Origin of the sequence: Exiguobacterium sp. BRG2 (genome assembly GCF_031844245.1) — a bacterium.
In the GTDB taxonomy this organism is placed as follows: Bacteria; Bacillota; Bacilli; order Exiguobacteriales; family Exiguobacteriaceae; genus Exiguobacterium_A.
The window spans coordinates 1-230,686 of record NZ_JAUZUW010000003.1 but is presented as its reverse complement, the minus strand read 5'-3'; the positions used below and the strand labels follow the sequence as shown (position 1 = coordinate 230,686).

At 46.8% G+C, this 230,686-nt stretch carries 229 protein-coding genes, 1 tRNA gene, 1 pseudogene, 3 riboswitches and 2 other annotated features; of the genes and pseudogenes, 53 read left to right on the top strand and 178 right to left on the bottom strand.

Annotated features, from left to right (window positions below; all coding sequences use genetic code 11):
• Positions 1–159 precede the first annotated feature (159 nt).
• The 16 genes from yihA to Q9R23_RS06135 form a co-directional block, all read right to left on the bottom strand.
• A complete protein-coding gene (gene yihA / locus Q9R23_RS06210) occupies positions 160–741 on the bottom strand; it encodes a ribosome biogenesis GTP-binding protein YihA/YsxC (protein WP_023468975.1) in 582 nt (193 codons plus the stop codon).
• Between the two features lies 1 nt (position 742).
• The gene (lon, locus tag Q9R23_RS06205) at positions 743–3,052 is read right to left on the bottom strand and encodes an endopeptidase La (protein ID WP_311246613.1); all 2,310 of its coding nucleotides are present in this window, start codon (positions 3,050–3,052) and stop codon (positions 743–745) included.
• Between the two features lie 69 nt (positions 3,053–3,121).
• Positions 3,122–4,387, bottom strand: coding sequence for an ATP-dependent protease ATP-binding subunit ClpX (gene clpX / locus Q9R23_RS06200; RefSeq protein WP_023468977.1), 1,266 nt, complete (start codon positions 4,385–4,387; stop codon positions 3,122–3,124).
• A gap of 234 nt (positions 4,388–4,621) precedes the next feature.
• On the bottom strand, positions 4,622–5,914 hold the full coding sequence (tig, locus tag Q9R23_RS06195; protein WP_290772025.1) for a trigger factor: 1,293 nt from the start codon (positions 5,912–5,914) through the stop codon (positions 4,622–4,624).
• 110 nt (positions 5,915–6,024) lie between these two features.
• Entirely contained in the window at positions 6,025–7,011 is a 987-nt protein-coding gene (locus Q9R23_RS06190; RefSeq protein WP_290755026.1) for a hypothetical protein, read from the bottom strand.
• Positions 7,012–7,037: 26 nt separating this feature from the next.
• Positions 7,038–7,562 carry a hypothetical protein gene (locus Q9R23_RS06185; protein ID WP_290755027.1) on the bottom strand — a complete coding sequence of 175 codons (525 nt, stop codon included), beginning with the start codon at positions 7,560–7,562 and terminating at the stop codon, positions 7,038–7,040.
• 102 nt (positions 7,563–7,664) lie between these two features.
• Positions 7,665–7,738, bottom strand: a tRNA-Arg gene (locus tag Q9R23_RS06180).
• Positions 7,739–7,811: 73 nt separating this feature from the next.
• A complete protein-coding gene (locus tag Q9R23_RS06175; RefSeq protein WP_214852973.1) occupies positions 7,812–8,321 on the bottom strand; it encodes a metallophosphoesterase family protein in 510 nt (169 codons plus the stop codon).
• Between the two features lie 5 nt (positions 8,322–8,326).
• Entirely contained in the window at positions 8,327–8,920 is a 594-nt protein-coding gene (locus tag Q9R23_RS06170) for an XTP/dITP diphosphatase (protein WP_311246612.1), read from the bottom strand.
• A complete protein-coding gene (gene rph, locus Q9R23_RS06165; protein ID WP_214852967.1) occupies positions 8,917–9,672 on the bottom strand; it encodes a ribonuclease PH in 756 nt (251 codons plus the stop codon). Before rph ends, Q9R23_RS06170 begins: the two co-directional genes overlap by 4 nt.
• Positions 9,673–10,479: a glutamate racemase gene (gene racE, locus Q9R23_RS06160; protein ID WP_035406391.1), complete on the bottom strand. Its 807-nt coding sequence runs from the start codon at positions 10,477–10,479 to the stop codon at positions 9,673–9,675. It abuts the gene before it with no gap.
• An 86-nt stretch (positions 10,480–10,565) separates the two neighbouring features.
• Positions 10,566–10,829, bottom strand: a complete 264-nt coding sequence (locus Q9R23_RS06155; protein WP_012371023.1) for a phosphocarrier protein HPr — start codon at positions 10,827–10,829, stop codon at positions 10,566–10,568.
• A 65-nt stretch (positions 10,830–10,894) separates the two neighbouring features.
• Complete coding sequence (locus tag Q9R23_RS06150) at positions 10,895–11,350, bottom strand: acyl-CoA thioesterase (protein WP_290755031.1); 456 nt, start codon at positions 11,348–11,350, stop codon at positions 10,895–10,897.
• Between the two features lie 56 nt (positions 11,351–11,406).
• The gene (sdhB, locus tag Q9R23_RS06145; protein WP_023468986.1) at positions 11,407–12,213 is read right to left on the bottom strand and encodes a succinate dehydrogenase iron-sulfur subunit; all 807 of its coding nucleotides are present in this window, start codon (positions 12,211–12,213) and stop codon (positions 11,407–11,409) included.
• Positions 12,213–13,976 carry a succinate dehydrogenase flavoprotein subunit gene (gene sdhA / locus Q9R23_RS06140; RefSeq protein WP_023468987.1) on the bottom strand — a complete coding sequence of 588 codons (1,764 nt, stop codon included), beginning with the start codon at positions 13,974–13,976 and terminating at the stop codon, positions 12,213–12,215. Before sdhA ends, sdhB begins: the two co-directional genes overlap by 1 nt.
• Before the next feature lie 19 nt (positions 13,977–13,995).
• On the bottom strand, positions 13,996–14,613 hold the full coding sequence (locus tag Q9R23_RS06135; protein ID WP_214852958.1) for a succinate dehydrogenase cytochrome b558 subunit: 618 nt from the start codon (positions 14,611–14,613) through the stop codon (positions 13,996–13,998).
• Between the two features lie 213 nt (positions 14,614–14,826).
• Between Q9R23_RS06135 and Q9R23_RS06130 the strand changes: the two genes are divergently transcribed.
• On the top strand, positions 14,827–15,246 hold the full coding sequence (locus Q9R23_RS06130; protein WP_214853214.1) for a YslB family protein: 420 nt from the start codon (positions 14,827–14,829) through the stop codon (positions 15,244–15,246).
• 117 nt (positions 15,247–15,363) lie between these two features.
• Positions 15,364–15,978, top strand: coding sequence for a PH domain-containing protein (locus tag Q9R23_RS06125; RefSeq protein ID WP_023468990.1), 615 nt, complete (start codon positions 15,364–15,366; stop codon positions 15,976–15,978).
• 41 nt (positions 15,979–16,019) lie between these two features.
• Here the strand turns inward: Q9R23_RS06125 and uvrC are convergent, their stop codons facing one another.
• The gene (gene uvrC, locus Q9R23_RS06120) at positions 16,020–17,804 is read right to left on the bottom strand and encodes an excinuclease ABC subunit UvrC (protein ID WP_214852955.1); all 1,785 of its coding nucleotides are present in this window, start codon (positions 17,802–17,804) and stop codon (positions 16,020–16,022) included.
• An 82-nt stretch (positions 17,805–17,886) separates the two neighbouring features.
• Here uvrC and Q9R23_RS06115 point away from each other — a divergent pair, with 82 nt between their 5' ends.
• From Q9R23_RS06115 to Q9R23_RS15905, 3 genes are read left to right on the top strand one after another with little or no spacing between them, the layout of a single operon-like run.
• Positions 17,887–19,209 carry a dihydrolipoyl dehydrogenase family protein gene (locus tag Q9R23_RS06115; protein ID WP_214852951.1) on the top strand — a complete coding sequence of 441 codons (1,323 nt, stop codon included), beginning with the start codon at positions 17,887–17,889 and terminating at the stop codon, positions 19,207–19,209.
• Between the two features lie 14 nt (positions 19,210–19,223).
• Positions 19,224–19,397 carry a VOC family protein gene (locus Q9R23_RS15910; RefSeq protein ID WP_396136356.1) on the top strand — a complete coding sequence of 58 codons (174 nt, stop codon included), beginning with the start codon at positions 19,224–19,226 and terminating at the stop codon, positions 19,395–19,397.
• Positions 19,385–19,603, top strand: coding sequence for a VOC family protein (locus Q9R23_RS15905; protein WP_313350371.1), 219 nt, complete (start codon positions 19,385–19,387; stop codon positions 19,601–19,603). The genes Q9R23_RS15910 and Q9R23_RS15905 overlap by 13 nt, the downstream gene beginning before the upstream one ends.
• Positions 19,604–19,662: 59 nt before the next feature.
• Here the strand turns inward: Q9R23_RS15905 and trxA are convergent, their stop codons facing one another.
• From trxA to zapA, 11 genes are all read right to left on the bottom strand, one after another.
• Positions 19,663–19,974, bottom strand: a complete 312-nt coding sequence (gene trxA, locus Q9R23_RS06105; RefSeq protein WP_023468994.1) for a thioredoxin — start codon at positions 19,972–19,974, stop codon at positions 19,663–19,665.
• Positions 19,975–20,136: 162 nt separating this feature from the next.
• Positions 20,137–21,102, bottom strand: a complete 966-nt coding sequence (locus Q9R23_RS06100; protein WP_311246611.1) for an electron transfer flavoprotein subunit alpha/FixB family protein — start codon at positions 21,100–21,102, stop codon at positions 20,137–20,139.
• A gap of 13 nt (positions 21,103–21,115) precedes the next feature.
• Positions 21,116–21,889 (bottom strand): electron transfer flavoprotein subunit beta/FixA family protein, encoded by a 774-nt coding sequence (locus tag Q9R23_RS06095; RefSeq protein WP_050677631.1) that lies wholly within the window; start codon positions 21,887–21,889, stop codon positions 21,116–21,118.
• A gap of 74 nt (positions 21,890–21,963) precedes the next feature.
• Positions 21,964–22,542 carry a fatty acid metabolism transcriptional regulator FadR gene (locus Q9R23_RS06090; protein WP_052018985.1) on the bottom strand — a complete coding sequence of 193 codons (579 nt, stop codon included), beginning with the start codon at positions 22,540–22,542 and terminating at the stop codon, positions 21,964–21,966.
• Positions 22,543–22,613: 71 nt separating this feature from the next.
• Positions 22,614–24,287: an AMP-binding protein gene (locus tag Q9R23_RS06085; protein ID WP_214852939.1), complete on the bottom strand. Its 1,674-nt coding sequence runs from the start codon at positions 24,285–24,287 to the stop codon at positions 22,614–22,616.
• 197 nt (positions 24,288–24,484) lie between these two features.
• Positions 24,485–25,381, bottom strand: coding sequence for a YitT family protein (locus Q9R23_RS06080; RefSeq protein ID WP_035406360.1), 897 nt, complete (start codon positions 25,379–25,381; stop codon positions 24,485–24,487).
• A gap of 183 nt (positions 25,382–25,564) precedes the next feature.
• On the bottom strand, positions 25,565–25,972 hold the full coding sequence (locus Q9R23_RS06075) for a DUF350 domain-containing protein (protein WP_023469001.1): 408 nt from the start codon (positions 25,970–25,972) through the stop codon (positions 25,565–25,567).
• Between the two features lie 10 nt (positions 25,973–25,982).
• Positions 25,983–28,349: an endonuclease MutS2 gene (locus Q9R23_RS06070; protein ID WP_214852937.1), complete on the bottom strand. Its 2,367-nt coding sequence runs from the start codon at positions 28,347–28,349 to the stop codon at positions 25,983–25,985.
• Entirely contained in the window at positions 28,350–30,065 is a 1,716-nt protein-coding gene (gene polX / locus Q9R23_RS06065; RefSeq protein WP_214852934.1) for a DNA polymerase/3'-5' exonuclease PolX, read from the bottom strand.
• A gap of 45 nt (positions 30,066–30,110) precedes the next feature.
• Complete coding sequence (locus Q9R23_RS06060) at positions 30,111–30,659, bottom strand: CvpA family protein (protein WP_311246610.1); 549 nt, start codon at positions 30,657–30,659, stop codon at positions 30,111–30,113.
• A 3-nt stretch (positions 30,660–30,662) separates the two neighbouring features.
• Positions 30,663–30,899: a cell division protein ZapA gene (gene zapA / locus Q9R23_RS06055; RefSeq protein WP_029342308.1), complete on the bottom strand. Its 237-nt coding sequence runs from the start codon at positions 30,897–30,899 to the stop codon at positions 30,663–30,665.
• A gap of 120 nt (positions 30,900–31,019) precedes the next feature.
• On the opposite strand from zapA, the gene rnhC reads away from it, so the two are divergent.
• The gene (gene rnhC / locus Q9R23_RS06050; RefSeq protein ID WP_214852928.1) at positions 31,020–31,940 is read left to right on the top strand and encodes a ribonuclease HIII; all 921 of its coding nucleotides are present in this window, start codon (positions 31,020–31,022) and stop codon (positions 31,938–31,940) included.
• Positions 31,941–31,963: 23 nt separating this feature from the next.
• On the opposite strand, the gene Q9R23_RS06045 is transcribed toward rnhC, so the two are convergent.
• On the bottom strand, positions 31,964–33,433 hold the full coding sequence (locus Q9R23_RS06045; protein ID WP_290755047.1) for a UDP-N-acetylmuramoyl-L-alanyl-D-glutamate--2,6-diaminopimelate ligase: 1,470 nt from the start codon (positions 33,431–33,433) through the stop codon (positions 31,964–31,966).
• Between the two features lie 130 nt (positions 33,434–33,563).
• On the opposite strand from Q9R23_RS06045, the gene Q9R23_RS06040 reads away from it, so the two are divergent.
• The 4 genes from Q9R23_RS06040 to Q9R23_RS06025 all read left to right on the top strand — a co-directional run bounded on the left by Q9R23_RS06040 (position 33,564) and on the right by Q9R23_RS06025 (position 37,290).
• Complete coding sequence (locus tag Q9R23_RS06040; protein WP_214852922.1) at positions 33,564–34,226, top strand: response regulator transcription factor; 663 nt, start codon at positions 33,564–33,566, stop codon at positions 34,224–34,226.
• The gene (locus Q9R23_RS06035; protein ID WP_311246609.1) at positions 34,210–35,598 is read left to right on the top strand and encodes a sensor histidine kinase; all 1,389 of its coding nucleotides are present in this window, start codon (positions 34,210–34,212) and stop codon (positions 35,596–35,598) included. Before Q9R23_RS06040 ends, Q9R23_RS06035 begins: the two co-directional genes overlap by 17 nt.
• Before the next feature lie 76 nt (positions 35,599–35,674).
• Positions 35,675–36,112 carry a MarR family winged helix-turn-helix transcriptional regulator gene (locus Q9R23_RS06030; protein WP_290780511.1) on the top strand — a complete coding sequence of 146 codons (438 nt, stop codon included), beginning with the start codon at positions 35,675–35,677 and terminating at the stop codon, positions 36,110–36,112.
• Positions 36,109–37,290: an MFS transporter gene (locus Q9R23_RS06025; protein ID WP_311246608.1), complete on the top strand. Its 1,182-nt coding sequence runs from the start codon at positions 36,109–36,111 to the stop codon at positions 37,288–37,290. Before Q9R23_RS06030 ends, Q9R23_RS06025 begins: the two co-directional genes overlap by 4 nt.
• A 64-nt stretch (positions 37,291–37,354) precedes the next feature.
• Here the strand turns inward: Q9R23_RS06025 and Q9R23_RS06020 are convergent, their stop codons facing one another.
• The 10 genes from Q9R23_RS06020 to infC form a co-directional block, all read right to left on the bottom strand.
• Positions 37,355–38,059 carry an ABC transporter ATP-binding protein gene (locus Q9R23_RS06020; RefSeq protein WP_311246607.1) on the bottom strand — a complete coding sequence of 235 codons (705 nt, stop codon included), beginning with the start codon at positions 38,057–38,059 and terminating at the stop codon, positions 37,355–37,357.
• A gap of 4 nt (positions 38,060–38,063) precedes the next feature.
• Positions 38,064–39,494 (bottom strand): ABC transporter permease, encoded by a 1,431-nt coding sequence (locus Q9R23_RS06015; protein WP_290780502.1) that lies wholly within the window; start codon positions 39,492–39,494, stop codon positions 38,064–38,066.
• Positions 39,495–39,705: 211 nt separating this feature from the next.
• Positions 39,706–42,102, bottom strand: a complete 2,397-nt coding sequence (gene pheT / locus Q9R23_RS06010) for a phenylalanine--tRNA ligase subunit beta (protein WP_311246606.1) — start codon at positions 42,100–42,102, stop codon at positions 39,706–39,708.
• Between the two features lie 12 nt (positions 42,103–42,114).
• Complete coding sequence (gene pheS / locus Q9R23_RS06005) at positions 42,115–43,137, bottom strand: phenylalanine--tRNA ligase subunit alpha (RefSeq protein ID WP_056062640.1); 1,023 nt, start codon at positions 43,135–43,137, stop codon at positions 42,115–42,117.
• Between the two features lie 308 nt (positions 43,138–43,445).
• Positions 43,446–44,231 carry a TrmH family RNA methyltransferase gene (locus Q9R23_RS06000; protein ID WP_396136359.1) on the bottom strand — a complete coding sequence of 262 codons (786 nt, stop codon included), beginning with the start codon at positions 44,229–44,231 and terminating at the stop codon, positions 43,446–43,448.
• Positions 44,206–45,288, bottom strand: coding sequence for a M42 family metallopeptidase (locus Q9R23_RS05995; RefSeq protein ID WP_214852903.1), 1,083 nt, complete (start codon positions 45,286–45,288; stop codon positions 44,206–44,208). Before Q9R23_RS05995 ends, Q9R23_RS06000 begins: the two co-directional genes overlap by 26 nt.
• A gap of 12 nt (positions 45,289–45,300) precedes the next feature.
• Complete coding sequence (locus tag Q9R23_RS05990; protein ID WP_214852896.1) at positions 45,301–45,783, bottom strand: dUTP diphosphatase; 483 nt, start codon at positions 45,781–45,783, stop codon at positions 45,301–45,303.
• Between the two features lie 118 nt (positions 45,784–45,901).
• Positions 45,902–46,261, bottom strand: a complete 360-nt coding sequence (rplT, locus tag Q9R23_RS05985; RefSeq protein ID WP_012371057.1) for a 50S ribosomal protein L20 — start codon at positions 46,259–46,261, stop codon at positions 45,902–45,904.
• A gap of 37 nt (positions 46,262–46,298) precedes the next feature.
• On the bottom strand, positions 46,299–46,493 hold the full coding sequence (gene rpmI / locus Q9R23_RS05980; protein ID WP_023469015.1) for a 50S ribosomal protein L35: 195 nt from the start codon (positions 46,491–46,493) through the stop codon (positions 46,299–46,301).
• Positions 46,494–46,520: 27 nt separating this feature from the next.
• Positions 46,521–47,051, bottom strand: a complete 531-nt coding sequence (infC, locus tag Q9R23_RS05975; RefSeq protein WP_029342318.1) for a translation initiation factor IF-3 — start codon at positions 47,049–47,051, stop codon at positions 46,521–46,523.
• A 432-nt stretch (positions 47,052–47,483) separates the two neighbouring features.
• On the opposite strand from infC, the gene Q9R23_RS05970 reads away from it, so the two are divergent.
• Entirely contained in the window at positions 47,484–48,953 is a 1,470-nt protein-coding gene (locus tag Q9R23_RS05970) for a catalase (protein ID WP_311246604.1), read from the top strand.
• A 47-nt stretch (positions 48,954–49,000) separates the two neighbouring features.
• On the opposite strand, the gene Q9R23_RS05965 is transcribed toward Q9R23_RS05970, so the two are convergent.
• From Q9R23_RS05965 to Q9R23_RS05905, 13 genes are all read right to left on the bottom strand, one after another.
• A complete protein-coding gene (locus Q9R23_RS05965) occupies positions 49,001–50,206 on the bottom strand; it encodes a glycoside hydrolase family protein (RefSeq protein WP_311246603.1) in 1,206 nt (401 codons plus the stop codon).
• A gap of 220 nt (positions 50,207–50,426) precedes the next feature.
• Positions 50,427–52,367, bottom strand: coding sequence for a threonine--tRNA ligase (gene thrS / locus Q9R23_RS05960; RefSeq protein ID WP_290783199.1), 1,941 nt, complete (start codon positions 52,365–52,367; stop codon positions 50,427–50,429).
• A gap of 312 nt (positions 52,368–52,679) precedes the next feature.
• Positions 52,680–53,597 (bottom strand): primosomal protein DnaI, encoded by a 918-nt coding sequence (dnaI, locus tag Q9R23_RS05955; RefSeq protein ID WP_035406319.1) that lies wholly within the window; start codon positions 53,595–53,597, stop codon positions 52,680–52,682.
• 12 nt (positions 53,598–53,609) lie between these two features.
• The gene (locus Q9R23_RS05950; protein ID WP_290754639.1) at positions 53,610–54,971 is read right to left on the bottom strand and encodes a replication initiation and membrane attachment family protein; all 1,362 of its coding nucleotides are present in this window, start codon (positions 54,969–54,971) and stop codon (positions 53,610–53,612) included.
• Between the two features lie 72 nt (positions 54,972–55,043).
• Complete coding sequence (gene nrdR / locus Q9R23_RS05945) at positions 55,044–55,520, bottom strand: transcriptional regulator NrdR (protein WP_035406313.1); 477 nt, start codon at positions 55,518–55,520, stop codon at positions 55,044–55,046.
• A 13-nt stretch (positions 55,521–55,533) separates the two neighbouring features.
• Positions 55,534–55,902, bottom strand: a complete 369-nt coding sequence (locus Q9R23_RS05940) for a hypothetical protein (RefSeq protein ID WP_214852878.1) — start codon at positions 55,900–55,902, stop codon at positions 55,534–55,536.
• 107 nt (positions 55,903–56,009) lie between these two features.
• The gene (gene speD / locus Q9R23_RS05935) at positions 56,010–56,396 is read right to left on the bottom strand and encodes an adenosylmethionine decarboxylase (RefSeq protein ID WP_023469024.1); all 387 of its coding nucleotides are present in this window, start codon (positions 56,394–56,396) and stop codon (positions 56,010–56,012) included.
• 258 nt (positions 56,397–56,654) lie between these two features.
• Positions 56,655–57,698: a glyceraldehyde-3-phosphate dehydrogenase gene (locus Q9R23_RS05930; RefSeq protein WP_214852875.1), complete on the bottom strand. Its 1,044-nt coding sequence runs from the start codon at positions 57,696–57,698 to the stop codon at positions 56,655–56,657.
• Between the two features lie 154 nt (positions 57,699–57,852).
• A complete protein-coding gene (gene coaE / locus Q9R23_RS05925; RefSeq protein WP_311246602.1) occupies positions 57,853–58,437 on the bottom strand; it encodes a dephospho-CoA kinase in 585 nt (194 codons plus the stop codon).
• Entirely contained in the window at positions 58,434–59,264 is an 831-nt protein-coding gene (gene mutM / locus Q9R23_RS05920; protein WP_290754636.1) for a DNA-formamidopyrimidine glycosylase, read from the bottom strand. Before mutM ends, coaE begins: the two co-directional genes overlap by 4 nt.
• A 16-nt stretch (positions 59,265–59,280) precedes the next feature.
• The gene (gene polA, locus Q9R23_RS05915) at positions 59,281–61,878 is read right to left on the bottom strand and encodes a DNA polymerase I (protein WP_290783203.1); all 2,598 of its coding nucleotides are present in this window, start codon (positions 61,876–61,878) and stop codon (positions 59,281–59,283) included.
• A gap of 212 nt (positions 61,879–62,090) precedes the next feature.
• Complete coding sequence (gene pnpS / locus Q9R23_RS05910) at positions 62,091–63,824, bottom strand: two-component system histidine kinase PnpS (RefSeq protein ID WP_311246601.1); 1,734 nt, start codon at positions 63,822–63,824, stop codon at positions 62,091–62,093.
• Complete coding sequence (locus Q9R23_RS05905; protein WP_396136355.1) at positions 63,821–64,540, bottom strand: response regulator; 720 nt, start codon at positions 64,538–64,540, stop codon at positions 63,821–63,823. Before Q9R23_RS05905 ends, pnpS begins: the two co-directional genes overlap by 4 nt.
• A 211-nt stretch (positions 64,541–64,751) precedes the next feature.
• Between Q9R23_RS05905 and Q9R23_RS05900 the strand changes: the two genes are divergently transcribed.
• Complete coding sequence (locus Q9R23_RS05900; RefSeq protein ID WP_223040684.1) at positions 64,752–65,177, top strand: divergent PAP2 family protein; 426 nt, start codon at positions 64,752–64,754, stop codon at positions 65,175–65,177.
• 59 nt (positions 65,178–65,236) lie between these two features.
• On the opposite strand, the gene Q9R23_RS05895 is transcribed toward Q9R23_RS05900, so the two are convergent.
• The 11 genes from Q9R23_RS05895 to dnaE form a co-directional block, all read right to left on the bottom strand.
• The gene (locus Q9R23_RS05895; protein WP_311246600.1) at positions 65,237–66,376 is read right to left on the bottom strand and encodes a zinc-dependent alcohol dehydrogenase; all 1,140 of its coding nucleotides are present in this window, start codon (positions 66,374–66,376) and stop codon (positions 65,237–65,239) included.
• Positions 66,377–66,831: 455 nt separating this feature from the next.
• Complete coding sequence (mdh, locus tag Q9R23_RS05890; protein ID WP_311246599.1) at positions 66,832–67,770, bottom strand: malate dehydrogenase; 939 nt, start codon at positions 67,768–67,770, stop codon at positions 66,832–66,834.
• A 22-nt stretch (positions 67,771–67,792) separates the two neighbouring features.
• Entirely contained in the window at positions 67,793–69,067 is a 1,275-nt protein-coding gene (gene icd, locus Q9R23_RS05885; RefSeq protein WP_035406288.1) for an NADP-dependent isocitrate dehydrogenase, read from the bottom strand.
• Positions 69,068–69,138: 71 nt separating this feature from the next.
• The gene (gene citZ, locus Q9R23_RS05880; protein ID WP_311246598.1) at positions 69,139–70,251 is read right to left on the bottom strand and encodes a citrate synthase; all 1,113 of its coding nucleotides are present in this window, start codon (positions 70,249–70,251) and stop codon (positions 69,139–69,141) included.
• 218 nt (positions 70,252–70,469) lie between these two features.
• Complete coding sequence (locus tag Q9R23_RS05875; protein WP_311246597.1) at positions 70,470–70,940, bottom strand: DUF441 domain-containing protein; 471 nt, start codon at positions 70,938–70,940, stop codon at positions 70,470–70,472.
• Positions 70,941–70,999: 59 nt separating this feature from the next.
• On the bottom strand, positions 71,000–72,748 hold the full coding sequence (gene pyk, locus Q9R23_RS05870; protein WP_023469037.1) for a pyruvate kinase: 1,749 nt from the start codon (positions 72,746–72,748) through the stop codon (positions 71,000–71,002).
• A 65-nt stretch (positions 72,749–72,813) separates the two neighbouring features.
• A complete protein-coding gene (pfkA, locus tag Q9R23_RS05865) occupies positions 72,814–73,782 on the bottom strand; it encodes a 6-phosphofructokinase (protein WP_029342336.1) in 969 nt (322 codons plus the stop codon).
• 147 nt (positions 73,783–73,929) lie between these two features.
• The gene (gene accA / locus Q9R23_RS05860) at positions 73,930–74,865 is read right to left on the bottom strand and encodes an acetyl-CoA carboxylase carboxyl transferase subunit alpha (RefSeq protein WP_290754628.1); all 936 of its coding nucleotides are present in this window, start codon (positions 74,863–74,865) and stop codon (positions 73,930–73,932) included.
• On the bottom strand, positions 74,852–75,712 hold the full coding sequence (gene accD / locus Q9R23_RS05855; protein ID WP_056062672.1) for an acetyl-CoA carboxylase, carboxyltransferase subunit beta: 861 nt from the start codon (positions 75,710–75,712) through the stop codon (positions 74,852–74,854). The genes accA and accD overlap by 14 nt, the downstream gene beginning before the upstream one ends.
• 20 nt (positions 75,713–75,732) lie before the next feature.
• The gene (locus tag Q9R23_RS05850) at positions 75,733–76,251 is read right to left on the bottom strand and encodes a FadR/GntR family transcriptional regulator (protein WP_290754624.1); all 519 of its coding nucleotides are present in this window, start codon (positions 76,249–76,251) and stop codon (positions 75,733–75,735) included.
• Positions 76,252–76,353: 102 nt separating this feature from the next.
• Positions 76,354–79,515, bottom strand: a complete 3,162-nt coding sequence (gene dnaE, locus Q9R23_RS05845; protein WP_311246596.1) for a DNA polymerase III subunit alpha — start codon at positions 79,513–79,515, stop codon at positions 76,354–76,356.
• A 145-nt stretch (positions 79,516–79,660) separates the two neighbouring features.
• On the opposite strand from dnaE, the gene Q9R23_RS05840 reads away from it, so the two are divergent.
• Complete coding sequence (locus Q9R23_RS05840) at positions 79,661–79,855, top strand: YtzJ family protein (RefSeq protein WP_214852844.1); 195 nt, start codon at positions 79,661–79,663, stop codon at positions 79,853–79,855.
• A 65-nt stretch (positions 79,856–79,920) separates the two neighbouring features.
• Here the strand turns inward: Q9R23_RS05840 and Q9R23_RS05835 are convergent, their stop codons facing one another.
• On the bottom strand, positions 79,921–80,856 hold the full coding sequence (locus Q9R23_RS05835) for a DHH family phosphoesterase (RefSeq protein WP_214852842.1): 936 nt from the start codon (positions 80,854–80,856) through the stop codon (positions 79,921–79,923).
• A 63-nt stretch (positions 80,857–80,919) separates the two neighbouring features.
• Between Q9R23_RS05835 and Q9R23_RS05830 the strand changes: the two genes are divergently transcribed.
• Positions 80,920–81,228 (top strand): YtpI family protein, encoded by a 309-nt coding sequence (locus tag Q9R23_RS05830; RefSeq protein WP_035406252.1) that lies wholly within the window; start codon positions 80,920–80,922, stop codon positions 81,226–81,228.
• Between the two features lie 52 nt (positions 81,229–81,280).
• On the opposite strand, the gene Q9R23_RS05825 is transcribed toward Q9R23_RS05830, so the two are convergent.
• The gene (locus tag Q9R23_RS05825; RefSeq protein ID WP_023469046.1) at positions 81,281–82,591 is read right to left on the bottom strand and encodes a DRTGG domain-containing protein; all 1,311 of its coding nucleotides are present in this window, start codon (positions 82,589–82,591) and stop codon (positions 81,281–81,283) included.
• Between the two features lie 155 nt (positions 82,592–82,746).
• Here Q9R23_RS05825 and Q9R23_RS05820 point away from each other — a divergent pair, with 155 nt between their 5' ends.
• Positions 82,747–83,850 carry a M24 family metallopeptidase gene (locus Q9R23_RS05820; protein ID WP_290754619.1) on the top strand — a complete coding sequence of 368 codons (1,104 nt, stop codon included), beginning with the start codon at positions 82,747–82,749 and terminating at the stop codon, positions 83,848–83,850.
• Between the two features lie 46 nt (positions 83,851–83,896).
• Here Q9R23_RS05820 and Q9R23_RS05815 read toward each other — a convergent pair whose 3' ends face one another.
• The gene (locus Q9R23_RS05815; protein WP_035406245.1) at positions 83,897–84,622 is read right to left on the bottom strand and encodes an SDR family oxidoreductase; all 726 of its coding nucleotides are present in this window, start codon (positions 84,620–84,622) and stop codon (positions 83,897–83,899) included.
• A gap of 154 nt (positions 84,623–84,776) precedes the next feature.
• On the opposite strand from Q9R23_RS05815, the gene Q9R23_RS05810 reads away from it, so the two are divergent.
• A complete protein-coding gene (locus Q9R23_RS05810; protein WP_029342342.1) occupies positions 84,777–85,214 on the top strand; it encodes a universal stress protein in 438 nt (145 codons plus the stop codon).
• Positions 85,215–85,321: 107 nt separating this feature from the next.
• Here Q9R23_RS05810 and Q9R23_RS05805 read toward each other — a convergent pair whose 3' ends face one another.
• The 4 genes from Q9R23_RS05805 to tpx form a co-directional block, all read right to left on the bottom strand.
• The gene (locus Q9R23_RS05805) at positions 85,322–85,927 is read right to left on the bottom strand and encodes a 3D domain-containing protein (protein WP_035406242.1); all 606 of its coding nucleotides are present in this window, start codon (positions 85,925–85,927) and stop codon (positions 85,322–85,324) included.
• Positions 85,928–86,230: 303 nt separating this feature from the next.
• Positions 86,231–87,442 carry an acetate kinase gene (locus tag Q9R23_RS05800; RefSeq protein WP_214852837.1) on the bottom strand — a complete coding sequence of 404 codons (1,212 nt, stop codon included), beginning with the start codon at positions 87,440–87,442 and terminating at the stop codon, positions 86,231–86,233.
• A 120-nt stretch (positions 87,443–87,562) separates the two neighbouring features.
• Positions 87,563–88,471 carry a class I SAM-dependent methyltransferase gene (locus Q9R23_RS05795; RefSeq protein ID WP_023469052.1) on the bottom strand — a complete coding sequence of 303 codons (909 nt, stop codon included), beginning with the start codon at positions 88,469–88,471 and terminating at the stop codon, positions 87,563–87,565.
• Positions 88,472–88,571: 100 nt separating this feature from the next.
• Positions 88,572–89,069, bottom strand: a complete 498-nt coding sequence (gene tpx, locus Q9R23_RS05790) for a thiol peroxidase (protein ID WP_155960139.1) — start codon at positions 89,067–89,069, stop codon at positions 88,572–88,574.
• Positions 89,070–89,234: 165 nt separating this feature from the next.
• Between tpx and Q9R23_RS05785 the strand changes: the two genes are divergently transcribed.
• Both Q9R23_RS05785 and Q9R23_RS05780 read left to right on the top strand, forming a co-directional pair.
• Positions 89,235–90,050: an NAD kinase gene (locus tag Q9R23_RS05785; RefSeq protein WP_023469054.1), complete on the top strand. Its 816-nt coding sequence runs from the start codon at positions 89,235–89,237 to the stop codon at positions 90,048–90,050.
• Positions 90,051–90,140: 90 nt separating this feature from the next.
• Positions 90,141–90,914 carry a MerR family transcriptional regulator gene (locus Q9R23_RS05780; protein WP_214852834.1) on the top strand — a complete coding sequence of 258 codons (774 nt, stop codon included), beginning with the start codon at positions 90,141–90,143 and terminating at the stop codon, positions 90,912–90,914.
• Here Q9R23_RS05780 and Q9R23_RS05775 read toward each other — a convergent pair.
• Positions 90,906–92,465: an amidohydrolase gene (locus tag Q9R23_RS05775; protein WP_214852831.1), complete on the bottom strand. Its 1,560-nt coding sequence runs from the start codon at positions 92,463–92,465 to the stop codon at positions 90,906–90,908. The genes Q9R23_RS05780 and Q9R23_RS05775 overlap by 9 nt on opposite strands.
• Before the next feature lie 67 nt (positions 92,466–92,532).
• Complete coding sequence (gene ezrA, locus Q9R23_RS05770) at positions 92,533–94,239, bottom strand: septation ring formation regulator EzrA (RefSeq protein WP_290783217.1); 1,707 nt, start codon at positions 94,237–94,239, stop codon at positions 92,533–92,535.
• 223 nt (positions 94,240–94,462) lie between these two features.
• Here ezrA and Q9R23_RS05765 point away from each other — a divergent pair, with 223 nt between their 5' ends.
• The 3 genes from Q9R23_RS05765 (at position 94,463) to Q9R23_RS05755 (ending at position 96,461) form a co-directional block, all read left to right on the top strand.
• Positions 94,463–94,948, top strand: coding sequence for a GAF domain-containing protein (locus Q9R23_RS05765; RefSeq protein WP_023469058.1), 486 nt, complete (start codon positions 94,463–94,465; stop codon positions 94,946–94,948).
• 233 nt (positions 94,949–95,181) lie between these two features.
• Entirely contained in the window at positions 95,182–95,781 is a 600-nt protein-coding gene (gene rpsD, locus Q9R23_RS05760; protein WP_214852823.1) for a 30S ribosomal protein S4, read from the top strand.
• Positions 95,782–95,933: 152 nt separating this feature from the next.
• A complete protein-coding gene (locus Q9R23_RS05755; RefSeq protein WP_214852809.1) occupies positions 95,934–96,461 on the top strand; it encodes a biotin transporter BioY in 528 nt (175 codons plus the stop codon).
• A 44-nt stretch (positions 96,462–96,505) separates the two neighbouring features.
• Here Q9R23_RS05755 and tyrS read toward each other — a convergent pair whose 3' ends face one another.
• Positions 96,506–97,753: a tyrosine--tRNA ligase gene (gene tyrS / locus Q9R23_RS05750; RefSeq protein WP_214852806.1), complete on the bottom strand. Its 1,248-nt coding sequence runs from the start codon at positions 97,751–97,753 to the stop codon at positions 96,506–96,508.
• A 55-nt stretch (positions 97,754–97,808) separates the two neighbouring features.
• Positions 97,809–98,017 (bottom strand) — a binding site (T-box leader).
• 148 nt (positions 98,018–98,165) lie between these two features.
• On the opposite strand from tyrS, the gene Q9R23_RS05745 reads away from it, so the two are divergent.
• A complete protein-coding gene (locus Q9R23_RS05745) occupies positions 98,166–100,733 on the top strand; it encodes a transglycosylase domain-containing protein (protein WP_290754609.1) in 2,568 nt (855 codons plus the stop codon).
• A gap of 47 nt (positions 100,734–100,780) precedes the next feature.
• On the opposite strand, the gene acsA is transcribed toward Q9R23_RS05745, so the two are convergent.
• Positions 100,781–102,484 carry an acetate--CoA ligase gene (acsA, locus tag Q9R23_RS05740; protein WP_056062704.1) on the bottom strand — a complete coding sequence of 568 codons (1,704 nt, stop codon included), beginning with the start codon at positions 102,482–102,484 and terminating at the stop codon, positions 100,781–100,783.
• 146 nt (positions 102,485–102,630) lie between these two features.
• Here acsA and Q9R23_RS05735 point away from each other — a divergent pair, with 146 nt between their 5' ends.
• The 4 genes from Q9R23_RS05735 (at position 102,631) to Q9R23_RS05720 (ending at position 105,950) form a co-directional block, all read left to right on the top strand.
• Positions 102,631–103,263, top strand: a complete 633-nt coding sequence (locus Q9R23_RS05735) for a GNAT family N-acetyltransferase (protein WP_023469064.1) — start codon at positions 102,631–102,633, stop codon at positions 103,261–103,263.
• A gap of 18 nt (positions 103,264–103,281) precedes the next feature.
• Entirely contained in the window at positions 103,282–103,914 is a 633-nt protein-coding gene (locus Q9R23_RS05730) for an acetoin utilization AcuB family protein (RefSeq protein ID WP_035406212.1), read from the top strand.
• A complete protein-coding gene (locus Q9R23_RS05725) occupies positions 103,911–105,104 on the top strand; it encodes an acetoin utilization protein AcuC (protein WP_290752068.1) in 1,194 nt (397 codons plus the stop codon). Before Q9R23_RS05730 ends, Q9R23_RS05725 begins: the two co-directional genes overlap by 4 nt.
• 102 nt (positions 105,105–105,206) lie before the next feature.
• Complete coding sequence (locus Q9R23_RS05720; RefSeq protein WP_214852789.1) at positions 105,207–105,950, top strand: FixH family protein; 744 nt, start codon at positions 105,207–105,209, stop codon at positions 105,948–105,950.
• A 53-nt stretch (positions 105,951–106,003) separates the two neighbouring features.
• Here the strand turns inward: Q9R23_RS05720 and ccpA are convergent, their stop codons facing one another.
• From ccpA to Q9R23_RS05700, 4 genes are all read right to left on the bottom strand, one after another.
• On the bottom strand, positions 106,004–107,014 hold the full coding sequence (gene ccpA / locus Q9R23_RS05715) for a catabolite control protein A (protein WP_035406207.1): 1,011 nt from the start codon (positions 107,012–107,014) through the stop codon (positions 106,004–106,006).
• A 158-nt stretch (positions 107,015–107,172) separates the two neighbouring features.
• Positions 107,173–108,258: a bifunctional 3-deoxy-7-phosphoheptulonate synthase/chorismate mutase gene (locus Q9R23_RS05710; protein ID WP_035406204.1), complete on the bottom strand. Its 1,086-nt coding sequence runs from the start codon at positions 108,256–108,258 to the stop codon at positions 107,173–107,175.
• 200 nt (positions 108,259–108,458) lie between these two features.
• Positions 108,459–108,995 (bottom strand): YtxH domain-containing protein, encoded by a 537-nt coding sequence (locus tag Q9R23_RS05705; protein WP_056062709.1) that lies wholly within the window; start codon positions 108,993–108,995, stop codon positions 108,459–108,461.
• A complete protein-coding gene (locus tag Q9R23_RS05700) occupies positions 108,992–109,561 on the bottom strand; it encodes a DUF948 domain-containing protein (protein ID WP_035406198.1) in 570 nt (189 codons plus the stop codon). The genes Q9R23_RS05705 and Q9R23_RS05700 overlap by 4 nt, the downstream gene beginning before the upstream one ends.
• Positions 109,562–109,699: 138 nt before the next feature.
• Between Q9R23_RS05700 and Q9R23_RS05695 the strand changes: the two genes are divergently transcribed.
• Positions 109,700–110,812, top strand: a complete 1,113-nt coding sequence (locus Q9R23_RS05695; protein WP_035406195.1) for an aminopeptidase — start codon at positions 109,700–109,702, stop codon at positions 110,810–110,812.
• 53 nt (positions 110,813–110,865) lie between these two features.
• On the opposite strand, the gene Q9R23_RS05690 is transcribed toward Q9R23_RS05695, so the two are convergent.
• The 7 genes from Q9R23_RS05690 to Q9R23_RS05660 all read right to left on the bottom strand — a co-directional run bounded on the left by Q9R23_RS05690 (position 110,866) and on the right by Q9R23_RS05660 (position 116,063).
• The gene (locus Q9R23_RS05690; protein WP_023469073.1) at positions 110,866–111,306 is read right to left on the bottom strand and encodes a Dps family protein; all 441 of its coding nucleotides are present in this window, start codon (positions 111,304–111,306) and stop codon (positions 110,866–110,868) included.
• A gap of 100 nt (positions 111,307–111,406) precedes the next feature.
• The gene (locus Q9R23_RS05685; RefSeq protein WP_035406192.1) at positions 111,407–111,922 is read right to left on the bottom strand and encodes a DUF2179 domain-containing protein; all 516 of its coding nucleotides are present in this window, start codon (positions 111,920–111,922) and stop codon (positions 111,407–111,409) included.
• 170 nt (positions 111,923–112,092) lie between these two features.
• Positions 112,093–113,388 carry a UDP-N-acetylmuramate--L-alanine ligase gene (gene murC / locus Q9R23_RS05680; protein WP_035406189.1) on the bottom strand — a complete coding sequence of 432 codons (1,296 nt, stop codon included), beginning with the start codon at positions 113,386–113,388 and terminating at the stop codon, positions 112,093–112,095.
• A 78-nt stretch (positions 113,389–113,466) separates the two neighbouring features.
• Entirely contained in the window at positions 113,467–114,204 is a 738-nt protein-coding gene (locus tag Q9R23_RS05675; RefSeq protein WP_311246595.1) for a hypothetical protein, read from the bottom strand.
• Positions 114,205–114,241: 37 nt separating this feature from the next.
• Positions 114,242–114,850 (bottom strand): YtpR family tRNA-binding protein, encoded by a 609-nt coding sequence (gene ytpR, locus Q9R23_RS05670; RefSeq protein WP_214852783.1) that lies wholly within the window; start codon positions 114,848–114,850, stop codon positions 114,242–114,244.
• A 53-nt stretch (positions 114,851–114,903) separates the two neighbouring features.
• Positions 114,904–115,701: a DUF1444 domain-containing protein gene (locus Q9R23_RS05665; RefSeq protein WP_056062718.1), complete on the bottom strand. Its 798-nt coding sequence runs from the start codon at positions 115,699–115,701 to the stop codon at positions 114,904–114,906.
• Positions 115,702–115,754: 53 nt separating this feature from the next.
• Positions 115,755–116,063: a thioredoxin family protein gene (locus Q9R23_RS05660; protein ID WP_214852781.1), complete on the bottom strand. Its 309-nt coding sequence runs from the start codon at positions 116,061–116,063 to the stop codon at positions 115,755–115,757.
• A 126-nt stretch (positions 116,064–116,189) separates the two neighbouring features.
• On the opposite strand from Q9R23_RS05660, the gene Q9R23_RS05655 reads away from it, so the two are divergent.
• Positions 116,190–116,480: a hypothetical protein gene (locus Q9R23_RS05655; protein ID WP_056062721.1), complete on the top strand. Its 291-nt coding sequence runs from the start codon at positions 116,190–116,192 to the stop codon at positions 116,478–116,480.
• An 88-nt stretch (positions 116,481–116,568) separates the two neighbouring features.
• Here the strand turns inward: Q9R23_RS05655 and Q9R23_RS05650 are convergent, their stop codons facing one another.
• On the bottom strand, positions 116,569–117,582 hold the full coding sequence (locus Q9R23_RS05650; protein ID WP_290757775.1) for a PTS sugar transporter subunit IIC: 1,014 nt from the start codon (positions 117,580–117,582) through the stop codon (positions 116,569–116,571).
• A gap of 179 nt (positions 117,583–117,761) precedes the next feature.
• Positions 117,762–118,832 (bottom strand): M42 family metallopeptidase, encoded by a 1,071-nt coding sequence (locus Q9R23_RS05645; protein WP_214852775.1) that lies wholly within the window; start codon positions 118,830–118,832, stop codon positions 117,762–117,764.
• A gap of 119 nt (positions 118,833–118,951) precedes the next feature.
• Here Q9R23_RS05645 and Q9R23_RS05640 point away from each other — a divergent pair, with 119 nt between their 5' ends.
• Entirely contained in the window at positions 118,952–119,254 is a 303-nt protein-coding gene (locus Q9R23_RS05640; RefSeq protein ID WP_012371126.1) for a PepSY domain-containing protein, read from the top strand.
• A gap of 69 nt (positions 119,255–119,323) precedes the next feature.
• Entirely contained in the window at positions 119,324–119,680 is a 357-nt protein-coding gene (locus Q9R23_RS05635; protein WP_311246594.1) for a DUF1304 domain-containing protein, read from the top strand.
• A gap of 37 nt (positions 119,681–119,717) precedes the next feature.
• Here Q9R23_RS05635 and Q9R23_RS05630 read toward each other — a convergent pair whose 3' ends face one another.
• Together Q9R23_RS05630 and trmB are read right to left on the bottom strand one after the other, a co-directional pair.
• Positions 119,718–120,233, bottom strand: coding sequence for a hypothetical protein (locus Q9R23_RS05630; protein WP_214852771.1), 516 nt, complete (start codon positions 120,231–120,233; stop codon positions 119,718–119,720).
• A 116-nt stretch (positions 120,234–120,349) separates the two neighbouring features.
• Positions 120,350–120,991, bottom strand: a complete 642-nt coding sequence (trmB, locus tag Q9R23_RS05625; RefSeq protein ID WP_311246593.1) for a tRNA (guanosine(46)-N7)-methyltransferase TrmB — start codon at positions 120,989–120,991, stop codon at positions 120,350–120,352.
• A 176-nt stretch (positions 120,992–121,167) separates the two neighbouring features.
• Here trmB and Q9R23_RS15955 point away from each other — a divergent pair, with 176 nt between their 5' ends.
• The 3 genes from Q9R23_RS15955 (at position 121,168) to budA (ending at position 123,849) form a co-directional block, all read left to right on the top strand.
• Positions 121,168–121,269, top strand: coding sequence for a cytochrome bd oxidase small subunit CydS family protein (locus Q9R23_RS15955; RefSeq protein WP_414651135.1), 102 nt, complete (start codon positions 121,168–121,170; stop codon positions 121,267–121,269).
• A gap of 163 nt (positions 121,270–121,432) precedes the next feature.
• Positions 121,433–123,124 carry an acetolactate synthase AlsS gene (gene alsS / locus Q9R23_RS05620; RefSeq protein WP_311246592.1) on the top strand — a complete coding sequence of 564 codons (1,692 nt, stop codon included), beginning with the start codon at positions 121,433–121,435 and terminating at the stop codon, positions 123,122–123,124.
• Between the two features lie 11 nt (positions 123,125–123,135).
• Positions 123,136–123,849 (top strand): acetolactate decarboxylase, encoded by a 714-nt coding sequence (gene budA / locus Q9R23_RS05615; RefSeq protein WP_311246591.1) that lies wholly within the window; start codon positions 123,136–123,138, stop codon positions 123,847–123,849.
• A 40-nt stretch (positions 123,850–123,889) separates the two neighbouring features.
• Here budA and Q9R23_RS05610 read toward each other — a convergent pair whose 3' ends face one another.
• The 6 genes from Q9R23_RS05610 to pepV all read right to left on the bottom strand — a co-directional run bounded on the left by Q9R23_RS05610 (position 123,890) and on the right by pepV (position 130,927).
• The gene (locus Q9R23_RS05610) at positions 123,890–124,690 is read right to left on the bottom strand and encodes a phosphotransferase family protein (protein ID WP_056062733.1); all 801 of its coding nucleotides are present in this window, start codon (positions 124,688–124,690) and stop codon (positions 123,890–123,892) included.
• Positions 124,691–124,741: 51 nt separating this feature from the next.
• A complete protein-coding gene (pulA, locus tag Q9R23_RS05605) occupies positions 124,742–126,856 on the bottom strand; it encodes a type I pullulanase (RefSeq protein ID WP_311246590.1) in 2,115 nt (704 codons plus the stop codon).
• 61 nt (positions 126,857–126,917) lie between these two features.
• On the bottom strand, positions 126,918–127,793 hold the full coding sequence (locus Q9R23_RS05600; protein ID WP_290757761.1) for a hypothetical protein: 876 nt from the start codon (positions 127,791–127,793) through the stop codon (positions 126,918–126,920).
• Between the two features lies 1 nt (position 127,794).
• Positions 127,795–128,313: an RNA 2',3'-cyclic phosphodiesterase gene (gene thpR / locus Q9R23_RS05595; RefSeq protein WP_290757758.1), complete on the bottom strand. Its 519-nt coding sequence runs from the start codon at positions 128,311–128,313 to the stop codon at positions 127,795–127,797.
• A gap of 7 nt (positions 128,314–128,320) precedes the next feature.
• On the bottom strand, positions 128,321–129,469 hold the full coding sequence (locus tag Q9R23_RS05590) for an MFS transporter (RefSeq protein WP_290757755.1): 1,149 nt from the start codon (positions 129,467–129,469) through the stop codon (positions 128,321–128,323).
• Positions 129,470–129,529: 60 nt separating this feature from the next.
• The gene (gene pepV / locus Q9R23_RS05585; RefSeq protein WP_290757752.1) at positions 129,530–130,927 is read right to left on the bottom strand and encodes a dipeptidase PepV; all 1,398 of its coding nucleotides are present in this window, start codon (positions 130,925–130,927) and stop codon (positions 129,530–129,532) included.
• 319 nt (positions 130,928–131,246) lie between these two features.
• On the opposite strand from pepV, the gene Q9R23_RS05580 reads away from it, so the two are divergent.
• Both Q9R23_RS05580 and Q9R23_RS05575 read left to right on the top strand, forming a co-directional pair.
• Positions 131,247–131,465 carry a DeoR family transcriptional regulator gene (locus tag Q9R23_RS05580; protein WP_023469095.1) on the top strand — a complete coding sequence of 73 codons (219 nt, stop codon included), beginning with the start codon at positions 131,247–131,249 and terminating at the stop codon, positions 131,463–131,465.
• 108 nt (positions 131,466–131,573) lie between these two features.
• The gene (locus Q9R23_RS05575) at positions 131,574–132,206 is read left to right on the top strand and encodes an SDR family oxidoreductase (RefSeq protein ID WP_035406145.1); all 633 of its coding nucleotides are present in this window, start codon (positions 131,574–131,576) and stop codon (positions 132,204–132,206) included.
• Positions 132,207–132,266: 60 nt separating this feature from the next.
• Here the strand turns inward: Q9R23_RS05575 and Q9R23_RS05570 are convergent, their stop codons facing one another.
• A complete protein-coding gene (locus Q9R23_RS05570; RefSeq protein ID WP_290757743.1) occupies positions 132,267–132,986 on the bottom strand; it encodes a pseudouridine synthase in 720 nt (239 codons plus the stop codon).
• Positions 132,973–134,637, bottom strand: a complete 1,665-nt coding sequence (locus Q9R23_RS05565) for a putative polysaccharide biosynthesis protein (protein ID WP_214852737.1) — start codon at positions 134,635–134,637, stop codon at positions 132,973–132,975. The genes Q9R23_RS05570 and Q9R23_RS05565 overlap by 14 nt, the downstream gene beginning before the upstream one ends.
• A 191-nt stretch (positions 134,638–134,828) precedes the next feature.
• On the opposite strand from Q9R23_RS05565, the gene Q9R23_RS05560 reads away from it, so the two are divergent.
• A complete protein-coding gene (locus tag Q9R23_RS05560) occupies positions 134,829–136,100 on the top strand; it encodes a BaiN/RdsA family NAD(P)/FAD-dependent oxidoreductase (RefSeq protein ID WP_035406136.1) in 1,272 nt (423 codons plus the stop codon).
• Positions 136,101–136,158: 58 nt separating this feature from the next.
• Here the strand turns inward: Q9R23_RS05560 and Q9R23_RS05555 are convergent, their stop codons facing one another.
• The 5 genes from Q9R23_RS05555 to Q9R23_RS05535 form a co-directional block, all read right to left on the bottom strand.
• Positions 136,159–137,136 (bottom strand): hypothetical protein, encoded by a 978-nt coding sequence (locus Q9R23_RS05555; RefSeq protein ID WP_214852734.1) that lies wholly within the window; start codon positions 137,134–137,136, stop codon positions 136,159–136,161.
• Positions 137,137–137,267: 131 nt separating this feature from the next.
• Entirely contained in the window at positions 137,268–139,673 is a 2,406-nt protein-coding gene (gene leuS / locus Q9R23_RS05550) for a leucine--tRNA ligase (protein WP_035406130.1), read from the bottom strand.
• Between the two features lie 46 nt (positions 139,674–139,719).
• Positions 139,720–139,942, bottom strand: a binding site (T-box leader).
• Between the two features lie 38 nt (positions 139,943–139,980).
• Positions 139,981–140,625 (bottom strand): HAD family hydrolase, encoded by a 645-nt coding sequence (locus Q9R23_RS05545; RefSeq protein WP_311246589.1) that lies wholly within the window; start codon positions 140,623–140,625, stop codon positions 139,981–139,983.
• Between the two features lie 91 nt (positions 140,626–140,716).
• On the bottom strand, positions 140,717–141,751 hold the full coding sequence (locus Q9R23_RS05540) for a peptidoglycan bridge formation glycyltransferase FemA/FemB family protein (protein ID WP_290757727.1): 1,035 nt from the start codon (positions 141,749–141,751) through the stop codon (positions 140,717–140,719).
• Between the two features lie 183 nt (positions 141,752–141,934).
• Positions 141,935–143,113 (bottom strand): MDR family MFS transporter, encoded by a 1,179-nt coding sequence (locus Q9R23_RS05535; protein WP_311246588.1) that lies wholly within the window; start codon positions 143,111–143,113, stop codon positions 141,935–141,937.
• Between the two features lie 156 nt (positions 143,114–143,269).
• Here Q9R23_RS05535 and mnmM point away from each other — a divergent pair, with 156 nt between their 5' ends.
• On the top strand, positions 143,270–143,866 hold the full coding sequence (mnmM, locus tag Q9R23_RS05530) for a tRNA 5-(aminomethyl)-2-thiouridylate-methyltransferase MnmM (RefSeq protein ID WP_255344364.1): 597 nt from the start codon (positions 143,270–143,272) through the stop codon (positions 143,864–143,866).
• A 50-nt stretch (positions 143,867–143,916) separates the two neighbouring features.
• On the opposite strand, the gene Q9R23_RS05525 is transcribed toward mnmM, so the two are convergent.
• The 3 genes from Q9R23_RS05525 to metK form a co-directional block, all read right to left on the bottom strand.
• Complete coding sequence (locus Q9R23_RS05525; protein WP_035406117.1) at positions 143,917–144,621, bottom strand: serine aminopeptidase domain-containing protein; 705 nt, start codon at positions 144,619–144,621, stop codon at positions 143,917–143,919.
• Between the two features lie 78 nt (positions 144,622–144,699).
• Positions 144,700–145,188: a GNAT family N-acetyltransferase gene (locus tag Q9R23_RS05520; protein WP_311246587.1), complete on the bottom strand. Its 489-nt coding sequence runs from the start codon at positions 145,186–145,188 to the stop codon at positions 144,700–144,702.
• Positions 145,189–145,325: 137 nt separating this feature from the next.
• Entirely contained in the window at positions 145,326–146,534 is a 1,209-nt protein-coding gene (gene metK, locus Q9R23_RS05515) for a methionine adenosyltransferase (RefSeq protein WP_023469108.1), read from the bottom strand.
• A gap of 128 nt (positions 146,535–146,662) precedes the next feature.
• Positions 146,663–146,789, bottom strand: a riboswitch (SAM riboswitch).
• Positions 146,790–147,023: 234 nt separating this feature from the next.
• On the opposite strand from metK, the gene pckA reads away from it, so the two are divergent.
• On the top strand, positions 147,024–148,592 hold the full coding sequence (gene pckA / locus Q9R23_RS05510; protein ID WP_311246586.1) for a phosphoenolpyruvate carboxykinase (ATP): 1,569 nt from the start codon (positions 147,024–147,026) through the stop codon (positions 148,590–148,592).
• A gap of 26 nt (positions 148,593–148,618) precedes the next feature.
• On the opposite strand, the gene Q9R23_RS05505 is transcribed toward pckA, so the two are convergent.
• From Q9R23_RS05505 to Q9R23_RS05465, 9 genes are all read right to left on the bottom strand, one after another.
• Entirely contained in the window at positions 148,619–149,872 is a 1,254-nt protein-coding gene (locus Q9R23_RS05505; RefSeq protein ID WP_311246585.1) for an EAL and HDOD domain-containing protein, read from the bottom strand.
• A gap of 166 nt (positions 149,873–150,038) precedes the next feature.
• Positions 150,039–150,803, bottom strand: a complete 765-nt coding sequence (locus Q9R23_RS05500) for an alpha/beta hydrolase family protein (RefSeq protein ID WP_311246584.1) — start codon at positions 150,801–150,803, stop codon at positions 150,039–150,041.
• Positions 150,775–151,248, bottom strand: a complete 474-nt coding sequence (gene ytkD, locus Q9R23_RS05495; protein ID WP_035406108.1) for an RNA deprotection pyrophosphohydrolase — start codon at positions 151,246–151,248, stop codon at positions 150,775–150,777. The genes Q9R23_RS05500 and ytkD overlap by 29 nt, the downstream gene beginning before the upstream one ends.
• Positions 151,249–151,420: 172 nt before the next feature.
• The gene (locus tag Q9R23_RS05490; protein WP_035406105.1) at positions 151,421–152,770 is read right to left on the bottom strand and encodes a glucose-6-phosphate isomerase; all 1,350 of its coding nucleotides are present in this window, start codon (positions 152,768–152,770) and stop codon (positions 151,421–151,423) included.
• A 113-nt stretch (positions 152,771–152,883) separates the two neighbouring features.
• Complete coding sequence (locus tag Q9R23_RS05485) at positions 152,884–154,050, bottom strand: iron-containing alcohol dehydrogenase (RefSeq protein WP_035406102.1); 1,167 nt, start codon at positions 154,048–154,050, stop codon at positions 152,884–152,886.
• A gap of 135 nt (positions 154,051–154,185) precedes the next feature.
• Positions 154,186–154,578 (bottom strand): S1 domain-containing post-transcriptional regulator GSP13, encoded by a 393-nt coding sequence (yugI, locus tag Q9R23_RS05480; RefSeq protein WP_012371159.1) that lies wholly within the window; start codon positions 154,576–154,578, stop codon positions 154,186–154,188.
• A gap of 913 nt (positions 154,579–155,491) precedes the next feature.
• Positions 155,492–156,535, bottom strand: coding sequence for a ribonucleotide-diphosphate reductase subunit beta (locus Q9R23_RS05475; protein WP_214852703.1), 1,044 nt, complete (start codon positions 156,533–156,535; stop codon positions 155,492–155,494).
• Positions 156,504–156,992, bottom strand: a complete 489-nt coding sequence (locus Q9R23_RS05470) for a flavodoxin domain-containing protein (protein WP_311246583.1) — start codon at positions 156,990–156,992, stop codon at positions 156,504–156,506. The genes Q9R23_RS05475 and Q9R23_RS05470 overlap by 32 nt, the downstream gene beginning before the upstream one ends.
• An 18-nt stretch (positions 156,993–157,010) precedes the next feature.
• A complete protein-coding gene (locus tag Q9R23_RS05465) occupies positions 157,011–159,278 on the bottom strand; it encodes a ribonucleoside-diphosphate reductase subunit alpha (protein WP_056062774.1) in 2,268 nt (755 codons plus the stop codon).
• Positions 159,279–159,739: 461 nt separating this feature from the next.
• On the opposite strand from Q9R23_RS05465, the gene Q9R23_RS05460 reads away from it, so the two are divergent.
• From Q9R23_RS05460 to Q9R23_RS05445, 4 genes are read left to right on the top strand one after another with little or no spacing between them, the layout of a single operon-like run.
• Positions 159,740–159,979, top strand: a complete 240-nt coding sequence (locus tag Q9R23_RS05460) for a NifU N-terminal domain-containing protein (protein ID WP_035406091.1) — start codon at positions 159,740–159,742, stop codon at positions 159,977–159,979.
• Between the two features lie 57 nt (positions 159,980–160,036).
• Positions 160,037–160,831: a glycosyltransferase family 2 protein gene (locus tag Q9R23_RS05455; RefSeq protein WP_311246582.1), complete on the top strand. Its 795-nt coding sequence runs from the start codon at positions 160,037–160,039 to the stop codon at positions 160,829–160,831.
• Between the two features lie 4 nt (positions 160,832–160,835).
• Positions 160,836–161,333, top strand: a complete 498-nt coding sequence (locus tag Q9R23_RS05450; RefSeq protein WP_035406085.1) for an Lrp/AsnC family transcriptional regulator — start codon at positions 160,836–160,838, stop codon at positions 161,331–161,333.
• Positions 161,330–162,520 (top strand): aminotransferase, encoded by a 1,191-nt coding sequence (locus tag Q9R23_RS05445; protein ID WP_311246581.1) that lies wholly within the window; start codon positions 161,330–161,332, stop codon positions 162,518–162,520. The genes Q9R23_RS05450 and Q9R23_RS05445 overlap by 4 nt, the downstream gene beginning before the upstream one ends.
• Positions 162,521–162,559: 39 nt before the next feature.
• Here Q9R23_RS05445 and Q9R23_RS05440 read toward each other — a convergent pair whose 3' ends face one another.
• Positions 162,560–163,447 (bottom strand): MazG nucleotide pyrophosphohydrolase domain-containing protein, encoded by an 888-nt coding sequence (locus tag Q9R23_RS05440; protein ID WP_251137787.1) that lies wholly within the window; start codon positions 163,445–163,447, stop codon positions 162,560–162,562.
• Positions 163,413–163,598: a hypothetical protein gene (locus Q9R23_RS05435; RefSeq protein WP_214852695.1), complete on the bottom strand. Its 186-nt coding sequence runs from the start codon at positions 163,596–163,598 to the stop codon at positions 163,413–163,415. Before Q9R23_RS05435 ends, Q9R23_RS05440 begins: the two co-directional genes overlap by 35 nt.
• Before the next feature lie 89 nt (positions 163,599–163,687).
• Between Q9R23_RS05435 and ytvI the strand changes: the two genes are divergently transcribed.
• Positions 163,688–164,812, top strand: a complete 1,125-nt coding sequence (gene ytvI, locus Q9R23_RS05430) for a sporulation integral membrane protein YtvI (RefSeq protein WP_290757697.1) — start codon at positions 163,688–163,690, stop codon at positions 164,810–164,812.
• Here the strand turns inward: ytvI and Q9R23_RS05425 are convergent.
• The 3 genes from Q9R23_RS05425 to Q9R23_RS05415 are packed head-to-tail and all read right to left on the bottom strand — an operon-like array spanning position 164,792 to position 167,020.
• Complete coding sequence (locus tag Q9R23_RS05425; RefSeq protein ID WP_311246580.1) at positions 164,792–165,460, bottom strand: DUF429 domain-containing protein; 669 nt, start codon at positions 165,458–165,460, stop codon at positions 164,792–164,794. The genes ytvI and Q9R23_RS05425 overlap by 21 nt on opposite strands.
• Positions 165,441–165,611: a hypothetical protein gene (locus Q9R23_RS05420; RefSeq protein WP_156358998.1), complete on the bottom strand. Its 171-nt coding sequence runs from the start codon at positions 165,609–165,611 to the stop codon at positions 165,441–165,443. The genes Q9R23_RS05425 and Q9R23_RS05420 overlap by 20 nt, the downstream gene beginning before the upstream one ends.
• Positions 165,608–167,020, bottom strand: a complete 1,413-nt coding sequence (locus tag Q9R23_RS05415; RefSeq protein WP_214852682.1) for a leucyl aminopeptidase — start codon at positions 167,018–167,020, stop codon at positions 165,608–165,610. The genes Q9R23_RS05420 and Q9R23_RS05415 overlap by 4 nt, the downstream gene beginning before the upstream one ends.
• Before the next feature lie 353 nt (positions 167,021–167,373).
• Between Q9R23_RS05415 and ptsP the strand changes: the two genes are divergently transcribed.
• Positions 167,374–169,098: a phosphoenolpyruvate--protein phosphotransferase gene (gene ptsP, locus Q9R23_RS05410; RefSeq protein WP_311246579.1), complete on the top strand. Its 1,725-nt coding sequence runs from the start codon at positions 167,374–167,376 to the stop codon at positions 169,096–169,098.
• Between the two features lie 108 nt (positions 169,099–169,206).
• On the opposite strand, the gene Q9R23_RS05405 is transcribed toward ptsP, so the two are convergent.
• The 6 genes from Q9R23_RS05405 to Q9R23_RS05380 form a co-directional block, all read right to left on the bottom strand.
• Entirely contained in the window at positions 169,207–170,724 is a 1,518-nt protein-coding gene (locus Q9R23_RS05405) for an MDR family MFS transporter (RefSeq protein WP_290783253.1), read from the bottom strand.
• 153 nt (positions 170,725–170,877) lie between these two features.
• A complete protein-coding gene (gene ptsG / locus Q9R23_RS05400; RefSeq protein WP_311246578.1) occupies positions 170,878–172,989 on the bottom strand; it encodes a glucose-specific PTS transporter subunit IIBC in 2,112 nt (703 codons plus the stop codon).
• A gap of 130 nt (positions 172,990–173,119) precedes the next feature.
• The gene (gene ptsG, locus Q9R23_RS05395) at positions 173,120–174,643 is read right to left on the bottom strand and encodes a glucose-specific PTS transporter subunit IIBC (protein ID WP_214852671.1); all 1,524 of its coding nucleotides are present in this window, start codon (positions 174,641–174,643) and stop codon (positions 173,120–173,122) included.
• Between the two features lie 217 nt (positions 174,644–174,860).
• Positions 174,861–175,718 (bottom strand): glucose PTS transporter transcription antiterminator GlcT, encoded by an 858-nt coding sequence (gene glcT, locus Q9R23_RS05390; protein WP_023469132.1) that lies wholly within the window; start codon positions 175,716–175,718, stop codon positions 174,861–174,863.
• Between the two features lie 101 nt (positions 175,719–175,819).
• On the bottom strand, positions 175,820–176,137 hold the full coding sequence (locus Q9R23_RS05385; RefSeq protein ID WP_023469133.1) for a YuiB family protein: 318 nt from the start codon (positions 176,135–176,137) through the stop codon (positions 175,820–175,822).
• A gap of 81 nt (positions 176,138–176,218) precedes the next feature.
• Positions 176,219–177,430: an NAD(P)/FAD-dependent oxidoreductase gene (locus tag Q9R23_RS05380; RefSeq protein WP_290783257.1), complete on the bottom strand. Its 1,212-nt coding sequence runs from the start codon at positions 177,428–177,430 to the stop codon at positions 176,219–176,221.
• A 243-nt stretch (positions 177,431–177,673) separates the two neighbouring features.
• Here Q9R23_RS05380 and Q9R23_RS05375 point away from each other — a divergent pair, with 243 nt between their 5' ends.
• Positions 177,674–178,672 carry an NAD(P)/FAD-dependent oxidoreductase gene (locus Q9R23_RS05375; protein ID WP_311246577.1) on the top strand — a complete coding sequence of 333 codons (999 nt, stop codon included), beginning with the start codon at positions 177,674–177,676 and terminating at the stop codon, positions 178,670–178,672.
• Between the two features lie 241 nt (positions 178,673–178,913).
• Here Q9R23_RS05375 and Q9R23_RS05370 read toward each other — a convergent pair whose 3' ends face one another.
• The 4 genes from Q9R23_RS05370 to Q9R23_RS05355 form a co-directional block, all read right to left on the bottom strand.
• Complete coding sequence (locus Q9R23_RS05370; RefSeq protein WP_311246576.1) at positions 178,914–179,405, bottom strand: GNAT family N-acetyltransferase; 492 nt, start codon at positions 179,403–179,405, stop codon at positions 178,914–178,916.
• Complete coding sequence (locus Q9R23_RS05365; protein ID WP_311246575.1) at positions 179,402–179,905, bottom strand: GNAT family N-acetyltransferase; 504 nt, start codon at positions 179,903–179,905, stop codon at positions 179,402–179,404. Before Q9R23_RS05365 ends, Q9R23_RS05370 begins: the two co-directional genes overlap by 4 nt.
• Positions 179,902–180,768, bottom strand: coding sequence for an NAD-dependent epimerase/dehydratase family protein (locus tag Q9R23_RS05360; protein WP_311246574.1), 867 nt, complete (start codon positions 180,766–180,768; stop codon positions 179,902–179,904). The genes Q9R23_RS05365 and Q9R23_RS05360 overlap by 4 nt, the downstream gene beginning before the upstream one ends.
• Before the next feature lie 119 nt (positions 180,769–180,887).
• Entirely contained in the window at positions 180,888–181,238 is a 351-nt protein-coding gene (locus Q9R23_RS05355; RefSeq protein WP_311246573.1) for a HesB/IscA family protein, read from the bottom strand.
• A gap of 111 nt (positions 181,239–181,349) precedes the next feature.
• A riboswitch (FMN riboswitch) is annotated at positions 181,350–181,492 on the top strand.
• Positions 181,493–181,646: 154 nt separating this feature from the next.
• On the opposite strand from Q9R23_RS05355, the gene Q9R23_RS05350 reads away from it, so the two are divergent.
• Positions 181,647–182,213 carry an ECF transporter S component gene (locus Q9R23_RS05350; RefSeq protein WP_029342415.1) on the top strand — a complete coding sequence of 189 codons (567 nt, stop codon included), beginning with the start codon at positions 181,647–181,649 and terminating at the stop codon, positions 182,211–182,213.
• Between the two features lie 76 nt (positions 182,214–182,289).
• Here Q9R23_RS05350 and Q9R23_RS05345 read toward each other — a convergent pair whose 3' ends face one another.
• Positions 182,290–182,523: a YuzB family protein gene (locus Q9R23_RS05345; protein WP_311246572.1), complete on the bottom strand. Its 234-nt coding sequence runs from the start codon at positions 182,521–182,523 to the stop codon at positions 182,290–182,292.
• A 92-nt stretch (positions 182,524–182,615) separates the two neighbouring features.
• Between Q9R23_RS05345 and Q9R23_RS05340 the strand changes: the two genes are divergently transcribed.
• Entirely contained in the window at positions 182,616–183,668 is a 1,053-nt protein-coding gene (locus Q9R23_RS05340; protein ID WP_311246571.1) for an NAD(P)/FAD-dependent oxidoreductase, read from the top strand.
• Positions 183,669–183,709: 41 nt separating this feature from the next.
• Here Q9R23_RS05340 and Q9R23_RS05335 read toward each other — a convergent pair whose 3' ends face one another.
• Positions 183,710–184,006: a DUF1462 family protein gene (locus Q9R23_RS05335; RefSeq protein ID WP_035406035.1), complete on the bottom strand. Its 297-nt coding sequence runs from the start codon at positions 184,004–184,006 to the stop codon at positions 183,710–183,712.
• Positions 184,007–184,116: 110 nt separating this feature from the next.
• Here Q9R23_RS05335 and Q9R23_RS05330 point away from each other — a divergent pair, with 110 nt between their 5' ends.
• The gene (locus Q9R23_RS05330; RefSeq protein WP_012371190.1) at positions 184,117–184,344 is read left to right on the top strand and encodes a NifU family protein; all 228 of its coding nucleotides are present in this window, start codon (positions 184,117–184,119) and stop codon (positions 184,342–184,344) included.
• A gap of 42 nt (positions 184,345–184,386) precedes the next feature.
• Here Q9R23_RS05330 and Q9R23_RS05325 read toward each other — a convergent pair whose 3' ends face one another.
• A complete protein-coding gene (locus Q9R23_RS05325) occupies positions 184,387–185,151 on the bottom strand; it encodes a TIGR01457 family HAD-type hydrolase (protein WP_290757661.1) in 765 nt (254 codons plus the stop codon).
• Between the two features lie 6 nt (positions 185,152–185,157).
• A complete protein-coding gene (locus Q9R23_RS05320) occupies positions 185,158–185,601 on the bottom strand; it encodes a DUF86 domain-containing protein (protein WP_023469145.1) in 444 nt (147 codons plus the stop codon).
• 151 nt (positions 185,602–185,752) lie between these two features.
• Here Q9R23_RS05320 and glpX point away from each other — a divergent pair, with 151 nt between their 5' ends.
• Both glpX and Q9R23_RS05310 read left to right on the top strand, forming a co-directional pair.
• Positions 185,753–186,733: a class II fructose-bisphosphatase gene (gene glpX / locus Q9R23_RS05315; protein WP_290757658.1), complete on the top strand. Its 981-nt coding sequence runs from the start codon at positions 185,753–185,755 to the stop codon at positions 186,731–186,733.
• 35 nt (positions 186,734–186,768) lie between these two features.
• The gene (locus tag Q9R23_RS05310; protein WP_023469147.1) at positions 186,769–187,044 is read left to right on the top strand and encodes a DUF3055 domain-containing protein; all 276 of its coding nucleotides are present in this window, start codon (positions 186,769–186,771) and stop codon (positions 187,042–187,044) included.
• A gap of 33 nt (positions 187,045–187,077) precedes the next feature.
• On the opposite strand, the gene Q9R23_RS05305 is transcribed toward Q9R23_RS05310, so the two are convergent.
• The 26 genes from Q9R23_RS05305 to Q9R23_RS05180 form a co-directional block, all read right to left on the bottom strand.
• Complete coding sequence (locus Q9R23_RS05305; protein ID WP_214727844.1) at positions 187,078–187,524, bottom strand: general stress protein; 447 nt, start codon at positions 187,522–187,524, stop codon at positions 187,078–187,080.
• 85 nt (positions 187,525–187,609) lie between these two features.
• Positions 187,610–187,987 carry a YutD family protein gene (locus Q9R23_RS05300; RefSeq protein WP_214852623.1) on the bottom strand — a complete coding sequence of 126 codons (378 nt, stop codon included), beginning with the start codon at positions 187,985–187,987 and terminating at the stop codon, positions 187,610–187,612.
• Between the two features lie 95 nt (positions 187,988–188,082).
• A complete protein-coding gene (gene lipA, locus Q9R23_RS05295) occupies positions 188,083–188,982 on the bottom strand; it encodes a lipoyl synthase (RefSeq protein WP_023469150.1) in 900 nt (299 codons plus the stop codon).
• A 62-nt stretch (positions 188,983–189,044) separates the two neighbouring features.
• The gene (locus Q9R23_RS05290) at positions 189,045–190,346 is read right to left on the bottom strand and encodes a bifunctional metallophosphatase/5'-nucleotidase (RefSeq protein WP_311246570.1); all 1,302 of its coding nucleotides are present in this window, start codon (positions 190,344–190,346) and stop codon (positions 189,045–189,047) included.
• Between the two features lie 21 nt (positions 190,347–190,367).
• Positions 190,368–191,210, bottom strand: a complete 843-nt coding sequence (locus tag Q9R23_RS05285; RefSeq protein ID WP_290757647.1) for a DUF72 domain-containing protein — start codon at positions 191,208–191,210, stop codon at positions 190,368–190,370.
• A gap of 77 nt (positions 191,211–191,287) precedes the next feature.
• Positions 191,288–191,842 carry a dihydrofolate reductase family protein gene (locus Q9R23_RS05280; RefSeq protein ID WP_311246569.1) on the bottom strand — a complete coding sequence of 185 codons (555 nt, stop codon included), beginning with the start codon at positions 191,840–191,842 and terminating at the stop codon, positions 191,288–191,290.
• 86 nt (positions 191,843–191,928) lie between these two features.
• The gene (gene sufB / locus Q9R23_RS05275; protein WP_023469154.1) at positions 191,929–193,326 is read right to left on the bottom strand and encodes a Fe-S cluster assembly protein SufB; all 1,398 of its coding nucleotides are present in this window, start codon (positions 193,324–193,326) and stop codon (positions 191,929–191,931) included.
• Positions 193,327–193,362: 36 nt separating this feature from the next.
• Entirely contained in the window at positions 193,363–193,797 is a 435-nt protein-coding gene (gene sufU / locus Q9R23_RS05270; RefSeq protein WP_035406013.1) for a Fe-S cluster assembly sulfur transfer protein SufU, read from the bottom strand.
• Positions 193,787–195,010, bottom strand: a complete 1,224-nt coding sequence (locus Q9R23_RS05265; RefSeq protein ID WP_311246568.1) for a cysteine desulfurase — start codon at positions 195,008–195,010, stop codon at positions 193,787–193,789. The genes sufU and Q9R23_RS05265 overlap by 11 nt, the downstream gene beginning before the upstream one ends.
• A 1-nt stretch (position 195,011) precedes the next feature.
• Positions 195,012–196,289, bottom strand: a complete 1,278-nt coding sequence (gene sufD / locus Q9R23_RS05260) for a Fe-S cluster assembly protein SufD (protein ID WP_311246567.1) — start codon at positions 196,287–196,289, stop codon at positions 195,012–195,014.
• Positions 196,290–196,307: 18 nt separating this feature from the next.
• Positions 196,308–197,093, bottom strand: a complete 786-nt coding sequence (sufC, locus tag Q9R23_RS05255) for a Fe-S cluster assembly ATPase SufC (RefSeq protein ID WP_023469158.1) — start codon at positions 197,091–197,093, stop codon at positions 196,308–196,310.
• 133 nt (positions 197,094–197,226) lie between these two features.
• Positions 197,227–198,477, bottom strand: a complete 1,251-nt coding sequence (locus Q9R23_RS05250) for an MDR family MFS transporter (protein ID WP_214852611.1) — start codon at positions 198,475–198,477, stop codon at positions 197,227–197,229.
• 79 nt (positions 198,478–198,556) lie between these two features.
• Positions 198,557–199,390, bottom strand: coding sequence for a MetQ/NlpA family ABC transporter substrate-binding protein (locus tag Q9R23_RS05245; RefSeq protein ID WP_290757636.1), 834 nt, complete (start codon positions 199,388–199,390; stop codon positions 198,557–198,559).
• Between the two features lie 32 nt (positions 199,391–199,422).
• Positions 199,423–200,088 (bottom strand): methionine ABC transporter permease, encoded by a 666-nt coding sequence (locus Q9R23_RS05240; protein ID WP_290783276.1) that lies wholly within the window; start codon positions 200,086–200,088, stop codon positions 199,423–199,425.
• Positions 200,085–201,107 carry a methionine ABC transporter ATP-binding protein gene (locus Q9R23_RS05235; protein ID WP_023469162.1) on the bottom strand — a complete coding sequence of 341 codons (1,023 nt, stop codon included), beginning with the start codon at positions 201,105–201,107 and terminating at the stop codon, positions 200,085–200,087. The genes Q9R23_RS05240 and Q9R23_RS05235 overlap by 4 nt, the downstream gene beginning before the upstream one ends.
• A gap of 78 nt (positions 201,108–201,185) precedes the next feature.
• Positions 201,186–201,290: riboswitch (SAM riboswitch) on the bottom strand.
• A gap of 57 nt (positions 201,291–201,347) precedes the next feature.
• A complete protein-coding gene (locus tag Q9R23_RS05230; RefSeq protein ID WP_214727831.1) occupies positions 201,348–202,514 on the bottom strand; it encodes a bifunctional cystathionine gamma-lyase/homocysteine desulfhydrase in 1,167 nt (388 codons plus the stop codon).
• Positions 202,507–203,430 carry a PLP-dependent cysteine synthase family protein gene (locus Q9R23_RS05225; RefSeq protein ID WP_023469164.1) on the bottom strand — a complete coding sequence of 308 codons (924 nt, stop codon included), beginning with the start codon at positions 203,428–203,430 and terminating at the stop codon, positions 202,507–202,509. Before Q9R23_RS05225 ends, Q9R23_RS05230 begins: the two co-directional genes overlap by 8 nt.
• Entirely contained in the window at positions 203,427–203,891 is a 465-nt protein-coding gene (locus tag Q9R23_RS05220; RefSeq protein WP_023469165.1) for an S-ribosylhomocysteine lyase, read from the bottom strand. The genes Q9R23_RS05225 and Q9R23_RS05220 overlap by 4 nt, the downstream gene beginning before the upstream one ends.
• A 3-nt stretch (positions 203,892–203,894) precedes the next feature.
• Positions 203,895–204,533: a class I SAM-dependent methyltransferase gene (locus Q9R23_RS05215; RefSeq protein WP_290757625.1), complete on the bottom strand. Its 639-nt coding sequence runs from the start codon at positions 204,531–204,533 to the stop codon at positions 203,895–203,897.
• 538 nt (positions 204,534–205,071) lie between these two features.
• Positions 205,072–205,353 carry a thioredoxin family protein gene (locus Q9R23_RS05210; RefSeq protein ID WP_290757623.1) on the bottom strand — a complete coding sequence of 94 codons (282 nt, stop codon included), beginning with the start codon at positions 205,351–205,353 and terminating at the stop codon, positions 205,072–205,074.
• Between the two features lie 98 nt (positions 205,354–205,451).
• Positions 205,452–205,835 (bottom strand): glycine cleavage system protein GcvH, encoded by a 384-nt coding sequence (gcvH, locus tag Q9R23_RS05205; RefSeq protein ID WP_029342437.1) that lies wholly within the window; start codon positions 205,833–205,835, stop codon positions 205,452–205,454.
• Positions 205,836–205,899: 64 nt separating this feature from the next.
• Positions 205,900–206,262 carry an arsenate reductase family protein gene (locus Q9R23_RS05200; RefSeq protein ID WP_290757620.1) on the bottom strand — a complete coding sequence of 121 codons (363 nt, stop codon included), beginning with the start codon at positions 206,260–206,262 and terminating at the stop codon, positions 205,900–205,902.
• Between the two features lie 34 nt (positions 206,263–206,296).
• Positions 206,297–206,749, bottom strand: coding sequence for a DinB family protein (locus Q9R23_RS05195; RefSeq protein WP_290757616.1), 453 nt, complete (start codon positions 206,747–206,749; stop codon positions 206,297–206,299).
• A 75-nt stretch (positions 206,750–206,824) separates the two neighbouring features.
• Positions 206,825–208,609: an acyl-CoA dehydrogenase family protein gene (locus Q9R23_RS05190; protein WP_311246566.1), complete on the bottom strand. Its 1,785-nt coding sequence runs from the start codon at positions 208,607–208,609 to the stop codon at positions 206,825–206,827.
• Positions 208,606–209,796, bottom strand: coding sequence for an acetyl-CoA C-acetyltransferase (locus Q9R23_RS05185; RefSeq protein ID WP_290757609.1), 1,191 nt, complete (start codon positions 209,794–209,796; stop codon positions 208,606–208,608). Before Q9R23_RS05185 ends, Q9R23_RS05190 begins: the two co-directional genes overlap by 4 nt.
• A 17-nt stretch (positions 209,797–209,813) precedes the next feature.
• Positions 209,814–212,231, bottom strand: a complete 2,418-nt coding sequence (locus tag Q9R23_RS05180) for a 3-hydroxyacyl-CoA dehydrogenase/enoyl-CoA hydratase family protein (RefSeq protein ID WP_290757606.1) — start codon at positions 212,229–212,231, stop codon at positions 209,814–209,816.
• Positions 212,232–212,414: 183 nt separating this feature from the next.
• Between Q9R23_RS05180 and Q9R23_RS05175 the strand changes: the two genes are divergently transcribed.
• Positions 212,415–213,062: a class I SAM-dependent methyltransferase gene (locus Q9R23_RS05175; protein WP_290757604.1), complete on the top strand. Its 648-nt coding sequence runs from the start codon at positions 212,415–212,417 to the stop codon at positions 213,060–213,062.
• Positions 213,063–213,751: 689 nt separating this feature from the next.
• Here Q9R23_RS05175 and Q9R23_RS05170 read toward each other — a convergent pair.
• The 13 genes and pseudogenes from Q9R23_RS05170 to Q9R23_RS05110 form a co-directional block, all read right to left on the bottom strand.
• A complete protein-coding gene (locus Q9R23_RS05170) occupies positions 213,752–214,570 on the bottom strand; it encodes a DUF2785 domain-containing protein (RefSeq protein WP_311246565.1) in 819 nt (272 codons plus the stop codon).
• A gap of 59 nt (positions 214,571–214,629) precedes the next feature.
• Positions 214,630–215,547 (bottom strand): proline dehydrogenase family protein, encoded by a 918-nt coding sequence (locus Q9R23_RS05165; RefSeq protein WP_035405952.1) that lies wholly within the window; start codon positions 215,545–215,547, stop codon positions 214,630–214,632.
• 84 nt (positions 215,548–215,631) lie between these two features.
• The gene (locus tag Q9R23_RS05160; RefSeq protein WP_311246564.1) at positions 215,632–216,306 is read right to left on the bottom strand and encodes a TVP38/TMEM64 family protein; all 675 of its coding nucleotides are present in this window, start codon (positions 216,304–216,306) and stop codon (positions 215,632–215,634) included.
• The gene (trhA, locus tag Q9R23_RS05155; protein WP_035396436.1) at positions 216,303–216,962 is read right to left on the bottom strand and encodes a PAQR family membrane homeostasis protein TrhA; all 660 of its coding nucleotides are present in this window, start codon (positions 216,960–216,962) and stop codon (positions 216,303–216,305) included. Before trhA ends, Q9R23_RS05160 begins: the two co-directional genes overlap by 4 nt.
• Before the next feature lie 218 nt (positions 216,963–217,180).
• A pseudogene (gene hisIE / locus Q9R23_RS05150) lies at positions 217,181–217,796 on the bottom strand (bifunctional phosphoribosyl-AMP cyclohydrolase/phosphoribosyl-ATP diphosphatase HisIE).
• Positions 217,793–218,542, bottom strand: a complete 750-nt coding sequence (gene hisF, locus Q9R23_RS05145; RefSeq protein ID WP_023469183.1) for an imidazole glycerol phosphate synthase subunit HisF — start codon at positions 218,540–218,542, stop codon at positions 217,793–217,795. The pseudogene hisIE and the gene hisF overlap by 4 nt, the downstream one beginning before the upstream one ends.
• A complete protein-coding gene (gene hisA, locus Q9R23_RS05140) occupies positions 218,536–219,240 on the bottom strand; it encodes a 1-(5-phosphoribosyl)-5-[(5-phosphoribosylamino)methylideneamino]imidazole-4-carboxamide isomerase (protein ID WP_035396350.1) in 705 nt (234 codons plus the stop codon). Before hisA ends, hisF begins: the two co-directional genes overlap by 7 nt.
• Positions 219,213–219,800 (bottom strand): imidazole glycerol phosphate synthase subunit HisH, encoded by a 588-nt coding sequence (hisH, locus tag Q9R23_RS05135; protein WP_029342451.1) that lies wholly within the window; start codon positions 219,798–219,800, stop codon positions 219,213–219,215. The genes hisA and hisH overlap by 28 nt, the downstream gene beginning before the upstream one ends.
• The gene (hisB, locus tag Q9R23_RS05130; protein ID WP_035396348.1) at positions 219,797–220,378 is read right to left on the bottom strand and encodes an imidazoleglycerol-phosphate dehydratase HisB; all 582 of its coding nucleotides are present in this window, start codon (positions 220,376–220,378) and stop codon (positions 219,797–219,799) included. Before hisB ends, hisH begins: the two co-directional genes overlap by 4 nt.
• Entirely contained in the window at positions 220,351–221,322 is a 972-nt protein-coding gene (locus Q9R23_RS05125; protein WP_311246563.1) for a pyridoxal phosphate-dependent aminotransferase, read from the bottom strand. The genes hisB and Q9R23_RS05125 overlap by 28 nt, the downstream gene beginning before the upstream one ends.
• The gene (gene hisD / locus Q9R23_RS05120) at positions 221,322–222,539 is read right to left on the bottom strand and encodes a histidinol dehydrogenase (RefSeq protein WP_311246562.1); all 1,218 of its coding nucleotides are present in this window, start codon (positions 222,537–222,539) and stop codon (positions 221,322–221,324) included. Before hisD ends, Q9R23_RS05125 begins: the two co-directional genes overlap by 1 nt.
• Positions 222,536–223,147 (bottom strand): ATP phosphoribosyltransferase, encoded by a 612-nt coding sequence (gene hisG, locus Q9R23_RS05115; RefSeq protein WP_023469189.1) that lies wholly within the window; start codon positions 223,145–223,147, stop codon positions 222,536–222,538. The genes hisD and hisG overlap by 4 nt, the downstream gene beginning before the upstream one ends.
• Positions 223,148–223,969 (bottom strand): ATP phosphoribosyltransferase regulatory subunit, encoded by an 822-nt coding sequence (locus Q9R23_RS05110; protein WP_053454151.1) that lies wholly within the window; start codon positions 223,967–223,969, stop codon positions 223,148–223,150. It lies immediately after the preceding gene.
• Between the two features lie 122 nt (positions 223,970–224,091).
• Between Q9R23_RS05110 and hisJ the strand changes: the two genes are divergently transcribed.
• On the top strand, positions 224,092–224,886 hold the full coding sequence (gene hisJ / locus Q9R23_RS05105; RefSeq protein ID WP_311246561.1) for a histidinol-phosphatase HisJ: 795 nt from the start codon (positions 224,092–224,094) through the stop codon (positions 224,884–224,886).
• A 121-nt stretch (positions 224,887–225,007) separates the two neighbouring features.
• Here hisJ and Q9R23_RS05100 read toward each other — a convergent pair whose 3' ends face one another.
• From Q9R23_RS05100 to hxlA, 3 genes are all read right to left on the bottom strand, one after another.
• Complete coding sequence (locus Q9R23_RS05100; protein ID WP_311246560.1) at positions 225,008–226,840, bottom strand: hypothetical protein; 1,833 nt, start codon at positions 226,838–226,840, stop codon at positions 225,008–225,010.
• Positions 226,841–227,397: 557 nt separating this feature from the next.
• Positions 227,398–227,946 carry a 6-phospho-3-hexuloisomerase gene (gene hxlB / locus Q9R23_RS05095; protein ID WP_311246559.1) on the bottom strand — a complete coding sequence of 183 codons (549 nt, stop codon included), beginning with the start codon at positions 227,944–227,946 and terminating at the stop codon, positions 227,398–227,400.
• Positions 227,947–228,582, bottom strand: coding sequence for a 3-hexulose-6-phosphate synthase (hxlA, locus tag Q9R23_RS05090; RefSeq protein ID WP_023469194.1), 636 nt, complete (start codon positions 228,580–228,582; stop codon positions 227,947–227,949). It lies immediately after the preceding gene.
• A gap of 204 nt (positions 228,583–228,786) precedes the next feature.
• On the opposite strand from hxlA, the gene hxlR reads away from it, so the two are divergent.
• The gene (hxlR, locus tag Q9R23_RS05085; protein ID WP_029342458.1) at positions 228,787–229,152 is read left to right on the top strand and encodes a transcriptional activator HxlR; all 366 of its coding nucleotides are present in this window, start codon (positions 228,787–228,789) and stop codon (positions 229,150–229,152) included.
• 55 nt (positions 229,153–229,207) lie between these two features.
• Here the strand turns inward: hxlR and Q9R23_RS05080 are convergent, their stop codons facing one another.
• The 3 genes from Q9R23_RS05080 to Q9R23_RS05070 form a co-directional block, all read right to left on the bottom strand.
• Positions 229,208–229,717, bottom strand: coding sequence for a GNAT family N-acetyltransferase (locus Q9R23_RS05080; protein WP_023469196.1), 510 nt, complete (start codon positions 229,715–229,717; stop codon positions 229,208–229,210).
• A gap of 46 nt (positions 229,718–229,763) precedes the next feature.
• A complete protein-coding gene (locus tag Q9R23_RS05075; RefSeq protein ID WP_311246558.1) occupies positions 229,764–229,940 on the bottom strand; it encodes a hypothetical protein in 177 nt (58 codons plus the stop codon).
• A 58-nt stretch (positions 229,941–229,998) separates the two neighbouring features.
• Positions 229,999–230,686: protein kinase domain-containing protein (locus tag Q9R23_RS05070; RefSeq protein ID WP_311246557.1), on the bottom strand; the 688-nt coding region annotated here is incomplete at its 5' end.

The window sequence follows — 230,686 nt, the reverse complement described above, 5'->3', positions numbered from 1 at the left end:
AATTTGTTCCTATCATTGTAACGTGAATCAAATGATGTTCATATAATGGAAATCAAAAATGTTGTAAGGAAATAATTAGATGCTATTTTTAGATTACTTTAACCCTCATAAAAAAAACGTCCTGCTCTCCTATTGTAGGAGAACAGAACGTTTCGTTTTTTACAGAAGACGATAAATCGCTTCCCATGCGGCATCGACGCCTTCTCCTGTCTCAGATGAGAAAGGAATTAAGGTATCTTGACCATCAAATTGCAATTTACGTTTGATTGCCGCGATATGTTTATCACGTTGACTCTTTTTGATTTTATCGAGTTTTGTCGCAACGACGATGACCGGTAGATCGTAATACTTCAAGAAATCGTACATCGTCACATCATCCGCAGACGGATCGTGTCGGATGTCGACGAGCTGTACGACACCTTTGAGGATTTCACGTTGTGTGAAGTACTTCTCCATCATCTTGCCCCACGCTTCACGCTCCGTCTTCGAGACTTTCGCATACCCGTAACCCGGTACATCGACGAACATGACTTCATCATTGATGTTAAAGAAGTTCAAGGTTTGCGTTTTACCTGGTTTCGAAGATGTCCGCGCGAGTGCTTTTCGCTGAACCAGTTTATTGATGAAAGAGGACTTTCCGACATTCGATCGCCCTGCGAGTGCCACTTCTGGCAACAATGGCTCCGGATAATGTTCCGGATTAACACCACTCGTAATAAAATCAGCTTTATAAATTTTCATGTTACTCTCCTTTTAATGCATGTTCGAGCACTTGCTCCATCGTCGCGACCGGAATGAATTCCATTCCTGCGCGGACGCTTTCCGGGATATCATCGATGTCCCGCGTATTATCTTGTGGTAGAAGAACGGTCGTCAAGCCCGCACGATGTGCTGCGAGTGACTTTTCCTTTAGTCCACCGATCGGTAAGACCCGTCCGCGTAGTGTGATTTCACCTGTCATCCCGACGTCCCGGCGAACCGGACGCTTCGTCAAGGCGGAAATCAGTGCTGTTGCCAGTGTAATACCAGCAGATGGACCATCTTTTGGTACAGCACCTTCAGGGACGTGGATGTGGATGTCTTGTGTTTCGTAGAAGTTCGGTTCGATGCCAAGGGACGTCGCATTTGCTCGGACGAAACTGTACGCAGTCTGAGCGGACTCTTGCATGACGTCACCGAGTTTCCCGGTTAACTGCAGTTTCCCTTTACCCGGAGCAAGACTGACTTCGATCGTCAACGTATCGCCCCCAAAAGCAGTATACGCTAAACCAGTCACTGCGCCAATCATATCTTCTAGCTCGCCTTGACCATAACGGTAGATCGGTTTACCTAAGAAATCATCTAGATTACGCTTCGTCACCGTCACCCGCTTCTTCTCACCCATCGCGATTTGTTTTGCTGCTTTCCGGCAAAGTGAGCCGAGGACACGTTCAAGATTACGGACACCGGCTTCTCGTGTATAACGACGAACTACTTCTTCTAGCGCGTCTGCTTTGACCGTCAATTGACTCTTTTTCAGACCGTGTTCAGCAAGTTGCTTCGATAATAGATGACGAACGGCAATTTCCGTCTTCTCTTGTTCCGTATAGCCACCAATCTGAATCAGTTCCATTCGGTCGAGCAACGGTCCTGGGATGTTCGAGACATCATTTGCTGTCGCAATGAAGAGGACATTTGATAAATCGAACGGTTCTTCGATGTAGTGATCGGAGAAGCTGTTGTTTTGTTCCGGATCAAGAACTTCAAGCATCGCGGACGATGGGTCACCACGGAAGTCATTTGACATCTTATCAATCTCATCCAGTAAGAAGACCGGGTTATTCGTTCCTGCTTGTTTTAAACCGCGGATGATTCGACCTGGCATCGCACCGATATACGTCCGGCGATGTCCACGGATCTCCGCTTCATCGCGCACGCCACCAAGTGAGACGCGGACAAACTTCCGCTCGAGCGCTGTTGCGATGGAGCGAGCAAGCGACGTTTTCCCGACCCCCGGAGGACCAGAAAGACAGAGAATCGGACCCCGTAGCGAATCCGTCAATTGACGAACAGCGAGATACTCAAGAATTCGTTCTTTGACCTTTTCTAGACCGTAATGATCCTTTTCGAGCTGTTCCGAAGCTGCTGAAACGTTCAAGAAATCATCGGTTGTCTCATTCCATGGTAACGAGAAGAACCACTCGAGATAGTTGCGGATGACCCCATGTTCGGGACTTGTCGCCGGTACGACAGCTAAACGACTGATTTCCTTCTCGACGTTCGCAACCGTCGTTTCCGGTAAATCAAGCATGGACAGTTGCTCCCGGTATTTCGTCGCATCGCTTTCAACGGATGCCGACTCGCCACCGAGTTCTTGTTGAATCGTCTTCAATTGTTCCCGCAAGTAATACTCGCGTTGCGATTGTTCAATCGTCTTCTTCGTCCGTTCACGCATCTCACGTTCGAGTTCGACGACTTCATATTCATGTTTCATGACGTCAAGCAACATCAATCCCCGTTGGACCGGATCCTGTTGTTCGAGGAACTCCTGTTTCTTCGAGATATCGATCGGTAACTTCGACGTGATATAGTCCGTCAATGAGTCGAGACGTTCATAGGTCTCGAACCGACGACGCTCATCTGTTCCGATACCTTTGATCCGAGAGACGAGTTGACCGAACTGTTCTTTAATTAGACGAACGAGCGCTTCTTGTTTCGCCCCTTTGATGTCCATCTTCTCGATTGGTTCGATGACTGCTTGATATCCTTCGTCCGTCTCCTCAACGTTTTCAATCCGGACGCGTTCCTTCCCGATAACGCGGACACGAACTGTATCATTCCCAAGTTCACTCATCTTCGCGATTTGAACAAGTGTACCGACCTGATGCAACCCGTCGACAGACGGCTCTGCTTCTGGATCACGTTGCGTGACGACGACGAGATCGATCTCGTGTTCCTTTGATGCAAGTAAGGCTTTTAAGGATACCGGACGCCCGACATCAATCGTCAATCCGATCAACGGATACGCGACGACACCGCGTAACGGTAAAAGTGGATATTGTTTTTTCTTCATTCGAATTCCTCCTAAACAAAAAGACTCGGAAAGGCGTACAAGTAGCCTCCGAGCCGTTTTGTCACGGTGTTACGCCGTTTCTTTTTCTTTCCCATGTTCAATTGTACCATCTTTCAACTCAAGCGTTGGACCGCGCTTACCAGTCAACGTTTCTGCTGTAATGATGACTTTCGCGATGTCTTCACGCGATGGAATTTCGAACATGATATCTAGCATAGTTTCTTCGATGATTGAACGAAGACCACGCGCACCTGTTTTACGTTCGATTGCGAGCTTCGCAATCTCAAGAAGTGCATCTTCCGTGAAGTCGAGTTCGACATCATCAAGTTGAAGCATTTTCTTATATTGTTTCACGAGGGCGTTTTTCGGTTTCGTCAAGATTTGAACGAGTGCCTCTTCATCGAGTGGCTCGAGTGTTGCCATGACTGGCAAACGACCGATGAACTCAGGAATCAAACCAAACTTTTGAAGATCTTCTGGCAATGCGGCTGCTAGAATTTCTTTTTGTGTGAGGTTACGGTTCTCTGAATCGTTTCCGAAGCCGATGACTTTTTTACCGAGACGACGTTTGATCGACTGATCGATACCATCGAATGCTCCACCAACGATGAACAAGATGTTCGTCGTATCGATTTGGATGAATTCTTGATGCGGATGTTTGCGTCCACCTTGTGGCGGTACACTTGCAACAGTTCCTTCCAAAATCTTCAGTAAAGCTTGTTGGACACCCTCACCAGAAACATCACGTGTAATTGACGGGTTTTCTGATTTACGAGCAATCTTATCGATTTCATCAATATAGATGATTCCTTTTTCAGCCTTCTCGACATCATAGTCAGCTGCTTGAATGAGTTTTAACAGGATATTCTCGACGTCTTCACCGACATAACCGGCTTCCGTCAAACTTGTTGCATCTGCAATCGCAAACGGTACGTTTAAGATACGTGCCATCGTTTGGGCAAGAAGTGTCTTACCGCTACCTGTTGGTCCAATCATGACGATGTTCGATTTTGAGAGCTCGACATCATCTGCGCGACCACCAGCATTAATTCGCTTGTAGTGATTGTACATCGCTACAGACAACGATTTCTTCGCTTTCTCTTGACCAATGACATAATCGTCAAGTGTCGTACGAATTTCATGCGGTTTTGGAACGTTCTTCAGCTCGACTTCTTCTTCGGTACCGAGTTCTTCCTCTACGATTTCATTGCAGAGTTCGATACACTCGTCGCAAATGTAAACGCCAGGTCCAGCAACAAGTTTGCGTACTTGTTCTTGTGTCTTTCCACAGAAAGAACATTTTAGCTGACCTTTTTCTTCGTTGAATTTAAACATAAAGGTCCACCCCTTTAACGTGGAAATTGTATGGATGCCTGTAGCATCCCGTCTCACGTTTTACTATTTATGATTGTAGCATGAACAAGGAAAGTCTTTCAAATCCTGGACGAACGATTTACAGTTTGATGTTCTGAACCAAGGATTGTTTGTCCTTGTTTGACCTATCGTACAAAAAAATCGACTCCAAGACCAGAAATTGGGCTTGAAGTCGATCGAAAACCATGAAATGGCTTATTTTGCTTTTGCGTTGTCGACGAGAACATCGATAGCTTTACGGAATTGAAGATCGCCTTTAAGCGTTTCAAGACCACCTTGTGGTGCAAGCATCGTTTCAAGTTGATCTGCAGGGATGTTGTAGAGTTCTGACATTGATTGAAGTTCAGTTTGAGTTTCCTCATCTGTTACTTCGATTTTTTCGTCAGCAACGATTTGCTTAAGGACGAGACGTGCCTTAACGCGCTCTTCCGCTTGCTCTTTCATTTCAGAACGCATTGCCTCTTCTGTCGTTCCAGTCAACTGGAAGTACATGTTGAGGTCGATGCCTTGTGATTGAATACGTTGTGTGAACTCTTGAACCATACGCTCGACTTCGTTTTCGACCATGACTTCTGGAAGATCAACTGTCGCGTTTTTCGTAGCCGCTTCGACTAACTCATCGCGCATTGAAGCATCAGCTTCTTGTTTGCGTGTGTTTTCGAGACGCGTACGGATTTTTGTTTTCAACTCGTCGAGTGAAGAAACTTCTTCATCCATCTCTTTTGCGAACTCATCTGTCAATTCAGGGAGCTCTTGCGCTTTGACCTCATGGATTGTTACTTTGAATGTAACTGGTTTTCCAGCGAGTGATGCTTCGTGGTATTCCTCTGGGAATGTCACTTCAAGATCTTTTTGCTCGCCAGTTTTTAAACCGATCATTTGCTCTTCGAATCCAGGAATGAAGTTTCCAGAACCGATGACGAGTGAGTAGTTCTCAGCAGTTCCGCCGTCGAATTGGTTTTCCCCATCGAAACCTGCGAAGTCGAATACGACTGTATCGCCATTCTCGATGACGCCATCTTCTTTAACGACGAGTTCTGCACCGCGTTCTTGCAATGTTTTGAGTTCAGCGTCGACGTCTTCGTCAGTAACGTTCGTTTCAACTGCTGTGTACTCAAGACCTTTGTACTCACCGAGTGTAGCTTCTGGCTCGATGACGAACGTGATTTTGAATTCGACTGGCTTGCCTTTTTCGAGTGTTTCAACGTCGATGTTTTCAAGCGCGATTGGCTCGATTCCTGATTCGACGACTGCACCTTCGATTGTGTCCTTATAAAGGATATCGAGTGCATCTTGGTACAGTGCTTCTTCACCGTACATTTTGTTAAACATTGCGCGTGGCATTTTTCCTTTACGGAAACCTGGTGTGTTCAAAGTCTTAACGACTTTCTTGAACGCTTGGTCTACCGCTTTATCAAATGCTTCAGCAGGCGCTTCATACGTGAGGACGCCGAGGCTACCTGATTGTTTTTCCCATTTTGCAGTCATGCTGAGTCCCTCCAAAATTGTCAATTAGCGTACATGTGTGTACAACAAGTCACATTATAGCACAATCGTTCTGACGATTACCACTGTTGAACGAATCGTTTCCGGATGTCTCAATCGAAGTAAATTTGCTCGAATGCGATGACTTCCGGATAGAGGATATGCACTCCCTGATATAATCGCTTTGCTAGCGGACTTAAGACACGTTCCGGCTCTTCTTTTTCAAACGACAACCCTGCTAGTTCTTCGCATGCGAGGAGCCATTTCTCCATATCCGACCCGATTGCTTCTCGTTCTTCAAGATGAATCAACTGGTCCGAACGCAAGACGAGCAAGGCTCGAAAAGGATCCATTCGTTCTAATGTATGCATCGATGCGAGTAACGCTTGTTGTTCCTGTTGATGTGCAATCAGCACTTCTTCTAAATCCTGACGCGTCGAGATCGTCCAGTGTACATCTAAATGCGGCACATAAATGTCTGCCGGATAGGACAGATGCTCAATCACACTTCCTAATAACTGATCGATGACGATTAGGCTTTGATGTTCTGTATCCTGAGCACGAAGATACTTGTGTGTAATGTAGTCAAAGAGCGCAGGTGTCCGTTCGAATTCAGCACCAGCCAAATGGCGCATTTGTTCGACCCAGCTTCCATGTTGCAACACATGCATCAACGCCGTTCCAGAAGTTACGGCACTCTGAGTAACATTGTTTTTTTGAACCGGTGTCGTCTTTTGTTCTCGCACCGTCATCCGCTGTTTAATCTCGTCTAATCGAAGCGCAAGTCCATACGGCAGATACGGTGACGCCGAGCGTAGAGCGAGCTTCATTGGATACCGTTCTCCGAGTTCATAAAGAAAGAGTGCGAGCACTTGCTCCACACCCTCGACTTCAAGAAAACGTTCTGCTACAGTCTCGTATCGTTCACGGTCATGCAGTAAAAACGGCTGGATGACATAGAGTCGGTATAATACATCTTCTCCTATCAATTGGTCAGTCTCTAATTCTTTTACCAGCCGTTCTTGTTCAGCTGCCGGCAAACGGAGGACCCGAGCTCGTTCTGCTTCTAGTTCGTGTTCCATCCAGCGGGATGTCTCCATATTCCTGCACTCCTTCATTCAACTACTTATTTCGTAAACGGATCGAGCAAAGACGTCCAGTTTGTGATCGCATCTTGTAATTTCCCTGCCTGTTCGATACCGAGACGATTTAATGTATCGAGAGAGACGTCTGTTTCAAGAAGTCGTGTGATGTCTTCTGATTGATTCACGAACTGCTCGAGCTTTGCACTTAAATTTTGTAACTCTTGCGGTGGATTTTCAAGTCCCGCCAATCGTTGGTCGATTTGGTCCAGCTCTTGATTGAACTGATCAATCGTTCCGTTTTCCTTTAACTTTTCGATTTGTTGGTCGAGCGCTTGCTCCGGATTCGTGGATTCGCGTGCTTTCGTAGCCGCTTCATTCAAAGAAGAAGATAAGTCGGACGTGACTTGTGCGGTATCTTTCGCAATCCCTTGAAGTTCTCCAGCATAATCGACACTATTTTTCACATCGTTGACCTGTTGTTTTGCATCATCAACTGTATTTGAAATCTCACTACATCCTACAAGAAACGTACTGAGTAACAGGACTGTTCCAACTTTCTTCCACATCGCTTTCATCCCTTTCAAGTTCATGATACCTTAATTATAAGCGAAAATTGAAATAAAAAAAAGAGACCGCCCTCGTAAGGGCAGTCTCTATTTTAATTATAGCGTCCCAAGAGGGATTCGAACCCCCGACCGACGGCTTAGAAGGCCGTTGCTCTATCCTGCTGAGCTATTGGGACGTGTCAACACGAATAAACTATACTAGAACAATTCTTTCGTGTCAATCACATTACAAAGATTGCATTTATTTTATTACAAAAATGTTCCGTCGAGGTGAAGTGCATTGACGCGATCCCCGTTCATGTCAAGAAAATCGACAGAATAGCGGTCTTGTTCTACTTCAAGAATCGCATACGTCTTGTCTGGGCGATGGCGTGGCATCCGAATCGATCCTGGATTGATGAATAACACACCATCCCGATACTCCGCCTTCGCAACATGAGAATGACCATACAAAACGATATCAGCTTGCTTTTCGTTCGCATGATGTTGCAAGACATCTAGGCTATATTTGACGTCCTGACGATGTCCGTGGACACAGAGGACCTTATGCTCGTCCATTTCCGACGTGACTTCTTCCGGGAAATCGTGTCCATAATCACAGTTCCCCCGTACAACACGATATGGATATAACGATTCAATGTCGCGCGTCAATTGAGAGTCTCCACAATGAAAAGCCAAATCCACGTCCTGATGCCGTTCGAATATCGTAAGCAGTTCTTGTTCTAGTCCATGGCTATCACTAACGATCAACGCTCTCATTTTCATCACACTCCTAGGAAAGTAGTTAAGTCCTGTTCGAGCTTGCGCAATGCATTGCCACGATGACTGATCATCGCTTTTTCTTCTTTCGTCAACTCAGCAGCCGTTTGTCCACTTGCCGTGACGAACAATGGGTCATAACCGAAACCGTTCGATCCCTTTGCTTCAAAACCGATTCGCCCTTCCATTGTTCCGCGTACCGTCAATGTTTCGCCTGTTGGTTTTGCTAGCGCGAGTACACAAACGAAGCGTGCCGTCCGCTCCTCTTCCGGAACACCTTCTAACTTTTCAAGTAGTAGAGCGTTGTTCGCTGCATCCGACTTTTCAAGACCCGCGAAGCGTGCCGAGTAGACACCTGGAGCGCCATCTAAAGCATCGACTTCAAGACCTGAATCGTCAGCAAGTACTGCGTGACCAAAGTAGGCTGCTGCTTCTGTTGCTTTTAAGAGTGCATTCTCCTCGAATGTTTCACCTGTCTCATCCGTTTCTTTAGCATCCGCATGATCGAGTAACGACTCGACTGTATAGCCGAGACGCCCAAGCATGCTTTCGAGTTCCTTCACTTTACCAGCGTTATGTGTTGCGACGATGACTTTCATTTATGCTCCCCCACTTCTTCTCCTACATACCACCACGAAACACCGAGTGCCTCGCGACCGGTTTCAATCAGTTCCTTAATACCTTTTTCCCCAAGTTCGAGCATTTCGAGCATCTCTTGACGGGAAAAGGTCGACTCTTCTCCTGTTGCTTGCATCTCGACGATTTTACCGGATGACGTCATGACGAGATTGAAGTCGACTTCAGCTGCAGCATCCTCTTCGTAGCATAAATCAAGTAAGGCATTCGATCCGACGATTCCAACTGAGATGGCGGCGATGCCCTCTTTGATTGGTGTATCGGTCAATTTTCCCGCTTGAATCAGTTGATCGATAGCTCGAACGAGTGCTAAAAATCCACCGGTGATCGATGCTGTTCGTGTTCCGCCATCAGCTTGAATGACGTCACAATCGATCCAGATCGTCCGTTCACCAAGTTTTTCTAAATCGACGACCGCCCGAAGTGATCGGCTAATGAGACGTTGGATTTCCATCGTCCGCCCCGTCTGTTTGCCGCGAACGGCTTCTCGTGCAGTCCGCTGAGCGGTTGCCCGCGGTAACATCGAATATTCCGCATTGATCCAGCCTTGGCGTTTTCCACGTAGAAATGGTGGTACCCTTTCCTCGACGGTCGCCGTGCAGAGGACTTTCGTATCACCCAGTTCAATCAAAATCGAACCTTCCGCGTGTTTATTGATGTCAACTGATAACTGTACTGGACGGAGATCGTCCGCCGTTCGTTGGTCTGTCCGCATTTAATCTTCCTCCGTTCCAAGGACGATGCGCTCCGCATGAATGGGCTGATCGAGCCAGTCCGTTGCAATTTGGTCGAATGAGCGGATATCGCCTGTCGCGTAATAACGATGTTCTGGTGTTTGTGTCACATCTGCTGAAATCGTGTTGTAGTCAAGTAGTGCTGCTACTTCGAGTGCGGTTTCATCCCCTGAAGAGATGAGTTGAACGCCTGGTCCGATGACCCGTCCAATGACATCTGCTAAAAGCGGATAATGGGTGCACCCGAGTATTAGTGTATCCATATCGTAATTCATCAAAGGTCGTAGCGTATTCGCCACGACACGTTCGACGTATGCGCCATCCGTCTGCATCGACTCGACGAGCGGAACGAATGGCGGGCACGCTAACGATTCAACGACGACTTGTCCTTCGACATGTCGTAATGCCTTCTCGTAGGAATTACTTGTAATCGTCATCTTCGTTCCGATGACACCGATTCGTTTCGTACGTGTCACCTTGACTGCTGCACGGGCACCCGGATCGATGACACCGATGACAGGTATATTTAAACGTTCTCGCGCTTCTTTTAAGACGACAGCCGTAGCTGTATTACAGGCGATCACGATCAATTTCACATCTTGTTGTACGAGATAATCAATCATCTCCCACGTAAACTCACGAATTTCTTCTTCTGGACGCGGACCATACGGACAACGTAGTGTATCCCCGACATAGATGATTCGCTCATGAGGCAACTGTCGCATCAATTCACGTGCGACCGTCAATCCACCGACTCCGGAATCCAGTACTCCAATCGCTCGATTCACTCTTCTCCACCTCTTTCTATCAATCTTATGGTAACAAAAAAGGACGACGGTGCAAGACCGGCGTCCGAGAATGTACGATTACAGGATTACTGAGCAAGACCTTCGCTAGTCAGCATATCTGAAAGAGTCGTGATTGCTTCAGAAGCATCGTCACCGTTTGCAACGATTTTGATATCTGAATCTTTCGCGATTCCGAGTGAAAGAACACCCATGATTGACTTCAAGTTGACAGTCTTTCCGTTGTATTCCAAGTTGATGTCTGATTGGAATTTAGAAGCTGTGTTGACGAGCTGAGTAGCGGGACGAGCGTGAATGCCTGAATCCGCGATGACTTTGAATGTTTTTTCCATGATTAAGAAATCTCCCTTCACTAATAACGTACTAGTGAGTCGTTTTCGAATATGTGAACTCATTATCAAATGATAACGGATTCGAATCGATTCTGCAAGGAATTTTTATATGCCTCACTCCATGGGAATGCTTTCCCGGCACGATTGATTTGTACCATCGATGTCCGTCCTGTGAACATCAATTCACCCTGTTCATCAAATGCCGCATAATGGACGTCACACGATGCACTTCCGACATGTACTGGGTACGCATAGACGGCGAGACGTGTCCGTGGATACACTTGGCGAATGTAATTACACTGGGCATCCGCAACGACGATGATCCCGTCTTCTGCAAGCGAGTATCCGGTCTCCTCTAACATCAATGTCCGAACGTCCTCGAAATAGATGAACGGTACCCTGTTATTCATATGACCATAGGCATCCGTCTCTGCAAAACGAACAGCGACGTCGAGTCGTGTTCCATGTTTCATTTGTTCAAGCCATGATTCGAGTTCTGAAATATAAGCTGGTACGCGCACAATCGGTTCCTCCTGTCTGAATGAAAAAAGAAGGAGCAGGCTCCTTCTTTAATAACTTATGAACTAACTGCTTCACCTGTCCGTCCTTCGTCACTACCGAAGAACTTCTTGAATGAGTGAAGTGTCGTCTGACGGTTCATCGCTGCAATCGAAGTCGTCAGCGGAATGCCTTTCGGACAAACCTCGACACAGTTTTGAGCATTACCGCACTGCATGATCCCGCCATCTTCCATCAACGCTTCAAGACGTTCTTCCTTATGGAAGGCACCTGTTGGATGCGAGTTGAATAGACGAACTTGCGAGATCGATGCTGGTCCGATGAACGTCGAACGATCGTTGACGTTCGGACATGCTTCGAGACACACGCCACATGTCATACATTTCGATAACTCATACGCCCATTGACGTTTGTTCTCTGGCATCCGTGGTCCTGGACCTAAGTCGTACGTTCCATCGATCGGGACCCATGCTTTAACTTTTTTCAACGCATCAAACATGCGCTGACGGTCGACTTGAAGGTCACGAACGATTGGGAATGTCTGCATCGGTTGAAGGCGGATCGGTTGTTCGAGTTTATCGACGAGTGCCGTACACGATTGACGTGGTGTACCGTTGATGACCATGGAACAAGCGCCACATACTTCTTCTAGACAACCCATATCCCAGTTGATCGGTGTCGTTTTTTCACCGGCTGCATTCACAGGATTACGACGAATCTCCATTAAAGCAGAGATGACGTTCATGTTCGGACGGTACGGAATTTCAAACGCTTCATCATACGGTTTACCATCAGGTCCATCTTGACGTTGAACGATGAATTGAACCGATTTTTGCGTAGTAGATGATTCGAGTGGTGTCGCCATTATGCTTTCACCTCTTTCTTCGACTTCTTACTGTAGTCGCGTTTCCGCGGTGGAATCAACGACGTGTCGACATCTTCATAGAAGATTTCTGGATGACCATTCGTATAACGAGCCATCGTTGTCTTCAAGAACTGTTCATCATTACGTTCCGGGAAGTCCGGTTTGTAGTGCGCCCCGCGACTCTCGTCACGTTTTAAGGCGCCGAGCGTAATTGCTTCGGCTAAGTCGAGCATGTGATCGAGCTGACGGATGAACGACGCTCCTTGGTTACTCCAACGCGCTGTGTCCGTTGCCGAAATGCGCGTGAACCGATCACGAAGTTCCTTGATTTTCGTGAGTGTCTCTTCGAGCTTATCGTTATAACGGACGACCGTGACATTATCCGTCATGATTTCTCCAAGTTCACGGTGGATCTGATACGCGTTTTCTGTACCTTCCATCGATAAGATATCGTTAAAACGATTGATTTCTTCGATCTTATGCGCTTCGACGACGTCTTCGCTCATCTCATGAACCGATGTCTCAAGTTCATTCATATAGGCGATTGCTGACGGTCCGGCGACCATTCCACCATATACCGCAGAAAGAAGTGAATTCGCTCCGAGACGGTTTCCTCCGTGCATCGAATAATCACATTCGCCTGCTGCGAATAGTCCAGGAATATTCGTCATCTGATCGTAGTCGACCCATAGTCCACCCATTGAATAGTGAACAGCCGGGAAAATTTTCATCGGTACTTTTCGTGGATCATCACCGACGAACTTTTCGTAGATTTCAAGGATCCCACCGAGTTTGACGTCGAGTTCTTTTGCGTCTTTATGTGATAGATCAAGATAGACCATGTTCTCCCCGTTGACTCCGAGTTTTTGATTGACACAGACGTCAAAAATCTCGCGTGTCGCGATATCTCGTGGGACAAGGTTTCCGTATGCCGGATATTTCTCTTCAAGGAAGTACCAAGGTTTACCGTCTTTATACGTCCAGACGCGACCGCCCTCACCACGTGCTGATTCACTCATGAGACGTAATTTATCATCACCAGGAATCGCTGTCGGGTGAATCTGAATGAACTCACCGTTCGCATAGATCGCACCTTGACGATAGACAGCTGCTGCCGCTTGTCCTGTGTTAATGACCGAGTTCGTCGATTTTCCGAAGATGACCCCAGGACCACCTGTCGCGAGGATGACAGAATCCGCGGCAAATGCCTCGATTTCCATCGTCCGGAGGTTTTGACAAACCGCTCCACGACAAATGCCATTGTCATCGATGATGGCACGAAGGAATTCCCATCCTTCATATTTTTCTACCAAACCTTGCGCTTCGAACTTACGAACCTGTTCATCTAATGCGTACAATAACTGTTGTCCCGTCGTCGCTCCCGCGTATGCCGTCCGGTGATGCAACGTTCCTCCGAAGCGTCGGAAGTCGAGTAACCCTTCCGGTGTCCGGTTGAACATGACACCCATGCGGTCGAACATATGGATGATCTTCGGTGCTGCTTCCGCCATTTTTTGAACAGGTGGTTGATTTGCGAGGAAGTCTCCACCGTATACCGTGTCATCGAAATGCTGATATGGTGAATCCCCTTCCCCTTTCGTATTGACTGCTCCGTTGATGCCACCTTGTGCACAAACAGAGTGTGAGCGTTTGACGGGTACGAGCGAGAATAACTTAACTGGTACGCCTTGCTCTGCTGCTTTTATCGTAGCCATCAGACCGGCAAGCCCTCCGCCGATGATGACAAGATTCTTGTTCGCCATGTTGTCAGTTCCCCTTTCCTTACAACACGCCTGCAAACGTTAAGATCGAGCGTACGCCTACAAACGATAAACCGATGAATACGAGTGCTGCCACGTAAGACATCGCCCGTTGAGATGCTGGTGACTGCGTGATTCCCCAAGTAATACAGAACGTCCAGAGTCCGTTCGCGAGGTGGAATGTCGTTGCCAAGATCCCGACGATATAGAACGCTAACATGAATCCGTTATCAACGATGTTCTGCATCATGCTCGCATCAACTTCTGTTCCCATCGCAGCGGCAATCCGAGTCTCCCAAACGTGCCATGTGATGAACACGACGAGGAACACTCCGCTAAACCGTTGCAAGACATACATCCAGTTCCGGAAATATGTATATCGTCCCGCGTTCGCAGAACCCGTGAATGCGATGTAAACACCGTAGACACCATGCAAGATGATTGGAATGAAGATGACAAAGATCTCTAAGAACAATCGATACGGAACGCTCCCCACGAATTCCGCGGCCTTATTGAAGTCTTCCTCACCACGTACGATGAAGTAGTTCGTCGTTAAGTGCGAAAGTAAAAATAACCCGATTGGAATGACGCCGAGCAGTGAGTGTATTTTACGACTCACGAAATCACGATGATTCGCCATCCAAATCCCCCCTTTTGTTTGCCAATCAACCGTTGGCGCATTTTGGTAGAAAAGCGCTTTCATAAGGAAATTCGTCTTTTCATCACTTATTCTACTCCTGTCCTTTTTAGAAGACAACCCGAGCCGTTGCATTTAACTGCAAATTTTTTCAGGAAAACAATGACCTGCTAGAATCATCTCGGTATAATGGTTGGCAGATAGGAGTGAATCATGATGGATGTTACACCAAACCAAACACCACTTTTCGGAATCGAACTGATCCGGGATTATGTGCTGACCGATCTTCTAGGGTCGGATTATCGGCAAGTCATCTACTGGGCAGGTAAACGTCTCGCGCGTCAATTCCCTGTCGTGGATGAATCTGAATTGGCCTCATTCTTTGAACAAGCCGGTTGGGGAATGCTCGAAATCAAGAAACGTAAAGGAACGGTCATCTCGTTCGTACTGTCTCCTCCTGATACGACGAGAGATGAACGGCCACAAGGCTACTTTCAACTCGAAGCCGGTTTCCTCGCTGAACAGTTCTCCCGTTTTAACGGATGTGTTGCGGAAGGATATGCTGAGACAAGCAAAGAGATTGTTCAAATCACGGTCCAAATCGATCCAAAAGATCCACTCGAACCAATCGGTTGAACTTTACATAGAATGTGACAGGAATCTTTATTTTCAACATCGAAATAGATCCTTGAAACTTTTTGCAGTAAGTGATCGTAAAATCATGCGTACACAAATCGCGAGGAGGAACTTTACATGTTCAAAAAACTAGCAGCAGATTTAACGGGATTCAGTGATATCGGACAAGTCATTCATCCTGATGATTTCGACAAGGCAGCCGCTGACGATTATGTTTTACATGAAGACGGCGAAAAAATCTATTTCTTGATCAAGTCCAAATCTGACGAGTATTGCTTTACGAACTTAGCCTTGATTCACCTTGATGGAGAAAGTGCTGTCAGTTCAAAACGTGTACTCTACCGCTATCCATATGCACATTATCCAATTCGCCACGTCATGTTCGAAACGGCTGGAACAGTCGACCTCGATGTCGAGATCAAGTTCGAAATCGGTGGCAAACATTATTCGATCGACGTTGATAAAAAACAACTGGAGCATGTAAAGGATCTGTATAAGACATTACTTGCCATCGCTGAAAAACAATACGAAGGACAAAAGATGCTCGAGTTCGCGAATAGCTCATTAAATCATTCGGTCACGATTCTCGGTGGTCTTCGCCAAGGCGACATGAACGTTCCGCAAACATTCAAGGAGTTGTCTGAACAATCCTTCGAGTGGCTTCAAGGTCACTACCATCAGTGGAACCAGCGTGATTTCGGTTCGTACTACGAGAAGTACATCAACAACTAATTATTTTAAAATGCCGCCCTCTTCAAGAGGACGGCATTTTTTCATTCTTCATTCGCTTGACTTAAATATTCAGCGACGGTTTCCGCTAATTTCACAGGCAATCCTGCCTCAGCCAACTGTTCGATCGTCGCACGTCTTAGACTACGCATCGACCCGAAATGACGAATCAACTGCTGGCGTCGTTTCGGTCCGACTCCTGGAATCTCGTCGAGCAATGAACGTGTCATCCCTTTTGAACGAAGCGAGCGGTGGAAGGTGATCGCGAATCGGTGGACCTCATCTTGCATGCGCTGAAGTAAATAAAATGCACTTGAGCGAGGGCTGAGTTCGATCAATCGCGCATCTTCTCCAAACAACAACTGACTCGTCCGGTGTTTGTCATCTTTTTTTAATGAGCCGACCGGCAGGGATAGGCCGAGTTCATCTTGAATGACTTCTAAAGCAGCATTCAACTGTCCGACCCCTCCGTCAATCAAGACGAGGTCCGGAAGGCGCGCTCCCTCAAGTAACAAGCGTCGATAACGCCGACGAACGATTTCCCGCATCGATTCATAGTCATCCGGTCCTTGAACCGTCCGGATCTTGAACTTCCGGTATTCTTTTTTCAGTGGTTTACCGTCTTCAAAGACGACGAGCGCCGATACGGCATCCGCTCCTTGGATGTTCGCATTATCGATGATTTCGATCCGTGACAATGGATGAACGTCGATCGCGTCAGCGAGTTCTTCGACTGCCTGAACGGTCCGTTTCTCATCTTTCGCTAACAACTCGAAGCGTTCCGAGATCGCGTTTTCAGCATTCTTCGTTGCTAGATCAAGTAATTTCCGTTTTGATCCTCGGACCGGAACGTGAATTTTAATCGAGAGCGCCTCTTTGAGCAGAAGCTGATTAACGAGTGGCGGTACATAAACTTCACTTGGTTTGATGTTCTTTTCGTAGAACTGGACGATGAAACTCTCAAGCTCTTCTGCCGGCGTACCATAGATCGGGAAAAGCGAGACATCACGTTCGATCATCTTTCCGCCGCGAAGGAAGAAGACTTGGACACACATCCAACCTTTATCGACATGAATTCCGAATACGTCGCGTGACGTCAGATCCGCTGTAATCATGTTTTGTTTGTTCATGATCGACTCGATCGCTCGGACTTGATCCCGTAATTCTCCGGCTCGCTCGAATTCCATCGTCTCGGCTGCTTCCGCCATCTTCTGTTTCAAGCTTTCGACGAGTTCCTTCGTGTCCCCGGACAAGAACCTGCGGATTTCCGAAACGAGCGCTTTTTGTTCCGACTCGAGATTCGGGATTTCGCATGGACCGAGACATTGACCAATATGATAATAGAGACAAAGTTTTTTCGGCATCGGCTGGCATTTGCGCAGCGGATATAAACGATCTAACAGACGTTTCGTTTCGTTTGCCGCATAGGCATTCGGATAAGGACCAAAATAATGACCGCCATCCTTCTTCAACTTACGCGTCGTGATCAAGCGCGGATAGGTCTCATTCGTAATCTTCAGGTAAGGGTAGGATTTATCATCCTTCAACATGATGTTATATTTCGGATCATGTTTCTTAATTAGCGTCATCTCAAGCAATAACGCTTCTAGTTCACTCGCTGTGATGATGTATTCGAAGTCACGGACTTCCGCGACGAGGCGTTCTGTCTTAATATCATGTGCTCCCGTGAAATAGGAACGGACACGATTCTTGAGATTTTTTGCTTTTCCGACATAGATGACTTCACCGAATTCATTTTTGTGCAGATAACATCCTGGCTCATCCGGCAAAAGGGATAGTTTCGCTTTGATATGTTCTTGATGTCCCAAATAAATGTCTCCTTTCACCGTTTTTAGTTTTATTCGTTCGGGTAAATACCATACATTGATTATGACATACGGAGGATGAAAAATGCGTACATATGATTGCATTGTGATCGGAACAGGTTCCGCTGGAAATCAAGCGGCTTATAAATTCGCTGAAAAAGGACTACGTGTTGCCATCGTGGAAAACTTCACTCCAGGTGGCACATGCGCACAACGTGGATGTGACGCAAAAAAAATCTTACTGACGGGTAGTGAGACGAAAGACGCTGTCGAGCGATTGCTCGGATATGGCGTAAAGGGATTAATTTCAATCGATTGGCGCCAGTTGATGGAGCGCAAGAATGAATACACGCGCGCCATCCCGGAGCAGACACGAAAGCGGTACGCGGAAACGGACATCGACTATTTCCACGGCGAACCCCGCTTCGTCTCTTCACATCGTCTTCGAATTGGTGAAGAAGAAATCGAAGGGAAACAGTTTTTAATCGCAACCGGTCTACGACCTCGCGAATTAACTGTACCCGGTAGTGAACGTTTTATAACGAGTAATGAATTTTTAGAACTAAAGGATCTACCACGTCGACTCGTCTGTATTGGTGGCGGGTACATCTCGTTCGAGTTCGCGCATCTTGCTCGGATTGCTGGTGCAGACGTGACGATCGTCTTACGATCTGATCCTTTAAAACAATTCGAAAGTGAACTCGTCGATGTCTTACTCGACGCCACACGAGCACTTGGCATCTCGATCATCAAAGAGGCAGAAGTCGTCGCTTACGAAGAGGATTCCCTTCGTTTATCGAACGGTGATGTGTTGAAGACGGATGTCGTCTTGAATGCGACTGGACGTGTCGCAAGTATTGATCAACTTGGTCTCGAAGCCATCGGCGTTTCGCATAACGAAAAAGGAATTCATGTCAATGCGTATCTCCAGTCTTCCGTCGAACATATCTATGCCGCAGGAGATGTTGCTGTCAGCGGGAATCCGGCGTTGACACCGTTTGCCGGAACAGAAGGACGACTCGCTGCCGACAACATGCTCGAAGGGAACAACCGGAAACTGGAGCTGCTCCCTGTACCTAGCGTCGTATTCACTGCTCCGAACCTCGCCCTTGTCGGTGAGACGGAAGCTGCTTTGAAAAAAGCAGGTATTCCTTACCGTGGTCGCTTGATTGATACGTCCTCCTGGCAAACGAACGCACGGATCAAAGACAGTTTCGCTCGGGCGAAAGTGCTCGTCGGGGAAGATGATCAAGTACTCGGCGCACACTTCATCGGTGTCAATGCAGCGGAACTAGCAAACTATTTCTCGTTTGCGATGCAACACCGGATTCCAAGTACTTCGATGCAACAGACTGGATTCGCTTACCCGACACCGGCTTCAGATATCGCTTCGTTATTCGAGGATTGATAGGAGGCTTTTTGATGATTCAATACGGCTATACGATTTTATACGTTGAAGATACTGCACAGACGCTGACATTCTATCGAGACGTCCTTGGACTATCCGTCAAGGCGGAGCACGGGAGCTACATCGAGTTCTCGAGACCGGTCAGACGACACTCGCCTTCAATACGCGTGAAGACGTGCAACAGTTGATTCCGGATTACACGATCCCAAGCGGAAAAGCGCATCAGACGTTAGAGATTGGTTTCGTCACGGATGACGTCCCGACTCTTTTTCAGAAGGTGGTGGAGGCAGGATATGAGACCGTCCTTGCTCCTGTTAAAAAACCATGGGGGCAAGTCGTCGCCTATGTCCTCGACCCCGATGGTCACCTCATCGAACTTTGTACGCCAATGTAATCTAAAAAACAGACCGTTCTGCCTGTGCAGAACGGTCTGTTTTGATATGCAGGAAAGAATTAGTTAGATGTTTCAACGAATTCTTTAAGTGCGTCTTTTGGCATGAAGCCCATCGTTTTGTTGACAGGTTGTCCATCTTTGAAGAGAACGAGTGTCGGGATACTTTGAACTTGGAATGCTCCAGCTACTTCTGGGTTTGCATCCACGTCAACTTTAACGATTTTTACATCTTGCATGTCAGCATCGAGTTCTTCAAGAACTGGTGCGAGCATACGACATGGTCCACACCATGTTGCCCAAAAATCAACAAGAACGAGTCCTTCTTGTGTTTCTTCTTTAAATGATTGGCTAGTTGCGTGTACGATTGCCATTGATCATAACCTCCTAATGAGTAGATCAACCCGGTAAAAAAATGGGTGATCTCTTTATTGATTCGAGTATATCATAGCAGTCTCTTCCAACAAACGAAACTGCTCACGTGAAGAATTCGTAAAAAAATACCGGTACCATCTGCATGGCACCGGTACATTCACTCATCCGTGAACAAGCATTTTTTTGAATTCAGCTGTCAATAACGGCACGACGTCAAACAAATCTCCGACGATCCCGTAGTCCGCGACAGAGAAGATATTCGCTTCTGGATCCTTATTGATCGCAACGATCACTTTTGCATTCGACATCCCCGCTAAGTGTTGAATCGCACCCGAGATCCCGCACGCGATATACAAGTCTGGTGTAACGACTTTCCCCGTCTGACCGATTTGAAGTGCATAATCGCAGTAATCCGCATCACAAGCACCACGCGAAGCACCAACTGCTCCTCCGAGAACATCCGCTAGTTCTTGTAACGGTGCGAAGCCGTCTGAGCTCTTGACACCGCGTCCACCCGCAACGATGACTTTTGCCTCTGATAAATCAACACCACCTGTTGCTTTACGTACGATGTCTGCGACGATCGTCCGTAAATCCTTCAGCTCGACTGTGACCGACTCGACCGTGCCTTGTGAACTCCCCGTTTCGAGCGGATCGATGTTATTCGGACGGACCGTAAAGAGTGTCTTGCCTTCTGCGACTTTGACTTTCTCGAATGCTTTCCCTGAATAGATCGGTCGGATGAACGTTGCTTCCGCGCCTTCCCCTTCAATCGCCGTCACATCACTGATTAGACCAGCTTGCAGTTTTGCCGCGATCTTCGGTGATAGATCCTTGCCGAGCGACGTATGACCGAAGACGAGCACGTCAGGTGACGTCCGATTCATCAACTCAAGGAAGACTTGTCCATAACCGTCTGGCGTGTAGTGTAGAAGACGCTCATCCTCGACGACGAGGACTTGATCCGCTCCGCGTGACGTTAGTACGTCGGCATCCTTAGCGACATCGTGTCCAATCAGGACTGCGATGACTTCGTCTGCGACACGTCGCGCTGCTGCGATAGCCTCAAACGACACATTCCGTAAACTGCCATCCCGTGATTCTGCGAGTACTAATGCTTTTGTCATTCGTTTCTCCCCCTTAGACCACTTTTGCTTCGTTGCGTAATAATGATGCGAGCTGTGCGACTTGCTCGTTCAGTTCACCTTCAAGGATCTTACCGGCTGCTTTGTTCGGTGGTAAGAAACGTTCGATCGTCTCTAAACGTGGTGCGAGTTCATCTTCATCGAGTTCGAGATCATCGAGTTCGAGTTCTTCAAGCGGCTTCTTCTTCGCTTTCATGATTCCCGGAAGACTTGGGTAACGTGGTTCGTTCAACCCTTGTTGCGCAGTGACGAGTAACGGAAGTGTTGTTTCAATCGTTTCTGTATCCCCTTCAGCGTCGCGTGTGACGACAGCCTTCGTGCCGTCGAGTTCAAGTTTCGTGATCGTCGTCACGTAAGGAATATCGAGCAATTCTGCGACGCGTGGTGCCACTTGACCACTTCCGCCATCAACTGCGACGTTTCCAGCGATGACGAGATCAACTGTCTGTTCCTTTAAATAACCAGCGAGCACTTCAGAAATCGTGAAATGATCTGCCTCTTCGATATCATCTTCAATCGAGATGCGAACTGCTTGGTCCGCTCCCATTGCGAGTGCTGTTCGTAATTCCTTGTCCGCATCTTCCGGTCCGACCGTCACGACCGTCACCGTTCCCCCTTGTGCATCACGGACACGAATCGCTTCTTCTACCGCATATTCATCGTACGGGTTAATGATGAACTCAGCGCCATCCTCATCGATTTGACCATTCTCGAGTTGGATTGCTTCTTCCGTATCGAATGTGCGTTTCAACAGTACATAGATTTCCATCTCATGCTCCCCCTTGTCGTCTATTCACCATCATTCTTTGTATCCGCTTACATGATTGTTGTCATGAAAAGGGCTTAACTCAGCCCTTTGATCAACATCCGATGGATCCCGTCGCGTGTCTCAAGCAACTCATATTTGAATCCACTTGCCATCCAGCTCGTCACGACCTCATCGATTGTTCCGAAGATCATCTGACGCGCTAATCGATAATCGAGTTCGTTTGAAAACTCGCCTGTCGTCATCCCGTGCTTGATGACACGGTCAATCAGATGCAGATACGGTTTCAAGACGGCGGCAATGTTTTGGCGCATGTCTTGGTTGGATTGACGTAGCTCGATTTGCGTGACGACAGCCAAATCATAATCGACGGATAATTGCTCAAGGTGTGCCTCGATCAATGCGGCCAATTGTTCTGTCGCTGACGTGTGATTCGCGATTTGTCCTTCGGAATATTCGATGAAGCTTCCCATTTTCGCTTGGAATAGCGAAATCAGTAGGTGTTCTTTATTCTTGAAGTACAGATAGATCGTTCCATCCGCAACACCGGCTTCCTTTGCGATGGCGGTCACCTTCGCTCCATGGTAGCCGTTTTTAGCGATGACTTTTACGGCGGCATCAATGATGCGGTCACTCTTTGACATTGTTCGTTTCATTCCACTATCTCCTAACGCATAAAATGAATGATGGTTCATTCATATTTATTCTATCATGTCATTTCGTCCTGTCAACTGCTTTCTTCGAGTTGTTTGGCACGTTCTTCTTCAACAAGAACACGGCGGAGAATCTTCCCGACGAACGTCTTCGGTAACTCTTGTCGGAATTCGTACTGCTTTGGCACTTTAAATGACGCTAACTGTTTACGACAGAATTGATCAAGCTCTTCTTCTGTGACCGTCATCTCATCCTTGACGACGATGAACGCCTTGACGGTCTCTCCACGATAGGCATCCGGAACACCGATGACGACGGCTTCCTTGACGGCCGAATGCTCGTACAAGATTTCTTCGACTTCACGTGGATAAATATTGAATCCCGAAGCAATGATTAAATCCTTTTTCCGATCGACGATCCGGAAGTAATGATCTTCGCCGATATAACCAAGGTCTCCCGTGTGCAACCAACCGTTTCGAAGAACCGCTTGCGTCTCTTCTGGTCGTTTCCAGTATCCTTTCATGACTTGCGGACCTGTGACGATGATCTCACCGATCTCACCAAGAGTTGCGGGTGTCTCTCCATCCGCTTGGACGATTTTCGCTTGCGTATCGGGTACCGGAATACCAACCGTTCCAGGAATCCGGCGATCCCAGATACAGTTCGTATGCGTCACCGGACTCGTCTCAGACAAACCATATCCTTCAACGATTCGTCCGCCCGTTAATGCTTCGAATTTTTCCTGGACTTCGACCGGCAGTGGAGCTGAACCTGAAATACAAGCTTCGATTGAAGACAGATCATATTTCTTTAGCTTCGGATGGTTCAACAGACCGACATACATCGTCGGTGCACCAGGGAACAGATTTGGTTTTTCCTTATGAATCGTTTTCAATACTTGTTCAATGTCGAATTTCGGAACGATGATTTGCTCATAGGCATTAAAAATACCGAAATTGAGGTTACATGTCATGCCATAGACATGGAAATACGGAACGACAGCTAACAGTTTTCGTCCATCTCCCCGCTCATATTTATAAAACCATTTGTCGATTTGCTCGACATTCGCACTCAGGTTATAGTGCGTCAGCATGACACCTTTTGGAGCACCTGTCGTTCCACCCGTATACTGAAGAACCGCGACATCTTCTTTCGGTTGAATCGCAATCGGTGTAATCGGTTCATAACCACGTAGCGATAAAAATGGAATCGAACCCGTCGTATCGATGATGATGTTGTTATCTTTCCGTGCTTTAATGGGATACAGTTTATTTTTAGGGAAGGGAAGGTAATCCGCGATGCTTGTTGTCACGACCGTTTTGAGTTCCGTCGCCGCTTTGACGCGAGATGCTTTCGGATAAAGTAGGTCGAGGGTTACGAGCAGATGTGCACCTGAATCGATGAGGATCTGTTCGAGTTCACGGTCCGTATAGAGCGGATTCACCTGCACAACGATTCCACCAGCATAGAGGACAGCATAATAACTGATCATATACTGGGGACAGTTCGGTAACATCAGTCCGACACGATCTCCTTTTTTGAGGCCATGCTCTTGAAGTAAACTTCCGAGTGCATGTGCTTCGTCGCACACTTCACGAAACGTCATACGTTTCCCTAAGAAACTTAAGGCACGTTGTTCTGGAAAATCAGTCGCTGCCTCATCAAGTGCCTGATAAAGAGGTATTTCTCGATAATCAATCGATACGGGTACTTGCTTTGGATAATCAGATAACCAAACGGATTCCATACGTTTCCCTCCCTGATAATGAATTACTATTCATTTTCATTATACGTTGATTTGAATTCGACATGCCAGTAAAATCCCAAAAAAAGAAATTGAATCTGCTTGTTTTTTGGTTTTTTCAATCAAAATTTTAATACTAAAAAAGCAGCACCTCCCTTTCTCGATTTCCGAAAAAGAGAGGTGCTACTTTTGAATCCATATTACCGGGAGGGATATGTGAATCCTTCCCCGATGACTTCTCGCACTTTATGAATGACGACGAAGGCGCGGGGATCCGCTGCTTCGACGATTTGTTTCAACGGTGCCAGTTGTCGTTTATCGACGATCATATACAACATGTCATTCTTTTGTTTCGTGAAATGACCATGACTGTGGATGACAGTCGCGCTACGTCCGAGCGTCTCCGTCAGGATCGTCGCGATTTCTTCTTGGCGATGGCTAATGATCGTGACCGCTTCGCGGACGTTCAATCCTTCGCTGACGAGATCAATCAAATACGAACCGATGATGATCGCAATTAACGTGTACAGCATCGTCTCTTCTCCAAATAGAAAACCTGACGCACCGACAACGGCGACATCGATGATGAACATCGAGACTGCGATACTGAGATTCAAGTATTTATTCATCAGTCGAGCGATGATGACACCACCGCCCGTCGTTCCTCCCGCACGAATGACGAGTCCGATTCCGACACCAATCAAAATACCCGCATAGACCGTTCCAATCAAACGGCTATCCGATGATGTCGCAAGGTTTGCTGTCGAAGAGAGGACAAACGATGTGACGGCGACTGAGATGACTGAGTAAAGCATCGTCTTCCGGCTAAGGAATCGATAACCGACAACGAACAGCAAAGCGTTCGCAAGCAAGGAGACAAGTCCCGTATCCCAACCGTAAAGATAGTAGAAAATGACCGTGATCCCAATCAATCCACCTTCTGAGAGATCATTTGGAATCGTAAAGTAGTTGATTCCAAAGGCGAGAATCGACGACCCGATGATAACCCAGAAGATGTCCTTCCAAGAAATCAATTGCATCGCCTCAAAAGCACGGCGTCTCGTTTCTGTCGTTGTTGATGTTTTTCGTACGTTCATATGCGTTCCTCCTTTTTTGATTAGGCGTGGCTCAATAAAAATTCCGTACTGAAACGATGTCAGTACGGAATGATCACACGGTAAGACCGGTTCTTTTAATTAAATACAATCCAAAGGATACCGACAACCAAAAAGGCGATCGAAACCCCGAACATGATTTTCGCTAAACGTTCTAACACGGATTCACCCCACTAACGCTGATCCGATGACGTAGGACATGCCGATCGATAAAGCGCATGAAATGATACCGACAGCAATGTTGCCATTCTCGATTTCACGGTCTACCGGCAAATTCGGTGTCAGGAATTCAAAGATCCAATATGTCGATATCAACAATAAGAAGCCAAAGGCACTTTCAAGAAATATCGACCCGACCCGTTCTTCCCCTTGGACAGCGAAATGAACGATATTGGCGAGTCCTATGATTTTTCCACCTGTTGCTAACGCAACGGCGATGTTGCCACTCTTGATATGTTCCCAGTTTTTATACCGGGTTGTCAACTCAAAAAGTGCAAGCCCCAAAATGATCAGTAATCCCGCGACCGAATAGAGCGCTGTCGTATAGACATAGACGTTCTCAAAAATGTTCATCTTGCTTTCCTCATTTCAGTTCGATGATCGTCACACCGTGTCCGCCTTCACCTTGACCACCTAACCGGTGACCTTTGACGTGACGATGACCTTTCAAGAATTCTTGGACACCTTGTCGCATCGCTCCCGTACCCAAGCCATGAATGACACGGATGTGGTCGTAGTTCGATAACAAGGCTTGGTCCATGAAGCGTTCGAGCTTCGACAACCCTTCTTCGACACGCACGCCACGTAAATCCAGTTCAGCCGAAGGTGTCGATTGTTTCGTCACACTCGTTCCACCAGAGCGCCCTTTCGTTTGTGGACGTTTTGGTGTACTGCCAATCTTCGCGAGATCTTCCGGTTTGACGTTCACCTTCATGATGCCCACTTGGACGGTATACTCGCCGTTCGCCTGTTGGTTGATAATATAGCCTTTTTGATTGAACGTCGTGACTTTAACTTCTTCGCCTTTATCAAATCGCGGCGTTTGGTCGTATTTTGCTTTTACTTTAGCGATCCGCTTCTCTTGCAGACTCGGCTTCGCGTCTTCGAGTCGCTTCCGCGCCTCGATCAGTTCATGCTCTTTGACGGCACCAGCGTCTCGTAATTCCTTCAGACGTTTGATGACGCCTTCTGCTTCTTTTTGAGCGCGTTCGACCGCACGTGCTGCTTTTTCTTCCGCTTTTGCCAGAATTTCGTTTTTCTCTTCCTGGATCTCAGCTTGTTCTTGCTCGAACTGCTCTCTCTCTTCGACAAGTCGTTTTTTCTCTTCTAACAACTGTGCCTCTAACGTTTCAGCCCGCTGTTTCGCTTCTTCTAATCGTTCGATCATCGTCTCGACAGACTGTGCGTCGCTACCGATCTGACCACGTGCCGCGTCGATGATCCGGTCTTCGAGTCCAAGACGTTTTGAAATCTCGAACGCATTCGAGCGTCCAGGTACACCGATGAGTAAGCGATAGGTCGGACTGAGTGATTCGACATCGAATTCCATCGACGCATTGACGACCCCTTCTCGGTTATAGCCGTACGCTTTTAATTCTGAATAGTGCGTCGTCGCTGCCACACGTGCGCCGCGTCGCTTCACTTCATCAAGAATCGCGATTGCAAGGGCAGCCCCTTCTGTCGGATCCGTTCCCGCACCTAATTCATCGAACAGTACTAGACTCATAAAATCGATTTTTTCCATCATCGAGACGATGTTCGTCATGTGCGAACTAAACGTCGATAAGTTTTGTTCAATCGACTGTTCATCCCCGATATCGGCATAAATCGCATCGAAGACACTGAGTTCCGTCTCATCTGCAGCTGGCACGTATAGTCCTGATTGCACCATCAATTGCAAAAGACCGATCGTCTTTAAGGTAACTGTCTTACCGCCGGTGTTCGGACCGGTGATGACGAGTGACGTAAAATCCCCACCCAGTGATACGGTAATTGGTACGACTTCCTCTTTCGGGATGAACGGATGCCGTGCTTCCTTCAGAATGATATGGCGGTTTTCGTTCAAGCGTGGCTCGACCGCTCCAATTTGATGACCGTATAATGCTTTTGCCATGATGAAATCAAGTTCTGCTAATACATCCAGATTGATGCGTAGCGAATCACCAACGCTACCGACAAGTGCCGATAGTTGTGCAAGAATTCGTTCGATTTCCGCCCGTTCTTTCAAACGCGCTTCTTGAATTTCGTTGTTCGCAGAGACGACAGCTTGCGGTTCGATGAACAACGTTGCTCCAGAAGCGGACTGATCATGGACGATTCCGCCGAACGCTTGACGATATTCTTGTTTGACCGGTACACAATAACGATCGTTTCGCATCGTCACGATGGCGTCAGACAGCATCTTCGCTTTACTACGTAAGACGTTATCGATTTTCGAACGAACTTGTCCTTCGAGCGAGCGTAACTGACTGCGTAACGCTCGTAATTTATCACTCGCTGAGTCTTGGACAGTCCCTTGATCGTCGATGGCATGGCGAATCCCCTGTTCGATCTCGACGAGCTTCGTGATTTGCTCGATTCGACTATCAAGGCGCGGTAATCGTAGATCCGCATGGTCTTCGTGTAGCCGTTCTTGGAATGCCTTCACTTGACGTCCCGAGTAGACGACGTCTGCGACGGCTAGAAGTTCACTCGTCGAGAGGACAGAGCCAATCTCTGCTCGTTTCACTTCACTTCGGACGTCCGTCAATCCACCGAACGGATAACGGTCACGCAACCGGTAGACCGTCGTTGCTTCCGTCGTGACAGCTAACAGTTCCTTGACCTGCTCGAAGTCTTCCGCCGGACGCATTGCCCGGACGAACTGTGCTCCGAGTGAACTAGCCGTGAAGGCGAGCATGTTTTCTTTTAACTTCTCATATTCTAAAACGCGTAATGCGTTGGCATTCATTTAATCCACTCCTAAACGTTTTCGACCGAAGAATTCGAGTGCTTCTTCAGCAGACCACGTATTGATGACATCAGACGCCTCCAAATAAGCTTTACGAGCATGGAGGACTCCAAGTTTCATATCTTCTAACATTTCTGGTCGGTGTGTATCCGTATTAATTAAAATCTTTACGCCGGCAGCCTTCGCTTTCGCAAGCGAACTTGCTGTTAAATCAAAACGTGCTGGATTCGCGTTCATCTCAAGCGCTGTTCCTGTCTCCGCTGCTAGTTCGATCAATCGATCGACATTGACGGCGTATCCTTCTCGTCTTCCAATGATTCGTCCCGTCGGATGAGCAATCAAGGAAACATAAGGATTACGACAAGCATTCTCGAGCCGCTGCATGATCTCTTCTTCCGTCTGATCGAACTTCGAGTGGATCGAGGCGATGACATAGTCCATTTCTTTTAAGAACTCATCTTCATAATCAAGTGATCCATCGGGCAAGATATCCATCTCGACACCGCATAAAATTGTCATATCGGGATGTTTCTCGCGTGCCGCTTCGATTTCAATACGTTGTGCACGCAGACGTTCTTCCGTTAATCCATTGACGAATTTCATATATTTACTATGATCCGTGATCGCCATCCATGTATATCCGCGTGCAGCACAGGCATCGACTAGTTCTTCAACAGACAACGTACCATCTGACCATGTCGTATGCATATGCACATCGGCTTGAATATCTTGTTCCGTCAAGAGACGTGATAAATCTTGCTCGAATTCATGACGTCCCGCTCGTAATTCAGGCGCGATGAACGGTAAATCATATCGCGCAAACAATTCTTCTTCTGTGTTCGGTTGCACTAATCCTTGCTCGGTCTCGACACCATATTCAGAAATACTCTCTCCTCGCTCTTTTGCGAGTTGGCGCATCCGGACGTTGTGATCCTTCGAACCCGTAAAGTGATGTAATGTGGATGCATACGCCGCATCATCCACGATTCGGAAATCAACCGCGATATAATGAACGTCTCGTTTTAAGATGAGCGATACTTTCGTGCTGCCAGCTGCGATGACTTCATCGATGAGCGACAGTTCTAGAAGCTGCTCCTTGATTCGTTCCGGTTCATTCGTTGATAGAATGAAATCAAGATCCTTACACGTCTCTTCTGCTCGACGGAAACTTCCTCCAACTTCAAAACGAATGATTGCATCAAACGATGCAAGTGTCTGATTCAATTCAGCGACAATCTTTCGCATGACACCGTATGGTAATCGCTCCGGTCGTGTTTCAAACGTTTCAAGTGCTTTAACGTACTTCTCGACCGTCTTCTTGCCGAATCCAGGCATCGCTTCGACTGTACCATCTGCTAATTTCTCTGCAAAGGAATCTGCATCAATGACGCCAACTTCATGCAGTTTAGCGAGCTTTTTCCCACCAAGACCCGGAATCTTCAATAAGGCGATCAATCCTTCTGGCACTTCTTGTTCGAGTTCTGTCAGTGCCGTGCTCGTTCCCGTTTCCCGATATTCCTCTAGAACAGCAGCCGTTCCTTTCCCAATCCCCTTCATCGCCGTGAAATCCTCAATCGCCATGAAGTCAGCATCGGATGCTTCGAGAATACTTGCTGCTTTCCGAAAAGCATTAATCTTAAATGGATTTTCCCCTTTGACCTCTAGGTAGACCGATATCCGTTCCAAATGACGCATCGCATCTTGAATCGTACGCATGTGCAGTTCTCCCCTCAAAAAAAGCTCCCAATCGTGGGAGCCTGTTTATTTTATCAATCCAACTTGATCCATCAGCCAGTTCGCAAGAAGCGGGGTATGCTGGATAATGAAGCTTGCTAAACTCGAATTCGCGATTGCATCCTGTATCGATTGGATTGGAACGAATGCCGCTAAGAACAAGAGCAGGAAGATGAAGATGTACATCTCGATGAAACCAAAGACACCACCTAACAACCCTTTGACTTGTTTTAGAATCGGGACATTCGTCACCGAATCAAACATCGACAATAAGATCGATAAGATGATTTTTGTACCGAAGAACAGGACGACGAACCAAAAGGCTTTGTAGAACACCTCATCGAGTCGTGCTGAACTTGGAATCGCGAACATCGTCAAATCGATTCCCGCATCATCCAGTGTAGACGGATATGGTACCCACAATCGGAATTTCGTAGCCAGTTCCTCATAGAACGACAGTGCAACGATGAAGGAAATGATCAGACTGAGCAAATGACCGGCCTGCAACACAACTCCCCTTCGGACCCCTGTCATGACACCTACGGCGAGAAGTAATAAGATAACGAGAGAAATCATAGTTTATAGTTCACCCAAATTCTTTTTAATTTTTACATAATCACTACCAATATTAAGCGCCGCTAGGACGGCGATTTGACGAACGTCGAGTTGTGGTGCTTGTTCTCGGATTTCTCGAATCTTCGTATCTACGAGGAGACCCACTTCGCGTACGTGTTCTGGCGACTCCGTTCCGACAATCGTATAATCATTGCCTGCGATATGAATCGTCGTCCGGTTCAACCCTTCTGAATCAGCCATTTTTCTGTCCTCCTCATACTTTGCTTCTTTCATATAGTACCATCATTTTCGTTTTAGGAAAAGAAGTCCCCCATCGGTCTTAAGGATGGTATGCTTAATCCCGGAAAGGGAGGTTATCCTATGGGAACGACCGTTTTACGCTTATCTAAAGAAAAACAGGACTTAGTCATACAGAACTTCAAACAGAACGAGACGAAGTCTCCTCCGTATGCTCGTTTTGCTGCCAAGATTCCTGGTTGTGTCATCACGATTTATAATTCTGGAAAAGTGATGTTTCAAGGACCGCAAGCCGAAGCTATCGCTACACGTTTCGGTACGGCTTCGCCGACTAAGTCGAAAGAACCACTTGTTTCAACGTTACCGAATGGTTTTTCGGAATGGTCCGTCGTTGGTAGTGACGAAGTCGGGAAAGGCGATTTCTTCGGTCCACTCGTCGTCGCCGCTTCCTTTGTTGATCGAAAGCAGATCGCACTTCTTCACGAACTCGGTGTCCGAGACTCCAAACATTTGAACGATATCGAGATTCGTCGAATTGCTCGCGATCTCCATGCTGTCATTCCGTACACATATCGTATCCTACACAATCCAGAATACAATCAGATGCAACGGTCGATGACTCAAGGAAAGATGACTGCCCTGATGCATAATGATGTAATCGAGCGGCTTCTTGACCAACTGGAGACGAAACCAGAAGCGATCTTGATTGATCAGTTCGCCGAAAAAAGTGTCTATTATAAACACCTAGCTGGTGTCGTCAATCCCGTTCGAGAAAATGTCTACTTCTCGACCAAGGCGGAACAACTCCATGTCGCTGTCGCTGCCTCCTCGATCATTGCTCGCGCCATCTTTTTGAAGGAGATGGACAAGTTGAGTGAAACAACAGGTGTCGTCATTCCGAAAGGTGCTGGTGCCAAGGTCGATCAAGTCGCCGCCTCACTGATTTTACGTTATGGAGCTGACAAACTGCGTGACTGGACGAAAGCCCATTTTGCGAATACGAAAAAGGCACAACAACTAGCTGCGAAACGAAACCGACCATGACCTTAACGGAATGGTCGGTTTTTTTAAATGACGGACTCCCCTTCAGACAGTCGTTCTAATTCCGCAAGAAGTATGTGTTTTTCATTAAAAGGAATCGTTTTTGTACCGATTCGTTCTACCTCATCATGACCTTTCCCGACGATGACGATGCGTTTTCCTTCGTGCGCCAGATGCGCTGCTTGTACGAGCGCTTCGTGACGGGATGTATGACAACCTACTAAATGTTCACGTGGAATATCAACGATTAGCTCTTCGATGATTCGATCCGGATCCTCTGTCCTCGCATCATGGACCGTTGCGATGATGTGTTCACAATATTTACTTGCAATCCGCCCCATTTCCGCTCGTTTCGTTCGATCACGCTCTCCAGCTGCACTTAAAACGACCGATAGCGATTCTCCGGAAAAAGTGAGTGCCTGTAAACATTTTTCTAGACCATCCGGTGTATGGGCATAATCGATATAAATCTCACAAGGTGCCCAGTCCAGTCGTTCAAGTCGTCCTTTCGGCAATTCCAGTTCTGGAATGTGACGAATCAAAGCATAGAGATTGGCATCACCTGCCCGCAATAATCCCATCGCCGCCGCTAAATTCGCTGCATTGAATTCACCTAGTAAAGCTGTCGGCACACGCGTCGTCGTCTCGTCGATCCGCACATTGACGGTGTCCGTCAACCATTCGACCGCGATTTGTGACGTCCGGTGTGGTTGTGTCGTATACCAGATGACGGGTTGTAAAGGCGCAGCTTCTCGCATGACGCGGCTCCAACCATCTTCTCGATTCAAGACGATGGTCCGACCATTTGACGCAGCGACTTGTTGAAATAACAACGCTTTCGTCTTGGCGTAATCCTCCATTGAATGGTGATAATCCAGATGATCATGCGTCAGGTTCGTAAATGCTGCCGAGTGGAAAGACACTCCTTCGACTCGACCTTCAGCTAATGCATGAGAAGACACTTCAATGATGCAATCCGTCACGCCTTTTTCAACCATTTCATACAACAGTCGATGTAAGATGATCGCTTCAGGCGTCGTATTAGGTGTCTCAATGAGTTCCTCATCAATTCGTGCACCGACCGTGCTAATCATGCCGGCTTTTATGCCTGTTGCACGAAAGAGATCATACGCCAATTTTGTCGTCGTCGTTTTTCCGTTCGTTCCCGTTACACCATAGACACGCATTTTTTGACTCGGATGATCATAAAAAAAGTCTGCTACCTTCCCGGCAGCTGCCTTTGTATTTTCGATGAGAATAACAGGAATCGTTACATCACTTAATGCTTCTTCCGCTAAAATAGCAACTGCTCCATTACGTTCCGCTTCTCTAGCATATCGATGACCATCTACCGTGTAGCCGCGAACACAAATAAACAGACTTCCTGGTATTACGTTTCGTGAGTCTGTCTCAATACTCGTAACTATCGGATTTGAATCTGTTCGTAAGTTAAAAAGTGATACTAATGATGCTAAGGATTTCGAACAGGGCTTCATGATGTTTGCTTCCCTTCCTTGTCTCAAGATTTGCTTTATTTGGTCTAATATAAATGACTCGATGTATCAATTGTTTATCTTCAGCTAAACTTCAGATGAATATGTTACAACTAACAATGAGGTGAATGATATGACACATATTTTGATCGCAGAAGATGAATACGATATCAGGGAACTACTAACAGAATTATTGAACTCCAATGGATACATTGTATCTAGCGCGGCAAACGGCATGGAAGCCTTACAACTTTACCGATCGGGCTCTTTCGATTTAATCATCTTAGATATCATGATGCCTTTCTTCGATGGTTTTGAGGTTGCACGCGACATTCGTAAAGAATCACAAACGCCGATTATTTTTTTAACCGCTTTGCAAGATGAGGAAAACCAGGTGAAAGGATTTGATCTCGGAATCGATGATTACATCGCAAAACCATTTTCCCTTCGCATCTTACTTAGACGGATCGAAGCCGTTATCAGGCGCATTCAATCGAATGAAGCAGAATCACTCTCATTTCGAGAGATTACCCTTTTTCCATCAAGCTATAACGTATACGTTTCTGGAAATCCGACGACATTAACACTTAAGGAATTTCAAATTCTTCATTTATTACTCGAACATCCCGGCCGTGTACTCGAACGAGAACAGCTGATTCAGCAACTTTGGGGGTTTGATGCCCTTGGCGATACACGATTCTTGGATACACATATTAAAAACCTACGAAAAAAAATAAACGTACCTTATATTCAAACAGTAAAAGGAGTTGGCTATAAGCTTGAAGCACCTAGCTAAACGTCAAGGAATCACTGCTAAACTATTTTTTTTAACGATGAGCTTACTCATCGTCGCTGTCCTCTCGACGGTTGGTTTTCTATATGCCTCGTTGCCTTCGTACTATCAGTCCTATCGAGAAGAACAATTTCACTCGACGATGGCATCTATTAAACTAAAAAGTAAAGATCGTTCAATCGAAGAACTCATCCCATTGCTTGATCAACTGACAGACAAAGGGATTCGTTTTTCACTGTGGACGGAGGACGATCAACTCTTATATGCACCCGATTTTCGTCGCGGACCGATTCGTCGCACTACCGATAACTCTCCTACCGGAACGATCCAAGCCTCCCTTCCACTTCAACTGAACAGTCAAACGGTTACTCTCGATGCGGATCAAATGATTCAACCGATTGATGAAGTGAAAGCCGTCTTGTTGAAACTAGCTCCTTATATCGTTTTTCCGCTTCTATTATTAGCCGGTCTTGCTGCCTATCTTTATTCACGTACCATTTCTCGACCGCTGATCTCCATCAATCAAGCGACGAAGGAGTTAGCGAATTTAAACTTTGCTGTCCGAACCCATCATCACTCAACGGATGAACTGGGTGATCTATCAAGAAATATCAATCAACTCGCCACCACACTCGAGGCGACGATGGATTCTTTACAAGCCTCCAATGAACGCCTTCGTCTTGAAGCGGAAAAAGATCGAATACGTGATGCAGAACGAAGACAGCTATTCCTCGCTATCTCACATGAGTTAAAAACACCTGTTACGATCATCAAGGGTCAAGTCGAAGGGATGCTCTTGAATCTCGGAATCTACCGAGACCGTGATTACTATTTGGAGCGTGCTAGTCAGGTGATTGAAAATATGGAACGTCTAATTGCATCGTTGCTCGAAGTCGCCCGTGTCGAACAAATGGCACTTCATTTCGAGGAAACGAATCTTCGTCTGTTACTCGAACAACAACTCGATCAATTCGGACAACTTATTCATGATCAGCAATTACGTGTGATCTCACCTAAAGGAGACTGGAACGTTAACACGGATCGTCACTTGTTGGAGCGCGCTTTTCATAACGTATTAATGAATGCCATATCGTATACGGCTCCGGGTGGAACGATTCTAATCGAGACGACCGGAAAACAAAATGGTGTGGTGCTAACGATTACGAACTCACCGACTATTCAAGATTCAAGTGATACTGCCGCTTGGTTCCACCCCCTTACACGCGCCGAACAATCGCGAAATCGAATTCATGGCGGTAGTGGTCTCGGACTATATTTGGTACACCAAATCATGGATCGATTAGATTTAAAGACTACTTTGACTGGAACACCTGATCAGGTACGATTCACGACGTTTTTTGAAACTACTTCTTGATTTCTACTTGCCAAAGAAGTAAAGAATCCGCTATACTCCTTTAAGTTAACTAGTTAACTCAAAGGAGGTTTTTTTTATGTCATCTCAACAAGAAGATATTCTCGGACAACTGTCAAAAGTCGCCCGACTCGTCAAACGAGACATCGATGCCACCCTCGCTCAATATTCGTTACACACTGGACAATGGGCACTCTTGAAGGCTGTGTCTTTACTTGAACCAGTCTCACAGGTCACCCTGTCGAAATATTTAGTCATCGAAAAGCCAGCCGTCACAAAAACAGTCGCTCGATTAGAAGAATTAGGATTCATCTTTCGTCAGAACGCAGGACGTCATCGCCTGGTCGAATTGACTTCACAGGCACGCGACTTATTTCAGACGATTGATGCATCCGTCCAACAAGCACATCGTATATTTTTGGATGAATTATCGCCAGAAGACCAGTCTTCCTTAGAGCGCCTGATGACTCAGCTACTTCTTACCCATCGCCCGGTCGAACAGGAGGAATCATCGTGAATCGTTTATTTCACCGGCATTACGTGACGACATTACTCGTCAATCTCTTATTATTCATAACGTTTTACTTATTAAATGCATCCCTGCCTCTACTCGCCGCTCAAAAATTCGAGGTTTCACAAGGATCACTCGGATGGGTCGTGACGGCATTCGTACTCGCAACGGTCTGTTCACGTCCGTTGATTGGTCATTGGCTCGATCGGTACGAACTGAAACGGATGTTACTATTATCTGCTAGTCTGTTTACTCTCTTTAGCTGTCTCTACTTGATCATTCTGCCGATTGAATCATTCAGTTTATTGCTCATCATTCGTGTGTTACATGGGTTCAGTTTCGGTATGATCTCTTCTTCACTGAGTTTAAGTGTCACGACGTTGATTCCTAAGCATCGTCAGGGTGAAGGAATGGGTTACTTCGTCCTCTCGATGAATCTCGCTTCCGTCCTCGGTCCTGTCATCGGATTGACGTTGATTGCTCATGATGTCATGGTCTGGTATTTCATGATAGTTGCTCTACTCGCCATCTGTTCATTTCTTTTCATGATCCGTTTACCATTGACGAGCAGTCATATTCCGCAAACGTCACCATTTCGGCTCCGTCAATCGCTTTTCTTAGACAGTCCTGTCTTGTTGCTAGCTACAAGCTTTGCGGGAATTGCGATTTCCAGTACGTCTGCATTTATCTCCTTGTATGCCGACTCCATTCACCATGTGACGTATGCCTCTTATTTTTACGGACTGGCTGCGCTCGGTATGGTCGCCATTCGTCCACTAGCCGGAAAACGGTTTGACCGAAAAGGACCAGCTTCCGTGCTTATTCCATCCTATGGTCTGTATGCGGTCGGATTTCTAGTACTTGGATTCTTTCCAACGCTTTATGGTTTGTTGTTCGCCGCCCTCATCATCGGCATCGGCTCCGCCTCCATCTTCCCAGGATTGCAGACGGTCATGCTGACGTATGCAGCTCCTGAACAAAAAGGCAAAGCCATCTCTACATTTTTCCTCGCCTATGATAGTGGCTTTGGCATCGGTGCTTTCCTGCTATCGGGCATTGCGGCTAAGACTGGATACTCGAATATGTTTTTGATCTGCAGTCTCGTCGTCGTCAGCAGCGGTCTCTTATATGTGTATTCGAGACGTTCCTCCGCTACAGCAACCAATCAGGACATCGCCTCATAAGTAAAGAAGGGACTTCTCAACGATTGATGAGAGTCCCTTCTTTTAATACATTCATTTCGTTTCTTCAACGAGCCGGTATGGTCTGCCCTTCAACGATAGGTTTCTTTTCGACGAACCGTTGTTTTTTCAGTTCAATGATTTGATCGGCAGCACGTGCGACTTCTGCTGAGTGTGTCACTGCGATGATGCAACGATTGGCATCATGCGCTAGCTGTTGAAACAAACGGATGATTTCCGTAGCTGTTTTTTCATCGAGTGCCCCTGTCGGTTCATCCGCTAATATGATCGGCGCTTCTGTCGCTAGAGCGCGCGCGATGGCAACCCGTTGTTGCTGACCACCACTCAACTGTAATACGTTCTTTTTCGAATGTATTTCATCGATTCCGACCTGTTCCAGTAACTCAAGAGCTCGGTTCTTCTTCTCCTTAACCCGTCGTCCACTCAACTCAAGTGCGACAATGACATTATCAATAGCATTCATATAAGTTAATAAATTAAAGGATTGGAAGACAGTCGCTGCATGACGCGATCGATACGTCGTCAGTCCGATTTTTCGCAATTCACGTCCTTCATACTGTATTTGTCCTTCCGTTGGTGAGTCTAGTCCACTGAGTAAACTTAACGCAGTCGTTTTACCGGAACCTGATTCTCCAAGAATTGCATAAAATCTTCCCGCCTCGAACTGCATCGATACCTCATTTAAGATTCGTTGTTGCTTTCCTGCTGATGTATACGCATACGACACCTTCGTCATTTCTAAAGTCGTCATCTGATTAATCCTCCCGCAATAAGATTTCTTTTGGATTCATTCGTAATAAGATAAGTGACGGTAATAAAACGGATAAAAAGACAATTAGACTACCGATTTGAACGACTTGTGCTAGTGTCGACCAGTCAATTTTCGTCGTCATCTCTGTAATTTGAGGAATACTAGCGAGGAGTTGTTGTCCTTGACCACCCGGACCTCCACCTGGACCTCCAAATCCATCCGTCGTAGCCGAACTTGCCGCTTCTGTCACTTCTCGGTTTAATAATTGATCGGTCATGAATTGTGATGTCATTCCTCCCGTCGCATACGTTATGAGAAACGCAACTGCCGCAATCGCAAATGTTTCAACTAATAATTGACTCATCAGCTTCGATCGTTTTTCACCCATTGCCATCAAAATCCCCATCTCTTTCCGGCGTTCACGTACAGATAACAAAATCAAAAGTGCCAGAATCAAACCACCTGCGATACTAACGAGATAGACGACTGATTTTGAGAAGGAAGCAACTTGTTCAATTGGTCCGACCATTTTTTGGTAAGCCGCATCATTCGCATCCAACGTGAACGTATCCCAGTCCACTGATGAAACCGATTTTGCTTTTTGTTTGAACGCCTCGACTTCAGACGGATCCTTTAAAGAGTAGACAACACTTGACGCACTCACTGTCCCATCCTCGGTAACAAAGTCGGCAAGCGTCTCATTTGAAACATACATTTGATTCATCGGATCCATGAACCCCGCAGCACGGAAACTTGCGTCTGAACTCGCATCTGTCGATGAAGAAAGCCCGATGATCGTCAGTTTTTGTGTTTGATTCGTCGTCGTCGATTTCAGTTTGAATGTATCTCCTACTTTAAGATCGTTTTCAGTTGCTAGATTTTCATCGATGACAACACTATTTTCTTTCGCATCAGACGTCAATGCTACGCCATCAACAATTTTTAATGTTCCATTCGAAAACGAATCAAGTAACTCCATATTCGTCACACCGTTCAACGAGAAGTCGGGCGTCGTCATTCCCTCTGGCATTTCACCGCCTGGTCCACCATCCGGTCCACCACCTGTATTCGTCGACTCACTTTCGATCGGTTCAATATCACTCGCAGTCGCGGTCGCTTGCGAAAGATAATTAGTCGACTTGACTGCATCTAGTTGTTCGATCGCTTCAACTTCTTTCATCGAAATCTTAACTTCTTCTGGTCTTCCTCGTTCTCCAGAAGCTTGTCGCTCCTGCATTTGTTTTTGTCGGTCGACTTGTAACGTCACGGTAGCTCCCAGTTCTTTTCTTGCTTCATCTCCAGCTGATTTTGCAGCATTCTGAATCGCGAATCCTGATAGAACCAGCGATCCAATTACCGTTAAAATAATCAACATGATCATCGTCTTGCCCTTTCGAGCGATGATACTCTTCCCAGCCCGTTTCAAAAAATTCATATGTCCTGTTCCTCCTTTTATCGTCTGCATTCATCGTATGAAACGAATCTGTAGCTCGACTGTAGTTCAACTGTATATTGAACGAAGAAACGCTATGAAACAAAAAAATGCAGTTCTTTTCAGTTAAGAAAAGAACTGCATTTTACTTTTAATCTGAAAATAGGTAACCGTGGAATCTTCATCATGATCCATGTCCCATTCCATTATCTAATTATGCGCGAAGTTCCGCATTGAATGTTTCTTTCACTGCATCTACGACTCGTTGTTGCGCTGTCGTGATTTCTTCATCGACTAACGTCCGTTCCTTGTTTTGATAACGGAGGGAGAAAGCAAATGATTTTTCATTCTCTCCGACGTTCTCACCCGTATAGACATCGAACAATTCGATCGTCTGTAAAAGTGGACCGGCTGCTTCCGTCATGACATCGATGATGGATTGCGCCGTCACTGATCGCTCGACGACGATTGCTAAGTCACGTGTCATCGATGGGAAACGTGAGATTTCCGAGTAGACCTGTTCCTCTTTCAAACGCAGTGCCATCGCCTCTAATTCGAAGACGTACACTTCTTTTAGACCATACTGTTCTTTTGACAGACCAGGATGCACTTGACCAACGAATCCAATTGCTTCTCCGTCAAGCAGAACGCGCGCCGTCCGTCCTGGGTGCATCGATGGAATGCTCGCTGCTTCGAACGTCAACGTGACACCAGACGCAGATGCGAGTGTCTCGACGATTCCTTTCATGACGAAGAAATCTGTTTTGACAAGTGTTCCATGGGCCCGGTGTTGTTCCGATACACCGACTGCGACGCCACCGATCATTTCTTGTTCGATCGGAAGTGTCTCAAGTGACGCATCCCGTTGCAGATAAACACTGCCGAGTTCATAAAACGCAACATCGGCATGCTGTCGTGCGACATTATGCTGCGCGACCTCAAGGAGTCCCGGAATGAGGGACGTCCGCAGTGTCGAACGTGCTTCACTGATTGGCATCGCCAGTTTAACCGGATGCAAATCTTCCCGTTCATTGAATTGCATCGCGCGTTGTTCGCTCGTCAATGAATACGTGATCGCTTGTGAGAGACCCGCTCCCTGCAATGTCCGGCGTAAATGACGACGATGGATGTTCCGTTTTGGTAAGAAACCACGGCTCGCTTCAGACGGTAAGCTTGAAGTCAGGGCATCATATCCATAGAGACGTGCCACTTCTTCCGCTAAATCAGCTGGAATTTTCAAGTCTTGGCGACGAGTCGGTACGCTGACCGTCAAAGCATCACCCGATAACTCAACACCGAGACCAAGACGTTCGAGTAACGTTTGCATGACCGTTCCTTCAATTTCCATACCGAGACGATGATTGATGTACGAGACACTCGCTTCAATCAAATGATCGTCAATCTCGAGCGTTCCGGCTTGAGCGACACCGGCTTGAACCGTTCCACCCGAAAGTTCAGCAATCAAAGCTGCAGCACGATCGAGTGCTAACAAGACACGACGTGGGTCGACACCTTTTTCAAAACGCGCACTCGAGTCAGAACGGAGTCCAAGAACACGGCTCGTCTTCCGGACAGAAATCGGTGCGAAATAAGCAGACTCTAAAATGATCGATGTCGTATTTCCGTCCACTTCGGTATTTGCTCCACCCATGACTCCAGCAAGCGCGACCGGGCGTTCTCCGTCTGTGATGACGAGCATCGAAGAATCAAGTGTCCGCTCGACTTCGTCTAACGTCGTGAATGACTCCCCTGCACGTGCTTGACGCACGACGATTTGTTTCCCGAGTTTTTCCGCATCGAATGAATGAAGCGGCTGACCTGTTTCAAGTAAAACGAAGTTCGTCACGTCGACGACGTTGTTGATCGGACGAATGCCATTTGCAATCAAGCGGTTTTTTAACCAAGTCGGTGATTCTTGAATCGTCACCCCTTGGATTTCTCGAGCCGCGTAGAACGAGCACTCCTCTGAATCAAGCGTTACTTCTACTATCGTCGCTGGCTCTGCTTCTTTGACTTCAACGACCGGGAAAGTCGGTGTCGTGTCATAAAGCGCGGCCACTTCGTGTGCGACACCATACATGCTGAGACAGTCCGACCGGTTCGGCGTTAACCCAAGTTCGAGGATTTCATCGCGTAGACCGAGTAATTCTAGAACATCTTGTCCCGGTGTGACTGGTTCACGGAACGTGTGGATTCCGTCTTGCTCATCTTCTCGGATGTATTTCTTTTCGAATCCGAGTTCTTCGAGTGAACAAATCATCCCTTCCGAGACGACACCGCGCAATTTGGCACGTTTGATTTTAATCCCTGGCAAGCGGGCTCCGACACGCGCGACGATGACATCTTGTCCTGCTTCGACATTCGGTGCACCACAAACGATCTGGACCGGTTCGTCTTGTCCGATGTCAACTGTCGTGACGTTCAATTTATCTGCTTCTGGATGTTTTTCTTTCGTTAACACACGTCCGACGACGATGTTGTTTAACGCTTCATCCCGGACATCGACGCCTTCGACTTCGATTCCGCTCTTAGTAATCAAATCAGCCAGGTCTTGTCCTGATGTATGACTGACATCCACATATTCGTTCAACCATTGTTTTGAGACTAACATCTGCGTTCCCCCTTAAAACTGTTCGCTGAAGCGAACGTCATTCGTATAGAAGTGGCGAATATCATCGACACCGTATTTCAACATGGCAATCCGTTCGATGCCCATCCCGAATGCAAAACCTGACATTTTCGTGCTATCATATTCGGCCATTTCGAGAACGTGAGGATGAACCATTCCAGCACCTAGAATTTCAATCCAACCTGTCTGTTTACAGATGTTGCACCCTTTACCGCCACATTTGAAGCACGAAACGTCGACTTCGACGGACGGCTCCGTGAATGGGAAGAAACTTGGGCGTAAGCGGACTTCACGTGCTTCACCAAACATCTGCTTCGCGAAGGCTTCAAGCGTTCCTTTTAAGTCAGCCATCGAAATCGATTCTCCGACGACTAGTCCTTCAACTTGCATGAATTGGTGCGAGTGCGTCGCATCATCTTCATCCCGGCGATAGACTTTACCTGGGCAGAGAATACGGATCGGTTCCCCTTTAGAAGCGAGCATCGTCCGCGCTTGGACTGGTGACGTATGCGTTCGCATCAAAATTTCTTCCGTGATGTAGAATGAATCTTGCATATCACGTGCTGGGTGATCCTTCGGTAAATTCAACATCTCGAAGTTGAAAAGATCTTGCTCGACTTCTGGACCTTCCGCAATCGTATAACCGAGTCCGACGAAGATGTCTTCGATCTCATCTGACACCTGTTGCAAGAGGTGCGCATGACCGACCTTTTTCGGGCGTCCTGGTAATGTGACGTCAATTGCTTCCGCTGCCAGTTTCGCATCCATCTCCTGCTGTTTGACAGCTGTCAAACGTTGTTCGAGTTGCTCTTGGATCGCTTGACGAACCGTATTCGCGATCTCACCGACGACTGGTCGTTCTTCCGCTGATAGCTTACCCATTCCTCGTAATACTTCCGTGATTGGTCCCTTTTTCCCGAGATACTTGACTCGGACGTCATTGAGATCTTTTTGTGTTGTTGCCTGATCGACTAATGTCAACGCTTCATCGCGTAATGCTTCTAATTGCTCGCGCATCTTTCCCACTCCTTTAGTTGAAGATATAAAAAAACGTCCCTCCGGCAAATGCCGAAGGGACGATGTAAACACCGTGGTACCACCCTTGTTTGACTTTTCAATCGAAAAGTCCTCCAATTGCGCGATAACGGGCGCATCCCGTCACGATCTCTCGTGCGACTCCGGAGTGAATTCGGTTAGCAGATTCACGAAGCAGTTTTCAGTCTATGACTGCCTCTCCCTGATTGAATCATTCCCTAACGTACTCTGTTCCATCAACGTCCGTGATGTATTCCTGATGTTCACTTTAGCATGAACGCCTGTCGGTTTCAATCCACGCTTGCAAAATGATAGAGCAAAATGCCTGCTGCTACTGCCGCATTCAATGACTCCGCTTTACCACGGATCGGGATGTAGGCACGCTCATCACAGTAAGAAAGCAACTCTGGCGCCACGCCTTGTGCTTCGTTCCCGATAATTAAACCGAGAGCATCCATCGGTGCGATCCCTTGATAAGACGTCGCTCCTTCTAACGCCGTGCCGATTACCGCAATCCCTTGTTCATGCAAGGCATTGACTGCCTCTTCGAGTGGCATTGCGATAACAGGTAAGTGAAATAGCGATCCTTGTGTCGCACGGATGACTTTTCCGTTATAGACGTCAACCGTTCCCGGTCCGACGACGACACCATCGAATCCAGCTGCGTCAGCTGTTCGAATCATCGTCCCGACGTTTCCGGGATCCTGCAAACGATCGAGTAGTAAATAACGTCCTCGCTCTAATTGTACCGAAGCTTGTTTCATCTCACAGACAGCGAAGATACCTTGCGACGTTTCCGTCTCAGCCAGTACTTTGATGACGGCTTCATCGATCGTAAAGACATCGGCGTTCCGTTTCCAAGAACCGGGTACTTGATACGATTCACGCACGATCAATTCCTTGACGATTCCAGCGCGAACAGCCTCTTCAATCAAGTGTTCTCCCTCAATCAAAAAGCGATTCGTCTGCAGACGTCCTTTTTTCGTTAAGAGTTTTTTCCATTGTTTAACGATTTCGTTCTTTGCTGATGCGATGTGCTTCATTGTTATATTACCCCTCGTAGATCGCTTGGACAGTCTCCGCATCAAGACGTTTTGTCACAGCAACGACTAAATCGACGGCTGCTTCGAAATCGGCCTTATGCATGATTGAGACGTTCGTGTGCAGATAACGAATCGGTACAGTCAATGCAAGTGATGGAACACCTGTATTCGATAAATGGAACTTCGCTGCATCCGTTCCGCCACCTGGTGTTAAGTCCAGTTGATACTTGATATTTTCTTCTGTTGCGACTTTCGTCACGAAATCGATCAATCCGCGATGTGCGATCATCGACGCGTCGAACATGATGACTTGAACGCCTTCACCTAATTTCGACAATGCTTCACGATCGGTCATTCCTGGCGTATCACCCGGGATACCTGTATCGACAGCAAAGGCGATCGATGGTTTAAGCAGGTGTGCGACAGTTTGAGCCCCGCGTAACCCGACTTCTTCCTGAACAGTCGCTCCTGCGAAAATCGTGTTCGGATGTCCGTCTGCTTTTAAGCGTTTGATTGCTTCGATTGCGATGGCACAACCAATCCGGTTGTCCCACGCTTTTGCCATCAAGAAGTTCTCATTTTTCATCACAGTAAATTCGCAATGTGGAACGACCGTATCACCCGGACGAATTCCCCAGCTGTCGACTTCGTCTTTCGATGAAGCACCGATATCGATGAACATCTCTTTAATGTCGACCGGCTTATTGCGCGCTTCCGGTGGTAAAACATGAGGTGGTTTTGCGCCGATTACACCTGGGATGACTTCACCAGATGATGTCACAATATTCATACGCTGCGCCAAGAGGACCTGACCCCACCAACCGCCGAGTGGTTGGAAACGAAGGAATCCTTTTTCATCGATCTTCGTGACCATGAATCCGACTTCATCCATGTGACCAGCAATCAATACACGTGGTGCATCTTCACCTGCGCCTTTATGTTCAGCAAACAGACTACCGAGACCATCTTGGTGGAATGCTTCTGCATGGGGTTCTAGATATTCACGCATGAGGCTCCGGACTTCCTTTTCATTTCCCGGTACACCTGTTGCGTCCGTGAGACGTTTTAGCATATGTAATTGTTCATTCATCTGATTTCCTCCTTAGTAACCGTTGTCTTGTCGTACATGGTTTGCTTCATTTTTAGAAATGTAAGCCTTGAAAATCATATCCTGTGTAAAACCTAGTGTAGCACCTAATGCAAGGTATGCACCAATCAAAACATCATAACTTTGTTCCGTCCGCGAAATCGCGAAGACGTTCGTTTTATTATAGACGTCTAAAAAAGCATCCGTTGCCGTTAAATAGAAGTCACCTTCTGCAAAATGACTCTTCTTATACTCAAGTGCTAGACCTAGTGAGAGTAGAAAATGGACGCCATCGACATATTCCTCAAGAATTGTGACTTGAGCGGATGGTCCCTTGTTCGACCAGAACTTGAAGCAACGTGTCTCGTTCGCAAGTTCACCGAGTTCGACCAATAAGGCAAGCAGACGCTCGTCGAATTGATTGCCTGTTAATTGATGTTCTGACTGAATCCGTTTATCCAACTGTTCTTGCATCTCAAAAAGTGTCAACCAATCCATCTTTAATTCTCCTTCTATCTAAAAAAATCATATGACCGTCTCATCGACGTGCCTTCTTATTTTATCATTAAATCGAAAAAAACGTCGGAGAATTAAATTCCCCGACGAATTGTAGAACTTAAGCGTTCAATTTTGCTTTTGCTGTGTCAGCAAGTGAAGCAAATGCAGTTGCATCTGTAACTGCGAGGTCAGCGAGCATCTTACGGTTAACGTCGATACCTGCTAATTTAAGACCATGCATCATGCGGCTGTAAGAAAGACCGTTGATACGTGCTGCCGCATTGATCCGAGTGATCCAGAGGCGACGGAAGTCACGTTTCTTTTGACGACGGTCACGGTAAGCATACATGAGAGATTTCATGACTTGCTGTTTCGCAACCTTGAAGAGTGTATGTTTCGAGCCGTAGTAGCCCTTAGCTAATTTGAGTTGTTTTTTACGACGTTGACGAGTCGTATATCCGCCTTTTACGCGTGGCATATAAATTCCCTCCTAAATCTGTATACGATTGGATAAATTACTTCGCGATCATGTGACGGATGCGTTTGAAGTCACCCGTAGATACCATGCTAGCTTTACGTAATTTACGTTTCGCTTTTGTTGATTTGTTACCGAACAAGTGGCTTGTGTAAGCACGACCACGTTTCAATTTGCCAGAAGCAGTACGTTTGAAACGTTTAGAAGCACCGCGGTGCGATTTCATTTTAGGCATGAGAGATTCCCTCCTACTTCGATTCGATTAGTCTTCTTTCTTAGGAGCAAGCACGAGGAACATGCTGCGTCCTTCCATCTTCGGTCTCTGTTCCACAACACCGAACTCACTTAAATCCGTTGCGAGGCGTTCGAGAACGCGTTTACCGATTTCCGAGTGAGTGATGGCACGACCGCGGAAGCGAATGCTCGCTTTCACTTTGTTACCATTCTCCAAGAATTTCTTCGCATTACGGAATTTCGTTTGGAAGTCGTTCTCCTCGATCGTCGGGCTAAGACGAACTTCTTTCATCTGAATCACTTTCTGATTCTTCCGAGTTTCTTTGTCCTTCTTTTGCATCTCGAAACGGTATTTACCATAGTCCATGATCTTACAAACTGGCGGTGTCGCTTGTGGAGCGACCATGACGAGGTCAAGTTCCGCTTCCTCTGCGAGACGTAGCGCTTCGTTGCGTGATTGGACACCTAGTTGAGCACCATCCGCTCCGATAAGACGAACTTCCCGGGCACGGATGCTTTCATTGATTAACAGATCTTTGCTAATGGTTAGCACCTCCATCGTGCATTGCACGAAAAATGAATGATAGAAAACGCTATAAAAAAAGCGTCGGCAGTTTTTCCCGCCCACACTCATAAGGAACGCCAAGGCACAGCATTTGCTATACATTGCGTATCTTCATGATGAACCAGTACGAGTGATCATACATGGTGAGAAGCGGGATGCTTCTGCTTTGTTGTCATTTCACTTTGCTATCATAGCACTTGTTTTCCCGTGATGTCAAGCCGCTTTCTATGTTCTTACAGAACGTTGCTCACATACTTGATTATAATAGCAATCCTTTGAGCGATAAGCAAGAAGTTTCTAACCAGTTTTTCACGGGTACATTCATAACATGAAAAAAGATTCAGAACATTCGCAAGCAAAAGTGTTTATTTAGAATGATTATTGTTTTATAATTAATTTAATCTTACATAAAGGGGAGAATAACAGATGACTGAAAAACGATTAACGACCAATCAAGGTGTCCCAATCGGAGACAACCAGAATTCACGTACGGCTGGACGTCGCGGACCAACTTTATTAGAAGACTATCAATTAATTGAAAAGATGGCCCATTTCGACCGGGAACGTGTACCTGAGCGCGTCGTACATGCTCGTGGATTCGGTGCTCACGGTGTCTTCACTGTCAAAAATTCAATGAAAAAGTACACGAAAGCTGCGTTTCTACAAGAAGAAGGGACAGAAGTTCCTGTCTTCGCCCGTTTCTCGACTGTTATTCACGGCACGCATTCTCCAGAGACGCTCCGCGATCCACGTGGATTCTCTGTCAAGTTCTATACAGAAGAAGGAAACTGGGATTTCGTCGGGAACAATCTTCCTGTCTTCTTCATTCGCGACGCCATGAAATTCCCAGATATGGTCCATTCTCTCAAACCAGATCCAAGAACGAACATTCAAGATCCTGACCGTTACTGGGACTTCATGACACTTCGTCCGGAATCGACGAACATGCTCATGCACCTTTTCACGGATGAGGGTATTCCTGCAAGCTACCGTAAAATGCGTGGTTCTTCCGTTCACTCATTCAAATGGGTGAATGCACACGGTAATACGGTTTATGTGAAACTACGCTGGGTACCAAAAGCTGGTGTTCATAATCTCTCAGCAGAAGAAGCGACAGAGATTCAAGGAAAAGACTTCAACCATGCTTCAAACGATACGTTCCAAGCGATTGAAGATGGCGATTACCCGGAATGGGATCTGTTCGTACAGGTACTTGATCCAGCTGACGTCGATCAGTTCGATTTCGATCCGCTCGATGCGACAAAGGATTGGTTCGAAGATGTCATCCCGTTCCAACACGTCGGTACGATGACATTGAACAAAAACGTCGATAACTATTTCGCTGAAACAGAATCAGTCGGGTTCAACCCAGGTGTCTTGATTCCAGGGATGTTGCCATCTGAAGATAAGTTGTTACAAGGTCGCTTGTTCTCTTACTCGGACACACAACGCTACCGTATTGGCACGAATTATCAACAACTTCCAATCAACTGTCCGTTTGCACAAGTGAACAACTACCAACGTGACGGTGCAATGCCGGTCGGTCAGCAAACGAGTCCGGTCAACTACGAACCGAACCGTTATCAAGAAGAACCAAAAGAAACACCCGAGTATACGGAAGAAAATCAACCGTTGCTTGATGATAAACATGGTCGTCTCGAAATCGAGAAGACGAATAACTTTGGTCAAGCCGGAGAAGTATACCGTCGCCTGACAGAAGAAGAGCAAGCAGCTCTCTTGAAGAACCTCGTCAACGACCTTCAGCAAGTGCGTCATGAAAATACGGTCCTGCTCGCAATCTGTAACTTCTATCGTGCTGATGCATCACTCGGTCAGAAGCTATCAGAAGCTTTACAAGTCAATATCGAACCGTTCCTGCAACAAATACGTTCATAACGCAAAACGAGCACCCTCGACGCTAGTCTTGGGTGCTTGTTTGTGTCTTAGTATGGAATAAAATCGTAACGCTCTGCCGTTTTATACGTGAACTCGTTCAGTTTTTTGAATAAGACGATTTGATCGAGTCCAACCTGCTTGACTGTATTTTGTTGCATGTAACGTTTTTGTTCTGCTGTAAACGTATTATAAATGGGAGAATAGCCGTTGCTTTGGAACGGTTGCATTTGAATCGCACGATCCGCGTCTTCCAATCGATTGTAGCGAATCGTCCCTCCGACAACTCCTCTACCGAGAATCGTCATCGCTTTCCCATCTGCTCGATGCACGTTTCGGATCGTATTGTAACGGACCGTTGGATTCTTCCAGTTCATCATCGAAATCGCATAATCCTTCGTTCCGTCAATCGTATTTTTTTCAATCCGGACGTTCGTGTGTAATTTGTTTTCTGTGTATTGATGTGTGCCGATCGCCACATTGATGTTACGGAACAAGTTATTACGAATCGTGATGTCTTCATTTGGAGTGCCATCTTGATTCGACCACTTCCAGTTGAAGCCCTTCGTGATTGGATCTGGAGTATCGAGATTAATCGATTCATTCGGACCTGTATTCGGTATCATGACAGCATCGACGAATTTCATGTTTTCGATGACTGCCTTCTTCGTCGCATCAAGTTCCATCGCATGTGAACCCTTTTGATTCCGTACTGTGATGCCGCCGATATATAAGTTTTGATTATGGGCAATAGCGAAAGCCGAACCACGCGCATATCGATTCAAGTCGATCTGTGCATTCCCCTTACCGATGAGTTTAACGTTCTGTGAACCGTTATATTTGCCAACTTTTTTATTCAGACGCAAAACCGATGGCGCAACGAAATCAAAGACACTCGTCGTCGAACTAATCTTTGTCGTCCCTGTCTCTGTCGTCTTTTTGATGATGACACCATCCTCTAGGATCACCGTCGTATTGGACGGGATACCAACACGTAACGGGGACAGATACGTTCCCTTTGTTAGAACGAGGGTGCCTCCCCCTTCTTTTTCAAGTCGTTCCAAATAAGAACGCATCGTATAATGATTGCGTGTCTTTGCATTATAGGTCGTATATTTACGGATTGCTGGGTCAATCGCTTCTGTTTTTGGTGTAATCCGGTACGTCTTTTTAGTCGTCGCCGCATCTGCTTTTCCCGGATGAACACCTATTAAAAGTGAAAAGGCGATGAAAACAGCAAGAGTCGTCTGTTTCATTTTTCTGTAACTTCCTTCCTACCCTTCAAAACATTCTATCCCATGAAGGTTTATTATAGAATTTATCCAATTAAAGGAAAAATGATTTTCGGTTATGTTGGATAGATGTAGCTGGATGATCTACCTTTATCATCGGCTTGTTGCTTCCTTCTTTTAAGAATCACATCACAAAAAAAGTCCGCCCTACATCAGCAGGACGAACTCTTTCATGAGGCTAGAATTATTTTGAACGGTTTGCGATTTCTTGCTCTAAATCTGCAACGAATTGTTCGAGTGATGCATTACTCGAGTCTTTTGAACCGTAACGACGAATGTTGACTTCGCGTGATTCAACTTCTTTGTCACCTAAAACGAGCATGACGGGTACTTTATTGACTTGTGCTTCACGAATACGATAACCGAGTTTCTCGTCACGGAAATCTGTTTCGACGCGGATTCCCTTTTTCAACAGGATCGCTTTGATTTCACGGGCATAGTCTTCATGAACGCTCGAGACCGGAATCAATTTCACCTGAACCGGTGCGAGCCATGTTGGGAATGCGCCTTTGTATTCTTCGATCAAGTAAGCAACGAAGCGTTCCATCGTTGATACGACACCTCGGTGTAAGACGACTGGACGGTGATCTTGTCCGTCGTTCCCTTTGTATGTCAATTCGAATCGCTCTGGTAAGAGGAAGTCGAGTTGGACTGTTGAGAGCGTCTCATCTTTACCAAGCGCTGTCCGAACTTGAACGTCAAGCTTTGGTCCGTAGAAGGCGGCTTCGCCTTCTGCTTCGAAGTATTCGAGTTCGAGCTCATCCATTGTTTCTTTCAACTCACGTTGCGCCATTTCCCAGATCGCATCGTTGTCGAAGTACTTCTCTTTGTCCGCTGGGTCACGGTATGAAAGACGGAATTTGTAATCCGTGATCCCGAAATCAGCATAGACTTCTTGAATGAGATGAACGATGGCTTTAAACTCTTCTTTCATTTGGTCAGGACGGACGAACGTATGTCCATCGTTAAGAACCATGTAACGAACGCGTTGAAGACCAGTCAAGGCACCAGACATTTCGTAACGGTGCATGCCACCAAGCTCCGCGACACGAAGTGGTAAATCACGGTACGAACGTGGTTCGTTCTTATAGACCATCATATGATGTGGACAGTTCATCGGGCGAAGAACGAGTTCTTCATTGTCCATCTCCATTTTCGGGAACATGTCATCTTGATAGTGATCCCAGTGCCCCGATGTTTTGTATAGATCGACTGAACCGAGGACCGGTGTATAGACGTGCTCATACCCAAGTTCGAGTTCTTTATCGACGATATAACGCTCGACTGTCCGGCGGATCGCTGCTCCTTTTGGTAACCACATCGGGAGTCCTTGACCGACTTCTTGAGAAGTGAAGAACAATCCAAGTTCCTTCCCGAGTTTACGGTGATCCCGTTCTTTTGCTTCAGCGAGGAAGTGGAGGTGTTGTTTCAACTGATCTTTTGTTGCCCATGCTGTACCGTAAATCCGTTGTAACATCTTGTTTTTCGAATCACCACGCCAGTAAGCACCAGCAATGCTCATCAATTTGAAGACTTGTAGCTTCGCTGTCGCTGGAACGTGTGGTCCACGGCATAGATCGAAGAATTCGCCTTGACGGTAAATCGTCAAATCCTGATCAGCAGGAATCGACTCGATCAATTCAACCTTCAACGGATCATTGAGTTCTTTATAGATGGCAAGTGCCTCGTCACGCGAGACGACTTCTCGTTCGATCGGCAAGTTTTCACCGGCAATTTTATTCATCATCTTCTCGATTTCTGGAAGGTCCTCTTCTGTCAGACGACGTTCCATATCGATGTCATAGTAAAAACCATTCTCGATTGTCGGTCCAATTCCAAGATGAATCGTTTCATCCGGATACAGACGTTTGATGGCTTGTGCCATCAAATGAGCTGAAGAGTGACGAATCAAGTCGAGCCCTTCTTCTGAATCCGGCATGATCAATTCAATTGTACCGTCCTCTTCGATTGGACGACGGTAATCGATGGCGTGCCCGTTCAATTTAGCAGCAAAGGCTTTTTTACGAAGACCTGGGCTGATCGAAGCTGCCACTTCTTCAGCTGTCGTGCCGGCTGCAAATTCCTTTACGGCGCCGTCTGGAAATGTAAGTGCGATGTTTGACATGACTGTTTCCCCCTTTTACAAAATAAAAAAAGACTCATCCCTAAAAAGGGACGAGTCTTAATCTCGTGGTACCACCCTCGTTCCCGGACCATGTACTGGTTCGGCTCGAACACGCGTTAACGGGCGTGAGGCGCAAACGGATTAGCCCCGTTCGTGCTATGAGGGAGTAAAGACATGAATGATGCCATGAGAAGCTTCCACCGTTCTTCTCTCGCTAGTTTGGTTCATTTCATACTCCATATCCTCAATCGTTGCATCGTCTATTGACGTGTCATTAGTATAACGAATCCGTTGCTTCCTTGACAAGGAAAATTAGTAGCGACGTCGATTTTCACCAAGGAACTCGATTGGTTGCGTCGTCGTCCGGATTCGTTCCATCAGTCGTGCAGCCTTTAACTTATCGCCTTGATCGTTCGTGATTCCGAAATGGAGCTCGAGTTCATCATAAGATAAGTTCGAGCTGAATAATGTTGGCAGACGATGCATCATGCGATACTGCAAAATGATCCCGAACAATTCATCCCGTACCCACGGGCTGATCGATTCAGCACCGATATCGTCAATCAACAAGACTGGAATCGTTTGAAATCCTTCGAGGAATGTATCGAATGAGTCAGACCGAATCCGCCGTTTCGCTTCAGCGACAAACCCCGGGGCATGGACAAGAATCGTTGCAATCCGTTCTTTTTTCAAAGCATTCCCGATCGCAGCCAAGAGGTATGTTTTCCCGACGCCAAAGCTACCATGAAGGTATAATCCCTTGACCGTCTCCTTCGAGCGGAGATGATTGAGGAACTGAGACGCCGCACGCAAGGCAAGCTTACGGTCCGTCGTCGATAAGTCAAAATCACTGAAGTTCGCATCGCGGACTTCATCCGGCAGGAACAGGCTCTTAAATTTCTTCTCAAGCGCACGTTCATCCTCTCGGTCTTTTAACGCTTGCGACTTCTCATACGAGACGACGATCTGTCCTTTTTCGACGTGCAGGATCGGCTGGTACCCTTCGATGACTGCTTTACTTTCAATCAGTCGATTTCCGTCCATCTGTTCCGCATATTCATTCAATTTGAGCATGCCCCGCTCGATCATCCGTTGATCGATCTCCGGATGTGTCCGCAAGAACATGACGACACCTGGATGAGACAACACTCGTTGTTGAATCGCTCGAACCGATTCTGCGACGTCCGGTCGACTTAATATTTTTTCGATAGATGATTGGATATGTTCCATGTCTCGACTCCTTTAGTTCCCCTTCAGTTCTCGTAAGATCCGTTCCATTTCTTCATCATCTGGAACATCTGCTTCGAAACTCGCTTTTTTAGAGGCTTCGTACTGCTGCTGTTTTGCTTTCTCTTCTTGCAACCACTTCGGATTCGGACCGCCATTCGTGTTGCTTGTCCGTCCCCGGCGACCACCAACAGTTTGACGCGCACGTTCTTGTTTTTGCTCCTGCTTTTTTGAAATCAACTCATCCTGCTCCTGCGTCTTCGCTAATGCCTCGGATGCCGTCACGTATCCCTTCTGTTTCCAATCATCAACGATCGATAAGAGGAAGTTCTTGCTGAAGCGATTATCTTTTTTGATGACGAGCGCATAGTAGTACGCAGCATTGACGATCCCAGACGACATCTCATAATCGATGATCAATTGTTGGATCAATTCTTCATCCCGTTCAGACAACGCTTTGACCTTTCGCAACTTCGCTACATAATGCTTCGGATGGGTGCTTTCCATCGTCTCCGTCGCTTCGATGTCTCCGACCTCGATCGTGTCTAGTGAGGCGACCTTCGCTTTTTTCTCCCGGCTGAGTTTTTGTTTCGCTGACAACATCATCTGTTTGCAGCGTTCTTGCTTCTCAGCATCGGTCATCGGCAAGTACGCTTCGTGACGGAAACGGGCATTCAACAGTTCCGCCATCAATGCTTCATTCGACTGCGTGACGTAAGCAAGCTTCACGAGCAGATGATCGATTGCCTTTGAGTAAAATGTTCGTGGCAGGAAACGATCGGTCTGTCGCTTCATCTCTTCTAGATCAAAAGAATAGTCGAATTCATATACCGCACGTTCCTGTTTCGCATAAGCTTTCGGCTGATGAGCGGAAGCAAGACCAGCTTTTACGTCGAACACTTGATCAAATCGAACCGTCCGATCAACGATGTTCTTCGGAAGCGGCTCCGTCCGAAAACGATGCTGTAACGACCGGAACCGGATTTCACCGACGCGATAGAACAGCAGACTCGATAACACCCCGTCATTCAAGAAGGTGTTCGGCGCGAGCGGAACCCGGATTTGATAAATGTAACGATACGCGGCTTGGCGCGCTTCGAACGTTCGAATCAACCCGATCCCTTCTAGCTTAAATAACTCTTCCTTGAACTCATCGACGGAAAACCCGAGTAGTGTTCCGAGTTCCGCATGGGAAATATACTGGGATTTCGTTTTCCCTGGGATCATCTCACTCCAAAACGTTTGATAGAGCCCAAGCGCTTTAACACCGATAATCGGCTGGTACAAATAATATAAAGATTGATAAGCTTCACGGTCGACGACACCATTGCTCATCACTAAGCAAAGGTCGGTACCGGAAAGTTCACGTTCTATCATCTGACTCGTCCTTTCCTTAGGGAGAAAAAGAGAGGTGCGCTGACCGGACAGACGACCTCTCTTATATCACGTTCAATTCTCACGGTCATTTTCCTGATGTCGCTCCATCAGTTCAGAGAGCTCTTGGAAAAAGACATTGATGTCCTTAAATTGTTTATAAACGCTCGCAAAGCGGACATATGCCACTTCGTCAACGGATGCTAGCTCATTTAATACGAGACGTCCGACCTGCTCACTTGGAATTTCATGCTGAGCTGTCGCTCGTAATGCCTTTTCGACCCGACTGACGACTGTTTCTAGCTGTTCAATCGAAATCGGTCGTTTTTCACAGGCACGCACTAATCCGCGTAGAATTTTCTCGCGATTGAACTCGTCACGCGTTCCGTCTTTCTTTACGATGATTAAAGGGGTCTGCTCGACCATTTCGAATGTCGTAAAACGATAGCCACAAGACTCACATTCACGTCTTCTTCGAATCGAACCGAAATCCTGGACTGGTCTTGAATCCAGTACTTTTGTTCCGTTAAAATTACAGGCTGGACAGCGCATGCCGTACCTCCGTTCACGTGATTTCTTTTGTTCCAATCATCTTTAATCGATACCCTGCATCAAGTGATGTATAGATTCGCTCAATTTGTTTCTCGAGATCAGGTCCGAGAAGACTTTCACGGTGTAAGAAGAGATCGACGGCAGTACGTCCGCCTGCCACCATGATGACTGTCGCAAGTCCATCGACTTCTTTTAAGGTAAAAGCGAGTTCTCCACGTTCCGCGTCAACACGACGAACCGTTCCGCCATCTTGCTTTAAGATATTTTCTAAACCAGCAAATAACATCTCCACAGTTGCTGCGTAGTAGTGTGTGCGTAGGTTTTCGTTTTTATGTGTATCGGATGTCTCTAGCTGTTTTTGCAAACGTTCCTTCAGTCCCATGGTCATCCTCTTTTCTTTGTTTCTTCTACTATTAAGAATAACAGACGTCAGACATATTAAAAAGCCCTCGTCTGAACGACGAGGGCTTGACGAATTCGTGTGTATTGTCAGTTGACGTGCTGGACAGTAGCCGCTGGGACTTGAACAGGTCCCATACCACGTGGAATTTCGACATTTTCACGGATTTTTGCATCAAGCTTTTCAGCAATGTAGTTCGCTGCGATGGCTGGATCGATCCGATCCCCACAAGTAAAGACATCAACCGATGCATACCCGTGCTCTGGGAAACTGTGAATCGTTAAGTGCGATTCAGAGATAATGACGACGCCACTGACGCCGTGTGGTGCAAACTTGTGGAATGCTACTTCTCGTACTTCTGCACCTGCTTGAAGTGCTGCGTCAACGAAAAGTCGTTCAACGAATTCCATGTCGTTCAATTTTTCAGGATTACAATCCCAAAGTTCTGCAATAATGTGTCTTCCCATAGTATCCATTTGTGGATCCCCCCTACATTCAATGGTCTTCAAAGTAGTTGATCACTTACTTTGCGCCTGAGTCGTTCGCACCCACGGGGGAAAGTTAGTCCAGAGAGGTCCTAACCCTTTAAGCTGCGATTGCCAGACCGATTGAAGTTCACGATTTGAATTATAGCGAGTATCAAAAAGATACACAAGGATAAATTTCAAAAATTAATATATTTTAAGAAAAAAAACGGGACAGCCCCCGTCATTGCTGGGATCTGCCCGTTATAATTAATTCAATTCAAGTTCTTTTTCAACGGTTCCCATCGCCTCTAAGTGTGCCGAGACGAGGTGTACGAGATCGACGACGCGGCATGAGTAACCCCACTCATTATCGTACCAAGCGAGGACCTTCACCTGACGACCACCCATGACCATCGTCGAGAGCCCGTCGACGACTGTCGAACGTTCTTCTCCGTTAAAGTCGATTGAGACGAGCGGTTCCATCGTCATTCCGAGAATGCCCTCAAGCGCACCGTCCGCTGCTTTCGTGAAGGCTTCGTTCACTTCAGCGACCGTCGTATCCCGACTGACTTCGACGACGAGATCGACGAGTGATACGTTCGGTGTCGGAACACGAAGCGCGAGTCCATTTAATTTCCCTTCCAAATGTGGCAAGACGAGCGCGATCGCCTTTGCCGCGCCTGTCGACGTCGGAATGATCGATGAGCCGCATGCCCGGGCGCGCCGTAAATCCTTATGCGGGTTATCAATGTTATTTTGATCGTTCGTAAACGCATGAACCGTCGTGACGAGACCGGATTCGATTCCGAATGCACGGTCGATGACTTGTACGACAGGTGCGAGACAGTTCGTCGTACACGATGCGTTCGAAACGATATCATCCGTTTCATGATCATACATGTCATCATTGACACCCATGACGATCGTCCGAACATCGCCTTTAGCAGGTGCCGTGATGACGACCTTTTTTGCTCCTGCCACTAAATGCTTTGCAGCGCCCGTATCCGAATTGAACTTCCCTGTTGCTTCGACGACGATATCGATGCCGAGTTCCCCCCACGGCAATAATTCAGGATTGCGTTCACTGACAATTTGAATCTCTCTTCCGTCAACCATCAACGCCCCATCGATGATGTCGACCGGGTAATTGAATTTTCCGTGTACCGTATCATACTTGATTAAATGCGCGAGTGTTTCGACTGGATAACTCGCATTGATTGCTACGACTTCGCTTTTCCCCTCAGCGATCAGACGTCGAAAGACCATTCGACCAATTCGACCAAAACCATTGACTGCCACCTTGACTCCCATGTGCGGATCCCCCTTCAATGTGACGGATGTAGCTCCGTTTACAGATAGAACTATATCACGGAATGTAAGCGATTTCATTATGTTCTCTAAAAAAAGTGAGAGAAGATGGAAACTTCTCTCACTTCATGTTTTTCATAACTTGTCATCATTTGCATCAATCACCATACCGACTTAACCACTCATCGATTTGTTGGTATAACGAATCAATACTACCGTCATTGAAGAATACATCATCTGCAAGCTCTTTTTTCTGTTCGATGCCGAGTTGCGCATGGATACGTGCATACGCTTCTGCTTCTGATAAATCATTACGTTGCATCAATCGTCTTAACTGCATATCTTCTGGGCAATAGACGACAACGACGCGTTCGAACAGGTTTCGCCAATCCCCTTCTAGCAGTAACGGAATATCAAATACGACGAGAGAATGTCCTGAACGTTCATAGGCATCTGCTGCTTCGAGCATCTGTTGTCGAATACTCGGGTGCATCAACTGATTCAATTGTTGTCGTTTTTCACTATCTTGAAAAATGATTTGTCCGAGCTTTGGACGGACAAGACATCCTTTTTCAAACGCCTCCGGGAATGCCAGTTGGACTGCATCATATGCTCGCCCTCCCGGCTCAACAACTTCTCGCGCAATGAGATCCGCATCGATGACCGCTATTCCTTTTTGTTTTAAATAGCTAGAAACCGTACTTTTACCGGTTGCGATACTCCCTGTCAGACCGACTCTCATAAGGCAACCTGTTGGCACGTCGGACAGAAATGTGTTCCCCGTCCACCGACTTTGATTTTTTCGATGGCTGTACCACAACGAGGGCACGGTTCCCCTTTTTGACCGTATACCGCAAGTTGAAGCTGGAATTCACCTTTTCCTGACGGCGAGACATAACTCCGGATCGTACTTCCTCCTGCTTCCACCGCTTGTCGTAAAACGTTGACACCGGCTTGATGAATGCGTGAGATATCATCGAGTGTCAAGGCGCCGGCTTTCGTCAACGGGTGGACGCGTGCAGCATGAAGGGTCTCATCGACATAGATGTTACCGAGACCAAGGAAGATGGACTGGTCGAGCAGTGCCGTTTTGATTGGACTTCTCTTTTTACGAATTAAATTCTCCGCTAACACTTCTGCTGTAAATTCCGGATCAAACGGTTCACGCTCCAGTTGTGCCAGTGGAGCAGTCTGCATCGCTGTTTCCTTATTACGTAATTCCATCGTTCCGAACTTCCGAACATCATTATAGTGAAGTTCCGAACCATCCGTGAAGCGGAAAACGACATGCGTATGTTTATCCCGTTCAACCGGTTGTGGATACGGGAAGTACTTTCCTTCCATCCGCAAATGGCTGACGAGATAAAAACGATCAAAATCAAAGAGCAGGAACTTTCCGCGACGTTCGACGCGTTCGATCCTTTCTTGATGTAAGGCATCTGCAAATGGCGCCACTTCCATCCCCCGAATCATTTTCGGATGGTAGACTTTGACGGAAGAGACTGTCTTTCCAGAGACCGACCGTTCTAAACTGCGGCGAACGGTCTCGACTTCAGGTAATTCAGGCACATCTATTCCTCCTTGCTTACTTCGTTTCGTACCACGTATGCCCTGCGCCCCCCTCGACGCGTAGCGGTACGGATAGTTCGACGGTCTGCTCCATCGCTTGTTTGACAAGTGCTTGTAAAGCGTCGAGTTCTTCGTCTGGTGCTTCAAAAATCAATTCATCATGTACTTGTAATAACAAACGTGCCTTCAGATTAGATGCTTTCAAAGCAGCATGAACATCAAGCATTGCTTTTTTAATGATATCTGCAGCCGAACCTTGAATCGGTGTATTGATCGCAGTACGTTCAGCAAAACCGCGTAAGTTAAAGTTTTTCGAATTGATATCCGGAATATTGCGGCGACGGTTCATCAACGTTTCGACGAATCCATTTGCTCGTGCCGTCTCGATCGCTGTATCCATGAACTGTTTGATTTGCGGGAACAACTCGAAATAACGATCGATGAATGATTGCGCTTCTTTGCGTGTGATGTTCAAGTTTTGAGACAATCCATAATCGCTGATTCCGTAAATGATTCCAAAGTTGACGGCTTTCGCCTGACGTCGCATGTTTCCTGTGACATCTTCCGGTTCGACACCGAAGACACTACTTGCCGTTTGAGTATGAATATCCTCATCATGGAGGAACGCATCGACAAGCGTCTGATCCTGCGACATATCGGCCATGACACGTAATTCAATTTGTGAATAATCAGCAGCGTACAATGACCAGCCTGCCTCACTCGGAACGAAGGCTTTTCGAATCTTCCGTCCTTCTTCGATCCGAATCGGGATATTCTGAAGGTTCGGATTGACCGAACTTAAACGACCTGTCTGGGCAATCGTCTGAGCAAAACGGGTATGAATCTTTCCGTCTTCCTTAATGACTTTTTGTAAGCCTTCAACATACGTCGACTGTAATTTTTGGAGCTCCCGGTATAACATGATGTGATCGATGACCGGATGCAGCGGACGCAGTTTTTCAAGGACGTCTGCGGCAGTCGAGTAGCCGGTCTTTGTTTTCTTGAAGGCGGGCAATTCGAGTTTTTCAAACAGAATCACACCAAGTTGTTTCGGTGAATTAATATTGAACGACTCACCTGCCGCTTCAAAGACCAACGTCTCAAGTTCCGTTAAACGTCCGGCAAGATCTGCTTGCATCGACTGGAGCGTCGCGACGTCGACACGAATCCCGGTCCACTCCATCTCAGCGAGGACACCTGACAATGGACGCTCTAGTGTTTCATACAGCTCATATTGCTGATTCGCCTTCAACTCTTCCCGGACTTTCGGGAACAATAACTCGATCATCCGTGCCTTTTCTGCAAGATAAGGATGTAATACGTCATCCGCTGGGGCTAGACGTTTGGCTCCCTTACCGAGGACTGCTTCTTCGTTCGGTGCCATCAATGCATAATGACCAGCAATTGAAGCGAGCGTCGTGCCGCCACTTAAGTTCAATAAGTAACCCGCTAATAACAGATCCTCATAACCGTTTAAGGTTAAGCCGTGCTTACGCAACGCGAATGCGACTTGTTTGGCATCGAGACAAATCTTCCGATGTTCCGACTCGATCCATTGGCGGAATGCCGGATCCTCGACGAGCGTTGGGGCAGCAACATAGATCGTGTCAGGCGTTGCGATCGCAAACCCGATGATGTCCTCTTCCATGTAATCCTCTCGCAACTGTTCAGCAAGCAACACCGCATCGGTGACGTCTTCAGGAAGTGAAGTGATCGTCACGACGTTCAACTGCTCTTTATCCTCTTCTTTGACGACAGGGGCGAATCGATTCGTCAACGACTTGAAACCGAGCGACTGGAACAACGAATATGGCACTTGGGTATCAACGTCGCGAATTTGCAAATCATCTAGCGTCGTCTCGAGCGGGACATCGACTTTAATTGTCGCAAGTTCTTTCGATAGTCGTGCTAACTCTTCGTTCGCGATGACTTTTTCCTTCTGCTTCCCTTTTAAGTCTTCAACATGTTCATACAGTCCTTCGACAGAACCATATGCCGAAATCAATTTAACCGCCGTCTTTTCACCAATCCCAGGAATCCCTGGAATATTATCCGATTTATCACCCATCAACCCCTTCAAATCAATCATTTGAATCGGTTTGAGACCACCATACGTCTCAGCAAACAGTTCCTCTGTCATGCACTGGACGTCCGTAATACCACGCTTCGTGATCAAGACTTCGACCTTATCTGTGACAAGTTGAAGTAAATCTTTGTCTCCTGTGACGATCCGTGTCCGATCCGTTGGCATCGTTCGTGCAAGCGTACCAATCAAATCATCTGCCTCATAGCGATGGAGTTCCATCATTTGAATACCGAGTGCTTCACAGATGTCTCGGACGATCGGGAATTGTTCTCGTAGTTCAGACGGTGTTTTTTCCCGACTTCCTTTATACTCCTGATAGACATCGTGACGGAATGTTTCACTCGAAGCATCAAAGGCAACGAGCATATGTGTCGGTTGCTCTTCTTCAAGCAACTTCAATAACATCATCGTAAAGCCATAGGCTGCGTTCGTATTTCGTCCTTGCGCGTCCGTCATTGGTGGTAAAGCGAAAAACGCCCGATAAGTCAATGAGTTCCCATCAATCAATAACAATTTATTTTCCATCATCTACGCCCCTTTAATCGATTTTCTGTCCCTATTGTATCACTCTGCACACATTTGTTCGCTAAAAATGACCAAAAAAAGACGATTGACTCAAGGAGAGTCAACCGCCAAGGGCATGACGACATGGGAGCTGATCCAGTCGCCATACAGATGATGAAGAAGGTACTTTCATCATAAGATACATCTATTAAGGAATTGTGAATCCACTGTGAAATTCAGCCATGTTTTGGTAAACGAATCGTAAACGTCGCTCCTTGTTGCTCCGCCGATTCGACATCAATTTCCCCATGGTGAAGATCAACGATGTGTTTAACAATGGCCAGCCCGAGACCCGTTCCACCTGAATTACGGCTTCGCGCCTTATCGACACGATAGAACCGTTCGAAGATACGCTGCGTCTCCTTCGGATGAATACCAATCCCATCATCTTTGATGATGAGTTGGACAGACTCTTCTCCGTCCTCGAGTTGAATCCAGACGTTACCACCGTTCGGGGTGTAGTTCAACGCATTCGCAACTAAGTTGACTACGACTTGTTTCAACCGATTCAAATCTGCCCGGATGAAGACTTCCTCTTCCGTTTCGATATGAATCATCATCTCTTTTTCCGCTGCTCGTCGATGCAACAGCTCAGCGGTTTCGCGAACGAGACTCGTCACATCAACGATTGCTGTCTCAAGCTGATAGTTGTCTTGTTCCAGTCGCGATAGTTCGAGCAAGTCTTCGACCAACGTCTGCATTCGTTCTGATTCATCATGAATGATTCGCAAAAATTGTTCCCGGATTTCCGGAACATCTTGCGCACCATCGAGTAACGTTTCTGCAAACCCCTTGATGGACGTCAGTGGTGTTTTTAATTCGTGGCTGACATTCGCAACGAAGTCTTTGCGCATCTGTTCCAGCTTTTTAATTTCCGTAATATCGTTGAAGACAACGGTCGTTCCTTGCACGCGACCGTTCTTATCAAAAATCGGTGCGGCACTGACCATAAACGTCCGACTGTTGATGCCGAAACGGACACTCGATTGTTTGCGATTCGGTTTTTCTGTCAGGTAGACATCTTCAATCACCTGACTCATCTTTTCGTTCGGAAGTACGCGGTAATATAATTTTCCACTAGATGGTTCGTGAATATGGAACATCTCCCGATAGGTACGGTTAACAAGTAGTACATAACCCTTTTCATCAATCAGCATGAGACCGGCTCCCATGTATTCGATCAAGGATTCGAGTCGTGCCCGTTGCATCGCTTCACCGGATGATGCATTCTCTAGATTTCGTGCGAGGAGATTGATCGAGCGTCCTAAATCACGTGATTCATCTGGTGCCGCTAACTCGTAGACGCGTGATTTATAATTCCCATGTGACAGTTCGTGCAACACATCGGTCGCCTCCGCGATTGGTCGTAGGAACCGTTTCGTTGAACGATAGATTGTCAAAAAGATGATTACGAGCGAAGCAAGGAGTGAGAAGAAAATGACCGTCCAAATCCGTGAATAGATAATATTCAAATCTTTAGCATAACGAATGAAACTGACGTACACTTCTCCACCATCTGCTGTTGGAACAGGCTTCGTGAACTGGACGACACTGTCATCCGTCTTCGATTCAAACGTACCATCTTTGGGAATCGCTGAGAAATTGAGCGTTGCTACTTTTAGTTTCGTGACATCAACAGGGGTACCTGCGATGATTTCCCCACGTCCGTTAAATAAGATCATGTCAAAGTTGGATTCGGCATACAATTGATTCACGTACTGTGCCATATCAGAAACTTCGCGCCCTTGTAGAATCGTCTCGACAAGCGAGGTTTCATCCATCAGTTTTTCTTTTTCATTTTGAACATAGAATTCCTTAAATGATTGTCCAAGTAGAAAACCGAGTGCAACAAGCACCAAACTAATGAAAGAAATCATTTTAAAGATGAACCGTTTCCGATACTTACTCATTCTGGTTTCGGCTCCTCCATCTTATACCCGAGACCGCGAATCGTTTTGATATAAATCGGTTTTTTCGTATTCGGTTCGATTTTTTCACGGACATGACTGATATGCACATCCACGATACGCGTATCACCGACGAAATCATAATTCCAAATCGCGGATAACAGTTGATCTCGTGTCAAGACACGTCCTTTATTTTTAGCGAGATATACGAGCAATTCGAATTCCTTAGGAGTAAGTTCAAGACGTTCTTCTGCTTTGAAAGCTTCGTAGTTATCCGGAACGATTTTGACGTCACCAATCAGAATCGTTCCGTCCGTGACCTCATCCGGGGATGCTGTCTGATGACTCATCCGTCGTAAAATCGCTTTTACACGGGCAACGACTTCGCGTGGGCTAAACGGTTTTGTCAGGTAATCGTCCGCACCGAGTTCTAGACCGAGCACCTTATCAAACTCATCATCCTTTGCCGTCAGCATCAAGATCGGTGTATTGATTTTCTGTTGACGTAGTCGTTTACATACTTCCAGACCATCGAGTTCCGGCAACATAAGATCCAGTACGATCAGTGCGGCATCTTGTTTTTCCGCTAATTTCAAACCTGACATTCCATCATGTGCCGTTTCAACGACAAAACCAGCCTGCTCTAAATTAAACTTCAATAGTGTTGCAATCGACAATTCATCATCTACCACGATAATTTTATCCTTCAAATCTTGCATCCCCCTCAAGTTTCGTTCTTTCGAATGAGGAATTCCGTGGAATCCGCTTCGTCTGTCTTCATCTTACCGACTTTTACTGGAAAATCACAAATCTTTCTGCTGTTTCTTTACATAATCTTTAAAGGAGACGATGAATCCCTCTTGATCATTCGTGTAAAAGCGATAAAAACGGGGAATCAATACATATCGTCAATCGTAGGAGGTAAAATGTATGGAATGGAATCATCCCCTTTTTGCAGCCATCACGGCATGGTTCATCGCTCAAGCAGCGAAGCTTGTTACGAGTTTGGTACGGACCCGAAAGTTCGACCTGGAGATCATGTTTGCTTCCGGTGGTATGCCTAGTTCACATAGCTCGACTGTCGTCGCGTTAGCCGTGGTCATCGGTTTTCAGGAAGGCTTCTCATCTTCGCTCTTCGCACTAGCTGCCATATTTGCCACAATCATCATGTATGACGCGACGGGTGTCAGACAAGCTGTTGGTGTTCAGGCAAAATTACTCAATGATTATTTTAAAGGAATTCGTCATGAGACCCCTCTTCTGAACGAACTCGTCGGTCACACTGAGTTTCAAGTATTCGTTGGTCTCTTACTCGGTTTAGCTGTCGGTCTTCTATGGCCCGTCTTCTTCTTTTAATCCTATGATGTACAACAGCCCATCCAAAAATCGGATGGGCTGTTTGAGTATGATATAGCTTATGGTTTCAAGACGACCTTGATGCATCCATCTGTCCGATCATTAAATGTCTGATAGGCAGAAGCAGCATCATCAAGTGCCACTCGGTGTGTCACGATATCCGTCGGATCAAATTCTTGATTGATGATTTTCTGGAACAGTTCCGGCATCAAATGGACGACTGGTGCTTGTCCCATTTTCAGTGTGATATTCCGAGTGAAAAAGTCGCCGAGTGGGAATTGATTATATTTTTCAGCATAGACGCCCGTCAACTGTACGGTACCAAATTTCCGGACAGCGTCCTTCGCAATATTAATGGCACTCAACGTTCCACCTTGCAGACCAATCTTTTGTTCAATTTTTTCTACGGCGGACATCTTTCCGTCAAAACCGACGCAATCAATGACGACGTCTGCCCCACCTTGCGTCAATTCTTTGATGTAGGCACCACTTTCTGCATGATCTGAAAAATTCACGATCTCGACTTTATTCGTCATTTTAGCATGATTTAATCGGTACACTTGATCATCCACCGCAATGACCCGTTTCGCACCTTGCATCCATGCGAATTTTTGTGTCATCAGTCCGACAGGTCCCGATCCGAGTACGACGACCGTGTCCCCTTTTTTCACACCAGCATGCAGGACACTCCAATATGCTGTAGGTAAAACGTCAGATAAGAACAACAACGCTTCATCTTCTAGTTCACACGATTCAGGAATCACAAGTGGCATGAAATTCCCGAACGGAACTTTTAAATATTCCGCCTGACCACCGGGATGTCCACCAAACTCTTCTGTAAAACCGAAATATCCACCTGTATCGACATGCGGATTTCCGTTTGAGTTATCACATTGACTTTCCATATCATGTTCGCAAAAGAAACAGTGACCGCAAGCAACGTTAAACGGTAATACGACGCGGTCTCCCCGTTTGACCTTCGTCACTCCTGGTCCAACTTCTTCAACGATGCCCATCGGTTCATGACCAATGACATAGTCTTTGTGAGCCGGCATATTCCCTTGATAAATGTGTAGATCCGAACCACAAATTGCAGTCGAGGTGATCTTTACGATGATGTCATCGTTTTTATCAATCGATGGATCCTGTACTTGTTTGACTTGAACATCTTTTGCTCCTTGGTACGTTACGGCGCGCATGTGGCATCCCCCTTAGTGGAATAGAATGACGTACCTTTGTCCTTACCCTAATACAATCTTTTTTTATACATGTTTATTGAAATTGGAACTTTTCTCCTATGTGTATCGTATGTTGTGAAAAACACACTTTACACAATTAACCTATGAATGAAAGGAGGCACTCGCGTGGCACGATGCACCGTTTGTCGTCAATCCTGGTCTGCTCGAACAATCTATCGTTTAATCTGGTCTGCTCACGGACTCCCCTGTCCACATTGTCAAAACCGACAACACCTACATATGGAACATCAAGGTCACTTCCTTCGAATCGGATATTTGATTCCTTGGCTGACGTTTCTTCTTATACTGGTCTGCCCTTGGTATGCCAAGTTATCGCACTATGCTTCTCCTCATCGGTTATGACGAGACAAAAAAGACGAACTTGTCACTTTCGACAAGTTCGTCTTTTTTTAGAATCAAGATTTTAATAGGTCGAGTATCGAACGGACGGTAGACGCAGAGCGGTTCAATGCTTCTTGTTCATCGGCAGTCAGCTCGAGTTCGTAGACGTGCTCGACACCGTTCCCACCAAGAATGACCGGTACACCAAAGTACATATCGTTGTATCCGTATTCGCCTTCGAGATAAGCGATTGCCGGAAGAATCCGTCGCTGATCCTTCAAAATCGCTTCGACCATCTCAGCGATCGCCGCTGCTGGCGCATAATAAGCAGAACCGTTTCCAAGTAACTGAACGATTTCACCGCCCCCTTTACGGGTCCGGTCAACGATCGCATCGAGTCGTTCTTTCGATATGAGCTTCTCAATCGGAATTCCTCCTGCCTGAGAATAGCGCAGTAGCGGTACCATATCATCTCCGTGTCCACCGAGCACGAACCCTGATACGTCCTTCACAGAAACATTGAGTTCTTCTGCTAGAAATGTCCGGAAACGCGCCGTGTCGAGGACTCCGGACTGACCGATGACACGTTCCTTCGGAAAACCAGATGCTTGATAGACCGTATACGTCATCGCATCGACCGGGTTCGTCAAAACGATGATGATCGATTCTGGTGCATGCGCGACGATTTCCTTCGTCACAGCTGTCATGACGGCAGCATTCGTACTGACAAGGTCTTCGCGGCTCATGCCCGGCTTTCGAGCAATGCCGGCAGTGATGACGACGATATCTGCGTCCTTGATATCTGCATAATCCGATGTCCCTTTTACCGAAACATCAAATCCGAGGATTGGCGCTGCTTCTTGCATATCAAGCGCCTTTCCTTTCGTCGGATTTTCTTGCTCTGGTCGGTCGACGAGGACGATATCACCTAACTCTTGCTGGGCAAGGTAAAGTGCCGTCGTCGCGCCCGTAAAGCCACTTCCTATGACTGCGATCTTCTTCCGTCTGTTCATCGACTCATTCCTCCTGATCGGATTACATGTTTTTGATGAGTTCGTCCGCGAATTCAGAACACTTCACTTCAGTCGCACCATCCATGAGACGTGCGAAGTCGTATGTGACGACTTTTGCTTCGATCGATGTTTCCATCGATTTGATGATGAGATCTGCTGCTTCGTTCCAACCGAGGTGACGGAACATCATTTCGCCTGACAAGATGACAGATGATGGGTTTACTTTATCAAGTCCAGCGTATTTTGGTGCTGTACCGTGAGTTGCTTCAAAAATCGCGTGACCAGTCATGTAGTTGATGTTTGCTCCAGGTGCGATTCCGATACCACCCACTTGTGCAGCAAGTGCATCCGAGATGTAGTCACCGTTCAAGTTCATTGTCGCAACGACATCGAACTCTTTTGGACGAGTCAAGATTTGTTGTAAGAAGATATCAGCGATTGAGTCTTTTACGATTAACTTACCAGCAGCTTCAGCGTCTGCTTGTGCTTTGTTCGCAGCCTCAGTTCCCTCTTCTTCTTTGATACGATCGTACTGGTTCCAAGTGAAGACGTGCTCTGCGTATTCACGCTCAGCAAGCTCATAACCCCAGTTTTTGAAAGCTCCTTCAGTGAACTTCATGATGTTTCCTTTGTGAACGAGTGTCAACGAAGCGCGCTTGTGCTCAAGTGCGTATTCGATTGCTGCACGAACGAGGCGTTCTGTACCCTCTTTTGAAATCGGTTTGATTCCAAGACCAGATGTCTCAGGGAAACGAATTTTGTTGACACCCATTTCGTTTTGAAGGAATTCAAGCAGTTTTGCAACGCCTTCGCTACCTTCTGCATATTCGATTCCTGCGTAGATATCTTCAGTATTTTCACGGAAGATGACCATATCTGTATCTTCTGGGCGTTTAACCGGTGAAGGAACACCAGTGAAGTAACGAACTGGGCGAAGGCATGTGTACAAATCAAGCTCTTGACGTAATGCAACGTTCAATGAGCGAATACCGCCGCCGACTGGTGTCGTAAGTGGTCCTTTGATTGCGATGATGTGCTCACGGATGAGATCGAGTGTCTCTTCTGGTAACCAGTTGCCTGTTTTGTTGAATGCTTTTTCGCCAGCATAGACTTCTTTCCATTCAATCTTCTTCTCACCGTTATAGGCTTTTTCAACTGCTGCATCAAATACGCGTACCGCAGCATTCCAGATGTCAGGTCCTGTTCCGTCACCAATGATGAATGGAATGATTGGAGCATTTGGAACTTGAAGTGTACCGTTCGTTACTGTGATGTTTTCGCCTTGAAGTGTAGCCATGTCTAAAAATCCCCCTTAAGTAATTGTAATCTACATCAAAAATCAGGAGAGGATTACTCCTCTCCGTCCTTTTAACGTTCTTCGATGGACACATATGTCCGGTGTGTTTCACCCGTGTAGTCTGCACGTGGGCGAATCAGACGGTTATCGCTATACTGCTCTAAAATGTGCGCCAACCAACCTGACATTCGACTTACTGCAAAGATTGGAGTGAAAAGTTCTGTATCAAGTCCAAGTGCATGGTACGTAGAAGCGGAATAGAAATCAACGTTTGGTTTCAATCCTTTTTCCGACTGGACGATCTCGTCAATCTTAACTGACATCTCATACCATTTCGGTTCCCCGATTTGAGCAGTCAGCTGACGACTCATTTCCTGAAGGTGCTTCGCACGTGGATCGCCGTCCTTGTAGACACGGTGACCAAAGCCCATGATTTTTTGCTTGTTCTCAAGTTTATTATGAACATACTCGTCAACCTTTTCAACCGAATCAATTTCTAACAGCATCTTCATGACAGCTTCATTCGCTCCACCGTGAAGAGGTCCTTTTAATGCACCCATCGCTGCCGTCACACCTGAGTAGACGTCAGAGAGTGTCGCAACACAAACACGTGCCGTGAATGTCGAAGCGTTCAACTCATGGTCTGCATGAAGAACAAGCGCTTGGTTGAACGCTTTTTCAGCCACTTCTGTCGGCTCTTCGCCTGTCAACATGAACAGAAAGTTTGCAGCGTAAGAAAGACCTGTTTTAGGTGCGATTGGTTCCTGCCCTTTTTTGATACGCGCATAAGCCGTAACAAGTGTTGCGATTTGCGCTTGTAATTTGATGGCTTTAGCGTAATTCGCCTCTGTCGACATATCTTCCGATGTTTCATCGTAAAGCGCGAGTTGAGAGAGCGCTGTCCGAATCATTGCCATCGCATTCGCCGACTTTGGTGCTGCCTTCATCGTCTTGAGAACGGCAGTCGCAACTGGTGCTTCGGAAATGAGTGCTTCCGACAGTTGCTTCAATTCCTCTTCTTTTGGTAGACGGTCGTTCCATAATAAGAAGACGACTTCCTCAAATGAGGCGTGCTCCGCCAAATCATCAATTGTATAACCGCCGTACGTCAATTGACCATCGATGATCGAACTGATTTTCGATGTCGTCGCGACGATTCCTTCTAAACCTTTAGTTTGCGTCATGACAATAATCCCCCTTTTTTTCCCCAGAAATTTAAAACGCTTTCATTTCCGTATTGAAAAAAAAACGTCCACTCAAGAGTCGTTCCCCATGCTTGTAGCGCTGTACTCTTGAATAGACCATCTTGTTTCTGTTCTTAGTATAAACAAAAATACCCAAAAAGTGAATGAACTTGCATACTATTATCAAAAAATTAATTCAGTTACTTTGCTGATTCAGCTCATCCTGTGAACGCTTTTGCGATGACATCCCACATTCCGATGACGAGCGCCGCGATTCCAGCACCAATCAATGGTCCGACCGGTACCCCACGGAAAAGTCCTACTGCAAGAATCGTTCCAGCTAGCAAGGCTGTCGTCACGAGTGGATCTTCTTTCATCAGTCCAACACCGTGTGCCGCGACGATTGCAACAAAAATTCCTGATAAAAATGAGATGATGCCGATATGTCCCCGAATACTTTGAATAAGTTCCTTAAATCCGATATCCCCTGCTGCGATCGGTACAAGAATCGCAGCCGTGATCAATGTGACACCCCAGGTGATTCCTTTTGCCTGCAAGGAAGGAAACAGTCTACCATCCAGCCCGATTGCCTTGATGATCAGCAGGAAAGCAGCAGCAATGATTAATGATTTATTTTGTGCGATGACCCCGATGAAGACGAGGGCAATCAAAAAAAGATAAGCTTCCATACGTCCTCCTCATACAAAAAAAGACGGACATGACCTAAGTCACGTCCGTCATGAATGGATTATGCGTTATATAGTTTACCTGTCAATGGATCGATTGAGATCATTTGACCGTCTTTGAAGACTGTCAATGCATCTTCGACACCAACGATGACTGGTTTACCGAGTGATGGTCCAACGATTCCAGCATGGCTTGTCAATCCGCCATCAACTGTGATCATCGCTGCAGCCATCTCGATTGCAGGCATCATGTCACGATCAGTTGAGTTCGTAACGAGGATCATGCCTGGCTTCGCTTTCGCGTTTGCTTCTTCTGCGTTGTTTGCGATGACGACTTCGCCAACGACTCCACGCTCACCGATTCCACGACCGTTTGCGATCTCTTTACCGACGATGTGGATTTTCAACATGTTCGTTGTACCAGCAGTCAAAGCAGGGATACCTGCTGAGATGACGACGAGATCACCGTCTGTAACGAAACCAGCGTCTTTTGCTGTGTCCGCAGCAAGTGTCAACATGTCATCCGTGTTGTCTGAAAGATGATCAACGACGATTGGGTACACGCCCCATACGATGTTCAACTGACGTGCGACACGTGCGCTTGGTGTAACAGCGACAATGTTTGGCTCTGGACGGTATTTCGAGATACGTGCAGCCGTGTAACCCGATTGTGTCGGTGTCAAGATTGCTTTTGCGTCCAAGTTGATTGCAGTGTGCGTAACCGCTTGAGCGATTGCATCCGTCACTGTGTGCTCACTACGTGTCTGACGATCTTTCAACAAGAGCTTGTAGTCGAGCATTTTTTCTGTACGTTTTGCGATCGAGTGCATCATTTGGACAGATTCGATTGGGTAGTCCCCTGCTGCTGTCTCACCTGAAAGCATGATTGCATCCGTACCATCAAGAATCGCGTTCGCGACGTCTGATGCTTCAGCACGTGTTGGACGTGGGAAACGTTGCATCGAGTCAAGCATTTGTGTTGCTGTAATGACTGGTTTACCGAAGTCGTTACAAAGCTTGATTAAGTCTTTTTGAGTTGGTGTGACTTCTTCCGTTGGAATCTCGATACCGAGGTCACCACGCGCTACCATCAAACCGTCCGAAATCGCAAGGATTTCTTCGATGTTATCGACACCTTCTTGGTTCTCGATTTTTGGGAAGATTTTGATGTGGCTCGCGTTGTTTTTCTCAAGCAATTGACGAATCGCAACGACGTCTGACGCACGGCGTACGAAAGATGCCGCGATCAAATCGATATCGCTCTTGATACCGAACTCGATATCCGCAATATCTTTTTCTGTCAAAGCAGGAAGGTTAACCTTTACGTTTGGCAAGTTAACGCCTTTTTTCGTCTTGATGACACCTTCGTTTTCGATTGAACAACGAAGCTCACGGTTCGGAAGTTTTTCAGTGACACGAAGACCGATGAGACCGTCATCAAGCATGATCATCGAACCAACTTCGACGTCATCATAGAGTCCTTCATACGTGACTGAGAATTTATCTTTCGTTCCGACGATTTCGTTTGCGTCTCCGCTAACGATGATGACTTCTTGACCACGTTCGAGAAGCGCTTTTCCTTCTTCAAACGAATGTGTCCGGATTTCTGGTCCTTTCGTATCAAGAAGAATCGTAACAATTTTGTTTGCTTCTTTCGCTGCGCGGCGGATATCCGTGATACGTGCGCCGTGTTCTTCATAATCGCCGTGTGAGAAGTTCAAACGAGCGACGTTCATACCTGCTTCAATCATTTCTGGAAGACGTTTTTCTGACGCCGGTCCAATCGTACATACAATTTTAGTTCTACGCATATTCCATAAACCTCCTACGGTGTTTGGCCAAGTTCTCTTGTCCATTCCAATCCTATCGACGTTCGTTAAATCGAAAGCTGTTTTGAAAGCTCGAGAATATCAAGATCCAGCTCATGTTTATTTTCGTCGAGTGCCTCATCGATATCGAGATCGATCATCTTACCACCACGTACACCTACAACACGTCCTTGTTTTCCTTGAAGTAGGATTTCGATGGCATGCGCTCCCATACGACTTGCAAGTACACGGTCCGCTGCCGTTGGTGCTCCACCACGTTGAACGTGACCAAGAACCGTGACGCGTGTATCGAGACCTGTTTCTTTTGCGATCGCGTCTCCCACGTCCTGGGCACGGCCTGCACCTTCAGCGACGATGACGATTGAGTGTTTCTTACCGCGATTGACACCACTTTGAATGCGATCGAGGACTTCTTTTAAATCTTCAGGACGCTCGGGAACAAGAATCGATTCTGCTCCACCAGCAAGTCCTGCATATAATGCGATATCACCCGCATCGCGTCCCATGACTTCAATGACATACGTCCGCTCATGCGACGATGCCGTATCACGGATTTTATCGATCGCTTCAAGCGCCGTGTTGAGCGCTGTATCAAAACCGATCGTATAGTCCGTTCCAGGAATATCGTTATCGATCGTACCTGGAAGTCCAATTGTCGGGAAGCCAAGTCCCGTCAATTTTTGGGCACCACGATACGACCCGTCTCCGCCTACGACGACGAGTGCATCAATTTCAAATTTCTTAAGATTGACAACCGCTTTTGCTCGTCCTTCTTCTGTACGGAACTCAGGGCAACGTGCTGAACGTAGGAACGTTCCACCTCGTTGAATGATGTCACCGACTGACCCAAGGTTCAACTGGACGATGTCCCCGTTGATTAATCCTTGATAGCCGTTATAGACACCAAATACTTCTAAGCCATGAAAAATCGCTTTACGCGTGACAGCACGCACCGCGGCATTCATACCTGGTGCATCGCCGCCACTCGTTAAGACAGCAATCCGTTTTAAACTCACGTTAATCACCTCTCCATTAATCTGAATCTAAAATAGCACGTTGTTTTCTTGTTTTACAACAGGGCAGATTGCATAAACTTTCACTTGTTTTTTCATTACCGATTCCGGAAATGAGGAATATCAATCATGATAGCGATTACATGGTGCTTATGTGCCAATTTGGTGATATTTTTCGGTCCGTTGATCGAGGAGCTCTTCCTTGGTCAGATGAACCAAAGTTTCGAGCTTCTGTATCAAGACAGATTTTAATTTATCCGCCTGTAATGACACATCAAGATGTGCTCCTCCGATGACTTCAGGAATGATAGCATCCGCGATTCCAAGGCGTAACAAATCAGGTGCTGTGATTTTCATCGATTCTGCAGCCTTTTCCGCAAGACTCGCATCTTTCCACAATAATGCTGCAGCACCTTCAGGAGAGATAACGGAATACGTCGAGTTCTCAAGCATCAAGAGTTGATCACAAACGCCGATTCCTAAAGCACCACCTGAACCGCCTTCACCAATGACAATCGAGATGATTGGCACAGTCATCCCAGCCATCTCAAACAAGTTTTTCGCGATGGCTTCACTTTGACCGCGTTCTTCTGCCGCACGTCCTGGATATGCTCCTTTCGTGTCAATGAACGTAATGATCGGTCGATTGAATTTTTCCGCTTGTTGCATGAGACGCAGTGCTTTCCGGTACCCTTCTGGATGTGGCATTCCGAAGTTACGACGAATGTTCTCTTTTGTATCTTTTCCGCGTTGATGACCGATGATCGTCACGGGACGACCATTTAGCGTTCCGATTCCACCGACGATTGCTGCATCATCATACCCATGACGATCGCCGTGCAGTTCGATGAAATCTTCACAAATCGATTCAATGTAATCGAGTGTCGTTGGACGTTCTGGATGACGTGCCAACTGAACACGATTCCACGCTTTCATATTCCCGTAAATATCGAGTTCTAACCGATGAAGGCGTTCTTCAAGAAGTTGCAGTTCTTCCTTGAAATCAAGTCCTTGCGTTTCCGCCATGTCATGAAGCTCAAGAATTTTTTCGCGTAACGCGATGACTGGTTGGTCAAATGGTTGCATGGTTCGTTCCCTCCGCATGTAGCTTTAAGATTCGCGTATAGTACGTCTTCAGATCGTGTCGTGATACGACATCGTCCAGTTGACCTGCTTGCAATAAGAATTCTGCTGTTTGGAAATCTTCCGGTAGTTTTTCACGAATCGTCTGTTCGATGATCCGGCGACCCGCAAATCCAATCAACGCACCCGGTTCAGCAATGTTGAAATCACCGAGCATCGCAAAACTTGCTGATACACCACCGGTTGTCGGATGTGTCATACAAGAAATATAGAGTAACCCTGCATCTGAATGCTGTTTTAAAAAGAGACTTGATTTTGCCATCTGCATGAGACTGACCATTCCTTCTTGCATCCGTGCTCCACCTGAAGCAGAGAATATCGTGACAGGTAAACGATGTTTCGTCGCGTAACGAACAGCTTCAGAAATTGCAGCACCAACGGCAGCTCCCATCGAGCCCATCCGGAATCGCGCATCCATGACACAAGCGACGAGTGGGTGACCATTCACATTCCCGACGCCACAGACGATCGCTTCCTTAAGACCCGTTCTGACTTGATCTCCTTTTAATTTTTCCGGATAGTCCTCAAATCCGAGGGGATCCGCTTGAACTGCCGGCAGATCAAAATATGTTACCGAACCTTCATCAAATAATTGCGTAAAACGTTCTTGCGCAGTCAACGGATGATGATATCCACATGAACAGACGCGTAGGTTCGCTTCTAGTTGTTTCGTATATTGGATCAATTTACATTTCGGACATTTTGTCATTAAGCCAACAGGCACATCGACACGTTGCTCCTTTGAAGTCAACGTGACGAACTTTTTAGGTTTTCGAAAAAATGCTTGCACGTTCAGTTCCCCCTTGTCATCTATGGGCGGTTCAAGAATTGTTCCCGTTCCACTTGCGTATAGAGTTCCCCTTGACCGAAGCTTTTATGGAAGGCATTGACTTGTCGCCAGATTCGTTCAAACAGATCGTTATCGACCGTCTGAATCAACGTCTCACGAAACGCTGCATCAGATGCAACAACTGGTGCAAGCACCGAAAGGTCATCCAGCTGCGCGAGCGCTGCTTGCTCAAGCAAGCGGAGCGTTCCTGCCAAGTCTTCAAACTTCGAATCGCCAGTCACTAAGAATTGAGCGATGATTTGAATATAGGTATGATCGTCACGGTTCAACAGAAAGCTTCCGCCTCCGTGCCGTGTCTCGATGATGCCTAAATAAGCGAGCGTCCGTAATGCTTCTCGTACGGACGGTCGGCTGATGGATAGTCGTTCTGCCAGTTCCCGTTCCGATGGGATTCGGTCTCCTGGAACTAATCCATCTTGTTCGATCATCAATTTAATCGCCGCGATATTGGCTTCAAACGCATTTCGTTTCTTCTCCATATCGATACGGCACCACCTTTCTGACCCTTCAGTCGGTTGCTTTAATCGGTGGCATTGGTCAGACCAATTACCCTTTATTATAACAAATCTTATTACCTACTACTAGTTTGAGCGAGGCACATTTTTCAGGACAACATGATCCTCACCAAACTGCATACGTAGACGAGCTAATAATTCCTCATCATGCCGAACCGCATAAAGTGACGGTAACGATTTCGTCTCGCGTGAATCAGCGTAGCGAACGACGACTGGAATATCGCCTGGCGTAGCTTCTAACAATTGTTCGAGTGTGGCTAGCTCATTTTTTGATGTTAGCTTGACGAACAATACATCTTGTCCGAGTGGCCGGAGCCGTTCCAAAATGAATTGGCGCTCCCCTTCACGATCTTGAACCTTCAACTCGATCAATAAGACATTCCCTAAGTAAAGAGAACGACGGAACCGCTCATATTGACTTGGGAATACGACGACTTCTTCATTTGAATACCCATCGACCGCTTGAATGACCGCCATCACTTGACCGCGTTTCGTCTTGAATTCTCGGATTTGATCAATATAGCAGATTAAATAATGCGTGTCTGCTCCGACACTAAGATCATGAAAATAAGCAGATTCGACCGGTGCTTTCATCGCTGTCGTCAAAGGAGAATACGTTAACCAGAATCCGAGTGCATCTCGTTCCAGGCGTGCCCAGTCGGAATCGCTTCGTTTCGATGACTTCTGTGTCCGGCGTTTCCCGAGGATTGCCAGTTCGTCCGGTAATAAGGTATTCGATGATTCCGTGAAGTACTCGAGCACCTCTTGTTCAGCGAGTCCACGATCGCCGTGCGTCGCTCGGTCTAATGCGCCACTATAAAGCAGTAATTCGATTTTTGCTCGTTCCTTTTTACCCCATCCGACATGAGTCAATAGACCGGCGATCGTCGCCGTGTGCTTCGACGCTTCTTTTAACCGTTCGAACTCTCGCTCGGAAATACCTTTAATCACATGGATTCCAAGTCGAATCCCCTTTCCCTCTAGTGAAGAACGATAATCGGAAATCCAGACGTCCGGTGATAGGACAGGGAGACGTCGTTCGCGCATCAACCGGACAAGGCGTTCCGGTTGTTCCACCGAAACGAGAAAGAAAATTTGCGGGAAATGCGCTTTGATATACCCAAGGGCATAACTAATCTTTGAGTAGGCGACTGCATGACTTCGGTTAAATCCATATCCGGCAAAACGTTCGATTTGTTCATAAAGTGAATGCGCTACTGTATCATCGAATCCATTCGTTCGTGCACCTTCTAAAAAATGGAGACGTTCCTGTTCGAGTGAATCCGTACTCTTCTTGGAAATCGCACGTCGTAATATATCTGCTTGAGCAAGCGTAAAACCAGCCACTCGGCGTGTGATTTCCATGACTTGCTCTTGGTAGACGATGATGCCATATGTCGACGCCAGCACCTCTTCTAATACAGGATGTACCATCTGATAAGGTTGACCGGCTTTTCGTTTTGCGTACAGATCAATGAATTTCATCGGTCCTGGACGATAGAGCGACATCGTGGCGACCAAATCTTCAAATCGATTCGGTTTCACTTCTCGCAATGTTTGTTTCATGCCTGGTGATTCGAATTGGAAGATATCATCCGTCTCGGCGCGGGCAAAGACTTGGAACGTCGCACGATCTTCTTCTGGAATTTGCGAGAGCTTAAAAGAGGGGTGTTCTCTTCGAATCAATTCTTCCATCCGACGCAAACGACTAAGATTGCGCAGCCCCAGCAAGTCAATCTTCAGTAATCCTTGACGTTCTAATGCTTGCATCAGGAACTGCGTCACGTATCGCTCGTTCGGTCCTGTCTCTAAGGGTGTCGTCTCGACGAGATTCTCTGACCCGATGACGACGCCGGCTGCGTGAACCGAACGTTGTCGCGGGAGACCTTCGACTGCTTGCGCTAGCTGTAAGAGTTGTCGACGTTTTTCACTTCCAGAGAACCAGCGATACGTCTGTTTATTTTGTTCGATTCCTTGTAATGTCGTCGATTTCCCAAGTTGTTTGACTGCAGCATCCAGTTCATCTTTTGAAAACTCCAGCGTTCGTCCGACGTCTCGCAGAGCGGCTTTGGCACCAAGCGTTGATAATGTCCCGATTTGGGCGACATGGTCTTTTCCATAACGCATTACGAGATCTTCTAATACCTCTTCGCGTCGTTCATCTTCGATATCGATATCGATATCCGGCATCGAAATCCGCTCTGGATTCAAAAACCGCTCAAAGAGTAATCCATATTTCAACGGATCAACCGTCGTGATTCCAAGCGCATAACTAACGAGAGAGCCTGCTGCCGACCCACGACCAGGTCCAACATGAATGCCTTTCGCCTTTGCTCGTCGAATAAGTTCCTCGACGATCAAAAAATAATCAGCAAATCCGGTTTGTTCGATGACGGACAGTTCATAGGCGAGCCGTTCCGCCGCTTCTTTACTTTCATGACCGTGTGCCAGTAATCCTTCTTCAGCATGCGTCCGCAGCATCGCATTCGAATCTTCTGCGACGCGTGGTAATGGACGTTGCTGGAACGGTAATTCTAAGCGTTCAGATGTCGCGGCAAATTGCTCAGCCATCGTGATTTCTCGCTCCGTAAAGTCTTCGAGTAACTCTTCTCGAGTCTTTAAATGCATCAGACGATCTGTTTTTTGATCTTGGAACGTCGTTGCTTCACGTATCGCACGTATTGCTTGATAAGCTGGGGCTTCAGCTCGATGAAGATAACGGACAGGATCGACCGGGATTGTCTCTACACCGAGTGATGCGGCTACTTCCCGATAACGCATGCGACTCTCTCGCTCGACGGTCGAGCGACTCGAAGTCACTCCCATATATGTACGCGCTCCTTGAACGTGTCCCATCCACTGCACGACGGAACGACGTAGACGTGTCATATCTTCCGATGCCTGACGAAGCGGAACGAGCACCGCAATGAGCGATGAGGCTTCAATAACCGGTTGTTCACTAGCTAATCGGTACAATTGACGTAAGCCATCAGAAGAAAAAGCAAACCACAAGATACAACAGTCTTCTTCCTCGATTCGCTGTTCCCAGCCAATGACCGGTTGTAACTGTCGACGCTGACACGCCTCGATGAATGCCGGAACTCCGGTTAATGTCGTTTCACAGATGATCGCTCGTCCAAGCTGACGATGAACAAGCTCATCGAGGTACGTCTCGATTCGAATCAAACTTTGTAAGGAACTATATTGTGTCCGGACATTTAAGTGCATCTTCTATTCTCCTCTCTCTTCTGATGAAAGCTTAAAAAGTTTTCAGAACATTCATATCTAACTAACTCAAGTACTCGCCATCTGATTTATTATTCGCTACAATAAGTATAGAAATATCATGACGGGTACGGAAGGAGCATTTCTCATGATTTTGAATCGTAGTCAAATCGCACGTGAAAAGGTTGAACAACTAAAGTTAGGTGTTACTGCTTTTACTGAAACGGAAGAAATCGCTGAGAAGATTCGCAAGTCGGTCGCTGAACTTCAACTGAATGTCATTGAAGACCACACAGATCGTGGCGTATGGTTCATTCCGCAACAAGAAACAAAAACGAAATAAGCATAAAAAGGCTGTTCGCTCCGCTTCCTCACGAGAGGAATGAGACCGAGCAGCCTTTTTTCCATTTAAAACTGGAAGTTCGCAGCGACCTCATTCAGACGATTAACGACACGTTCGACTTCACTTAACTGTTCAATCGTCGCACCAGACGCCATTGGATGTCCACCGCCATTGAATTCTTTTGCTACTTCATTGATGACTGGACCCTTCGAGCGAATTCGGACGCGAACTTCCATATCTGTTTCGAGGAACAGCGCCCAGCACTTCATTCCTTGTAAACCGGCAAAACTATTGACGAGTAACGATGCTTGTTCGACCGTTGCTCCAAATTGCTTCAATGTATCCTGTGTCAAAACGACATAACCGACGCCTTGATCCGTCAATTGGATATGTTGAAGAACATATCCTTGTAGATGAAGCGCCGCCAGTTCTGTTTGGTACATATTCCGATACAACCAATCTGTATCAATCCCTACATCAATCAATTGCGCCGCGACTTCAAACGTTCGTTTCGTCGTACCACGGAATTGAAAACGTCCCGTGTCACCGACGATTCCCGCATAGAATTGAATAGCAGCTGATGCTGGAATGTCGTATTCCCATTCATTCAATAGATGAACGAGCAGTTCCGATGTCGAACTCATCGTCGTATCGACGAGTTGCACTGACGCGTATGGATCCTCATCGGGATGATGGTCGATTTTAATGACGTCTTTTCCTGTCATCGCGACCTTCCCGTCAATACGTGCTTGATTCGCCGTATCCAGAATCACGACTAACGCCTCTTTGTATAACTCGTCTTCTACCTGATCGAGCTTCCCCATAAATGACAATGATGTCGCCATCTCACCTGCCGACAACACTGTTTTTTCAGGAAACTGGTGTTGCAATGTCAATTGTAAGCCGAACTGACTACCGAGTGCATCGGGATCCGGTCGTTCATGACGATGAATGATGATCGTATTTGCAGCTTCAATCATTTGTTTGATTTGCTCTTTCACTGTGCACAGCTCCTCTAATCTTGATATGATACTAGATGAAGACAAAAAGGAGGTCCTTTTAACATGCAATTCATCCTCATCGCCCTCATCGTTTTCTCGCTTGGTGGGTATTTGTTAGCAAAACGCCGCGCGTTCCATACGAAAAGCACGAACCGAAAATACTTGTTCAATACACAAGCGAGCATTTGGTTGAGTCTGTTCGTCATCCTATTCGCCGTCAATCAGTTCGTTTCCGGGAACGGATTAACGACACTCGTCGGAAAAGTTGTCTGTTCTATTTTAATCGTCGTCGGTGTTGCTTCATTCATCGCTGGATTCATCCGTTACAAAAAGATTTATCCATATGTCGTCCGTGAGATGGAGCAATCCTGAGCGAGATTCAGAGGAACCGAAGTCAATCGACTTCGGTTCTTTTTGTATTCACTTAACGATCGATGAGTTGAGAAGTCACGAGCGCCTTCGCAACGATTTGTGTACCTTGATACATTTCGACATCGACTTTCCCGAATTTTCGACCAACGTCAAAGACATTGGCCCGGATCGTTACCGTACTCTCGATCTGAACAGGTTTAATGAAATAGATGCTGACGTTTTCAATGACAAGGTCACCTTTCTTCATGTGACGCAACATTCGCGTCGCCCCTTCGACGAGAAGCGTCGTCAATACACCACTTGAAGCAGTCCCCATGAAATTCGTCATTTGCGGAGAAACCTCAAGGGATAAGTACGGTCCCCGTTCGTCCTCTGCCGCTTTAATCTGGCCTGTGATCAGATCATCGAACGTCTCCCCGACCTGCGGCTGGCGATTCGCCAGTTGCAACGCCTTGAGGACATCTTGACGGCTAATGATCCCAAGCAATCGCCCATACTGGTCAATGACCGGTAACATTTCGATGCCTTCCCATACCATCTGATGCGCAGAATTCGTGACACTCGTTCGAATGCCGACCGTAATTGGATGCCGCGTCATGACTTTTTCAACAGCCCAGTCATGTGGACGGTCAATGATGTCCTTCGCCGTCACGACACCGACGACCTTCATTTGTTCATCGATGACAGGGTAACGATTGTGTTTCGTCTGTTCGTTCAACTCGTGCCAACGTGAAATCGGATCCGTCGTCTGTAAATAGAACGTATCATGTAAAGGGATCAAGATATCCGAGACGAGTAAGATTTCCTTTTTGATCAATCGATCATAAATTGCTCGGTTGATCATCGTTGCGACCGTAAATGTATCGTATGACGTCGAAATGATGGGTAACTCCATCTCATCCGCCAATCGTTTTGCATCCTCCGTTGTATCAAATCCACCGGTGATCAATACAGCGGCCCCTGCTTCAAGCACGAGTTCGTGTGCTTTTTCACGGTTCCCGATGATGACGAGACTGTCGACATCGATGTAACGCATCATCGCTTCAAGCTTCATTGCGCCAATGACGAATTTCGTCAATGTCTTGTGTAATCCGTTTCTCCCACCGAGAACTTGACCATCGACGATATTCACGACCTCCGCGAATGTCAGCTTCTCAATATTTTCTTTTTGTTTCTTTTTGATTCGAATCGTTCCGACTCGTTCGATCGTCGAGACGAACCCAAGATTCTCCGCTTCCTTGATGGCGCGATAGGCCGTTCCTTCGGATACGGTCAAGTCCTTCGCGATTTGTCGGACGGAAATCTTCGTTCCGACATCAAGATCTTCGATATGTCGAATGATCTGTTCGTGTTTCGTAGGCATACTGTATCCCTTCTTTTCCTTTTTTCTACTCTCCTGTCATTATACTGTACTACTCCAAAGATGAAAACGTGTACTAGTCTGATTTACGAGAAATGTTTTTCGAATCGGACGATGGTATACTTATGTAGAAAATGAGTAGAGAGGTGGAGTTACATATGAGCGAACGTACGAATTACATTAGTGCTTTCTTGAAAGAACAAGGAATCGATTTAGCCGTCATTACTTCAAAGGCAAATGTCTTTTACTTTTCAGGAGTCTACGCAGAACCTCACGAACGTGTCATGGCAGTCCTCGTTGATGTAACCGGCAAACATGTATTATTCTGCCCAGCACTCGAAGCAAGTATCGTTGCAGCGAGTCCTTGGGAAGGAGACGTCGTCACGTATGAAGATCATGAAAATCCATTCGATCGTTTAGCTGAATTATTCAAGACATTTGAACATTCGAACAATCGGATCGGTATTGAAGGTGAACATATGACGTTTAGTCGATATCAAGAACTGAGCTCACATCTTGAAAATGCAGCCATTTTTGATATTGGTGAGTCCTTACAAGCGCTTCGCTTGAAGAAAACACCGGAAGAAATTGCTATCCTTCAAGAAGCAGCAGCACTTGCGGATGAAGCGATCGAAATCGGTAAACAAGCGATCCGTCCAGGTATCACGGAAATCGAAGTCATTGCGGAAATCGAATATGAAATGAAGAAAAAAGGCGTCCGCGAGATGTCGTTCGATACGCTTGTCCTATTTGGTGCAAACAGTGCTGATCCACACGGTGTCCCAGGTGACCGCGTCATCCAAGAAGGCGATTTCGTCCTATTCGATCTCGGTGTCATTTGGAAAGGCTACTGTTCAGACATTACACGGACCTTCATTTATGGTCAGGCAAGCGAAGAACAGACGAAAATCTATGAAACGGTCCGCCAAGCACTTGAAGCCGCGACAAAAGCGAGTCAGATCGGTACGACACTCGGCTCGTTGGATAAAGCAGCCCGCGACGTCATCACAGAGGCTGGCTACGGTCAGTACTTCACACATCGCGTTGGTCACGGACTCGGAATCGAGGTTCACGAATTCCCGTCCCTCGCTTCAAACAACTTACTGACGGCTGAAGCTGGTATCGTCTACACGCTCGAACCAGGTATCTATGTTCCCGGAGTCGGCGGCGTCCGGATCGAAGATGATATCCATCTTACTGCGGAAGGTCCGGTTGCGTTGACTCGCACACCAAAACACCTTCAATCGATTCCATCATCTTAAATCAGTAAAAACACCTAATCCAAGCGATGGATTAGGTGTTTTTTATTTACTTACGGGATTGATGGACGACATTGACGCCCCCTGTCACATCAAGAATCGCACCTGTAATCATACTTGATTCTTCTGCGAGTAAGAAGGAGATGGCGCGAGCGATATCTTCCCCGACACCCGTTCTTCCGACCGGTGTTTCTTCATCTTGCTCTGCTTCGGAAATCCGTTTCGTCTTGTTATCACCGACGATGTTCCCCGGATTGACCATGTTGACCGTAATGCCGTGCTCTGCCTCTTCAAGCGCCACACTCTTCGTCAAACTCACCATCCCGCTTTTAGCAGCAGCGAACGCCGCCCGGCACACCCATCCTGGCGCTGTCGCACTTTCCGGAAAACCATACGTGATGATTCGACCATAGGCTTGCTTACGCATGACGGGTAATACTTGACGTAACAACCAGAAACTAGCGGTCAGATTCCCGGTAATGACTTCATTCCATTCTTGATCGCTATAATCTACTAATGCTTTCCGCTCGAATATATATGGTCCTGCATTAAGTATCAACGCATCAATCCGACCTTGCTCGTTAATTGCTTGTTGAGCTGCGTGTTCCACTTCTTCTTGGTTCGTCACATCTGCTTGAATCGTCACAAGATTCGGATGTGTAAACTCGGGTTCGGAACGATGGAACGCCGTTACTTTCCATCCTTCTTCCAATAACTGGCGTGTTACTCGCTCTCCCAGTCCTTTTGTACCTGCTGTAATTAACGCGTGCCTCATCTTGGCATCGCCCCCTTTCACTGACTCCATCTTACGATGGAATAGAAAGGTAGGACAATTTTTAGAACTCGTTGAATGTTTCGTCCGCTTCCAGTAAGAGAATGGTATAATTAGAGTGTACTCATCATATCGATTACGAAGGGATGGATTCATCATGGCAATCGTCTATCATAATGTACTTGTAGCAGTAGATGGCTCAAAAGAGGCAGAACGTGCCTTCGAGACGGCAATCGATGTTTCATTGCGAAATGATGCAAAATTGATCATCGCACACGTCATTGATACACGGACGTTCGCAACAGTAGAAGCATATGACCGTACTATCACGGAACGTGCTGAATCTTACGCGAAGGAATTGCTAGACGAATATGTCAAGACCGCTCAAGATCGCGGTGTACAGGAAGTCGAAGTTGCAATTGAATACGGTTCTCCAAAAGTCACGATTGCCAAAAAACTTGCTCCTAATCACGATGCTGATTTAATCATTTGTGGCGCGACCGGCTTAAACGCTGTTGAGCGTTTCTTCATCGGTAGTGTCTCTGAAAGCATTACGCGTTACGCAAAATGTGACGTCTTGATTGTTCGTTTATGAACCACTCTTCCATCAAAAGCCTCTCTCCCTTCATCTCAAAGGAAGAGAGGCTTTTTGATGACCTGCTTAAACAAAAAACCATCGAACCGATGTCCGATGGTTTGAAATCATTTGTATTTTACTGTAACGGTACGACGACCCCAGTTGAATGCTTCTGAACGAGAGTAGTAAAGGATATCCATCTTCTTACCTTTGATGGCACCGCCAGTATCAGCAGCTGTATATGTCCCTTTCAATTTCCCTTTATAATACACTTTGACTGTCGAACGAAGTGGAATGACACGTGGATCAACAGCTACGACTTTCTTTTTCGAGCTTTTGATGTTCCAACCGATTGCTGTCAGGTTGCCACTGCCTGGATCATACGGTGTATAGGCTGTCGCACTCACATTCGTGACTGTTTTCCAACCGCCCGTAGATTGTTTTTTTGATCCGCTTGACGTCACGACTTTCGAGTAACTCGCGCTAAGATAAGCCGTCTTACCTTTGTAGCTTACTTTGTACCAGTTCCCTGTTTTTGCTTTGTACGATAACGTTTGGTTCTTATATAGAAGACCGAGCTTCTTCGAAGAAGTAGTAGCTTTTTGACGAATGACTAGGCTATCGACTGTTGACTTGACGCTTTTCTTAGTTGCAGCCTCTGCTTGAAGACCTGCGAACGAACTGAGTGCTAACACGACCGTTAAAACACTTGCGAGCATTCGTTTCATCATGTATTTTCTCCTCCATCATTGTTTCGTGTTTGTTAACTGAGATTAATATACATGACAAAAGCAGGTAGTGCCGTTACATATAGACCACAAAAATATGTCTGTACTATTACCGTTATGTTACAAAAGACTAATTTTTTTTAAGAAACGACTCTTTTTTAGGTTTATTTTTACGATGATGACGCTTCTTTTTTCGTTGTATGACAATCGTCGTAACAATAGATCATACGTTCGTGTATCACTTTTCTGGGATTTCATCAAAAAAAGGACTAAATCGTCGTATTAACGATTCAGTCCTTTTTAAAATTATGCGTTTTGAGCAACCAATCCACCAACACGAACTGTATCACGTGCGATCATCAATTCTTCATTCGTTGGAATGATAATGACTTTGACTGGTGAGTGTGGATAGTTAATGAAGAGTTCTTCTCCATGAGCTCCATTGTTGAGTGATGGATCCCAGTAAACGCCCATGAATTCGAGACCACGTAGGACACGCTCACGGATTGAATCTGAGTTTTCTCCAACACCAGCTGTGAAGATAATGGCATCAACACCATTCATCTCAGCAGCATATTGCCCGATGTATCCGTGGATACGGTTCGCGAAGATACGGAGTGCCATCTCTGAACGGTGGTTTCCTTCCTTCGCAGCCGTTTGGACGTCACGCAAGTCACTTGAAAGACCTGAGAGTCCGTAGATTCCAGACTCTTTGTTCATGACGTTCAAGACTTCTTCCGCTGTTTTCCCTGTTTTCTCCATTAAGAATGGAATCAAAGCTGGGTCGAGTGAACCAGAACGTGTTCCCATCGTGATCCCTTCAAGCGGTGTGAAGCCCATCGTCGTATCGATTGATTCGCCACCCGAAACTGCTGCGATTGATGCTCCGCTACCTAAGTGACATGAGATCAAACGAAGGTCTTTTAATGGACGACCGAGTAATTCAGATGCACGTTCCGTAACATATTTGTGGCTCGTACCGTGGAAACCATATTTACGGATACCGTATTCTGTGTAGTAATCATACGGTAAGCTGTAAAGGAAGTTTTCTTCTGGCATCGTTTGATGGAACGCCGTATCGAAGACCGCCACTTGCGGCACTTCCGGAAGCAATGCTTGGAATGCCCGGATTCCGATCAAGTTTGGTGGAATGTGAAGTGGTCCGAGTTCTGTATACGACTCGATATCTTGCATGACTTCATCCGTGATCAATACAGAGTCTGCATATTTTTCTTTACCATGAAGAACACGATGTCCGACACCTTTAATCTCATCGTAAGACGAGATGATTCCGAACTCCATTAATTTTTCGAGTGATAACTCGACTGCTTCTTTATGTGTTGCAAGCGGGAGGACATCTGTATACTTTTGTCCTTCACCATATTTAATCGTAAAGATTGCATCGTCTTTACCGACACGTTCAACGAGTCCGACTGCAGTCATCGTTTCGTTCGGCATTTCGAGCAATTGGAACTTCAAAGACGAACTACCTGCGTTTACCGCCATAATTTTTGCCATGATTTTTCCCCTTTTCCATTTGAATCCAATGAACATTCACATCTGTTTAGGTTTTCTTCTATTTCTGTTCTACAACTAGAATAGTCAAATTAACGACAGATTTCAATCACTTTGCGTAATTCATTTTAATTCTGTGTTAATCCATTCATCAATCTGTTTCACCATACCACCAAACGCACGGGCATCTGTGAAAGATGGTAGTTCAGCAAGTAACGCTTGTTTTGGCATCTTCATACCGGCTAAATGATTACGGACGATCAAATAACTTTTTGCTGCCTGTTCTTGTTTGAACATGGTTAACGGCAATTGTAAAATGCCAATGACGTGCGCTTTTGATTCAAAGTACTGTTTCAACTTGCCTTCCGTATCATGCTGGAACAAACCGTTCGGAATGACAAAAACACCGAACCCACCTGGTTTGACGTATTGCATCGCTTGTTCGATCAATAAGAAATGACTATAGCTCATACCCTCATCTCGTTTCAAGATGTAAGAAGCAGCAGCCTCTTCATCCGGATAATAACCGACTGGGAGATCAGCCATCGCAAGATCAACTGGATCTAGCAACAAAGGTCGTAACGCATCTTGATGCGTATACGTAACAGGGTAGTCGAGTAATTCCGTTACAGCTGCCGATAAACGAATTAACGTCTCATCTACCTCAACTGCTTCAGCAGATGTGCCCGTCGAAAGCTGACTCAAGACAGCGTGTAACATACCACCTGTTCCACTTCCTAATTCAAGTAGTCGGATGTCCTCCTTACCTACCAATTTCCCGATTAGATAACCAGCAAACAAAGCGACGCTGTCTGGCGTCGGCAAATGGTTCGGTTGCGCTTGTTTCATCCCTTCTAAAATAGCAAGCGATACTGCCTTTCGAATGACCTCTTTGTCTACATTTTCAGTATGGCGATCGTTCAACCGGTCAATCACAGTCGTCAACGCTTCTAGGTAAGGCATATCAAGATCACGTTCGATTTGTTTTGTTTGACGTGTTAATTCCTTATATAACTTTTCTAACGGCTCCATGTACGTCATCCTCTCCAAAACGAAACGGCCCCCCGTAGAGCGGGAGCCGTTTCTATCATTAGTTCCATTGTAACGCTTCAGCGTCGTTTGTAAACCATTCTTACTTCGCTTCACGTGCTGCAGCGAGTGCTGCTTCGAAATTCACCTCATCCGTTGATTCTTCGAGGTATTCGACATACGTGATTTCGTTGTTCGAATCTAAGACGAAGACAGAGCGAGCAAGCAGACGTAATTCTTCGATTGCCACGCCGTACTGTGTACCGAATGAAAGATCACGGTGATCAGACAATGTCACGACTTGATCAAGACCACTTGACGCACACCAACGACGTTGCGCGAACGGAAGGTCGTTTGAGATCGTCATGACCGTCACACCTTCGATTTTAGCTGCTTCTTCGTTAAATTTACGAGTCTGTGCATCGCATACCCCTGTATCGATTGATGGGACGACACTGATGATTCGAACACCTTGGTATGTATCACGTGTTACAGGCGATAAGTCGTTAGCTAACACTTGAAAGTCCGGTGCTGTTTGTCCGACTTGAACCGCTGTACCTTGAAGTGTGATTGGATTTCCTTTAAACGTTGCCATATGAATTCCCCTTTTCCCCTGATTGGATATACTGTATTTTCTATTTAACTATAGGAATGATCTGCGAAGATGGCAAGTATTCTGCCATAATTGATGGACTTCAGTACCCGTCTTTCTAAAAAACAGGTATAATAAAAGAGTTCATGAAACGCTTTCAAGGGGGAATTGACCATGGCTCGAAATAATGTCTACCTGTACTACCGAAATACACAAAGACACGAGACGCAGGTGCGAAAGTTGATCGATGTCGGTACACGATACGGACTGAATGTCGTCCAAGATCATCGACAAGCAAACATCATCGTCTCGATTGGTGGAGACGGGGCTTTCTTGCAAGCGGCACGCTTCACAGGTTTCCGTGATGATGCGATCTATGTCGGATTCGCTGAAGGACCAAACTCGTTCTACTGTGATTTTGATATCAATGATCTTTCTGCGGTCGAAGCAATCTTTAAAGAGACGGGCAATCGTGTCTCGGATGGCGAAATCGAAGTACGTCGTTATCCACTACTTGAAGCATCCATCAACGGTGGACCACCGATGCTCTGTCTGAACGAATGTTCCGTAAAGTCGAGCATCATCAAATCACTCGCAATCGAAGTCTATATCGATGACTTCCTGTTTGAGACATTCCGCGGGGATGGAATGGTCATCTCAACACCGACGGGATCTACGGCTTATAACAAGTCACTTTCTGGTGCGATTGTCGATCCATTGATCCACTGTCTTCAAGTCAGCGAGATCGCTTCCGTTAACAATAACCGGTACCGGACACTCGGTTCTGCTTTCCTATTGAACCGCGGACGTAAACTCTCGTTACGCATCATTGAGGACGGAAACGATTATCCGATCATCGGGATGGATAACGAAGCACTCAGCCTGACACGAACGGATTCAGTCGATATCCAGCTCTCTGAAAAAGAACTTAAAACCGTCAAATTAACGAACAATACATTTTGGCATAAGATTCAACGCTCATTCTTATGACAATAAAAAAATCTGCCCTGAAGAGGCAGATTTTTTTATTGCGTCTTCCGTTACGTCACCCCTTATACTCCAATCAAAGGAGGTACACAGATGATGTATTCCACTCAGGAAATCGCCAAACTTACCGGAGTCACAAAACGAACGCTTTATCATTATGAGACGTTCGGTCTCCTTGTGCCAAAGCGCAACGATGCCGGTCACCGATATTATAGCAGTGAGGATCTTTTACGTTTACAACAAATCCTTCTCTATCGCTCTCTTGATTTTCCGCTGTCAGAAATCCAAAGATTACTTACACAATCTGACTCCAGTCATCACACGATGATATTGAAAAAACAAATTGTACTACTTCAAGAAAAAGCTTCGCATTATCAGATGCTCGCTCAACTCGCTGAACAAACATTACTCACTTTAATAGGAGGACTCCCCATGAAAGATGAACAATTATTCCGCGGTTTACGTCACGAAGAGATCGTCATGCACGAAAAACAACATGCAGATGAAGTCCAACAACACTACGGTGACACCGACGCCTATCGAATCAGTGCAAAAAGACAAAAACAACGTACCCCGAATGAGAAAGAACAACTGAGCGCCATGCATAAGCAACTCGATCAGCGCTTGACGACCCTCTACCGCGACGGGCACAAGGCGACAGATCCAGACGTTCAACAAATCGTGAAAGAACAACATGACTTCATCGATACGTACTATTATCCATGTGAGTTATCTATTTTTGCCTCACTCGGCCAGATGTATGTGTCCGACGACCGGTTTCGTGCCTACTACGATGCGTATGCACCTGGACTATCTTCTTTCTATTCGGAAGCTATTTCGCACTATGCAGAAGCAACATCAAATTAAGGCTGCTTCTGCCTGATAGACGGTTTTACCAGCTTGGACAGTCTCCACTAAACGGTTATTCAAGATGGCTTCCCCACGCAAGCGATAGAAGTCTTCTTCAAAGATGACGAAATCGGCATCGTATCCTGGTAGGAGTAATCCTTTGCGTCCATGTGTCTCGGTCGCGAGATGTGGATTTTTCGTAAAGAGTAACAAGGCTTCGTACATCGATAACGTCTCATTCGCCTTATTGACACGTCCCGCTGTTCCTTCCGTCGCTGCATACAGGGAACGCCGGACATCGGGGTCAGAGATCGGTGCATCTGCCCCACCGCATAATAATGCGCCGGTCTCAGCTAACGAACGTAAACGATAACTCCAGTCTAAGCGGTTCAATCCGAGTCGATCGACGATGAAGTCTGCGTCATCCAGTAAAAAGACCGGTTGAACGTCAATCAAGACCGGTAACTTCCGAATTCGTGCAAGCGTTTCTGGTCGAACGACCGTCGCATGAATGATCCGATCCCGCTTGCCTTTTGGTGCTGGATATTTCTCGAGCACCTGTACGAATCGTTCAATCGCTAAGTCACCGATGACATGTGCCGCAACTGTGAACCCGTAACTACGTGCACGCTTGACGAGTTGTTCGAGTTGTTCTGGCGTATGCACTTCGATGCCACGTGTCGTCGGATCATCAGAATAACCACGACCAAGTAGAGCTGTCCGTCCTCCGAGTGCACCGTCGACGAATAGTTTCATCGCACCAATTGACATCGTTGATGGCAAAATTGGTTGCTGTTGCACGAACTCATCGATGACAAGATGATGAACGAGTAGATGTGTATGGAAGCCTGTCTCTTCTGTCACTTCTTTATATGCTTGGAGGATTTCCGCGACATCTCCGTGATACGATAAATCTTCTGTGTGTGCCGCAATGATGCCGTATTGATATAAGTTCTTAATTGCTGACCGGAGTGACGATTTGTTTCGCTCTAAGTTTCCAGCTTGTAACGCATACAAAGGTTCAAGCGCCGCATCGTACAAAAATCCGTCAGCTTCGCCGTTATCCGATAAGCCGATCTTTCCACCATCGATGACAGTCGATGCTTTATAGCCGAGCTGTTGGAATAAAACATCGTTGACAAGTGCGGTATGCCGGTCTGTCCGTTTTAATAAGGCAGGAACGTCCGGGAACAACTGATTCAGCCATGCTTTTGTCGGCGCACGGTCAAGTTTCGTTTCGTCATATCCTTCCGCCACGTGAATCCCATTGATTGGTTCTGCCTTGAGGAAAGCTTGTCCTAATGCTTCAAGCGTCGTATAACGCGAGGCATCGACACGGTTGATCGCTTCCCCGTAGCCAATCAGATGAATATGTGCGTCTGTGAAGGCTGGATAAACAGCTTTTCCGTTCAAGTCTTGAATCTGTTCAATACGTCTACCGAAACGTCGACGTAGTTTTCCTTCCTCCCCCATTGCGATGATCCGCGTCTTCTCGACGAACATCGCTGAATGGACGTCCTCTTCATGTGCCATCGTCCGAATCAATCCGTTTACGTATAGTGTTCCCATTCTACTCACTCCTCTTTTTACAAAAATAGGGTGACCATGACGGTCACCCTGAATTGTCGATCCTGATTTAAACGTGCAACGTTTCCTCTGGTGCACACGATCGTTTAATGCGTTCGATCGCGTCCGGATCGTATTCATTTAGGACACGTTCCGCTAAGATGATCGTACGTTCATAGTCTCCCGCTAAGAACTTCGTTTCCGCGATCGTCAGCGACATATGTATCTCATTGTCGTGGCGACGGTATCGGTTCGCATACTGGACGAGCCGTTCGGCATACGTGACTTCGAACACTAATGTATCTAACCGTTCTTGCACATGTTTAAACGTTTCTTGGACGTCTTGACTTTGTGCAACGATCGATCGGACATTAAACGGTAACTCTTCGAGCCGTGTCTCAAGCGTCTGTAGCGAACGATTCGCATTACGTAGTGCTTCTTCGACTTCCGTTGGTAAGTTCGGTAATCCAAGTCGTTTCAGACGAAGACGTGTTTGCGAGAGCTGATGACGCCATTCGACGATCCGTTCGCGCACTTCTGTCTCTTCTTTTCGAAGCGCTTGAAGTTCGACCGTAAAGCGTTCGTACTGAATCATCAACTGTTCCTCTAAGCGAATCGCATCGCGCATTTGATCTTCGAGCATACTGAACGGAATGATTTTCCCAGCAATCGACTCATCGAGATCTTTTGCCGCTTCAAATAGTAGCTCTTCGTCACGTTGGATCGTTTCGTAGTGAATTCCAAGATCTGCTGAGATTTCATACTTTTCACGTAAAATGCTGAACTCTTGTGCTAACTGATGAATCCGTTCGCGCATCCGTAATGCTTTTTGTTTCAAGGATTGATTTTCTTTTTTTACTTGATGACGTGCATCAACTTCACGACGGAACGTATCGTACATTTGATCAACGTCGGCTGATAACTGTTGAATCGCCTCTTCCAAACCATCGACTTCAAGTCTCTCGATTTTTTCAGCAAGACTTAAACGTTGTTCCTCGAACCGTTTAATCTCAGATTGAAGACCGAGAGGCTCAAGTGGATACCCATCTAACGACATTTCCTTATAACCCGCTCCGAGCTGATCAATCCGTTGACGCAATTCATGAGCGAGAATCTTCCATTGTTTCGGTACGAGCTCGACAAGGTGACGTGTCGTCGCTACTTCTTGCTCGAGTAACAAGCTTGTTTCATACGCCTTCGTCACTTCACCCGAAGCTTCGTACTGACACATCTCATTCCAGTGCGCGTCGATTTGTTCACTTCGTTCTTCCAGACGCGCGAGCGCCGGACCGAATGAGTTCGCTTGGATCAATAACGATTTCCGAACTTGCCCTGAATCGGCTTCCCCTTGCGCTTTCAACTCTGCTAGAACCGATTGATTCGTTTTGAACGTCGACATCTCGACGAGCATCTCATCGATCAATCCTTCGAGTTCCGCAATCAATTGTTCCGTTACTTCAAGGTCATTCTTGACGGCGATGAACCGGTATTTATCGAGCGCTTCTTCCGCTCGGTAAAGGGTTTCATCGATTTGGGCGACGTGGACCGTTAACAACTCTTCCCACGCTTGATGCCAGGAGCTGAACTTCGTCTCCGTCTCACCCGCCATCGGTAGTTGCTTTAAGTCCTGCAACTCCTTCGGAATCGATGCACTGACGATGCCTTGCTTGCGCATATCAAGTTCATCGATTTTCGTGTAGTATTTTTTTCGACTGATCATGCTGAATAGCATGACGAGTAATACGATGACGATGACTCCGATCACCCATGCCCACATTTGTCACGACCTCCACTCTGTCGTACGACTTTAGATTTTCTCTAAATCGCAATAATCTTATCCTTATAATAGTATAGCGCAACCGTTTTGCATAGATTTACAAAGGCTTTTCCTGATTTCTTCCGCTGTTTTGAATCCTTTTTCCAAAAATCAATTGTTTGTCAGCTACACGAAAACTCGTTAAACTAAAAAAAATACGCTTTTCACGGGAGGAATTTTTATTATGTTCGAAACAAAGACATATGAAGGTGACCGGACGAAACAATATGACATGCTATCAAAACAACTGGATGCTTTATTAATGGGAGAAGACAATCAAGTCGCGAACTTATCGAATGCGAGCGCGTTACTCAATCAGTTCCTTGACCGTATCAACTGGGTCGGTTTTTATTTGACGGATACCGAGCAAAACCAACTCGTCCTCGGACCATTCCAAGGACTTCCAGCATGCGTCCGTATTCCATTCGGTCGTGGTGTTTGCGGAACGTCCGCAGCAGAACAGACGACACAACGCATCGAAGACGTTCATCAATTCCCAGGTCACATCGCATGTGACGCGGCATCGAATTCTGAAATCGTCATTCCACTCGTCAAAGACGGCCAAACGATCGGCGTCCTCGATATCGACAGCCCAGAATTCAACCGTTTCGATGAAGTCGATCAAGCTGGTTTAGAAGCATTCTGTACGACGCTGCTTCGTCATCTGTAATTCTGATTGACAGTCGATTGTCCACACCGTATACTTGTAAAAGTGCAGAAATGATAACGATAGCGGTCAAATCGCTTACGTATCACATTTCATGACTCGGTGAATAACCGGAGGGGCATCGTGTAACTTTGCTATCAAGCGAGGGTGCCACATCATGAAATGGGCGTAACGTGGGTTTGATGGCGTTATTATTTTTATGCAAATAATAACGAACAATAAGGAGGAGTCTTATTATGGCTCGCTATACAGGTCCAGCTTGGAAACTCTCACGTCGTCTCGGTATCTCACTTACTGAAACAGGAAAAGAAATCGCAAAACGCCCTTACGCACCAGGTCAACACGGTAACAGCCGTCGTAAAATGTCTGAGTACGGTCTTCAACTTCAAGCGAAGCAAACACTTCGTCACATGTACGGAGTAAACGAACGCCAATTCAACCGTATCTTCAACGATGCTGGCAAAATGCCTGGTATCCACGGTGAGAACTTCATGTTCTTACTTGAAGCACGTCTTGATAACGTCGTTTACCGTATGGGTATGGCTCGTACACGTCGCGCTGCTCGTCAGCTCGTCAACCACGGTCACATCCAAGTTGATGGACAACGCGTTGATATCCCATCATTCCGCGTGAAACCAGGTCAAACGATCTCAGTTCGCGAAAAATCGAAGAACTTTGTCGTTATCAAAGAAGCACTCGAAGTTGCTCCAGCAACTAAAGACTTCGTTACTTTCGATGCTGAGAAGCTCGAAGGAACGTTCGTCCGTCTTCCTGAGCGTTCTGAATTGAACGATCAAATCCAAGAACAACTCGTCGTCGAGTACTACTCACGTTAATCGATTGTTCCAGCACCCACTTCGGTGGGTGCTTTTTTATACCTATGACTAAAATGTATACCTGGTCTTAAGAAAATAGTGACGGCTTCCATCTATTTGTGTTAACCTATAAATATACATAGTTAACACAAATAGAAAAGAGGACTTCATTCATGAAAACAAGAGATTTAACGTTCATCGCCCTCGGTGCTGCCATCATTGCAGCCGTCAGTTCTATGCCACAAATCCAACTCGTCGGTGCTGTTCCAATCACACTCCAGATGCTCGCCATCATGACGGTCAGTGCCATTCTCGGTGGAAAACGCGGTGGACTTGCTGTCTTGATCTTCTTATTGCTCGCAGCTGCTGGTCTCCCTGTTCTCGGCGGAAAAGGTGGACTTGCTCCGTTTGTCGGACCAACTGCCGGTTATTTGATTGCCTTTCCGATTGCCGGCTTCTTCATCGGTCTCGTCGCTGAAAAAACGCGTCGCTTCGTGCCACTCTTTATTGGAATGATCGTCTTCGGACTTGGTTTAGTCTACTTGCTCGGGACATTTGGTCTGATGGCTGTACTCGATCTGTCGTTTAAAGATGCTTTTGCGATCAACTACCCCTTCATCCTATGGGATACGATCAAGGCCGTCATTGCCACGACGATCGCCGTTCGTTTGTTACCACTCCGCTTATTCCGGACAGCTTAAAAAACGCTCTCTGCATCTATGTGCAGGGAGCGTTTCGTTTATCATCAAGCATGCTCGACGACGAAGTATTTTTTCTTTCCGCGACGTACGATCGTAAAGCGACCGATTGCATCTGATTCAGTGATTTCTTTCGTTAAGTCTTGCTCGCGTTCTCCGTTCAGGTAGATCGCACCGTTCGTGACGTCTTCACGTGCTTGACGTTTTGACGGACTGATCTTCGCCTCAACGAGAACATCGACCAGGTTCTTCGCTTCGCCGAGTGTAAAGCGCGGCATTCCTTTAAACGCATCTTCGATATCTTCGACTTGCAACGATTTAATATCTCCGCTAAAGAGTGCCGTCGTAATACGTTGTGCTTGTGTCAGACCTTCTTCACCGTGGACGAGAACCGTCATTTCTTCTGCAAGACGACGTTGTGCGACGCGCTTCTCTGGTGCTGCCTTGACTTCTTCTGCAAGTGCATCGAGTTCTTCGTGCGTCAAGAACGTGAAGTATTTTAAGAACTTGATGACGTCGAGATCGTCTACATTGAACCAGAACTGGTAGAACTCGTACGGTGACGTTTTATCAGCATCTAACCAGACCGCACCGCCAGCTGTCTTACCGAATTTCTGACCATCCGCTTTCGTAACGAGCGGTACTGTCAATCCAAATGCTTTTTCTTCATGACCAGCACGACGAATCAGCTCCATTCCTGCTGTGATGTTCCCCCACTGATCACTACCTCCTACTTGAAGACGGCATCCTTTGTCTTCGTAAAGTTTCAAGAAGTCAAACGATTGAAGTAACATGTATGAGAACTCAGTGAATGAGATACCGTTTTGAAGACGTGAATCAACAGAGTCCTTCGCAAGCATGTAGCTGACCGGGAAGTGTTTTCCGATATCACGTAAGAAATCGATGATTGTCAAATCTTTCGTCCAGTCTAAGTTATTTGCGATCGTGACCGGGTTTTCACCTTCAAGTGGTAAGAAACGTGACAGTTGATCTTTAATCCGATTCGCGAACTCTTCGACGATATCCGATGTGTTCAATGACCGTTCCGTTGCACGACCACTCGGATCCCCAATCATCCCAGTTGCCCCTCCAACGAGACCTACGACATGGTGACCCGCTTGTTGGAATCGTTTTAAGACTAAAATCGGCAACAAGTGTCCGATGTGAAGTGAATCTGCAGTTGGATCGAAGCCTGTGTAAAGCGTCGTCGGATTCTCGAGTAATGTTTTCAGCCCTTCTTCATCTGTCATTTGGTTAATTAACCCGCGAAATTCTAAATCTTCTAATAACGTCATTGTTTCTCCTCCTAAAGTTCACTATTAACAAAAAAAACCGTCCCTTCGTCTAAAACGAAGGGACGGAATATTTCCGTGGTACCACCCTAATTGTCCTTTTGTGTAAAAGGACCACTTGGTTCGTCGATAACGGGACGGACCGCTTGATTTCTCAAGAAACTCCTGGAAGCGTAATTCATAAGTTCACTGTGTCCTAGTTCGCAGCACCACTAGGTCTCTGTCACAGGGAGTGACTTACTACTATATTCCGATCATGGTTTAGCGCAATATACGAAAATAAGATGGTTTCATGATACGTCGAAGGCGAATCCGCTGTCAAGTCCGATTTCATTAGTAGATTTATGGTATAATACGTCTATCTGTGATTTAATATTAATTTACACCTAAGTTTAAGATGCAAAGGAGATCATTTATGCGCGAGAACTGGTTCAAGTTTTGGAATCATCCCCGGACGAAAGCCGTTCGGCACTGGTCAAATATCACATATGATGTTTCATGGAACATCATTTTGTTCCTCATCATAGCTGTCTTACTCGTCGGTAGTTTTTCTGTTGGTGCAGCGGGCGGCTATTTCGCTTCGCTCGTCAAGGACACAAAAGCACCACCATTGACTGAGATGAAACAACAAGTCAACAGCTATGCCGTCACAAGCCAAATTTATTGGGGAAGTGGTGAAAAGCTGACGAACATCTCAACAGATGAAGAACGTCAGCCTGTCGATATCAAGAAGATTTCTCCTTACTTGATCGATGCGCTTTTATCAACGGAAGATGTAGACTTCTATCAACACGATGGTGTCGTTCCAAAAGCGACATTACGAGCAGTTCTACAAGAACTAACGAATTCTGCGTCGCGCACAGGCGGAAGTACGCTAACACAACAATTAATCAAAAACCAAATCTTGACGAACGAAGTCTCATTCGAACGGAAAGCGAAAGAAATTCTTTTAGCATTGCGCCTTGAAAACGCGATGTCAAAAGATGAAATTTTACAAGCGTACTTGAATGTCGTCTCATTCGGTCGCAATTCACTCGGTCGTAACATCGCGGGGATCGAGGCTGCATCACAAGGAGTTTTCAACAAATCCGCGAAAAAACTGACGTTACCACAAGCAGCTTTTCTCGCTGGGATTCCTAAAAACCCTTATTACTACACCCCTTACCTTCAAGGTGGCGTTGTCAAAAAGGACTTGACGCCAAGTGTCAACCGGATGAAAACAGTATTGAAGCGGATGTATGTCGCGAAAAACATCACGAAGGAACAGTACGAAAAAGCAATTAAGCATGATATTACGAAAGATTTCGCGAAACAATCAAAACGTTCTCGTGATACGTATCCGTATGTCTACGATTTAGCCGAACGTGAAGCGACGAAAATCATGACGAAGTATCTGATGAAACAAGATGGCGTGAAGGAAGATGAAGTGAAACCGTCTGAACTGGCAGAAGTGCGTGCCAACTATCAAGATCAAGCACTTGTTGCACTGCGCCAAGGCGGCTACAAAGTTCACTTGACACTTGATAAAAAAATTCATGAAGCGATGCAACAACCTGCGAAGAACAGTGCGAACTTCCCAGGAAGCATGCAATACAAACAAGTCGTCGATCCAAAAACGAAAAAAAGCGTTTCGAAACAGGATCCAGAAGAAACAGCAGCAGTCATGGTTCAAAATGAAACGGGACGTATCCTCGGATTCGTCGGCGGACGGTATATCGATGGAAAAGCTGACGATTTCAACCGGGCATTCCAAGCCAAACGTCAAATCGGGTCAACGGCAAAACCAATCCTCGTTTACTCGAACGGGATTGAAAATCGCTTGATCACACCAGGGTCTACCGTTAATGATGAAGAGTACTACTACCAGACTGTACCACGTCAACCTGGCGACCGTCCGATCAAGAACGAAGGTGGACGTTACCGTGGTAATGTAACGGTTCGTACGGCATTAGAACTATCATTGAACGTACCGGCCGTTAAGATTTACGAGAAGATGAACATGTCGAATTCGATTCAAAAACTCGTCGATATGGGAGTTGAAGTACCTGATGCGATCCGTTATGCCCCTTCTGCGGCACTCGGAACGATGGAAATCACACCTGTCGAACTCGCAGGTGCTTACGCGACACTTGCCAACTATGGTGAATTCGTCCAACCGTACATCATCTCGAAAATTACGAAAGACGGAAAAGATATCTATAAAGCAAAACCGAAGAAAAAACGGATCTATGAACCACGAACAGCTTACCTGACACTTGATATGATGCGTGGTGTCTTCACGAAAGGTACAGCGACGTTCGCTAAAGCTAGACTGAACGTACCGGGAGATTGGGCCGGTAAGACGGGTACGACCAACGATGTCAAAGACTCTTATCTTGTTGGTTCTACTCCTGGCGTAACCCTTGCCGTCTGGACAGGACACGACCAGAACAACTCACTTATCGGTCCGTCAACGTACTACCAACGTACGCAGACGCTCTGGTCACAGATGGCGAATGCATCGTATGGTGCGAACAGCAGTTACTTCAAATCTGGCGCCCGCTTCACGCAACCATCTTCTGTAACAGCAAATGACTTCCAAAACAGTGGTCGCTTCAAAGAAGAAGATAAGAAGAAAAAAGCAGAAGAAGCAAAGAAAAAAGCAGAAGCGAAGAAACAGAAAGAAGTAGAAGAAAAGAAAAAAGAGGCAGACGCACAGAAGAAAGAAGATCAACAAAAACAACAAGATCAAGCTAAAGAAAAAGCAGATGCTGAGGCAAAGAAAAAAGCAGCAGATGACGCAAAACGTGCTGCCGATGCAAAAGCAAAAGCCGATGCAAAAGCAAAAGCCGACGCAAAAGCAAAAGCCGATGCAAAAGCCGAAGCCGATGCAAAAAAGAAAGCTGAAGCGGACGCTAAGAAAAAAGAGGCAGATGCAAAGAAACAGCAAGAGCAACAAAAGAAACAAGATGAAAAGAAAAAAGATGATGCTTCTGAAAACTAACAAAAAGGATGAATCACCTGTTTCGGTGATTCATCCTTTTTTCATGTTCAATCCTCCATCGTCGATAAATCGCCCGTTTCCAAGTTCAACTCCCATGCTTTCAGGACACGGCGCATGATTTTACCACTTCGTGTCTTCGGCAACTTATCTCGGAAATCAATTTCTCTTGGGGCCGCGTGAGCAGCTAGACCTTCCTTGACGAATGCTTGGATTTCTTGTTTTAATTCATCCGTTGGCTCATAACCATCACGTAAGGCAATGAATGCCTTAATGATTTCGCCTCGCACCGGGTCTGGTTTCCCGATGACTCCGGCTTCCGCGACTGCTGGGTGCTCAACGAGACGGCTTTCAACTTCAAACGGACCAACCCGTTCTCCAGCCGTCATGATGACATCATCGACACGCCCCTGGAACCAGAAATAGCCTTCATCGTCCATATAGGCAGAATCGCCTGACACATACCATCCTTTAAAGAAATAGGATTCATATTTTTGTGGGTTGTTCCAAATTTGACGCATCATCGATGGCCATGGTGTTTTCAAGGCAAGGTTACCCATCCGGAACGGTGGTAACTCGTTTCCTTGATCATCAATGATCGCAGCTTGGGTTCCTGGAATTGGTTTCCCCATCGATCCCGGTTTGATGTCCATCGACTTGTAGTTACAAATCATCATCGCACCCGTTTCTGTCATCCACCATGTATCATGAATGCGTTGGTCAAATGCTTCTTTTCCCCAACGAATAACTTCTGGATTCAATGGTTCTCCGACAGACAACACATGACGAAGACTTGAAAGATCATGGTGATTCGCGACGTCCGCCCCCGCTCCCATTAACATCCGGAAAGCAGTTGGCGCGCTATACCAGACCGTTACGTTATACTTCTCGATAACGCTATACCAGAAATCTGGATTGAAACGTCCACCGACAACGACGTTCGTTGCCCCATTTAAGAACGGTGCGAAGATACCGTAACTTGTTCCTGTGACCCATCCTGGATCAGCCGTGCACCAGTAGACATCGTCTTCTTGTAGATCGAGTACCCAACGTCCTGTCATTAAATGCTGAATCATCGCATTTTGAACATGGAGGACACCTTTTGGCTTCCCTGTCGATCCTGAAGTATAGTGCAAGATCAATCCGTCTTCTCGATCCAACCAGACCGGTTCGAATACATCGGATGCTTGCTTGAACGCTTTTCGGAAATCAAGTAATGTTTCTGATTCTTCAACGCCTTCATCAACGAGTACTACTTTTTCAAGTGATTCCAGTTCCCCAACTGGAACACGCGGGAGCAACGCTTTCGTTGTCACGAGTAGTTTCGCTTCAGAATCAACTAAACGATCACGAACAGCTTGTTCCATGAATGCTTCAAACAACGGACCGACGATTGCCCCTACTTTCAGTGCACCAAGTAGGGCAAAGTACAGTTCTGGTGAGCGTGGCATGAAGATGAAAATCCGGTCACCCGTTTTGACTCCTGCATCGACTAATACGTTTGCCGCTTTATTCGTCAATCGTTTCATGTCTGCATAGGTGAATCGTTGTTCCGTCATTCCATCGAAATAGATCAGCGCATCCTTGTTCGCCCGCTCGCCTTCTGCGTGGCGGTCGATTGCTTCATAGGCCATATTGACTTTCCCCGTTGTCGCCCATGAAAAGTACTGCTCAGCATCTTTCCAGTCGTACGTGTTCGTTTCATCATACTCTGCTAACCAATGCTTCCCCGGAAGCGCTTTCAAAACTTTCATGTCTCGTTCCTCCCCTTCTATGTTTTCCTCTTTATTATAAGCTAGTTATCCGTCAGTTCAATCCATTTGCCGTCAATTTGTTAAAAAATCCCTCTCTTTACTCAAGCGCTTTCGTCTATAATGAATAGGAAGGTGGTGACGCTTACATGTTTGAAAAACAATTCAATCATCGGACGCATGAAACATCACTCGGTCCTGTTGACATCGAAGGTCCCGTACCGAGTCAAACACTAGCAACGTATACACTCGATTCAGGGTTAACGGCTTTTCGTCCACCCGCTGAACAACATCAAGCGCTCGTTGAGATTGCGGACCTTGAAGAAGGACGGATCATCGTCGCTCGTCAAGGAACGGAAATCATCGGTTATGTGACTTACTTATATCCTGATCCCTATGAAACATGGAGTGAGGGAAACAATCCGTACATCTTGGAACTCGGGGCGATTGAAGTCTCCTCTCGGTTCCGCGGACAACAGATTGGTAAAAAATTGCTTGAAATCTCCATGCTAGATCCTGCCATGGAACATTATTTAATTCTAACGACTGAATATTATTGGCATTGGGACTTAAAAGGGAGTGGACTATCAGTGTGGGATTACCGGAAGATCATGGAGAAGATGATGAACCATGGTGGTCTTGTCTTTTTCCCGACCGATGATCCGGAAATCGCCTCCCACCCTGCTAACTGCCTGATGGCACGTATCGGAAAACACGTCTCACCTGAAGTCGTCGCTCATTTTGATGCGCTACGCTTGAGAAGACGCTTCATGTATGACTGAGCTCGAGGAGGAATCGTCATGTTAATCGAACAAATCATGAATACGACGTGCATCACGATGCAACCGACGAATTCCATCGCGCATGCGGTTGAACTCATGCAACGTCATCAGATTCGTCATATTCTCGTCGTTAATGCCCGTCATGAACTCGTCGGTCTTGTCGGACTAAAGGAAATTCAAAGCGCGAGTAGCATCTTTCATCCGGACACAGCAAAACAAGACCTACAGTATCCCGTTTCAAGCATTATGATTGAAAGCCCTGTCACGGCCCATCCGCTTGATTTTCTAGAAGATGCGGCTGTGCTGTTTTATGAATATCGCTTATCCTGCTTGCCAATCGTCCGCGGTCGACGTCTTGTCGGTATCGTCACGGAAACGGATCTGTTACGGACATTCGTTCAGTTGACGGGTGCACTCGAACCAAGTTCCCAAATCGAGATCCGTGTCGAGAATACAGCAGGTACATTAGCGAAGATTTCCGCACTGCTTGCTAAAACGAATATTAATATTTTAAATGTACTCGTGTATCCAACAGACGATCCGTATGTCCGGATTGTTGCGTTTCGTGTTCAGACGATGAATCCAATTCGGATCATCGAGAAGTTACGCAAAGAAGGATTCGATGTACTTGGACCGGATGTGAGCAGATGAAGGATTTTGCTTATCTGTATAGTCCTGAAGAAGCAACCTATCGATTTTCCGAGACCCACCCATTTAACCCAATCCGTCTCGAATTAACCGTTTCCTTGCTTGAATCGATGCATCAATTAGATGACATCCCTTGTATCGCCCCACGTCATGCGACCGATGAAGAATTGGCACTCGTTCATGATCAGGATTATATTGCTGCTGTCAAAGCAGCCGGAACCGGAGTATTATCACCACTCAAGGCACAGATGTACGGTCTTGGTACGGAAGATACTCCCTTGTTTCAAGACATGCATTCGGGTGCTTCCCTCCTTGTCGGCGGAACGATTGAAGCATGTGACCTCGTCTTATCTGGTAAGTATAAACGCACCTTTCATATCGGCGGTGGATTACATCACGGGTTCCGCGGACGTGCTTCAGGGTTTTGTGTCTATAACGATACGGCTGTCGCCATGGCGGCGATGATTGAAAAATATCACTGTAAAATCCTTTATGTCGATACGGATGCTCACCACGGGGATGGTGTGCAATGGGCCTTTTATAATCGAAATGATGTCATGACACTATCTCTCCATGAAACGGGTCGCTACTTATTTCCAGGAACGGGGATGGTAACGGAGAGAGGATCTGAAGAAGGATACGGTTTTAGCTGGAATGTACCACTGGATGCTTTTACGGAAGACGATTCGTTTTTACTTGCTTATGAGACGGCACTCTTTGAAGCATGCGAGTTGTTTCAACCGGATCTCATCATCACACAAAATGGCGCTGATGCGCACGTGCTTGACCCATTGACGCATCTATCCTTAACGATGAAAAGTTATGAAAAGATTCCTCAAATCGCTGTGGCTGCGGCAGAAAAGTATACAGATGGAAAAATCGTTGCTTTAGGCGGCGGTGGTTATGATTGGTATCGTGTCGTTCCTCGCGCGTGGAGTCAGGTTTTTGCTGCCATGACAGGACAAGATCCTTTTCACGGGGAAATTCCAATTGCATGGCAAGAACGATGGGGCGGACAGGAAATAGCGCCACCCACGCACTGGCATGATCCGTCACCACTTTATCCCGCAATTCCAAGACGTCCTGAAATTGAAGAAAAAAATTGGGAGACCGTCAAACGATTGATTTGGCCATTCGTAAACGATGAACGTAAAAAACAACTGACAGCGATTTCCCCCTATTCCGCTGATTAATTGACTTTTTATCTTCACATTTATTTCGTTCGGAGTTCACATCTTGTTGCTATACTAAATATGGAATTTTTACTTAGTAAACGAATAGTTGGGGGAATCATCATGAAAAAGGCATGGCTTTACTCCGGTCTCATTCTGTCGACAGGGATCGTACTTGCAGGGTGTGGGAATGAAAAGCAGGCAATGGATCACGATAACATGCAAGGGGCCGGAAAACCGACCGTCGACGTCACTGTCGATATCCCAGCAAAGACAATGGATGAAGATGCCGTCGTCTTTAAAGCATCCGCGGTCGAAAAGAAAAAGCCCGTCAACCTTGAGGATGTGACGTTTGAAGTTTGGAAAGCTGGAAAACAAGATGGGGCACATCAAAAATTCAAAGCAACCTTGAAAAAGACAGGTTTCTATCAAGCAGAAGCCAAACTTGCTGAAGGTGAATACGAAGGTCTCTATCATATTAATGATAAAAAAGGACTCCATCACATGGATAAGATCTCTTTTGTCGTCATGGATCATTCACATGAAAAAGAGGAAGCATCGCATGAACACGAAGCCGTCGATGGTCTGTCTGTCCATTATATGGGTGCGACGAAAGTAAAGGCTGGTGCTGACCTCCCTGTCTCCTTTCACGTTTTTCTCGATGGAAAACCATTAAAGGCGAACGTTCAGGTCGAAGTCATTGAAACCGGTATTGAAAAACATAATTATGTTCCATTAACTAAAAAAGGTGATGCATACAGCGGAAAAGTCACATTGAACGCCCCCGGTCAGACGACTGTGCGTCTACACGTCGAAAATGATCAACTCCACCATCACCAAGATGAACTCATCACCGTCATAAAATGAAAAAGCGTCTCTTTTTTCAAGCAGCTTGCTTGAGAGAAGAGACGCTTTTTCGATTAAGGGCGTGTCGAATCCCGTTGTTCGATTCGGTGTGGTAACGTGACATCGTTCGTTTCGATTTCTTCTTTGTTCAAAATCTTTGTCAAAAGACGCATCGAGACTGCTCCAATATCATACATCGGCTGAACGACAGTCGTCAGTTTCGGACGAATCATCGTCGCAAGACGTGTATTATCGTGTCCGATGACTTCGAAGTCTTCTGGAACACGGTGTCCGGCATCTTGTAAGGCATGGATGACACCAAGAGCCATCTCATCTGTTCCAGCAAAAATCGCACGTGGGCAATCTTCTCCAAGTTCAAGCAACTGGTTCATCGCCTTCATTCCTGAATCATACGTATAGTTTCCAAGGACGACGTTTTGTTCGCTGAACGGAAGATTTGCCTCTTCGAGCGCCCGACGATAACCAGCAAATTTCTTTTCACCATTGATTTGCTGTTCAAGTGGACCAGTGATGAACCCGATCCGTTCATGTCCACGGTCAATCAATGATTTGACGGCGTCATGTGCAGCACTTTCGTAATCGATGTTGACGGCAGGAAGGTCATAATCTTGATTTAGTGTCGCAGCGAGAACGATGGGCACAGGTGATGTCTTGAATTCACGAACGAGATCCTCATGTAGACGTCCACCCATGAAGATGATCCCATCAACCTGTTTTCCAAGTAATGTATTGAGCAAATGGATTTCTTTTTCCCGATTTTGGTCGGAGTTACAAAGAATGATGTTATATTTATACATCGTCGCAACATCTTCGATCCCCCGTGCTAAATCCGCAAAAAAGATGTTCGAAATATCGGGTACGATGACACCGACAGTCGTCGTTTTTTTACTTGCAAGTCCACGAGCAACAGCGTTTGGGCGGTAACCCAGTTGTTCGATTGCATCTTGGACCTTCTTTCGTGTGGATGGTTTAACGTTCGGATTCCCGTTGACGACACGCGATACGGTCGCCATCGAGACCGCCGCCTCTCGTGCGACGTCATAAATCGTAATATTACTATTCAAAACAAATTCCTCCTTTAGTATGATCGATCTCAAGTGTTTTCATTTCGTTTTCATTTTTAGGCAACACGAAAGGAAGACAGGAAAAGATAGTTTTCTTTTCCCATTCTTCCTTTATTGTAAAACGTTTTCATTCGCTTTAGGTCACCCTTTTTCGAAAATCATTGAACGTTTAGTGCCGGAAAGGTTGTCGTCAAGTTTTCGACGAACGTATCGAATTCTTGGAAATCAAGTTGTTGGTTCGCATCAGATAGTGCGAGTGCCGGAAACGGATGGACTTCAACCATGACAGCATCAGCACCGATCGCGTAAGCCGCTTTCGCTGTCGGCAACAGAAGATCCTTCCGTCCTGTCGAATGCGTCACATCGACCATGACAGGAAGATGTGTCTCTTGCTTCAGAATTGGAACTGCTGAGATATCAAGCGTATTCCGTGTTGCACGTTCGTATGTCCGAATGCCGCGCTCACACAAAATGACTTGATCGTTACCACTTGCCATGATGTACTCAGCCGCGTACATGAACTCCTCGAGTGTTGCAGCAAGTCCTCGTTTTAAAAGAACCGGCTTATTTGTACGACCGACTTCTTTTAGTAAATCGAAGTTTTGCATGTTGCGTGCGCCAACCTGGATAATGTCGACATATGGTAAAGCAGATTCAACCGCACTCGGCGTCATGATTTCAGTGATGACATGCAAACCGTGCGCGTCCGCTGCTTTTTTCAACATTTTTAGACCCTCGAGTCCAAGACCTTGGAAGTCGTAAGGTGATGTGCGTGGTTTGTACGCCCCACCTCGCATGAACTTCACGCCGTGTTTCGCGAGTTGTTCCGCGACTTCGAATACTTGTTCCTCGCTCTCGACCGCACATGGTCCAGCGATCAATTGTTGAGAACCATCTCCGATGACAGCATCTCCGATTCGGATGATCGTGTTCGTCGGTTTTTGTTTCCGTGATACGAGTAATTTCCGAGTCCGATCTTCTCCTTGTAATTCAAGAGAAGCTTTGAAAATTTCTTTAAATACATGCTGAAGGCGTCCTGTTTCAAAAGGTCCATGGTTATTAGCAGCAATTGATTCGAGCATTTGACGTTCCCGAACAGGGTCGTAACGGTCAAGCCCTTGTGCTCGTTTGACTTTTCCGATTTCGACAGCAATTTGACCACGTCGGTTCATCAATTCCAATAATTCTGCATTCACTAAATCGAGTTCATCCCGTAATCTTTTTAATTCTGCGTGTTGATCCATGTCCTACCACTCCCTAATCAGCATATAGCTCGTAATAGCAACTAATTATAACGAACTCTTTCCATGTTGTACATAAAGAAGCTGCATGATTTCTTAAAATATGAAAATAAATTACGTTTTTTCATATAACTTTTTCTACGTTTTCTCTATAAAGAAACATAGAAAAAGAGCCCTCATGATGAGAGCTCCGTATTCACTTCTTATTTCTTATGATTCACATCAGATTGTGGGTCATTGTCTTCCTCTTGCTCTTCCGCTAACTGTTCCCGTAGCTCTGAAAGATCAACGACCGTTTCCGTATCGATTTCTTCTGCCACGGATGCGCCATCGACTTCGTCCCCAATTTCACGCTCGATGTCACGTACAAGTTGTTCTGCTTCTGCGAGAGCTGCATCGATACTTGCCTGATCTTTCTCAAAACCAGCGTATTGTGCCGCTTCTTGAACTGTCGAATTATTCTTTGCTTTTTCAATGACAGGTGCTGCTTTGTCTTTTGCCAGTTGAATCCATTCTCCCACGAGTGGTTCTGCTTTTTCGCGAACAACTTGCGTCTGTTCCGTCAAACGTTGACGTGCAGGAGCCGTACGCTCGTCGATTAAGTCGCGCATCTCACGACCTGATTTCGGACTAGAAAGGAGAGCTGCCGCGGCACCAATCAATCCACCAACGATGATTCCCGCGAGGAAACCTCCTCCTTTAGAAGAATCTTGTGTTTGATATGGGTGTTGTTTCGTCATGATTTACGATCTCCTTTCAACTCATCTGGAATGCTTTCGACGTCCGGGACGGATACGACTTCCGGTGTAACCGGTGTCTCTGCTTTTTTCCGGAATCGACGACGTGGTTTTTTCTCGACTGTCGTCGTCGCTGTCGTATGATTTGAAACTGTTGTTTCTGCCGGTTTATTTTTTTTGAATAATTCTACAGCGACTGAGCCCCAACGGACTGCTTGTGCAATCTGGTCTTTATTCGTATCCGCCGCACCAGCGACCGTATCGGATACCGTCCGGACAGAATCTGTTACTTTATTCAAGGACGTACCAAGCTCTTCGATCGAGTTTGCAACAGGTGCAAGCAACTCGGTTTTTTCTTCAATCGTATCGACAAGACGATTCGTCTTATGTAACAACGCTGTCGTCTCCATCATGATACCGTCCAATTGACGTTCAAGTCCTGCTGTCGTGTTGGCTACATTGTTCAGCGTCTTACTTGCAGCACTTAGTACACGGGCAAGGAAAATGACGAGTACTACGAATGCGATCGCAGCGACTAATCCGGCGATTCCGCCTAATGTGATTTCCATGGTTCTTGCCTCCAATTTTTTGCGTAGTCTTTTGTTGTTAGTTCGACATGTAGCAAGTCATTCCTGCTACTCCAAATGGTTTATTTCCGTTACAATGATAATTGAAACCTACATCATCCATTTCGAGGGGGAAATTTCATGCGTGACCCACGTCTTACTCAACTGGCAACGAATCTGATCAACTATTCGGTTGCCCTTGAACCTGGTGAAAAAGTATTGATTGAAAATTTCGGTATCGAACGTGAACTAGTCGAAGCACTCGTAGAAGCTGCCTACGCGGCTGGCGGTCATCCGTTCGTCTTACTTAAGGATAATCGTATCCTACGAAAATTATACCGAAATGCTTCAGAAGAGCAACTCCAATTGATGGCAGACATCGAACGTAAGCAGATGCAGGCGATGGATGCATACATCGGATTACGAGCTGGTGATAATATCAATGAACTATCGGATGTACCAGCTGAACAAATGAAACTGTACGGTCAAACGATTGGTAAGATGCATACACAGGATCGCGTCAAAGGAACGAAATGGGTCGTCCTTCGCTTCCCGACAGCATCGATGGCTCAACTCGCCAATCAATCGACAGAAGCATTCGAAGACTTTTACTTCGATGTCTGTACGCTTGATTACGAAAAAATGGGACAAGCGATGGAACCGCTCGTCGATTTGATGAACCGGACGGATCGTGTTCGTCTCGTCGGACCAGGAACGGACCTTTCGTTCTCGATCAAAGACATCCCAGCAATCAAATGTGCCGGAAATGCCAATATTCCGGACGGTGAAGTCTTTACGGCACCCGTTAAAGATTCCGTCAACGGTGTCATCTCATATAACACACCATCTCCGTATCAAGGATTCACGTTTGAAAACGTCAAACTGACGTTCAAAGACGGTAAAATTGTCGAAGCGACGGCGAACGATACGGATCGTATCAACCAAGTCTTCGATACAGATGCGGGTTCTCGTTTCGTCGGTGAATTTGCGATTGGCGTCAATCCCTTTATCCAGCATCCAATGAAGGATATTCTGTTCGATGAGAAAATCGATGGCAGCTTCCACTTCACGCCGGGTCAAGCTTACGAAGAAGCCTACAACGGTAATGATTCATCCGTTCACTGGGATCTCGTCAATATCCAACGCCCTGATTACGGTGGTGGGGAGATCTGGTTTGACGACGTATTGATCCGTAAAGACGGTCGTTTCGTCCTTCCTGAACTCGAAGTCCTCAATCCTGAAAACCTGAAATAAGAAAAAGCGGATGGCTCGTCCTTCATAGGACAGGGGCATCCGTTTTCTATATCTTATTTTTTCAATGTCGCACGAAGCATCCAAATTTGTTTTTCGATTTCCTTCGCTTGACCAAGCAGATCATCTTCCACTGTTACGTCTTGTGCCTCAAGATGTTCAATCGCATCAAGCATCTCTTTTCGGACTTGTTGGAAGTCTTTAATGACCGAATCGATCATCTCATCTGCTGACAAACCTGATTTTGCTTCTTCGAGTGTCGTTTGTTCTAAATATTCTTTTAGCGTCGCTGAAGGTGTTCCGTTATTCATCAAGAGACGTTCCGCAACGACATCATACTGCTCAGACACCCATGTATAGAGTTCTTCAAGCTTCTCGTGAAGCGTCAAGAAGTCTGGACCTTTAATATACCAATGGTAGTTATGGAGCTTAACGAATAGGACCCCATAGTTTGCGACCTGTTGATTCAAAGCTGATTTTGCATGATTACTGATCATCTGATATTCCCCTTTCCTGCTTTCCTGATTTCAAATGACGTTCTAATTCATCTTTATCCTTAAATAACAAAAGATAAACATCATTTTCAGGAAGATTGGATTATCGCGGACGTTTTAATCCCTTTAGCATATATCCGCCTTTGAAGTCGACGGAATCGAAGGCAACGAGAAATGCTTTCGGTTCATACTCCTCGACGAGGTTACGGAGCACTTTCATACGTGTTCGTGCCGCAAGGACATCTAATCGGTAACGAACACCGTCTCGACCTTGTCCTTGATAATGCGTCACACCGAAACCATTATCACGGATGACTTGAATGAGTTCTGCCGGAAATTCTTGTGTGTGTACTTGGATCATATTGTAACCGATGGCTAGTTTTCGTTCGACATATCCACCAATGAGTATACCAAGTCCGAATCCGAGTGCATAAACGACCATACCAAGTGTCGTTAAGTCTTGGAACACGATTCCTAGTGCAAAAATGTAAATCAATGTTTCGACCGTCCCAAAGAGTCCGGCAATGACGGTCCGTCCTTTGACAAGCATGATCGTCCGCAATGTCAAAACAGGAACGTAAATCAACTGGAGCAATAAGATGAGTAAAATCTGTCCCATGGTGTCTTTCCTCTCTATAATAACTTCAACACATACACACTATTTCAAACTTTATTTCAAGATGCAATCCTATTTCAGATTTTCCTTATCAGTTTTTTGATTTTACTATCACAATTCAAATTTACGACAAAAAAATGCCACTCTAATCGAGTGACACTTTTGGTTCTCACTTATTTTACACTTTGATATTGATGCTGATACGTTTGAATGTCGCCCGCTCCCATGAATAGAAGCACAGCATTTTCATGCTGACGTAGGACAGAAACGTTGTCGCGCGTCAGAATAGAAGCTTGCGGAATTTTCTCCTGCAAATCTTCGACTCGAACTTGCCCTTCCTGTTCACGTGCTGAACCAAAGATTTCACATAGATATGTCGCATCTGCTTCACGTAAAGATGTCGCAAAATCATCCATGAATGATTTCAAGCGTGTGTACGTATGCGGTTGGAAAATCGCAATGACTTCACGATCCGGATATTTCTTCCGTGCCGACTCGATCGTTGCGCTGATTTCTTTTGGATGGTGTGCGTAGTCGTCTACTAAGATTTGTGTGCCGAATTCTGACTCACTGAAGCGGCGTTTCACTCCACCGAATGTTGCTAAACGTTCAGCAACGTCTTCTTTACTCAATCCTTCGTACTGACAGATCGCAATGACCGATAATGCATTCAAGACATGATGACGACCGAATCCTGGAATCAGGAACGTGCCATAGAAATCATCACGTAAATAGACATCAAACGATGTGCCGTCTGGCGTTGATGTCGCATTTTCAGCTCGGAAATCATTGTTTTCTCCGAATCCATAATAAAGAACAGGTACATTCGCTTGAATGTTTTGAAGATGTTCGTCATCTCCACAAGCAACGATTGCTTGCTTGACCTGCATCGCCATCTCTTGAAAAGCCGAAACGACATCATCGATTCCCGTGAAATAATCCGAATGATCGAAGTCGATGTTTGTCATGATAGCGTAATCCGGCTTGTAATATAAGAAGTGACGTTTGTATTCACATGCCTCGAAGACGAATGCCTTCGCATCTTCTACTCCTGCCCCTGTTCCGTCTCCGATCAAGAAGGCCGTCGGTGTAATACCGCTCAAGACGTGTGAAAGCAAACCTGTCGTCGACGTTTTTCCGTGTGAGCCTGTAATGGCGACCGAACGATATTCATTTGCTAAGTGTCCTAAGAAATCGTAATAATGATGGATCGTTAAACCAAGTTCATTTGCCCGTGCGATTTCTGGATGATCATCTCCAAAGGCATTCCCCTGGATGATGACATAATCTTCTTTGATGTTATCCGCATTGAACGGGAAAAATGGAATTCCCTTAGCCCGTAACGCGTCTTCAGTAAAAATGTGCTTTTCGATGTCTGAACCTTGTACCTCATGATTCATCTCATGTAGTACTTGGGCGAGCGCACTCATCCCTGTTCCTTTGATTCCAACAAAATGATACTTTGTCATATAAAAGCCCTCCAATTCACGTTCCGGTCCGTACCATCGGGCTCGGGTACAAAACCTGTACCATTATAGCAAACCGATTTATTTTTTACCATGTAAATTATTTCGCTCTCGACGCGCACGATACATCGCCATCAAGTCTTTTGTCGTCATAACGACATTGACAGGCGGTCCAACCGGCTTTTTCACTTCCGACTGAACGGGTGCTACTGCTTCCGCTTCAGCAACAGATGGATCCAAAATCGAAGTGACTTCTTCCGATTGTTGCTTCTCTGCTTCTTGATCATCAAGAAGTGCCTCGCTCGATGTATCCATCGGAACAGTTTGCTCTTCTACGGTTTCACGTGTAGAAGGTGCTTCACTTACCCGCTCTTTTACAACCGTTTCTTCTGTTTCAGGTACGGTCGGCAATTCGACTTCGCTTACGTGATCTTGATTGGCTTCAGGTTCCGGTACAAGTAATTCAACGTCCGTCACCGGTACAAAGCCAGCATCTGCTTCTGCATTGTCTAAGACAACTTCTTCCGGCGCAACAGCCTCCTGCTCCGTCAAAGTAACCTCATCAGTAATTCCCTGTTCATCTGCATCTGAAACCTGTTCAACGGTTTTTGTTTCTTCCGCAGCTTCTACCGTTTCAGATACAGATTGTTTCGGACGTTGGAATCCATAAATCGGTGAAGGAACATCTGTTAAAACGAAGCGGTCTTCGCGCTCCTCTTTTTTCGGACGCTCTACCGGCTTTGTCTCACGTTCCCCCGCAAGCTCTCGACGAATTCGGGCAGCCTGCTCCTTTAGTGACTGTTCATAACGATTACTCATACGTTCACCCCTCCATCTTGTTAAAAAATCGGTCGAATCATCGACCGATTGAGAATGCTTCCCCTACTGCTGATGTATCATCAAGTACAAGAATCCCTTTTTCTTGTGGCGCATTGGCAAGTCCGAGCTCACGCGCTGAACATAGCATACCACTTGACGGTACGCCACGTAATGCTGAAGGACGAATGATTAACCCAGACGGCATGACCGCACCCGGTTTAGCGACGACGACCTTTTGACCCGCTGCTACATTCGGCGCTCCACAAACGATTTGTAAAGTTCCGTTATCCACCTCTACCTGACAGACCGATAATTTGTCAGCATCCGGATGCTTCTCACAAGAAGCAACAAACCCAACAACGAATTTCGGAGAATAGTCAACTTGTTCGAGTGACAATTCGATATCTCGGTTTGCAAGTTCCTTTTGGATGCGTGTTGCCAATTCTTCCGTCAATTCAACCGGTCCTCGTGATTCGATCGTAAATGTATTCGACGCCTCAAACAAGTTGTAACCAATAATACGATCACCATGCTTGATTGTTGCTACGTCTCCTTCACGAGTCGCCGTCACTTCCGCACGTGGTGCGTCTTCTAAAATGATCATTAAGACGTCACCGACGCCCTCTTTATTATAAAACACATTCATTCAATCCATGACTCCCTTCCGTCTTTCTCACAATGCCTATTGTATCAGATTCTTTACTCTTTCGGCTGCTTGTTTTTCGCGAGGACGAAGACCGGCTCAAGATTGCCATCTTCATATAAGAATGGCAATGCCGTAACAGGTACACGACCGTTCGAGAAGAAATCAAACATGAGTTGTTGTAAGACATCATATCCAGCGTCATTGCGGATATCGGCAAAAATCAAGACATCCTGGTGTGGAATACCAACAGCGAATTCCCCTTCGATTCGCGCCGCGTAATCAGCTAACAATGTCTTGTTCAAGACACGACTCGCCTCATATCCGTCTCCAAGACTCAAGAAATAAAAGATGTTCCCCGCTACTTCATCTTGTTTAAATGGCGCATCGAGCGATTTCAGGTTAAAACGTGCAGCTTCCGACAGCTGTTCAGCCGTCCATTCTGCAGATGCCAATAACTCTTCGTCAATCAAACGATATGTCGCCCCTAAATCAAGTGCGTACATGATTTTCGTCTCACCAGTATGTGGTGTGCTGACAAGCGTTTTTCCTTCTTTTGTCGTATCAGCAAACGATTTAGCCCGAATGACAGGGAATATTTTCTGTTCTTGTCCAACGAGTGAAATTTGATCCGTTTGTCCGAGTACAGCACGGATGTATTCGATCGTCTCTTCGACTGCGATGACACCTCTTCGTTTTGCTTTTGCGACGAGCGGGTTCAATCCGACATCAACGCCTGATTTATCATGCTTCCGCTCAATTCGTAACACGGACTTTTCACGATCGAAATACGTTGTATAACCTTCTTCTTCGAATGTTTGTGTCATCATTCTTCGGATTTGTTGTAGTTCCACTTGATTTCATCCTTTCTATCATGAAAAAAAGCGAGTCAGCGCTCGCTTTTTTCTTAAACGGTTTCTAAAAATGCTGTCACTTGTTCTGGTGTCTTCCGCTCTTTGCCGACATAACGCCCTGTTTCTTCACCATCTCGGAACGCGACAAAACTTGGAATTCCGAAGATGTCCATTTCCTGGGCAATTTCAATGTGATCGTCGCGATCGACATAGTAAAATTCAAACGCGTCAAACGTCTGCTCGATTTCCGGCATGAACGGATCTAAAAAGCGACAATCGGGGCACCAGTTTGCTGAGAATAAAAAGACGGTCTTGCCTTGTTTTGCTGTATCGAATTCTTGTTTGGATTGTAATGTTTTCATGATGGTTTCCTCCTTTAATTTCCCTAGAAGTCATTGCCCTCATCATAGCATATTCAAATGTGACTGTGCGTTTTTGTGCTCGGTTTGCTATACTGCAACTAGAAAACACCTTGAAAGGACTTCACTATGGCAGATCAACCAATCAAACATCCGTTCGAACGCTTCGTCGGCTTCATCGGCATGACGAGTTGTTTACGTTACGGCTATTCCTTCATTGATTCCGAACGGAGCTTACCCGAAATCTTTTTATATTTAGTTGTCGGTTTCGCGGTCATCATTCTACTCGAAGCACTCGGAAAACGACTTGCTCGGAAATTACCTGTCGTGCGCATGCGTTACTTGATACCCCTCTATCTCGTTTATCTTTACATCTTCTTCACGAGTTTTTATTCGAGTTCATTCGGATTCTCTTTATGAAATGAAAAAAAGCTGATTCAAAAGGCATGTCCTTGTTTATCCACCATTCGGTCAAACAGACACATTCTTTAGAATCAGCTTTTTGTACTTAATATTCGATTTTCAAGTCACCATCTTGAATCCGACCGAGTCGAAGTAATAACCGATAGATGAGATAGCTGATGATGCCAGGCGCAATAAAACATAATACGATGACGGCTACATAGTATTCCATTTCAAACCCCATCGTCTTCAACAACATCAATGGACCAACAAAACCACTCGTCCCCATGCCCGAGCCTTCTGGGTTGCTCTCAAGCATCAACAGAACAGTCGCGAATGGCGCTAGGATAGCACCTGCGATCGTAGGCGGAATGAGAATCCAAGGATTGCGGATGATGTTTCCGACTTGGAGCATCGATGTGCCGATACTTTGTGCGATGACGCCCCCGATTCCGTTATCACGATAACTGATGACACCAAAACCAATCATTTGAGCGGCACAGCCGATCGTCGCAGCACCCGCAGCAAGTCCATCCAATCCAAGCATGATTCCAAGTGCAGCACTTGAAATCGGCGCTGTCAATGCAAGTCCCATTACAGTAGCAATGAAGATACCCATGAACAACGGTTCGCGTTCCGTCCCCCAGCGAATTATTTCACCCAGATCGGTCATGCCTTTTCCAATCCATTTCCCGGCATAACGTCCAGCAACGAATCCAACTAGCAACGTGACGAACGGCGTCAACAGAATATCGAGTCGCGTCGTCTTTGACACGAGTTTTCCAATTTCTGTTGCAAGTAGCGTCGCAATGTAACTACCTGCCGGTCCGCCAGCTTCATATCCAAATGCTCCAACCGCAACTGCTGCAAATAAGATGAGTGGCGGTGCTTCAAGCGCAAACGCTACGGCGACACCGATCGCTGGTCCCGTCAGAACAATCGCCTGCTCGCCTAATTGAATAAGAAACCTTGCTTCGATACCACGATCTACCAACCCTTCTCCGATTGTTTGAACAATCAAGCCCATGATCAGCGAACTGAATAAACCAAGCGCCATATAACTTAATACAGTGATGAAATATACTTTAGGGCTAAGTGAAATTCCCTTTTGCTTGAACATCTTGTCACGTCCTTTACTCAACATCGCGTATCATTATACCAAATCCACTTTCGATTCGACTAGGCTGTTTTTCCAACTGACAAGACAATCAACATCATTATGTTCTCACTACAATAAAATAGACGACGGATTATAAGTCCGCCGTCTATTTTATGAGAATGGTCCTCCCCGTTCGTTATTTACTTGACTTGCAATGTTGCAAGCGTCGTCGTATCAAGATTCGTGACGAGTTTTCGTAGCAATTCCTTCGCCGCATCATAATCATCTGTATGCATGATTGACGCATGGGTATGAATATAACGTGCCGGTAAACCAACGACTGTTGTTGGAATACCATTGTTCGAGCGATGGATGACACCGCCGTCCGTTCCACCTGCACCGACGTAGTATTGATACGGAATCTTGTTCGATTCTGCCGTATCAAGGACATAATCCGTCATCTCTTTCGAAAGAATCATGACGCTGTCTTTAATACGGAGTAATGGTCCTTGTCCGAGTTGACCAAATTCCGTTTTGTCTCCTGACGCATCATTGGCTGGAGACGCATCGACGACGAACGCCACATCAGGATCGATAAGTGTCGTCGCTGTTTGGGCACCTCGCAATCCGACTTCTTCTTGAACCGTTGCACCAGAGAACAAAATGTTCGGATGATCCGCTGCTGTCGTCTCCTCCAACAATTCGATTGCCATTCCGACACCATAGCGGTTATCCCATGCTTTCGCCATGATTTTCTTCGGATTCGCCATCGGTGTGAATGGGAAAAATGGTACTGCCGGAATACCCGGACGTACACCAAACGATTCTGCTTCTTCTTTTGAATCCGCACCGATATCGATGAACATGTCTTTGATTGCCATTGGCTTATTGCGTACTTCTTCTGTTAATAAGTGTGGTGGAATCGACGCGATGACACCAGGGATGATACCGTTGTCTGTACAGATCGAGAAGCGTTGGGCAAGCAATACTTGACTCCACCAACCACCGAGCGGTTGGATCCGTAACATCCCATTCTTCGTGATTTGTGTCACCATGAATGCCACTTCATCCATGTGTCCGGCAACCATGACTTTCGGTCCTGTCGCATCCCCTGTTCGCTTCCCGAAAATCGAACCCAGTCCATCTGTAACGATCTCATCCGTGACAGGTGTAATGCGTTCGCGAACGAACTGACGCACCTCGTGTTCAAACCCTGGTGCCCCATTTAATTCCGTCAGTGTTCGAAATAACTCTCTCGTTTTTTCATTCATATGTATCGCCTCCTGTTACCCATTATACAAAAAATTGCTTCAATCACTTAACCTTTTGTTTCTCTCTGAACGAATTATTTGGTACAGTAGGAATAGAACCTGTAAGGAGGGGAATTTTAATGAAAAAACGCTATTGGATTATCGGATTGGCAGCAGCTGTCGTCGCCGCTTTCGCAGTGAAGAAGGCCGTTGACAACAAACAACTTTCTGCCGAAGAAGCGCTCGAAATCACGAAACGCACATTTTCAGCAAAAGGACGTGTCCAAGGTGCATGGATCTCTGCAACACCGGAGGCTTACGCATATGAGTCACGCGACTACCAAAGCTATAAAGGTGGCATCTCGGTCCTTGAAGGTGATGACGAAAAAACGTATCAATTCACAGTCGATGCCGAAACTGGCGCATTACTCGAATACGCTTAATCAGAAGACCGTGCTTCAATCGATGAAGTGCGGTCTTTTTTTCACGTTCCTATAAAGGAGGTATGATTCATGTCCATTCTTGCTACTATCTTCGTTTTACTTGTTTCCTTAGAGCACTTTTATATCATGGCTCTTGAAATGTTCTTTTTATCCTCTAAGGCGGCACGACGTACATTCGGACTGACGGATGAAGCGGTCGCATCTAAGCAAATCCAGACGCTTTTTGCCAATCAAGGTCTCTACAATGGATTTTTAGCTGCTGGTCTTCTGTTTGGTCTAATCCGTGAGGATGTTGCTGTCCAACTGTTCTTTTTAGCTTGTGTGATCATTGCCGCACTCTATGGCGCCTTGACGGCTAATCGCTCCATTTTACTTAAACAAGGATTACCCGCCATACTCGCTTTCATCTTTATATTGTTAGCATAAAAAAAGCCTCTACCCAAACGGGTAAAGGTTTTTTTGATTAGCGCGGGTTATCGTTGCGCTCATAAATCGGATTCATGTATTCCGAAGTAGAGTACAAACGTGGTACGACGATGTATAAGACGATCGCTGGTACAGCGATGATCAACAACATCAAGAGTACCGGTAACCAGTAAACGACTTTTTGATGAAGATTGTCCGAGTTGCTGTCGATGTATTCTTTTACGCCGTCAACTTTTGCAGCGTCGGCACTCGTCAACAATTTACCGCTATCGGCATTGAAGAAGTGGATTTCACGTTTGATTGTGATGAAGATGCCGTCACGGACTGTCTTGATGACAGCGATTCCGCCAATGACTTCTTCTCCTTTTCCGTTCGTGAACGTCTTCGGATCCTCGATTTCGACCGAACCTTTTTTATAATCGTAATGCGTCGTTGGTAATTCCTCATCTAATGCTTTTGTCATTTCTGAGGTATCAACCGCAGCAAGTACCGATTGACCGATACTTAATGCGAGAAAGAGCGCCGTTACGAAGGCTAAGCTTTTCTGCCACATCCCCAAATTCCCCCTTTACCTATAAGTACAAGTTCTTCAGTCAACAACATTGTACCAATTAATAAGAAAAAAGTGTGAAAGAAATACCAGGAAAATAAGAAAACTTTTTGTCTAAATTAATTTTGGTACGTTGCTTCCATCCGATAAATCGGTTGACCCATTGAAGAAAAACGCTCTTCATACTCTGTCCGGACGTTATCTTCCGGTTCATTCGCATGTAGATCAAGCGACATCCAGTCGAAGCGCATGCCGTACGCCGACATCGTCATCAGACTCGATTCAAACAACTTGCGATTATCGGTCTTAAAGTGAATTTGTCCTTTCGCAGGTAAGATATCTTCATACGTTGAGAGGAACGTTTTATACGTCAAACGACGTTTCGCATGACGTGTCTTCGGCCATGGATCCGAGAAGTTCAAATAAACGCGCGCTACTTCACCTTTTTCGAAGTAATCACGTAAATCTTTCGCATCGACTGTCAAGACGCGAACATTTGCTTGTGGAGCCTCTACTAATTTTTGAACGATCGTCACTGCTACGCTCTCAAAAAGTTCAATCGCGATGAAGTTGATCTCCGGATGTTGGTTTGCCATCCCTGTGATGAAGGCTCCTTTTCCTGACCCCACTTCGATGTAGATCGGATTATCATTCTTGAACTCCGTTGCCCAGTTTTCTTTCAGGGATGCTGGTTCTGCTATATAGATTGAGGATTGTTCCTTCATATAATCCTGCGCCCATGGTTTATGTCGTAAACGCACTATCGTTCATCCTTTCCAAACTTAGATTATCCGCAGATAAGTTTATCATGATTCGGGTAATTATATAAGAACTTCTTCAATCCCGATTGAAGAATGTTCAGCAGTTCGTCACTTGAGAAACAGTGAGCAATCTACTACACTAAAGGTACGTAAGAACTAAAAAGGAGGGCTATACCATGGAAGACTTCTTGATTGCTTGGGGCTCCCCCATCGTTCTCGTCATGGGCATCTGTGCCTTATTCGTCTGGGCGACTTTCGGAAAAGTCGACGTTGAATAAGCGCAATCTCTGTACCTTGTGTAATCGTACACAAGGTACTTTTTTTATTCTCTAAACGAATTTAGGTTGGATTTACCATGAAACAGATGTATACTTTTTTCGAAACAGATTATTTATTACAGCTATCGAACACCAAAAAACGTTGGTAAAAAGGAGAATTGTAATGAACGAAAATAAAAACAGTGATTCAAAAGAACTAGTACAGAAGAAAACAGGTGCAGACTTAGTCGTCGATTCACTCATCGAACAGGGTGTAGATTACATTTTTGGTATTCCTGGCGCCAAAATTGATTCCGTCTTCAATGTGTTACAGGATCGGGGACCTGAACTCATCGTTGCACGTCACGAACAAAATGCTGCATTCATGGCTCAAGCCATTGGTCGCTTGACAGACAAACCAGGCGTTGTACTTGTAACATCTGGCCCAGGCGCATCAAACTTAGCGACAGGTCTTGTGACAGCAAACTCTGAAGGTGACCCAGTTGTCGCAATCGCCGGAGCCGTTACACGAGCAGACCGCTTAAAACGAACACATCAGTCCATGGACAATCAGGCACTCTTTACACCGATTACGAACTTCAGTGCAGAAGTGCAAGATGCCGATAATATTCCAGAAGTACTGTCCAATGCTTTCCGAACAGCGGAAACGACTTCCGGGGCTGCTTTCGTTAGTATCCCGCAAGACGTCGGATTGAGCGAAGCGAACGTCACGGCATTCCGTGCGGTTGAAGCACCGAAGCTCGGTGTTGCACCAGAAGCTTGGGTTGAAGAAACAGCTCGTTTGATCCAAGATGCGAAGCTACCTGTCTTGTTGCTCGGTATGCGTGCGAGTCAGCGGGACGTCGTACATGCGATTCGTTCCCTGCTCAAACACGTCTCGATTCCTGTCGTCCAGACGTTCCAAGCGGCCGGCACATTATCACGTGAGCTTGAATCGAATTTCTATGGACGCGTCGGACTATTCCGTAACCAACCGGGAGATGCACTGCTCGCAGAAGCGGATCTCGTCCTCTCGATCGGCTATGACCCAATTGGCTATGATCCGAAATTCTGGAACCAACCGACGCACGACCGGACGCTTGTCCATATTGATCAAATGCGTGCTGAAATTGACCACTTCTATCGCCCAGACCGCGAGCTTGTCGGTGATATGGCGAAAACGGTCGATGCAATCGCTGAGCGCCTGCAACCACTCACATTACCTGAAAGTTCAGCTCAATTCCTTGAAGGATTACATCAACGTCTTGTCGATCGTGATGTTCCTCCTGTCGCGGATTCTCCGTTGACGCACCCACTCTATTTCATGAAGACGTTACGTGAAAAAATTGCGGATGATGTCACGGTCACAGTCGACGTTGGTTCTCACTATATTTGGATGGCACGTCATTTCCGTTCGTACGAACCACGTCACCTTCTCTTTAGTAATGGGATGCAAACGCTTGGTGTCGCGCTTCCTTGGGCAATCGCAGCAACACTCGTACGTCCTGGTAAGAAGGCCGTCTCGATTTCAGGTGATGGTGGATTCCTCTTCTCGGCAATGGAACTTGAGACAGCTGTTCGTTTGAACTCACCACTCGTCCACTTCGTATGGCGTGATAGCGGATTCGACATGGTCGCGTTCCAACAAGAGATGAAATACAAACGGAAATCCGGTACGTCATTTGGTGACGTCGATCTCGTCAAATATGCTGAGAGTTTCGGAGCAAAAGGATTACGCGTCAATCATCCATCTGAACTAGCCGCAATCATGGATGAAGCACTCGCGACAGAAGGACCAGTCATCGTCGATGTTCCGATTGATTATCGCGACAACATCGCGCTCGGAGAACAAGTTCATCTCGATCAATTGAACTGAGGAGGATTCACATGACACACGATAAAACGCTCGTCCAGATTTCAACGATGATGGCACTGCTCGACGGAGTATTCGAGAGTGAAGTCACATACGCGTCCGTTATTGATCAACGAAATTTTGGTATCGGAACGTTCGACCACTTGGATGGTGAGATGATTGGTTTTGATGGTCAGTTCTACCAGCTCCGTTCAGACGGTAGCGCTCGACCACTTCAGCCTGAGACGACGACGCCGTTTGCGACATTGACCCGTTTCGTGCCAGAGCAAACGCTCTCCGTGGCAAAAGAGATGTCAAAATCGGAATTCGAACACTGGTTGAATGAACAACTACCGACGATCAATAGTTTTTATGCCGTTCGAATTGATGGAACGTTCACAGAGGTGCAGACACGTACCGTCGCACGTCAAGAAAAACCGTTCGTTCCAATCACGGAAGCTGTCGCCTCTCAAAGCGCGCGTACTTTCGAACAAACGGAAGGAACACTCGCCGGTTACTACACACCACGGTTCGGTCACGGTATCGCCGTCGCTGGATATCATCTTCATTTCATCGATGCTGAACGCGCGGGCGGAGGCCATGTCTTTGACTACACGGTCAAGAACGTCACCGTCACATTCGAAGAAAAACCGCAGCTTGATTTACGTTTACCAACGACTGAAGCGTATCGGTCGGCGGATCTTGAAAGTCATGATATTGAAAAAGAGATTAAAATCGCAGAAGGTTAATCAAAAAAGCGTGTCGTTCCTTTTCGGAATGACACGCTTTTTAGTCGTTCGAGTATTCAAGTAACTGTTCTAGAAAATGATAGCTGTCCTCGACATCCGGATGACGCATATCTTCATACCAATACAAGGATAATACAGCTTGCGCTACGACATACCAATGCATTCGTTGTTTCAGATCATTCGTCAACGGATGACCATAATGCTCAAACCATTCGGGCCAAGCCGCTTCATCGACATAACTGTATAACATCATCCCGAGGTCATACGCACGGTCGGCAATGATCGCATCATCCCAGTCGTTCAGGTAGAGTTGACCGTCCGCTCCCGTCAACCAATTATTATGATTTAGATCTGAATGACAGACGACTTGTTCATCCGTTCTTACTTGCTCCAGATTTCGTTCGAGATAATCCATCGCAAGTTCTACCAGTTCTGGATTCTCTAAGTCTTCTGGTTGAAAATATAAGTGACATTGGCGCAATAACTCATCAGGCTCGATCGGACGTTGGTCAAGCTGTTGTAGCATGAACAGCAATTCCTTCGAATCATGGATTTTCCCAAGCAAACGCGCCACTTCCGGACGTTCCATCATTTCCGGCTCCAACTCGTCGCCTTCAATGAATTGTTGCGCACTGATGACATCCCCGCTATAGATTCGTTTCGTCCATAATAATTTCGGGACGATTCCGTCCGCGGATAAAATCGCCAAGAACGGCGATGAATTTCGTTTTAAAAACAATTTTGATTGTCCGGTTGAAGCGATGTACGCTTCTCCTGTGATTCCACCTGCTGGCGTAAGGGTCCAGCCTTCGCCAAGCGCATCTAAAATATCTATTTCCATTATAATCCGCTCAACTTTTTTAGTAGATTTGCCTAAGGCACAATGCTTATCTTAACACGTCGCAATCGTCGTTGACAACGGAAGGACTTGAATCCTATCGACACCTTTCAGAAGCGGGTCGACCGAGGCATCATCCCCTTGGACATGTACATTCCAGCGCGAGTGATCGAGTGAGACTTCCACGATTTCGTGCGTCGTATTGTAGACAACGAGCGTGCGTTGCCACGCATCGTACGAATGGATCGCTTCGACTTCGTAGGCGATGACACCCGGACGTAAGTTGATGAAACGAAGCAGCTCTCGAACCTGATTCGCCCGGTGTAGACGGAATCCGCCATGCATTCTGCGAATTTGTAAAATCGTCTTGATATACGTAACGAGGGAGAGATGATCATCCCGGCGTTCCCAGTCCATTCGGTTGATTTCGTCCGATGCATTATAACTGTTTTCGACACCTTGTTTCGTACGCAAGAACTCTTGACCCGCATGCAGAAACGGAATGCCTTGCGCAAGCAAAGCGATCGTTTGAGCTAATCGACTCATCCGTAATAACTGAAGTTCGTCCGCTTCCGGACAGGAGATCTTCAATTTGTCGTACAGCGTATGGTTATCGTGCGCCTCGACATAGTTGATCGAATACGTCGGTTCCGGAAAACGTCCATACGTTTGGTTATCGATATGAACACTACCCGCAATCCCGTTTCGGACCTCTCCTTCTTTCCATCCGTCTCCGGCAACGAATCCTCGATCGTATGCACTGAACGTCGATCCTTTCAAGGCATCACGGAACACGTCATTAAAATGAGCGATTCGCGGCATTTGCGCAGCCGAGGCGCTCATCGCTTTGAATCGTTCCGGCAATGCCGTCGCAAGATCCCAGCCCTCTCCATACACAAGAATCGTAGGATCAATCGCATCGAGTGCTGCACGTACTTCATTCATCGTCTCAATGTCATGAATGCCCATTAAATCAAATCGAAACGCATCAATGCGGTAGACACGAGCAAAGTACGTCAAGCAATCAACGATGAGTCGACGCATCATGAATCGTTCGGATGCGGTATCGTTTCCAACACCCGTTCCGTTTGAAAGTGTGCCGTCTACTTCATAACGGAAATAATAACCCGGAACGAGCTGTTCAAGAGAGGAACGCTCCCGAACAAAAACGTGGTTCATGACGACATCGAACGTAACACGAATCCCTGCTTCATGGAGTCGCTCCACCATATCCGCGTATTCTCGGACGCGAACGAGCGGTGCGACCGAACTCGCGTAGCTCCCAGCTAATCCGAACCAAAGCATCGGATCGTATCCCCAGTTATATGGCGACCTTGTTCGTTCATCGGTCGTTTCGAAGAAGTGGACCGGTAACAGCTGCAGATGCGTAATCCCGAGATCAAGAAGATAATCAAGACCTGTCGCATGTCCACGAGAAGAAACTGTTCCACGTTCCGCCACCCCTGCATATTGTCCCGGATGACTTGAACCAGCGGAACGATCAATCGTAAAATCGCGAATATTTGCTTCATAGATGACAGCGTCCGACGGTTTGACGAACAGAGGACGCGCGACTCGCTTTGGAAACCACTCGGAAATCGTCTGTTCAACGTCGGCGATGACACCGTAACGACCGTTTACCGATATCGCATGAGCGTATGGATCGACGACTTCATGTGTGCCAACGTAAGTCGTCACTTCATAGCGGTACCATCGTTCTGCTGATTCTTGCCCAAGTCGAAGGTGATAGGTACCTTGCTCTTGTCGCTCCATCTTGTGTCTTCCGAGTACCTGTTCATCTTGATCGTATACGATACACACGATTTGCTCTGCGACAGGCGACCAGACAGCAAAATGATACGTATCGTCTTCTTCCCAGACACCGAGCTTCTCTTCGTAACGGTACTTTCGCTCGAACGCTTCCGTCCGAACTAATCGATCAGGAACGACACGGATTGACCTGCCTGCTCCGAACACCTCATAGCGGCATTCTAACTCGACTGGTTCAAGAACCGTTAACTCATAAATCACGAACTGTTCCTCTCGATGCGTTTCGGTCTGTTGAATTTCAAGCGGTTTCCCATCACATTCAAGCGACCAGTGGATTGACGGATTGCCTTCGACCTCGACTCGGATGCTTCGAAACGATGAGAACTCTGCCCGGATCACCGGTATTACCACCTCTTGGTTCGTCATGTCTTTCGCAACGACAATGCCGTCGCTTCCTCCCCTACTCTTGAATTCGTGACTGCCCTTCACTTAGAATTGCCATTTGAAACGGAATCGATACGGTCTCTTTCAGGATTTTTTCACACACCCGCATCTGAAACGCTTTTGTATGCGGCGCACTTGCATTCATTCGTTGTAGCCAGTTTGGAAACTCGACTTTATTGACGTAAGTCGTCGTCGTTTCTTTTGGAATCTGATCAAAATAACCTGAAGGTGCTAAAATGACTCGTTCGATCGGCAAGACATAATCTCGCCCAAGTACGACTCGTAGAATATCTTCCGTCCGTTTTAAACCGATGTTCGGATTCAAAATTTGCTTTGCGGATGCCTTGAACGGTTGTTCCCGCCACAACTTATCTCGCCGGATATGATAGATACTTTCGTCACCGTCAAGCCATTCCATGATATAAATCGCGGATGGACCGACGACGAACGGACTCAATTCGACTTCCCCGACTTGATATTGAATGACGGCGCGATAAAACATTGCATACTGTTCATTCAAGAGATGTAACATCTGATAAAAGTCTAAATGACGTTTTAACGGAATCCGCCAAATGTCCTCTTCGCCCGCTCCACCAGTAACGTTTAATAATTTTTGTAACTCGAGACGTTTTTTGTACCATTTATCAAACGCTCTTCGAGATAATTGTTTACCCGGAAGTTGAATGACTTCGCTTTTTTTCATCACTTGCCACCACTTCTTCGGACGGATGAGCGTTTCCCCGGGAAATAATTCTCCAGCCTCCCATCTACGATAGACATGAGCGTAATCAAGTGCCTGATGTTCACCGAACCGTTTTGTCATCTCAAGCGGATTTTTTTCAAATCGACTATCTAAGTCATATAGTTTCATCAAGATTGCGATGGGGATCACCTCATTCCTCTTTACCTAGATGAATCCGGTAAACCGGTTCATATCGCGGCGAAACGCCTAGTCGTACTTCAAACAGAATAAGTTCACGAACAGTCCATTCCACCGGTTGTATCGGATTCGTCGTCCATTCTTCCGCCTCCGTGCGCCACTTCTTCGCGATCGTGACATGCGGAACGAATGGTTTAGTCGCACTTGGATCAATCAGACGCACTAATCGAAACAATTCCTCTGCTTCTGTTCCGAATCCGACGACACGTGGTCGCTCGTTTTGTCCAAAGGTAATTAGACGATCCAATCGAAGTACGAAAGGTTCGATCGTGCGCGCAATCTCCTGCAGTTGCTGTTTCCACGATTGTTGTTCTTTTTCACCCAATGGACCAAAAAAACGAAGCGTCAAATGGTACTCTTCTAACGTATAGACATTTCGAAAGTAATCAGATAGAGATAAACGATTAGCGATATTCGCTAAATCTTCAGAAGGAATCGGTAAGGCAACGAAAAAGTGTCGTTCCTGTCTCATCGTATCTTCACTCCTTCATTCGACCACTGACACTGTACAAGACGGCACCAAGAATACTGCTAATTGTATATACCCAAAAGACGGTATAGATTGTACTTTGGTCTAGCACAAACCCACTCATCAAGTTAAACAGTGCTGTCGCTAGCCCTGTCGTCGTTGCCATATATGTACTGACAGCTGTTGCGACCATCGTCTCTGGAACGAGTGACCGAACATAGTCTAATGCAACAGGGATCAACAATCCGACGATCATTCCTTGCATCGCAGACAATACCCAAAGCATGACGATCGGAAGCTCTAATGCGATCATCGCCGTACGAGCAGCTGACAGCAAGGAAATGAAGACAAGAACTGGAATCGCTCCGAATCGTAACAATAGACGCGAAGCGATGCGCATGAACGGGATTTCGCACAGAACGGCGACGAAGAACAAGGTCCCGACGAGCGCGGTCGTCTCTCCACGAATCGTGACGTAGCTGCCAAAGTAATAGTTATTGGCGAAGATCGGTCCGAAGATCAAACTCCCTCCCGCTAAGAATAACAAGAAGCGTCGATTCGAAAAAAGTTGTTTTAACGGTACCTGTTGTTGATGTGAAATGTGTACGCTCCCCGTTTCTTCAATACCTATCAACACAAGAAAACCAAGAACCCACGCTGCACCGGTCGCATAAAAAATCAGACCAAGTCCACCCTCCTCAGTGATTTGTCCAAGGATGAAGACGGCTAAAGCAAAACCAGCTGATCCAAAAAGACGCAAGGCGCCATAATCTACCTTACGTTTTCGTGTATATTCGATCGCTAGTGTATCAACGAGTGGAATATGCGCACACTGGAATAATGCCCAGACACATGAAATCAATAGTAAAAGTAGATAAGCGGACGTCATTAAGTAACTTAATGTAAATACTCCAGCGGCGAGCATGGCAACGAGTAAGAGACGTTTCGGCTTTCCGAGTCGATCTGCCGCGATGCCCCAAACGGGCTGTAAGAAAATAGAGAGAATCGGTCCGATCGCAACGATTGTACCAATCTCTGAAGCGGACAGACCGAACGCATCGCTTGAAAAATAAAGCGCAAGATACGGAATGAGTGCACCTTGTCCAAAGAAAATAAAGAAATATAACGCTTGGAAATGATAAGTTTGACGATTTTTCACACGGAACTTCCTTTCAAGAAGCAATCCCCCCATCTCCACGATGCGGGGGATCATCAGTCATTATTTTGCGAGTTCATAAATTGCTTCTGCATAAATCGCGACAGCAAGCAAGAGTTCTTCAAAATCAACATATTCATCGACTTGGTGGGCAACTTCAGGACCACCTGGGAAGACTGGTCCAAATGCAACCCCTGCCGTCAACGAACGTGCATATGTACCACCACCGATAGCAATCAGATCAGCTGGTTGGTTCGTATGACGTTCATACACGGCACTCAGTGTCTGAATCAATTCATGATCCGGATCGACATGGTGTGGTGTCATATGTGTTCGAGTCTGTAACTCGAAGCCATATCCCGCTGCCGCTTCCTTGATGATTTGCAAGCGTTCCGTGAAGTCTGCTGAATAAGGATAACGGATGTTGATCGACGCTGTTCCTTGCTCTTCTGCATACCGGAATACACCACCGTTGATCGTTAAGTCACCTGTCTCGTCTGAAGCAGCGACACCAATCGCTACACCGCGAGAATCACGGAACATGTGCGTGACAAGCTGAATATAACGACGACCGTTATAATCCAAGTGAAGCGTATTGAGGAAACGTGCTAAATGTAAGGCAGCATTTTTACCGTTATCCGGCTCCATGGCATGGGCTGCGACACCGTTCACATCAAGAACGAGACCTTCCGTTTCTTGCTTGACCGTCCCAGACAAGCCTTGTTCTTCAAGATACGTATGGAAATCCGTTTCAAGCGTCCCCACTTCGACGACACGAAGAAGTGCTTGGGCATGACCCGGAACCATGTTCGGACGTTCGCCACCTTCAAAACGAACGAGATGGTAGCCTGTATCAGATGCTTGCGCTGGTTTTCCTTGAATCAATAACCCATCATACAGTCCTTTTTCCGCATTGATGATCGGGAAGTCGGCATCTGGTGCAAAGCCGAGAGTCGGCATCTCTTCATGTTTGAAGTAATGATTCACACAACGCCATTCACTCTCTTCATCTCCTCCAGCAATCAAACGAATACGTTTTGAGAGCGGTAATCCGAGTTCTTTGACGATCTTCAAGGCATAATAAGCTGCCATCGTCGGTCCTTTATCATCGATTGCACCGCGCGCATACAGCTTCCCATCGACAAGCGTTGGGTTAAACGGACCGTATGTCCAGTGATCGCCACCAGCTGGTACGATGTCTAAGTGACAAAGAATACCGAGTAACTCTTCCCCTTGACCATATTCCAAATGTCCGGCGTATCCATCAACATTTTTTGTCTTGAATCCGTCTCGTTCCCCTGTCGCGAGCATCCAATCAAGGGCTCGTTTGACTTCTTGACCAAACGGTGCACCTTCTTCGATTGTTGATTCATCAAGTATACTCGGAATCCGCAGTAGTTCTTTTAAATCCTCCAATAAGTCCTCGCGACGCGCGAGTACTTCTTCTTTCCAATTCACCATCTGATTTCGCTCCTTCATTCTGAGTTGGATTCGTTTCCTATACACCTTTCTAGTATAGCGAATATTCGTTCAGATACGAACATCCAAATTCTGTTTTCTTTTTTATTTGTTGAAATAACGAACATTCAACGATGTTAAAACTCCAATTATCGACTTTACAATCTGTTTGAATATTTTTTTTATGCAAACGTTCGGTTAAATCACTTGCAATTTAATATCAAAACGTTATACTAAAGGCGAAACAACTGGATATTGCATTGTCTTTTGTCACCCGAAGCTTTAGAACACTATTCTATCCATTGGGGGAGTGGTTATACCAATGAAAGATTCTACAGACCGTATGTTGACCCGGATTAAATCGATTTATCTCTACATCCAAGAGAACGGAGCTACTACGACAGCAGAGTTGGTTGAAGAGTTTGGCATCACTTCAAGGACCGTTCAGCGGGATTTGAACGTGCTCGAATACAACAATCTCATTGTGAGCCCTCGACGCGGTACATGGACGTCGAGCAAGAAACAAAAGCAAGCGGGTTGATCCACTGTTTCACTATGTATATCTTTCGATGACGCGATTCTTCGCGTCTTTTTTTGTTATCTTTTTTAAAACGTGGGGTATAGCTATTGGGAGAAGGAGTTGAGAAGAATGAATATTTTAATCATTGGAGCAAACGGAACGACTGGACGCAAGATGGTCGAATTGATCGCTAAACAAGGTGATCATCAAGCAATCGCGGTCGTACGGGAAGAAAATCAAATCAACGATTTGATTGCACTCGGTGCATCTGAAGTCAGACTTGGGGATTTGACGAAGGATGTCAGTGGTGTCATCAGTAATGCGGACGTCGTCATCTTTGCAGCGGGTGCTGGTGGCGCATCAGACGAATTGACGCGCGCCGTCGATCAAGAAGGCGCAATTAAAGTCATCGATGCAGCAAAAGCCAACGGTATCGATCGTTTCCTGATGCTCAGTTCAGTAGGTACCGAAGAACCAAAAGGTGAATTGAAAGTATATCTCGAATCTAAAGCAACAGCAGACGCACACCTCCAGGAAAGCGGACTCAATTATACGATCGTACGTCCTGGTCCACTCAGCTATGACGACCCGGCAGGCACTGTCGAAACGAAAGAGCATTTCGATTCATACGAAGATCGTAAGGTGTCGCGTGATGATATCGCAGCATTATTCGTTCACTTGATCGATCATCCGACACAATCTCGTGTATTCGAAGTACTCAGTGGTCCTTATCCAATCGCAGAAGCATTGCGTAATCAATAATCGAAACCCATAACAAAAGGCGATGGAATGTACGCTCATTCCACCGCCTTTTCGTTTTGCTTATTCAGGTTGCCAATCAAACAAAGACAGTTCCGCTGGCGTCAGTTCACGATAATCCCCTAGCGCAAGTGCCGGATCAAGTTCCAAGCGCCCAATCGAGCGGCGCTTTAAAAAAGTGACCTCTTTCCCGAGCGCAAGCATCATCCGTTTGACTTGATGGAACTTCCCTTCCGTGATCGTCAACTCAAGCGTTGAATCTGTTTCTGTCGTCGATAAGATGACAAGTTTTCCCGGCTTTGCTCGGTAACCGTCTTCTAACGTGACGCCTGCCGCAACCGCTTCGATGTCTTCTTGCGTCAACACTCCTGTCACTTCTGCGTAATACGTTTTTTCGACGTGTTTCTTCGGAGACATCAAAGCATGATTAAATGATCCATCGTTTGTTAGTAACAATAAACCTTCTGTATCTTTATCGAGTCGTCCGACCGGGAACGGTTTGAAATACGTCACGTCTTCAAACAACAGATCAATGACGGTCTCATCTCGTTTATCTTCTGTTGCACTAATGACACCCGGTGGTTTATTCATCATCAAGTAGATGTATTTTTGATACGTGACCGGTTCGCCGTACATCAGAACTTGTTGCGTCTCGACATCGACATGTTGTTTCGGATCACGCACGATCTCACCATCGACTTGAATTGCCCCTGCCTTCAGCAGCAGCTTCACTTCTTTTCGGGAGCCTGCTCCCATGTTGGATAACAATTTATCTAGACGCATGACCTCGTCCTCGTTTCAATGAAATTTTACGTCCTAATACGACTTCTGCTAAGCCACTCCAAATCGAGAGTCCTGCAAAAATCACGATTCCGACTGCTGCACCTACGATCAGAATCAATAGAGACGCCCATGTCGTCTCTGGCAAGATGGATACCATTCCCCACTTGACGAGCGCGACACCCGCTCCCATCAAGGCGCTGATGATCAAGATCAACGACGTCCGGCGTAAGACCGTATTGAATGGGAACTTCACCGTTTGTGTGATCCGGAAGAACATCAAACCGGTCGCAACGAGATAGCCGATGATCGTCGCATATCCAGCACCTGTTCCATCACCCGTCAAATGAATCAACGGTGCATTCAAAAGATACTTCGCAAGTAATCCAGCAAGTGTTGCGATGATCGTAAAGTACTGACGGTTAATCCCTTGAAGGACCGCTGCCGTGACTGAATAAAGGGCAAGGAACAAGGCACTTGGTGCATAACTCAACAGATAGACCCATGCTGCTTGATCTTTCGGAAAGAGCACATGGAACGTTTCTTCACTGAGGAGAATCATTCCGACAACTGCCGGAATCGTCACGAAGAAGACGAGTTGATAAATCTGTGAAATTTGAGCCCGTACTTTTCGCATATCTCCTTGCGTGAAGGAAGCTGTCAACAGTGGCGTCGCAGACAACGATAAGCCTGTTGCGACCGAGACCGGAATCAAGACGATCTTATGACTATCCGCAATCAGATAGGCCGTCGCATTTCCGGCAGCTTCGAGCGTATAGCCGATACTTTGTAACGCGGCATTCATCGTGTTCTGATCAATGACTTGGTAAAGCGGCGTCGAAAGACCGACCATGACGATCGGAATCGCGTACGTCAATAATTCCTTATACAAATCCGTTAACGGGCGATCCGGCGAACGGACGGTTTGAGTAGCACGAAGCTCCTGCAGCCCACTGGATCGTTTGCGGAAGTAATAGATGAGAACCGCGACACTACCGATTGCACCAATGAATGCACTGAACGTTGCAATCGTCGCTGCAAAGGCTACACCTGAATCAAATACATAGATAGCGATGCTGACTCCTACGAGTAAGAAGATGATGCGGACGATTTGTTCCAAGATTTGCGAAATCGCTGTCGGTCCCATCGATTGATATCCTTGGAAATATCCACGCGTCATACTCATCGGTGGAATCAAGAGTAACGCAAAACTAACCCCTCGAATCGTCATCGTGACGGCATCGACGTACGAGGCTGAATCAACGTCACCGCCTGGAATCGCCCGGTGCGCTAAATACGGTGCAAGGAAGAATAAGGCGAGAAAAGAGACAACCCCGGTCAAGGACATGATCTTTAGACCAGATCGATACAATCGTTCACTCGTATCATATTCTCCTAACGCATTGTATTTGGCGACGAATTTTGAGACGGCAACAGGAATCCCCGCTGTCGCGACACCAATCATGATCGCATAGTAGTTGTAGGCATAGGTATAGAACATGATACCTGTCGCACCGACCATGAACTGAAACGGAAAGAGATAAATCAAACCCAGTGCGCGGGAAATCAGCGACGCACCGGACAGGAGCATCGTTCCACGAACGAATCCTGCATTGCCGGAAGAAGTAGACTGCTTATTACTGACTGTGGACATGGTAACATCCCTCACGCTTTCTAATTTTTAAATCGACACTCTAATCGTGATTGTCTCATTATACAAGTTCTCTCGTACACAATTGCAAATCATTATACCGCTGTCTATCTTGAATTGAAAGAGACGGTTTGTTTACAGTCGCAACTTCTGCTAAAGTGAAACAAGCAGAATTCTATGAATGAGGTGACCTTATGTACGATGTAATCGTAATCGGAGGCGGACCGAGCGGTTTGATGGCGACGCTCGCCTCTTTACAAGCCGGAGCCCGGACGCTCCTGCTCGATAAAGGAAATAAATTAGGACGAAAGCTCGCAATCTCTGGCGGCGGACGGTGTAACGTCACGAACCGAAAGCCACTCGATGAGCTCGTCCAGTCGATTCCAGGAAACGGACGTTTCCTTTATAGCGCCTTTTCTCAATTTAATAATGAATCGATCATCGATTTGTTCGAAGGATTTGGTGTCGCACTCAAAGAAGAGGATAACGGTCGGATGTTCCCGGTCTCGGATAAGGCGGCAGACGTCGTTCGTGTATTGATTGATCAAATCCGTGCACATGGCGCCGAGATTCAAACAGACGCGCAAGTCGCTACGCTCGACTTTCATCCAGATGGTTCTTTTGCAGCTGTCATCTTAGAAAACGGCATGCGTCTTGAAGCAAAAAGTTGTATCGTAGCGGTCGGCGGACAATCTGTTCCGCACACGGGTTCGACGGGTGACGGCTATCCGTGGGCTGAAAAAGCGGGTCATACGATCACGGAACTTTTCCCAACGGAAGTCCCGATTTTGTTAGGTGATACGTTCATTCATGAAAAAACATTACAAGGACTGTCGTTGCGTGACGTTGCCTTAACGGTTCACGGTAAAAAGGACAAAGCAATCAAGACACATACGGGTGATCTACTGTTCACACACTTCGGTTTAAGTGGTCCGATCGCTTTACGGTGTAGCCAATATACGATCAAAGAGCGCAAACGATCGAAAGAGACGATCGTTCATCTATCGATCGATCTCTTCCCGGATGAGTCGCTTGGTGCATTAACAGAACGCTTCCAGGCAGCACTTGCGGCAAATCCGAAGAAATCGGTTCGGAATGCCCTTCGTGGTTTTGTACCAGAACGATTGCTTGAACTCCTGTTCGCTCGAATCGGCTTTGGCGATGAAGTGTGTACACAAGTAAAGAAACAGGACTGGACGGACTTCCTGCAACAATTGAAACGATTCCCACTCAAAGCAACAGGAACGCTCGATTTCGATAAAGCCTTCGTCACTGGTGGCGGTGTCTCGATCAAAGAGATTGATCCTAAAACGATGATGTCGAAAAAGGCGGAGCGATTATTCTTCGCTGGCGAAATTCTTGATATCCATGGCTATACAGGTGGATACAATATCACAGCTGCGTTCGTGACGGGTCATTGTGCTGGTAGTCACGCTGCAGAGATGGCACGTGACACTGTCTCTTAATACAAAAAAGACCCGATTCGTCTCTGTATAATCAGAGAAATCGGGTCTTTTTTCTACATCAGTCAATCGGTGTGAACGATCGACTTGAGAATTTATCCGTGACGACTAAGGCGAACAATTCATTATCTTGTACAAAGATTCCTTTTGATCCATACACTTTCGGACTCGCTGTCTCCCCCGTAATCGTTTTCTCTTTCTGATCAATCGAATAAAGATAAAGTGCTTCTGAGTCTAACGTGTAGATCCGACCTTGCCGTTCTGCAAGACCAATCGGACGGAATCCGGATTGAAATGCTTTTTTCGCATCACTTCGCATTCCGCTCGCCGCTTCGATTTTCTCTCGTTTGACGATCGACAAGTACGGTGGTTTTTGCTTTTTCTTTAAGGCACGCTTCTTCTTTTCCGAAGCATCTGGATCAATCTTGATTTTGTCCTCTTTCATTGCAAAGTAAGTCAATTCAACACGACCAATCGAGCGAATTTGATTGATTGTATAGAATTCTTTTTTCTTCGCATCATATCCAAGACCATGAAAACTGTCTCGAATCGTCGTCCCTTGTACTTTTTCGCGTTTTTCTTCACTCCAGACGCCATCTTTTCGTTTAATCGTGACTAGAATTTGATTCGACGTCAATAAAGCGACTGTCTCTCCGTCAACGAGTGTCATCCCGTCAAGACCAGACAATAAGAGATTCCCTTCTTCCAACTGAAACGTCGCATTGATGCGTTCTCCAGTTCCACTGATTTCAAAGAAACGATAGTCCTCTGTTACGACGAGGTACGAACCGATGGAATCATCATATAACATCTGTTGAACATTTTTAATCAACGGTTCTTCTGGATTCGGAATGGCTGAAGGCGTTTTCGGTGGCACCTGTTTGACAGCTGCCTGATGCTTCGATTGCGTCTCGATTTTCGCGAACGTTTCCTGAATACGTGACAACGTCTCTGGCTTTGAGAAGACGAGCAGTATACAAAGGATCAACCCCGAAACGACAGCAAAAATCGTTGTATAGACTATATAAGATCGTTTCATTGATGGTACTCGCCTTTCTTTCTCGGTTTCTGATTCAGTGTAGCAGAAGGACGTTCAAAAAAAAAGCGAACTTGCGACGGAAATGAAGAAACCCCCTCCATTCGCATCAAGTGAATGAAAGGGGTTATGGCTTAGTTCGCCACGATATTGATCAATTTTTTCGGTACGACGATGACTTTCCGAACCGTCTTGTCGCCAATCCATTCTTGTGTCTTTTCATCAGCAAAGGCAAGTGCTTCGATTTCTTCTTTTGTCGCATCGATGTTGATTTCGATTTTCGAGCGAACTTTACCGTTCACTTGAATGACGAATTCCATCGTATCGCTGACAAGTTTTGATTCATCGAATGTTGGCCATGCCGCATACGTCAATGTCTCTTCAAAGCCAAGTTGTTCCCAGAGTTCCTCACCAAGGTGCGGTGCGACTGGTGTTAACAATTGAATGAATCCACGAAGGAAGTGACGCGGGAGAACCGGCTGTTTATTCGCTTCGTTGACGAAGACCATGAGTTGCGAAATCCCGGTGTTGAACTGAATGTTCGCGAAGTCTTCCGTGACCTTCTTGACGGTCTGGTGGTATGTCCGTTCGAAGTCAGCATCGACTTCCGTGACGTCTTGAATGTCTGCTGTCCGTTCGAACAAGCGCCAGACACGGTCGAGGAAACGACGCGCCCCGTCAAGACCGTTCTCAGACCAGGCAACCGATGCATCGAGTGGTCCCATGAACATTTCGTATAAACGTAACGTATCAGCACCATGCGACTTGACGATTTCATCTGGGTTGATGACGTTACCGCGAGATTTTGACATTTTCTCGTTGTTCTCTCCAAGGATCATTCCTTGGTTGTATAACTTCTGGAATGGTTCTTTTGTTGGTACGACGCCTGCATCATACAAGACTTTATGCCAGAAGCGCGCATACAACAAGTGGAGAACAGCATGTTCTGCTCCACCGATGTAAATATCGACTGGAAGCCAGTATTTTAATTTTTCCGGATCCGCAATCGCTTCTTCATTGTGTGGATCGATGAAACGAAGGTAATACCAGCAGCTTCCTCCCCATTGTGGCATCGTATTCGTCTCGCGACGGCCTTTCATTCCTGTTTCAGGATCCGTGTAATCCAACCAGTCTTCAGCAAGCGCAAGTGGTGATTCGCCTGTACCAGACGGTTTGATTTCTGGAATGATTGGAAGCTCAAGCGGTAATTCCTCTTGATTGAGTGTTTTCATCGAACCATCTTCCATATGAACGACTGGAATCGGCTCGCCCCAATACCGTTGACGACTGAACAACCAGTCTCGGAGTCGATACGTGATTTTTTTACGACCAACTTGGTTCGTTTCGAGTTCAGCGATCATCGTCTCGATTGCTTCTTGTTTCCCAAGTCCATCAAGCATATGCGAGTTGACGTGTTCTCCCTCTCCCGTGTAGGCTGCTTCGTCGACATTTCCACCTGCGACGACTTCAACGATCGGTAAGTCGAACTGCTTCGCGAATTCGTGGTCGCGCTCATCGTGTCCTGGGACAGCCATGATCGCACCTGTTCCGTAAGAAGCAAGGACATAATCAGCGATCCAGATTGGAAGACGATCGCCTGAGATCGGATTGACCGCAAAAGCACCCGTGAAGACACCTGTTTTTTCCTTCGCTAAATCCGTTCGCTCGAGATCTGACTTCGTTTGGACTTGCGAAATGTACGCATCGACGGCTTCCTTGTGATCCGCTGTCGTGATGTCAGCTACGAATGGATGCTCCGGTGCGAGTACTAGATACGTCGCACCGAAGATCGTGTCCGGACGTGTCGTAAAGACCGTGACTTGTTTTTTATGTCCATCAATCGTGAAATCAATCTCAGCACCCTCAGATTTCCCGATCCAGTTGCGTTGCATCTCTTTGACAGAATCCGGCCAATCGAGATCATCCAGATCTTCAAGAAGGCGATCCGCATATTCCGTGATTTTCAAGACCCATTGACGCATCGGAACACGCACGACCGGATGATTTCCGCGTTCGGATAATCCGTCGATGACCTCTTCATTCGCAAGGACGGTTCCAAGTGCCGGGCACCAGTTGACTGCGACTTCGTCTACGAAGGCAAGTCCTTTTTCATACAACTTCGTAAAGATCCACTGCGTCCATTTATAGTATTTTGGATCCGTTGTGTTGATTTCACGATCCCAGTCATACGAGAATCCGAGTTCTTTAAGCTGACGCTTGAACGTCTCGATGTTTTTCGCTGTGAATTCGCGTGGATCGTTTCCTGTATCGAGGGCATATTGCTCTGCTGGTAATCCAAACGCATCCCATCCCATTGGGTGAAGGACATTGTATCCTTGCATCCGCTTCATCCGTGCGAGGATATCCGTTGCTGTGTAACCTTCCGGATGACCAACGTGGAGTCCAGCACCTGACGGATACGGGAACATATCAAGGGCATAGAACCCTTCTTTTTCTGGATCTTCTGTCGTGACGAAGGCGTTGTCTTGATCCCAACGCGCCTGCCATTTCGGTTCAATTTCGCGATGATTGTACGGCATATCTTTTCCTCCTCTAATCTAAAAAAACCGGTCTTCCGCCCCTAAGAAAAGGGACGAAAGACCGGTTTGGCTTCCGCGGTACCACCCACGTTGTCTGTCTATGACAGACCGCTTGATTCACGGATAACGGTGTGAAAGACCGGATTCGCTACTACGACTTCACAAATCGTGCTCCCTGACGAGTTCACGGTTGTTACCGACTGGTTCGCACCTTCCACCAGCTCTCTTGACGGCACCTTTCCCCTACTACTTCAGTTCCATGCATTTGACTATCTTTTTCTAGTGTAATCTGTTTCTTCCTCAAGCGTCAACGCTTCCGTAAAATTTCCTCGATTTCTGCGTGTGATTGTGCGACATGATCCGCTTGCTCTAAGCGTTGCGTTGGCATCCGGTCATCAAGAAGCGCAATCACTTCCATACCTGCTGCTTTCGCACCAATCATCCCGTTCGCAGCGTCTTCAATGACGAGACAGTTCTCGGGTGCGTGTCCAATCCGCTCTGCCGCAAGTCGAAAAATCGCGGGATCCGGTTTCGAACGGATGACTTCTTCTCCACTGACGTAGTGCGTGATCGGAAGCCCATAATGACGGATGACACGTTCGATTTTCTGAAGTGAACTCGAAGAAGCAATGCCGATATCGTAACCAAGAGTCGCCGCTTGTTCGATGACTTGTGTGACGCCTTTTTTTAATCCACACTCTTCCGGCTTTGCATGAATTTGAAACAAGCGATGTTCTTCCTCAAGCAACGCACTAGCTGTTTCTTTCAGCTGATGCTGGGCGACGAGTTCTTCCCACATTTCATCTCCTGTTTTTCCCATGAACGTCGCATACTGAACCGGATTAAGCGGAATCGATAACCTTTTGAACATCAGTTGATGCACTTCAAAGTAGCGAATCTCACTATCTAAGATAACCCCGTCCATATCAAAAATCAGACCGCGTTTTTTCACGATAACTCCCCCCTTTATTGATCGATCCTGACTTCAGCATATCAAAAAAACGACTACATGATGTAGTCGTTTTCATACTCTCATTATCTATTTAACTAGTTGCCACCTGAATACCAGCTTGTCGATACGCCGGAAAATAATCGGAATCAGCATTTGATCCGTATCGTATGCAGAGCAAATCATATAGTGATGGTTGCAGGATGGATTTTCCTTGATGATACTCAAATAGTCGATATCCAGTATAACGGCATTTACTCTCAAAAAGACTATCCCGTTCTTGATACCCGCCCCCAAGATGTTGTTCGACGAGTCCCCGTGCTTTTGCCTGAAGAATTGCTTCGTACTCAAGTCGCTGATTCGGGAACATCTTCGCTTCATCCCGCTTACAGCCGATCAAATGACCGTGGGCGTATTCTTTTCCAAGCAATACGAAGTATCCCCCAACCGCTTTTCCGTCGATTTCCGCCATCAGTAATAAGGGCTCACAAAGTGGGGTCGTCTCCATCAATTGCTCAAAATACGTCGCGGTAAAATAATAATGAGCCGAGGCATTCTTCCGGTCCATCGTTTCATGATACAACGCTAAAAAAACAGGTAGATCGTCCTGTGTTCCTGTTCTGACGGTTAAGGGTGAAGCAAGCGATTTACGAATCATGCTTCTCGTCTTCTTATGAAATGTCTGCATGATATCTTCAAGTGAAGGACGCAAATCAATACTCGTCGTATGACGGATGAAGGAAACTTTTGTCCAGTCCTGCATAAACCGTTCATTACCTGTTAACGGATTAAAGCGGATCATTTCCGAGACGATCGATTCTTGCTCCGCCCACCTCTCAAAGGATAAACGAGCCTGCTGAATCTCGGACGCAGTCAGTTGACCGATGATTTCCGGTCCACCATAGCCGTACGGTGTAATGAGATCTGAATAAGGCGTATCAAAAATACGACGCTTCAAAAAGGGATAAAACAGTGTTCCTGCATGACCTTCATAAAGAAATAATACCGCTTGCTCAGACGGTCTAGCGTTGAGAGTGACGTATTGGTGACTATAGAAGATATCAAGAGGCTGTTTCTGTACGTGTGTCGTCCAAGTTGCGGCATCTGTGATGAATTGACACCTTTCCATCCGTGCACCTCCAATCAAAAAGAAGAAACGTTCATATGACCTTTCTTTTCAAGTTCTTGATTAGAAAGTACCCATTTCTTTGCCGAAATATTCCATATTATTAAATGTTTGTTTTATAATTTTCGAACGAATGATGTAACAAAAGACAGCTGATCTATCGTCCGCTGTCTCACAAGATAAAGCTCATGATGTGGTTTTAGGAATAGCACGAAGGAAGACAACTCCTGCTAACAGGATCAATCCAATTAAGGTCAAGAAAACTGCTGACATACCTGATAAATCGTAGATCAAACCTCCAACTGTCGGACTGATCATCCGCCCTGCTGAAGCAGCGATATTAACGTATCCTTGGAATTCTCCTTCTTTTCCGATTGGTGCAAGTCGCGCCGCCATTGCAGGAACCGCTGGCCAGATGAACATCTCACCGATTGTCAGAATGATCATCGCCACGAGGAACATCTTGAAGCCGCCTGCAAACGGAACAATCAGATAAGAGAGAAGGAATATCCCTGTCCCGGTCATCAGTTGGCGTTTCAAATTATCTCCAAACCAACGAAGAATTGGTGTTAATAAAGGTTGTGCGAACACGATAAGCGCTCCATTGATTGTCCAAAGAATCGAGTACTCGGAAATCGTGACACCGAGCGATTTCGTATGGACAGCAAAGGTCCCTTGCCATTGCACATAAACGAACCAAAGTAAGGCATAACCGATCGAAACGAGCAACATCGTCCGTGCGGATCCGCGCGAAAGTGGCGTGCGTGTCGTTTCGATCTCGTCATGTGCCGCATGCATCCGCGCTGGCGCCTGAATCCAGGACAAACCGACAAACAAAATGATGGCAAAGACGATATAGAGAACGAGATTGGCGATGAAGATGTACTGAATCGAAAAAGCAGCAATTTGACCACTAACAGCTGTCCCGAGGGCTACACCGACGTTTTGCGCGACATAGATCGCATTAAAGGCGCGGCGTCCGCCTTCCGGCCAGATGACGCCCGTCATTGCGTAGATCGTCGGGAAAACCATACCACCGACGAATCCAATCAATCCAAGCATCGCGACGTATCCAATATACGTCTGATGAAATAGCAACAAGCCGACGGAAGACAGGACAAGTCCGATGACACTGATGACAAGCGTCTTCTTTCCGCCGAGTCGGTCAAACGCTTTTCCGCCTAAGTAGTTCCCAACGATTGCTAAGGCTGAGTTGACGAATAACGCCATTCCGGCTTTTGTCATCGACTCCCCTAAATATTCATGAATATATAATGTATTGAACGGCCATAAAAAAGAGGATCCCGTCGTATTGATGGCCATCGCAAGGACGAGGATCCAGACCGCTTTTGGTAATTTTGGCATACCTTTGGTCCTCCTATTTCATTCTCAACCTTGCCACTTTACGCAATCCCTCCCCCGCCTGTCAAGCCACTTCACTTTTCGTCAATGACTCAAAAGATGGTATAATGCAGGAGGAATCATACATACGATGATCATGTATAAAGAGAAAAACAGCCCATAGGAACAGGAGTCTATGCCATGTCACTTGCCCGTGTACTACCTTATACGAAACAATTACTGGAGTCCGTCATCGAACCTGGTGACTGCGTCGTCGATATGACTGCCGGAAATGGACATGATACGCAGTTCTTAGCAGAATGCGTCGGTCCAGAAGGTAGAGTCCTTGCGTTCGACGTCCAAGCTCAAGCCATCGAGGAATCGACACGACGTCTCGACGAAGCCGGAATGTTAGAACGCGTCGATCTTTATCACGAAAGTCACATCCATGTTGGTGCGCGTCTTTCGGACGAACGACGGCCTGTTCGTGCCGGCGTCTTCAATCTCGGATACTTGCCTGGAAGTGATAAATCGATCACGACGACAGGTGAAGAGACGCTTGAAGCACTCGACGCTCTCCTCCCGGTACTTGCACCTGGTGGTCTTGTCGTCCTTGTCGTCTATCACGGTCATCTTGAAGGAAAACGGGAACGCGATGCTGTCCTAGATTACGTCACAGCCCTTGATCAGCAAGGTTATGCCGTTCTTCAGTACCGCTTCTTGAATCAACAGAATCATCCACCGTTCATCATCGCGATCGAGAAAAAAGTGCGCTGACAGTAGAAATAAAGAAGTGATGGCTTCCGCTATGGAAACCATCACTTTTTTCATTCTTCGACTAATTTAAAAAACAACAATAATTTTTCCGCAAACCGTGTATTCAACCGTTCAAAGCTGAAATGCGGGAAACCGTGTAGACGTTGTAAGTAAATCTGATCGCCACCCATTTTCCGACATACTTCGAGTGTCAGTTTGACGTCTGCGAACTGATCGTCTGGTGCATAAAAACAAGCCAAGTTTACACGAGGCAGTTTTTTTCGTTCCTCGTCATGTACGACGATCTCTTCTTCGATTTCCCGGTACTGCGCATACGTCAGTTCACCGATGCGAACGGTATCTTCCGTACTTTGACCAAACGGCAACGTACCGAGTGGCGCATCGGGACGGAAACGATCAAACGCACTCGCGAAGACTTGTTTGACACCTCCGAGTTGTTTCGACGGATGCCAATCAAACAATGGTGAAACGAATGCAAGACTTGCGACTGGTAGTTCATATTCTTGCAATAGACGATTGACGACGAGTGCGCCCATGCTACAGGCGATGATATGAATCGGTAGCTTTCGTTTTCCTGCTTCGCGTAATGCTTCTTTTAACAGTTGACCGTGCTCTTCAAACGAAATGCGACGTGGTGCGTCGACGAGTAACACTTCATACTCTCTTTCGAGTACTCGAATCAAAGCTTCACTCGGACGGGCACGCAGTTGTAACGGATAGACTAATACGATGATTCCTGTTGGTTGTTCAACCACAAACTCACCTCTTCACTTCATAATTCCTTTTCACGATACCTTATTTCAAACGCAAACGAAACCGTCCCGAGACGGATTTCACGAGGCAACATGGCGAAGACGAACGACTGATTCCGCTTGCCCAAACACTTCTTCCGTCATCTCACTAAGTTCTTCAAAACCAAATGAGGTCAGGAATTGACGCGCTTTATAGTTACGTGCTTCCACGTAGACTTCGAGTGGGACGGCTCCTTGTCGTTCGAGTTCACGAATCAGACGTCTTCCGATTCCGTTTTGCTGATATTCCGGCAGGACGTAAAGCCGAATGATCTCCCATGTTCCTTCGACATCAACAGCATGAATGAAACCGACGATTTCCTCGTTGATGATTCCGACATAAAAATACTCTCCCCGTGCTTCTTCCGCTGTCAGGATCGCACGAACGACTTCTTCTTGCGGATACGCCTCCTGCACGAAATGCGCTTTCGAACGTTCGGAATAGATTTCTTCATACGTATCCAACCAAGATGTGACGGCAATGTCATGAATACGTCCTGCATCAGCTGGAATAGCTTCGCGTATTTCCATAATCGGAACCCCCCTTTATACTCATACAAATCGACTCATGTACTTTTACCCTTTTCTAGAAAAAACATTCGTTTCCTGCAAAGTTCCGCGGAAACAAAAAAGCCCGAAAACCCAAGTAGGATTTCCGGACTTTTTGATTATGCGAAACGTTTTGCTTGTTCTTCAAGAACTGCTGCTTTATCTGTTTGCTCCCATGGAAGCTCAACATCTGTACGACCGAAGTGACCGTATGCAGCTGTTTGACGATAGATCGGACGACGGAGATCAAGCATGTTGATGATTCCAGCCGGACGAAGATCGAAGTTTTCAGCAACCAATTCGACGAGTTGTGCTTCAGGCAGTTTTCCTGTGCCGAATGTATCAACCGCGATTGATACTGGGTGTGCGACACCGATTGCGTAAGCGAGTTGAACTTCTGCTTTGTCTGCAAGACCTGCAGCAACGAGGTTCTTCGCGACGTAACGTGCTGCGTATGCAGCTGAACGGTCGACTTTTGTTGGATCTTTACCTGAGAATGCTCCACCGCCGTGGCGTGCGTATCCACCATACGTATCAACGATGATCTTACGACCAGTCAATCCAGCATCTCCTTGTGGTCCGCCAATGACGAAACGACCAGTTGGGTTGATGAAGAATTTCGTTGCTGCGTCGATGTATTCAGCCGGGATGACTGGTGTGATGACGTGTTCTTTTAAATCAGCTTGGATTTGCTCAAGCGTAACTTCTTCCGCATGTTGTGTCGAAATGACGATCGTATCGACACGAACCGGCTCGTTGTTCTCGTTGTATTCGACCGTGACTTGTGTTTTTCCGTCCGGACGAAGGTAGTCGAGTTGACCGTTTTTACGCACTTCTGCCAAACGGCGTGCGAGACGGTGCGAAAGCGAAATTGGAAGTGGCATGAGTTCTGGTGTTTCTTTCGTTGCGTAACCGAACATAAGACCTTGGTCTCCTGCACCGATTGCATCGATTTCTGCATCAGACATGCTACCTTCACGTGCTTCAAGCGCTTGGTCGACACCAAGAGCGATATCTGCTGATTGCTCATCGATCGATGTCAATACAGCACATGTATCCGCATCGAAACCGTATTTCGCGCGTGTGTAGCCGATTTCACGAATCGTTTCACGAACGACTTTTGGAATGTCGACGTAAGTGGATGTCGTGATCTCACCTGCAACGAGAACGAGACCTGTTGTAACAGAAGTTTCTGCCGCAACACGTGCGTTTGGATCCGCTGCAAGAATCGCATCGAGGATTGAATCCGAAATTTGGTCACAGATTTTATCTGGATGACCTTCAGTGACTGACTCCGACGTGAATAGTCGGCGATTAAGGTTTGTCATGTATGACCCTCCCAAAAAAGAATTTGACGGTGTACTCATTTCCCCTAGTTGAGTGGGACGGTAAAATGAAAAAAACCTTTCCAAGTCCAAAAAATGGTCAGGGAAAGGTTGTGCGTTCTTCCTTTACCCTCTTATCGTTCGAAGTGTTTACTTCGCTTCAGGAGAGCACCTTTTCCCTCATTAATATATGAATTAATGTAGGACGGTTGCCGGGTTTCTTCGGGCCTTGTTCCCTCCACCTGCTCAGAATAAGAGTATCCGTTACGAATTACATGATATAAAGTTGTACCTACTCTGTCAAGCAAGGTTTCAAATTCTAGTCGAAACTTTTTAAAAGAGATGTTAAACTATTAATGCTGAAAGCGTTTCCAGATAAATAGAAATCAGCACCAGAAAATGATTGCGCTCTCTTTAGTATGTCATATATAATAAATGTGTCATACTAAATTCAGTGAGCCAAAACCAACGTAGGGGAAAGGTGGGGTCAGGATGCCGATGACGGTCCTGAATATCGAAGAACTACTCAAGAAAGAGCATGTGTTCAAACAACTATCTGTTGCTGAACTTGTCGAACATGCGATTCGAAACGAAGAAGGTGTCCTTACTGAGAACGGCGCACTATCTGTAGAAACGGGGAAATTTACAGGTCGTTCACCAAAAGATAAGTTCATCGTCCGTGATTCTTCCTGCGAGTCTCACATTGATTGGGGTCATGTTAACCAACCGATGGATGGAGACAAATTTGAACAATTGTTACAAAAGGTTCTTCGTTACATGAACGAAGCCGATCAGCTCTACTACACAGAAGCTGCTGCTGGGGCAGATACGCACTTCACCCTTCCGGTTCGTGTGCTCACACAATACGCTTGGCATAACCTGTTTGCCAAACAACTCTTTTTACGCGAGTATCCTGAAGTGGCTGCCTTCGAACCGTTCACGGTCGTCTACGCGCCACATTTCAAAGCAGACCCTACCGTTGACGGAACGAATTCCGAGACATTCATCGCCATGTCGTTTGAACACCGGATCGTCTTGATCGGCGGAACCGAATATGCGGGCGAAATCAAAAAATCGATTTTTTCCGTCATGAACTACCTCTTACCACAAGAAAATGTCCTTTCGATGCACTGTTCAGCAAACGTCGGACACGAAGGCGACGTCGCCTTGTTCTTCGGTCTATCCGGTACTGGTAAGACCACCCTGTCAGCAGACGATAGCCGTCAATTGATCGGTGACGATGAGCATGGTTGGTCGCATAACGGCGTCTTCAACATTGAAGGTGGATGTTATGCGAAGACGGTCAATCTGTCACGCGAAAAAGAACCGCAAATTTTTGATGCGATCCGTTTCGGAACTGTCCTTGAAAACGTCGTGCTCGATGAATCTCGTCATCCTGATTACGATGACACATCGTTGACTGAAAATACACGTGCTGCTTATCCGATCACAGCGATCGATAACATCGCTGTTCCATCACGGGCTGGTCATCCGAAGACGATTGTCTTCTTGACGGCTGATGCGTATGGTGTCTTGCCTCCGATCAGTAAATTGACGAAAGAACAAGCGATGTATCATTTCCTATCAGGTTATACATCAAAACTTGCTGGAACAGAGCGTGGTATCACGGAACCGGAAGCAACGTTCTCGACATGCTTCGGTTCACCATTTCTTCCACTGATACCTGAAAAGTATGCGACGATGCTCGGAGAACTGATTGATCGTCACGGTGTGACCGTTTATCTCGTCAACACAGGCTGGACAGGCGGTGCTTACGGGACAGGTAGTCGAATGAAGCTATCGTATACACGGACGATGGTCAACGCTGCCGTCAACGGAACACTTGCAACGATTCCAACAGAAGAGCACCCAATCTTCGGACTTCATATGCCACTTGAAGTTCCTGGTGTTCCAAGTGAATTACTCAATCCGGTACGCGTCTGGTCAAATCCAGACGAATACAACACACAAGCGCGTTCGCTTGCTGAGAAATTCCAACATAATTTCCTTCGTTTCGAAAGTGCGACGGATGCGATCAAGTCAGCAGGTCCATGTCTATAAAAAAAAGAGCCCTGAGGCTCTTTTTTTTATAGAATGGCATCTGTCTCTTCTTGAAGATGCATCTCTTTTTGCATAAGCCACTCCTGACTTTCCGTCAGTAACGCATATGCTCGCGGAAGTGATACACCTAACCGTTGACTGAGCAATTCGAACTGTTCGAAATCACCGCGATCTGCGCTGATCGCAAGCACTAGACAATCCCGGAACGGATGGTCTTTTCCTTGGAGGACAATCTTCAAGGATTCCTCGATTGGCAATTGATCGATGATGTCGTCAATATCAACGGACAATAACGCATCGATATGCGATAACAAGCCGATCATATAGGCACTCTCTTGTTGCAGCGTCCTTGTTTCTGTTGCAAACAACTCACAGAGCTTTGCACAATGTAAGGAAGAACGCAGCAACTCATTCGACCATTCATAAGGACTTGCGAGCTTCATTTCACGTAAGACAATTAACGAAATCCAGCTTTTAAGTTGAGCGAAGCCAAGTAGTGAGATCGCTTGACGAACGGAACTAACCGTATTGCGTAATCCCACTCCCGGAGAATTGATTAGTTGTAATACCTGGATGCTGATATACGGATTGGCTTCGATTTCATCAATGACTTCATCGTACTTCTCATCCGTATCAAGCCACTTCAGCATCTTTAACAACACCGGCAATTGTGGTGGAACAGCTTTCCCTTTCATCAGCATCGGTTTAGCATAAAAATAGCCTTGGAACCAGTCATACCCCATATCAAGACAACGTGTATGGTCCTCGTGCGTCTCGACACGTTCAGCAAGCATCTTAATATGAGGATAATTACGTCGAACGATATGCAAAATGGCACTTTGCTCGCGAGGGGAAATTGCCTCGATGTCGATTTTAATTAAATCGATCAACGCAAACAATTCCGCTCCGTGCTGTCGAAGTAAATCTGTCACAAAATCATCAAGTGCTAATGTGAAGCCTGCTTCTTTCCAACTATGCAGAACAGACAACATTTCAGTATCAATATCAACTGTCTCTAAAATTTCAATGACGAATCGGTTAGGATCTAAATAATGAATCAGATCACTTTTCAACAAATCTGACGTAAAGTTGACGAAAAGTTTTTTTCCTTCCGCGACATGTTCCACCCCCATATGGACGAGTGTATTCGTCAATACATCCATCGTCGCTAAATCCCCATCAAAAATAGTCATTTGTTCAATCGAACGATACAATAATTCAAATGCATCAATTGATCCAACTCGATTAACGACGGGTTGACGTGCTAATATGATATCCATCGTTCTCCTGCCCCCTCCATTGTCCTCAGATGGTTTCTATTATATCAAAGTTTACTTTTTAGGAGTTTATTGTTTTTTACAATGTATCAATGGTCTATTTTTTCAATCTCTATGCTTCATCTTCCAAAATACAAAAAGCAATACGACAAACGTCGTATTGCTTGAATCATGTATCATATCGGTTCCAAATGCCTGTCTCGAACCAAGTCAAAATATCACGCGTCACACGTAATTTTTCATAGATCGGGAACTGATGTGCATACGCATAAGTCTGAAGCAGGGTTTTGTCGGGATGACGTGCAGCATAAGCCGTCGCATGTCGTAAACGAACGTTCTCATCATACGCACCGTGAATCAATAATACTTCACCTTGAGGAGCGACATGAAGCGGCGAGCGCACCTTATACGCCTCAGGTACGGTGTCTGGTGTCCCCCCCGTATAGCGACGCAACATCTTTTGCATCGTCTTCTGCTCCTCGTAGGTCCATGTCAACTCGGTCACGCCTGCCCACGACACCGTCCGCGAAACTGGACGATGATGAGCCAGGAGTAATGCCATTTGCCCCCCACGAGAAAATCCGAATGCATGAACATGCGAGACACGTTGTTGCAACCAATCGAAAGCACTGCATGCGTCTTCGACATCCCGATATCCGAAATCTTCTTTTCCTGTTCCGCCTAAGTTTCCCCGATAGAAAGGTGCCATGACGAAAAAACCAGCCTGCGCGAACGCGAGCAGCCGTGTCGGTCGAACCATTCCGATAGATCGTGTGCCACCTCGCAAGTAGAGAATCCCCTGTCCGTTCGCGACTTGCGGAAGTACGATATAGGCACCGACGCGCTCCCCGTCTGCCGTCGTATAGAACATCCGAAACGTCCGAAACGGACCTTGCCGCGGAAGTTCAAACCAATCGGCGTTCGCTAAGTACACGGAGTGTCTCCGGAAGGACGCGGTCCTTCATCATGAAACTGTATTGTCGGTTCGTATCGAGACGATCAGGGAGTTCCTCGAACAGAAAAGCACCATCTGTTTCATCTACAGCCAAATGGGATGACAGCGATTCGATTTGTGCGAAGTAGATATTTTTGATGATCGTATCCCCTTTTCCGGCAACACGATATTGCCCGATATACTTCAAGGAATCGATTTTCCCGCCTGTCTCTTCCATCACTTCACGACGTGCGGCTTCTTCTGCCGTTTCACCCGGTTCAACCTTCCCACCAGGAAATTCATATCCGCGTTGCTTATGATGGGTCAGCAACCATTTCCCTTCGTACACGGCAATGACCCACACATGTAGAGGACGATCCGAGAACGGATGGTCCTCAAAACTTAACTCCACTTGATTTTGATAATAATCCAAGAATGTAATCACGTACGTGCACCTCATTTCTTCTTCTAACTTCACTTTACCTGTTTCACGGGTATTCTAAAAGTGAAAACGCTAGGATTGCCTATAAATCTGGAAAATGATTACTCGTCCTCATCTCGTGAACGTAAAAAAACAGCCGATGTTCCACTAAGGAACAATCGACTGTCGTTTTGTATTATTTCAAACGTGCTTCGAGTTCTGCTTTTTCTGCTTCGAATCCTGGTTTTCCAAGAAGAGCGAACATGTTTTTCTTGTACGCTTCGACGCCTGGCTGATCGAATGGGTTTACTCCAAGGAGGTAACCACTCATCGCACATGCTTTTTCGAAGAAGTAGAACAGGAATCCGAGGTGATACGGTGTCATCTCTGGAAGTTCGACTGTCAGGTTCGGAACTTGTCCGTCCGTGTGTGCAAGCAATGTGCCTTCTGCTGCCTTATCGTTGACGAACTGAATCGACTGTCCTGCGAGGAAGTTCAATCCATCAAGGTCCTGAGCGTCTTCTTCAATCGTCAACGCGTGACGCGCTTGTCCGACTTTAATGACTGTCTCAAACAGATCACGACGACCTTCTTGGACATATTGTCCCATTGAATGAAGATCGGTCGAGAAATCAACTGCTGCTGGGAAAATACCTTTGAAGTCTTTTCCTTCAGATTCGCCGTACAATTGCTTCCACCACTCTGATACGTAATGAAGTGCTGGTTCGTAGTTGACGAGTAGCTCGATCGTTTTCCCTTTCGCATACAATGCATTTCGGACGACTGCGTATTGGTACGCTTCGTTGTCAGCTAGGTTTTCGCTCGCGTAGCGCTCTTGTGCGTCACGTGCCCCTTGCATTAACTCTTCGATCGAAATTCCTGCTGCTGCGATCGGTAATAGACCAACTGGCGTTAACACAGAGAAACGTCCGCCGACATCATCTGGAATAACGAATGTTTCGTATCCTTCAGAATCTGCGAGTGTTTTTAATGCACCGCGGGCTTTGTCCGTTGTTGCGTAAATCCGGTGTTTCGCTTCTGCTTTACCGTACTTTTCTTCCATGAATGCTTTCAAGAGACGGAACGAGATTGCCGGTTCTGTCGTCGTACCTGATTTTGAGATAATGTTGACCGATACATCTTTTCCTTCAAGTACTTCAAATAAATCATGCAGATACGTTGATGAGATATTATGCCCTGCATAGATGATTTGTGGTGCTTTACGCTCGTCTTTTGATAACAAGTTATGGAATGAGTGTCCAAGCATCTCGATTGCCGCACGTGCACCGAGATACGAACCGCCGATTCCGACGACTAGCAACACATCAGAATCCGACTTGATTTTTTCTGCAGACGCTTGGATACGTGCAAACTCCGCTTGATCGTAGTTCGTCGGAAGATCTACCCATCCTAAGAAATCACTTCCTGCACCTGTTCCTGCATGAATCGCATGGTGGAGCGTCTTTACGGTCTCCGTCATGTGTTCTACTTCATGTTGACCTACGAATTGTAGGGCTTTCGAATAATCAAAACGTACTGTTGACATGCCATCGTCCTCCTTATTCATTCGCAACGAAATGCGACCTTCCTTTTCATTAAAACGCAAGAAGGAAGGTCGTTCAAGTCTTTTGTGAAAAGATTAGCAAATGTTACGAGTTGTTATAGGGCAGCTGTCACGATTTGACGAACATCCTCGTTTCCGAGTGATTTGAAGTTTCCGAAGTCACCACGAGTCATTGCTGACTTGACGATTGAATCGACTGTATCTTCTTTGATGTCGTAATCCGCAAGACGGTTTGGTGCGCCGAGTGATGTCCAGAAAGCACTAATCGCGTCGATTGTCGCATGTGCTGCTTCCATCTCTGATTTACCTTCCGTGTCGACGTTAAAGACGTTCTCACCGAGTGTGACGAAACGATGTGCGTTTGATTCATCGAGTACGTGGCGCATCCAGTTCGGGAAGAGAATGGCGAGTCCACCTGCATGTGGGATGTCATGAACAGCCGAGACAGCATGTTCGATGTTGTGTGATGCCCAGTCGCCGCGTGCTCCCATTTGAAGAACACCGTTGAGCGCCATCGTACCAGCGAAGAGAATCGTTCCACGAAGTTCCACGTTTTCGAGATCGTTAACGAGTTTTGGTGCTGCTTCGACGACTGCTTTCATGACACCTTCTGTCATGCGTTCTTGAACCGGTGCATGTGCAGGATGGAAGTATTGTTCGAGACAGTGACTCATCATATCGACGATACCGTAGATCGTTTGATCTTTCGGTACGCTGACTGTGTATTTTGGATCAAGAATTGAGAATGTTGGGTACGTAAGCGGACTACCCCAACCATATTTCTCTTGTGTTTTCCAGTTCGTGATGACCGATCCTGAGTTCATCTCAGAACCTGTCGCTGCAAGCGTCAAGACTGTTCCGAATGGAATGACTGTTTTTGGTGTCGCTTTACCGATGACGAGATCCCATGCTTCGCCTTCATACGGGATACCTGCTGCGATCAATTTCGTGCAGTCGATGACAGAACCGCCACCAAGTGCAAGTAGTGCGTCAACGCCTGCTTCACGTGCAATTTTAATTCCGCGTTCTGCAGTTTCGATGCGCGGGTTCGGTTCGACACCGTCGCATTCGACGTACTCGATTCCTGCCGCATTGAGTTCACGTGTGACATCATCATAGACGCCGTTACGTTTAATACTTCCGCCGCCAAACACAAGCATGACTTTCTTCGCACCAAGTGATTCGAGTTGTGGTTTCAGTTGGCTGACTTGACCGTCACCAAAAATAAGTCTTGTTGGATTGCGATATTCAAAGTTTTCCATCTGTGTTGCCTCCTCATTAAGTAATGAACACCTTACATTATCCACACATTCCCCTTTCGCATCTAATTTAATGCTTATTGTATGTAACAATCGCAAAAAAAAGAGAACCGACCGATGTCGATTCTCTCATGTGGCTTATTTTTGGAAGTTTGATTTTTCAATCCATTCTTCCAATTTACCTTTAAGAACGTTGAATCCAGGTGCTTCTTCTTGTTTGAAAGCAGGACCTGCATCGCGACGTCCAGCGTTTTTGCGTGGACCTTTCGCGCGTGCTTCACGTTTTGGAGCTTCCTGAGTTGCTTTGATCGAAAGCTTCATTTTTTTGTTAGCTTCGTCGATGTCGAGAACTTTAACAGTTACTTCATCGCCAACTTTTACGTAATCGTTGATGTCTTTTACGTAATCGTGTGAGATTTCTGAAATGTGGACGAGACCTTGTGTTTGCTCGTCAAGTGCTACGAAAGCACCGAAGTTTTGAATACCAGTTACTTTACCAGTAACGACTTGGTCTTTTTCAAAGTTTGCCATAATGTATACACTCCCTAACTAAATTCATCAACTTATAATAACACACTTTTCTTGTATCGTAAAAAATATTTTTGGAATTTGTTTATTTTTTATTTCACAAGGGAACATTTTAGTAGCAAGACTTCAAGTATTCCCCCTGATTCTGCCGAACTTTCCGAGTTCGGCCCTTTTTTTGTTCTTTTACTCAATTGACCTAAAAAACAGATACCGAAAAGTGATGGGAACGACTTTCAAAACGCTCTAATAAAAACGGACAGTCTCGGTCTGCTCGCTTTCCGCGGACAAGCCCTCATGCCGCTTCAGATGCGTCGCATCTTCCAGGGTCATGACGACTTGTTTTTCCGCAGGAGTCGAGCAGAACCTCACCTGTCCTAGCGTAAAGGAAATATAGAGTAGAAGCAATGATAAATTAAGAGGGACATTACTTACTTAAAAATCAAACTGCAATTGACAATGACCGTTCACAAATGAACCTGAACGAAAGTGTTCTTCAATCCATTTATCGCGACGAAAATGTCCACATACCCAGTGTGCATTACGATAGTGCGGTTTAATAAGGCACATTCGAAGTCCTCCTTTCCTTTAAGCAAGGAAGGATTACTTTCAGCTTCGAACAAATAAAATTGTTTTACTTGAGGCACATATGTAGTATTGTTTGATTAAGTTCTTAACAACACTATTCTTGTTCGAATAGACATTGCCGTGTCTGTTCGAACGCAACGTGCAGCTGAGAGTTAACTCCCTCGCTGTACTAAGCAGTTGCGATTTCGTAGCTGCTTTTTTTGTACACTTTTTCGGACCACCTCCTCTGATATCTGAATTTTCGATTATTTCAACCATAAAAAAAAGGACTAACTGAATAGTGTAAACAAAACTTTATCAGTTAGTCCCTTCCACATACTTTTCATTTCACTTACAAATCGTCGAATCCATTCGCATCCGTTACTTTCGCATATGAACGTGATTTTTGTTCGAAGAAGTCCGATTTCGTCGCGTTCATCGAATCATCTGAATATGCCCGAATCCATGGCATGACGTCTTCGTCGTGTCCTTCGTAGAGGTCCGACAAACCGATGACGCGAAGGCGTTTGTTCGCAAGATATTTGACATAGTCACGCATTTCACTGACGTCCAGACCGTCTAGATCACGCAAGACATATTCGCTCCATTCGATTTCAAGATCCACCGCACGCTTAAACGTGTCGTAGACGAATTGTGTGAATGAGCCATCTGCATCAATTTCAGGATGCTCTGACAAGACAGCACGTAATAACTGGCTGATGAAGTACGAGTGTTGCAATTCATCACGTTGAATATAGCTGATCATCGTCGATGTTCCGACCATCTTCTGATGGCGTGCTAGGTTATAGAAGAAAGCAAAGCCAGAATAGAAGTTGATCCCTTCAAGAACGATTGAAGCAACGAGTGATTTCGCGAAGTTCTCTGGAGTCCGGTTATTTTGGAAATCTTCGTATAAATCAAGAATGAATGCATTACGCTTCATGACCATGTCATCGTCTTTTGCGATATCGAAAATCCGGTTTTGTTCAGCCAATGGAACTAAGCTGGATAAGACGTAGCTATACGATTGATTATGAACGACTTCCTGTTGCGCGATGATGGCGAGAATCGCATGAACGGATGAGTCTGATGTGAACATCGCTGATTCCAAAATATAACGTGTCTGAACCGAGTCAAGGATCGAGAGTAGCCCAATGATTCGTTTGAATGCATCTTGTTCCCGTTCACTCAATTGATTCCATTGTTGCATGTCTTTTGACATTGAAATCTCATCTGGAATCCAGAAGTTCGATAACAGTTGTTTGTAAATCGAGTAAAACTGTGGATAGGCAATATCGTTCCAATTGACGATGGCACTTGTTTCGCCACCGATGATCGCTGTCGCGCGGTTTGGATGACGTGCATCAAGCAGTTTGATTTTTTGTAGCTGTTCCATGTGCTTCGACTCCCTCTTGCTGTAATTGAAGAATGGTCCGTCTTGTCCATTCCTTGACGAGATGCGGGCGATTGCGTGGCGACTGTTCGATTTTCAACAGTTCTCCGGCAAGCGGGATCCCGAATTTCGAGAGGTGATACGCCATCTCATCGACGGCGCGACAATATTTGACGAACATCTTATCCCCTGTTCCAAAAACAGCTGCCTGCGGAATCGCATGCGTGCTCTCCTTCAAAACCGTTCTAAGACAGTCGCGCATATCGTCGGGTAATTGCCCATCGCCCCACGTATACGAACCAAAATAGACGATATCATAAGGCATTAACTGATACGTCGTCACTTCGTACGCAAACAACATCGTCGGCTCGATTCCCATCTCAGAACACGTCTTCGCGACGAGTTCTGCCACCTCCTCCGTGTTTCCACTCAATGACGCGTATACGATTGCTGCCTTCATGATATCGTCCTCCTTATCTTATGATGAACACGATTCACATTCGTCGATCTCAACCGTCGTCGAACGCGTGTAGTAGATCGTCTTCATCCCAAGTTGCCATGCTTCCATGTGCATCTCGAGTAATTCTTTTGCTTTGACGTTATTTTTCACGTACAGATTGAAGCTGATCGCTTGGTCGATGTGACGCTGGCGCGAAGCATTTTGACGAATGCTCCATAACTGGTCAATCTCGAACGCTGATTTATAGAACCAGTTCGTTTCCGGTGTTAAATCCGGAACGGTAACTGGGATCTTATAGTTTTTCTTCTCTTCTGAGTAGACTTTTTTATAGATTGGATCAATCGATGCCGTACTTCCCGCAATGATCGCCGTCGATGAGTTCGGTGCGACTGCCATCAAGTAAGCGTTACGCATCCCGTGCGCCGTGATGTCGGCTTGGAGACGATCCCAATCGAGTTCATCCGTCGTTTTGTAGTGGCGACGTTTGATGTACTCTCCTGTTTGCCATTCCGAACCTTCAAAGAGACGGTACGCGCCTTTCTCTTTCGCAAGTTGCATCGACGCATCGATCGTCAAGTAAGCGATTTTCTCGTAGAGACGGTCTGCGTATTGCACCGCTTCGACCGATTCCCAACGGATACCTTCAAGCGCGAGCAGATGGTGCCAACCGAATGTTCCAAGACCAACGGCACGGTATTTTTGATTCGTCAATTGCGCTTGCGGGACATCGATCGTATTCAGATCGATGACGTTATCAAGCATCCGCATTTGAATTGGAATCAATCGTTCTAAGACGTCAGAGCGAACCGCACGTGCAAGCGCAATCGATGACAAGTTACAGACGACGAAGTCCCCTGGTGTCTTCGTGACGATGATCTTACCATCTTCCGTGTACTCTTCTGTCACGGTCGTTGGGCTCATGTTTTGCATGATTTCCGAGCACAGGTTTGATGAGTAGATCATCCCAGCATGTTTATTCGGATTCGCACGGTTAACGGCGTCACGGAAGAACATGTATGGCGTCCCTGTCTCAAGTTGTGAACGCATATAGCGTTTGACGAGATCGATTGCCGGAACTGTTTTTTTGCTGAGACGCGGTTCATTGACACATGCTTCGTATCTTTCCGTGAAGCTACCGCCTTGTTCTGTCTCATCGAAATAATCTTCAAGGCTGAAGCCCATAATCGTCCGAATTTCGTGTGGGTCAAACAGGTGCCAGTCTTCTCGTGCTTCTACAGCACGCATGAAGCGGTCTGGTAAGTTAACGCCCGTGAACAAGTCATGTGTCCGAAGTCGCTCGTCCCCATTGTTGAGCTTCGCATCTAAGAACTCGAGAATGTCTTTATGCCAGATGTCAAGATACACGGCGATTGATCCTTGGCGCATACCGAGCTGATCGACGCTGACTGCCGTGTTGTTCAATTGTTTCATCCATGGGATGACACCACTTGAAACACCTTTAAAGCCTTTGATGTCTGATCCACGTGAGCGAATTTTCCCCATGTAGACACCGATTCCGCCGCCACCCTTAGAAAGTGTCGCTACATCCGTGTTCGAGTCATAGATGCCGCGTAGCGAATCATCGACTGTATCGATGAAGCATGATGAGAGTTGACCATATGATTTACCGGCGTTCGAAAGCGTCGGTGTCGCGACCGTCATGTAGAGGTTCGACAATGCCCAGTATGCTTCTTTGACGAGCTCTAAACGACGTTCCTTCGGTTCGTTCTGCATCAGCGTCATCGCGATGACCATGAATCGTTCTTGCGGTAGCTCGTACAAATTTTTAACGTGATCACGTGCAAGATACCGGTCTGCTAGTGTCCGAAGGCCAATGTATGTGAACAGGTGGTCGCGAGAAGGATCAATCGTTGCCGACAGTTCGTTGATGTCTTCTTTCGAATACGCATCCAGTAAATGTTTCGTGAAGATGCCGATTTCTGTCAGCTTTTCAATCAATGTATACAGCGAACCATATCGTTCTTCCGCTGCATATCCGCGGTTTTCACCCGCTTCTAGATATAACCGATTTAAGTAAGTCGCTGTCGCTACGAATGTCCAGTTCGGCTCTTCTGCCTTTAACATATCGAGTGCGTGCATCGTTAACAGTTCATAGACTTGATCAGCTTGTAGGGATTTTCCTTCAAGCGCTCGGATGGCACGTTCTGTATAGCGGTCGATATCAAGTTCCGGATACGTTTCCGTCGCTTGTCGAATCACGACATATACGTCTTCTATTGTCATTGCACCCTTAAAGATGCGTGCTGTATTCAGTGGAGATGCCACTATGAACCACTCCCATTCTCTATCGTTAAACAGGTTCGCATTACACTATGAAATACGCTAAACTAAAAAAAGACGTCCTACATATAGAAAGAACTCTACAAGTATCACTCTATATATAGACGTTTTAGACGTTTTTAAACCTGTTAATGTACAAGATATAGGTTATCACTGAAATCTAAAAAAATAACCCCTTGCTTTGAAATTCAGGTCAAACAATTTGAAAAAGGCATCATGACGCCTTTTGAGATATATTGAGATAGCGAGTAAAACATATTATAAGTTCACGAGAACTCTTAAAATAAAGATGAGTCATTTCTCCTATCAGAAGAAAAATATTCTCTTCGAATTTTCTGATATACTGAACGTATCGATCTTCCGTTTGGAGGAAGAAGGATTGAATCCAACTATCACGAAAAGATGACATATGGCATATACGTATGTACGTTGAAAGGAGCTTACCTATGCAAGTCGATTACACACCAAACCCGAATTCCGTCAAAATCACGCTCGAGGAACAGCGCTTCGGTGCAAAAAGTACGAGTGTCAAAAAAGAAGATACACCGGAAGATACGTTGCTCGCATCTTTGATCGCTATCGATGGCATTGATAATCTATTCGCTTACGGCGACTTCGTGACGGTCACGAAAGAACCAGAAGCAGAATGGAATGAGCTGCTACCACGTATCGAAGCAAACATGTAAAAAAACAAGAAGACACCTGTTCCTGAACAGGTGTCTTTGTTCAAGGAGCGATCGCTGATGCCAACCGTATCCATCATCATCCCGACATACAATCGTCCTCGCGAACTAGCAGAAGCGCTAGAAGCGTTGACACGTCAACACTATCAGGACTTCGATGTCATCGTTCTAAACAATAATGGCGACGATGTCTCAGCAGTGACCTCTGCCTATCAGGATCGTCTGCAGCTCACATATGTCGAGTTACCTGAAAATCATCACGTCCGTGCTCGAAATCACGGTGTCATGCTCGCTTCCGGTCGGTATATCTTACTTCATGATGACGATGACCTCTTATTACCGAGTCATCTCGAAGAGGCAGTCGGTGATCTCGAAGCCGGCGCGGATCTAACGTATACGGACGCGGAGCTCTTTACGTATCGCTGGGAAGACGGTCACCGGATTGCACTCCATTCCGAACCGTTCGCGTACCCGTATGATCCGGAGACGATCCGAGAAGACTCGACGTACATTCCGTCCGGATCGCTCTACCGTAAATCGCTCCACGATCAACTCGGTCTGTTTGATGAAGACGTCTTCAACTACTGGGACTGGGACTGGATTTTACGCGTCGGTAAGGATCATTTAGTGTTACATCCGGCACGAGCAACCGTCCTGTACGCCTTCAACCCGTCCGGCAATCATGAGTCGGCACGACAAGACGCAACGCGACGCGTCTATTTTGACCGCCTGGTCGAAAAACATCAACTTCCGACACGTGAAATGAAGAACTTCCATATCGTTCAGGAAGAACGACGCGCACGACTGCGACAGACACGTCGTACCTTCAATGGTCAATTGACAGAAAGTGAGTGATTCCATGTACACCGAAAAACAACTCGAATTATTAGCACTATTAACACAAAATGGTCCGATGGACGTAAACTTACTTGCGCAGATGCTCGATTGGGAAGCGTCAGAAGTAGCAGCTTCGATTGAAACATTCAAACGTGACGGTGTCCTACTCGGCTATACCGCCGTCATTGACTGGCAAAAGATTCATGCCCATCACGGCGTGACAGCTTTCATCGATGTCAAGGTCACACCAAAACGGGGACGCGGCTTTGATGAAGTCGCAGAGCGAATCCATCGTTTCCCGGAAGTGACGTCCCTGTATCTGATGTCAGGCGCATATGACTTACAAGTCGTACTTGATGGCAAATCGCTACAAGAAGTGTCTCAATTCGTTTCTGAAAAATTATCGACACTCGACTCCGTCATCTCGACGACGACCCATTTCCGCTTAAAGACGTATAAGCACGATGGCGTTCTCTTCAGTCAGGATGATGACGACAAACGATTGAAGGTGTCTCCATGAAATCTTTATCAACACGTGTCGAACAGCTAGCCCCATCCGGCATTCGTCGTTTCTTTGATTTAGCCGGATCGATGGAAGATGTCATCTCACTTGGTGTCGGTGAACCCGATTTCGTCACGCCATGGAACGTCCGAGAAGCAAGCTTTGCAGCACTAGAACAGGGCTACACCGCATACAGTGCTAACGCCGGTTTACTCGAGTTACGTCAGGAAATCGCGCTTTACATGCAAGAAAAGTTCGCCATCTCCTATTCGACGACGGAAGAGATCATCGTCACGACCGGAGCTTCGGAAGGACTTGACCTTACGTTTCGTAGTTTGATCAATCCGGGAGATGAAGTCATCGTCGTTGAACCGGCGTTCGTTTCATATGCCCCTTTGATCGAACTTGCTGGAGGAATTCCTGTCGCCGCTGCATGTCACGCAGAAGACGGTTTTGCGATTCAACCGGAAACGATCGAACAGTTGCTGACGGACAAAACGAAAGCAATCATTTTCTGTTTCCCATCGAATCCGACAGGCTCGACGATGACACGCGATCAGTTAGCGGACCTCGCGTTACTTGTTCAAAAGCATGATTTATATGTCATCAGTGATGAAATCTATGCGGAGCTATCCTACGAAACAGAAGCGATTTGTTTTGCGACCCTTCCTGGTATGCGGGAGCGGACGATCATCATCAATGGTTTCTCGAAAGCCTTCGCGATGACGGGCTGGCGGCTCGGCTTTACTTGCGCACCACCTGCGATCACGCAATCGATGCTGAAGGTCCACCAATATGGAATGATGTGTGCACCAACACTCGTCCAATTCGCGGGTATTGAAGCGTTACGTTCTCGTCATAAGACAGTCCCTGATATGGTGACAAGTTATCGCCAACGCCGGAATTACTTCGTCAAGGCGTTAAACGATGCGGGTCTTCCGACGCACTTACCAGGCGGTGCCTTTTATGCTTTTCCGTACATTGGTCATACTGGGCTGACGAGTGAGCAGTTCGCCGAGCAATTGTTGCTCGCTGAGCGCGTCGCTGTCGTTCCAGGATCCGTCTTCGGAGCAAGCGGTGAAGGCTATGTCCGGGCAAGTTACGCGAGTTCAATCGAGCAACTGCAAGAAGCCATCGCGCGCATTCAGCGCTTCATGAAAAAATGGCAGACTCAGGATGAGACAACATCGTCTCACTCACACTAAAAATAAGCCGCTTGCTCAAACGAGCAGGCGGCTTATTTTTTAATCGACATAGAAGACAAGAAACATCCGATAGTCGTCTTCCGCATGATACGGTGAGACTGGACCGAGTTGTGGCGCAAAAACTTCTAACCGATACGGTGAGTCCTTGAAATCAAGTGGTGTCCGCTCTTTGATCAAGCGCCCCATTTCATCTGCTAATTCTTTCACTTCGACTAAACTACGCGATCGTTCCATCGGTGCCTCGAAGACGAACGCCTCGATTCCCTCAATCGGCGCACAGCGGAGGAATCGTCGAAGCGACGGGAGGGCCGCCTCCATATTACCCGCTAATGTTTGATCATCCTCATAAATAGGTGCTCCCCAGAGACGTGCCTCACTTCCTGTCGCACTCCGGAAGTGATCAATCGTCTCTTCCGTGATAGGGTCACGTGTCAACGCAAAGCGTGTTTTATCCCGCTTGAGATTCTTTTCATTCGTCCGATCGATTTCCGACAGTAAATCGAGTTGTAGCGGTCGTGCTAAACGAAATAATTCCCGTTGCAGACGTGCGATGGAATGACCGATTGGAACAATTGTATCCTTCGCTTTAGGCGGTTTATCCCCTTCGTACCCATTCATGACGCGTGCGACTTGACCAGCTTCATGCACAAGTCGATAAAAGGAACCGTCCTGATCATCGTTTACCGTTCCGAGTGCCTCATGTTGCACCGCAAGATCCGTCACGTATTGATTGGCAAGACACGTCGAGATCATCAAAACGTCTACAAGTTCTGAACGAAGAGCTTCTTGATCTCTTTGTTCGAGTGCTTCACCGACTTCACCGATTTCTTCGGTCAAGCGTGCGAGACCAGAGAGCGGTCGAAAATAACCTCCGAGTGAACGAATCGTCGCATCAACCTTTTGTTGCAGTGTCTTCATCTGTTCCATCTGTCTGATCCCCCACGATTGCTTGACGTACTTGCGCCTCCGTCTCTTGTTTGACGCGTTTGGCAAACGCCTGATTTTTCTTCCATTCTCGGATTCCAACGGATGTCGCAGCAATCAATGCAGCAAATAATCCGATTTCTCTTTTACGCATCGCTTTCTCCTCCTTTTGAATGACTCGTTCCCTACCTAAACATGATATGATGATATCAATTCTACATAATCCAGTAAGAGGTGTTGCTTGTGTCGACTGAACGTCTTTGGCAAATGGCCCGGTTCTTGACGGTGATCTTCGCCTTCGTAGCTGTTGGATGGTTACTCATCCGCCTCTCGTCCATTTTGTACCCGTTTGTCTTTGCGTTTCTGCTTGCTCTTTTCAGCCGTCCGCTTGTCGATTTCTTTCAAAAGCGGTTACGGATCAATCGTGGATGGGGTGCGTTATTGTCCATCATTTTGATCAGTGGTTTATTGATCGGTTCGCTTGCCTTGATCATCATGCAGTTGATTCGCGGTCTCGTATTTGTCGCCAATCAATTACCGGCACAAATCCAGGAGTTGAGTCTGTATTTCCAAAAGCTATATAACGAAAAACTGGCACCGATTTGGAACGATGCGTCTGAAGCATTACGTTCATTAGAACCATCCCAACAAAATACGGTCCAAAACAGTATTCAATCGCTCGGTAGTTCGCTTGCGAGTGCGATTGGAGAAGGCTCAAAAAGTGTTGCGATGATGCTTCAATCTGTTCTTGCGACTTTACCATCGATTGCGTTGATTTTCGTCATCGTCTTACTCGCTTGGTTCTTCATCGCAAAGGATTGGCACCAGTACGAAATGCGATTGAAGCGCTACGAGATGCTTCCTTGGTTCGCTCGTGTCGAGTCGGTCTTCTTGAGCTTACGATCTGCCTTATTTGGTTATCTTAAAGCGCAACTCACGTTGATCACGATCACGTTTTTCATCGTCTTGATTGGTTTAATCATCATTGGTGTCGATCATCCATTCGCAGTTGCTTTCATCGCTGCCTTCTTCGACATCTTACCGTATCTCGGTACTGGTTCCGTCTTCCTGCCTTGGATCGCTTACTCGGTGATCACCGGAGATACGACGCTTGCGATTGGACTTGGCATTTTGTATGCCATCGTCATTCTCCAGCGCAACATCATGGAACCGAAGATCGTCGGCGATAACATCGGCATTCAACCGATTACGGCATTGATTGCGTTGTTCGTCGGAATCAAATTTTTCGGCGTCTTCGGGCTAATCCTTGGACCATTGATTGCCGTCATCTTAAAAGCACTCTACAATGCACAGATTTTCCATTATATCTGGGACTTCGTGAAAGGATCACCCACACCATTTCGGTGAGGGTGATTTTTTGGGTACAGCGGCATATAAAGGATACCCTTCCGTGTCCACTGGTTGACTTGCTGGCAAGTAATCGCATGGAAACCGTGCACCGGTTGCAAGCAGACAAGCATCAAGCCAATCATCAATCGCGACGTTCGGCTGACGCTGTTCCCATAACGGGGGACAATCATATTGTTCAAGTAATTCAATTCGTTCCGCGATGCCTTCCCTTGTTTTCTTAGAAAAACGTGCCGGATGACCGGCGAGGCGTGCAAAGCAGACTTCTGGATGTGATTCGATCATTTCAGATCGATGTGCATGACGGACTTCTCGGATTTTCGGTAATAGATACCACGCTTGTTTCGAAAGTCCGATACCAGCATGTTGTTTCGCTAAATTATTTGCTTCCATATAACTTGGTGTTGTCAACGCACTGAGGAACGGTGCATTAAAGACACTACTCGTTCGTCCGGGGCGTAGTTCCTGTCGTAACAGCTGATCTGTTTCGCGTCGTCCTTCCATCAAACCGATCGGCATATCGATCCAAATTCGGTCGGCTGGCGGGATTTGTCCAAGCGTCGGTTCGATTGATCCTGAGTACGTCTCATTTTCGTACCTGACGACGACCCATCCTGCCTTTGCCGCATCAATCCCGATGACGTGCATTCGTCTTCTCCCGGAAAGAACGCAGTAGTGATAAGACCGTGAAGATACCGATAAATGTCGCAAGACCGAGCGATAGACGATCTCGTGCATCCAAGTACCAGACGACGGTAAGAATCGTCAACAAGACGCCGAGTAGATTCCAACGTCTCATTTTTCTTGCTCGACGAATCGATACAGACTACGAACCATGACACCCGTTGCTCCTTTTGGACCAATCTCAGACGCTTGATTCTGTTCCGATGTTCCCGCGATATCGAGGTGCAACCATGGTGTGTCGCCTACAAATTCCCCGACGAACGCACCACCGAAGATCATGTGTCCCATGCGTCCCGGTGAGTTATTCAAATCTGCGACATCCGAGCGGCGGACTTGTTTAATGAACGCATCGACATATGGCATTTGCCATACCATCTCGTTCGTCTCTTTCGTCACCTGTTCAAAGCGTTCGTAAAGTGACGCATCATTCGTCAATGCACCTGTGATTTCTGTTCCAAGGGCGACAAGGACACCACCTGTCAATGTTGCGAGGTCGATGATGGCTTTCGGCTGGTACTCTTTCACGTACGTGACTGCATCTGCGAGGACAAGTCGTCCTTCTGCATCCGTGTTCAAGACTTCAATCGTTTTTCCTGCCATCGACGTGATGACATCATCTGGTTTGAAAGCATCCCCAGAAATCATGTTATCCGTTGCCGGAATGACGCCAATGACGTGAACATCAGGTTTGAGTTGACCGAGTGCTTCAAACAGACCAAGAACTGCTGCTGCGCCTCCCATATCTCCTTTCATCCCGACGATCCCGTCTTTTGGTTTGATCGAATAACCACCTGTATCGAACGTGACACCTTTTCCGACGACAGCAATCGGTGCTTCTACTGAGCCTTTGTATTCAAGGACGATCAACTTCGGCGGGATGACCGATCCTTGATTGACGGCAAGCAAGGCACCCATGCCAAGTGCTTCCATCTCTTCCTTATCGATGATTCGGAGATCATGTCCATGACGCTCCGCGATGAAGCGTGCTTCGTCCGCAAGCGCTGGCGCCGTCAAAAGATTTCCCGGCATCGTTACGAGACGTCGCGCCAAGTTCGTTGCTTCCCCTAAGGCTTTTCCGCGACGCACTGCCTCGTCTTCAGAAGGTAAGACCGTCAGATGAAGCGTGTACGCTTTAGAAGGAGATGTTTTATAATGTTTGACCTCATATGTAGCGAGGGTGAATGTCTCAGCAATCAGTTCGACCGGTTGACCTGGAAACGTCGTCGCGTCGACTGTCACCTGTTCTAAGCGGCGTGCTTTGACATGTTGTGCTGCTTTTCCGAGCAAACGGCGCAAGTTGTCTTGCGAGAGTTGATCGACTTTCCCGAGTCCGACGAACAGCACACGTGCGACGTCTCCTGATAACGTCGGCAACAGACGAAGTTCTCCCCGTTTCGTTGAGATATCACCTTGACGGACCCACTCATCTAGTTTGTCACCATACATTGCTTGTAATCGTTCATCAATCGGTTGATTCCCTGATATCCCGACGATCAGTACGTCTACGGGTTGATTCGTTTGCATAAAAATTCCCCCTTTATCTAATACCTATTAGTATGAAGTGTTTTCAGTCATTTTCCAACTGATAGCCTCTCAGCGGACTGAAAACGCTTACATGATTCTTGTTTGCCAATTTGTCGAAATGCTTGGTTTCAAACAATTGTTGCCCGTTTCACAATATGATAGGATTAAACAGGTGAAAAATTGAGACACTTCAAGAAACGATGCGTTTGCTGTTCCGGGAAATGTCTACGTTTTCATTCAAGGAAGAGTACGCAGAAGGCTCGTTAAGAGAGAGGCGTTTATGGGTATCTATAGATAGCTAAGAAACGAAGTCGTCGCGTTAAAAAAAACTTACTGAAAAGAGGGTAATGCACATGGCACAACACATCAAAGGAATTGGCGCTTCTGCAGGGATCGCGATTGCAAAGGCATTCGTGATGGAAACACCGGTCTTTGAGATTCCATCGCACAAAATCGAGGATACGGCTGCGGAAAAAGAACGTTTCCAAGCAGCGATCGCAAAATCGAAGACGGAACTCGAAGTCATTCGTGAAAATACCTTAAAAGAATTAGGTCCAGATAAAGCGGAGATCTTCTCGGCTCACCTTCTCATCCTAGAAGATCCGGAAATCGTTAGTCAGGTGAACGCAAAAATCGAGGACGAGCAAGCAAATGCTGCGAAAGCACTCGATGAAGTCGCGAACATGATGGTCATGATTTTCGAATCAATGGATAACGAATACATGCGTGAACGTGCAGCGGACGTCCGCGACGTCACGAAACGGACGATGGCTCACCTTCTCGGTATCACGTTCGTCACTCCAGCTCAAATTAACGAAGAAGTCATCATCATCGCGGAAGACTTGACTCCTTCAGATACGGCACAATTGAACCGTAAGTATGCTAAAGGTTTCGCAACGAACATTGGTGGCCGGACATCGCACTCTGCCATTATGTCACGTTCACTCGAAATCCCAGCAGTCGTCGGAACAAAAGTTGTCTTGACGGACGTTAAACACGGCGATCTTCTCATCCTTGACGGTGCGGAAGGTGACGTCATCGTCAACCCAAGTGAAGAGCAAGTCGCTGAGTATGAAGCAAAACGTGCAGCATACATCGCACAAAAAGAAGAGTGGAAAAAACTTAAGAACGAAAAAACAATGACAGCTGACGGTCACCACGTCGAGCTCGCCGCAAACATCGGTACACCAAACGATGTCAAAGGCGTGCTTGAAAACGGAGCAGAAGCTGTCGGTCTCTACCGGACAGAATTCCTCTACATGGATGCAGAGACATTCCCAACGGAAGACGAGCAATTCACAGCATACAAAACCGTTCTCGAGTCAATGGGCGATAAAAAAGTCGTCATTCGGACGCTCGATATCGGCGGCGACAAAGAATTGTCGTACCTTGATCTCCCACACGAGATGAACCCGTTCCTCGGTTACCGCGCGATCCGTCTCTGTCTCGATCAAACAGACTTTTTCCGTACACAATTGCGCGCACTTCTTCGTGCGAGTGCATACGGTAAACTCGCTGTCATGTTCCCAATGATCGCAACAATCGAAGAGTTCCGTGCCGCAAAAGCACTTCTCCTTGAAGAGAAAGCAAACCTCCAAGCTGAAGGTGTTACTGTATCAGAAGACATCGAAGTCGGTATGATGGTCGAGATCCCAGCAACGGCGGTCATGGCTCGTCAGTTCGCAAAAGAAGTCGACTTCTTCTCTGTCGGAACGAACGATTTGATTCAATACACGATGGCGGCAGACCGGATGAACGAAAAAGTATCATACCTGTACCAGCCGTTCAACCCAGCCATCTTGAACCTCTTGAACAACGTCATCACAGAAGCACACAAAGCAGGCAAATGGGTCGGCATGTGTGGTGAGATGGCAGGAGAAGAATTGGCACTTCCAATCCTTCTCGGTCTTGGTCTCGATGAGTTCTCGATGTCAGCATCATCTGTCCTTCGCGCACGTAGCTTGATGACACGCCTCAACAAGTCAGAGTGTGAAGCAATCGTCGAGCAAGTGCTTGATATGGATACAGCAGAAGAAGTCGTCGACTTCCTCAGCACGACATTCGATATCAAAAAGTAATTTCTGTTAGACGAATCTGGAGTAATCCAGGTTCGTCTTTTTTTTGTGCCGATTAACAAAAAACAACGCTTCTTTCTAAGTAAGAAAGAAGACGTTGTTGAAACGTGATCATTGAGCTTGTTTCTTCTTCGCTGGAGTCGCTTGTTCCGATAAAATCGGACGTTCGTTCCCCATCAAGAAGATAAAGATGACACCGAGTACTGCTGGAATCAAGGCCCAGAAATAGACGGTAGAGATGGATTCTGCAAGCGACGTCTTGATTGCTGTCGCGACTTCTGGTGGCATCTTCGCAAAGGCAGCTGCCGTCGGGAACTGCCCACCTGACGGCGCTCCACCTTGCGGCAATCGATCCGCTACAGCCGATGTGAACGTCCGTGATTGAATGATTCCGAGGACCGTGACACCAAGCGTCATCCCGATCGTCCGGAATGTCGATCCCATCGACGTCGCAGCACCACGACGTTGCATCTCGATCCCATTGATGCTTGCTAGGTTCAACAACGAGAAGCTAAATCCAACACCGAACCCAAGAATGATCATATAGATTGTTACTGCTGTACGCGATGTCTCAAGCGTCATTGTACTGAGGAGATACACACCGAGTAGGAAAAAGACAGCCGAGACGATCATGACATTTCGGAAACCAAACTTATTCGGCAACTGGCCACCGAGCTGCGCCGAGATGACTGAGGCAATTAACATCGGCATAAGGATCAGACCGGAGTTCGTCGCACTGCCACCAAAGACACCTTGAACGAAGATTGGAATGAACACACTCGCCGAGATGAAGACGAATCCATAAAAGAACGCAACGCCTTGTGTTGCCGCAAATAAACGACGACGGAACAGACTGAATGTAATGACTGGATCCGCGGCACGTCGTTCAGCGAATGCGAAGGCAACGAACGCGACGAGTGCTGCTCCGAACAGACCAAGAATTTGTGGTGAAGACCATGCATACTCTTTCCCACCCATTTCAAGCGCGAGTAAGAATAAAACCAATCCAGCAACAAGCGTGAAGGCACCGACGTAGTCGATTTTCTGTGTCCGGTGCACCGGTGATTCCTGATAGAAGACTGTCACGAGACCAAGGGCAATCAATCCGAGTGGGATGTTGATATAAAATACCCAGCGCCAGTCGAGGGAATCCGTCAATACGGCACCAAGCAACGGTCCGAAGATACTCGAGATCCCGAAGACCGCTCCGAACAATCCACTGACTTTCCCACGTTTCTCCGGTGGGAAGATATCAAAGATAATCGTAAAGGCGATCGGCATCAACGCACCGCCACCAAGCCCTTGTAAGGCACGATACGCAGACAATTCAATGATTGAGTCTGCCATTCCACACAAGATACTCCCTATCATGAAGATAAGCATCCCAAAGAGGAAGAAGCGTTTTCTTCCATACATGTCACTCAATTTACCGAAGATCGGCATCCCGGCAACGGTTGCGATCATGTAAGCCGACGTGACCCAAGCGTACTGATCAAACCCATTCAGTTCACTGACGATCGTCGGCATCGCCGTCGCAACGATCGTGTTATCCATTGCTGCGACTAAAATCCCAATCAATAGTCCAATGACGACAGGTGTCGTATTCGTTTTTGTTGTAGTCGAAGACATCGACACACCTCATTTCTAAAAAATTAGCTAACTCTTATAATAGCTAACTCATTGTATCATCATATGTGCAAAATCTCACTATCAAATGTGTTCTACGATTGTTTCACACAAAAAAAGACGGACCGTTCGTGACGATCCGTCGCTTTTCTTCCTTTACTCTACACGATACGAAATCGCTTCTCCGGCTTCGACCGTCTGTCCGACATCGACGTCGACTTTTCGATCGCCACTGTTCGTGACGATGATCGGTGTCAGTAACGATGGCACGAGTGGTCGTACTTGCTCGAGATCGACATTGAGAAGTGGTGTCCCCGGTTTGACACGATCTCCAGCTTTCGCTAACGCCTCAAACCCTTTTCCTTCAAGTGACACCGTATCAATACCGATGTGAATCAAGATCTCATCTCCGTTATCCGCAAGAATACCGATCGCGTGTTTCGTCGGGAAGAAGGTTGTAATCTCACCAGAGACGGGAGAGACGACATATCCTTCCGTCGGTTCGATCGCATATCCGTCACCCATCATACGACCGGAGAATACTTGATCCGGTACATCATCCAGAGAACGAATGATACCGCTCAGTGGTGCGACGTATCCATCTTCAGGCACATAAGCACCCCCACGATCTCCAGCGAGTGGTCCCGTATCGGTTGTACCCGATCCAGAAGTTCGCGCTTCATCTCCTGTTGGAACTTGTGGAATCGGATCAGCTTCCGGTGTCTCTTTCGGTTTGTAATTTGGATCTTTCATGATATCTGCCATTTCTGACTTGATCCCATCGGATTTCGGTCCAAAGATTGCCTGGACGTTATCTCCGACTTCAAGGACACCGGCAGCACCGAGCTCTTTCAAGCGATCCTTGTTGACACCTGATTTATCATTGACGGTAATCCGAAGACGTGTGATACAGGCATCTAAATGTTTAATGTTTGATGGACCACCGAATGCTTGTAGAATTTCATACGGTAGATCGCCTGCTTGTGCCATCGATGTCGCAGCACCCTCTTTGATTGCTTCACGTCCTGGAATCTTCAGATCGAATTTCGTGATGACGAAACGGAAACCGAAGTAATAGATGACGGCGAAGACGAGACCGACTGGAATGACAAGCCACCACGAAGTTCGGTTCGGTAAAATCCCGAACAACGTGTAGTCAATCAATCCGCCGGAGAACGTCATCCCAATCTTAACGTTTAGCAAGTCCATAATCATGAACGATAGACCTGCGAAAACAGCGTGCACAGCGAACAAAAGCGGTGCAACGAATACGAATGAGAACTCGACTGGCTCCGTGATCCCAGTTAGGAAAGACGTCAATGCTGCTGAAAAATAAAGACCTTCAACAGCTTTTCGACGATCTTTTGCGACAGTATGGTACATTGCAAGACAGGCTGCCGGCAAACCGAACATCATGAATGGATATTTCCCAGTCATATATGTCCCTGCTGTGAACGGTACACCATCTTTTAATTGCGCAAAGAAGATCCGCTGGTCCCCGTTAATGATCGTTCCTGCTTTATCCGTATATTCACCGAATTGGAACCAGAAGCTTGAGTACCAAATATGGTGAAGACCGAACGGAATCAACGAACGTTCGACGAGTCCAAAGATGAAGGCAGACAACGGTTCGTTCGCTTCGATGATCGTTTTCGAGAACGTATTGATACCTGTCCCGATCGGTGGCCAAATGTACGATAAGGCAAACCCGGCGACAAGACTAAATAAGGCAGTTGCAATCGGAACAAAACGTTTCCCTGCGAAGAATCCGAGGAAATCAGGCAGTTTGATTTTAAAGAATTTATTATAACTGTACGCTGCTATCAAACCGGCAATGATCCCTCCGAATACCCCCATTTGCAAGGTCGGTATCCCGAGGACCGTCGCATACGACAAATCACTCGCTTTCTGTGCTTCCGTGATTTTTTCTGGTGTGATCTGTAAGAAAGAACTGATGACCTTGTTCATGATCAAGAAACCGACGATCGCTGCTAGACCGGCGACCCCTTCCCCATTCGCAAGACCAATCGCGACCCCGACGGCAAACAGTAACCCGAGGTTCGCAAAGATGATATCACCCGCATCCTGCATGACTCGCCAGATGACGACAAGCGAATCGTTCTCGAGAAACGGTAAATATTGTGTTAAGTTCGGGTTTTGAAACGCTGTCCCGAACGCAAGCAATAACCCCGCTGCTGGCAAAATCGCTACCGGTAGCATCAGGGCCTTACCGATCCGCTGTAAGACACCAAACACGTTTTTCCACATGCGCATATTCCCTCCTTTTTTAAACAAACTACTTAATTCATACCCTAAAATATTCTAGTGCAAAACGATTCTAAACGATTTCGAAAAAAAAAATGAGCCCTTCCGCAGAAGGACTCATCTAAAAAAAACATTAGACTGTTTTTTCTTGTTTACGTGACGTGATGACAGCTTGAATCTCAGACTTGATGTTGTCTGATTTCGGTCCATAGATCGCTTGGACGTTGTTACCAACTTCAAGGACACCAGCAGCACCTAATTTTTTCAACTCATCTTTATTGACTTTCGATTTGTCGAGAACTTCAACACGAAGACGTGTGATACATGCATCCAAGTGTTTGATGTTCGACTCTGAACCGAGTGCATCAAGAATACCTTCAGCGAGTTCAGAACCTTGAGCAGATGAAGTCTCTTGCGCTGCATCTTCACGACCTGGAGTTTTCAGGTTGAACTTGCGGATTGCGAAACGGAATCCAGCATAGTAGATGACAGAAAGTGCAAGACCGACGACGATGACGAGCCACCACTGTGTGCGCCCTGGAAGAACACCGAACAGAAGGAAGTCGATCAAACCACCAGAGAATGTCATACCGATCTTAACGTTCAACAATTGCATTGTCATGAACGAGAGACCTGCGAAGACAGCGTGAACTGCGAACAAGATTGGAGCTACGAACAAGAATGCGAATTCGATTGGCTCTGTGATACCTGTCAAGAATGCTGTAAGTGCTGCTGATCCAAGAAGACCACCAACGACTGCACGACGCTCAGGGCGAGCTTCGTGGTACATTGCGAGTGCTGCTGCTGGAAGACCGAACATCATGAACGGGAATTTACCAGTCATGAACGTACCAGCTGTTAATGTTGCGTTGTCTTTCAATTGTGCGAAGAAGATTGCTTGGTCACCATGAACGACTGTTCCTGCTGCATTCTTGTACGAACCGAATTCGAACCAGAATGGTGCATAGAAGATATGGTGAAGACCGAATGGAATCAACGAACGCTCGATGAGACCGAAGACGAATGCTGCGAGTGTTGGGTTTTTCTCCATCATGAAGTGCGAGAACGAGTTCAAGCCATCTTGCGCAAACGGCCAGACGAATACGAGAACAAGACCTGCAACCAATGAAACAACTGCTGTGACGATTGGAACGAAACGTTTACCAGCAAAGAATCCAAGGAACTGTGGCAATTCGAGATTATGGTACTTCCCGTACGCCCAAGCTGCGATCAAACCGATGATGATACCACCGAATACCCCAGTTTGAAGTGTTGGGATACCGAGTACGTTTGCATATCCTTGACCGTTAGCAACCATTTCTGGTGTAACGCCGAGCCAAACGCTCATTGTTTTGTTCATGATCAAGAATCCGACGATTGCCGCAAGTCCGGCTGCGCCGTCCCCTGCAAGACCAATCGCGACACCGACCGCGAATAAGAGTGCTAAGTTACCGAAGATGATATCCCCAGCTGCTTCCATCAATTTTGCAACCTTGATGATTGCATCATTTTTCAAGAACTCGAGTTTTGACGTCAAGTTCGGATTTTGCATCGCGTTACCGAATCCGAGTAGGATACCGGCAGCTGGCAAAATCGCTACAGGAAGCATCAACGCTTTACCGACACGTTGAAGAACAGCAAAAATCTGTTTGAACATGTGTGTTTCCTCCTTTTCCTGTTAAGAGCGAAGTATGATGAATAATGCCAATGATTGAGACGAAAAAAGTCAGACATCTGACCGATTTTTTACAGAAAAAAATCAGGCACGAGCGGATTGTAGACAATAGACTTATCCCGTTGAATAACGGAAATAAAGCTTCTTGCCCGACATCCCACTCATGCCTGATCGTATCAGTAACACGTAGTCCGTGCGGTCATTTACCTGAATCGTACTGCACTAAGCGTTGCAGATGCATCGTAAGATACGTCGCCTCACCGCGCGGTACCGCTTTCTTCAACTGACGTTCCATGATGGACATCAGCTCCCAAGCAGTATCATAGCATAGCGGATATTCTTCACGCAATAGCTTTTCTACTTTTTCTGGAGCCTCTAGATACTCCCCATTGGAAACCCTTTCAATCGCTGAACGAAGATGCCGAATCAGACGCTTGTAATCAAGCGATTTTCGATCGATTTTAATCTCCAGTCGCTGTTCGATATGACTAGCAATTAAACCGACGAGTTGATGATGGCGGTTGACTTCGAGTACGTCTTTGAAGTTCGTCGCCGAATGAATATGAAGTGCGATGAATCCTGTCTCCGCTGGAGGCAGGTAAAAATTCATCTCGGCACTGATGAACTCGACGATTTCTTCTGCAAGGGCGTACTCTTCCGGATACAAGGCTTCCGTTTCAGCAAGAAACGGATTGGTGACTTCCATTCCTTGCTCCAGTCGCTTGAACGTAAACGTCAAATGATCCGTCAATCCAATATGGATATGTTCGTCGACCTTTTTTCCGAAGCGTGTCTCGATCATCGAGACGATCTCGTTCATCAACGCGATGAAGTTCTCATCGAGATGACCGACGAGCGCCTTATATTGATCCTGTTCTTCTTTATCCTTCAACGTGTAGACTTTTTCCAACTTGTCGAGATCTGTCAGTTGATCGCCTGGCTTCCGACCGAAGCCAATCCCTTTCGCGAGGATAATGACTTCCTGATTCGCACCAGTCGAACAAATGACGACATTATTATTCAATACCTTGATAACGTGGTACATTTGTTTATCCATTCGCTCTCAACCCAATCTGCTCTTACACATTTATTTAAAGACATTGTTTTTATTATAACGGTTTTTCAGACACGAAAAAAGCCTACTTACTCAAGTAGACTTTAAAACATTTGGTAACCGCTCTTACGCAAGAAGCGAATCGATAGACCGGCGATGATGATTCCGGCAAGACCAGCCGCGAACATCGTGATATCCGCTGTCTGTAGACCAGCAATCCGGTCCCCAAGATTCGGAATCGCTTCACGAGCATTCGTGAAGTATTCGAGCGTCGATTGGTTGTCGATCATCATGATGATGATGACCGGATAGAGTACGAGCATCACCCATGTACTCCGCAACAACATGTTTAAAATGAATCCGATACTAAAGAACATGACGAGATAAAGCACACTCCCGATCACGGCTTGAATGATATGCATACTGTTCCCCCTTTGAATCTCTTTTAGTATAACCGACAAAAAAGGCAAATGCACGAGTGTACATTTGCCTAAAACGTGAACTTAGAACTTCCCTTTTTTGATCGCAAGACCAAGCTTTTTCAGTTCGAAGAAGTGCTTGTTGTCGATGACTTTTTTCATGAACGATGCATTACGACCGTAAATCTTCTTACCAAAGACCATGCCGATGCCGTCTTTGTGACCAAGCGAAGCGACCGTTCCTTTGTTCTCGTACGTGAACGTCGATGTTTGACGACCCGCGATGAGTGCCGCGATGTTCTCAGCGACTTTGTGTGCTTGTTGTGTCGCGATTTGTGCAGTCGGTGGGTACGGACGGTTCGAACTTGGGTCCATGACTGCTGAACAGTCACCGATCATGAAGACATTGTCGTGTCCTGGAACACGGAGATCTTCTTCGACGACGACACGGTTACGCATCGCTTCGAAACCAGATGCTGCAACGACAGGGTTACCGCTGACGCCACCAGTCCAGATGATCGTGTTCGCTTCGATCGTCTCAGTCGTGTCGCCTTGAAGCGGACCGAATGTGACGCTTCCTGGTCCACATTCCTTGATGCCGTTACCGAGTTTGAACTCGACGCCTTGGCGCTCAAGCCATTTGTGTGCGTAGTTGACGAGATCAGCATCGAATCCTGGAAGGACTGTTGGCGCTGCCTCGATGTTGACGACACGAACGAGTTCGCGTGGGATATCATATTGTTTGCACAGTTCTGGAATACGGTTGACGAGCTCACCCATGAACTCGATTCCTGTGAATCCAGCACCACCGACGACGATCGTCAAGAGTGAACGATCTTGTGATCCTGTTGTTTTGTACTGTGCGAATGAGTAATCGATATGTTCCTTGATTTTACGGACGCTGTTCAACGAGCTGATCGTTAATGCGTGTTCCTTCAATCCTTTGATACCGAATGTTTCAGGAACGCCACCGAGAGCAACGACGACGTAATCGTAAGGAACTGTTCCGCCATCTTGTAAAAGAACTGTTTTAGCAGCCGTGTCGACTTTCTCAACGATACCTTTGACAAGTTTGACGCGTGACGGGTTGATGACATCATTGATGTAGATGCGCGCTTGCTCCGCAGACATCGTACCTGCAGCTGGTTCATGCAACCAAGTTGTTTGGTAATGATAGTCGTGTTTATTAATCAACGTGATGTTCGCTTGATCGACGCCGAGTTTCTTTTGAAGGTTGACTGCTGTGATCAATCCACCGTAGCCCGCTCCAAGAATAACAATGTTAGGTGTGTTCATGTTCTGATACTCCTTACGAATCGTAGTTTTGTTGTGATTTTCTTCACATTCAATTACAGACGAATGTTCAAAAACTTTGTTCAAATAATGTTCACATGTCTATAAGCCTATTGAAACACTTTTTAAGAATGATTGCAAAAGAAAAATGTAATTTCCCTTAAAAAAATGTGAGATGTTCCGTACTTGCACCCGAACCCCCTACTTCCTATATAATAGACCTATCCAATGCTAGGAGGGAATCAGATGTACCAACCATATGATGTCACGATCATCGGCGGCGGTCCGGTCGGACTGTTCACCGCGTTTTATTCAGGAATGCGCCAGATGAAGACGAAGGTCATCGAGAGTCTACCTCAATTAGGTGGTCAACTCGCTACGCTTTATCCTGAAAAATATATATACGATATTGCCGGTTTTCCGAAAGTAAAAGCACAGGAACTGGTCGATCGGTTGCTTGAACAAGCAAATGAATTTGATCCGACGTATGTGCTCGGTGAGACAGTCATCGCTTATGAACGGATGGATGACGGAATCATCCGCCTCGTCACGAACAAAGGCGAGCATTATACGAAGACCGTCATCTTGACGGCAGGAAACGGTTCGTTCGCCGCGCGTCCACTCGGAGTGGCAGATGCAGAACGCTTCGAAGAAACGAACTTACACTATTTCGTCAACGACATGGAACGTTTCAAGGATCGTCAAGTCGTCCTGCTTGGTGGTGGCGATTCAGCAGTCGACTGGTCATTGATGCTTGAGCCGATTGCCAAATCTGTCACGCTCGTCCACCGTCGTGATAAGTTCCGTGCCCATGAACATTCGGTCGAACTGTTACACGATTCGTCTGTCAACGTCATGACGCCGTATACACTTGAATCGGTCACAGGTGAGACGCACATCGAGACGCTGACGTTCAAACATGCTGAAAGTGGTGAAGTCGTCGTCGTCGCTGCGGACGATGTCGTCTGTAACTTCGGCTTCGTCTCGTCACTTGGGCCGCTCAAAGAATGGGAAGTCGAGTTCGAACGCAATTCGATTCGTGTCAATTCGAAGATGGAGACTGCGATTCCAGGCGTCTTCGCTTGTGGTGATATTGCGACTTACGAAGGACGCGTCAAATTGATCGCAACAGGCTTCGGTGAAGCACCGATTGCCGTCAACCAGGCGAAACTTCTTGTCGATCCATCGGCTCGTCACCCGCAACACTCGACGAGTCTGTTCGAAAAAGTAACGAATCATTCTTGAAATAAATGAATGGCTGAAAACAAATAAGAGGTCGAATTCCGGATGACATATCGGAGTCCGACCTCTTATTTAGATGGAATCACATCTAGGACGTGATCAAACATCTTCGACTCCTACAGGAAAAGGAAGCACGATGTGTGCTTCCGTCAGGGATAGGGAAGACCCGACAGATCACATGGAATGGGAACTGGCGCGGCTTACCTCCCGCCTGAGGAAAGCGAAGATGTTGAAACGTCCGATTTCATACGAATGATCTTTTAACAGGCATCCGGTAAACCCGCTGCACGAGTTCCACCCCACCACGTTTAATCATCGATTCTTCGAAGAGCTGACCGCCGAATCGCTCGTAAAACTGGCACGCCGGATTATCCCGCAAGACAGAAACCTGCATTGCCTCGTATTCCGCCAAGTCCTCGATGATACGTTGAAACAATGCCTTCCCGAGCCCCTGCCCTTGAGAAGCTCGCAAAACATAAATCGCGTAGAGTTCTCCTTCACGCGCATCCCTTCGATTTGGTCCACCTTGCGCGAAACCAACGACTTCGTCTTCTAACTCCACAACATACACGCGCTGATCGACTAACGCCTGCTCCCATTGTTTCGTCCGTTTCGCGTAAGACAACTGTGCTAAATAAGAATCAGGGATGATCCCTTGATACGTCTCCCGCCAGACATCGATATGAACGCGCGCAATGGTCGACGCATCTTCAAGACGTGCTTCACGAATTCTCATAACGGGATGATGAAGCGACGTGTCTCGCGTCCATTATGAACAGTCGGCTCAATTTCTCGTCCGCCGTTCGCTAAGATGACACGACGTGATGCTACATTATCAACGCCACACGTCAACAGCACTTGATCGAGTCCACGTTGCCGTGCTTCTTCTAGCGCTAAACGGAGCCCGGTCGTCGCATATCCTTTCTGACGCTCGGATGGTCGGATGCCGTATCCGATGTGCCCACCGTACAACTTTAAGTTCTCCGTCAAGTCATGCCGGAAGTTCAGCGCACCGACGATTCGTTGTCCGTCGACCATCCAGTACGTCGAATGGGTGACGAGACCCGGTCTGACCGTTGTCTCCATTTCCTTCAGTTCCGCGAAATAAGCGCCCAGTGGTTCATATGTGTCTCCGACTGCTTCCGGCACGATCGTTTCACCCGACTCTCGCCAGTCTTCTAAAAAGGCGCGGTATTCTGTCTCCCATGCGAGGGTTGGTTTTATCAACTGCATCATTGGTGATTGCGCACCTCCTCTTCAATCAAACGATCGAGCCAGTCATCGATGTGTTGGAACAGATAGCCCGCTTGTTTCGCAGCTGTCGTATCCATATAGAAATCGCGTTCTGGCGCAAGTGGCGATTCATCCTCTCCTTTTGCGACGAGTTGACTCGTCGTTCCTGCGACACGGTCGATTTTATCCATCAAATCTTGAATCGATAAGACACCGTCACTTGCAGCGTTAATCGGTCCCGTCAGTTCCGAGCGACCACACCACTCCAAAAAGGCAGCGGCTTCGTAACTTGAGATATACGCCATCTTCGCGTATGTGTTTTCAGCAACGATCGGACGCCCGTCAAGCGCCCGCTTGATATGAAAGACGAGTCGTTCCGTATAATCATCTGGTCCGAGGACAACTGGGAATCGAACGGCAACGACAGGGAATGTCGCGCGTTGGAAGAAATAACTCTCCGCTTGGCGCTTCCCTTCACCATATCCGTGTTCCTTCTCAAGATCATATTTCCCGGGAAACGGATTATAGGAACGCTCCGTGATGTTCGCACCGCCGTCTTCATAGACAGACATCGTCGACGTCAACACGTAGCGTCCGACTTTCCCTTCAAATGCGTCAATCGCGAGTTTTGCTTGATACGGCGTGAAGCAGATGTTGTCATAGATGACATCCCAGTGCTTTTGGCTTAAGTCCTTCATCGTACTACTCGACGTACGGTCCCCTTTGAAAAATGTCAAGCCCTTCGCGACCGGTGGTGTATGCTCACCGCGTGTGACGATCGTCACATCATCCCCCGAATCGGCTAAGCGAATCGCAAGCCGGCGTCCGAAATAGCGTGTTCCCCCGAAGATCAATACTTTTCTCATCCTGAAGCCCTCCCTATTCGTAGTAGCATTCACTCTCTTAAATATTTCGAGTCAATAGAGCAGGTCTCCTGTTTGCAGGCAATAAAAAAAATCGTGGACATCGTCCACGATTGGATTCATTAACAGCCACCCGGTGTCCCGGCATTCGTTGCCGTCCGGAACGATGTCCCGCAACTGCATGTTGCGATGGCATTCGGATTCGTGATCGTGAATCCGCCGCCGAGCATCGACTGTTTATAATCGATTTCCAGTCCTTTGACGACCGGATAATCTTTTTCGTCCACGATGACGGTCACGCCGTGCTGTTCAAAAACGAGATCCGTTTCTTTTTGTTGATCGAATCCCATTCCGTACGACAGACCACTACATCCACCACCTTGGACGAGCATCCGAAGATTTCGTTCATCTGCTGGTGCCTGCGCCATCATGTCCTGGACTTGTAGCGCTGCTGCCTCCGTTAAATGGATCATGTCATCACCTTCCTTTTCTTTAGTATACGCAACTTCTGAGCGAATCGAAACCTAGTTGCTTGAAACTATCTTGAATTCGTTGTATAAATGGTATGTACAACAAAATAATCGTTCCATCTTCAGGGCAGGGTGAAATTCCCGACCGGCGGTAAACAACTCTTTTTAAGTTGAAGCCCGCGAGCGAATAGGGCGCTATTTGCTGATTCTGTGTAATTCAGGAGCCGACAGTACAGTCTGGATGGGAGAAGATGGCGGCATGAGTTTGAATTTGATCGATTTTGCAATAATCGATTAGGTTTATTTAATGCGGACTTCTCCCCTGTTGATCTCATCAATGGGGGTTTCTTTATGGTCGCAGTCATGCCAATACTTCATCGAGAGGAACGAGCAAAAGGAGACAATACTCGTATGAAACGCACACAAAAAATGGTCACTCTGTCAATGTTAGGTTCAATCTCATTTGTTCTTATGCTTATCAATTTTCCACTACCGTTCTTACCAAACTATCTGAAGATCGACTTCAGTGATGTTCCTGCTCTTGTCGCAGCGATCATGTTCTCACCGGTCGCAGGTGTCATCGTCGAAGCATTGAAGAACGTGTTATACTACATCTTCCGCGGAAGTGGTGTTCCGGTCGGAGAATTCGCGAACTTCGCTGCAGGCGTCGCATTCGTACTACCTGTCAGCTGGTTCTACCACAAAAAGAAATCAACACAAGGTCTTGCAACTGGTCTCGTCGCTGGTACGATCACGATGGCACTCGGTCTTGCGATCCTCAACTATATCTTGATCCTTCCAGCGTATGCATGGTTCCTCGGTATGGATTACATGGCGGATCCAGCTGTCAAATGGACAGCGATCACTGCCGGTATCTTACCGTTTAACGTCATCAAGGCTTTGTTCATCTCGGCACTCTTCATTCCATTGTTCTTGAAGCTACGACCATGGATGATGCGCCGTCAACAATCTGCCTGATCCGAAAAGCTGCGCCCGCTGACGGACACGAATCCCCTCGTTCAGACGAACGAGGGGATTTTTTGGCTGTCCGTGCTCACAGCTCATTCTCTTCGATTTTCAGGTAAATCTTTTCAAGCAACTCTTCCGGCGTCTCGCCTACGACCATCTCACCATCAACGAGACAAAAATGATCAAGCGAACAAATACCACAATAGCCGAGGCAACCGTATTCGACGACGTCGACGTTCGGGTCACGTTCGAGTTGCTCCATGACGACCTGCGTACCAGCCGCTAAGTTACTAATACAAAATTCAATAATCGGATTCACTTTTTTTCCTCCTTCAAGCAGGAAACGACCTGCCTCATGTCGTATTATACAAGGTCAGACTGATTTAGGGGAACTAAGGGGGATTTTACGTTATGAAGCAATTGGTCGTACTCGGCGGAGGTTATGGTGGAATGCGGATTTGTGAGCGATTCAAGGACGAGGAAGTTGCCGTCACGCTCGTCGACCGTCTACCGTACCACGCACTCAAAACGGAATACTACGCACTCGCAGCAGGTACATTATCAGATCGGGATGTCCGGATTGAATTTCCGGAGGGGAAACATCTTACCTTTAAATATGGACATGTCATCAAAATCTCACCAGAGACGAATACAGTCCATCTGCAGGACGGATCAGAATTATTCTATGATGACCTGATCATCGCCCTCGGTTGCGAGGATAAATACCACAACATTCCAGGTGCTCAAGAATTTACATATAGCATCCAGACACTAGAAGAATCACGGAAGACACAACAAGCGATCTGTGGTCTGTCACCGGGGTCCGTCGTCTCGATCGTCGGTGCTGGTCTATCTGGTGTCGAACTCGCCAGTGAACTGCATGAGAGCCGGAAGGATTTAACGATTCGTCTGTTCGACCGCGGTCCATCCGTCTTGTCGTTCTTATCCGATAAAGTCTCGTCTTACGTTCAGGAATGGTTCGAGGAACATGACGTTGAAGTCATCAACAACTCGAATGTCACGCTCGTCACAGCGGACGATGTGCGAAACGGCGACGATACGTATCCATCCGACTTAACGATTTGGACAGCTGGTACGCAGCCGGTCAAAGTTGTACGCGATCTCGGCTTTGCTGCGGATAGTGGCGGTCGGATCAAATTGACGGAACATCATCACGTACCGGAATACGATAACGTCTTCGTCATCGGTGATTGTGCAAGTCTACCATATGCACCAAGTGGTCAACTCGCAGAACATCAGGCAGAACAAGTCGTCGATGTCTTACAAGCCAAGTGGCAAGGAAAGAAATTACCGAAGCTGCCAGAAATTAAACTGCGCGGGATGCTCGGTTCACTCGGAAAATCAGACGGTTTCGGAATCGTCATGGGCAAGCAAGCACTGACGGGGAAAGTCCCACGTCTCTTGAAGTCCGGTGTCTTATGGAAACACAAAAAGATTAAATGAGCAAAAGAGGTGTCCCAAGCTTTGGGATACCTCTTTTTCGTTCATCCCGCCTGATTCAGCTTCGCATCGATTGCCGCTGTGATCGTCTTGAGTTTGACGTACCCCTCATCAATCATCTCATCATCGAGCACGATCAGTGGATAAAAATAGACATCCTCTTTCAGCGCTTCCGTCCATTGATCTGATGTTGCTGTCTCGAAATCAACATAGCGAAGCGTCATCGCTTGCTCATATTTCCGCCCGAGGACGGCTTGTAGCCAACTGAATGTCTCTTCCGAGCTAGGTGCCCCGACACAACTCGGACAGGTGACCGCTGTTCCGTAAACCGTGATTTCCATCTTGAAGTCCCCCCTTTTCAATTCACTCCTCTTTAGTATACAAGTTTTCCAGATTGAGAACATTTTTCAACCCTGTTACAATGAAACTATACGAAAGGATGTGTTTACGCATGGAAATGTTTGATCAAGTGAATGAAGTTCTTGAAAAATTGCGTCCGTTCCTTCTTCGTGATGGAGGAGACGTTGAACTCGTAGATGTAGAAGACGGAATCGTAAAACTCCGTTTGATGGGAGCTTGTGGTAGCTGCCCAAGTTCAACAATCACATTGAAGGCCGGTATCGAACGTGCCCTTCTTGAAGAAGTCGCTGGCGTCGTCGAAGTCGAACAAGTCTTCTAATACATGAAATCCCGAACGAATTCTCGTTCGGGATTTTTTGATTCATAGAATCCATTCAGCTAACGTATCAACCATGTATGTCGGTTGACGATCCTGCCCTTGAATGAAGACGGGTGTATGGACGCCAGAATTGACGTGCATCGTCCGGATACCTCCATTGATCCCGAAAAGAATGTCCGTATGGTAGTTGTCTCCGACCATGATGACGTCTTCTTTTGACAGACCAATCATTTCTGTCGCGATATCGACCATGACTGGTTCTGGTTTACCGATGAAGAACGGTTCCTTCTCCGTCGTCACGCGCAGGACGGACGTCAAAGCACCATTACCTGGCAGGAAACCACGTTCGGTCGGAATCGCGATATCACCGTTCGTTGAAATAAACCGGGCACCGGCACGAATCGCAAGTGCACCAACAGCGAGTTTTTCGTACGTGATTTGACGATCGAGACCGATGACGACGTAATCTGCCGCTTCGGTTGCGACGACGTCTAACCCTTCTCGTTCAAGCGCGTCGATCAGTCCTGTTTCTCCGATCGCATAGACGCGCGCTTTTGGTGACAGGTCAGCAATATAACGACCAGTCGCCATCGCACTCGTCAAAACGTGTTTCGCATCGGAATGAACACCCATCCCGCATAGTTTCTCTGCCACAGCTTCTGCCGTCATCGACGCGTTATTCGTCACGAACAAGTACGGAATGCCCTCTGCTTGCAGACGATTGACGAAATCGACCGCTTCTTTTACCGGTTCCGTTCCGTTATACATCGTTCCATCTAAATCAAATAAATAGCCTTTTGCCTTCATCCTGACTCACTCCTCGTTTGGTAAAAATGCAGACACCGGTCCGAGTTCTGTCTCGATATACCGGCGAATCGCTTCCGGGAAACGACGTAGTTCTGCTTCCTCGGTCTCAAGTACCGCCCGAATCTCCGCCATACTCGACTGTGTGAATGACCGGACGATCAACGTACGTAACGCAACGAGCTTCTTCAGACTCGTCGCGAGCGGTCCATCGATGACCTTCTCATCTTCTAAAATGAGAATGATATCTTCATAACTTCCCGGATCCCGCATGATGAATCCATCAATCATACTGTTTCCGATGTCGATGACACTTTCGATGACTAAAAAACCGATCCGTTCCATAGCCAGTGCCGTCGTCACCGGATCCCCCGTAACTTCCTTACTTTGTCGAAGTGCCGTCTCATAACAGACGACCGTCTCTTCGATTTTTTGACGATTGACGAAATACATCTTCATTCCCCCTCACATCCTCCATTTTATCGTTATCCGGCAATCCTGAAAAGCAGAAAGGTCATTTGCATCACATTCCCAAATGTGTTATCCTCAATTTAGATTTTTGCTGAAAATAGTATGTCACATTGGTGACGTGGAGGTTATATACATGGAACGGGAACTCGCACTGGAAATCGTACGCGCTACGGAAGCAGCAGCACTAGCTTCTGCTCAATGGATTGGTCGCGGTAAGAAAAATGAAGCGGATGACGCAGCAACGACTGCGATGCGCGAAGTCTTGAACACGGTCAACATGAACGGAACGGTCGTCATCGGTGAAGGTGAACTTGACGAAGCACCAATGCTCTTCATCGGTGAACGTGTCGGAACAGCGAACGGTCCAATCGTTGATATCGCCGTCGATCCGCTCGAAGGTACGAACATCGTTGCCAAAGGTCTCGGTAATGCGATGGTCGTCATCGCCGTCGCCGATCAAGGTGCCCTGCTCCACGCACCTGATATGTATATGGATAAATTAACAGTCGGACCGAACTTGAAAGGGCACGTCTCACTCGACGATCCACTTGAAGTCATCATCGAAAAAGCAGCTCAATACAACAATAAACGGATTGAGGACGTCACGGTCATCATGCAGGATCGCCCGCGTCACGATCACTTCCGCGAAGCTACGATGCGGATGGGCGCACGCGTCCGTCTGTTTGAAGACGGCGATGTCTCAGCTGGAATCGCACCACTTTCTCCTGCGACAGGAATCGATATCTTCATCGGAACAGGTGGTGCTCCTGAAGGTGTCATCACGGCTGCTGCCGTTAAAGCGATGGGCGGCGACATGCAGGCACGTTTACATCCGATGAATGAAGAAGAAACTGCTCGTGTCATCCGGATGGGACTTGAAGATCCGCTTCAACTCTTGACGCTTGATGACCTGATTAAAAGCGACGACTGTATCTTTGCCGCGACCGGCGTCACGACGGGCGAAATGCTCGATGGCGTTAAGTTCTTGACGGATGATATCGTTGAGACGACATCCCTCGTCATGCGTTCAAAGACACGGACAATCCGAAAAGTGATCGCTGAGCATAGCTTATCGCGTAAACCATACTTGCAAAAAGTCCCCCAAACCCTTTAATCTGAAACAGATGTTAGGGAAATGAGGGAAGCTGAATGATGGAAGAACGTGATTTTTTATATGATGATGTCGAACAAACGAAGACACGCTTCGTCAGTTGGATTGGAGAAGCCAGTCGGTTTGATCTCGCCATCACCCACTCGGAGCATTTTTACGGTAAGATTCTCGTCTTGAATCTCTTATCGAATCGCTATGCGATCATCGGTGCGGACGATTTTGATGAACCGGGCTACATCGCGACAGCGTTTGACGTCGAAGACGATGCGGCAACGGAACTCGAGATGTATCTGCGCGCTTATATCGGTCTATGAAAAAAGCCTTCGTCCGCGGACGAAGGCTTTTTCTTATAAGAGACGATCGTTTCGTTCATTTAGTGTGTTTGGTCCGCTGAAGACGTTCGTATTGTCTGACTCGTCATGGGCACGGCGTTCTGAATGCTGATCCGCTTCATCACCGACGAGTAATACGAATTGACCACTTTCGACCGCATGATTCGCACGATCGACGTCTTCCTTCGTCAAGCCACTTCCGTGGATGGCATCTCCATGAGAGACTGATTCATCTTTTTTGAAGATACTCTTGATTTCCTGCCATAGATTACGATGATCTTCCTGCGACAGACGCGTAGATGTCTGTTGGTTGTTCAAATCCGCTAGTTCCTCGATTTGTTCGAGATCGTATTTGTCGTGTGCTAAGACTTTTAAATCAGTCGAGACGACACCGGCAACACGGAGATCGTGCACGGCACTGACGACTTCTGGTACGGATGAGTAAATTCCAACGATTCGCATGGATGATTCCCCCTATAGGTGCATGATACTTATAGTAATAGCCGAATTCCGTCCACTAGAAACGCTTTTCTGTATGACAGTTTGATTACTCGCTTTCCGTCTTCTCTGGTGCAGGTGCGAACTTCCGTTTCAACTTCAACGTATTGGATGAAGAACCGTCGAAGCGAGGTGGTGCTTCTTCTCCTTCTACCAATCCGACCTTCTTGACGATGAAATAGGCACATCCGAAGTTACAGTATTCGTAGAGATAATCAGCAACATGCGAAATCTTCGTATCGAATGTCGCTTTCTCGTGTTGATCCTCATAGAAGCCACGTAGTCGTAATTGACCGTGCCCCCAGTCGCCCACGATATAATCATATTTTTCAAGGACATCGCTGAAACGACCGATGAAGGCTTCTTCATTAAAGCCTTCCCGTTTCTCTTCGACGACTTCATAACGTTCCCGATTGACTTGTATCATTATTCCCACCTCCTGCTGTTCTTATCATAGCATATTCCATTTCTCCTGACAGACGAAAAACCGTCCGAGTCAGCTGCTCGAACGGTCGTTGATTGTTAATCGATCGGAAGTGCTGTTTTATTCTTTTTCGCTGCGTTGACTTGCTCATCTGCATGATACGATGAACGAACGAGTGGACCTGCCTCACAGTGCGAGAACCCTTTGCTGAGCGCGATTTGCTTCAGTTCAGCGAATTCTTGCGGTGTATAGTACTTGATGACGTCGAGGTGCTTTTTCGTCGGTTGGAGATACTGACCGATCGTCATGATGTCGACGTTATTTGCGCGAAGATCATCCATCGTTTCAAGAATCTCTTCCCATGTCTCACCAAGACCAAGCATCAAGCTCGACTTCGTTGGAATTTCAGGTGCGAGTTCCTTCGAACGACGAAGGAATTCAAGCGTCCGGTCGTAAGTTGCTTTCGCACGAACGGTCGGCGTCAGACGGCGGACCGTCTCGATGTTGTGGTTCATGATGTCTGGTTGTGCATCAATCAGCGTTTTCAATGCCTCAAAGTTCCCACCCATATCTGAAGGTAGGACTTCGATTGATGTCTCTGGGTTCATCCGACGCACTTCACGGACGGTTTCAGCGTAAACGCCTGCTCCGAAATCATTCAGATCGTCGCGTGCGACCGCTGTGATGACCGCGTGCTTCAGGTTCATCAATCGAACGGATTCCGCGACGCGTTTTGGTTCTTCGAGATCGAGTTCGTTCGGACGTCCTGTCGTCACGGCGCAAAAACGGCACGCACGTGTGCAGATACTTCCGAGAATCATGAACGTCGCCGTTCGGCGTACCGCCCAACACTCGTGGATATTCGGACACTTTGCTTCCTCACAGACAGTATGTAGCTTTTTCTCGCGCATCATACTTTTTAATTCTGTGTAAGTTTCATTCGTATTCAGCTTGATTTTCAACCATTCCGGTTTACGTTGGATTTCTCCGCGTCCCATGGTTTCGCTTCCCCCTTCATCCCCAAAAAGTCAATTCATGTCTGCTTTAGTATAACAAACAATCAGGGTTTGCGAACATGCAATTCATTATATTCCGACTTCTCCGATAAGCGTTCAAACAACAAATCACGCAACAATTCAGGCATGAAATATTCTTTGGGCATTTCTTTGATTGCTGGAAAGAGTGGACCGAACGTAAACATATCCGGCAAGACGACAGAATAATCGCGTGTTAGCTCAAGCGGTTGATGATCCGCCAAACCAGCATAATGCATCCGTCCCATCAACTTTCCTCGGAATCCAAGACCACGAACCTTTAAGTGTTCGAACTGATCCGTTTTGACTTCGTCGAGGAAAGTTTGTAATTCCTCTCCGGTCATCATGACTTTACAAGGATTGATCGGGTGCGGGCAGAGTCGATGTAAATCAAAGGCAGAGACGGAACCTGGTGGAAGCGACCCGAGCAGAATACCGGCTGGGACACAAGCGATATCCGCATCACACCAGTCGCGCATCGTCTCGACGAGTAACTGCGAGAATGGCGACTCACTGAACCAGTCATTGGCTAGACCCGCTGTCTCGCCAATCGGCTCCTTCATCTGTTTTTCCGCCAGATACTGCTCCCGGTCAAGTAATTTTGCCGTCGCTTCATCCTCGGCGTAATCGTGTAAGGAGTGAAGGACCGCTTCCTTCTCGCCGGTGTCCGTATTCATGTAGATCTCACCTGCATATTGCCCATGTTTTCCCGCTTGCGTGATTAAGACACCGTTCTTGACGACACCATCATCGAGGACATGATGCGTATGCGCACCGATGATTAAATCAAGTTCTGGAAAGCGCATCGCAAGTTCTTCATCCTGATAAAATCCGAGGTGACTTAAACAAATCAGGACGTCGACTTCCTGGCGCAAACGTTCGATCTCGCGCGCCGCGACGTCAAATGGTTCTTCGATCGTCCAACCGAGTAAACCGTATAGTTCGATATACGGTGCCGTCAGACCAAAAACACCGACTTTTCCCGTCGGTAACTCATGAATGACACCTTGCTTGGCGAATGGTGCTTCTAAATTCGAGACAAGGACTGGAAAGTCTGCTTCCGTATAGAGGTCTGCTAACCAGTCGTGCGGAAACGTAATCCCTTCATTGTTTCCGATCGTCACAGCAGTCGGCATCAACGCGTTCAATAAATGCGTATTAATTTTTCCTTTTGTCGCTTCCGTCGCTGGATCGACACGGTCAGCATGATCGCCTAAATCAAAAACAAGCGAATCATACGTCCGGTGTTCCTTGACGAATGACATGTAGCGAGGCCACATGTCGAAGTGTGAGTGCAAATCATTATAGTGAATGATGTGTAACTTCATGCAGAAGCCCCCCTTGATGATTTAAAACAAAGAGATTTGTCGCGGCGCGAGTTCATAGTCGAGATCAAGAATTTCGATTAATCGTTTCGCATTCGGGGCAGCATCTCCTGCTGAGTTGTTATTGAAAAAGACATAGACATCCTTTGCTTCCGCTGCAACGTCGCGGACGTGACTTGCAAGTTCCTGTAGCTCATCTTCCGAGTACCGATAGAGACAGCGGACTTTTCGCCAATCGTCGCTGCTTTGACCCGGTTTCTTTAACCAACCGGCCTTGTTTCGTCCATGTAATCGAATGAATGCCGTCTCCTGCGTCACGACCGGTACGAACGGCACCGAACCATCTTCGGTCTGCGGTTCATCGCAAATCGTATGGATGAACTGATGTTCCCTCAAAAAACGGAGCGTCCGCTCACGATAAGCTTCCGAATACCACGATGGATTTCGGAATTCGATCGCGACTGGCAGTCCAGCAAGCGATTTTCGGATCGTTTGCAAGTATTCCAAATGCAATTTACTGACATCGAACCATGGTGGAAGTTGGACAAGGATTGCCGCAATTTTTCCACTCTTACGCATCGGTTCGATCGACGCGATATATTGTTCAAAAATTGGTCCGAGCGGATTTTTATTTTCCCGGTCGTGCCCACTCATCGCGCGGTGGACCTTAACGATGAAGCGGAACCCGTCCGGTGTCTCAGATGTCCATTTTTCGTAGTTTCGTTCCGGTTGAATCGCATAGAATGTCGAGTCGACCTCAACTGCTGGAAAATGCCCAGCATAGGCAGCTAGTTTTTCTTTTCGATCTTGCGGGGTCAAGTAGAGACTATCATGATCTCCCCAGCCCGTGACACCGATATATATCATGCTCTCTTCCCCCTCGCGTGTTCTATTCTGCCTATTCATCATAGCATAGCAGAATCCGGGATTTCTTCTTCAATGCTTCAATTTAAACGTTCATATTCAAGTATGATACATCCTGATTCGAAGCGTTGTGTTTTGATCATTTTTAAGTGTTGCGGTTGATCAAATACTGGAAACATTCGTTTTCCACCTCCGAGGAGAACCGGGTAAATCACGACATGATAACAGTCGACGAGTCCAAGCTCAATCGCTTCAGCAGCAAGCGTTGCCCCACCGATCGCAATCTGTTTGCCAGGTAAGGCTTTTAGTGCTTGAAGTTCCTCGGCAAGCGACGTGGTCGCTAGACGCGCTTTTCCTTCGACAGCGTCGAGCGTTCGCGAGAAGACGATCTTCTCAAGCGCCTGCCACGTTTTCGCATACTCAACGATGATCGGCTCGTCTTCTTGATCCGCTGTCTCCCAGTACTGCATCATTTCATACAAACGACGTCCATAGACATGGGTATCGAACGCTTTCTCATAATCATTAAAGTATTGATGCAGTTCCGCATCCGGTGAAGCGAAATCGATGCTGCCTGACGCATCCTCGATATAACCGTCAAGTGAGACTTGAAAGGAATAAACGATGTCACGCATAGTAACCCCTCCTTTTTCCCTCCTATACCCGTTTTCCTCCAACCATGAAAAAACTCCCTCATCCGCAGATGAGAGAGTAAGACGAATTATCCGATTGAACCTTCCATCTCGAACTTGATGAGACGGTTCATTTCGACCGCATATTCCATTGGAAGTTCTTTTGTGAACGGCTCGATGAAGCCCATGACGATCATTTCCGTTGCTTCCTCTTGTGAGATCCCGCGGCTCATGAGGTAGAACAATTGCTCTTCCGAGACCTTCGAGACTTTCGCTTCGTGCTCGAGCGAAATGTTATCGTTGAGGATTTCGTTGTACGGAATCGTATCCGACGTCGATTGGTTATCCATGATGAGCGTATCACATTCGATGTTCGAACGTGCACCTGTCGCTTTACGTCCGAAGTGAACGATACCGCGGTACGTGACTTTACCACCGTGTTTTGAGATCGACTTCGAGACGATCGTCGACGATGTGTTCGGTGCTAAGTGAATCATCTTCGCACCCGCATCTTGATGTTGACCTTTACCTGCGATTGCGATTGACAATGTCATACCACGTGAACCTTCACCTTTGAGGATGACGGCTGGGTATTTCATCGTCAGTTTCGAACCGATGTTACCATCGACCCATTCCATCGTTGCGCCAGCTTCACAGATCGCACGCTTCGTAACGAGGTTGTAGACGTTGTTCGCCCAGTTTTGGATCGTTGTATAACGGCAGTAAGCGTTTTTGTTGATGAAGATCTCAACGACCGCTGAGTGAAGCGAGTTCGTCGTGTAGACCGGTGCTGTACATCCTTCGACGTAATGAACCGATGCTTCGTCATCAACGATGATCAACGTCCGCTCGAATTGACCCATGTTTTCCGAGTTGATCCGGAAGTAGGCTTGAAGCGGCGTGTCGACTTTAACGCCTTTTGGTACGTAGATGAACGATCCACCTGACCAGACCGCTGTGTTCAAGGCTGCGAACTTGTTGTCTGTTGGCGGAATCAATTTTCCGAAGTACTCACGGAAGATATCTTCGTTTTCTTTTAAGGCTGTATCTGTATCTTTGAAGACGACACCGATTTCTTCGAGGTCTTCTTTCATGTTGTGGTAGACAACCTCTGACTCGTACTGAGCCGAGACACCTGCCAAGTATTTTTGCTCTGCTTCTGGGATACCGAGCTTATCAAACGTACGTTTGATTTCTTCTGGTACTTCATCCCACGATTTCTCTGCCCGTTCAGACGGCTTGACGTAGTACGTGATATCGTCGAAGTTCAATTCTGAGAGATCGCCACCCCACGCTGGCATTGCTTGTTCGTTGAAGATCTTGAGTGATTTCAAACGGAAATCAAGCATCCATTGTGGTTCTTCCTTCATTTTCGAGATCGTTTCGACGACTTCAGTCGTCAAGCCACGTCCAGAACGGAAGATCGAGATATCGCGATCGTGGAAACCATATTTATAATCGCCAATTTCCGGCATGTTCTTTGCCATGTTCATTTCCTCCTCTTACTTGCTTGTGACCGAAGTTTACTTCCCTTCTTCTACGCCGCGTTCGAGCGCCTTCCAGGCAAGTGTCGCACATTTGATGCGTGCCGGGAATTTCGTGACACCCGAGAGTGCCTCGACGTCCCCGAGGTCGAACGATTCGTCGTCATAGTCTTTTCCTTGGACCATGTCCGAAAAGATATCCGCGAGTCGTAAGGCTTCATCGATAGTCTTACCTTTGACGAGTTGCGTCATCATTGAAGCAGACGCCATGCTGATCGAGCAGCCCTCCCCGTCAAATTTCGCATCACGGACGACATCGTCTTCAATCGCGAGCTGGAGACGAATCGTATCGCCGCACGTCGGATTGTTCATGTCGATCGTGACGCCCCCCTCGATCGCACCGCGATTTCGGGGAGTTTTATAATGATCCATGATCACTTGACGATACAAGTGATCGAGATTGTTAAAATCCATGACTGAAATACTCCTTCGTTTGGCGAAGTCCTGTCACGAGTGCGTCAACCTCTTCTTTCGTGTTGTAGAGATAGAAGCTAGCGCGAGCCGTCGAGCTCGCTCCGAGCCAACGCATCAGGGGCTGTGCACAGTGGTGACCGGCACGAACCGCGATTCCTTGCATATCAAGGACGGTTGCGACGTCATGTGCATGGACATCACCGAGATTGAACGTGACGAGCCCAACGCGTTCTTCCGGACCGTAAATCGTTAGTCCGTCGATGTCACGCATTTGTGCCATCGCGTACTGCGCGAGTTCACGTTCGTGTGCTTCGACGTTCTCTAAACCAATCTCTTCTAAGAAATCAATCGCTGCCGATAAACCAACAGCGCCTGCGATGATCGGTGTACCCGCTTCGAAACGATATGGAGACGGTTTGAATGTCGACTCTTCAAGACCGACGTAATCAATCATTTCGCCACCGAACTCAACAGGTTCCATCGCATTGAGTAATGCCTTTTTCCCGTAAAGGACACCGACGCCTGTCGGACCACACATCTTGTGTGCAGAGAAGGCGAGGAAATCACAATCGAGATCCATGACATTAATCCGTTGGTGCGGTGCACTTTGCGCGGCATCGACGATCATGACGGCTCCTCGAGCGTGCGCAAGACGAGCGACTTCTTTGATCGGATTGATTGTCCCGAGAACGTTCGAGACGTGTGCCATCGCGATGATCTTCGTCCGGTCAGACAGTTGTGCTTCGACCGCTTCGACCGTCACGCGACCATCCGCTGTCAAATCAACGTATTTCAACTTCGCTTTTTTGCGTTTAGCGACTTGTTGCCACGGAATGAGATTCGCATGGTGTTCGAGGTACGTGACGACGATTTCGTCGCCTTCTTCGACATGCTCCATACCGTAGCTTGACGCGACGATGTTGATCGCCGTCGTCGTGCCGCGGGTAAAGATAATTTCTTCATGGTGTTGCGCCTGGATGAAACGACGAACGTTCTCACGCGCACCTTCGTACGCATCCGTCGCTCGTGTTCCGAGCGTATGGACGCCACGGTGCACATTCGAATGAATCGTCTTATAGTAGTCGTCAATCGCATTGATGACGACGAGCGGCTTCTGCGAAGAGGCCGCACTATCGAGATAGACGAGTTTCCGGTCGTTGACCTGTTGGTCGAGGATCGGAAACTGATTGCGGATGGATGCATCGATTCCCATATTAGTTTACTTTCCCTTCGATGACTTGAACGAGACGTTCTTTCACCGAGTCAATCGCAAGTTCCGAGACGACCGGCTGGAGGAATCCGTGAACGACGAGGCGTTCTGCTTCCTTCCGTGAAAGGCCACGGCTCATCAAGTAGTAGAGTTGTAGTTCATCGACACGACCGACAGATGCCGCGTGTCCTGCCATGACGTCATCCTCATCGATCAAGAGGATTGGGTTCGCATCACCACGTGCCTTTTCCGACAACATGAGGACACGTTCCGTTTGAACGCCGTTTGATTTCGAAGCGCCGTGATGGATCATCGACGTTCCGTTGAAGATCGATGTTGCTGCGTCTTTTTGGACACCGTGGATCAAGATGAAACCTTCTGATCCTTTACCGAAGTGGTCCGTACGAACGTTGAAGTTTTGTTTTTGCTCTCCACGACCGACCGTAACGGCTTTCGTATCTGAGAACGAATCGTTTCCGACGAGATGTGTTTTTGTTTCTGTAACCGTGTGACCGTCATTCATGTGACCGAGTGCCCATTCGAGCTTCGCGCCTTGTTTGACGACACCGCGACGGTTCATATACGTGACGGCACCTTTAGATAGTGTATCTACACCACCAAAGAGAACTTTTGCGTTGTCTTCGACGAATACTTCTGTGACGACGTTGACGTTATGCGCTTCATCACCGTAAGAGACGAAGTTCTCGATATACGTCAATTCGCTGTCAACGTCTGCAACGATGATTGCGTGATGGTAAAGCGCTGCGCCTGATTGCTCAAGCGTGTAGATTGCTTGCATCGGTACAGACAGCTTGACGCCTTTTGGTACATAAAGGAACGTACCGCCGTTACGAAGTGCTGCGTTTAATGCCGCAAGACGATCTTCGTTAACTTGAACACCTTCCGTCATGAAGTACTTCTCGACGAGTTCCGGGTGTTGTTTTAATGCGTCTTCGAGCGTCGTGAAGATGACGCCGTTCGACGCTTCACTGTTTTGCGCGTGGACAAGTTGTCCGTTACGTGTGACGAGCATGTGATCACGGTTTTCGCCGATCAATGCTTCGATATCTGAAGAAAGACCAGTGACGGTTTCAAGTTCCGTCGTACCTTCTGTGAAGTTCCAGCCTTCGATCTTGATTTTTTCTACTTTTGGCAATGCGAGCGTTGGGGCAAGATCAAGCGCGTCTTGACGCTTTGCGACCATCCAAGATGGTTCCCCTAAGCGAGTCGCACGTTCTGCCACTGCCTCGCGATTTACTGCAAGATTCAGTTCTACAGTCATCATGCTTCCTCCCTCGTCTTACGCTTTTGTTTCGATTTCGACGTCTTCGATGCCGAGTTCTTTTTTAACCCAGTCATAACCTTCTGCTTCGAGACGGTGTGCGAGTTCTTTACCACCAGACATGACGATTTTTCCGCCCATCATGATGTGGATGAAGTCTGGCTCAATGTAGTTCAAGAGACGTTGGTAGTGCGTGATGATCAAGCAGCCGAATTCAGGTGAACGCATTTCGTTGACACCTTTTGCGACGACTTTGAGTGCATCAATGTCAAGACCTGAATCGATTTCATCGAGAATCGCGATTGCTGGTTTAAGCATCATCATCTGAAGAATTTCGTTACGTTTCTTTTCTCCACCAGAGAAACCTTCGTTGAGGTAACGGTGTGCCATTTCTGAAGGCATCTCGAGAAGTCCCATTTGTGAATCAAGTTCACGGATGAATTTCATGAGTGAGATTTCATCGCCTTCTTCACGACGCGAGTTGATCGCTGAACGAAGGAAGTCCGAGTTCGTAACACCACTGATTTCGCTTGGGTACTGCATTGCGAGGAACATACCTGCTTGTGCGCGCTCATCGACTTCCATGTCGAGGACGTCTTCGCCGTCGAGTGTGACTGAACCAGATGTCACTTCGTACGATGGGTGACCCATCAATGCTGATGCGAGTGTTGATTTACCTGTCCCGTTTGGTCCCATGACCGCGTGGATTTCCCCGCCTTTGATTTCCAAGTTGACGCCTTTCAAGATTTCCTTGCCGTCGATCGCGACGTGTAGATCTTCAATCTTCAAGTGTGAAGCCTTCATGTTAGAATCCCTCCATCTATTCATTTCGTGACTGACGATTCAGAACACGAGCGTTACTAATTTAGTATCATTCTAATCTTAAAGAAACATGGCGTATTATTCAAGCGTCATCGCTCGTTGTTTTTTCTCAAAATCATGCGTTTTGTTGAGAATCATTCGAAAGTTTCACCGGTTCCTCCAGTTCCTCGATCGTCGAAGTCCGATGAATCCGTTGTGACAGTAGGAGCAGTGGTATTCCGAATAATGTCAAGCCCGCTAAAATCCCGAAAATCGGTAACGGACGGTCCGCTCCATATAAACTTAATAAATGTCCGCCGGCAATTGGACCGATTGATTGTCCGATCGACGTCAAGCCCATTGCCCCGAAATAACTGCCCCGTAATTCTGGTTTTGCGAACCGATCGGTCAAGATATCAGTCATCGTGAACATCATGACTTCGCCGCACGTGAAGATGACCATCGCGACGACCATCAGCCAAATCGAACTCACATTACCGATGATGAACAATCCGACAGCGACGGTCGCAATTCCGGTCGTGATCGAGACGAGCGGTGACGTCTTGACACCGAACTTCATGATCGGATATTGCACGATCAAGACGGTGATCGCATTGATCGTAATCAAGATCGCATAAAGTGTCTTCCCGCCTTCAAGGAGTGACGTCTCCGTCAAGAACTGTGGCAAAGTCGAGTTGAACTGACTGTAGCCGAAGACCCCGAAGATGATGCCGGCAAGTGCCAGTGTAAAGGCGATATCCGTCCGCAACAGACGAATCGTCGCTCCGAACGAGACTTTCTTGCCACCGTGTGTCTCGGTGATCGGATGACGTTTGAATAAAATTCCGATCATCACGCCGTACACGATATAGACGAACGCCGTGATGTAAAACGTCGCGGACGTGTTCCCCGCACTCAGCAGTAAAGCGATTCCCGGTCCGATTGCTGCCGCGATGTTGATCATCGCGTAACGGATATTGAAGACGAACAATCGGTTCGCTTCATCCGTCGTATCACTGATCAAGGCACGGGCGGATGGTTCAAAAATCGAACGACAGACCCCGTTCAAGGCACTGAGGATGAAGAACGCCCAGAATGTCTCGACTTGTGCCAGTGCGATGAAGACGATCGCGAACCCAATCGTTCCAGCGAGCATCATCGCCCGCCGACCATACCGGTCTGACAGTGTACCGCCGATGAAACTCATGACGAGACTGGCAATCGCTGAGATACTGAGGACCCAGCCGACATCGACCGGATCAAACTTCAGGACGGTCGTCATGTAGATGGCGAAGAACGGCATCGTGATGAACGTTCCGAGACGTGAGAAAAACGTCCCGAACAAGACCCCGAGTGTCAACGGATGCAGTTGACGAATGCGTTGCATATGATTCCCCCTAACCCCTGTTTCAGACAAATGAAAAGCATCCTTCCATTATATAGGAAGGATGCCGGATTCGGTAAACTTATTTGCTGACTGGAACGACTGCACCTTTGTACTTGTCGAGGATCCAATCTTGGTTTTTCTTTTCGTGCAAGACATCGAGAAGTGTCGTGACACGCTTGTCTTTCTCATCGCCGTCACGTGTGACGATGATGTTGACGTATGGTGAAGACTCATCTTCTGATGCGATCGCGTCTTTTAACGGGTTCAGACCGTTATCGATCGCATAGTTCGTGTTGATGAGGACGGCGTCGCCTTCATTGTTTTTGTAAGCTTGCGGAAGAAGCGATGCTTCGATGTTCGTTTTGAACTTAAGTTTCTTCGGGTTCTCCGCGATATCGCCGAGTTGTGCATCTGTCGTTTTACCGTCTTTGAGTTTGATCAACCCTTCGTTTTGAAGGAACGTCAAGACACGACCGCGTTCCGCGACGTTTGAGCTCGTTAAGATCGTTGCACCGTTTGGCAACTTATCGAGTGACTTGTATTTCTTCGAGTAGATACCGAGTGGTTCAACATGGACGCCACCTGCGTTCGCGAACTTATACGATTTGTTTTCTTTCTCTTGTTGCTCAAGATACGGTACGTGCTGGAAGTAGTTCGCATCGATTTCTTTTGAAGCGAGCGCTTTGTTCGGAAGTACGTAATCTTGGAACTTCTTGATTTCAAGCTTGTAACCTTTTGCTTCATATTCTTTTTTAACGTGCTGAAGAATCTCAGCGTGCGGTACGTTTGAAGCACCGATGACAAGTGTTTTGTCGTCGCTGTCTGATCCTGATGATTTTTCGCCACATGCAGCAAGGCTGATAGCTAAGACGGATACAGCGGCAGTACCTACGAATTTTTTCCAAGTTTTCATGAATGATTCCTCCAATATGATTAAGTTTCGAATTAACGTTTATCGATCGCACGGATCAGCAAATCACCAATGATTTGGATGACGAAGACGATCGCTAAGATTAAGAGTGTCGCAATGACGATGACATCGTTTTGAGAACGCTGGAATCCTTCGATAAAGGCCATGTCCCCAAGTCCACCTCCGCCGACTACTCCGGCCATTGCCGTATAACCGACAAGTGAGACGAGTGTGACCGTGATACCAGAAACGATGGCAGGCAATGCTTCCGGGATTAAGACTTTATAGATGATTTGGAACTTCGTCGCCCCCATCGATTCAGCTGCCTCGATGACACCTTTATCGACTTCACGTAACGCGAGTTCAACCATCCGACCGTAAAATGGTGCAGCACCGAAAATCAGTGCCGGTAATGCTGCCGTTGGTCCGAGGAACGAACCGACGATCGCTGTCGTAAATGGAATCAATAAGATCAGTAAGATGATGAACGGAATCGAACGGAAGACGTTGACGATCAAGCTCAACACTGAATAGAACGCCCGATTCTTGAACAATAACTCTTCGTTTGTCGCATACAATAGTAAACCAATGATCAAACCGAGAACGAATGTCGAAAACCCAGCGATTGCCGTCATATAGATCGTACTGCCTGTCGCTTCCCACACCATGTCCCAATCTAGGTTGTCAAAGAATGAAATCATCGGTGATCCACCTCCACTTCAACATCACTGGCTTGAAGCTTCGTGATGACCGCTTGTGTTGCTTCTGTTTCCCCGATCAACTGAATGAACAGTGTACCGAGTGCCCCTTCCTGTGATTGACCGACGTTTCCGCCGATGATGTTGAACAGGACCGGTGAATCCTTCATGACTTCCGCGAGGATCGGGCTTTCCGCTGTTGATCCGACGAACGTCAACTGAACGATTTTTCCGGTTGGGTACCGTTCGCGTAGTTTCGCGAACGTCAACTCGTTTTCCGACGGCGACGTCAATTGTTTGACGAACTCCTTCGTCATCGCTTGCTTCGGATGACGGAAGACTTCTGCGACCGGTCCTTGCTCGACGATTTTACCGGCTTCCATGACAGCGACCCGGTGACAGATTTTTTGAATGACGTGCATCTCGTGTGTGATCAAGACGATCGTCAGTTTCAGTTTTTCGTTGATATCGACAAGTAACTCAAGAATCGAGTCCGTCGTCTTCGGATCGAGTGCACTTGTTGCCTCGTCACATAAGAGAACGTCCGGGTTCGATGCCAGTGCCCGAGCGATACCGACACGTTGTTTTTGACCACCCGATAATTGTGACGGATAGGCTTTTTCGCGTCCGTCCAAACCAACGAGTTGGATCAGTTCCGCTACCCGTTCCTTGCGGTGTGCTTTCGGGAAGCCACCGAGCTCGAGTGGGAACATGATGTTCTCTTCAACTGTTCGTGACCACAATAAGTTGAAATGTTGGAAGACCATCGAGACATTCTTACGGACGCCTCGTAATTCCTTTGGTTTGAGTGATGTCATCTCAACACCATCGATTTGGATCGAACCACTCGTTGGTGCTTCGAGCATATTCAACAATCGGATCAAGGTCGATTTCCCTGCTCCGGAATAACCGATTATTCCAAAAATTTCACCGCGTTCGATTGTCAGATCGACATTCGCGACAGCTTCGACCGCTCCGCGCTTTGAGCGATAAATCTTTCCTACGTCTTGTAAACGAATCACAACTGTCCCTCCTAAAATAAAAAAAGTGCGCGCGTTTTAGAGCAAACGCGCGCACTTTTCAGTACACAAAACCATTTGCTCTCATCTCCCAGACTTTTGTCTGCTGGAATTAGCACCACTTCGGATCAGATCCGCGGTTGCCGGGTTTCATCGGGCCAGTCCCTCCACCACTCTCGATAAGAGTTTCGGTATTAAGTTTGTAGAATATATTCTGAATATTAGCAGGGGTTATTTTTGTTGTCAAACAGTTTTTTCAGAAACTTTTTCGAGGAACGTGAAAGCACGCGTTAAGTCTTCTTTCAAATCTTCCGCGTCTTCAAGTCCAACTGAAATCCGGACGAGACCGTCTGTGATGCCGAGTTCTGCCCGACGCTCTGCTGGGATCGACGCGTGCGTCATCCGTGCCGGAACGGAAATCAGACTCTCGACGGCACCAAGACTCTCAGCAAGTGTGAAGAAGTGTGTCGCCTCGACGAGTTTTTCTGCATTCGCTGCTGAACCAACATCAAAGCTGATCATCCCACCAAACCCAGTCGCTTGTTTCGCTTGGATGTCGTGACCAGGATGCGATGCAAGTCCCGGGTAGAAGATGTTTGAGACAATATCTTGCGCTTGTAGGAACGCAACGAGATCATGTGCTGTCTCTTCGATCGCATCCATCCGGATACCGAGTGTACGAAGACCACGGACGAGCAAAAAGCTGTCTTGCGGTCCAAGTACGCCGCCTGTCGAGTTTTGGATGAAGTGAAGCTCTTCGCCGAGCGCATCATCTTTGACGACGACAAGTCCAGCGACGACGTCCGAGTGTCCGCCGATGTATTTTGTTGCACTGTGCAAGACGATGTCTGCACCAAGCGCGAGTGGTTGTTGATGATATGGAGTCGCGAACGTGTTGTCGACGACGAGTTTAAGATCGTGACGTTTGGCAATCGTTGCGATGGCTGCGATGTCCGTTACTTTCAACAACGGGTTCGTCGGTGTTTCGACGTAGACGATCTTCGTGTTGTCTTGGATCGCTGCTTCCGTTGCCGCAAGGTCCGTCGTATCGACGAATGTCACTTGAATGTTGAACTTCGGTAAGACACGTTGCATCAAGCGAAACGTACCACCGTAGACATCATCCGTCATGACGATGTGGTCGCCAGACTCAAGCAAGTGGAAGACGGCATGGATCGCTGCCATCCCAGAACCGAAGGCAAAACCACGTGCGCCGCCCTCGAGATCCGCAATCAATCGTTCGATGCTCGTCCGTGTCGGGTTCGCTGTCCGTGAGTATTCGTATCCGTCCTTAAGTTGACCGATTTTATCCTGCTTGTATGTGCTTGTTTGATAGATCGGAGGTGTGACGGCTCCTGTTGCCCGGTCGACACCTGTTCCTCCATGAATCAATGCTGTCTTCTTACGCATGAGTTTCGTCCACCTTTTCAAAGATTTGTTGACTTAAGTAGCGTTCGGCACTGTCTGCGAAGACGGTGACGATCGTACTGCCGGGGTGACGCTTCGCGATATCAAGCGCAGCAACGAGCGCTGCACCTGCTGAACTACCAACGAGTAATCCTTCGCGAGCAGCGAGTGTATGAACCGCGTCAAATGCATCGCGGTCAGAAATCGTATGAATCTCGTCGACGAGTTCACGCGGAACGAGACTTGGCCATTTCGCTGTTCCGATGCCTTCTGTCTTATGCGGACCGGCTGGACCACCATTTAAGACGGAGCCTTCCGGTTCGACGATCGCTGCTTTTGTACCGAGACGTTGTTTTAAGAAGTCCGCTGTTCCGGCGAACGTACCACCTGAACCACAACCGGCAACGAACCAGTCGATGTGCGGCAAGTCCGCAATCAGCTCAGGACCGAGTGTCCGCTGATACGTGACTGGGTTCTCTTCGTTTTCGAATTGTAACGGAACGTAACTGTTCGGAATTTCCTGACCGAGTTCTTTTGCCCGGTCGATCGCCCCTTGCATATCGAGTTCAGTCGGCGTGTTGACGACGGTTGCGCCGAGTGCCCGCATCAACGTCTGTTTTTCCTGACTGAATTTTTCCGGAACGACACAGATGACTTGAAGATCATATTTTTTAGCGGCAAGCGCCAAGCCGATGCCGGTATTCCCGGCTGTCGGCTCGATGATCGTACCGCCTGGTGTCACATGTCCGTTTTCGATTGCTGCATCAACGAGTTGAATGCCAAGGCGGTCTTTGACGCTGCCCCCAGGGTTCATCCATTCGAGCTTCGCCAAAATGCGCGTACCAGCAGGCAAATCGAATGAAGTGATCTCGTAGAGTGGTGTGTTTCCGACGAGGTCGCGGACGTTGTTCGCGATCATCCGAAGACGATGTCCCATTCATCACGACCGGCAAGCATTTTCTCGGCATAGTGCTTCGCTCCTTTGAGGTCATGTGCGCTCGCAAATCCACATTGGACTTCGTTTTGCGCTGGAATCTCTTCTGCTGCAAGGACGTCTTTCAACGTCTTCTCAACGAGTTCGCTCATTTTTTCGACAGAGTCGAAGTTCATCATCGCCATGTAGAAACCTGTTTGGCATCCCATCGGCGAGACATCGATGACATCATCCGAGTAGTTGCGGATGTTTTCAGCAAGTAAGTGCTCGAGTGTGTGCATCGCACGCATCGGCATTTGCTCAACGTTTGGTTGTGTGAAACGGATATCGTATTTGACGACTTGGTCGACTTTACCTTCTTTATAACCCGCGACGCGGATATAGGGTGCTTTGACTTTCGTATGATCCAGGTTAAAGCTTTCGACGTTCATTTTTTGAAGTGCCATGATTTATTCCCCCATTTTCTCGGCTTCTACGAGCCAGACGAAGTGATTGTATTGTATAAATTTAACAGTGAACCCGCGTGATGTAAACAATTCTTCCATGACTGGAATCAACGGGTAAAACTCGCGTTCGAGATCTTCCGCTAACGCGTCGAACCCTTGAGCACGTGCTTCACGGATCGTTTGCTGGCGTGCTTCTTCTGAGACGAACATCGTATCCGCGTAGACGATTTTTCCGTCTGCCGGTAAATGTGATGCCATCAGTTCGATTGCTTCCCCCTTTTCCTCATCTGTTAGATGATGAAACGCATACGTCGAAACGAAACTGCGTGCTTCCTTCGCTTCGAACGAGAGGAAGTGACCATCCTGTACATCTAGCGACGGAATCTTTTCCGTCAGGATTGCCCGCATCTCCGGACTTGGTTCGACGGCGAGTACGGCGTCGTGACGTGCCAGAAGACGTTGTGTCAGGTTCCCTGTGCCTGCTCCGAATTCAATGACCGGCGACTGCGCTTTATCCGCTACTGTATCCAAAATCTCATCGTATCGACGAAAAACCTCTTTATATTCCGGATCGTGTCCGGTTACTGTCTCGTCATACGTCGATGCCCATTCTGTGAAAACATCCATAAAACGTACTGTCATGCCTTGTCGTCCTCCATCTCACCAGTTAATTCCGAGTAATCGGATATGAATTAAAGTAATTTTCCATATTCGCATTGTAGCAAGGAGATTCTATCCTGGCAAGCGACCGGCTCGAAAAACTTCCAGAAAACAAAAAAAGGCGTTGCCGGCGAACCGACAACACGAATAATGTGGTTAGAAATGCTACGAAGGAAAACCCAGCTCCATTCGGAATTGTTCGCTCTTCCGCGTGGAGGACGGCGCCTGTTCGACATGATCGCCAGCTTACGTTCACTTCCTGATCGGTCCTTTCGATCCACCACCCGTTCATTGCACCGCTTCGTCTTTGGGGGACGACTTAAGGGGAAACAATACACCGGCTTAGGATGGGAGAAAGGGTTCAGGACTTGAATCGTATTGAACGATCATCTCTGCTAGACTTCCTATAATGCATTTCTAGAAGTTGTTATGAATATACCATTCATATTTCGGCGTTGTCAACGGATTATTGTAAATATTCCGACAATTTAATAAAAAGAAAAATCCAGTCGGACTTTTCTTACCGTTCTTGACAGAAAGCAAAGACGTTTTGGACGGACTGGAAGGCATAAAGTCGCTCTACGACTTGATTTTCTTCAATTCGCAACAACGCAGGAACACTCATGACATGGGCTTCTTCTAAGAAATCCGGAATGAAATTCCCGTTCGCCTTCTGAATCGATTGACCTGATTCCGTCGCTTCGACGATATCGAGCATACGTTCTGCGATGGCGCATGTCCCGCACATCGGTGCATAGACATACAATAGCCCGTTTTCCGGGACGGTCGTGACCTCTTGCATGACGGTCGCTCCTTTCTTCGTGGTATCTGTCGTCAGTATACAAAAAAAAGAGAGCGGACGAAACGCAAGCGCCTCGTTCACTCTCTTTTCGTTAAGTATTACTCGTTGATCATCGATTTGTACGCTGCAGCGTCCATCAATGCCTCGACTTGTGAAGCATCTTCGATTTCGATGTCGACCATCCAAGCACCTTCGAATGGTGACTCGTTGACGAGTTCTGGGGAATCCGAAAGGTTTTCGTTGATGGCAACGACTTTACCAGAGATCGGTGCGTATAATTCCGAGACTGTCTTGACCGACTCGACTGAACCGAATGGCTCGTTTGCTGAGATCGTATCCCCGACTTCAGGCAATTCGACGAAGACGATATCCCCGAGTTCGTGTTGCGCGAAATCCGTGATTCCGATGCGCGCCTTGTTTCCTGATACTTCGACCCATTCATGTTCTTCCGAATAGCGTAAGTTGTCTTTTACTTGACTCATTTCCGATTCCCCCTGTGGACTAATTTGGACTAACGTGTTCAGTATACCAAAATCGACTCTGAACTTAATACCATTTTCCTTGATACATTTCTTCCTTGAAACCGATCGTAACGTCTTTCCCGTCCGTGACGATCGGACGCTTCAGCAACATGCCGTCACTTGCGAGCAACTTGTATTGCTCGTCTTCCGATAACTCTGGAAGTTTATCCTTGATTCCTTGCGAACGGTACGATTGACCACTCGTGTTGAAGAATTTCTTCAACGGCTCCCCACTTTTTTGGTGGAGTTCCTGAATCGTCGTTGCAGATGGTGTCTCCTCGACGATATGTTTGTAATCGACTTCGACACCGTGTTGTTCGAGTGCTTTTTTCGCTTTGACGCACGTACTACATTTCGGGTAGCCGTACATCGTGACTGTTGTTGTCATGTTCATCACCTCACCTTCAAGAGTAGCAGATGGATCACTTCTGCTTCAAGCGTGCGAGCGCCCCGTCGATTTGATCTTGATGATGGGCGTCATGGGCAACGAACGATTCGACGAATTCTTGCGGTCGAAAATTCTCATAGGTCGCCGCAAATTCCTCATCAGACAGACGATCGAGGTGATTGACGATGTCACTCCGGACGCTGATCGCTTTTTTTAACAAAGCAAGCGGATCGATATGATGCGCATATTCGACCGCCAGTCGATTGAACTGATCAAAATCCGTCTCGACCAGTGTCAGCGGTTCATCCGGTAACTTCGAGATGGCATGATCGTAATAAAACCGGTCCCATAAATAGAGGTGGCTGACGCATTCCAGGACAGTCCACTTGTTAAGGGCAAGCGGCAGATCCCATTCTTCCGGCGACAAACGTTCAAGGGATTGATAGTAGGCAATCGCAAATTGCAGTTCAACCAATTCTTGGCGCATCTCGTTTTCCTCCTCCAACCAAAAACTTCGCCTTTACAGAGATTTTCCCTGCAAAGGCGAAGCGGTAAACCTGACTTAGACCGTATATTTGTTTGACTCGATGAGGCGTTTTGCGATGTCGCGTTTCGTACCGATGACGTTGATCGGCTGGTGACGGCTGAATTTTTTCAGCGCCGAGAGCAACATCCGGAGTTCGTCGCCGCTTGCTGCCGCGTAGAGTGTCTCTTTCGCATCACGCTCGACAGCTTCGAACGCTTGTTGTGCGAAGACTTCCGTGTAACGGACTTTCAGTTCGCTCTTCTCGATTCCTTTGTCGGCAATCGCTTTGTCCGTCCGGACGATTGCTGACTCCAGCGCATAGATCGCACTCATGATGTCGGCTGTATTCGCTAAGATCTCTTGCTCGCCTTGGAGTTTGTCCTGGTATTTCTGGACCGCTGTTCCGGCAGTCAACAAGAAGATTTTCTTCATCATCGCCAGTAAATGACGTTCGCGATCAAGTGGTGCTGTTCCGATTTCTGTCGGCATGAAGCTCATCACTTCTTGTTGCAGACGCTGTGCTTCCGCAAGCAACGGCAACTCGCCTTTCATCGCTTTCTTCAGAAGTGTTCCCGGGACGAGCAGACGGTTGATCTCGTTCGTTCCTTCGAAGATCCGGTTAATCCGTGAATCACGGTACATGTTCTCGACTTCATATTCTGCCATGAAGCCATAACCACCGTGGATCTGGACCGCTTCATCGATGACATAATCAAATGTTTCCGAAGCGAAGACTTTATTCATTGAGCATTCGATTGCGTACTCCGCGATTGCATCGGCGATTTTCTTACCGTCCTTGCTTTCTTCTTCTGACAACTGATCGAGGCTGTCTTGGAACAGACCACCCGTCCGGTAGACCGAACTTTCCATCGCATACGTCTGTGCTGCCATCGTCGCGAGTTTTTCTTGAATCAATGGGAACGAGCTGATCGGTGTCTTGAACTGTTTCCGTTCGTTCGAGTACTGGACTGCGAGATCAATCGCCCGTTTTGATGAACCGACAGCACCGACAGCTAATTTGTAACGACCGACGTTCAAGATGTTGAAGGCGATGACGTGACCGCGTCCGATCTCACCAAGAACGTTATCGACTGGTACTTCTGCATCTTGTAAGATCAACGTCCGTGTCGATGATCCTTTGATTCCCATCTTCTGTTCCTCGACGCCTGTCGAGACGCCTGGATACGATCCTTCGACGAGGAAGGCTGTGAACTTGTCGCCGTCGATTTTTGCGTAGACGACGAACAAGCTTGCGAAACCAGCGTTCGTGATCCATTGTTTTTCACCGTTTAGGATGTAGTGCGTACCGGCTTCATTCAAGACAGCTGTCGTTTTAGCACCGAGAGCGTCTGAACCAGAGCCTGGCTCTGTCAATGCGTACGAAGCGATCCACTCCCCTGAAGCGAGTTTCGGCAAGTATTTCTGCTTTTGCTCTTCGTTACCGAAGAAGACGATCGGCAACGAACCGATTCCGACGTGTGCGCCGTAGCTGAGGGCGAATGAACGGCCACGTGCGAATTTTTCCGTAATGATTGAAGACGAAATCTTATCCATCTGATAGCCGCCGTATGCTTCCGGAACGTCTGCGCCGAGTAGACCAAGCTCGCCTGCTTCACGGAGGAGACCGACTGATAATTCGAACTCGTGTTTTTCGATTCGATCAAGGACTGGAACGACACGATCTTCGACGAACTTCGCTGTCATGTCACCGACCATTTTGTGTTCTTCCGAGAAATCCTCTGGTGTGAAGAGACGTTCTGGTGCTAACTCATCTAATACGAAACTGCCACCTTTGATTAATTCGTTTGTCGTTTGGCTCATTGTCCTGTTCCTCCTTCAACTAGTTCGAATACGCCTGCTGCGCCCATTCCGCCACCGATACACATCGAGACGACACCATACTGGACATTCCGGCGTTTCATTTCATGCAAGAGCGTTAATGTCAATTTCGTTCCTGTACAACCGAGGGGGTGACCGAGGGCGATCGCTCCACCGTTGACGTTGACGATGTCTTCGTTTAATCCAAGCTCACGGATGACACCGAGCGACTGCGAAGCGAACGCTTCGTTCAACTCAATCAAACCAACGTCCTCAAGCGTGATGCCTGCGAGTTCGAGTGCCTTTGGAATCGCGACGACCGGTCCGATACCCATGACTTCCGGACGGACACCACCGACAGCGAACGATTTGAACTTACCGAGAATCGGTAACCCTTGGCGTTCTGCCTCTTCCCGTTCCATGACGAGGACGGCAGCCGCACCGTCTGACGTCTGTGAAGAATTCCCTGCTGTGACGCTACCGCCGAGGCGGAACGCTGGGCGAAGTTTTGCAAGACCTTCAGGTGACGAATCTGGGCGAACGCCTTCATCGTGCTCGACGACGAATGTCTTCTCTTCGATTTTCAGTTCATCATTGACGAATTGTTCCGTCACCGTTACCGGGACGATTTCGTCAACAAACTTACCAGCTGCGATTGCTGCTGCTGCCTTTTGGTGACTCTTCAGGGCAAAGGCATCTTGATCTTCTCGTGAGACATTGTAGGTCGCAGCGACTTGCTCCGCTGTATGCCCCATGCTCATGTAGTACTCTGGTGCCGTGTCGACGATCGACGGATTAGGTCGAACGACGTGACCTGGCATCGGGACTTGACTCATCGATTCGAGTCCACCGGCGACGACAGCGGTTGCTTGCCCCGTCATGATCTTCATTGCCGCGTCAGCGATCGATTGTAATCCACTTGAGCAATACCGGTTGATCGTGATCGCCGGTACCTCATGGGATAATCCACCGAGGACTGAAGCATAGCGAGCGATGTTCATCCCCTGCTCTGCTTCCGGTAAGGCACATCCGAGGATGACGTCATCGACCGCTCCCGTGTAGCCGGACCGTTTCAACGTTTCCTGGATGGCGATGCCTGCTAATTCATCTGAGCGCATCGATTTGAATGCGCCCTTTTTTGCTTTTCCGACCGGTGTTCGTGCACCGGCGACGATTACTGCTTCCTTCATCCGAATCCCCCCAGTCCTCAGTTACGAAGCGGCTTGCCTTTGACGAGCATATGCTGCATCCGTTGTTGTGTCTTCATCTCACCGATCAGGCTCAAGAATGCTTCCCGTTCGATGTCGAGCATATATTGTTCATCGACGTGGCTACCGAAGGCGACGTTCCCACCGGCGATGACGTGTGCGAGTTTACTGGCGATTTTTAAGTCATGCTCCGAGATATACCCGCCGTAGAACATTTCGCGTGTTGCGAGTTCAAGCGTCGCTTTCCCCGCACGACCGACGACTGGAATCTTCGCTTTCGCGGGTGCCGTATAGCCAGTCCGGTCCAGTTCAAGGACGAGTTGTTTCGCATCATACGTCAAGTGATCCCGGTTCATCGAGATCTGATCAACGGAGCGAACATATCCGAGTTCGCGTGCTTCAAAGGCTGATTTTGAGACTTTTGCCATCGCGACGTTCTCGAACGTTTTTTGCGCTGCTTTCTCGATGTTGACGAGTCCGTCCGGTGTGTTTTCTAGCAGTCGACGGTACGTGTTGACGTTTCCGCCACCTCCCGGAATCAGACCGACACCGACTTCGACGAGACCCATGTACGTTTCAAGACCAGCTTGCAGACGAGCTGCCGGAAGCGAGATCTCTGTACCGCCACCAAGCGTCATTCCTTGTGGTGCAGCGACGATCGGACGCGATGCGTAACGAATCTTTTGAATCGATTGTTGGAACTTGTTGATGATCCAGTCGAGTTCGAACCAGTTCTCATCTTCCGCTTCCATCAGCATCATCGCTAGGTTCGCACCGACACAGAAGTTCTTGCCATCGTTCGCGATGACGAGACCACGGTGGTTTTTCTCAACGAGATCGACTGACTGTTCGATCATCTGCATGATGTCGACACCGATTGCATTGCTCTTCGATGTGAACTCAAGGACTGCGACATCGTCACCGATATCAAGCAAACGTGCCCCATTGTTCTCAAGGAGAACACCGTTTGACTTCCGGACATCACGGAGGCGGATTTCCTTCGGATTGACCGTTGCTCCGACGTAGTCTTGTGTCGTTGCGTCATAATGACGACCGGACGCATCATAGAAACTCGTTTTTCCTGCTGCGAGCATCTCATCGACCCATGCTGGTACCGCGTAACCGTCTTGTTTCATCTTCGCGACCGTTTTCTCGACACCAAGTGCGTCCCATGTCTCGAACGGTCCCATCTTCCAACCAAAGCCCCATTTCATCGCTTCATCGATCGCTTTGATGTCATCTGCGATTTCTCCAGTCAGCTGAGCCGAGTAGAGCAATGTTTTCGCGTGGATCGGCCAGAGTAAGGCACCGACACGATCTTGTGCGAAGACGACGGCTTTCAGTTTGTTTTTTGCGCCCGGAAGTGCTTTAGCGTGTCCAATCGACGCTTCAGTAAGCGCTTTCTTTTCAACGTACTCGAATGTCTCGAGATCAAGTTCAAGGATCTGTTTTCCGACTTTCTTGTAGAACCCTTGACCCGTCTTCGCACCGAGTGCTCCTTGTTCGACAAGGCGACGCATCTCAGTCGGAACCGCAAACGTCTCCTTCTCTTCGCCTTCCGGCAACAAGTCATAGACGTTGTTCGCAACATGGACGAACGTGTCGATGCCGACGACGTCGAGTGTGCGGAACGTCGCTGACCCTGGGCGACCAAGCAGTGGACCTGTGACCGAATCGACCTCCCCGATCGAATAGCCACCTTTTTTCATCTCATCCATCGTCACGAGGAGACCGTATGTCCCGATTCGGTTGCCGATGAAGTTCGGTGTATCCTTCGCGATGACGACACCTTTCCCGAGTCGTTCTTCTGCGAATTGTTTCATGAAGTCAACGACACGTGGATCCGTGTCTGACGTCGGAATCAACTCGAGTAACTTCAGATAACGTGGTGGGTTAAAGAAGTGTGTCCCGAGGAAACGACGGTTGAATGATTCGGAGCGTCCTTCACGCATCGCTTCAATTGAAATTCCTGATGTGTTCGAGCTGACGATCGCGTCTTCCCGAATGAACGGTTCGATCGTTTTAAACAATTGCTGTTTGACGTCGAGTCGTTCGACGACGACTTCGACAATCCAGTCTGCTTCCTTCAGACGTTCTAAGTCGTCTTCTAAGTTTCCGACCTCGATGAAGTCGATCAATTTTTTCGACGCGAGTGGTGCTGGATTTTGTTTCAAGAGTTTTTCGCGGTTATCGCGCGCGATGCGGGAGCGGACGCGCGGATCACTCAGCGTCAAGCCCTGCTTCTCTTCTTGTGCCGTAAGTTCTTTTGGTACGATATCAAGCATCAATGTCCGTATGCCAGCATTCGCAAGATGTGCCGCGATGCCTGCACCCATCACCCCTGAACCGATGATGACGGCGAATTGGATGTGTTTCGTCAACTGGATTGTGGTCGGCTGACCGATTTGACTCGCCATGATATACCCCCTGATTTTAAATTGAATGAACAACCATTCATTATACTGACAAAAAAAGAAGCCGAACGACTTTGGTGTGCTTCTTCTACATCTTCATCATAAATGAATAATGATTCAGTAGCAATAAAAAATCAGTCAATGGACAAATTTTCCTGTTAGACTGATAAAAAGGAGTGGTTGAAAATGAGTCAAACCGAGCATGTATGGAATCAAAAAGCCGCCGACTGGGCGGATCGCGCTGACGATATGTGGACGAACGGCAGTCGCAAAACCGTTTTACCGTTCTTACGAAAAATGATCACCGGTGGTCGGTTGCTTGATCTCGGTTGCGGTGATGGGGCAGCCTGTCGACTACTCACACCGGACTTTCAGACAGTCGGACTCGATCTCTCAGACGAAATGATTCGAATCGCGCGTCAGAAATCACCCGAGCAGACGTTCATCGTCGGGACGAGCGAAGCGTTACCGTTCGCTGATCATGCATTTGACGTCGTTCTTGCCGTCAACTCACTCGAATGGTCGACACGTCCCGTTCAAGTACTGCAAGAAATCGAACGCGTTGCCCCACTTGTCGTCATCAGTCTACTTGGTCCGACAGCCGCTCCGCGTCAACTTGCTTATCGTCGTCTGTACGGTGAAGAAGTCGCGATGGGAAATACGATGATGCCGTGGGAATTGCTGCAGCTAGCAAAAGAGCGCGGCTGGACGTTGCTTGATGAAGCGATCATTCAAAAAGAAGGAGCCGTCATGACGGGGCATCGGTTACTGGATCAAGCCCATGCTTTCTCGTGTTTATTTGCTTTTCAGACGACGGCTGTGAGGGAGCGATAAATATGTCACACAGTACCTTTTATACGTCTATATTAATAGCTTTATGTATTGTTTTTTTATTTTACATTGATGCTCTCGATGTTCTAGAAAGATGGCAATTCTTTCTACTCTTTATTGGTCTCTTATTCTGTATACAGGCATTGGGGGACCGTTTATTTCGACGTTATCGGGAGAAACGTTTCCAACCACAAACTACTGTCTTCTTAATGATTGGTTTATTTGCTGGGATGGTGTTTCTAGGTAATATCATTTGGCCATGATGCGAAATGATCGATGTAACGCACTATTCACCTCACTGTCTTCTCACCCGCTTTCCTCAGGCGAGACACAAGCCAGTCTTCCTCATCCTTCGGATAACGAATCCGGGTCTTGTTTGTCTCTGACAGTGCGAGATGAAACGTCGCACTTTTTCCTGTAGGAGTCGGGTGAAGACATGTGAGGAGGACGCACTCATTTATTATCCAAAGAACTCAAAAGCGATCGATTCCATTGACGGAAATCGATCGCTTTTGAGTTTAGTTCATTCAGGACGAACCGGGCATCTTCGACTCCTACAGGAAAAGGAAGCATGAACCATGCTTCCGTCAGGGAAGAGGAAGACACGGCAAATCGCATGGAATGCGAAATGCCGCGGCTTACTTCCCGCCTGAGGAAAGAGAAGATGCTGGGAACGTCCGGTATACTTTGCTTCATCCTCCATGCGTTCGCTGATGTACCTGTCGCAACCACTCTTCAACCAAGACAAGACCCGATTGCTCTTCCCATTTCAGTCGGAAATAGAGTGTCTGTAGCATCTGTTTGACGTTACGATACGTCGTCCACTCCGCATCTCCCCACGTCACGTCACTCTCAAGCCACGTCTTCACCTTCTGTTCGATTCGTTGCAATAAGATATCTTCTGACAGTCCATGACGACAAGCTTGTAACCACGCCGTTACCATCCGGTCCGCTTCTTCATCGACATAGAGATAATCGGACCGCGTCAACTGACGAATCATCGCATCAATCGCTCCGATTTCCTCCTGCGGACGACTGGCTGGATGCGTAAACCAGACCGCATAAACATCGGAGATATGCGCCATGCTATGTGCCCATCCCATTCCATCAATGAATCCACGGACATCCTTTTCTTGCTCTAGGTACGTTTGCAAGTACGTCGACAGCCGATACAACTGTTCTTGATTCAGTATACGCCGAGTTTTATCCATCACTAACAGCTCAGCGAGTGCTAATGCTGAAAATGATCGCGTCAGAACAGCTGTTGTGTCCGCTGTTCCCATTCTATACATCAATCCATGCCCGCTTAAAATAAAATCGAAAATTCGATTGGTGTCTTCTATCGTAAAGGACTCTGATGCGATATAGGTCGCTAACTGCGGATAGATCAATCCATCTCGTAACTCAGAATCCGTCGAACCGATATGTAGAAGTAACTCATCGAGTAATCCAGGCGTTACATTCGCGTCTTGTTGCAGCAGTTCCTTGAATTCTTGTTCTGTGCGTGCCATTCTGTCCTCTCCTCCCTGAATCAAAAAAAGGCGATGCAGCATTGCATCGCCTTCTCTTCTTATCCTTTGACCATTCCTTTGAGAACGAAGGCAACGTTTGCCGGTCGTTCTGCTAAACGGCGCATGAAGTAACCATACCAGTCACGTCCATAAGGGACATAGACACGGACTTTATAGCCTTGTTTGACGAGTTCGAGTTGACGCTCAACCCGGATGCCGAATAACATCTGGAATTCGAACTGGTCTTTTTCAATCCCGTTTTCTTTAGCGTAACGGATGATTTGCTCGATCATCGCATCGTCATGTGTTGCGACGGCAGCATAGTTTCCGAGTGATAATTGTAACTTCACGAGCTTGATGTAGTTGTGATCGACATCTTCTTTTTCTGGGAACGCCACCGTTGCCGGCTCTTTATATGCCCCTTTAACGATCCGGAGATTCGTCTCGAAGCGTCCGACACGTTTGATATCATCTTCCGACCGGTAAAGGTATGACTGGATGACCGTACCGATGTTATCGAAAGATTGGCGCAATTCTTCAAACAGTTGAATCGTCTTTTCACAACGTGGCTCGTCTTCCATATCAATCGTGACGAAGACACCGAGTTCTTTCGCCCGCGTTAAGATCCGTTCCATGTTCGAGCGAATCAAGTCGTCCGAGATATCGAGTCCGAGTGATGTCAGTTTCAACGAGAGTTGCGAGTCTAATTTTTCTTCCGCAATCATCTCAACCGCACGAATACATTCTTGTGTCATCATCTCTGCTTCCGCTACCGTCGAGATGAACTCCCCTAAATGGTCCATCGTGACGCATAATCCTTTTGCGTTCAATTCCTGGATCGCCCGTTTTGATGCTTCCAATGAATCCCCTGCCACGAAGCGACTTGCTCCGAATTTAAGCCCGTATCGCTTGGCGAGACCGTTCAATGTCTTGTTTTGCGATAAGAAGATAAAACCATCCCGTAGTACTTTTTCCATCACTCATGATTCCCCCTAAATAAATGCTAGGCTGTTTTACCGTATCGGTTCACATCTCTGCCTTTATATTATGACATAAAGCGCTTACATACGCTCTTTCTTTTGTTTATTTTTGAGAATCTGTTGTGCGACAAGTCCTACGGCAAAGAATAAGACATACAGACCGATCGCGAGGAAGAACTGCCATGAGAACGGATCGCGTAGGCTTGAGCCGATATTGTTGTAAACGAACGCACCGGGAATGATCCCGATGTAGTTGGCGATCGCGAACTGTTTGAAGCGGATTTTCGAGAGACCCGATGCATAGCTGATCGCGTCAAACGGAAACAACGGAATCAACCGGACGATCAAGACGACGAGAAAGCCGTTCGTCGCAATCCGTTCATCAAGCACGTTCAACTTCCCTTTCCCGATCAATTTTTCGACCCCACTGCGACCGAGCAACCGGGCGATCCAAAAGCTGAGCAATCCACCGGTACCGGCACCAATGACGTCGAGTAGTGTTCCGAGCCACGGACCATACGTATAACCGCCAAAAACGGTCAAAAGACTCGCCGGGAAAAAGACGAGCGGTCGAACGGTATAGGCGAGGACATAAAGCACCATCCCGGTGAGACCTTGATCCCGTACCCAGTCCGATAATGCCTGAATGTCGAATTGCTCCAGCATTCCAGACATCCGGAAGTACAGGAGCAATCCAAGACCAAACATAAAATACAGCGTGATCGGGAGCCAGTCCCGGAGCCGTAATTTCTTCATGACATCGTCGCTGGAGCAACGTAGTAGAAAATCGACAGGAAGATCAACACACTACCAGCAAGGACGAACAGATGCCAAATCGCGTGGTTGTACGGCAAGCGTGCCCAGACGTAGAAGATGACGCCGAGCGAGTATGCAAGGCCGCCACCGAGGAGCAGTAAGAATCCTTGTAATCCAAGTGCTTCATAGATCGGCTTGATCGCAAACAGACAACACCAGCCGAGGATCAGATAAGACGCATTCGAGATCCAGACATATTTACCGGTCGAATAAAGCTTCCAGATGATGCCGAGCGTTCCGACACCCCAGACGATTCCGAGCAATGTCCAGCCGAGCGGACCACGGAGTGTGATTAAAGCGAACGGTGTATAACTACCGGCAATCAACAAATAGATGCCAGCATGATCTAAAATTTGTAGAACCTTGTTTGCTTTCGTATGCATCAGCGAATGCATCAAGGTCGAGAACAGATAAAGGAGAATCATCGTTGCCCCGAAGATACTGACAGCAGTGACGTTCCAAGCGCTGCCGGATTTCGTCGCCTGCAGGATCAACATCACGAGCGCGACGATACTGAAAATGACACCCAATCCGTGTGTAATGGCACTGGCGATCTCCTCTTTCAAGGAGTCACCTTTTGCGAGTAGCTCTTCGATCGTTTCTTTCGATTGTTGCTTGATCGTTTGCTTAAGTTCTTTTTTCGTAACCAACCGAACACCTACTTTCTAATGACACAAGACTAACACTTTGATTATACGCTCTGAAGCGACAGCGTGCCTATCGAAAGATTCTGTCGATTTGATGACAACCGTCATCTGTTTGTCTTTTCCCGCTTATACAAAAATCCACACCGCCTTTGCGATGTGGATGTCGTTTACCATTGTTCAATATCCGGGCGATCCTTGAACGTCGATTTTGTACCGTGACGTTCGTTAAGGACGGCTTCGACTTCTTTGAATGAGACACCGCGCTCAGCGAGCAAGACCGTTAAGTGATACAACAAGTCTGCTGTCTCTTCTGCTAACGTATCGTTACCAGCGAGAACGACTTCAAATGCCTCTTCGCCGAACTTCTTCGCGATCTTCTCATATCCAGAAGCAATCAAATAGTTCGTATAGGATTCTGCTTCTTTCGCGTCAATCTTCGCTTTGACCGTCTGTTCCAGTTCGTATAACATCGGGCACCTCCACTTCCGTATAGAAACAACTACGATTTCCTGTATGGCATGTCGGACCATTCGCTTTGACCGTGATCAAGAGACTATCTTGATCACAGTCAATCCACATCCGTTTGAGTTCAAGCGTGTTCCCGCTCGTCTCCCCTTTCGTCCAGAGACGATTCTTCGTCCGCGAGAAGAAGGTGACAAGACCGGTCGCAAGCGTCTTATCATAAGCGGCTTGGTCCATGAAGCCGACCATCAAGACATCGTTCGTCTGCTCGTCGACGACGACGGCAGCGACAAGTCCTTTCGAAAAATTTAATGTCGTCATCGGACTTCGACTCCCCGTTCTTTGAGGTAGGCTTTCGTTTCCGGCATCGTGTATGTCGCTTCATGGAAGATTGAAGCAGCAAGAGCCGCGTCAGCGCCTGCCTCTAGTCCTTCCGCTAAGTGATCGAGCGTTCCGACCCCACCGGAAGCAATGATCGGCACGTTAACGACTTCACGCAGACGACGGATCAAGGCGAGATCATAGCCGTCTTTTGTTCCGTCAGCGTCCATTGAAGTGACGAGTAATTCACCGGCACCCAGGGCAACGGCTTCCTGCGCCCACTCGATCGCGTCACGTCCGACCGGTTGTGTTCCACCGTGTGAGAAGACACCCCATGAGTCACCGGTCTGTTTCGCATCGATTGCGACGACCGTCGCTTGGACACCGAACAGGCGGCTGACTTCTTGAATCAGTTGTGGATTTTGAAGCGCTGATGAGTTGAGTGAGACCTTGTCAGCACCGGCACGAATCAAGCGTTTCGCGTCTTCGATCGTCTTGATTCCGCCACCGACCGTAAACGGCATGTAGATGACTTCTGCGACGCGTTCGACGATATCAAGCATCGTCTCGCGCCCTTCTTGCGTTGCTGAGATATCGAGCAGGACGAGTTCGTCCGCCCCTTGCTCGTAATAGTATTTCGCGACGGCGACCGGGTCACCAAGATCACGTAAGTTTTGGAATTTGACCCCTTTGACGACACGTCCTTCCTTGACGTCAAGACAGGGAATGATTCGTTTCATCAACATACGCGTAACACCTCTTTTAAGGCGAGTGATCCGTCGAGCAATGCCCGACCGACGACCGCTCCGTCCATCCCGATCTCTTTGAGGCGCGCGACGTCATCAACGGTCGTCACACCACCAGAAGCAATCAATTCGACCCCTTCCCGCTTCAAACGATCGAGTCCATCAACGTCCGGTCCCATCATCATTCCGTCACGCGAAATGTCTGTATACAGGAACGTCTTGATGCCTTTGCCGATCAAGTGCGTCATCGCCTCTTCGAGCGTCCAACCGCTCGCTTCGAGCCAGCCGCGTGTCTGGACGATGCCTTCTTTTGCATCTAACGCAACAGCCAGTTTATCACCAGCGAGGGCAATCATCTGCTCGAGTAACGCTTCATCCTCGAGAGCGACCGTGCCGACCAGAATCCGATCGATTCCGGCACCGACATATGCTTCGACGGTTTCGATGTTACGGACACCACCACCCGCTTCGACGAACAAACCGGTCTCCTTTTTGATGTCGGCAATCAAGCTCAAGTGCAACGGTTCGCCGGCTTTCGCGCCATCAAGATCGATCAAGTGGATCGCTGTCGCCCCATCTTCCTTGAAGCGCTTCGCAATCGTCAGCGCATCACCGAAGAATGTCTGTTGGTCAAAATCTCCTTGCTTCAGGCGTACGGCCTGTCCGCTCATTAAATCGATTGCTGGGTAGAGTTGCATGTCGTCTCTCTCCATTCCTTCAGTAGTTTCAATCCGACTTCGCCACTCTTTTCCGGGTGGAACTGCATTCCCGTGACTTGTCCTTTTTGAACGATCGCTGGGACGAGGCGTCCGTATTCGACCGCGTCGACGATCCATTCTGGATCACAGACGGCACCGTACGAGTGGACGAAATAGACCGCTTCGCCATGGTTCGTCAGCTGGTGCCAGCCCATGTGTGGCAAGCGGACGTCGCTCGGTAGTTTTTCGATCGTTCCTGGTAAAATGCCGAGACCTTCCGTCAGTCCATCTTCGTCACTCGATTCAAAGAGTAATTGCATCCCGAGACAAATCCCGAGGAACGGTTTCTTTTCGGCTTGTTCTTTTAAGAAGTCGACGAGTCCCGTTTCCTTCAGGCGCTCCATTGCCGGTGCATAAGCACCGACACCGGGTAAGACGAGTGCTTCTGCTTGGTCAAGCAACTCCGTGTCACTCGTAACGATGACTGCTTCGCCGAGCTCCTTTAACGCCCGCTCGACATTCGCGATATTCCCGACGCCATAATCGACGATTGCTATCATTGATCAATCAACCCTTTCGTAGACGGTACGCCTTCGCTCGTCACGGCAACTGCCTGACGGACGGCCCGACCGAGTGCTTTGAACAACCCTTCGATCATGTGGTGTGTGTTCGAGCCATATAAGACTTCGGCATGAATCGTCATCCGGGCACTCCGTGATAAGCCTTGGAAGAACTCTTCTGCGAGTTCCGTATCAAAGTCACCGAGCTTCGGATTCTTGAAACTAGCACGGAAGACCGTGAACGGACGACCGCTGAAATCGAGCACGACCGACGCGAGTGTCTCATCCATCGGTACACGCGATTCGCCGTAGCGTTCAATCCCGGCTTTATCGCCGAGCGCTTCCGTCAACGCTGCCCCGAGGACGATCGCTGTATCTTCGACCGTGTGGTGCGCATCGATCCACGTATCACCTTTTGCTGTCACCTTCAGACCGATCCGGGCCTGAAAGGCAAATAACGTCAACATATGATCAAAGAACCCGACACCGGTCTTGATTTCAACCGGACCTCCTGCGAGATCGACCTCAACCTTGATGTCTGATTCTGCACTTACTCGTTCGCTTGCGCCACGCCGCATCGTAATTCCTCCTCTACACACGTTTCTAATACTTGCATCGCTTCTGGTGATCCACAACTGACACGGAATGCCTGGTCAAACAAGCGGATCCGTAATCCAGCGTCAGCACAACGCTGCGTAAAGCGTTCGGCTTCCGGATACTCGACATAGACGAAGTTCGCTGCACTCGGATACGTCTTGCCGATTGGCGTGAGAATTCGCTCGATTGCTTCGCGACTCGCATACGTTTCTTCTAAGACCCGATCGAGTTCCGGTTCTGCCATGATGGCGATGCCGACAGCTGCTGATAGACCAGAGACGTTGTACGGTGATTTAATCTGTTCGATTTCTTCAATGATTTGTTCGCTCGCGATAACAAAACCAAGTCGAAGCGATGCGAGTCCGAACGCTTTTGAGAGCGTCCGTAAGATGATCGCTTTCGGATATTCCTCTAGTAAATGAAGCATCGACTGTTCGAGCGCGAAGTCGATGTACGCCTCATCGATAACGACGTATTTGCCACTATCGAGCAAACGACGGATGTCCGCTTCCTTGCGGAGGACACCGGACGGATTGTGCGGGTGACTCAAGAAGATGATCTCACCAGGAGCTGCGATCAATCCGTCGACGTCAAGCGCCATCTCGTCGAGTAACGGTACGCGTTCAAACGGTGCCCGTGCCCGGTCAGCATAGAACTGATACATGACGAAATCCGGTTCTGAGGCGATGACCGGCATCCCGGGTCCGCCGTAGCGGGCACATAAGTAGCCGATCAACTCGTCCGAGCCGTTTCCGGCGACGAGTTGCGTCGGACGGACACCAGCGTACGTCGCGTACGATGCCTTGACTTGATCGATGATTTCGACAGGATATTCGTTTAATGGGAACGTCGCGATCAATTCCTGGATCGCTTCGATCCCCACTGGACTGTGGGTCGTGAATCGTTCGTTTTGGTGTAATCGCATTAGTCTTCCCTCACTTCGATGGCTTGTGCGTGTGCTTCGAGTCCTTCGACCCGGGCAACGGTTTTCGCTGCGTTCGCGAGACGTTGTACGCCTGCGCGAGTGGCTTCGAGCATCGTCTGGTGACGCAAAAACGTCCGCGCTGATAATCCAGACGCAAAACGGGCTGTCCCGGATGTCGGTAAGACGTGGTTTGTTCCAGCGACGTAATCGCCAAGCGTTTCCGGTGTTTCGTGACCGAGGAAAATCATCCCGGCGTGACGGATTGATTTGACGACCTCTTGCGGATTGGCAACGGCAAGTTCCAAGTGTTCCGCTGCGAGGCGATTCGCTTCTTCAATCGCTGTTTCGAGTGGAGCGACGAAGACACCACCGTTTTCCATCGCACGACGGGCAATCTCTTGACGCGGCAATTGTTGTAAGCGCCGCTCGATTTCCGTGTCCACCGCTTGTTTCATCTCTTCCGTTGGCACGAAGGCGATTGCGACAGCGTCACGGTCGTGTTCGGCTTGGGCAAGTAAGTCGGCTGCGATTCGGTCCGGATGCGCTGTTTTGTCCGCGATGACGACAACTTCCGATGGACCAGCGACGGAGTCGATGCCGACAATCCCGTAGACTTGGCGTTTTGCTTCAGCGACGAAGCGGTTCCCGGGTCCGACGATCAAGTCGACGGCTTGGATGCTTTCTGTTCCGAATGTCAGCGCGGCAACGGCTTGCGCTCCACCAATCGTATAGATTTCTGTCACACCAGCGATCCGTGCCGCGACAAGAACCTCGTCACTTAAGTTCGTCATCGGCGTCACCATGACGACGCGTTCAACCCCAGCAACTTTCGCTGGAATGGCGTTCATCAGGACGGTCGACGGATAACTGGCTGCACCACCCGGTACATAGATCCCGACCGAATCAACGGGAACGAACCGTTGACGTCGTGTCACGTCTGCTTCGACGAGTTCGATGTCAGATGGCAGTTCTTGTTCGTGCCATTCGACGAGTCGTGTCGCCATCAACTTCAACGAGTCGATTAAGTTAGCGTCTGCCTGTTCGAACGCTTGTGTGATTCGTGTTTCACTGAGACGGAAATCTTCGAGATCGACCTGATCGAATTGGTTCGTGTAATCGCGGACAGCAGCGTCACCGTCTGTTGCGACGCGTTCGAGGATTGCGCGGACCGCAAGCTCCGTGTCGCGATCGATGCTGAAAGGTTTTGTCGGTGTCATGATCGTGTCACTCCTTCTGTCAATTGCTCGAGCAAGCGGATGACTTCAACCCGCTTCCGTTTTAACGTCCATTCGCTCGTAAAGAATCGAGCGCTGATATCGATGATTTTTTCGTATTCATTTAGTCCGTTTGCCCGTAACGTCTCACCTGTCTCGACGATATCGACGATTGCGTCAGCAAGACCGAGTAACGGCGCTAACTCGACCGAACCGTTCAACGGTACGATGTCGACGTCGACACCGAGTTCGCTGAAGTAGCGTTTTGCGATGACCGGATACTTCGTCGCGATCCGGACGCGGCGTCCGCCTTCAAATTGCAACGGTTCCTTCGCGCAGACCGACATTCGGCAGACGCCGAACGGTAATTCCGCCAGTTCCGATAGTTCTTGATCTGATTCAAGTAAGATGTCACTGCCGGTGATCGCGACATCAAGAACACCTTGAGCGACGTACGGAATCAAGTCCGATCCTTTCATGAAGACGAATTCGTGCTCGCCCCGTTTGACGATTAGTTCGCGTTCAATGGCTCCCCATGTCTCGACGCCAGCTTCTTTTAGGTAACGTTCTGTCGCTTTCGACAGCCGTCCTTTTGTAATTCCGATTCGCATTTAGAGCACCTCCGCCAACCGTTCGACCGAGAATCCGATGCCGAACGCCTGTTGTTCTTGTCCGAATTGTTCATAAAGCCGGTCATAGCGTCCACCGACGAGGACGGGTTCCGTCACACCTTCGATGAAACCGTGAATCGTGATCCCGTCATAGTACGTCTGTAAGCCCATTTGACCGAAGTCGAGATCGGCATTGACGGCTTCCGCGAGATCAAGCACGGCATTGAGTCGTGTCTCGTCGACGTACGGTAAGATCGTCTCTGCCCCTTCACGTCCGAATAACAAAGGTAGTTTCGCAAGTAAAGCATCATCCAGTTGACCCGCGATTCGCTTCAGTTCGATGACGTTACGTAAACGGAGCATCTGCGTCACTTGGTCGCGTAAGTGGTGATCACCAACGCGGGTCTCGATCAAATGCTCGATCAATCCGGCATCACCGATTGAGAGTGTGACTTCTTTTCCCGTCAGTTCCTCGACGAGTCGGACCGCGAGTTGAATTGCTTCGACTTCTGCGAGTTGTCCCCGTTCCTCGAATCCGACCTGGAACTTCTCTTCCGGTTGAAAGACCGAGCCACTGTAGAAGACACGTTTATATTGTTCGCGACCACGTTCGCTGAGTGCACGCGCGACACTAGTCGTAAAATCCATCCGAATCTGTTCCCGTCCACCGATTTCCTCAATTAAGGGGGTGATTAATCGGGTATAGTTAGATTGTTCGAGTCCATCCTCGAGCTGACGGATGACCCGTTGAAGCCGCGTTGCCGAGGCACCGACATAGTCCGTCGCTCCGTCCTTGAGTCGAATCGTAGAAAATGATTGCATACTCCCACTCCTTTATCTTATTATCACTGTACCACGCTAAATTATTTAACGATAAGATACCGTGTTTCGGGCACATTGTCAATCGCTTTGCTTGCCAATTCTAAAAAATCGGAGGGTTACTCATGCAATTATTGAAATGGGACGGTCACGTCCACAGTCCATATTGTCCACACGGTACGAAGGATCCACTCGAAGCCTACATCGAGCGGGCGTTAGAGCAAGGCTTAGAACGGATCAGCTTCACGGAACATGCCCCTTTACCTGAAGGTGTGACGGATCCTGCGCCAGATAACGATTCCGGAATGTCGTTCGCGACAGCCGATGCCTACCTGAAGGAATTGACACAACTCCGCGAGACATACAAGAATCAGATTGATATCCGGATCGGGATGGAGTTCGACTACTGGGAAGGGCATGTCGACGGGACGCGTGACATCATTGCCCGCTACGCTGACGTCTTAACCGACGGCATTCTCTCACTGCATTACTTATACATCGATGAGCAATATTACGGCGTCGACTTCAGCAAGGAAAGCTTCGGTGAGATCGTCACGAAACTCGGAAGCGTCACGGCGGTACACGAACGCTATTATGAAGGCATCCAAGCCCTCGTCATGACGGACCTCGGTGCACACCAGCCGAAGCGACTCGGTCATTTGACGTTACCGACGAAGTTCATCCAAGCCTATCCGCTCGAGTCGAACCCAACGAACCTCGACGACACGTTACGGAAGATCCGTCAGGCGAACTTCACACTCGACGTCAACACGGCAGGACTCCGGAAGCCATTATGTGGTCTTTCCTATCCTTACCCGGAACTCTTGCAAGTCACGCAGTCGTTATCGATTCCACTCGTCTATGGATCAGATGCCCATCTCGCAAAAGATATCGGTGCTGATTTTGATTTCATATGGTAACAAATGCAAAAAAACCGGATGCATTTAAGCTTCCGGTTTTTCATAATTTTAAATATATATAGAAAAAATAGAGTCAACGATTTCACTATAAAAATAATTCAATTTTCAAATGTTATTAAGCTTAATTTTCATGCTGTTTATCTATATGGATCCTTTCCCCTACTGCATATTTATTAAAAATCATATTTATAAAATGATCATATTCTTCGTCGTTAATATTTCCAGATTCATATTTTTTCTCTATCTCTTCAACTATAAAATCTTTTTTTTCTTTGTGCTCACCATTACTAATATCTATATCAACTATCGTTTTGCTTACAACATCGTAAAGGTTATCCTCAGATCGGTTCGCTTTTTTTGTCTTATTAATAAATAAAGTATGTTGAACAATTTTGTAAATGTTACTTTCTAAAACATTTTCAAAATAAACAGGATACTTTATTCGAGTCATGTACCCTGATATACCGATCGTTATTAATATCAAACTTATAACCACTTGTATCACGTGAGTAAGTTGATAAATAAGCAAGATCCCATCTTCATCTGAATAAGAAATATTAAACATAGAAACAGAAAATGCATGTAATATTATTTTTGTTATCTCATCAAATTTAAAACTCCAATTAGCATCAAACAGACTACATAATAAATAAATACTTGAAGAAAGTAATACTATCTCCATAATACTTTTTATAGCCAAATAAATTCGATCAGTTCCTGTTAAAAAACTCTCTGGATATTTTGAGGTAGTTAAGTCCATGTAAAATGATCTACCAATTTCAAAGCCCCTTAATACTAAACGAAGAAAAATTGGAGTTATGAGAATTAAAAAAATCAACATTTTATATTTAAAGATATAATAATTAATTAGTATCATAAATAAAATTGTTATTAACAAAAAAAACAAACTTAATGCTAAATTGCAATTATTCCTTAGCTTTATACTGTCTGTTCTTGATTTCATTATCCGATATTTATAACTAGATTCATTTAATAGATATTCGTTTTCTATTTCTAAAATCAGTGATTCAAAATCTTTGTTAATATTTTCTTTTAATCTACTAATAAAAATATTAAATTCTTGAGCAGAGCTCAAGTCTAAGAAGATAGATTTTCTTTGATTCTCATCATCATAATATTTTAAAAATAATTTCTTTCCATCTCCTTTTAAGATTTTTAATAGTTCTTTGAATTCTATTGGAGATATTTTTTTCTTTTTCGTTAATTTTTCAAAAAGATAAAGGAGAATTTCAATATTTTGATTATACTTTTTTGATTGGTCTGCTACATAAAATTCAGAAAATAAAGTATAAATTACAAAATCAATAAACTTCTTTGTGATTTCAGGTAATTTCACTAAACTTATTATAATCGAAATTACTAAAGCCACTAAAAACACTACCACTGTCCAGTTGATCAACTGTTCCTTAAAGCTACTATTTAGATAACTAAAAACTAAAATAAAAGCTAAAGGTATGCTACAAACTATCGAGGCTAGCCAAATGCTTATTTTTTTTAAAGTTAATCTTAATAGAATTACAGATAAAAACGTACAAGTAATGATAATAGATACTTGAAAGATGATATTCAAAGCAGTGTTACTAAATATTATTAAGAAGAGAATTATGCTGAATATAAGAATCCACACTATTAAAGAAAAATTGGATTTTATATATTTTTTCCCAGAAACTGTGTAATGCATATTATTTGGTACATAGAGAATATTGTCTAGCCGAGAAAATAACAAACTGATTTGAAAATAAAAAACTATTAGTATGATGTAAGAAATAAATAAGGACGGTGTTGAAAATTCTCCTAAAAAATCTTTCGGTTTAGTATTGTACAAATTTGAATATAGTAAAAACGCAGAGTATATAATCCAAAATATAAAAAAAGATAAATATGGAATTATTCCGTATATAACAGTCTTTATCGTTTTATCATTATGATTCATGATTTTATTAATTCTCCTTTTTAAATTATAGATAGAAACTTTAATCAATTATTATTAATAGTTTATTAATAGATCAATATCTTTTATTTAACTTTAGAAATGAGTACTTCAAAAACTTATACGTACTTTTAATTTTGTCGACTGTCATCATAGTAGCCTCCTTAAAATTTGATTTAGTACTTGAAAAGTTAGATTTTAATGAATTACTAGTTTTATACAAGACCTTATGAAAAGTCATATTAAACTTCTTAATCTCTGAATTCTTGATATTTATATTCATTGTTTTTATATAGAAAAATATGTACATCTGTATTTTATTTCTCTTCCTAATATGTTACTTAAATTTCAATTTAATTATAAATTTTATTATCAACCTCCCTCTCATTCAAAATTATATTACAATTTTGAATGAGAGTAATCTTTTTACATTTTCATTTAATTTTATTTTTATTACTATTTATTAAAAAGGATTTATCAGTAGGAGATACATTTATAAAAATCAGACTAAAAAAAATCGGTAAACGCATTAAACACGTCTACCGATCTTATGATTTCTTCTATTCTAAGTTGGCATGTTTCCCGTACATCGTCTGCGAATCGAGCTGTTTGTCTTCCATGATCTGCAGAATCAAGGCATCATAGAACAACAACATCGTCTGTTCAAACAACGAGCCCATCGGTTGAACCGTCTCGTCCGCTGATGCCGTTTGTTCTTTCGGAACTCCGGGCAATTTGACGACTAAGTCTGCAAGTAGTGCTAACGTCGACGTCGGATTAATCGTGACGACGGCAACCGTTCCACCGAGTTGCTGTGCTTTCTCGACGATTGGAATCAAGGTTTTCGTCTCACCCGATCCGGAACCGACGATCAACAAGTCACCCTCGCGTAAATTCGCCGTGACCGTCTCACCGACGACATACGCGTCGAGTCCCATGTGCATCAACCGCATGACGAACGCTTTTCCCATTAAGCCGGAGCGACCGGCTCCTGCGAGAAAGATTCGGTTCGCTTGCAGCACAGCGTCTGCCAGTTCTTTTGTCTCGGTTGCATCGATCGCTTCGACCGTCGAAGTCAGCTCTTCGATAATCGTTTGAATATGTGTCATTTACGCCTCTTGCAGCATCCGGTGCATCGTTGACGCTGTCTCTTGTTTATCATCTTGTCCCGTGATACCGCCACCGACGATGATCAAATCAGGACGTGCTGCGATGACTTCTGGTAACGTCTCCATCTTGATGCCACCCGCAACAGCAGTTTTTGCGTTCGTCACAACCGACTTGATTGTCGCGAGATCCTCGAATGAATTTTGACCGACTGCTTGCAAATCGTACCCTGTGTGGACACAGATGTAGTCGACACCTAATGCATCCAGTTCTTTCGCACGTGTCGCGATATCTTTCACAGCAATCATATCAACGAGAATCTGTTTGCCTGATTTTTTCGCTTCTTCGACTGCTCCTTTGATCGACATGTCTTCCGCTGCCCCAAGGATCGTCACGATGTCAGCACCGTGTGCGACAGCTTGACTGACTTCGTAGCCGGCAGCGTCCATGATCTTCAAGTCAGCGAGGACCGTTAAGTTCGGAAACGCGGCTTTCATCTCTTTGACGGCGCGGAGCCCTTCGTTGATGACGACCGGTGTGCCGATCTCAACGATATCTAAATTGTCTTCCCCGATTTCTTTGACTAAAGCAATCGCACCTGCTGTATCGACTAAATCAATTGCGAGTTGTAATTTCATTTTGTATCTCTCCCATTCTTCTCTATATTGTCGTACCTGACACTTCCTTCGGACGTTCATGAAGGAACAAGACTAAATATAATCCGCAGGAGCATTCTTGAGAAGTACGCACTTTTAATTTACATAGTGCGGTTTTTCATACATAGTGCAAAAAAGTATACTGTCAATCGGAAGAAAGACTATACTGGAGCAGGAGGTGGAACGATGCCACATTTTGAAGACCGTCAGTTTAACTGTGAGAAGGAATTGACACTCTCGATCATCGGGGGAAAATGGAAGATGCTCATTCTTTGGCACTTAGGCAAGGAAGGCACGAAACGCTTCGGGGAACTGAAAAGTCTGATGCCTGGTATCACGCAACGGATGCTCGTCAATCAACTGCGGGAACTTGAAGACCACCATATCATTCACCGAGAAGTCTACCCGGTCGTACCACCGAAGGTCGAATATTCGTTGACGCCACACGGTCATAGCTTAATGCCGATTTTAGATGCGATGTATGATTGGGGTAAGGATTATGCGAAAAACGTTTTGGAGATCGATTTCGAGCAACAGAAAATATCACCATAAAAAAGATGCTCATGGTCTCGTCTCCTTTTAGAGATAAGTCCACTGAGCATCTTTTTTAGGATTCTTCTGTTGTATAGATCTTCGACATCGCCAGTTCATCAACGTATTCGCCATCGATGAAGAGAGACGCAATGCGAGTTCCTTCGATGTTGAAGCCAAACTTATGATAGAGCTCGATTGCCCGCAGGTTATCCTTGCGAACTGTCAACTCGAGCCGGATGAGTCCCGCTTCAATCGCAAAGGCATCCACCGCTTCAAGTAGACCTGCACCGAGCCCACGCCCCGTATAGGCATCCAGCAAGCCGATAACGAGATTCGCCCGATGACGAATCCGACTCGGCTCACCACCAACGACGAGCACATACCCGACGAGTTGCTCGTCAACGTCTACGACGAAGATATCCGAATTCGCAGCCTGACCGAACTTCTCGATGAACGCCTCCGCCTGTTCCGTTGACAGGACACGTTCCTCCGGCTCATACAACATATATTTCGTTTCCCGATCAATGCGTCGCATCAAGTCCGATAAGGCTTTTCCGTCCATCAACGTGGCGCGTCGTATCATAGGTGTCAGCTCCATATAGTCATATAGTTAATAAATTTAGTATAAATCAGTTTTCAAAGTTATCTGAGATAGAAATTTCCATATATTTGTTACCTAAATCAACCATTTTAACGGATTTATCGTTAAAATTCTCTATCTTCTCTTGCTTATACATTTTCTTTACGTCTATTTTTGTGGAAGATAAATATTTTCGAGTAAATTTATGAGTTCTTGTTCCTTTCATGTTTATTTCCTCCTAAAAAATAAAACAAAGTTTAAAAGTTTAATAGAATAATTTTTTCTTATGGCTTTTCTTTTAAAATTTTTGATAAATCATGAAATGCGTTTTGTAAATTATCATATTCTTTGAAGAATTTGTTTATTCTTTGCCTTTTATTAGTTAAAATATTTTCCTTAAAGCCTTCTAGCTTAACGGTTCCTGAATTATCAAATAATCTTATTGTGTAGATTACGTTAGTATTTTCATAAATCCATATGTAATCATTACCCGTTTTGATAAATTTCCATTCTAAAAAACTATTAACCTTGGATAAATCATTTAATAATGATAATACATTAAAGTATCGCTTAGTCGGATCAATGTTTAATGCCTTATTAATAATTTTGCGTATAGATTGTGGTACGTGTGGTAAATAAGATTTTCTATCAGGAAATTTGCCTGATAGAATTATATTTTTGAAATCGATGGAATTACTTGTACTTATCTCATCATATTGTTCTTTAAAATTTTCTTCTCCATTAACCATTCTATATAAGGTTAAGCCTACTCCATAAATATCAGTTAGAACCGTTCTTTCCTCCGTGCTAAACATTTCTGGTACGACATGTGGAATATATGCTTTTTTTTGAATTACTGAATCATCTGTTCGTAAATATTTAGATAATCCAAAATCAGTAATTACAGCTTTTCCGCTGTTATCAATTAAAATATTTGTCGGTTTAATGTCTAAATGTAATATCTTTTTGGTA

Coding starts and splice junctions, on each gene's coding strand:
- infC (WP_029342318.1), bottom strand. CDS start 47,051: ATGGAGGTGCTAACCATTAGCAAAGATCTGTTAATCAATGAAAGCATC.
- Q9R23_RS05455 (WP_311246582.1), top strand. CDS start 160,037: ATGCCAACCGTATCCATCATCATCCCGACATACAATCGTCCTCGCGAA.
- Q9R23_RS05220 (WP_023469165.1), bottom strand. CDS start 203,891: ATGGCACTTCAAAAAATGAACGTCGAAAGCTTTAACCTGGATCATACG.
- Q9R23_RS06190 (WP_290755026.1), bottom strand. CDS start 7,011: ATGGAGACATCCCGCTGGATGGAACACGAACTAGAAGCAGAACGAGCT.
- icd (WP_035406288.1), bottom strand. CDS start 69,067: ATGGCTACACTTCAAGGCGAAAACATCACAGTAACGAACGGTACACTT.
- Q9R23_RS05100 (WP_311246560.1), bottom strand. CDS start 226,840: ATGAATCATAATGATAAAACGATAAAGACTGTTATATACGGAATAATT.
- Q9R23_RS05190 (WP_311246566.1), bottom strand. CDS start 208,609: ATGAGCCAAACGACAAACGAATTAATCAAAGGTGGCAGTTTCGTATTA.
- metK (WP_023469108.1), bottom strand. CDS start 146,534: ATGACAAACCTTAATCGCCGACTATTCACGTCGGAGTCAGTCACTGAA.
- hisG (WP_023469189.1), bottom strand. CDS start 223,147: ATGCGAATCGGAATTACAAAAGGACGGCTGTCGAAAGCGACAGAACGT.
- Q9R23_RS05280 (WP_311246569.1), bottom strand. CDS start 191,842: ATGCGTGACATCGTTTATTCCTTTCAAGTCTCACTTGACGGTTATATC.
- Q9R23_RS05695 (WP_035406195.1), top strand. CDS start 109,700: ATGCGTGACCCACGTCTTACTCAACTGGCAACGAATCTGATCAACTAT.
- Q9R23_RS05805 (WP_035406242.1), bottom strand. CDS start 85,927: ATGATGAAACGAATGCTCGCAAGTGTTTTAACGGTCGTGTTAGCACTC.
- Q9R23_RS05995 (WP_214852903.1), bottom strand. CDS start 45,288: ATGAATGAACAATTACATATGCTAAAACGTCTCACGGACGCAACAGGT.
- Q9R23_RS06015 (WP_290780502.1), bottom strand. CDS start 39,494: ATGAATTTTTTGAAACGGGCTGGGAAGAGTATCATCGCTCGAAAGGGC.
- Q9R23_RS05215 (WP_290757625.1), bottom strand. CDS start 204,533: ATGACAGTACGTTTTATGGATGTTTTCACAGAATGGGCATCGACGTAT.
- Q9R23_RS05685 (WP_035406192.1), bottom strand. CDS start 111,922: ATGGGACAGATTTTACTCATCTTATTGCTCCAGTTGATTTACGTTCCT.
- Q9R23_RS05730 (WP_035406212.1), top strand. CDS start 103,282: ATGTTAATCGAACAAATCATGAATACGACGTGCATCACGATGCAACCG.
- pyk (WP_023469037.1), bottom strand. CDS start 72,748: ATGCGTAGAACTAAAATTGTATGTACGATTGGACCGGCGTCAGAAAAA.
- Q9R23_RS06130 (WP_214853214.1), top strand. CDS start 14,827: ATGGATGTTACACCAAACCAAACACCACTTTTCGGAATCGAACTGATC.
- Q9R23_RS15955 (WP_414651135.1), top strand. CDS start 121,168: ATGGAAGACTTCTTGATTGCTTGGGGCTCCCCCATCGTTCTCGTCATG.
- Q9R23_RS05355 (WP_311246573.1), bottom strand. CDS start 181,238: ATGATCCATTTAACGGAGGCAGCAGCGCTACAAGTCCAGGACATGATG.
- tig (WP_290772025.1), bottom strand. CDS start 5,914: ATGACTGCAAAATGGGAAAAACAATCAGGTAGCCTCGGCGTCCTCACG.
- Q9R23_RS05775 (WP_214852831.1), bottom strand. CDS start 92,465: ATGGGAACACTATACGTAAACGGATTGATTCGGACGATGGCACATGAA.
- tyrS (WP_214852806.1), bottom strand. CDS start 97,753: ATGACGTTATTAGAAGATTTAGAATTTCGCGGGTTAATTAACCAAATG.
- leuS (WP_035406130.1), bottom strand. CDS start 139,673: ATGCCGTACAATCATCGCGAAATTGAACCGAAATGGCAGGCGCGTTGG.
- Q9R23_RS06020 (WP_311246607.1), bottom strand. CDS start 38,059: ATGACGACTTTAGAAATGACGAAGGTGTCGTATGCGTATACATCAGCA.
- Q9R23_RS05565 (WP_214852737.1), bottom strand. CDS start 134,637: ATGTCCACAGTCAGTAATAAGCAGTCTACTTCTTCCGGCAATGCAGGA.
- Q9R23_RS05505 (WP_311246585.1), bottom strand. CDS start 149,872: ATGGATATCATATTAGCACGTCAACCCGTCGTTAATCGAGTTGGATCA.
- Q9R23_RS05705 (WP_056062709.1), bottom strand. CDS start 108,995: ATGACGAAACAACACCCATATCAAACACAAGATTCTTCTAAAGGAGGA.
- Q9R23_RS06075 (WP_023469001.1), bottom strand. CDS start 25,972: ATGAACATTTTTGAGAACGTCTATGTCTATACGACAGCGCTCTATTCG.
- hisJ (WP_311246561.1), top strand. CDS start 224,092: ATGCAATTATTGAAATGGGACGGTCACGTCCACAGTCCATATTGTCCA.
- Q9R23_RS05815 (WP_035406245.1), bottom strand. CDS start 84,622: ATGAGGCACGCGTTAATTACAGCAGGTACAAAAGGACTGGGAGAGCGA.
- polA (WP_290783203.1), bottom strand. CDS start 61,878: ATGATGGAAAATAAATTGTTATTGATTGATGGGAACTCATTGACTTAT.
- Q9R23_RS05950 (WP_290754639.1), bottom strand. CDS start 54,971: ATGATAGAACGTGAACTTTCCGGTACCGACCTTTGCTTAGTGATGAGC.
- Q9R23_RS05240 (WP_290783276.1), bottom strand. CDS start 200,088: ATGATTTCATTCTTTGACAACCTAGATTGGGACATGGTGTGGGAAGCG.
- Q9R23_RS05780 (WP_214852834.1), top strand. CDS start 90,141: ATGATGTATTCCACTCAGGAAATCGCCAAACTTACCGGAGTCACAAAA.
- Q9R23_RS05290 (WP_311246570.1), bottom strand. CDS start 190,346: ATGAAGTTACACATCATTCACTATAATGATTTGCACTCACACTTCGAC.
- Q9R23_RS06125 (WP_023468990.1), top strand. CDS start 15,364: ATGTTCAAAAAACTAGCAGCAGATTTAACGGGATTCAGTGATATCGGA.
- Q9R23_RS05570 (WP_290757743.1), bottom strand. CDS start 132,986: ATGCGTCTAGATAAATTGTTATCCAACATGGGAGCAGGCTCCCGAAAA.
- citZ (WP_311246598.1), bottom strand. CDS start 70,251: ATGACGCAAACTAAAGGTTTAGAAGGAATCGTCGCGACGACATCGAAA.
- ezrA (WP_290783217.1), bottom strand. CDS start 94,239: ATGTGGGCATGGGTGATCGGAGTCATCGTCATCGTATTACTCGTCATG.
- Q9R23_RS05635 (WP_311246594.1), top strand. CDS start 119,324: ATGTCCATTCTTGCTACTATCTTCGTTTTACTTGTTTCCTTAGAGCAC.
- hxlR (WP_029342458.1), top strand. CDS start 228,787: ATGCCACATTTTGAAGACCGTCAGTTTAACTGTGAGAAGGAATTGACA.
- Q9R23_RS15910 (WP_396136356.1), top strand. CDS start 19,224: ATGATTCAATACGGCTATACGATTTTATACGTTGAAGATACTGCACAG.
- Q9R23_RS06100 (WP_311246611.1), bottom strand. CDS start 21,102: ATGACAAAAGCATTAGTACTCGCAGAATCACGGGATGGCAGTTTACGG.
- Q9R23_RS05250 (WP_214852611.1), bottom strand. CDS start 198,477: ATGCAACGCATTCGTCAACTGCATCCGTTGACACTCGGGGTCTTGTTC.
- Q9R23_RS06095 (WP_050677631.1), bottom strand. CDS start 21,889: ATGGAAATCTATGTACTGTTGAAACGCACATTCGATACGGAAGAAGCA.
- sdhB (WP_023468986.1), bottom strand. CDS start 12,213: ATGGCGACACCACTCGAATCATCTACTACGCAAAAATCGGTTCAATTC.
- Q9R23_RS05460 (WP_035406091.1), top strand. CDS start 159,740: ATGCAAGTCGATTACACACCAAACCCGAATTCCGTCAAAATCACGCTC.
- rplT (WP_012371057.1), bottom strand. CDS start 46,261: ATGCCACGCGTAAAAGGCGGATATACGACTCGTCAACGTCGTAAAAAA.
- Q9R23_RS05475 (WP_214852703.1), bottom strand. CDS start 156,535: ATGGAACAGCTACAAAAAATCAAACTGCTTGATGCACGTCATCCAAAC.
- Q9R23_RS05310 (WP_023469147.1), top strand. CDS start 186,769: ATGATGGAAGAACGTGATTTTTTATATGATGATGTCGAACAAACGAAG.
- Q9R23_RS05560 (WP_035406136.1), top strand. CDS start 134,829: ATGTACGATGTAATCGTAATCGGAGGCGGACCGAGCGGTTTGATGGCG.
- Q9R23_RS05360 (WP_311246574.1), bottom strand. CDS start 180,768: ATGAGAAAAGTATTGATCTTCGGGGGAACACGCTATTTCGGACGCCGG.
- pepV (WP_290757752.1), bottom strand. CDS start 130,927: ATGGTGAATTGGAAAGAAGAAGTACTCGCGCGTCGCGAGGACTTATTG.
- Q9R23_RS05810 (WP_029342342.1), top strand. CDS start 84,777: ATGGCAATCGTCTATCATAATGTACTTGTAGCAGTAGATGGCTCAAAA.
- Q9R23_RS05180 (WP_290757606.1), bottom strand. CDS start 212,231: ATGGCGAGTCAAATCGGTCAGCCGACCACAATCCAGTTGACGAAACAC.
- hxlA (WP_023469194.1), bottom strand. CDS start 228,582: ATGAAATTACAACTCGCAATTGATTTAGTCGATACAGCAGGTGCGATT.
- speD (WP_023469024.1), bottom strand. CDS start 56,396: ATGGATACTATGGGAAGACACATTATTGCAGAACTTTGGGATTGTAAT.
- Q9R23_RS05825 (WP_023469046.1), bottom strand. CDS start 82,591: ATGCCTACGAAACACGAACAGATCATTCGACATATCGAAGATCTTGAT.
- Q9R23_RS05365 (WP_311246575.1), bottom strand. CDS start 179,905: ATGATGCAGTTGATAAAACCAACCCTCGCATGGGAGACAGAATACCGC.
- ytpR (WP_214852783.1), bottom strand. CDS start 114,850: ATGAATGTGTTTTATAATAAAGAGGGCGTCGGTGACGTCTTAATGATC.
- thrS (WP_290783199.1), bottom strand. CDS start 52,367: ATGTCAAACATCGCACTTACATTTCCAGACGGCGCCGTAAAGGAATTT.
- accA (WP_290754628.1), bottom strand. CDS start 74,865: ATGCAACCATTTGACCAACCAGTCATCGCGTTACGCGAAAAAATTCTT.
- Q9R23_RS06085 (WP_214852939.1), bottom strand. CDS start 24,287: ATGGAATCCGTTTGGTTATCTGATTATCCAAAGCAAGTACCCGTATCG.
- Q9R23_RS05320 (WP_023469145.1), bottom strand. CDS start 185,601: ATGTATTTCGTCAATCGTCAAAAAATCGAAGAGACGGTCGTCTGTTAT.
- Q9R23_RS05245 (WP_290757636.1), bottom strand. CDS start 199,390: ATGAAAACTTGGAAAAAATTCGTAGGTACTGCCGCTGTATCCGTCTTA.
- murC (WP_035406189.1), bottom strand. CDS start 113,388: ATGACAAAGTATCATTTTGTTGGAATCAAAGGAACAGGGATGAGTGCG.
- Q9R23_RS06060 (WP_311246610.1), bottom strand. CDS start 30,659: ATGATTTCTCTCGTTATCTTATTACTTCTCGCCGTAGGTGTCATGACA.
- Q9R23_RS05785 (WP_023469054.1), top strand. CDS start 89,235: ATGGCTCGAAATAATGTCTACCTGTACTACCGAAATACACAAAGACAC.
- hisF (WP_023469183.1), bottom strand. CDS start 218,542: ATGTTGATGAAACGAATCATTCCCTGTCTTGACGTCAAGGAAGGACGT.
- Q9R23_RS05795 (WP_023469052.1), bottom strand. CDS start 88,471: ATGGAGCCGTTAGAAAAGTTATATAAGGAATTAACACGTCAAACAAAA.
- lon (WP_311246613.1), bottom strand. CDS start 3,052: ATGAAGAAAAAACAATATCCACTTTTACCGTTACGCGGTGTCGTCGCG.
- Q9R23_RS05850 (WP_290754624.1), bottom strand. CDS start 76,251: ATGGAGAAGAAACGAAATGCGTTTGAAGCCAATATCGCGGCGATTAAA.
- Q9R23_RS05650 (WP_290757775.1), bottom strand. CDS start 117,582: ATGTTCAAGCAAAAGGGAATTTCACTTAGCCCTAAAGTATATTTCATC.
- Q9R23_RS05445 (WP_311246581.1), top strand. CDS start 161,330: ATGAAATCTTTATCAACACGTGTCGAACAGCTAGCCCCATCCGGCATT.
- sufU (WP_035406013.1), bottom strand. CDS start 193,797: ATGGATTTTAACAATCTCGATCACTTGTATCGTCAAGTGATCATGGAT.
- thpR (WP_290757758.1), bottom strand. CDS start 128,313: ATGAGACAGGAACGACACTTTTTCGTTGCCTTACCGATTCCTTCTGAA.
- Q9R23_RS05710 (WP_035406204.1), bottom strand. CDS start 108,258: ATGGATCAACACGCAGAATTAAAAAGATTACGGGATGAACTCGATTTA.
- Q9R23_RS06115 (WP_214852951.1), top strand. CDS start 17,887: ATGCGTACATATGATTGCATTGTGATCGGAACAGGTTCCGCTGGAAAT.
- Q9R23_RS05080 (WP_023469196.1), bottom strand. CDS start 229,717: ATGATACGACGCGCCACGTTGATGGACGGAAAAGCCTTATCGGACTTG.
- Q9R23_RS05490 (WP_035406105.1), bottom strand. CDS start 152,770: ATGTCAACAGTACGTTTTGATTATTCGAAAGCCCTACAATTCGTAGGT.
- ptsP (WP_311246579.1), top strand. CDS start 167,374: ATGGCACAACACATCAAAGGAATTGGCGCTTCTGCAGGGATCGCGATT.
- Q9R23_RS05690 (WP_023469073.1), bottom strand. CDS start 111,306: ATGATCAGTAATCATGCAAAATCAGCTTTGAATCAACAGGTCGCAAAC.
- Q9R23_RS05540 (WP_290757727.1), bottom strand. CDS start 141,751: ATGGAAAGGTGTCAATTCATCACAGATGCCGCAACTTGGACGACACAC.
- Q9R23_RS05535 (WP_311246588.1), bottom strand. CDS start 143,113: ATGCCAAAATTACCAAAAGCGGTCTGGATCCTCGTCCTTGCGATGGCC.
- clpX (WP_023468977.1), bottom strand. CDS start 4,387: ATGTTTAAATTCAACGAAGAAAAAGGTCAGCTAAAATGTTCTTTCTGT.
- pheS (WP_056062640.1), bottom strand. CDS start 43,137: ATGCGCGAGCAATTAGAAGCATTACGCGATGAAGCGTTGACATTAGTC.
- Q9R23_RS05755 (WP_214852809.1), top strand. CDS start 95,934: ATGAAAACAAGAGATTTAACGTTCATCGCCCTCGGTGCTGCCATCATT.
- Q9R23_RS05210 (WP_290757623.1), bottom strand. CDS start 205,353: ATGCAAGAGGTCACGACCGTCCCGGAAAACGGGCTATTGTATGTCTAT.
- Q9R23_RS06185 (WP_290755027.1), bottom strand. CDS start 7,562: ATGTGGAAGAAAGTTGGAACAGTCCTGTTACTCAGTACGTTTCTTGTA.
- budA (WP_311246591.1), top strand. CDS start 123,136: ATGACACACGATAAAACGCTCGTCCAGATTTCAACGATGATGGCACTG.
- Q9R23_RS05610 (WP_056062733.1), bottom strand. CDS start 124,690: ATGGAAATAGATATTTTAGATGCGCTTGGCGAAGGCTGGACCCTTACG.
- Q9R23_RS05970 (WP_311246604.1), top strand. CDS start 47,484: ATGACTGAAAAACGATTAACGACCAATCAAGGTGTCCCAATCGGAGAC.
- hxlB (WP_311246559.1), bottom strand. CDS start 227,946: ATGACACATATTCAAACGATTATCGAAGAGCTGACTTCGACGGTCGAA.
- Q9R23_RS05435 (WP_214852695.1), bottom strand. CDS start 163,598: ATGCGTAAAAGAGAAATCGGATTATTTGCTGCATTGATTGCTGCGACA.
- Q9R23_RS05185 (WP_290757609.1), bottom strand. CDS start 209,796: ATGAAGGAAGCAGTAATCGTCGCCGGTGCACGAACACCGGTCGGAAAA.
- Q9R23_RS06040 (WP_214852922.1), top strand. CDS start 33,564: ATGACACATATTTTGATCGCAGAAGATGAATACGATATCAGGGAACTA.
- Q9R23_RS06070 (WP_214852937.1), bottom strand. CDS start 28,349: ATGAATGCCAACGCATTACGCGTTTTAGAATATGAGAAGTTAAAAGAA.
- lipA (WP_023469150.1), bottom strand. CDS start 188,982: ATGGGACGCGGAGAAATCCAACGTAAACCGGAATGGTTGAAAATCAAG.
- Q9R23_RS05875 (WP_311246597.1), bottom strand. CDS start 70,940: ATGGAAGCTTATCTTTTTTTGATTGCCCTCGTCTTCATCGGGGTCATC.
- sufB (WP_023469154.1), bottom strand. CDS start 193,326: ATGGCAAAGAACATGCCGGAAATTGGCGATTATAAATATGGTTTCCAC.
- Q9R23_RS05655 (WP_056062721.1), top strand. CDS start 116,190: ATGGCAGATCAACCAATCAAACATCCGTTCGAACGCTTCGTCGGCTTC.
- Q9R23_RS05965 (WP_311246603.1), bottom strand. CDS start 50,206: ATGAAACAGACGACTCTTGCTGTTTTCATCGCCTTTTCACTTTTAATA.
- Q9R23_RS05660 (WP_214852781.1), bottom strand. CDS start 116,063: ATGAAAACATTACAATCCAAACAAGAATTCGATACAGCAAAACAAGGC.
- Q9R23_RS05225 (WP_023469164.1), bottom strand. CDS start 203,430: ATGATCGCGAACAACGTCCGCGACCTCGTCGGAAACACACCACTCTAC.
- pnpS (WP_311246601.1), bottom strand. CDS start 63,824: ATGAGTAAGTATCGGAAACGGTTCATCTTTAAAATGATTTCTTTCATT.
- dnaE (WP_311246596.1), bottom strand. CDS start 79,515: ATGCACTTAAATGTCCGGACACAATATAGTTCCTTACAAAGTTTGATT.
- Q9R23_RS05375 (WP_311246577.1), top strand. CDS start 177,674: ATGTACCAACCATATGATGTCACGATCATCGGCGGCGGTCCGGTCGGA.
- Q9R23_RS05075 (WP_311246558.1), bottom strand. CDS start 229,940: ATGAAAGGAACAAGAACTCATAAATTTACTCGAAAATATTTATCTTCC.
- Q9R23_RS06090 (WP_052018985.1), bottom strand. CDS start 22,542: ATGAAACGAACAATGTCAAAGAGTGACCGCATCATTGATGCCGCCGTA.
- sufD (WP_311246567.1), bottom strand. CDS start 196,289: ATGACTGTAGAACTGAATCTTGCAGTAAATCGCGAGGCAGTGGCAGAA.
- Q9R23_RS05440 (WP_251137787.1), bottom strand. CDS start 163,447: ATGGAACAGATGAAGACACTGCAACAAAAGGTTGATGCGACGATTCGT.
- mdh (WP_311246599.1), bottom strand. CDS start 67,770: ATGAACAGACGGAAGAAGATCGCAGTCATAGGAAGTGGCTTTACGGGC.
- Q9R23_RS06175 (WP_214852973.1), bottom strand. CDS start 8,321: ATGAGAGCGTTGATCGTTAGTGATAGCCATGGACTAGAACAAGAACTG.
- dnaI (WP_035406319.1), bottom strand. CDS start 53,597: ATGGAACATATCCAATCATCTATCGAAAAAATATTAAGTCGACCGGAC.
- hisD (WP_311246562.1), bottom strand. CDS start 222,539: ATGACACCGACAAAACCTTTCAGCATCGATCGCGACACGGAGCTTGCG.
- ptsG (WP_311246578.1), bottom strand. CDS start 172,989: ATGTGGAAAAACGTGTTTGGTGTCTTACAGCGGATCGGTAAGGCCCTG.
- Q9R23_RS05415 (WP_214852682.1), bottom strand. CDS start 167,020: ATGCAAACGAATCAACCCGTAGACGTACTGATCGTCGGGATATCAGGG.
- gcvH (WP_029342437.1), bottom strand. CDS start 205,835: ATGAGTCAAGTAAAAGACAACTTACGCTATTCGGAAGAACATGAATGG.
- Q9R23_RS05405 (WP_290783253.1), bottom strand. CDS start 170,724: ATGTCTTCGACTACAACAAAAACGAATACGACACCTGTCGTCATTGGA.
- Q9R23_RS05735 (WP_023469064.1), top strand. CDS start 102,631: ATGTTTGAAAAACAATTCAATCATCGGACGCATGAAACATCACTCGGT.
- alsS (WP_311246592.1), top strand. CDS start 121,433: ATGAACGAAAATAAAAACAGTGATTCAAAAGAACTAGTACAGAAGAAA.
- Q9R23_RS05350 (WP_029342415.1), top strand. CDS start 181,647: ATGAAACGCACACAAAAAATGGTCACTCTGTCAATGTTAGGTTCAATC.
- zapA (WP_029342308.1), bottom strand. CDS start 30,899: ATGGCTGATTCAGAAGGGTTGAACCGGACGACGATTCATATCGCAGGC.
- Q9R23_RS05380 (WP_290783257.1), bottom strand. CDS start 177,430: ATGAACACACCTAACATTGTTATTCTTGGAGCGGGCTACGGTGGATTG.
- Q9R23_RS05110 (WP_053454151.1), bottom strand. CDS start 223,969: ATGCAATCATTTTCTACGATTCGACTCAAGGACGGAGCGACGGACTAT.
- Q9R23_RS05575 (WP_035406145.1), top strand. CDS start 131,574: ATGAATATTTTAATCATTGGAGCAAACGGAACGACTGGACGCAAGATG.
- Q9R23_RS05470 (WP_311246583.1), bottom strand. CDS start 156,992: ATGAAGGCAGCAATCGTATACGCGTCATTGAGTGGAAACACGGAGGAG.
- Q9R23_RS05335 (WP_035406035.1), bottom strand. CDS start 184,006: ATGGAAATCACGGTTTACGGAACAGCGGTCACCTGTCCGAGTTGTGTC.
- Q9R23_RS05450 (WP_035406085.1), top strand. CDS start 160,836: ATGTACACCGAAAAACAACTCGAATTATTAGCACTATTAACACAAAAT.
- glpX (WP_290757658.1), top strand. CDS start 185,753: ATGGAACGGGAACTCGCACTGGAAATCGTACGCGCTACGGAAGCAGCA.
- acsA (WP_056062704.1), bottom strand. CDS start 102,484: ATGAAAGTTTTGAAAGCGCTTCCGGGGAAGCATTGGTTAGCAGAGTAT.
- rpmI (WP_023469015.1), bottom strand. CDS start 46,493: ATGCCTAAAATGAAATCGCACCGCGGTGCTTCTAAACGTTTCAAACGT.
- Q9R23_RS05745 (WP_290754609.1), top strand. CDS start 98,166: ATGCGCGAGAACTGGTTCAAGTTTTGGAATCATCCCCGGACGAAAGCC.
- hisA (WP_035396350.1), bottom strand. CDS start 219,240: ATGCAACTCTACCCAGCAATCGATTTAATGAGCGGACAGGCCGTACGC.
- Q9R23_RS06080 (WP_035406360.1), bottom strand. CDS start 25,381: ATGAACGTACGAAAAACATCAACAACGACAGAAACGAGACGCCGTGCT.
- Q9R23_RS05170 (WP_311246565.1), bottom strand. CDS start 214,570: ATGGCACGCACAGAACAAGAATTCAAGGAACTGCTGCAACAAGACGCG.
- Q9R23_RS05175 (WP_290757604.1), top strand. CDS start 212,415: ATGAGTCAAACCGAGCATGTATGGAATCAAAAAGCCGCCGACTGGGCG.
- Q9R23_RS06155 (WP_012371023.1), bottom strand. CDS start 10,829: ATGGAAAAAACATTCAAAGTCATCGCGGATTCAGGCATTCACGCTCGT.
- sdhA (WP_023468987.1), bottom strand. CDS start 13,976: ATGGCGAACAAGAATCTTGTCATCATCGGCGGAGGGCTTGCCGGTCTG.
- Q9R23_RS06045 (WP_290755047.1), bottom strand. CDS start 33,433: ATGAAGCCCTGTTCGAAATCCTTAGCATCATTAGTATCACTTTTTAAC.
- Q9R23_RS05840 (WP_214852844.1), top strand. CDS start 79,661: ATGATTTTGAATCGTAGTCAAATCGCACGTGAAAAGGTTGAACAACTA.
- coaE (WP_311246602.1), bottom strand. CDS start 58,437: ATGAGAGTCGGTCTGACAGGGAGTATCGCAACCGGTAAAAGTACGGTT.
- Q9R23_RS05200 (WP_290757620.1), bottom strand. CDS start 206,262: ATGACAACAACAGTCACGATGTACGGCTACCCGAAATGTAGTACGTGC.
- Q9R23_RS05700 (WP_035406198.1), bottom strand. CDS start 109,561: ATGGAAATCACATTAGGCGGAATCGCCGGATTAGTCGCTGCGATCGCA.
- Q9R23_RS05265 (WP_311246568.1), bottom strand. CDS start 195,010: ATGGGAATCGATGCATCCATCCGCAATCAGTTTCCGATCCTCGACCAA.
- Q9R23_RS05580 (WP_023469095.1), top strand. CDS start 131,247: ATGAAAGATTCTACAGACCGTATGTTGACCCGGATTAAATCGATTTAT.
- Q9R23_RS05555 (WP_214852734.1), bottom strand. CDS start 137,136: ATGAAACGATCTTATATAGTCTATACAACGATTTTTGCTGTCGTTTCG.
- Q9R23_RS05230 (WP_214727831.1), bottom strand. CDS start 202,514: ATGCGTAAGAAGACAGCATTGATTCATGGAGGAACAGGTGTCGACCGG.
- Q9R23_RS05300 (WP_214852623.1), bottom strand. CDS start 187,987: ATGATACAAGTCAATCGGGAACGTTATGAAGTCGTCGAAGAGAAACGG.
- yugI (WP_012371159.1), bottom strand. CDS start 154,578: ATGGCAAACTTTGAAAAAGACCAAGTCGTTACTGGTAAAGTAACTGGT.
- ptsG (WP_214852671.1), bottom strand. CDS start 174,643: ATGTTCAAACAGATTTTTGCTGTTCTTCAACGTGTCGGTAAAGCGTTG.
- Q9R23_RS05720 (WP_214852789.1), top strand. CDS start 105,207: ATGAAAAAGGCATGGCTTTACTCCGGTCTCATTCTGTCGACAGGGATC.
- trxA (WP_023468994.1), bottom strand. CDS start 19,974: ATGGCAATCGTACACGCAACTAGCCAATCATTTAAAGAAGAAACACAA.
- Q9R23_RS05930 (WP_214852875.1), bottom strand. CDS start 57,698: ATGGGAGTCAAGGTGGCAGTCAATGGTTTTGGTCGAATTGGTCGAATG.
- rnhC (WP_214852928.1), top strand. CDS start 31,020: ATGGGAACGACCGTTTTACGCTTATCTAAAGAAAAACAGGACTTAGTC.
- Q9R23_RS05990 (WP_214852896.1), bottom strand. CDS start 45,783: ATGGATTGGTTGACACTTTTTGAGATGCAAGAACAGTTGGATAAACGG.
- Q9R23_RS05425 (WP_311246580.1), bottom strand. CDS start 165,460: ATGCACGTCATCGGGATTGATGCGGCAAAGGCAGGATGGGTCGTCGTC.
- Q9R23_RS05895 (WP_311246600.1), bottom strand. CDS start 66,376: ATGCGCGCCGTAACGTACCAAGGAGCAAAAGATGTTCAAGTCAAACAA.
- Q9R23_RS05285 (WP_290757647.1), bottom strand. CDS start 191,210: ATGATATATATCGGTGTCACGGGCTGGGGAGATCATGATAGTCTCTAC.
- Q9R23_RS06030 (WP_290780511.1), top strand. CDS start 35,675: ATGTCATCTCAACAAGAAGATATTCTCGGACAACTGTCAAAAGTCGCC.
- Q9R23_RS05325 (WP_290757661.1), bottom strand. CDS start 185,151: ATGAAGGCAAAAGGCTATTTATTTGATTTAGATGGAACGATGTATAAC.
- Q9R23_RS05645 (WP_214852775.1), bottom strand. CDS start 118,832: ATGAATGAAAAAACGAGAGAGTTATTTCGAACACTGACGGAATTAAAT.
- Q9R23_RS05195 (WP_290757616.1), bottom strand. CDS start 206,749: ATGCGCCAAGAATTGGTTGAACTGCAATTTGCGATTGCCTACTATCAA.
- Q9R23_RS05340 (WP_311246571.1), top strand. CDS start 182,616: ATGAAGCAATTGGTCGTACTCGGCGGAGGTTATGGTGGAATGCGGATT.
- rph (WP_214852967.1), bottom strand. CDS start 9,672: ATGCGGACAGACCAACGAACGGCGGACGATCTCCGTCCAGTACAGTTA.
- hisB (WP_035396348.1), bottom strand. CDS start 220,378: ATGCGGCGTGGCGCAAGCGAACGAGTAAGTGCAGAATCAGACATCAAG.
- Q9R23_RS05165 (WP_035405952.1), bottom strand. CDS start 215,547: ATGGAAAAAGTACTACGGGATGGTTTTATCTTCTTATCGCAAAACAAG.
- Q9R23_RS05905 (WP_396136355.1), bottom strand. CDS start 64,540: ATGCAAGATTTGAAGGATAAAATTATCGTGGTAGATGATGAATTGTCG.
- pckA (WP_311246586.1), top strand. CDS start 147,024: ATGCCGATGACGGTCCTGAATATCGAAGAACTACTCAAGAAAGAGCAT.
- Q9R23_RS05160 (WP_311246564.1), bottom strand. CDS start 216,306: ATGAAGAAATTACGGCTCCGGGACTGGCTCCCGATCACGCTGTATTTT.
- yihA (WP_023468975.1), bottom strand. CDS start 741: ATGAAAATTTATAAAGCTGATTTTATTACGAGTGGTGTTAATCCGGAA.
- nrdR (WP_035406313.1), bottom strand. CDS start 55,520: ATGCGCTGTCCAGCCTGTAATTTTAACGGAACAAAAGTACTGGATTCA.
- Q9R23_RS05830 (WP_035406252.1), top strand. CDS start 80,920: ATGCAATTCATCCTCATCGCCCTCATCGTTTTCTCGCTTGGTGGGTAT.
- pheT (WP_311246606.1), bottom strand. CDS start 42,102: ATGTTAGTCTCAAAACAATGGTTGAACGAATATGTGGATGTCAGTCAT.
- Q9R23_RS05420 (WP_156358998.1), bottom strand. CDS start 165,611: ATGAGACGTTGGAATCTACTCGGCGTCTTGTTGACGATTCTTACCGTC.
- Q9R23_RS05900 (WP_223040684.1), top strand. CDS start 64,752: ATGGAATGGAATCATCCCCTTTTTGCAGCCATCACGGCATGGTTCATC.
- Q9R23_RS06135 (WP_214852958.1), bottom strand. CDS start 14,613: ATGGCGAATCATCGTGATTTCGTGAGTCGTAAAATACACTCACTGCTC.
- rpsD (WP_214852823.1), top strand. CDS start 95,182: ATGGCTCGCTATACAGGTCCAGCTTGGAAACTCTCACGTCGTCTCGGT.
- Q9R23_RS05330 (WP_012371190.1), top strand. CDS start 184,117: ATGGAAATGTTTGATCAAGTGAATGAAGTTCTTGAAAAATTGCGTCCG.
- Q9R23_RS05385 (WP_023469133.1), bottom strand. CDS start 176,137: ATGCATATCATTCAAGCCGTGATCGGGAGTGTGCTTTATCTCGTCATG.
- Q9R23_RS05940 (WP_214852878.1), bottom strand. CDS start 55,902: ATGGGACTGAAGGAACGTTTGCAAAAACAGCTAGAGACATCCGATACA.
- Q9R23_RS05125 (WP_311246563.1), bottom strand. CDS start 221,322: ATGCGATTACACCAAAACGAACGATTCACGACCCACAGTCCAGTGGGG.
- Q9R23_RS05765 (WP_023469058.1), top strand. CDS start 94,463: ATGTTCGAAACAAAGACATATGAAGGTGACCGGACGAAACAATATGAC.
- glcT (WP_023469132.1), bottom strand. CDS start 175,718: ATGGATAAACAAATGTACCACGTTATCAAGGTATTGAATAATAATGTC.
- Q9R23_RS05800 (WP_214852837.1), bottom strand. CDS start 87,442: ATGGCAAAAATTATGGCGGTAAACGCAGGTAGTTCGTCTTTGAAGTTC.
- Q9R23_RS05305 (WP_214727844.1), bottom strand. CDS start 187,524: ATGCGAATCGTTGGAATTTACTCATCCGTACCAGAAGTCGTCAGTGCC.
- Q9R23_RS05675 (WP_311246595.1), bottom strand. CDS start 114,204: ATGAGTAATCGTTATGAACAGTCACTAAAGGAGCAGGCTGCCCGAATT.
- polX (WP_214852934.1), bottom strand. CDS start 30,065: ATGCGTACGATTCAAGATGCGATGCGTCATTTGGAACGGATATCGGTC.
- hisH (WP_029342451.1), bottom strand. CDS start 219,800: ATGATAGCAATCGTCGATTATGGCGTCGGGAATATCGCGAATGTCGAG.
- Q9R23_RS06170 (WP_311246612.1), bottom strand. CDS start 8,920: ATGAAAGTCATCGTCGCAACACATAACGCTGGTAAAGTGAAGGAACTC.
- sufC (WP_023469158.1), bottom strand. CDS start 197,093: ATGAAGGCTTCACACTTGAAGATTGAAGATCTACACGTCGCGATCGAC.
- Q9R23_RS05370 (WP_311246576.1), bottom strand. CDS start 179,405: ATGAGAATTCGTGAAGCACGTCTTGAAGATGCGTCGACCATTGCGCGC.
- Q9R23_RS05520 (WP_311246587.1), bottom strand. CDS start 145,188: ATGGAAATACGCGAAGCTATTCCAGCTGATGCAGGACGTATTCATGAC.
- Q9R23_RS05725 (WP_290752068.1), top strand. CDS start 103,911: ATGAAGGATTTTGCTTATCTGTATAGTCCTGAAGAAGCAACCTATCGA.
- Q9R23_RS05485 (WP_035406102.1), bottom strand. CDS start 154,050: ATGGAAAACTTTGAATATCGCAATCCAACAAGACTTATTTTTGGTGAC.
- Q9R23_RS05640 (WP_012371126.1), top strand. CDS start 118,952: ATGAAAAAACGCTATTGGATTATCGGATTGGCAGCAGCTGTCGTCGCC.
- Q9R23_RS05630 (WP_214852771.1), bottom strand. CDS start 120,233: ATGTGGCAGAAAAGCTTAGCCTTCGTAACGGCGCTCTTTCTCGCATTA.
- Q9R23_RS05820 (WP_290754619.1), top strand. CDS start 82,747: ATGAGCGAACGTACGAATTACATTAGTGCTTTCTTGAAAGAACAAGGA.